General features: G+C 38.4%; 206 protein-coding genes, 8 tRNA genes, 7 pseudogenes and 1 riboswitch (1 of these 222 cut by a window edge). Of the genes and pseudogenes, 76 read left to right on the forward strand and 145 right to left on the reverse strand.

Going from position 1 to position 230,686, the window contains the following annotated elements; genetic code table 11:
- Nucleotides 1-175: 175 nt before the first annotated feature.
- The 3 genes from G8E00_RS12180 to G8E00_RS12190 all read right to left on the reverse strand — a co-directional run bounded on the left by G8E00_RS12180 (nucleotide 176) and on the right by G8E00_RS12190 (nucleotide 1,903).
- Nucleotides 176-514, reverse strand: a complete 339-nt coding sequence (locus tag G8E00_RS12180) for an FKBP-type peptidyl-prolyl cis-trans isomerase (protein ID WP_166010324.1) — start codon at nucleotides 512-514, stop codon at nucleotides 176-178.
- 102 nt (nucleotides 515-616) lie between these two features.
- The gene (locus G8E00_RS12185; protein WP_166226539.1) at nucleotides 617-1,240 is read right to left on the reverse strand and encodes an MgtC/SapB family protein; all 624 of its coding nucleotides are present in this window, start codon (nucleotides 1,238-1,240) and stop codon (nucleotides 617-619) included.
- A gap of 132 nt (nucleotides 1,241-1,372) precedes the next feature.
- A complete protein-coding gene (locus tag G8E00_RS12190; RefSeq protein ID WP_166010321.1) occupies nucleotides 1,373-1,903 on the reverse strand; it encodes a YaeQ family protein in 531 nt (176 codons plus the stop codon).
- 126 nt (nucleotides 1,904-2,029) lie between these two features.
- On the opposite strand from G8E00_RS12190, the gene dctA reads away from it, so the two are divergent.
- Nucleotides 2,030-3,310, forward strand: a complete 1,281-nt coding sequence (gene dctA / locus G8E00_RS12195) for a C4-dicarboxylate transporter DctA (RefSeq protein ID WP_166224968.1) — start codon at nucleotides 2,030-2,032, stop codon at nucleotides 3,308-3,310.
- A 132-nt stretch (nucleotides 3,311-3,442) separates the two neighbouring features.
- Here dctA and G8E00_RS12200 read toward each other — a convergent pair whose 3' ends face one another.
- The gene (locus tag G8E00_RS12200) at nucleotides 3,443-4,447 is read right to left on the reverse strand and encodes a CobW family GTP-binding protein (protein ID WP_166224971.1); all 1,005 of its coding nucleotides are present in this window, start codon (nucleotides 4,445-4,447) and stop codon (nucleotides 3,443-3,445) included.
- A 639-nt stretch (nucleotides 4,448-5,086) separates the two neighbouring features.
- Here G8E00_RS12200 and G8E00_RS12205 point away from each other — a divergent pair.
- Both G8E00_RS12205 and G8E00_RS12210 read left to right on the forward strand, forming a co-directional pair.
- A complete protein-coding gene (locus G8E00_RS12205) occupies nucleotides 5,087-5,353 on the forward strand; it encodes a hypothetical protein (RefSeq protein WP_166224974.1) in 267 nt (88 codons plus the stop codon).
- A 260-nt stretch (nucleotides 5,354-5,613) separates the two neighbouring features.
- Nucleotides 5,614-5,976 carry a hypothetical protein gene (locus tag G8E00_RS12210; RefSeq protein ID WP_227591202.1) on the forward strand — a complete coding sequence of 121 codons (363 nt, stop codon included), beginning with the start codon at nucleotides 5,614-5,616 and terminating at the stop codon, nucleotides 5,974-5,976.
- A 68-nt stretch (nucleotides 5,977-6,044) separates the two neighbouring features.
- Here the strand turns inward: G8E00_RS12210 and G8E00_RS12215 are convergent, their stop codons facing one another.
- From G8E00_RS12215 to G8E00_RS12235, 5 genes and pseudogenes are all read right to left on the reverse strand, one after another.
- Nucleotides 6,045-6,554, reverse strand: coding sequence for an acyl-CoA thioesterase (locus tag G8E00_RS12215; protein ID WP_166010313.1), 510 nt, complete (start codon nucleotides 6,552-6,554; stop codon nucleotides 6,045-6,047).
- A 184-nt stretch (nucleotides 6,555-6,738) separates the two neighbouring features.
- Complete coding sequence (locus G8E00_RS12220) at nucleotides 6,739-6,912, reverse strand: hypothetical protein (RefSeq protein ID WP_166224977.1); 174 nt, start codon at nucleotides 6,910-6,912, stop codon at nucleotides 6,739-6,741.
- Between the two features lie 247 nt (nucleotides 6,913-7,159).
- Nucleotides 7,160-7,987, reverse strand: a pseudogene (locus G8E00_RS12225) (patatin-like phospholipase family protein); the annotation flags it as partial.
- A 463-nt stretch (nucleotides 7,988-8,450) separates the two neighbouring features.
- Complete coding sequence (gene gltS / locus G8E00_RS12230; RefSeq protein WP_166010307.1) at nucleotides 8,451-9,695, reverse strand: sodium/glutamate symporter; 1,245 nt, start codon at nucleotides 9,693-9,695, stop codon at nucleotides 8,451-8,453.
- Between the two features lie 396 nt (nucleotides 9,696-10,091).
- Nucleotides 10,092-11,336, reverse strand: coding sequence for a DcaP family trimeric outer membrane transporter (locus tag G8E00_RS12235; protein ID WP_166010305.1), 1,245 nt, complete (start codon nucleotides 11,334-11,336; stop codon nucleotides 10,092-10,094).
- A 399-nt stretch (nucleotides 11,337-11,735) separates the two neighbouring features.
- Between G8E00_RS12235 and G8E00_RS12240 the strand changes: the two genes are divergently transcribed.
- Nucleotides 11,736-12,440 carry a nitroreductase gene (locus G8E00_RS12240; RefSeq protein ID WP_166224983.1) on the forward strand — a complete coding sequence of 235 codons (705 nt, stop codon included), beginning with the start codon at nucleotides 11,736-11,738 and terminating at the stop codon, nucleotides 12,438-12,440.
- Between the two features lie 116 nt (nucleotides 12,441-12,556).
- On the opposite strand, the gene G8E00_RS12245 is transcribed toward G8E00_RS12240, so the two are convergent.
- On the reverse strand, nucleotides 12,557-13,768 hold the full coding sequence (locus tag G8E00_RS12245; RefSeq protein WP_166224986.1) for a multidrug effflux MFS transporter: 1,212 nt from the start codon (nucleotides 13,766-13,768) through the stop codon (nucleotides 12,557-12,559).
- 145 nt (nucleotides 13,769-13,913) lie between these two features.
- Here G8E00_RS12245 and yccS point away from each other — a divergent pair, with 145 nt between their 5' ends.
- The 4 genes from yccS to G8E00_RS12265 all read left to right on the forward strand — a co-directional run bounded on the left by yccS (nucleotide 13,914) and on the right by G8E00_RS12265 (nucleotide 20,500).
- Nucleotides 13,914-16,088 carry a YccS family putative transporter gene (gene yccS, locus G8E00_RS12250; protein WP_166224989.1) on the forward strand — a complete coding sequence of 725 codons (2,175 nt, stop codon included), beginning with the start codon at nucleotides 13,914-13,916 and terminating at the stop codon, nucleotides 16,086-16,088.
- Between the two features lie 101 nt (nucleotides 16,089-16,189).
- Nucleotides 16,190-16,750, forward strand: a complete 561-nt coding sequence (locus G8E00_RS12255) for a YcxB family protein (RefSeq protein WP_166010297.1) — start codon at nucleotides 16,190-16,192, stop codon at nucleotides 16,748-16,750.
- A 185-nt stretch (nucleotides 16,751-16,935) separates the two neighbouring features.
- The gene (locus G8E00_RS12260; protein WP_166224993.1) at nucleotides 16,936-19,539 is read left to right on the forward strand and encodes a PepSY domain-containing protein; all 2,604 of its coding nucleotides are present in this window, start codon (nucleotides 16,936-16,938) and stop codon (nucleotides 19,537-19,539) included.
- Between the two features lie 175 nt (nucleotides 19,540-19,714).
- Entirely contained in the window at nucleotides 19,715-20,500 is a 786-nt protein-coding gene (locus G8E00_RS12265; RefSeq protein ID WP_166224996.1) for a YdcF family protein, read from the forward strand.
- A 563-nt stretch (nucleotides 20,501-21,063) separates the two neighbouring features.
- Here G8E00_RS12265 and G8E00_RS12270 read toward each other — a convergent pair.
- The 11 genes from G8E00_RS12270 to G8E00_RS12320 form a co-directional block, all read right to left on the reverse strand.
- Nucleotides 21,064-21,534 (reverse strand): DUF2750 domain-containing protein, encoded by a 471-nt coding sequence (locus G8E00_RS12270; protein ID WP_166224999.1) that lies wholly within the window; start codon nucleotides 21,532-21,534, stop codon nucleotides 21,064-21,066.
- A 321-nt stretch (nucleotides 21,535-21,855) separates the two neighbouring features.
- Nucleotides 21,856-21,931, reverse strand: a tRNA-Val gene (locus G8E00_RS12275).
- 98 nt (nucleotides 21,932-22,029) lie between these two features.
- Nucleotides 22,030-22,106: transfer RNA gene (locus G8E00_RS12280), tRNA-Asp, on the reverse strand.
- A gap of 53 nt (nucleotides 22,107-22,159) precedes the next feature.
- Nucleotides 22,160-22,235: transfer RNA gene (locus G8E00_RS12285), tRNA-Val, on the reverse strand.
- 31 nt (nucleotides 22,236-22,266) lie between these two features.
- Nucleotides 22,267-22,343: transfer RNA gene (locus tag G8E00_RS12290), tRNA-Asp, on the reverse strand.
- A gap of 13 nt (nucleotides 22,344-22,356) precedes the next feature.
- Nucleotides 22,357-22,432: transfer RNA gene (locus G8E00_RS12295), tRNA-Val, on the reverse strand.
- A gap of 21 nt (nucleotides 22,433-22,453) precedes the next feature.
- Nucleotides 22,454-22,530, reverse strand: a tRNA-Asp gene (locus tag G8E00_RS12300).
- A gap of 49 nt (nucleotides 22,531-22,579) precedes the next feature.
- Nucleotides 22,580-22,656, reverse strand: a tRNA-Asp gene (locus G8E00_RS12305).
- A 23-nt stretch (nucleotides 22,657-22,679) separates the two neighbouring features.
- A tRNA-Val gene (locus G8E00_RS12310) sits at nucleotides 22,680-22,755 on the reverse strand.
- Nucleotides 22,756-22,983: 228 nt separating this feature from the next.
- Entirely contained in the window at nucleotides 22,984-23,490 is a 507-nt protein-coding gene (gene elsL, locus G8E00_RS12315) for a cell wall-recycling L,D-carboxypeptidase ElsL (RefSeq protein ID WP_166225002.1), read from the reverse strand.
- 32 nt (nucleotides 23,491-23,522) lie between these two features.
- Complete coding sequence (locus tag G8E00_RS12320) at nucleotides 23,523-23,909, reverse strand: YbaN family protein (RefSeq protein WP_166010287.1); 387 nt, start codon at nucleotides 23,907-23,909, stop codon at nucleotides 23,523-23,525.
- Nucleotides 23,910-24,013: 104 nt separating this feature from the next.
- Between G8E00_RS12320 and G8E00_RS12325 the strand changes: the two genes are divergently transcribed.
- From G8E00_RS12325 to dapE, 3 genes are all read left to right on the forward strand, one after another.
- Nucleotides 24,014-24,862, forward strand: a complete 849-nt coding sequence (locus tag G8E00_RS12325) for a DUF1853 family protein (protein WP_166010285.1) — start codon at nucleotides 24,014-24,016, stop codon at nucleotides 24,860-24,862.
- A 114-nt stretch (nucleotides 24,863-24,976) separates the two neighbouring features.
- On the forward strand, nucleotides 24,977-25,120 hold the full coding sequence (locus tag G8E00_RS12330; protein ID WP_166010521.1) for an entericidin A/B family lipoprotein: 144 nt from the start codon (nucleotides 24,977-24,979) through the stop codon (nucleotides 25,118-25,120).
- A 154-nt stretch (nucleotides 25,121-25,274) separates the two neighbouring features.
- Nucleotides 25,275-26,411: a succinyl-diaminopimelate desuccinylase gene (dapE, locus tag G8E00_RS12335; protein WP_166225005.1), complete on the forward strand. Its 1,137-nt coding sequence runs from the start codon at nucleotides 25,275-25,277 to the stop codon at nucleotides 26,409-26,411.
- A 63-nt stretch (nucleotides 26,412-26,474) separates the two neighbouring features.
- Here dapE and G8E00_RS12340 read toward each other — a convergent pair whose 3' ends face one another.
- The 6 genes from G8E00_RS12340 to pilG form a co-directional block, all read right to left on the reverse strand.
- A complete protein-coding gene (locus G8E00_RS12340; RefSeq protein ID WP_166010281.1) occupies nucleotides 26,475-26,951 on the reverse strand; it encodes a hypothetical protein in 477 nt (158 codons plus the stop codon).
- A 9-nt stretch (nucleotides 26,952-26,960) separates the two neighbouring features.
- Entirely contained in the window at nucleotides 26,961-33,203 is a 6,243-nt protein-coding gene (locus tag G8E00_RS12345) for an Hpt domain-containing protein (RefSeq protein ID WP_166225008.1), read from the reverse strand.
- Nucleotides 33,204-33,359: 156 nt separating this feature from the next.
- On the reverse strand, nucleotides 33,360-35,513 hold the full coding sequence (locus tag G8E00_RS12350; protein WP_166225011.1) for a methyl-accepting chemotaxis protein: 2,154 nt from the start codon (nucleotides 35,511-35,513) through the stop codon (nucleotides 33,360-33,362).
- Nucleotides 35,514-35,555: 42 nt separating this feature from the next.
- Nucleotides 35,556-36,092 (reverse strand): chemotaxis protein CheW, encoded by a 537-nt coding sequence (locus G8E00_RS12355; RefSeq protein ID WP_166010274.1) that lies wholly within the window; start codon nucleotides 36,090-36,092, stop codon nucleotides 35,556-35,558.
- A 3-nt stretch (nucleotides 36,093-36,095) separates the two neighbouring features.
- Complete coding sequence (locus G8E00_RS12360) at nucleotides 36,096-36,464, reverse strand: response regulator (protein WP_166010272.1); 369 nt, start codon at nucleotides 36,462-36,464, stop codon at nucleotides 36,096-36,098.
- A gap of 25 nt (nucleotides 36,465-36,489) precedes the next feature.
- Complete coding sequence (gene pilG, locus G8E00_RS12365; protein WP_166010270.1) at nucleotides 36,490-36,873, reverse strand: twitching motility response regulator PilG; 384 nt, start codon at nucleotides 36,871-36,873, stop codon at nucleotides 36,490-36,492.
- Between the two features lie 275 nt (nucleotides 36,874-37,148).
- Between pilG and G8E00_RS12370 the strand changes: the two genes are divergently transcribed.
- The 4 genes from G8E00_RS12370 to G8E00_RS12385 all read left to right on the forward strand — a co-directional run bounded on the left by G8E00_RS12370 (nucleotide 37,149) and on the right by G8E00_RS12385 (nucleotide 43,874).
- On the forward strand, nucleotides 37,149-37,793 hold the full coding sequence (locus G8E00_RS12370) for a hypothetical protein (protein WP_227591369.1): 645 nt from the start codon (nucleotides 37,149-37,151) through the stop codon (nucleotides 37,791-37,793).
- A 27-nt stretch (nucleotides 37,794-37,820) separates the two neighbouring features.
- Complete coding sequence (locus tag G8E00_RS12375; protein WP_166225014.1) at nucleotides 37,821-38,942, forward strand: efflux RND transporter periplasmic adaptor subunit; 1,122 nt, start codon at nucleotides 37,821-37,823, stop codon at nucleotides 38,940-38,942.
- A 15-nt stretch (nucleotides 38,943-38,957) separates the two neighbouring features.
- Nucleotides 38,958-42,062, forward strand: a complete 3,105-nt coding sequence (locus tag G8E00_RS12380) for an efflux RND transporter permease subunit (RefSeq protein WP_166010266.1) — start codon at nucleotides 38,958-38,960, stop codon at nucleotides 42,060-42,062.
- A gap of 96 nt (nucleotides 42,063-42,158) precedes the next feature.
- On the forward strand, nucleotides 42,159-43,874 hold the full coding sequence (locus G8E00_RS12385; RefSeq protein WP_166225016.1) for a proline--tRNA ligase: 1,716 nt from the start codon (nucleotides 42,159-42,161) through the stop codon (nucleotides 43,872-43,874).
- A gap of 232 nt (nucleotides 43,875-44,106) precedes the next feature.
- Here the strand turns inward: G8E00_RS12385 and G8E00_RS12390 are convergent, their stop codons facing one another.
- The 9 genes and pseudogenes from G8E00_RS12390 to apbC all read right to left on the reverse strand — a co-directional run bounded on the left by G8E00_RS12390 (nucleotide 44,107) and on the right by apbC (nucleotide 54,280).
- A complete protein-coding gene (locus G8E00_RS12390) occupies nucleotides 44,107-45,054 on the reverse strand; it encodes a DUF6160 family protein (RefSeq protein WP_166225019.1) in 948 nt (315 codons plus the stop codon).
- Nucleotides 45,055-45,088: 34 nt separating this feature from the next.
- Entirely contained in the window at nucleotides 45,089-47,563 is a 2,475-nt protein-coding gene (locus tag G8E00_RS12395; protein ID WP_166225022.1) for a DUF6160 family protein, read from the reverse strand.
- A 26-nt stretch (nucleotides 47,564-47,589) separates the two neighbouring features.
- On the reverse strand, nucleotides 47,590-48,276 hold the full coding sequence (locus tag G8E00_RS12400; protein WP_166010258.1) for a DUF6160 family protein: 687 nt from the start codon (nucleotides 48,274-48,276) through the stop codon (nucleotides 47,590-47,592).
- Between the two features lie 74 nt (nucleotides 48,277-48,350).
- A pseudogene (locus G8E00_RS12405) lies at nucleotides 48,351-49,763 on the reverse strand (hypothetical protein); the annotation flags it as partial.
- A 362-nt stretch (nucleotides 49,764-50,125) separates the two neighbouring features.
- Nucleotides 50,126-50,695, reverse strand: a complete 570-nt coding sequence (gene dcd / locus G8E00_RS12410) for a dCTP deaminase (protein ID WP_120400892.1) — start codon at nucleotides 50,693-50,695, stop codon at nucleotides 50,126-50,128.
- Nucleotides 50,696-50,821: 126 nt separating this feature from the next.
- Nucleotides 50,822-51,730 (reverse strand): serine O-acetyltransferase EpsC, encoded by a 909-nt coding sequence (gene epsC, locus G8E00_RS12415; protein ID WP_166010254.1) that lies wholly within the window; start codon nucleotides 51,728-51,730, stop codon nucleotides 50,822-50,824.
- A 184-nt stretch (nucleotides 51,731-51,914) separates the two neighbouring features.
- The gene (locus G8E00_RS12420) at nucleotides 51,915-52,295 is read right to left on the reverse strand and encodes a hypothetical protein (protein ID WP_166010252.1); all 381 of its coding nucleotides are present in this window, start codon (nucleotides 52,293-52,295) and stop codon (nucleotides 51,915-51,917) included.
- A 226-nt stretch (nucleotides 52,296-52,521) separates the two neighbouring features.
- On the reverse strand, nucleotides 52,522-52,701 hold the full coding sequence (locus G8E00_RS12425) for a hypothetical protein (protein ID WP_166225025.1): 180 nt from the start codon (nucleotides 52,699-52,701) through the stop codon (nucleotides 52,522-52,524).
- Nucleotides 52,702-53,014: 313 nt separating this feature from the next.
- Nucleotides 53,015-54,280: an iron-sulfur cluster carrier protein ApbC gene (apbC, locus tag G8E00_RS12430; protein ID WP_166225028.1), complete on the reverse strand. Its 1,266-nt coding sequence runs from the start codon at nucleotides 54,278-54,280 to the stop codon at nucleotides 53,015-53,017.
- A gap of 226 nt (nucleotides 54,281-54,506) precedes the next feature.
- Between apbC and G8E00_RS12435 the strand changes: the two genes are divergently transcribed.
- Complete coding sequence (locus tag G8E00_RS12435; protein WP_166010246.1) at nucleotides 54,507-54,800, forward strand: hypothetical protein; 294 nt, start codon at nucleotides 54,507-54,509, stop codon at nucleotides 54,798-54,800.
- Between the two features lie 229 nt (nucleotides 54,801-55,029).
- Here the strand turns inward: G8E00_RS12435 and G8E00_RS12440 are convergent, their stop codons facing one another.
- Nucleotides 55,030-55,509: a hypothetical protein gene (locus G8E00_RS12440; RefSeq protein ID WP_166225031.1), complete on the reverse strand. Its 480-nt coding sequence runs from the start codon at nucleotides 55,507-55,509 to the stop codon at nucleotides 55,030-55,032.
- 167 nt (nucleotides 55,510-55,676) lie between these two features.
- On the opposite strand from G8E00_RS12440, the pseudogene G8E00_RS12445 reads away from it, so the two are divergent.
- A pseudogene (locus G8E00_RS12445) lies at nucleotides 55,677-55,896 on the forward strand (DUF6500 family protein).
- 79 nt (nucleotides 55,897-55,975) lie between these two features.
- Here G8E00_RS12445 and G8E00_RS12450 read toward each other — a convergent pair.
- Complete coding sequence (locus G8E00_RS12450) at nucleotides 55,976-56,806, reverse strand: hypothetical protein (protein ID WP_166225034.1); 831 nt, start codon at nucleotides 56,804-56,806, stop codon at nucleotides 55,976-55,978.
- A 170-nt stretch (nucleotides 56,807-56,976) separates the two neighbouring features.
- Between G8E00_RS12450 and metG the strand changes: the two genes are divergently transcribed.
- Entirely contained in the window at nucleotides 56,977-59,034 is a 2,058-nt protein-coding gene (gene metG / locus G8E00_RS12455) for a methionine--tRNA ligase (RefSeq protein ID WP_166225037.1), read from the forward strand.
- 352 nt (nucleotides 59,035-59,386) lie between these two features.
- Here metG and G8E00_RS12460 read toward each other — a convergent pair whose 3' ends face one another.
- Nucleotides 59,387-60,442: a hypothetical protein gene (locus G8E00_RS12460; RefSeq protein ID WP_166225040.1), complete on the reverse strand. Its 1,056-nt coding sequence runs from the start codon at nucleotides 60,440-60,442 to the stop codon at nucleotides 59,387-59,389.
- A 152-nt stretch (nucleotides 60,443-60,594) separates the two neighbouring features.
- Here G8E00_RS12460 and G8E00_RS12465 point away from each other — a divergent pair, with 152 nt between their 5' ends.
- Both G8E00_RS12465 and G8E00_RS12470 read left to right on the forward strand, forming a co-directional pair.
- Nucleotides 60,595-61,293: a superoxide dismutase gene (locus G8E00_RS12465; RefSeq protein WP_320077572.1), complete on the forward strand. Its 699-nt coding sequence runs from the start codon at nucleotides 60,595-60,597 to the stop codon at nucleotides 61,291-61,293.
- Between the two features lie 202 nt (nucleotides 61,294-61,495).
- The gene (locus tag G8E00_RS12470; RefSeq protein ID WP_166225043.1) at nucleotides 61,496-62,467 is read left to right on the forward strand and encodes an MBL fold metallo-hydrolase; all 972 of its coding nucleotides are present in this window, start codon (nucleotides 61,496-61,498) and stop codon (nucleotides 62,465-62,467) included.
- A 72-nt stretch (nucleotides 62,468-62,539) separates the two neighbouring features.
- Here G8E00_RS12470 and G8E00_RS12475 read toward each other — a convergent pair whose 3' ends face one another.
- The 3 genes from G8E00_RS12475 to G8E00_RS12485 all read right to left on the reverse strand — a co-directional run bounded on the left by G8E00_RS12475 (nucleotide 62,540) and on the right by G8E00_RS12485 (nucleotide 64,726).
- Nucleotides 62,540-63,634 (reverse strand): DUF6670 family protein, encoded by a 1,095-nt coding sequence (locus G8E00_RS12475; RefSeq protein WP_166225046.1) that lies wholly within the window; start codon nucleotides 63,632-63,634, stop codon nucleotides 62,540-62,542.
- A 119-nt stretch (nucleotides 63,635-63,753) separates the two neighbouring features.
- Nucleotides 63,754-64,377, reverse strand: coding sequence for a LysE family translocator (locus G8E00_RS12480; protein ID WP_166225049.1), 624 nt, complete (start codon nucleotides 64,375-64,377; stop codon nucleotides 63,754-63,756).
- Between the two features lie 133 nt (nucleotides 64,378-64,510).
- Nucleotides 64,511-64,726, reverse strand: a complete 216-nt coding sequence (locus G8E00_RS12485; protein WP_166225053.1) for an NF038215 family lipoprotein — start codon at nucleotides 64,724-64,726, stop codon at nucleotides 64,511-64,513.
- A gap of 203 nt (nucleotides 64,727-64,929) precedes the next feature.
- Between G8E00_RS12485 and G8E00_RS12490 the strand changes: the two genes are divergently transcribed.
- The 3 genes from G8E00_RS12490 (at nucleotide 64,930) to G8E00_RS12500 (ending at nucleotide 68,363) form a co-directional block, all read left to right on the forward strand.
- Entirely contained in the window at nucleotides 64,930-65,478 is a 549-nt protein-coding gene (locus tag G8E00_RS12490) for a TetR/AcrR family transcriptional regulator (RefSeq protein WP_166010226.1), read from the forward strand.
- Between the two features lie 9 nt (nucleotides 65,479-65,487).
- On the forward strand, nucleotides 65,488-67,134 hold the full coding sequence (locus G8E00_RS12495) for an MFS transporter (RefSeq protein WP_166225056.1): 1,647 nt from the start codon (nucleotides 65,488-65,490) through the stop codon (nucleotides 67,132-67,134).
- A 68-nt stretch (nucleotides 67,135-67,202) separates the two neighbouring features.
- A complete protein-coding gene (locus G8E00_RS12500) occupies nucleotides 67,203-68,363 on the forward strand; it encodes an HlyD family secretion protein (RefSeq protein WP_166225059.1) in 1,161 nt (386 codons plus the stop codon).
- A 2-nt stretch (nucleotides 68,364-68,365) separates the two neighbouring features.
- On the opposite strand, the gene G8E00_RS12505 is transcribed toward G8E00_RS12500, so the two are convergent.
- Nucleotides 68,366-69,031, reverse strand: a complete 666-nt coding sequence (locus G8E00_RS12505) for a D-Ala-D-Ala carboxypeptidase family metallohydrolase (RefSeq protein WP_166225062.1) — start codon at nucleotides 69,029-69,031, stop codon at nucleotides 68,366-68,368.
- A gap of 166 nt (nucleotides 69,032-69,197) precedes the next feature.
- Here G8E00_RS12505 and G8E00_RS12510 point away from each other — a divergent pair, with 166 nt between their 5' ends.
- Nucleotides 69,198-70,073 (forward strand): 1-aminocyclopropane-1-carboxylate deaminase/D-cysteine desulfhydrase, encoded by an 876-nt coding sequence (locus G8E00_RS12510; protein ID WP_166225067.1) that lies wholly within the window; start codon nucleotides 69,198-69,200, stop codon nucleotides 70,071-70,073.
- Between the two features lie 76 nt (nucleotides 70,074-70,149).
- Nucleotides 70,150-71,349 (forward strand): BaiN/RdsA family NAD(P)/FAD-dependent oxidoreductase, encoded by a 1,200-nt coding sequence (locus G8E00_RS12515; protein WP_166225070.1) that lies wholly within the window; start codon nucleotides 70,150-70,152, stop codon nucleotides 71,347-71,349.
- A 223-nt stretch (nucleotides 71,350-71,572) separates the two neighbouring features.
- On the opposite strand, the gene G8E00_RS12520 is transcribed toward G8E00_RS12515, so the two are convergent.
- The 4 genes and pseudogenes from G8E00_RS12520 to G8E00_RS12535 all read right to left on the reverse strand — a co-directional run bounded on the left by G8E00_RS12520 (nucleotide 71,573) and on the right by G8E00_RS12535 (nucleotide 74,424).
- A complete protein-coding gene (locus tag G8E00_RS12520) occupies nucleotides 71,573-71,740 on the reverse strand; it encodes a hypothetical protein (RefSeq protein WP_166010215.1) in 168 nt (55 codons plus the stop codon).
- Nucleotides 71,741-72,010: 270 nt separating this feature from the next.
- Nucleotides 72,011-72,142 carry a hypothetical protein gene (locus G8E00_RS16430; RefSeq protein ID WP_227591426.1) on the reverse strand — a complete coding sequence of 44 codons (132 nt, stop codon included), beginning with the start codon at nucleotides 72,140-72,142 and terminating at the stop codon, nucleotides 72,011-72,013.
- 277 nt (nucleotides 72,143-72,419) lie between these two features.
- A pseudogene (locus G8E00_RS12530) lies at nucleotides 72,420-73,970 on the reverse strand (mechanosensitive ion channel); the annotation flags it as partial.
- A gap of 208 nt (nucleotides 73,971-74,178) precedes the next feature.
- Nucleotides 74,179-74,424, reverse strand: a complete 246-nt coding sequence (locus tag G8E00_RS12535; RefSeq protein WP_166010210.1) for a hypothetical protein — start codon at nucleotides 74,422-74,424, stop codon at nucleotides 74,179-74,181.
- 180 nt (nucleotides 74,425-74,604) lie between these two features.
- On the opposite strand from G8E00_RS12535, the gene G8E00_RS12540 reads away from it, so the two are divergent.
- Nucleotides 74,605-75,027, forward strand: coding sequence for a hypothetical protein (locus tag G8E00_RS12540; RefSeq protein WP_166225079.1), 423 nt, complete (start codon nucleotides 74,605-74,607; stop codon nucleotides 75,025-75,027).
- 94 nt (nucleotides 75,028-75,121) lie between these two features.
- Here G8E00_RS12540 and G8E00_RS12545 read toward each other — a convergent pair whose 3' ends face one another.
- Nucleotides 75,122-75,883 carry a ferredoxin--NADP reductase gene (locus G8E00_RS12545; protein WP_166225082.1) on the reverse strand — a complete coding sequence of 254 codons (762 nt, stop codon included), beginning with the start codon at nucleotides 75,881-75,883 and terminating at the stop codon, nucleotides 75,122-75,124.
- An 84-nt stretch (nucleotides 75,884-75,967) separates the two neighbouring features.
- Between G8E00_RS12545 and gigC the strand changes: the two genes are divergently transcribed.
- Complete coding sequence (gene gigC / locus G8E00_RS12550; protein ID WP_166010204.1) at nucleotides 75,968-76,849, forward strand: LysR family transcriptional regulator GigC; 882 nt, start codon at nucleotides 75,968-75,970, stop codon at nucleotides 76,847-76,849.
- 42 nt (nucleotides 76,850-76,891) lie between these two features.
- On the opposite strand, the gene G8E00_RS12555 is transcribed toward gigC, so the two are convergent.
- From G8E00_RS12555 to ndhC, 17 genes are all read right to left on the reverse strand, one after another.
- A complete protein-coding gene (locus G8E00_RS12555) occupies nucleotides 76,892-77,746 on the reverse strand; it encodes a hypothetical protein (protein WP_166225085.1) in 855 nt (284 codons plus the stop codon).
- Between the two features lie 420 nt (nucleotides 77,747-78,166).
- Complete coding sequence (locus G8E00_RS12560) at nucleotides 78,167-78,625, reverse strand: cold shock domain-containing protein (RefSeq protein WP_166225088.1); 459 nt, start codon at nucleotides 78,623-78,625, stop codon at nucleotides 78,167-78,169.
- Nucleotides 78,626-78,734: 109 nt separating this feature from the next.
- Nucleotides 78,735-79,028, reverse strand: coding sequence for a cold shock domain-containing protein (locus G8E00_RS12565; protein ID WP_166010200.1), 294 nt, complete (start codon nucleotides 79,026-79,028; stop codon nucleotides 78,735-78,737).
- An 87-nt stretch (nucleotides 79,029-79,115) separates the two neighbouring features.
- Nucleotides 79,116-79,751 (reverse strand): uracil phosphoribosyltransferase, encoded by a 636-nt coding sequence (upp, locus tag G8E00_RS12570; RefSeq protein ID WP_166225091.1) that lies wholly within the window; start codon nucleotides 79,749-79,751, stop codon nucleotides 79,116-79,118.
- 133 nt (nucleotides 79,752-79,884) lie between these two features.
- Complete coding sequence (gene nuoN / locus G8E00_RS12575; RefSeq protein ID WP_166010196.1) at nucleotides 79,885-81,441, reverse strand: NADH-quinone oxidoreductase subunit NuoN; 1,557 nt, start codon at nucleotides 81,439-81,441, stop codon at nucleotides 79,885-79,887.
- 3 nt (nucleotides 81,442-81,444) lie between these two features.
- Nucleotides 81,445-83,055 (reverse strand): NADH-quinone oxidoreductase subunit M, encoded by a 1,611-nt coding sequence (gene nuoM / locus G8E00_RS12580; RefSeq protein ID WP_171522925.1) that lies wholly within the window; start codon nucleotides 83,053-83,055, stop codon nucleotides 81,445-81,447.
- Nucleotides 83,056-83,062: 7 nt separating this feature from the next.
- The gene (gene nuoL, locus G8E00_RS12585) at nucleotides 83,063-84,952 is read right to left on the reverse strand and encodes an NADH-quinone oxidoreductase subunit L (RefSeq protein ID WP_166010192.1); all 1,890 of its coding nucleotides are present in this window, start codon (nucleotides 84,950-84,952) and stop codon (nucleotides 83,063-83,065) included.
- Nucleotides 84,949-85,257 carry an NADH-quinone oxidoreductase subunit NuoK gene (nuoK, locus tag G8E00_RS12590; protein ID WP_166010190.1) on the reverse strand — a complete coding sequence of 103 codons (309 nt, stop codon included), beginning with the start codon at nucleotides 85,255-85,257 and terminating at the stop codon, nucleotides 84,949-84,951. Before nuoK ends, nuoL begins: the two co-directional genes overlap by 4 nt.
- Complete coding sequence (gene nuoJ, locus G8E00_RS12595; RefSeq protein WP_166010188.1) at nucleotides 85,250-85,777, reverse strand: NADH-quinone oxidoreductase subunit J; 528 nt, start codon at nucleotides 85,775-85,777, stop codon at nucleotides 85,250-85,252. Before nuoJ ends, nuoK begins: the two co-directional genes overlap by 8 nt.
- Entirely contained in the window at nucleotides 85,774-86,316 is a 543-nt protein-coding gene (gene nuoI / locus G8E00_RS12600; RefSeq protein ID WP_166010186.1) for an NADH-quinone oxidoreductase subunit NuoI, read from the reverse strand. The genes nuoJ and nuoI overlap by 4 nt, the downstream gene beginning before the upstream one ends.
- An 18-nt stretch (nucleotides 86,317-86,334) precedes the next feature.
- Nucleotides 86,335-87,351 carry an NADH-quinone oxidoreductase subunit NuoH gene (gene nuoH / locus G8E00_RS12605; protein ID WP_166010184.1) on the reverse strand — a complete coding sequence of 339 codons (1,017 nt, stop codon included), beginning with the start codon at nucleotides 87,349-87,351 and terminating at the stop codon, nucleotides 86,335-86,337.
- 3 nt (nucleotides 87,352-87,354) lie between these two features.
- Nucleotides 87,355-90,036 (reverse strand): NADH-quinone oxidoreductase subunit NuoG, encoded by a 2,682-nt coding sequence (nuoG, locus tag G8E00_RS12610; RefSeq protein ID WP_166225097.1) that lies wholly within the window; start codon nucleotides 90,034-90,036, stop codon nucleotides 87,355-87,357.
- Between the two features lie 11 nt (nucleotides 90,037-90,047).
- Complete coding sequence (nuoF, locus tag G8E00_RS12615) at nucleotides 90,048-91,376, reverse strand: NADH-quinone oxidoreductase subunit NuoF (RefSeq protein WP_166225100.1); 1,329 nt, start codon at nucleotides 91,374-91,376, stop codon at nucleotides 90,048-90,050.
- A complete protein-coding gene (nuoE, locus tag G8E00_RS12620; protein WP_166010178.1) occupies nucleotides 91,373-91,882 on the reverse strand; it encodes an NADH-quinone oxidoreductase subunit NuoE in 510 nt (169 codons plus the stop codon). Before nuoE ends, nuoF begins: the two co-directional genes overlap by 4 nt.
- A 14-nt stretch (nucleotides 91,883-91,896) precedes the next feature.
- On the reverse strand, nucleotides 91,897-93,684 hold the full coding sequence (gene nuoC, locus G8E00_RS12625) for an NADH-quinone oxidoreductase subunit C/D (protein ID WP_166010176.1): 1,788 nt from the start codon (nucleotides 93,682-93,684) through the stop codon (nucleotides 91,897-91,899).
- An 86-nt stretch (nucleotides 93,685-93,770) separates the two neighbouring features.
- On the reverse strand, nucleotides 93,771-94,448 hold the full coding sequence (locus G8E00_RS12630; protein WP_166010174.1) for a NuoB/complex I 20 kDa subunit family protein: 678 nt from the start codon (nucleotides 94,446-94,448) through the stop codon (nucleotides 93,771-93,773).
- Between the two features lie 7 nt (nucleotides 94,449-94,455).
- On the reverse strand, nucleotides 94,456-95,001 hold the full coding sequence (gene ndhC / locus G8E00_RS12635; protein ID WP_166010172.1) for an NADH-quinone oxidoreductase subunit A: 546 nt from the start codon (nucleotides 94,999-95,001) through the stop codon (nucleotides 94,456-94,458).
- Between the two features lie 570 nt (nucleotides 95,002-95,571).
- Here ndhC and G8E00_RS12640 point away from each other — a divergent pair.
- On the forward strand, nucleotides 95,572-95,928 hold the full coding sequence (locus G8E00_RS12640) for a hypothetical protein (protein ID WP_166225103.1): 357 nt from the start codon (nucleotides 95,572-95,574) through the stop codon (nucleotides 95,926-95,928).
- A 65-nt stretch (nucleotides 95,929-95,993) separates the two neighbouring features.
- On the opposite strand, the pseudogene G8E00_RS12645 reads toward G8E00_RS12640, so the two are convergent.
- Both G8E00_RS12645 and bfmR read right to left on the reverse strand, forming a co-directional pair.
- Nucleotides 95,994-97,616: pseudogene (locus G8E00_RS12645) on the reverse strand (ATP-binding protein).
- Between the two features lie 45 nt (nucleotides 97,617-97,661).
- Entirely contained in the window at nucleotides 97,662-98,378 is a 717-nt protein-coding gene (gene bfmR / locus G8E00_RS12650; RefSeq protein WP_166010166.1) for a response regulator transcription factor BfmR, read from the reverse strand.
- A 553-nt stretch (nucleotides 98,379-98,931) separates the two neighbouring features.
- Between bfmR and G8E00_RS12655 the strand changes: the two genes are divergently transcribed.
- The 5 genes from G8E00_RS12655 (at nucleotide 98,932) to G8E00_RS12670 (ending at nucleotide 104,587) form a co-directional block, all read left to right on the forward strand.
- A complete protein-coding gene (locus G8E00_RS12655) occupies nucleotides 98,932-101,802 on the forward strand; it encodes a ribonucleoside-diphosphate reductase subunit alpha (protein WP_166010164.1) in 2,871 nt (956 codons plus the stop codon).
- Nucleotides 101,803-102,329: 527 nt separating this feature from the next.
- Entirely contained in the window at nucleotides 102,330-102,461 is a 132-nt protein-coding gene (locus G8E00_RS16545; protein ID WP_406741388.1) for a hypothetical protein, read from the forward strand.
- Nucleotides 102,462-102,601: 140 nt separating this feature from the next.
- Nucleotides 102,602-103,885, forward strand: coding sequence for a ribonucleotide-diphosphate reductase subunit beta (locus tag G8E00_RS12660; RefSeq protein ID WP_166225106.1), 1,284 nt, complete (start codon nucleotides 102,602-102,604; stop codon nucleotides 103,883-103,885).
- Nucleotides 103,886-103,945: 60 nt separating this feature from the next.
- Nucleotides 103,946-104,179, forward strand: a complete 234-nt coding sequence (locus G8E00_RS12665) for a DUF2188 domain-containing protein (protein WP_166010160.1) — start codon at nucleotides 103,946-103,948, stop codon at nucleotides 104,177-104,179.
- 126 nt (nucleotides 104,180-104,305) lie between these two features.
- Nucleotides 104,306-104,587: a DUF4236 domain-containing protein gene (locus G8E00_RS12670; RefSeq protein ID WP_166010158.1), complete on the forward strand. Its 282-nt coding sequence runs from the start codon at nucleotides 104,306-104,308 to the stop codon at nucleotides 104,585-104,587.
- A 42-nt stretch (nucleotides 104,588-104,629) separates the two neighbouring features.
- Here G8E00_RS12670 and G8E00_RS12675 read toward each other — a convergent pair whose 3' ends face one another.
- The 7 genes from G8E00_RS12675 to G8E00_RS12705 all read right to left on the reverse strand — a co-directional run bounded on the left by G8E00_RS12675 (nucleotide 104,630) and on the right by G8E00_RS12705 (nucleotide 111,955).
- The gene (locus tag G8E00_RS12675) at nucleotides 104,630-106,330 is read right to left on the reverse strand and encodes a T6SS phospholipase effector Tle1-like catalytic domain-containing protein (RefSeq protein WP_166010156.1); all 1,701 of its coding nucleotides are present in this window, start codon (nucleotides 106,328-106,330) and stop codon (nucleotides 104,630-104,632) included.
- A 20-nt stretch (nucleotides 106,331-106,350) separates the two neighbouring features.
- Complete coding sequence (locus tag G8E00_RS12680) at nucleotides 106,351-106,773, reverse strand: hypothetical protein (protein WP_166010154.1); 423 nt, start codon at nucleotides 106,771-106,773, stop codon at nucleotides 106,351-106,353.
- A gap of 197 nt (nucleotides 106,774-106,970) precedes the next feature.
- On the reverse strand, nucleotides 106,971-107,396 hold the full coding sequence (locus G8E00_RS12685) for a hypothetical protein (RefSeq protein WP_166010152.1): 426 nt from the start codon (nucleotides 107,394-107,396) through the stop codon (nucleotides 106,971-106,973).
- A 76-nt stretch (nucleotides 107,397-107,472) separates the two neighbouring features.
- Entirely contained in the window at nucleotides 107,473-107,904 is a 432-nt protein-coding gene (locus G8E00_RS12690) for a hypothetical protein (RefSeq protein ID WP_166010150.1), read from the reverse strand.
- Between the two features lie 25 nt (nucleotides 107,905-107,929).
- Complete coding sequence (locus G8E00_RS12695) at nucleotides 107,930-108,355, reverse strand: hypothetical protein (protein ID WP_406741387.1); 426 nt, start codon at nucleotides 108,353-108,355, stop codon at nucleotides 107,930-107,932.
- 64 nt (nucleotides 108,356-108,419) lie between these two features.
- Nucleotides 108,420-109,325 (reverse strand): DUF4123 domain-containing protein, encoded by a 906-nt coding sequence (locus G8E00_RS12700; RefSeq protein WP_166010148.1) that lies wholly within the window; start codon nucleotides 109,323-109,325, stop codon nucleotides 108,420-108,422.
- On the reverse strand, nucleotides 109,325-111,955 hold the full coding sequence (locus tag G8E00_RS12705) for a type VI secretion system Vgr family protein (protein WP_166225109.1): 2,631 nt from the start codon (nucleotides 111,953-111,955) through the stop codon (nucleotides 109,325-109,327). The genes G8E00_RS12700 and G8E00_RS12705 overlap by 1 nt, the downstream gene beginning before the upstream one ends.
- A gap of 890 nt (nucleotides 111,956-112,845) precedes the next feature.
- Here G8E00_RS12705 and G8E00_RS12710 point away from each other — a divergent pair.
- Nucleotides 112,846-113,457 carry a DUF805 domain-containing protein gene (locus G8E00_RS12710; protein ID WP_166225113.1) on the forward strand — a complete coding sequence of 204 codons (612 nt, stop codon included), beginning with the start codon at nucleotides 112,846-112,848 and terminating at the stop codon, nucleotides 113,455-113,457.
- Nucleotides 113,458-113,553: 96 nt separating this feature from the next.
- On the opposite strand, the gene G8E00_RS12715 is transcribed toward G8E00_RS12710, so the two are convergent.
- From G8E00_RS12715 to G8E00_RS12745, 7 genes are all read right to left on the reverse strand, one after another.
- Nucleotides 113,554-113,967 carry a TM2 domain-containing protein gene (locus tag G8E00_RS12715; protein WP_196781989.1) on the reverse strand — a complete coding sequence of 138 codons (414 nt, stop codon included), beginning with the start codon at nucleotides 113,965-113,967 and terminating at the stop codon, nucleotides 113,554-113,556.
- Nucleotides 113,968-114,122: 155 nt separating this feature from the next.
- Nucleotides 114,123-114,593 (reverse strand): peptidoglycan-binding protein LysM, encoded by a 471-nt coding sequence (gene lysM, locus G8E00_RS12720; RefSeq protein ID WP_166010142.1) that lies wholly within the window; start codon nucleotides 114,591-114,593, stop codon nucleotides 114,123-114,125.
- A gap of 221 nt (nucleotides 114,594-114,814) precedes the next feature.
- Entirely contained in the window at nucleotides 114,815-115,051 is a 237-nt protein-coding gene (gene acpP, locus G8E00_RS12725) for an acyl carrier protein (protein ID WP_004695351.1), read from the reverse strand.
- 85 nt (nucleotides 115,052-115,136) lie between these two features.
- Nucleotides 115,137-115,871, reverse strand: coding sequence for a 3-oxoacyl-ACP reductase FabG (gene fabG, locus G8E00_RS12730; RefSeq protein ID WP_166010140.1), 735 nt, complete (start codon nucleotides 115,869-115,871; stop codon nucleotides 115,137-115,139).
- A complete protein-coding gene (fabD, locus tag G8E00_RS12735) occupies nucleotides 115,868-116,854 on the reverse strand; it encodes an ACP S-malonyltransferase (RefSeq protein WP_166225116.1) in 987 nt (328 codons plus the stop codon). Before fabD ends, fabG begins: the two co-directional genes overlap by 4 nt.
- A 510-nt stretch (nucleotides 116,855-117,364) precedes the next feature.
- Nucleotides 117,365-117,547: a 50S ribosomal protein L32 gene (gene rpmF / locus G8E00_RS12740; protein WP_005011848.1), complete on the reverse strand. Its 183-nt coding sequence runs from the start codon at nucleotides 117,545-117,547 to the stop codon at nucleotides 117,365-117,367.
- Between the two features lie 77 nt (nucleotides 117,548-117,624).
- Nucleotides 117,625-118,182, reverse strand: coding sequence for a YceD family protein (locus tag G8E00_RS12745; RefSeq protein ID WP_166010136.1), 558 nt, complete (start codon nucleotides 118,180-118,182; stop codon nucleotides 117,625-117,627).
- Nucleotides 118,183-118,279: 97 nt separating this feature from the next.
- Between G8E00_RS12745 and G8E00_RS12750 the strand changes: the two genes are divergently transcribed.
- Nucleotides 118,280-118,942, forward strand: coding sequence for an elongation factor P hydroxylase (locus G8E00_RS12750; RefSeq protein WP_166225119.1), 663 nt, complete (start codon nucleotides 118,280-118,282; stop codon nucleotides 118,940-118,942).
- Nucleotides 118,943-119,152: 210 nt separating this feature from the next.
- On the forward strand, nucleotides 119,153-119,770 hold the full coding sequence (locus tag G8E00_RS12755) for an L-threonylcarbamoyladenylate synthase (RefSeq protein WP_166010132.1): 618 nt from the start codon (nucleotides 119,153-119,155) through the stop codon (nucleotides 119,768-119,770).
- Nucleotides 119,771-119,788: 18 nt separating this feature from the next.
- Here G8E00_RS12755 and G8E00_RS12760 read toward each other — a convergent pair whose 3' ends face one another.
- Entirely contained in the window at nucleotides 119,789-120,535 is a 747-nt protein-coding gene (locus G8E00_RS12760; protein WP_166225122.1) for a GNAT family N-acetyltransferase, read from the reverse strand.
- Nucleotides 120,536-120,874: 339 nt separating this feature from the next.
- Between G8E00_RS12760 and G8E00_RS12765 the strand changes: the two genes are divergently transcribed.
- From G8E00_RS12765 to G8E00_RS12780, 4 genes and pseudogenes are all read left to right on the forward strand, one after another.
- Nucleotides 120,875-121,666, forward strand: a complete 792-nt coding sequence (locus G8E00_RS12765) for a segregation and condensation protein A (protein ID WP_166010128.1) — start codon at nucleotides 120,875-120,877, stop codon at nucleotides 121,664-121,666.
- Nucleotides 121,667-121,719: 53 nt separating this feature from the next.
- Nucleotides 121,720-122,253, forward strand: a complete 534-nt coding sequence (gene scpB / locus G8E00_RS12770; protein WP_166010509.1) for an SMC-Scp complex subunit ScpB — start codon at nucleotides 121,720-121,722, stop codon at nucleotides 122,251-122,253.
- 41 nt (nucleotides 122,254-122,294) lie between these two features.
- Nucleotides 122,295-123,143 (forward strand): annotated as a pseudogene (rluB, locus tag G8E00_RS12775) (23S rRNA pseudouridine(2605) synthase RluB); the annotation flags it as partial.
- 741 nt (nucleotides 123,144-123,884) lie between these two features.
- A complete protein-coding gene (locus G8E00_RS12780; RefSeq protein WP_166225128.1) occupies nucleotides 123,885-124,295 on the forward strand; it encodes a hypothetical protein in 411 nt (136 codons plus the stop codon).
- On the opposite strand, the gene bioD is transcribed toward G8E00_RS12780, so the two are convergent.
- The 6 genes from bioD to G8E00_RS12810 form a co-directional block, all read right to left on the reverse strand.
- Nucleotides 124,284-124,934 (reverse strand): dethiobiotin synthase, encoded by a 651-nt coding sequence (bioD, locus tag G8E00_RS12785; protein ID WP_166225131.1) that lies wholly within the window; start codon nucleotides 124,932-124,934, stop codon nucleotides 124,284-124,286. The two genes, G8E00_RS12780 and bioD, sit on opposite strands and share 12 nt — an antisense overlap.
- Entirely contained in the window at nucleotides 124,934-125,716 is a 783-nt protein-coding gene (gene bioC / locus G8E00_RS12790; protein ID WP_166226548.1) for a malonyl-ACP O-methyltransferase BioC, read from the reverse strand. Before bioC ends, bioD begins: the two co-directional genes overlap by 1 nt.
- 87 nt (nucleotides 125,717-125,803) lie before the next feature.
- Nucleotides 125,804-126,982 carry an 8-amino-7-oxononanoate synthase gene (locus G8E00_RS12795; protein ID WP_166225134.1) on the reverse strand — a complete coding sequence of 393 codons (1,179 nt, stop codon included), beginning with the start codon at nucleotides 126,980-126,982 and terminating at the stop codon, nucleotides 125,804-125,806.
- Nucleotides 126,979-128,262 carry an adenosylmethionine--8-amino-7-oxononanoate transaminase gene (bioA, locus tag G8E00_RS12800; protein ID WP_166225137.1) on the reverse strand — a complete coding sequence of 428 codons (1,284 nt, stop codon included), beginning with the start codon at nucleotides 128,260-128,262 and terminating at the stop codon, nucleotides 126,979-126,981. Before bioA ends, G8E00_RS12795 begins: the two co-directional genes overlap by 4 nt.
- Nucleotides 128,263-128,390: 128 nt before the next feature.
- Nucleotides 128,391-129,113 carry an alpha/beta hydrolase family protein gene (locus G8E00_RS12805; protein ID WP_166225140.1) on the reverse strand — a complete coding sequence of 241 codons (723 nt, stop codon included), beginning with the start codon at nucleotides 129,111-129,113 and terminating at the stop codon, nucleotides 128,391-128,393.
- Between the two features lie 198 nt (nucleotides 129,114-129,311).
- A complete protein-coding gene (locus G8E00_RS12810; protein ID WP_166225143.1) occupies nucleotides 129,312-129,635 on the reverse strand; it encodes a DUF6176 family protein in 324 nt (107 codons plus the stop codon).
- Nucleotides 129,636-129,766: 131 nt separating this feature from the next.
- Between G8E00_RS12810 and G8E00_RS12815 the strand changes: the two genes are divergently transcribed.
- Entirely contained in the window at nucleotides 129,767-130,375 is a 609-nt protein-coding gene (locus tag G8E00_RS12815) for a peroxiredoxin (RefSeq protein WP_166225147.1), read from the forward strand.
- Nucleotides 130,376-130,439: 64 nt separating this feature from the next.
- Here G8E00_RS12815 and ftn read toward each other — a convergent pair whose 3' ends face one another.
- A complete protein-coding gene (gene ftn, locus G8E00_RS12820; RefSeq protein WP_166010113.1) occupies nucleotides 130,440-130,904 on the reverse strand; it encodes a heteropolymeric bacterioferritin subunit Ftn in 465 nt (154 codons plus the stop codon).
- Between the two features lie 337 nt (nucleotides 130,905-131,241).
- Here ftn and G8E00_RS12825 point away from each other — a divergent pair, with 337 nt between their 5' ends.
- Complete coding sequence (locus G8E00_RS12825; protein ID WP_166225150.1) at nucleotides 131,242-132,303, forward strand: SDR family oxidoreductase; 1,062 nt, start codon at nucleotides 131,242-131,244, stop codon at nucleotides 132,301-132,303.
- A gap of 59 nt (nucleotides 132,304-132,362) precedes the next feature.
- Here G8E00_RS12825 and G8E00_RS12830 read toward each other — a convergent pair whose 3' ends face one another.
- From G8E00_RS12830 to G8E00_RS12855, 6 genes are all read right to left on the reverse strand, one after another.
- On the reverse strand, nucleotides 132,363-133,097 hold the full coding sequence (locus tag G8E00_RS12830; protein WP_166010109.1) for a hypothetical protein: 735 nt from the start codon (nucleotides 133,095-133,097) through the stop codon (nucleotides 132,363-132,365).
- 95 nt (nucleotides 133,098-133,192) lie between these two features.
- Entirely contained in the window at nucleotides 133,193-135,226 is a 2,034-nt protein-coding gene (ligA, locus tag G8E00_RS12835) for an NAD-dependent DNA ligase LigA (protein ID WP_166225153.1), read from the reverse strand.
- A gap of 104 nt (nucleotides 135,227-135,330) precedes the next feature.
- Nucleotides 135,331-136,335, reverse strand: coding sequence for a cell division protein ZipA C-terminal FtsZ-binding domain-containing protein (locus G8E00_RS12840; protein WP_166225156.1), 1,005 nt, complete (start codon nucleotides 136,333-136,335; stop codon nucleotides 135,331-135,333).
- Between the two features lies 1 nt (nucleotide 136,336).
- On the reverse strand, nucleotides 136,337-139,789 hold the full coding sequence (gene smc, locus G8E00_RS12845) for a chromosome segregation protein SMC (RefSeq protein ID WP_166225159.1): 3,453 nt from the start codon (nucleotides 139,787-139,789) through the stop codon (nucleotides 136,337-136,339).
- Nucleotides 139,790-139,799: 10 nt separating this feature from the next.
- A complete protein-coding gene (locus G8E00_RS12850; protein WP_166010101.1) occupies nucleotides 139,800-140,489 on the reverse strand; it encodes a GntR family transcriptional regulator in 690 nt (229 codons plus the stop codon).
- 191 nt (nucleotides 140,490-140,680) lie between these two features.
- Complete coding sequence (locus G8E00_RS12855) at nucleotides 140,681-141,484, reverse strand: sulfite exporter TauE/SafE family protein (RefSeq protein WP_166225162.1); 804 nt, start codon at nucleotides 141,482-141,484, stop codon at nucleotides 140,681-140,683.
- 27 nt (nucleotides 141,485-141,511) lie between these two features.
- Here G8E00_RS12855 and G8E00_RS12860 point away from each other — a divergent pair, with 27 nt between their 5' ends.
- The 3 genes from G8E00_RS12860 to G8E00_RS12870 all read left to right on the forward strand — a co-directional run bounded on the left by G8E00_RS12860 (nucleotide 141,512) and on the right by G8E00_RS12870 (nucleotide 144,070).
- Complete coding sequence (locus tag G8E00_RS12860; RefSeq protein ID WP_166010097.1) at nucleotides 141,512-142,267, forward strand: biotin--[acetyl-CoA-carboxylase] ligase; 756 nt, start codon at nucleotides 141,512-141,514, stop codon at nucleotides 142,265-142,267.
- 44 nt (nucleotides 142,268-142,311) lie between these two features.
- Nucleotides 142,312-143,040 (forward strand): type III pantothenate kinase, encoded by a 729-nt coding sequence (locus G8E00_RS12865; RefSeq protein ID WP_166225165.1) that lies wholly within the window; start codon nucleotides 142,312-142,314, stop codon nucleotides 143,038-143,040.
- 289 nt (nucleotides 143,041-143,329) lie between these two features.
- Nucleotides 143,330-144,070, forward strand: coding sequence for a toxin-antitoxin system YwqK family antitoxin (locus G8E00_RS12870; RefSeq protein ID WP_166225169.1), 741 nt, complete (start codon nucleotides 143,330-143,332; stop codon nucleotides 144,068-144,070).
- 104 nt (nucleotides 144,071-144,174) lie between these two features.
- Here the strand turns inward: G8E00_RS12870 and ffh are convergent, their stop codons facing one another.
- Complete coding sequence (ffh, locus tag G8E00_RS12875) at nucleotides 144,175-145,584, reverse strand: signal recognition particle protein (RefSeq protein WP_166225172.1); 1,410 nt, start codon at nucleotides 145,582-145,584, stop codon at nucleotides 144,175-144,177.
- A 143-nt stretch (nucleotides 145,585-145,727) separates the two neighbouring features.
- Between ffh and G8E00_RS12880 the strand changes: the two genes are divergently transcribed.
- On the forward strand, nucleotides 145,728-146,537 hold the full coding sequence (locus tag G8E00_RS12880; RefSeq protein ID WP_166225175.1) for a cytochrome C assembly family protein: 810 nt from the start codon (nucleotides 145,728-145,730) through the stop codon (nucleotides 146,535-146,537).
- A 310-nt stretch (nucleotides 146,538-146,847) separates the two neighbouring features.
- On the forward strand, nucleotides 146,848-147,774 hold the full coding sequence (locus G8E00_RS12885) for a tRNA dihydrouridine synthase (RefSeq protein ID WP_196781990.1): 927 nt from the start codon (nucleotides 146,848-146,850) through the stop codon (nucleotides 147,772-147,774).
- Between the two features lie 44 nt (nucleotides 147,775-147,818).
- On the opposite strand, the gene G8E00_RS12890 is transcribed toward G8E00_RS12885, so the two are convergent.
- The 15 genes and pseudogenes from G8E00_RS12890 to G8E00_RS12960 form a co-directional block, all read right to left on the reverse strand.
- Nucleotides 147,819-148,175 carry an SseB family protein gene (locus G8E00_RS12890; protein ID WP_166010085.1) on the reverse strand — a complete coding sequence of 119 codons (357 nt, stop codon included), beginning with the start codon at nucleotides 148,173-148,175 and terminating at the stop codon, nucleotides 147,819-147,821.
- Nucleotides 148,176-148,311: 136 nt separating this feature from the next.
- Nucleotides 148,312-148,668 (reverse strand): hypothetical protein, encoded by a 357-nt coding sequence (locus tag G8E00_RS12895; RefSeq protein WP_166225178.1) that lies wholly within the window; start codon nucleotides 148,666-148,668, stop codon nucleotides 148,312-148,314.
- Nucleotides 148,669-148,683: 15 nt separating this feature from the next.
- The gene (locus G8E00_RS12900) at nucleotides 148,684-149,088 is read right to left on the reverse strand and encodes an NUDIX hydrolase (protein WP_166225181.1); all 405 of its coding nucleotides are present in this window, start codon (nucleotides 149,086-149,088) and stop codon (nucleotides 148,684-148,686) included.
- Nucleotides 149,089-149,158: 70 nt separating this feature from the next.
- Nucleotides 149,159-150,328 (reverse strand): low temperature requirement protein A, encoded by a 1,170-nt coding sequence (locus tag G8E00_RS12905; RefSeq protein ID WP_166225184.1) that lies wholly within the window; start codon nucleotides 150,326-150,328, stop codon nucleotides 149,159-149,161.
- 325 nt (nucleotides 150,329-150,653) lie between these two features.
- The gene (locus G8E00_RS12910) at nucleotides 150,654-151,118 is read right to left on the reverse strand and encodes a nuclear transport factor 2 family protein (RefSeq protein ID WP_166012035.1); all 465 of its coding nucleotides are present in this window, start codon (nucleotides 151,116-151,118) and stop codon (nucleotides 150,654-150,656) included.
- Between the two features lie 475 nt (nucleotides 151,119-151,593).
- Nucleotides 151,594-151,929 carry a YegP family protein gene (locus G8E00_RS12915; RefSeq protein ID WP_166012036.1) on the reverse strand — a complete coding sequence of 112 codons (336 nt, stop codon included), beginning with the start codon at nucleotides 151,927-151,929 and terminating at the stop codon, nucleotides 151,594-151,596.
- An 842-nt stretch (nucleotides 151,930-152,771) separates the two neighbouring features.
- Nucleotides 152,772-153,110 (reverse strand): zinc ribbon domain-containing protein YjdM, encoded by a 339-nt coding sequence (locus tag G8E00_RS12920; RefSeq protein WP_166012037.1) that lies wholly within the window; start codon nucleotides 153,108-153,110, stop codon nucleotides 152,772-152,774.
- Between the two features lie 124 nt (nucleotides 153,111-153,234).
- Nucleotides 153,235-153,673 (reverse strand): annotated as a pseudogene (locus G8E00_RS12925) (SRPBCC family protein).
- A 247-nt stretch (nucleotides 153,674-153,920) separates the two neighbouring features.
- Nucleotides 153,921-156,389, reverse strand: a complete 2,469-nt coding sequence (locus G8E00_RS12930) for an AI-2E family transporter (protein WP_166225187.1) — start codon at nucleotides 156,387-156,389, stop codon at nucleotides 153,921-153,923.
- Nucleotides 156,390-156,613: 224 nt separating this feature from the next.
- On the reverse strand, nucleotides 156,614-157,009 hold the full coding sequence (locus tag G8E00_RS12935) for a ribonuclease E inhibitor RraB (RefSeq protein WP_166012040.1): 396 nt from the start codon (nucleotides 157,007-157,009) through the stop codon (nucleotides 156,614-156,616).
- A 142-nt stretch (nucleotides 157,010-157,151) separates the two neighbouring features.
- Nucleotides 157,152-158,735: a tyrosinase family protein gene (locus tag G8E00_RS12940; protein WP_166225190.1), complete on the reverse strand. Its 1,584-nt coding sequence runs from the start codon at nucleotides 158,733-158,735 to the stop codon at nucleotides 157,152-157,154.
- Between the two features lie 235 nt (nucleotides 158,736-158,970).
- The gene (locus tag G8E00_RS12945; RefSeq protein ID WP_166225193.1) at nucleotides 158,971-159,636 is read right to left on the reverse strand and encodes an RluA family pseudouridine synthase; all 666 of its coding nucleotides are present in this window, start codon (nucleotides 159,634-159,636) and stop codon (nucleotides 158,971-158,973) included.
- 667 nt (nucleotides 159,637-160,303) lie between these two features.
- Nucleotides 160,304-161,146, reverse strand: a complete 843-nt coding sequence (locus tag G8E00_RS12950) for a GGDEF domain-containing protein (protein WP_166225196.1) — start codon at nucleotides 161,144-161,146, stop codon at nucleotides 160,304-160,306.
- Between the two features lie 394 nt (nucleotides 161,147-161,540).
- Nucleotides 161,541-162,119 (reverse strand): DUF4126 domain-containing protein, encoded by a 579-nt coding sequence (locus G8E00_RS12955; RefSeq protein WP_166012044.1) that lies wholly within the window; start codon nucleotides 162,117-162,119, stop codon nucleotides 161,541-161,543.
- Nucleotides 162,120-162,248: 129 nt separating this feature from the next.
- Nucleotides 162,249-162,392, reverse strand: coding sequence for a zinc ribbon-containing protein (locus G8E00_RS12960; RefSeq protein WP_196781991.1), 144 nt, complete (start codon nucleotides 162,390-162,392; stop codon nucleotides 162,249-162,251).
- 373 nt (nucleotides 162,393-162,765) lie between these two features.
- Here G8E00_RS12960 and G8E00_RS12965 point away from each other — a divergent pair, with 373 nt between their 5' ends.
- Nucleotides 162,766-163,290, forward strand: coding sequence for a hypothetical protein (locus G8E00_RS12965; RefSeq protein WP_166225199.1), 525 nt, complete (start codon nucleotides 162,766-162,768; stop codon nucleotides 163,288-163,290).
- A 108-nt stretch (nucleotides 163,291-163,398) separates the two neighbouring features.
- On the opposite strand, the gene G8E00_RS12970 is transcribed toward G8E00_RS12965, so the two are convergent.
- From G8E00_RS12970 to acnD, 5 genes are all read right to left on the reverse strand, one after another.
- Nucleotides 163,399-163,629, reverse strand: a complete 231-nt coding sequence (locus G8E00_RS12970) for an antitoxin (protein WP_166225202.1) — start codon at nucleotides 163,627-163,629, stop codon at nucleotides 163,399-163,401.
- 363 nt (nucleotides 163,630-163,992) lie between these two features.
- Nucleotides 163,993-164,739 (reverse strand): IS5 family transposase, encoded by a 747-nt coding sequence (locus tag G8E00_RS12975; protein WP_166225205.1) that lies wholly within the window; start codon nucleotides 164,737-164,739, stop codon nucleotides 163,993-163,995.
- A 172-nt stretch (nucleotides 164,740-164,911) separates the two neighbouring features.
- Nucleotides 164,912-165,652 carry a PP2C family protein-serine/threonine phosphatase gene (locus G8E00_RS12980; RefSeq protein ID WP_166225208.1) on the reverse strand — a complete coding sequence of 247 codons (741 nt, stop codon included), beginning with the start codon at nucleotides 165,650-165,652 and terminating at the stop codon, nucleotides 164,912-164,914.
- The gene (locus tag G8E00_RS12985; RefSeq protein ID WP_196781992.1) at nucleotides 165,649-166,461 is read right to left on the reverse strand and encodes a protein kinase domain-containing protein; all 813 of its coding nucleotides are present in this window, start codon (nucleotides 166,459-166,461) and stop codon (nucleotides 165,649-165,651) included. Before G8E00_RS12985 ends, G8E00_RS12980 begins: the two co-directional genes overlap by 4 nt.
- Before the next feature lie 29 nt (nucleotides 166,462-166,490).
- A complete protein-coding gene (acnD, locus tag G8E00_RS12990) occupies nucleotides 166,491-169,109 on the reverse strand; it encodes a Fe/S-dependent 2-methylisocitrate dehydratase AcnD (RefSeq protein ID WP_166225211.1) in 2,619 nt (872 codons plus the stop codon).
- A 476-nt stretch (nucleotides 169,110-169,585) separates the two neighbouring features.
- Here acnD and G8E00_RS12995 point away from each other — a divergent pair, with 476 nt between their 5' ends.
- The 3 genes from G8E00_RS12995 (at nucleotide 169,586) to ygfZ (ending at nucleotide 171,654) form a co-directional block, all read left to right on the forward strand.
- Nucleotides 169,586-169,975 (forward strand): hypothetical protein, encoded by a 390-nt coding sequence (locus G8E00_RS12995; RefSeq protein ID WP_166225214.1) that lies wholly within the window; start codon nucleotides 169,586-169,588, stop codon nucleotides 169,973-169,975.
- Nucleotides 169,976-170,170: 195 nt separating this feature from the next.
- The gene (locus G8E00_RS13000) at nucleotides 170,171-170,887 is read left to right on the forward strand and encodes a hypothetical protein (RefSeq protein ID WP_166012048.1); all 717 of its coding nucleotides are present in this window, start codon (nucleotides 170,171-170,173) and stop codon (nucleotides 170,885-170,887) included.
- Between the two features lie 38 nt (nucleotides 170,888-170,925).
- Entirely contained in the window at nucleotides 170,926-171,654 is a 729-nt protein-coding gene (ygfZ, locus tag G8E00_RS13005) for a CAF17-like 4Fe-4S cluster assembly/insertion protein YgfZ (protein WP_166012049.1), read from the forward strand.
- 64 nt (nucleotides 171,655-171,718) lie between these two features.
- On the opposite strand, the gene G8E00_RS13010 is transcribed toward ygfZ, so the two are convergent.
- Nucleotides 171,719-172,903: a PQQ-dependent sugar dehydrogenase gene (locus G8E00_RS13010; RefSeq protein ID WP_171522902.1), complete on the reverse strand. Its 1,185-nt coding sequence runs from the start codon at nucleotides 172,901-172,903 to the stop codon at nucleotides 171,719-171,721.
- Nucleotides 172,904-173,352: 449 nt separating this feature from the next.
- Between G8E00_RS13010 and G8E00_RS13015 the strand changes: the two genes are divergently transcribed.
- On the forward strand, nucleotides 173,353-174,462 hold the full coding sequence (locus tag G8E00_RS13015; protein ID WP_166225217.1) for a porin: 1,110 nt from the start codon (nucleotides 173,353-173,355) through the stop codon (nucleotides 174,460-174,462).
- Nucleotides 174,463-174,665: 203 nt separating this feature from the next.
- The gene (locus tag G8E00_RS13020) at nucleotides 174,666-175,790 is read left to right on the forward strand and encodes a porin (protein ID WP_227591370.1); all 1,125 of its coding nucleotides are present in this window, start codon (nucleotides 174,666-174,668) and stop codon (nucleotides 175,788-175,790) included.
- 60 nt (nucleotides 175,791-175,850) lie between these two features.
- Here the strand turns inward: G8E00_RS13020 and G8E00_RS13025 are convergent, their stop codons facing one another.
- Nucleotides 175,851-176,096, reverse strand: coding sequence for a hypothetical protein (locus tag G8E00_RS13025; protein ID WP_166226558.1), 246 nt, complete (start codon nucleotides 176,094-176,096; stop codon nucleotides 175,851-175,853).
- 146 nt (nucleotides 176,097-176,242) lie between these two features.
- Here G8E00_RS13025 and G8E00_RS13030 point away from each other — a divergent pair, with 146 nt between their 5' ends.
- Nucleotides 176,243-177,505 (forward strand): TPM domain-containing protein, encoded by a 1,263-nt coding sequence (locus G8E00_RS13030; RefSeq protein ID WP_166226560.1) that lies wholly within the window; start codon nucleotides 176,243-176,245, stop codon nucleotides 177,503-177,505.
- Between the two features lie 176 nt (nucleotides 177,506-177,681).
- Nucleotides 177,682-178,494, forward strand: coding sequence for a tetratricopeptide repeat protein (locus tag G8E00_RS13035; protein ID WP_166012051.1), 813 nt, complete (start codon nucleotides 177,682-177,684; stop codon nucleotides 178,492-178,494).
- Nucleotides 178,495-178,560: 66 nt separating this feature from the next.
- Here the strand turns inward: G8E00_RS13035 and G8E00_RS13040 are convergent, their stop codons facing one another.
- The 3 genes from G8E00_RS13040 to G8E00_RS13050 are packed head-to-tail and all read right to left on the reverse strand — an operon-like array spanning nucleotide 178,561 to nucleotide 183,188.
- The gene (locus G8E00_RS13040; protein WP_166012052.1) at nucleotides 178,561-179,670 is read right to left on the reverse strand and encodes an NADH:flavin oxidoreductase/NADH oxidase; all 1,110 of its coding nucleotides are present in this window, start codon (nucleotides 179,668-179,670) and stop codon (nucleotides 178,561-178,563) included.
- 60 nt (nucleotides 179,671-179,730) lie between these two features.
- A complete protein-coding gene (locus G8E00_RS13045; RefSeq protein WP_166225220.1) occupies nucleotides 179,731-181,887 on the reverse strand; it encodes a TonB-dependent receptor in 2,157 nt (718 codons plus the stop codon).
- Nucleotides 181,888-181,907: 20 nt separating this feature from the next.
- A complete protein-coding gene (locus tag G8E00_RS13050; protein ID WP_166225223.1) occupies nucleotides 181,908-183,188 on the reverse strand; it encodes a carbohydrate porin in 1,281 nt (426 codons plus the stop codon).
- A gap of 362 nt (nucleotides 183,189-183,550) precedes the next feature.
- Between G8E00_RS13050 and mutM the strand changes: the two genes are divergently transcribed.
- Together mutM and G8E00_RS13060 are read left to right on the forward strand one after the other, a co-directional pair.
- Nucleotides 183,551-184,405, forward strand: a complete 855-nt coding sequence (gene mutM / locus G8E00_RS13055) for a bifunctional DNA-formamidopyrimidine glycosylase/DNA-(apurinic or apyrimidinic site) lyase (RefSeq protein WP_166225226.1) — start codon at nucleotides 183,551-183,553, stop codon at nucleotides 184,403-184,405.
- Nucleotides 184,402-184,686, forward strand: coding sequence for a peptidylprolyl isomerase (locus tag G8E00_RS13060; RefSeq protein ID WP_166225229.1), 285 nt, complete (start codon nucleotides 184,402-184,404; stop codon nucleotides 184,684-184,686). Before mutM ends, G8E00_RS13060 begins: the two co-directional genes overlap by 4 nt.
- Before the next feature lie 23 nt (nucleotides 184,687-184,709).
- Here G8E00_RS13060 and G8E00_RS13065 read toward each other — a convergent pair whose 3' ends face one another.
- The 3 genes from G8E00_RS13065 to typA form a co-directional block, all read right to left on the reverse strand.
- Complete coding sequence (locus tag G8E00_RS13065) at nucleotides 184,710-185,456, reverse strand: HAD family hydrolase (protein WP_166225232.1); 747 nt, start codon at nucleotides 185,454-185,456, stop codon at nucleotides 184,710-184,712.
- 171 nt (nucleotides 185,457-185,627) lie between these two features.
- On the reverse strand, nucleotides 185,628-186,062 hold the full coding sequence (gene mscL / locus G8E00_RS13070) for a large conductance mechanosensitive channel protein MscL (protein ID WP_166225235.1): 435 nt from the start codon (nucleotides 186,060-186,062) through the stop codon (nucleotides 185,628-185,630).
- 227 nt (nucleotides 186,063-186,289) lie between these two features.
- The gene (gene typA / locus G8E00_RS13075; RefSeq protein ID WP_166012059.1) at nucleotides 186,290-188,128 is read right to left on the reverse strand and encodes a translational GTPase TypA; all 1,839 of its coding nucleotides are present in this window, start codon (nucleotides 188,126-188,128) and stop codon (nucleotides 186,290-186,292) included.
- Nucleotides 188,129-188,300: 172 nt separating this feature from the next.
- Between typA and G8E00_RS13080 the strand changes: the two genes are divergently transcribed.
- The 3 genes from G8E00_RS13080 (at nucleotide 188,301) to G8E00_RS13090 (ending at nucleotide 192,239) form a co-directional block, all read left to right on the forward strand.
- Entirely contained in the window at nucleotides 188,301-189,671 is a 1,371-nt protein-coding gene (locus tag G8E00_RS13080; RefSeq protein WP_166225238.1) for a uracil-xanthine permease family protein, read from the forward strand.
- A gap of 63 nt (nucleotides 189,672-189,734) precedes the next feature.
- Nucleotides 189,735-190,760: a methyltransferase gene (locus G8E00_RS13085; RefSeq protein WP_166012061.1), complete on the forward strand. Its 1,026-nt coding sequence runs from the start codon at nucleotides 189,735-189,737 to the stop codon at nucleotides 190,758-190,760.
- Nucleotides 190,761-190,769: 9 nt separating this feature from the next.
- The gene (locus G8E00_RS13090) at nucleotides 190,770-192,239 is read left to right on the forward strand and encodes an amino acid permease (protein ID WP_166012062.1); all 1,470 of its coding nucleotides are present in this window, start codon (nucleotides 190,770-190,772) and stop codon (nucleotides 192,237-192,239) included.
- Nucleotides 192,240-192,340: 101 nt separating this feature from the next.
- On the opposite strand, the gene G8E00_RS13095 is transcribed toward G8E00_RS13090, so the two are convergent.
- Both G8E00_RS13095 and omp38 read right to left on the reverse strand, forming a co-directional pair.
- Nucleotides 192,341-192,805, reverse strand: a complete 465-nt coding sequence (locus G8E00_RS13095; protein WP_166012063.1) for an OmpA family protein — start codon at nucleotides 192,803-192,805, stop codon at nucleotides 192,341-192,343.
- Nucleotides 192,806-192,941: 136 nt separating this feature from the next.
- The gene (omp38, locus tag G8E00_RS13100) at nucleotides 192,942-193,979 is read right to left on the reverse strand and encodes an outer membrane protein Omp38 (RefSeq protein WP_166012064.1); all 1,038 of its coding nucleotides are present in this window, start codon (nucleotides 193,977-193,979) and stop codon (nucleotides 192,942-192,944) included.
- A 372-nt stretch (nucleotides 193,980-194,351) separates the two neighbouring features.
- Here omp38 and G8E00_RS13105 point away from each other — a divergent pair, with 372 nt between their 5' ends.
- The 3 genes from G8E00_RS13105 (at nucleotide 194,352) to G8E00_RS13115 (ending at nucleotide 196,821) form a co-directional block, all read left to right on the forward strand.
- Nucleotides 194,352-194,882, forward strand: a complete 531-nt coding sequence (locus tag G8E00_RS13105; protein ID WP_166225240.1) for a GspH/FimT family protein — start codon at nucleotides 194,352-194,354, stop codon at nucleotides 194,880-194,882.
- 163 nt (nucleotides 194,883-195,045) lie between these two features.
- Nucleotides 195,046-196,221: a thiolase family protein gene (locus G8E00_RS13110; RefSeq protein WP_166012066.1), complete on the forward strand. Its 1,176-nt coding sequence runs from the start codon at nucleotides 195,046-195,048 to the stop codon at nucleotides 196,219-196,221.
- Nucleotides 196,222-196,371: 150 nt separating this feature from the next.
- The gene (locus G8E00_RS13115) at nucleotides 196,372-196,821 is read left to right on the forward strand and encodes a VOC family protein (protein ID WP_166225244.1); all 450 of its coding nucleotides are present in this window, start codon (nucleotides 196,372-196,374) and stop codon (nucleotides 196,819-196,821) included.
- Between the two features lie 73 nt (nucleotides 196,822-196,894).
- Here the strand turns inward: G8E00_RS13115 and G8E00_RS13120 are convergent, their stop codons facing one another.
- The 13 genes from G8E00_RS13120 to G8E00_RS13180 all read right to left on the reverse strand — a co-directional run bounded on the left by G8E00_RS13120 (nucleotide 196,895) and on the right by G8E00_RS13180 (nucleotide 210,348).
- Complete coding sequence (locus G8E00_RS13120; protein ID WP_166225247.1) at nucleotides 196,895-197,248, reverse strand: DMT family transporter; 354 nt, start codon at nucleotides 197,246-197,248, stop codon at nucleotides 196,895-196,897.
- Nucleotides 197,249-197,553: 305 nt separating this feature from the next.
- A complete protein-coding gene (locus tag G8E00_RS13125) occupies nucleotides 197,554-197,943 on the reverse strand; it encodes a hypothetical protein (protein WP_166225250.1) in 390 nt (129 codons plus the stop codon).
- Nucleotides 197,944-198,003: 60 nt separating this feature from the next.
- Nucleotides 198,004-198,846 carry a J domain-containing protein gene (locus G8E00_RS13130; RefSeq protein ID WP_166225253.1) on the reverse strand — a complete coding sequence of 281 codons (843 nt, stop codon included), beginning with the start codon at nucleotides 198,844-198,846 and terminating at the stop codon, nucleotides 198,004-198,006.
- A 129-nt stretch (nucleotides 198,847-198,975) separates the two neighbouring features.
- Nucleotides 198,976-199,461: a DUF934 domain-containing protein gene (locus G8E00_RS13135; protein ID WP_166225256.1), complete on the reverse strand. Its 486-nt coding sequence runs from the start codon at nucleotides 199,459-199,461 to the stop codon at nucleotides 198,976-198,978.
- The gene (locus G8E00_RS13140; protein WP_166225259.1) at nucleotides 199,454-201,097 is read right to left on the reverse strand and encodes a nitrite/sulfite reductase; all 1,644 of its coding nucleotides are present in this window, start codon (nucleotides 201,095-201,097) and stop codon (nucleotides 199,454-199,456) included. Before G8E00_RS13140 ends, G8E00_RS13135 begins: the two co-directional genes overlap by 8 nt.
- A gap of 203 nt (nucleotides 201,098-201,300) precedes the next feature.
- Entirely contained in the window at nucleotides 201,301-201,849 is a 549-nt protein-coding gene (locus tag G8E00_RS13145) for a GNAT family N-acetyltransferase (RefSeq protein WP_166225262.1), read from the reverse strand.
- Nucleotides 201,850-201,982: 133 nt separating this feature from the next.
- Nucleotides 201,983-204,385: a glucose/quinate/shikimate family membrane-bound PQQ-dependent dehydrogenase gene (locus G8E00_RS13150; RefSeq protein ID WP_166012073.1), complete on the reverse strand. Its 2,403-nt coding sequence runs from the start codon at nucleotides 204,383-204,385 to the stop codon at nucleotides 201,983-201,985.
- A gap of 171 nt (nucleotides 204,386-204,556) precedes the next feature.
- Entirely contained in the window at nucleotides 204,557-205,852 is a 1,296-nt protein-coding gene (locus G8E00_RS13155; protein ID WP_166012074.1) for a carbohydrate porin, read from the reverse strand.
- A 256-nt stretch (nucleotides 205,853-206,108) separates the two neighbouring features.
- Nucleotides 206,109-206,621, reverse strand: coding sequence for a DUF1543 domain-containing protein (locus G8E00_RS13160; protein WP_166225265.1), 513 nt, complete (start codon nucleotides 206,619-206,621; stop codon nucleotides 206,109-206,111).
- 380 nt (nucleotides 206,622-207,001) lie between these two features.
- Nucleotides 207,002-207,730 carry a CPBP family intramembrane glutamic endopeptidase gene (locus tag G8E00_RS13165; protein WP_166225268.1) on the reverse strand — a complete coding sequence of 243 codons (729 nt, stop codon included), beginning with the start codon at nucleotides 207,728-207,730 and terminating at the stop codon, nucleotides 207,002-207,004.
- A 126-nt stretch (nucleotides 207,731-207,856) separates the two neighbouring features.
- The gene (gene trpB / locus G8E00_RS13170; protein WP_166225271.1) at nucleotides 207,857-209,101 is read right to left on the reverse strand and encodes a tryptophan synthase subunit beta; all 1,245 of its coding nucleotides are present in this window, start codon (nucleotides 209,099-209,101) and stop codon (nucleotides 207,857-207,859) included.
- On the reverse strand, nucleotides 209,082-209,726 hold the full coding sequence (locus tag G8E00_RS13175; protein ID WP_166225274.1) for a phosphoribosylanthranilate isomerase: 645 nt from the start codon (nucleotides 209,724-209,726) through the stop codon (nucleotides 209,082-209,084). Before G8E00_RS13175 ends, trpB begins: the two co-directional genes overlap by 20 nt.
- Before the next feature lie 127 nt (nucleotides 209,727-209,853).
- Nucleotides 209,854-210,348, reverse strand: a complete 495-nt coding sequence (locus tag G8E00_RS13180; protein WP_196781993.1) for a GNAT family N-acetyltransferase — start codon at nucleotides 210,346-210,348, stop codon at nucleotides 209,854-209,856.
- Between the two features lie 77 nt (nucleotides 210,349-210,425).
- Nucleotides 210,426-210,647, forward strand: a riboswitch (cobalamin riboswitch).
- 36 nt (nucleotides 210,648-210,683) lie between these two features.
- On the opposite strand from G8E00_RS13180, the gene G8E00_RS13185 reads away from it, so the two are divergent.
- The 8 genes from G8E00_RS13185 (at nucleotide 210,684) to G8E00_RS13220 (ending at nucleotide 218,718) form a co-directional block, all read left to right on the forward strand.
- A complete protein-coding gene (locus G8E00_RS13185) occupies nucleotides 210,684-212,531 on the forward strand; it encodes a TonB-dependent receptor plug domain-containing protein (RefSeq protein WP_166225277.1) in 1,848 nt (615 codons plus the stop codon).
- A 75-nt stretch (nucleotides 212,532-212,606) separates the two neighbouring features.
- On the forward strand, nucleotides 212,607-213,185 hold the full coding sequence (locus G8E00_RS13190; RefSeq protein ID WP_166225280.1) for a cob(I)yrinic acid a,c-diamide adenosyltransferase: 579 nt from the start codon (nucleotides 212,607-212,609) through the stop codon (nucleotides 213,183-213,185).
- A gap of 55 nt (nucleotides 213,186-213,240) precedes the next feature.
- A complete protein-coding gene (locus tag G8E00_RS13195; RefSeq protein ID WP_166225284.1) occupies nucleotides 213,241-213,957 on the forward strand; it encodes a glycerophosphodiester phosphodiesterase in 717 nt (238 codons plus the stop codon).
- 368 nt (nucleotides 213,958-214,325) lie between these two features.
- Nucleotides 214,326-215,498 (forward strand): fatty acid desaturase, encoded by a 1,173-nt coding sequence (locus G8E00_RS13200; protein ID WP_166225288.1) that lies wholly within the window; start codon nucleotides 214,326-214,328, stop codon nucleotides 215,496-215,498.
- 118 nt (nucleotides 215,499-215,616) lie between these two features.
- Complete coding sequence (locus G8E00_RS13205) at nucleotides 215,617-215,946, forward strand: DHCW motif cupin fold protein (RefSeq protein WP_166225291.1); 330 nt, start codon at nucleotides 215,617-215,619, stop codon at nucleotides 215,944-215,946.
- A gap of 74 nt (nucleotides 215,947-216,020) precedes the next feature.
- On the forward strand, nucleotides 216,021-217,466 hold the full coding sequence (locus tag G8E00_RS13210) for a protein adenylyltransferase SelO (protein ID WP_166225294.1): 1,446 nt from the start codon (nucleotides 216,021-216,023) through the stop codon (nucleotides 217,464-217,466).
- Nucleotides 217,467-217,718: 252 nt separating this feature from the next.
- A complete protein-coding gene (locus tag G8E00_RS13215) occupies nucleotides 217,719-218,315 on the forward strand; it encodes a L,D-transpeptidase family protein (protein ID WP_166012085.1) in 597 nt (198 codons plus the stop codon).
- 28 nt (nucleotides 218,316-218,343) lie between these two features.
- Nucleotides 218,344-218,718, forward strand: a complete 375-nt coding sequence (locus G8E00_RS13220; RefSeq protein ID WP_406741406.1) for an MmcQ/YjbR family DNA-binding protein — start codon at nucleotides 218,344-218,346, stop codon at nucleotides 218,716-218,718.
- Nucleotides 218,719-218,961: 243 nt separating this feature from the next.
- On the opposite strand, the gene G8E00_RS13225 is transcribed toward G8E00_RS13220, so the two are convergent.
- Both G8E00_RS13225 and baeS read right to left on the reverse strand, forming a co-directional pair.
- Nucleotides 218,962-219,648, reverse strand: coding sequence for a response regulator (locus G8E00_RS13225; protein ID WP_166012087.1), 687 nt, complete (start codon nucleotides 219,646-219,648; stop codon nucleotides 218,962-218,964).
- Nucleotides 219,645-221,315 carry a sensor histidine kinase efflux regulator BaeS gene (baeS, locus tag G8E00_RS13230; RefSeq protein ID WP_166012191.1) on the reverse strand — a complete coding sequence of 557 codons (1,671 nt, stop codon included), beginning with the start codon at nucleotides 221,313-221,315 and terminating at the stop codon, nucleotides 219,645-219,647. The genes G8E00_RS13225 and baeS overlap by 4 nt, the downstream gene beginning before the upstream one ends.
- 133 nt (nucleotides 221,316-221,448) lie before the next feature.
- On the opposite strand from baeS, the gene G8E00_RS13235 reads away from it, so the two are divergent.
- The 3 genes from G8E00_RS13235 to G8E00_RS13245 all read left to right on the forward strand — a co-directional run bounded on the left by G8E00_RS13235 (nucleotide 221,449) and on the right by G8E00_RS13245 (nucleotide 226,146).
- A complete protein-coding gene (locus G8E00_RS13235) occupies nucleotides 221,449-222,075 on the forward strand; it encodes a hypothetical protein (protein WP_166225297.1) in 627 nt (208 codons plus the stop codon).
- 300 nt (nucleotides 222,076-222,375) lie between these two features.
- Nucleotides 222,376-224,178, forward strand: coding sequence for an acyl-CoA dehydrogenase C-terminal domain-containing protein (locus tag G8E00_RS13240; protein ID WP_166012089.1), 1,803 nt, complete (start codon nucleotides 222,376-222,378; stop codon nucleotides 224,176-224,178).
- A gap of 186 nt (nucleotides 224,179-224,364) precedes the next feature.
- Nucleotides 224,365-226,146: an acyl-CoA dehydrogenase C-terminal domain-containing protein gene (locus tag G8E00_RS13245; protein WP_166225300.1), complete on the forward strand. Its 1,782-nt coding sequence runs from the start codon at nucleotides 224,365-224,367 to the stop codon at nucleotides 226,144-226,146.
- A 78-nt stretch (nucleotides 226,147-226,224) separates the two neighbouring features.
- On the opposite strand, the gene G8E00_RS13250 is transcribed toward G8E00_RS13245, so the two are convergent.
- The gene (locus G8E00_RS13250; RefSeq protein ID WP_166012091.1) at nucleotides 226,225-226,431 is read right to left on the reverse strand and encodes a hypothetical protein; all 207 of its coding nucleotides are present in this window, start codon (nucleotides 226,429-226,431) and stop codon (nucleotides 226,225-226,227) included.
- Between the two features lie 164 nt (nucleotides 226,432-226,595).
- Between G8E00_RS13250 and G8E00_RS13255 the strand changes: the two genes are divergently transcribed.
- Complete coding sequence (locus G8E00_RS13255; RefSeq protein WP_166012092.1) at nucleotides 226,596-227,093, forward strand: phosphate-starvation-inducible protein PsiE; 498 nt, start codon at nucleotides 226,596-226,598, stop codon at nucleotides 227,091-227,093.
- 80 nt (nucleotides 227,094-227,173) lie between these two features.
- Here G8E00_RS13255 and G8E00_RS13260 read toward each other — a convergent pair whose 3' ends face one another.
- The gene (locus G8E00_RS13260; protein ID WP_227591371.1) at nucleotides 227,174-227,731 is read right to left on the reverse strand and encodes an RcnB family protein; all 558 of its coding nucleotides are present in this window, start codon (nucleotides 227,729-227,731) and stop codon (nucleotides 227,174-227,176) included.
- Nucleotides 227,732-227,904: 173 nt separating this feature from the next.
- Between G8E00_RS13260 and G8E00_RS13265 the strand changes: the two genes are divergently transcribed.
- Nucleotides 227,905-228,369, forward strand: a complete 465-nt coding sequence (locus tag G8E00_RS13265; protein WP_166012094.1) for a hypothetical protein — start codon at nucleotides 227,905-227,907, stop codon at nucleotides 228,367-228,369.
- 124 nt (nucleotides 228,370-228,493) lie between these two features.
- Here G8E00_RS13265 and G8E00_RS13270 read toward each other — a convergent pair whose 3' ends face one another.
- Together G8E00_RS13270 and znuD are read right to left on the reverse strand one after the other, a co-directional pair.
- Nucleotides 228,494-229,957, reverse strand: a complete 1,464-nt coding sequence (locus G8E00_RS13270; RefSeq protein ID WP_166225303.1) for a phospholipase D-like domain-containing protein — start codon at nucleotides 229,955-229,957, stop codon at nucleotides 228,494-228,496.
- A gap of 108 nt (nucleotides 229,958-230,065) precedes the next feature.
- On the reverse strand, nucleotides 230,066-230,686 hold the 3' portion of the coding sequence (gene znuD, locus G8E00_RS13275; RefSeq protein WP_166225307.1) for a zinc piracy TonB-dependent receptor ZnuD. The gene runs 1,485 nt beyond the window's last position; only the last 621 of its 2,106 coding nucleotides appear in the window; its start codon lies off the right edge, out of view; the stop codon is at nucleotides 230,066-230,068.

Consider the following 230,686-nt stretch of genomic DNA (forward strand, 5'->3'; position numbering starts at 1 on the left):
CTATTAATAAACTTGAAAACACAATCATTTAAGCGCTACAGAAACTTAAAAAGCTTTCCGAGGAAAGCTTTAGGATTCAACCAAAGCCTGATCATCACAGGCTTTGACGATTCACTCAATTACAAGAAGAGCAATATCACCTGAAACCACCTTGAGTGTTTCATCGAGAAGTTGATTAATCACGCGTTTTTACATCAAATAATTCAATCTCAAAAATCAAGTTTGAATTGGCAGGAATAATTTTACCCATTTTACGTTCGCCATAAGCCAAATGCGATGGAACGATCAATTTACGTTTTCCACCAACTTTCATGCCCATAATGCCTTGGTCCCAGCCTTTAATTACACGGCCAGTGCCAATCACAGTTTCAAAGTAGTTACCACGGTCAATTGAAGAATCAAATTTAGTTCCATCTTCTAACCAACCCGTGTAATGCGTGGTAATCAGCGCCCCTTTGACAGCTTCTTTACCTTCACCCACTTTTAAATCAATAATTTCTAATTCAGCTGACATGGTCATTTTCCTACACTGTTACGCAATTAATCTGATGCTTATTATAAACGGGATTTGATCTGAATAATGTAAAACTCATACATCTACTGTTATATGTGTGATTTAAAAACTGAGCTCTTGAATATTGGAGTCATTGAGTAAATATTTCGTCAATTTTTTATGATTCTCTGCTGAACCAATGAGTATCCAACGTCCGCTGATTCGCTCTGAGTTTTTGTGCTGAACACTTCGAATTACCTTCATATCGAAGGTCGTAAAAAGCTCTTCGTATTGATCCAAGGTTTTCTTTTTGTATTGGCACACTATACGGTAAGCTCGTGCTTGATTACGCTGTTCAATCCATTCTTGAATATAAACCAGAAAAATTAAAACGACCATCACGATAAAAGTTGCAAAGATGCTGAGCCATGCATAACCTGCCCCCACAGCCATACCCAGTGCTGCGGTCATCCATATGGTGGTGGCAGTGGTAATGCCAGAAATACGATTTTCATCTTTAAAAATAACCCCAGCACCCAAGAAGCCCAATCCTGTCAAAATATTTGCAGCAATCCGATCATGGCTATCTAAACCAATACGAATGGATAAAATCGTAAAGAGGCAAGAACTAACACTTACCATAATCATGGTTCTTAAGCCCGCAGACTTACTTCGATACTCGCGTTCAGCACCAATCAATCCACCTATACCCAAAGCAATGAGCAAATGGATAATATCAGGGTTCATCATTATTCCCTCTTTATCATTGTTGTTTTACAAGGTATACGAAACTTTCAGGTTGAGATGCAAGCCAAAACTTGCATCTCGCTTACATCAATAAAGCAATGCTATATGGAAAAATGAGATTTAAATTAAGGGCTATTGTAATTGTGTCCATTCAACCACAGCTTGTGCTTTATCTCCAATCAATGTCCATTCACCATCCATGACGTTAAGTTGGAGTTGCATGGTACGTTCACAGAGTTGTTGAATGTCCTGCGTCGTTTGTTCTGAAAGCTGCCAAACTTGGACATTTTTTAAAGTTTTGAGTTTGCTATTTCGTTTATACCACTCTACAACACTTGAACCATAAGCAATAACCACAACTTCTTTACAACGTGCACTGGCTTTTTTGACTTTATCTTCATCTGGCAAGCCGACTTCAATCCATTTTTCAAGCTGACCTGTTAAGTCCTTTTGCCACAAAGCAGGCTCATCCGTTTCAAACAAATCTTTGGTGAATTCTAATCGTTCATCGGCAAAACGAGCATATGCCAATACACGAACCATCAAACGTTCAATCGTTTCGGATGGATGCATTGCAATCGTCAATTGATAATCACCATATTGATGAACATCCATATTGGCAATATTTAAATCTGCTTTATAAATGGTTGCTTTTAACGCCATGAAAAAATCCTCAAATTTGGCGCTTAGGATACCTGATTTTTCATTTGCTCATTAGATTTTTCGACTGGCTTTCAATTGGCTAGATTATTGCTAATAAACTGCAACGTGATCATTCTTGGTTGTACGATGTTCAACAGCATAAAAAGCAGTTTATTCTTGCAAGTCGTCATTGCCCTCATACTTGGCATCATCATTGGGGTGTTTTTTCATGATTTTTCTTTAAATCTAAAACCTTTAGGCGACGGCTTTATCTCACTCATTAAAATGCTGATTGCCCCAATTGTGTTCTGTGTGGTGGTACTTGGCATTTTTGGTGCAAATGACATTAAGAAAATGGGTAAAGTTGGGGCAAAAACCATTTTATATTTTGAAATTGTCACCACCATTGCCCTGCTCATTGGGATTGCTGTGGCTTATATATTTAAGCCTGGTGTCGGCATGAATATTGATGTGTCTAAGCTAGACAGCAAAGACATGAGCACTTATGTTGAGCGTGCCGAACACCTCAGCTCAGGTTCTGATTTCATCTTAAACATCATTCCCAAAACCTTTGTCTCAGCTTTTAGCCAAGGCGATATTTTACAGGTGCTCCTGATTGCCATCTTATTTGGCGTGAGCTTATTGCTCATCCCTCGCCCTCTGGCAAATGTGGTCTCTCACGGAATTGAAGCCGTTTCCGAAGTCTTTTTTAAAATGATGGGGCTCATCATTCGTCTTGCTCCACTTGGTGTTCTAGGGTCAGTCGCCTATACCACAGCAAAGTTTGGCTTAGACTCCCTGATTCAACTGGGTTATTTGGTGATGTTGTTTTATGTCACTTGCATCATCTTCGTTGTGATGATTTTAGGCGGTATTTTAAAATTCTGTGGTTTCAATATTTTCCATTTTTTAAGCTATTTTAAAGCTGAGTTGCTGATTGTTTTAGGCACGGCGTCTTCAGACTCTGTATTGCCTCAGATCATGAAAAAGTTGAAAGCTTTAGGCATCAAAGATTCAACTGTCGGTTTGGTGATTCCTACAGGTTATTCCTTTAATTTAGATGGATTTTCCATTTACTTAACTTTGGGAGTTATTTTTATTGCACAGGCCTGCGATATCGAACTTTCATTTGCACAGTTGATCAGCATTCTGTTGGTATCATTAATTACATCCAAAGGTGCTCACGGTATACCAGGTTCAGCACTGGTGATTTTGGCAGCAACCTTATCGGTTATTCCAAGTTTACCGGCCATTGGCTTGGTGCTATTGCTTTCGGTGGATTGGTTTATCGGTATTGTCCGTGCATGTACTAACTTGATAGGTAACTGTGTAGCAACTGTTGCCATTGCCCATTGGGAAAAAGACATTGACCATCGTCAGGCGAAAACAGTGCTTTCAGGTCAGCGTGAGACGTCAATGGATCGATGAAATCCATTTGTGAAATGACTTAGATAAATCATGACCAACCGATGAAAAATGAAATCATGCTATCAGGTTGGTCGTTATGTAGGGTCTATTTCAATGGCGCGAACGTATTGTCGTCATTTACTCAGCCAAAAATTATGCTTCATTGATACGACATTTTAAAATTTGCGTTTCTAAAGTGTACCAATCGTGCTCATGTTGGGTAATGACTTCAATTCGATTATCAATGTTTTCATCCCCTGACTTATAATTAAATTGATCAGGATTGAAGTTAAACGTCATCCAGCCTTGATTGGTATTAAAAATACCTTTAATTCGAACCCAATTCTGAAGTTCGCACAACACATCTAGCAGTTCGTAAAAATCAAACTGCCAGCGTTTAGAAAATTTCCAACCAGCAACCGTATACCCCTGTGCAGTTTCGACATAATGATATGGAAGTTGTTTTACTTCAGGCATTGGCTCTTGCTGATTTAAGCTTTTTTGTACCGTAATCAAGGGCTGAATATTGCGTTTTATTCCATGATAGTCCAGGTCAATCTCTTGTAAATCTAAAAGCCCATGTTCGGATTTCAGCCATTTTTGAACATAAGCAATATATTCATTTTTCAGTGTTGATAATGCTAATTCATCTGCGTCCTGCATTTGATCTGCATGAGAAATGACAGCAATCTGCGCAGCTTTGATTTGGTCTTGATATAAGTTTTGCGCTGTCCATTCATGATCATGTAAACGTGAACCATCAATCACCGTAATCAACGCACGCATATTAATCTGACTTTGCCAATGTGGCTCTGTCAGTTGTTCAAGTAACTGAGCGGGATGCCCCAAGCCTGTAGGTTCGATAAAGAGTCGATCTGGTTGCGTGTCTTGAATGAGTCGAGATAATGCAATTTGCATCGGTAACTGACTGGTGCAGCACAAACACCCGCCTAACAATTCTTTGACCTCATAACCTTGTTGTTGAGGCAGCATTTGCTGATCGACACCAATTTGACCAAATTCATTCATCAGCACAGCCCAAGTTTCATGTTCAGGTTTTTGAGCCAATAGATGTTGTAATAGTGTGGTTTTACCAGCGCCCAAAAAGCCTGAAATAATATGTGTTTTTACAGCTTGCTTCGGTGCAAAAAGTTTCAAAATAATTCTCTAAATGGAGTTCAATACAAGTCAACACTCAATCAAATCGATGAGGATCATTTACGATGAAGATCATTTACATTGTTTGTTGAGATCAGATGCAATGCAAGTACTTTGTATACCTGATTCATGAAAATTTAAAATGAGCAATAAAAATATATCATCCTAGCAACCACGGCATTTTGAATAAGCAAAATACGATTCAAAAGGATTATCAAATTCAAAAATGATAACCAGTTCACAATACCTTTGAAATAATTCATCTTTTTTAAGATAAATAAAAAATAATTTCTGATTTAGCGTCAAACTGAGCAGGTAATGTTCAATCTCAGTAATTTTATAGATTATTTTTTAACCTATATTTCATATTTACATACATTTTATTCGATCAAAAAAAGAGCTTATTGACAAATTTGGAACATAAAGCGCCCCTTTGTTTTGAAAACGTAAATCAGAATGTTTCGCTTTGTTGGTTCGGTTGCCCTAATCACAAATTGGGCTTAGCATAATTTTCGTTGCCCCTGATTGCACGTTATCAATGCTACTAACTTCTTCTTCGTGCAATCAGGAATATTAAGCTTAAACATTCATTTCTATTATTTTGGAAATGATGTCATTTAAATATATAGGATGCCAACTATGAAATTAGTAAAGATCTTACTTGCAACAACTTTAGCTGTATCAGCAGTTTCAACATTTGCAGCTTCTTCTAAAGAAGAGAAAAAAGAGACCAAGAAAACAGTTGTTACGACTCAAGAACAACCAACGACTGCACAAGACAAATCTTTGAGCACTGAATCAAATGCAGCTGCAGGTCAGCCTTCATCAGTTCAACCAGCAACTGAAAGTGGTGCAACTGAAGGTTCTTCAACAACATCACCAGTTTCAGAACAACCTGCTCAATAATTAACACGGAATTTCCTCCTCATATATCCGTTGTTGATTATTTAAAAAGCGTGTTTAAAAAAAGCTAAGTCTTTGACTTAGCTTTTTTTATTGTTATATTTAATCACTTCACCCATAAACTTTATTGACTTATTTTCGTCCTGATTCATCAAAAATGTTTTGCTTTAAAATTCTTTTCAGTATAAAAATAACGCTATAAACATGTTTTAAATCACAATTTGAATAAAAAAAGTGACTTAAATAAATAAGAGAGAAATTCAATGAAATTCACACACACAAAATTAAAACCCTTTTTAATGTGTTGTATTTTGGCTGTGGTATTGCTTGGTTGTGCAAAACCCATTCCAGAAAATAAATTAGATTATGTCGGATCATGGGCAAGTGCCGATAATCGTGTCAACTTAGTCATTAGTGCCGATGGTCGACTTGAATACAGCAATAATCAACCGCAAAAGAGTTCTACATTGTCAGTACCAATCAAAAGTTTCGAGGGCAACAATTTTCAAGCTGGTGTAGGTCCTTTCTCAACTGAATTCACTGTTTCTCAACCACCAAAGAAAGATGAACAAGGTAACTGGTTCATGGTGGTCGATGACTATTTACTTGCTAAAAGAGCGAAATAAAAATTAAAGAAAAAACGAAAAAAAGATCTCCTATAGAGATCTTTTTTTCAACCTATCAATATTTTCACTTAAGATGATTTTTTATAAATACTGCACGATGGATGATGGCTTTCTTGCAGACGCGCAATTTTACGTTGCTCAGCAGCTTCAAAACGGCAACGTTTCCAATCATTATCTAGGTTAAGACGAGGGATTTGTTTAGGTTGCCCATTGTCATCCACTGCCACCATTGTAAAGTAACAGCTGTTGGTATGTCGCACAGTACGTTTTTGAATATTTTGCGCTTCTACACGAATACCAATTTCCATAGAGGTTCGACCCACATGGTTCACACTTGCCAAGAATGTGACTAATTCACCTACATGAATCGGCTCTTTAAAATTTACCTTGTCTACAGATAGCGTCACCACATAAGAGCCTGAATAACGGCTCGCACAAGCATATGCAACTTGATCGAGTAATTTTAAAATTGTACCGCCATGTACATTTCCTGAAAAATTGGCCATGTCTGGTGTCATTAATACAGACATAGTTAATTCTGATTGATCATCAGCAAGCACTTGATCTAATTGGGACATAAATGTATAGACTCGATTTACTCAGGAGATATAACGTACATATTATATCTTTATTTTGATTAGAAGATGTTTAATTTCACACCTTAATTTAACAAAAATGCATGATTTTTATAATAAACATTGGATCTTAAACAGGTCTTGTTCTTTACAAGAATTTTGCATTTTGCTCTATCATAAACAGTTTTTATTCCTTAGCTCTTAACATTTCAGCTGGGACATTATCATAGCTCAAATGTTGACTTTCTAATGCGTGTAGCTGAATTTGATAAGAACGGTCACCATGAATTTCTACGATTTCAAACACCATTTCAGGATGTGTTGCGAGTCGAACTAATTGACCCACCTCAAAAGCTTTCATTTTAAAATTACCCTTGTTCAATCTTAAATTTATTTTAAGGATATGTGACTCAAATAGAGTCTATTACATATTTAAAATTAACCAAATGATAAATATAAATCAATGAAACAATTATATTTTAATTATATGTAATGATATTTTTTTAATCTGATCAATTTAAAATTTTAAACATTTACTATAAAAAACATCCATCTATCTACAGATCAATTCATGCTCTTTAGAACTGATCTGTAGACTATTTCGATGATTATTTTTTTTCTTTTGCCACTAAATAGCGATTTGCTTCACTCTTGCCTTCTTGAGCAGTCGCAAGCAAATTTTTAATTTTGGGGATATAACTTAAGGTCTCATCACGCCCCGCTTGCATAGTATTCTCACGTCCCTTTACATCAAAAATGTGTGCTTTTTCGCGTAAATCTGGACGAATAACAATATCAGCATTTTTAAGTTCTTCTGCCGCTAATTTCGACTGCATAATATTGATATTTTGGTTAAACATGCCCCAAACATTTTTCGTTTCTGTATGAATAGGTTGCGCCAAAATATCCACAGCAATCACAATATCTGCACCCAGCTCACGTGCGATATTGACTGGAACTGGACTCACAAGACCACCGTCAACATACTCAGTCCCTGCTATTTTTGTCGGAACAAACATACTTGGAATAGACACCGAAGCTCGCACCGCTTGTCCTGTATTTCCATGATTAAAAACGACTTTATTACCATGTTTTAATTCTGTCGCAACAACATACATAGGGATAGGCAATTGTTCTAAAGCTGTATTTCCAACATGTTTGTTGACATAATTTTCAACTTTCTTGCCATCCAAGAAACCTTTAATTCCAATATTGATATCACGGACATCGCTCACATTCATTTTTAGAGCAATTTCACGCAGTTGTTGGGCTGACTTGCCACTGGCATAAATTGAACCAACGATACTGCCTGCACTGGTACCCACAATAAAATCAGGCTTAATCCCATTTTCTTCAAGTATTTCGATCGCACCAATATGGGCATAGCCACGTGCACCGCCACTGCCTAATACCAAAGCAACAACAGGTTTATGATTGTTATTTTTAGATTTATAAATCCCATAATTCATCTGCGAACTTGCATGAGTCGTGACAGCTTTTGCCACACTAACTTTAGGTTGCTCAGGCGTATGTTGGCAAGCCACGAGAGCGACACTGCTTGCAACAATCAGGGATTTGATCATTTTCATCTTATTCAATAACACAATTCAAACCTGTCTATGAAAGCACAAAATGTCCATTAACGCTGTAGAATAAATTTACAGAGACACACATGCTTGAGTAATAGCTTAATTTATTTCATAAATTTGACCATAAATTAATTTATATTATTTAACTTTTTTCTAATGAAATCAAATATATTTCATACTAAAAAACGTGCTGATTATTTTTAAAGAATCATTATAAATAGCAAATAAAACACAGACCTAAAAGAGTGAATTATCAACAAGATTAGGTCTGTGCTTTATAAAATTCAAATAGAATTGTAACCAACTACGCTTAGCTAAAGAATTTCAAGATGACTTGAATCACGGTTGCATTGATTAAATCGACAAAGAATGCACCACATAAAGGAACGATTAAGAATGCTTTGTGCGATGGTCCATACATATTGGTAATTGCCTGCATATTGGCCACCGCTGTAGGCGTTGCACCCATACCAAATCCACAGTGCCCTGCTGCCAGAACTGCGGCATCATAGTTTTTACCCATAACACGGAATGTCACAAAGGCAGCATACAACGCCATCGTGATCGTTTGCGCACCAAGGATAATCACCAATGGCCCTGCCAAATCTGCCAACTGCCATAATTTAAGTGATAACAATGCCATTGCTAGGTAAAGTGATAATGAGGCATTTCCAAAGACATCAATTGCTCGGTCAAAAATATTAAATTTAAATACGCCTTCTAAAATATTTCTTAAAATCACACCACCAGCTAAAGCCCAAACGAATGTAGGTAATTCAAAAAATGTACCTTTACTATATCCAGTCATAAAATCAGCAAATGCAAGACATGCTGCAAAAAGACCTAATGTGGTAATGGCATTATCGGCAGTGATCAGACGAACCTGATTCGGATATTCAAAAGCAACAAACTCAGAGGAATTTGCATCCGAATTAACCACACTATCTCGTTGGTTAATTTGTTCTTTTGTATTTGGCGTTGCGAGCTTATAACGATTGATGAGTAATTTCGCTAAAGGTCCACCAATAATACCACCAATGATCAGACCAAAGGTCGCACTGGCCATACCCAGCGCTAAAGCGCCTTGGATTCCATGCTGTTGTTCTAGAATCTCACCCCATGCCCCAGCTGTTCCATGACCACCTGTTAAAGTAATCGAACCTGCAATCAGACCAATTAATGGATCAATACCTAGCATTGTCGCAAGACTTATGCCGACCACGTCTTGCACAACAATAAATGAAGCCACAGCAATAAGGAAAATAACTAAACCAATACCGCCTTCTTTTAACTTAGCAAAATTGGCACTTAAACCAATGGATGCGAAGAAAATCAGCATAAAACTTGTTTGCAATTCGGCACTTGTCGTGATGCTATAGCCCCAAACATTATGCACAATCAATGAAAGAACAGCGGCAACCAAACCACCAGCTACAGGTTCAGGAATATTATAGCGTTTTAAAAAATCAATTTTATTAACTAAAACTCGTCCTAGAAGTAAAACAATTACTGCCGCAATAAGCGTGTAATACGCATTAAAAGTAAATTCCGTCATATGTAAAACCTTAAATATATAATTCAGCTTTTTTGTTTTAAACAACGATATATAAATAAAATGAATCTTAAAAATTAATTTTTAAAATCCCAGATCAATGTCTTAAAAATCAGTAAAAAAATCAATAAATTTATAGTAATAGGTGCAAATATCATTCTCAATCTTATTAATAAAAACCATACATGCAGATACATAAATTAAATTTAAATACTGTCTAATTATTTTGACAAATCTCAATAACTGATATCTTGAGCATAATATACAATTCTATTATTTTTTAAATCTATTATCCTTTGATCTATATTTCTTAATTAAATAGTAAATTCAGTTTTTTAAACGCCCAAATAAAAACCCGAAGCCTATGCTTCGGGTTTTTATAATTTAAACATTCAATGCTTAGAAATCGTATTTCGCCATTAAACCAAAACGACTATCGCGACCGATTTGATCATCTGCTGTTTCACGCTCACCGTAGACATACTCTGCACCAAAGGTAATTGGTTTCACAGGGTTATACATAATGTTTAACCAACCTTGTTGCAAATTGTCATTTAGCGCTCCAGCAGCATCACCAAAGAAAACCGCCCCATAACCTAAGGTACTGCGTAATTTTGGATTGATCTTATAAGTTGCACCAACGGTAAATGCATCTAAATCATTAAGGTCTATATCATTACCATCTTGTATCCAACGACCTTGATTTGTATTACCACCAGTATAAAGGAGGAACTTATCATCACCACTAATATGCGAATAATCTGCATTTAGAATAAGTTGTTCAATTGGTTTAAAGTTAAGACCTAAACCTACCCCCCAACCAAATTCTTTCGCATCATTCACATTACGTGCGCGTACTTCTTGTACTAGAGCACGACCAGTCACTACACCTGCACCATCAGCAAAGTTATGCGCAATTTTACCTGTCAATGCTGGTAAACGATTTGAGTCATTGCCTTTTTCTAAACCGACAAAGTAGCGTGTATTGGCATTGATTTTATCGGTAAAACGAACTTGAGGCGTACGATAAGTTCCAATACCCAGTGGTGAACCAAAATCAAGCATTTCTGGTTGAGTTTCAGTGGATACAAATGATGAGGTGGTTTGACCAAATAACCAGTTGTTATAAGTCACATAAGCGTGACGAATACGCACTGCATTTTTATCATCTGGAGTGTCTGCAAAATCGACTTCAACTTTACCGCCAACATCTGCGCCTTCAACTGGCGCTTTAAAATCTAAACCAATACGCGTTGTTTTTGCTGTGGCATAAAGTTTATCATCATTGGATTGATTCGCTTGTAAGTCAACTTCATGAATGTGGTTGAATGTTTTTGCACCACCTTTGAATTGATAACCAGCATCTGCACGAACAAAACCATAGATATCGACATTCGCCCCTGCTTTAGATTTCACAGCAACTGGTGCTTTTGCAGGTTGTGATGCAACTTCAGCAAGTTGTACCTGCTGTTTTTGTTGAACTTGTTGTTGCTCTTTAATGAGGGATTTTAATGCTTCTACTTCTTGACGAAGTTGTTGAATTTCTTCTTTCTCAGTTGCAGCATTTGCTGAGCTCATAAGAACTGCAGTAACTGCCACAGCTAAACCCTGTTTTAAAAATTGACCACGTGTAAGCCGACCCATAAAAAACTCCAATTCTTTTTAAAATTTGCATCCGCGCATTTAAGGTGATTAATCTTTCCGCAGATTATACCAACCATCATTCTGTTTCTTATGAGGCCTATTCAACCCTTTAAAAACAATGCACATATATGCACGTAAAAATACTGACCAACTAAATCAAAAACTTATAAGTAACATTTTGTGTAAAACACAACCACTAATGTAACAATTTTTGAGCTATACGCAACTGCTTTCTCGTCAATCCTGACGATTTATCCAGCATTTTTTCTGCTTATGATTTCAAAAAATTATATATATCTTAGGGTTATATTTTTATCTTGAACACTATCTAGCCTTCATATAAGACTATGGTATATAACCACATATAGGGAATTCATTCTTTTAATATGGAGCTTCTATATGTCTTTAGATCAAGTTCAATGTATTGATCAAATCATCCAATCCCGTCAATCCATACGTGCATACCTTAAGACACCCATCGATCGTCAAATAATAGAAGACATTTTAAATGTGGCTGCACGTGCGCCTTCTGGAACAAATACACAACCATGGAAAGTGTATGTGGTGACTGGGTGCAAACGCTCAGAACTAATAGATCGTGTATGTCAGACACAGACTGAGATTTTTAAAAAGCCCGAATTGGCACAACAATATCAAGAAACATTTGTCTATTATCCTGAGAAATGGGTTTCACCTTTTATTGAACGACGACGTGAAAATGGCTGGGGCCTGTATGGGCTTTTAGGCATTGAAAAAGGTGATAAAGACAAAATGGCAGCACAACATTTAAGAAATTATCAATTGTTTGATGCACCAGTGGGACTTTTTATTACCGTCGATAAAGTCATGGGCATTGGCTCAAAAATGGACATTTCCATGTTTATGCAAAACATTATGCTGGCTGCAAAAGCACGTGGATTGGATACTTGTCCGCAAGCCGCTTGGAATCATTTTCATCGTATTGTTTTAGAGGTTTTAGATGCTTCTGATCAAGAAGAGTTGGTTTGTGCAATTGCCCTAGGTTATGCAGATCCTGATGCGATTGTGAATCAATTTGTGACGCCTCGTGAGCCTGCAGAAAATTTTGCTTTTTTTCTTGATTAAATTTACTAGTACATCCCAGTGATTGATCTTCATAAAAAAAGAGCCTGATTCGGCTCTTTTAAAACGTGCTTAGCTTTAAATTGTATCTAGATAGAAATTGTATCTAACCTGCACACTTATGATTGTACTTGTCGTTGTACTCGTACCACTTTAGTAATCATCCAAGTTCCAATAAGAGTAAACATGAGCATCATGATGGCCATGTTGAGTAATGAATCCCACATCAAGAAATTCAGTAAAACCCCACCCAAAAGCCCACAACCAAATTGTGCACTTCCCATAATTGCGCTTGCTGTACCTGCTCTAGCACCTTGTTGTGACATTGCAAGTGCTGTGGCATTTGGACCAGTAAAGCCAATACCTGATACTGCAAAGAATAAACCGAGCATGACTAACCATAATGGTGCTACAGCCAAGAGGCCTGCAAACAGTATAATCACTGAACCAGAAACTTGAATAACGCCGCCTATAACTAAACGCTGCAAGACACTGAATCTTTGACTCAGTTTTTTATTGATCGATGACATCAGCATAATCCCCAAGGCGTTCAGGCCAAAAGCATATGCAAAAGTTTGCTGATCAAGATGATACCCATCCATCAATACAGCTGACGCTGAGCTGATATAGCTAAACATTGCAGCACCTGTTAAACAACCTGCAAGCATTGGCAATTGGAAGCTTTTGTCTTGTAATATCGTGCCATACAACAACACAATTTGTTTAAAACTCAGTTTTAGACGACGTTCAGGTTCTAAAGTTTCTTTAAAAAAGAAATGCACCATGAGCAGAAAAATGATGCCAATGATCGTAAGCGTAATAAAAACCGCTTTCCATGCAAAAAACTTTAGAATAAATGCGCCAATGATTGGTGCTGTAATCGGTGCAACCCCCATGACAATCATCATGGTGGAAAAAGCTTGTGCTGAACCTTGTAAATCTAAGCGATCACGTATGGCGGCACGTGCCATCACCACACCCACACAGCCACCTAAAGCTTGTAATACACGCGCAAAAATCAATGACCAATCATCTGGTGCCACCACACAAATAAGGCTTGCAACGACATATAACATTAAGCCGAAATAAAGTGGTTTTTTGCGTCCAATTCGATCACTAATGGGGCCATAAAATAACTGCCCCAACGCTAGACCAAAAAAATAAGCAGGCAACGTATTGGCAATTTGTTGTGTACTGACCTGAAAGTCATTTGCCATTTGTGGCAATGCAGGTAAATACATATCGATGGACAAAGGTCCTAATGATGTAAGCATCGCCAACAACATGATCCAACGGGTTGAATATTGTTGTTGATTGTTTTTTATAGACATATTTTAATTTCTATCGATATGATTTAAACAGAACTTAAGTTTATACTGAACTCAGTTTGATTTGTTTGAAATATATTTGAACTTTCATGATTTTTTCACCCTATAATTCATCAAGAATCATGTTTTTATAATAAAGGAACGGTGCTTGAATATTTGGTTGACGCAGCTTAAAAAAGCAACCTACAACACATCATTTATGTATAACCTGCGCATGATTATTGCATTTGCGGGGACCGCATTTATTCCCTATTTCATGGGGAATCAATTAATGACAATTCCACTAACACTCGGGGTTGTTGCTGCAGGTTTAAGTGATATTGATGATCGCTTCTCAGTCCGAATCATGAATCTCATCTATACCTATATTGGCTTTTTTATTACGGCAGCATCTGTTCAATTATTGTTTCCCTATCCGATTTTTTTCGCAATTGCTTTAATTGTCTCTTGTATTGCCCTGATCTTATTAGGCTCTTTGGGGCGACGCTATGCCACCATTTCCTATGGGTGTTTAGTGATTTCTGTATACACCATGCTCGGGGTCAATCTGTTTGAACATTGGTATACCCAACCGACTTTACTGGTGATTGGTGCAGCTTGGTATGGTTTGATTTCAACGATCAGTTATTTGCTTTTCCCTGCTCGACAAGTTCAAGACAAGCTCTCACAAAGTTATTCATCTTTAGGAGATTTCTTATTTGCCAAGTCAAACTTGTTCGATGTGGATATGACTGCTGAAAGCTATCAGCAAAGTATGATTACGCTGTCCATGGACAATGGTAAATTGGTCGGCATTTTCAATGATATGAAAACTACCCTATTGACCCGTTTAAAAGGCGATCGTGGTCAAACTGATACCCGTCGCAGTTTGCAATATTATTTTGTAGCGCAAGACATACATGAACGTGCCGATTCTGCACATATTGATTATCAACAATTGGCTCAAATCTTTGAACACAGTGATATTTTATTTCGTTTCCAGCGTATTTTGACGCTACAAGCCAAAGCCTGCAAAGACTTAAGCCAAAGCATATTAAAACGTACCACTTATAGCCACAATCCACGTTTTGAACATGCTTTTATCAATTTAAGAAAATCATTGAAAAAACTTCAGCAAGATCAAGATTACGATGTGATTTGGGTCAATGCACTTTATGCACTGTACCAAAACCTAAAAGCGATTAATGCCCAACTGCAAAACTTGGAAACTGAACGAAACATCACTTTCGATAAATCTAAACAGATCGAAAGCCAACTTAAAGATGATGATCTAAAAGGTTGGGATGATATTGTCATTCGAATTAAGCAAAATCTCACACCAGAATCTGTGTTATTTCGACATGCAATTCGGGTCTCTATGGTACTTTTGGTGGGTTATATTTTTGTACAAATGACCGATATTCAATATGGTTACTGGGTGCTACTCACAGCTTTATTTGTCAGTCAACCAAACTTCAATGCCACCAAACGACGCCTTAAATTGCGTATTTTAGGTACGATCGCAGGCATCGTATTGGGTTTTGCCATTTTATATTTTGTGCCTTCTACAGAAGGTCAATTATTACTCTTAATCCTCAGTGGCGTTTTGTTCTTCGATTTACGCAGTAAACAATATGCTCAAGCCACTGCTTTTATTACCATTTTGGCCTTAATTAATTTTAACTTGGACGGATTGGGGTTCCAGGCTGCTTTACCACGCTTGATTGATACAATCATTGGCTGTGCTTTAGCATGGTTAGGGGTGACTTTTATTTTTCCAGACTGGAAGTTCCGTCGCTTACCACACACCATTCAACGTTCATTGGTTGCGCATTGTGACTATCTGACGGAAATTGTGTACCAATATCATCATGGTCGGAACAATGGTTTGAACTATCGTGTCATGCGACGTGCAGCGCATAATCGAGATGCAGATGTGGCTTCTTTAGTATCAACCTTGGCGACAGAACCTGACTTTGACCCAATCCAAAAAAGCTTAGCCTTTGAGTTCTTATGTCTAAACCACACCTTCCTGAGCTATATCGCTGCTTTAGGTGCGCACCGAGCATTGGTCGATGATCCAGAAGTATTGAATCTGCTTGATCGTGCAGTCGAAGATGTCAAAGGCGCTTTACTTCGAGATGAAAGCCCTGATTTAAATAGCAATAATATGATTCAAAGTATTCGTGATCGATTAAATCAGTCTGATACTGATAGCTCCAAGTCATTGATTATATTGCAACAACTTTCGTTAATTTTTTCGATCTTGAAACAACTCAGTACTTTAAAGCAAAGTTTGAGCAATGAACGAGATGAACAATCGACCGAATTGGCTTCTTTATAAAAAGAAGCCAATTTGACAGGGATTTTCTTCGAATATACTCACTGATTGTATTAATTTAATGCTAAACTCTGCCCAGATTTACATTTTTTGTTAATGACATTATGACTGCGAAAAACCTTTACGCGTATACCCTACAACCTGTTACATACGAAGTTTCAGAAGCTGAACAACGCTATGCACAACTTGCGATTTGGCGTAGTACCAACAAAATTGGAACAAAAGCTTGGGCAATTATGGCTGCAATTGTTGCTGTTTCAATCTTGGGTCTGATTTTTATCAAAAACTATTCAACGATCATTTTTTGGGTAGCCCTCGTCTGTGTGGCAATCTATTACCTGGTTCGTAAATTCGGTTTAGAGTGGTACGTTAAACGTAAAATGAACGAATTCCCAGTCGAACAAATCAAAGGTATTAAATTGGGTGTTCAGCCGCATGGTATCGTGATGCGCCAAAAAATGGGCTTGCAAGAAGGCATTGCAACCATTGAATGGAAAGACATTTACGAATGGTACAATACGCCAGATTTCTTACTTGTAAATTTCAAAGTGAAAGGTCAACAAGGTGCGTACATTTTACCTAAGCGTATGAACAGCAAAAACTTCTCATTTGACACTGTACGCAAACACTTAAATGAAACGGTTGGTGCAGCAAAAACACTTTAATGCTTTATAAATTCCAAGAAACCTCCTGATCGGAGGTTTTTTTATGCAAATTCAATCTTATGAAAACCAAAAATTAAACCAAAAATCTGAGCAAATCGGTGTGTATTCACAAAATATCCATTTTCTCAGGCAAGTGCTCCTATATAATTCGTCACCATCTAAAATAGAATGTCCCATACATTTTTATGTTAAAAAAAACGTTTTTTCAAATCCATTGGTTTTTAGGGATTACCGCAGGCTTAATTCTGTCAATTATGGGTGTGACAGGAGCAATTTACTCCTACGAACAACCGATTCTAAAATGGATGAATCAAGACAGCTATGTTGTTCAAGCTGAAACAAAAGCAAAAATGACACCTGCTGAAATTTACCAACACTTTCAGCAAGAACGTCCAGAATTTAAAATTAATAGTATCAGCGTTGCATCTTCAGCCACTGAATCATCCAGTATCAACATTGAAAAAGAAGGTGAACGTCGTGGTTATACCATGATGATCAATCCTTACAATGCTGAACTTTTACCTTCAATTCAAGGAAAAGCTTTTTTTGCCTTCGTACAAAAATTACATCGTTATTTGGCTGCTGGAGAAGTGGGTAAACAAATAACTGGGGCGTGTACACTTTTTCTGTTGTATTTCATTCTAAGCGGTATCTATCTGAGATGGCCAAAAAAACATACTATTCGTCAATGGTTTGCTGTTAAACCCAAGTTAACCGGTCGCAACTTTATTTGGGATTTACATGCTGTTGTTGGAACTTGGGTATTTGTATTTTATTTCATTATTGCTTGTACTGGTCTCACTTGGTCTTATAGCTGGTGGAAGAATGGCATGTACAAAGTACTTGGAGTTGAAGCACCTCAAAGTAATATGCAAGGGCGCGATTCAGGTCAAAAACCATCAAAATCAGAACATTCAAAAAAAGAACATGCTTCTGGCTCTAATGAACATAAAGCTAAAGGTGATGCTGAAGACTTGAATCCTAGCCAAATTCAAACTGCGCTCCATCAAACTTGGAGTGGTATTCAAGCTCAATTGGGTCGTGAGTATTCAACTATGACGCTGAATTTACCAAAAAAAGACAATGGTAAATTAGAGCTGGTTTTTGTCGATCCTATTCCACAACATGAACGTGCTAGAAATAAAGCGACTTATAATTATCAAACACATAAATTTGAAAATATCGACATCTATGCAGATAAAAAACTCAATGACAAGATCATGAGCAGTTTATTACCAGTGCATCGTGGTAGTTTCTTTGGTCCTATTTACCAATTCTTTGCCATGTTGGCTGCGCTGAGTATGCCACTGTTTTTTGTGACTGGATGGATGCTGTATTTAAAACGCCGTAAACAGAAAAAATTAACTCAGTCAGCTCGTGGAAATGTGCTGAATGCTGAAAATAGTGCCGATGCAACACCGTGGTTAATTACCTATGCAACCCAAACTGGCGTATCTGAACAAGTGGCGTGGAATACAGCAACTTCACTCCAACAAGTAGGTCAACCTGTTAATGTAAAAGCCATTCAGCATCTGACTGAGGATGATTTTAAACAATCGCAAAAAATGCTTTTTGTGGTCAGCACTTATGGAACAGGTACAGCACCCGACTTAGCTTTAAATTTTGCCAAGAAGTTTTTAGATCAATCTTTTGATTTATCTCATCTGCACTACGCTGTTTTAGCCTTAGGTTCACAAGATTATCCTGAAACTTATTGTGCCTTTGGGCATCGTATAGATGCTTGGTTAAAACAAAATCATGCACAAGCATTGTTTGAATGTATTGAAGTTGATAATGGCAATTCTAAGCACATCGAATTTTGGAATACAGCCATCGCTCAGGCCACACAACTTGATCTACAAACAGTGACGATTCAAAAAACGTTTGATGAATGGACATTGAGCTGTCGTGAAATGTTAAATCCAAATAGCCAAGGTGCTCCTGCATTTAATATTCAACTAACAACTAAGCATGACATGCATTGGGAAGCTGGTGATATTGCTGAGATTCAACCTGGCAACAGCCCTGCTCGTATCGACTCATTTTTACAGAAACACAATATTCCCGCAGATACGATACTTGGCTCGCTTAATATCAGTATTGAAAATGCATTATGGAATAAACACTTAACGCAAGAAGTTCATAGTTTTAATGATATTGAAGAGCTCTATCGACAACTGAAAGATTTGCCAACACGTGAATACTCGATTGCCAGCATTCCCCCTCAACAAACTTTACGATTGGTCGTGCGCCAAAAATATGATGAACAAGGTCAGCTGGGGCTAGGTTCAGGCTGGTTAACTGAACATACACAGCTAAATGATCCTATACATCTTCGTATTCGAAGTAACCCTTCATTCCATTTGATTACAGATAATCGACCAATGATTTGTATTGGAAATGGGACAGGTATTGCTGGATTGATGAGTTTAATTTCAGCACGTATTCGTTTGGACTATACCAACAACTGGCTTATTTTTGGTGAACGCCAATTTGCTCATGATTTCTTCTATAAAGAGATTATTCAAGCTTGGCAAAATACCTCAATGCTGAAACGCCTAGACCTCGCTTTCTCGCGTGATCAAGCTGAGAAAGTGTATGTTCATCATAAGCTCCGTGAACAAGCATCAGAGCTTAAAACTTGGATCGATCAGGGTGCAGTCATCTATGTCTGCGGTAGCATCCAAGGTATGGCGAGCGATGTAGACCAAGCACTTAATGATATTTTAGGGGTAGAGACCGTAGATTTATTACGTCAAGAAGGACGTTATCGCCGCGATGTTTATTAACAACAACTCTTACCTCTCTTAGCCTTTCATTAGGCTAGAATAAAAAACCGAGCCCAAAAGCTCGGTTTTTTAAGCGCTGTCATTTACTTGCATATGTCATACTGATATTTAACACGAAAATATTTTACAATCTTTTAGACCCTAATTAATTCATCCCTAAAGACGAATTTTATGCATGCTTAAATCAAAATTTTTCAAGTTCATACTCTTGGCAATGGGTGTGTTCTTATTTTTATATAGTGTACTTTTACTCATACAACATCGTTATGGATTGGGAACTATTCTTCCGCTGTTTATTGGATTAATGTTTTGTATTCAGTCACTTTATAATCAAAAAATACATCATTTTTTGATACAACACCCTCGACTTAAGCAATTTTATAAAATGGGTTGGGCAGTATTTTCAGTATGGTTTATCACTGTTTGTCTATTTTTTGCATATTTAAAATATCAAATGCTTCAACCTGAGCATGTAAATAACATAGATGCGATTGTCGTTTTAGGCAGTGGCACCATTAAAGGGAAACCGTCACCGACCCTTGTTGCTCGCCTTGATCGTGCTGCAGAAATCGCACAACAGTATCCTCACACCACGATTATTCTAAGTGGTGGTTTAGATGCTTTAAAGCAGCATACGGAAGCGCAAATCATGTCCGATTATTTGCAAAAAAATTATCAAATAAATGCAAATAAAATTGAGCTAGAAGATCGAAGTACCAGTACCTATCTCAACCTTAAAAACAGTCAGGTGCTACTCAAGAAAAATGGATTAACACTGCAAACCCCACTCGCTATCGTGACCAGTGATTTTCATACGCCTCGAGCAAGTTTAATAGCCAAAAAACAAGGTTATAAGAACTTCGTCACCATTAGAGCCAAAACACCTTTAGTCACACGCTATTCCTCGTGGCTAAGAGAATATTTTGCTTATATCAGTGGTTGGATATTAGGTGAGTTTTAAACTTTATTTGGTGTTGAACCTTAAGGTCTGTTTACATTTCAAACACGCGGTGTGTTATGGGTTAAAACAATACAAATAAGACATGAATTGATGACAATGGTTTTTCTCGATTTTTATAACAGCATTAGAGATAGTTTTAAGTTGATGATTAATTCCTTAATTTTAAATCATTAAACTTCTATCATAAGTCAATTTTCAACCATTTAAAATTTATCATAAAGTTCCCTCTCCTGAGCAAGTTTAAAGCGTTGCTTTCTTTAAAATGAAGTGCGAAGCGCAAGTGAGGGCCTAGGGAGAGGTTATTTTCAGCTTAAAATCCTTCATCCTAACCTATCTCAGCCATATATGGCCCAAGAAAAGTAACTTACGTTTTCAATCCGATAGAATTCAATGATCATTTTTTGATTTATGAAATAGATCTATTGATTTAAAGTTTCAGGGATTGTGGTCTTTACCATACTCAGAATCAAATATACACAACGTATAAATCACTCATTATTTGATGTGGAATTTTTTCATTTACTCTACAAAATCGTGTCATTGAATCCTGTTAGTTCAAACCATTAATTTCGATCATGCAAACGAATTCTTCGGGGTAATGGCAACTGTTCAGATTTAAACAATTCCGGATCAGCCAAATACAATTTATAAAGATGTGCTTTGAGATCAATCAAAAATTGACGCCCAGACACTAAAATATTTTGACCTTCAGGGGTAAGATTCAAGGACAAACGCGTATTATGCTTACGAATATAAGGAATGACTTTTTCAATAAAAGGAATCAAAGCCACTTCCTGAATTTCATGATTGACCCATTTATCTTTAATCAATAATTGTGCTAAACCTTTACTTTGCCAAATCGCAAGCGTTTGCAGACCTGAAGGCGTTGAACATAAAGCCCAACCATCATGATAAAGTCCATAGACTTTTCCCTGCGCCACAGTTGCTGCAATAAACTGATTATATTGTTCTTTTGCGGTTAAATTACCCATCGAATAAGAATGACTTGCCTGTCTTTGATAAGGGTTTCTCATAATCGTTTATAGTTTTAAATAAATAATGAATTATGCTTCTCATTTTAAACATAAACTGTGACTTAAGATTGTATTATTATCAAAATATGGTATGGAGATTGTAAGCATCATTCAATGTTATGTAACACTTGCACGAATAAATACATTTTCAATTTTTAATTAAAATCATTTATTTAGTGACAATAATCCGTATACATCAAATGATTGATCAACATTTAAATGTAATCAAAATGTACAAGACTGAATTTTGAGGTGGTCTTTGACAACGAATGAGATTAAGGAATTGTTTTGAAGAAATTTGAGATGTTCAATCTAAAGATATGGTGGGCGCTGACGGGATCGAACCGCCGACATTCTGCTTGTAAGGCAGACGCTCTACCAACTGAGCTAAGCGCCCTGAGGAAAAAATTCAAGATTTGAATTTTTGACGCAAGACAAACGCAGTGCGTAGTCTATGCTATTTAAAACCACTTTTCAAATCAGGGTAATGAAAAATGGCGCAGCGGACGGGACTCGAACCCGCGACCCTCGGCGTGACAGGCCGATATTCTAACCAACTGAACTACCGCTGCATCGCAAACTTATTGCTAAGTTTATATACCTGAAGATTTTTCATCTAAAGATATGGTGGGCGCTGACGGGATCGAACCGCCGACATTCTGCTTGTAAGGCAGACGCTCTACCAACTGAGCTAAGCGCCCTTTTAGGGTCAAACTATTTCGACTTAATGGATGGCGCAGCGGACGGGACTCGAACCCGCGACCCTCGGCGTGACAGGCCGATATTCTAACCAACTGAACTACCGCTGCATCACAAAAAATCTGGTGGGCGCTGACGGGATCGAACCGCCGACATTCTGCTTGTAAGGCAGACGCTCTACCAACTGAGCTAAGCGCCCTCAAAAGGTCAACTATGTAAATGGCGCAGCGGACGGGACTCGAACCCGCGACCCTCGGCGTGACAGGCCGATATTCTAACCAACTGAACTACCGCTGCATCTACACAATGTCTCTATTGTGGTACAAACAACATGTTAAATATTAAGTGGCGCAGCGGACGGGACTCGAACCCGCGACCCTCGGCGTGACAGGCCGATATTCTAACCAACTGAACTACCGCTGCACTTAATGTTTAACGTAAAGGCTTGGTGGGCGCTGACGGGATCGAACCGCCGACATTCTGCTTGTAAGGCAGACGCTCTACCAACTGAGCTAAGCGCCCTTTACGACTTCATCGTTTGTGTGGTGCATTATAGAGAATCCTCAGGCACTGTCAAACGCTTTTCTACCTTAATCTTGGTTTTTCAGCTTGAATGATTAAAAAATAGATCATTTCGGTAAAATTCTCACTTTTTTGTTTATTTTTTACCTATTTATGTCAATTTTTTTGCAAAGTTTTTGCATAATCCATAAATAAAACCAACTCAAGCCTGAGTAAAAATCGATTTTTCTATTTTTTTTCTAGAATTTTTTCGTCAGACAAATATACCAAAGCACCTTCTTGAACCAAATCGAATAATTCTTGTACATCCCCACTATACATACGAATACAACCATGAGATTTAGGGATGCCCATAGGTTCTGTTTCAGGCGTACCATGAATATAAATATATCGTTTAAAGGTGTCACACCCTACCCCACGGTTAAATCCCTCTTGCAAACCATCTAACCAAAGTATGCGTGTTAGTATCCAATCACGATCGGGTTGTTGTTGTCCCAACTCACGAGAGTAAATTTCACCAGTCCATTGTCTTGCTTTAAAAACAGCATTAAAAGGCTCGGTTGCACCAATCTTTTGTGCAACACGATGCCAACCACGTGGCGTCTTACCCGAGTTTTCTTGTTCTCCAATCCCATTTAGGCCAGTTGAAATCAGATAAAACTTATTCAGTTTCGGTAAGCTTAGCGTCTGGGATACAAGGTCTATTAAAATATCTGCTTGGTCTAGTGAATACATACAGGTACTCTTATGGTTTTTTGGACGTTTGATTAAGTCTTATCTTGTTTGGTCAATATGTTGTTGGGTTCTGGTCGAGTCCACAGCCATATCGCCACAATCAACATGGTTAAATCGGTAAAAATTTTCACTAAAAGTGGCGCATTGGTAAACAGCATAACAATACCACTGATGCACATCATGATACTTGCCCACCATTTTGCTTTTCTTGGGACAGTGCCATGTTCACGCCAGTTGCGTAAGGTCGGTCCATACTTAGGATGGTTAAGCAACCAAGCATCCATCTGCGGCCACCCTTTTGATGCTGCCCATGCAGCAAGGATTAAAAATACAGTGGTTGGCATACCAGGTAAAAGCGCCCCTATAAAACCTAGTACAATAAAAATAACGACTAGGCTACGCCAAAACAATATTTTCATACAGCAACTCAATTAGATGAATTTCATTAGTATATATGGTTTTATAAGACCAGCAGTTTAGAATTTTAACGCCCCGAAGCTAACGTATTGAATGAGCAGATAATATGTCAGAATATTTTGAACCATGGTTTGAATACCAACAACCGATCGTTCGTCAACTGGCATTTGTAGTTGCAAGTCCTAATATTATTCAGGCTTTACCTGAACAATTACACACTCAACATACCTTTGAACTGCATTCAAACGATTTTTGGAAGGACTTGTATTTACGCTATATTCCACGTTTAAAATTTTTAGATCAACACCCAGAAGAACTCATAACATTTATACAGCAACTTAAAAGTACTCGCTTAGGACTACGTTTCGAATATTTAATGTGGTTTTGGCTTCAAGATGCCGCTTATCATCATTACCAACTAATTGGACATAGTATTCAAATCATTGACGGCAAGGATACCCTTGGTGAACTAGATTTTTTACTCATCAATACGCAGACGCAAGAAGTTGAACATTGGGAAGTGGCACTAAAATATTATTTAGCTGAAGCAGACTATAGCCTTTCACATTGGTACGGTTTAAATCGTAGTGATACTTTAGAGCGCAAACTCAAGCATTTTACTCAAAAGCAGTTTCAATTTAAGTCAGCACTAGGTCATACCATTCAAAAACGCATTGCCATTCTTAAAGGTCAATTATTTATCCCAATAAATAGACCAGAAAACACTTTACCTCTATTTGTAAATCCATATAGAGAGGTTGGTCAATGGGGCACTCAATTATTTTGCTCTCGATATTATCGACTGAATCGACTAGAGTGGATTTGCCCGAATGAAATTACAGATCCGATTTACGCTGCATTCTGGTGTAATGGTCTATATCGGAATTTCAAAACAAAACAACACTATATGTATCGTCAACCACCAATTCTAAGTATCTGTGTTAAAAAGATGTAATTTTAACCAACTAAAAATACATTTAATAACATTCACATAATAAAACTATCGTATTCATTGTCTTATTTAACACCTATTCTATTGAAACATCAGAATAATTGAGAACTGGAGATGATGATGAAAAAAGTATTAGCTGCTTCATTGGTAGTTGCATTCGTTTTAACTGGTTGTAATACATTTAAAGGCATGGGTAAAGACGTGTCTAAAGCGGGTGATGCTGTTAGTAATACAGCTGAAAAAACTGAAAACAAAATGTAATTTCAGTTCTTCAACAGATTCAAAAGAAAAGCCTTATCCAATGATAAGGCTTTTTTTATTTATAACACCAATAACTCCCTTCACTTATTTGCATTTTCTTTTATAGAATTCCTGCTTTATGATAGTGTTAATTTGACTAATTTAACCTCTCTCCATGACGCATTCAGATACTTTAGATCTCAGCCTGCAACTCTTAAGACAACCTTCAGTCACTCCAGTTGATCATAATTGCCAAGATATTATGGCCAAACGCCTTGCAAAAATTGGCTTCAATATTGAAAACATGCGTTTTGAAGATGTCGACAATTTATGGGCTCGTCGTGGCACTGAGTCTCCTGTATTTTGTTTTGCAGGTCATACAGATGTTGTCCCAACAGGTCAATTAGATGCATGGTCTTCAGATCCATTTAAACCTGAAATTCGTGATGGCAAGCTATATGGTCGCGGAAGTGCAGATATGAAAACGGCTTTGGCCGCAATGGTCGTGGCTTCTGAGCGTTTTGTTGCAAAGCATCCAGATCACAAAGGTTCGATTGCCTTTTTGATTACATCAGATGAAGAAGGTCCTTCGATTAATGGTACGGTGAAAGTCGTCGAAACATTAGAAGCACGTCAAGAGAAAATGACGTGGTGTCTGGTTGGTGAGCCTTCAAGTACCCATACATTGGGTGATATTGTCAAAAATGGTCGTCGTGGTTCGCTTAATGGTGTTCTACGTGTACAAGGTAAGCAAGGTCATGTCGCTTACCCTCACCTTGCCATTAATCCGATTCATGTCGCATCAAAAGCGATTACTGAGCTCTGTGAAACGGTATGGGATGCGGGCAATGAGTACTTCCCTGCAACTTCATTCCAGATTTCAAATATTCATTCCGGTACAGGTGCAACCAATGTCATTCCAGATACAATGGATGTGACTTTCAATTTCCGTTACTCAACTGAAGTAACTGCCGAAATACTGAAGCAACGTGTGATTGAAATTCTAGACCGACATGGTTTGCAATACAGCATCGATTGGACACTTTCAGGTCTGCCATTCTTAACCCCTGTGGGTGAACTTGTGAATGCTGCAAAACATGCCATTAAACACGTCACAGGTACGGACACCGAGTTATCAACCAGTGGTGGCACTTCAGATGGTCGCTTCATTGCACCTACTGGCGCACAAGTTTTAGAACTTGGTGTACTCAATGCCACGATTCACCAAGTGAACGAACACGTCAATATTGATGAATTAGAGCCATTAGCTGAAATTTACGAACAAATTTTGGTTGAACTTTTAGCGAAATAAAATCAAAAAAGGGATGTTAAAACATCCCTTTTTTATTAAAAATAGCATCGTTAAATAATGGATTTAAACTTGTTCTGCTTTTAATTCGATACCCACTTCTTTCTGAATATTGGCCACATGTGGCACATGATAGAGTTCATTTTCAATACGCACATACTGCATAATCAATGAATCATCAATGTTTTTTGCATCATCTACTACTTCAGAAATACGCACACGAATCGATTTAGGCATATCGTTGCACATTAAAGCAAAACGCTGATCTATTTCTTCACCCTCAATAATTAATGCCACACCCAATGCACTTGAAGGATCATTAAGTCGATAAACAGGAAGTTTGCTTTCATGCCATTCCACTTTATCTAGATTTGTTGGACTATCAAACGCAGATAGCACGATATTCTGTGGCAATAACATGGGTGGCTTGTTATAGCACTGAATCACATACGCATCGATAAAGCCTGATGAAACAGTAATTAAGTGCTGTAGTTCTTGCGTACTTACTTCACTTAGCAAAGATTTCTTTGTTTTTTGTACCATTAGTCTTCTCTATTTGGTTTCCAAAAGTTTTTGAATCGTTGCTAACAATTCATCTTCTTGGAACGGTTTACCCATATAGCTTGTCACACCCAAGCTCATTGCTCTTTCACGATGTTTCTCACCCGTACGTGATGTAATCATGATGATTGGCAAGGCTTGGTGAACTTCATCATGTCGAATAAGACTTGTCACTTCAAAACCATCCATACGTGGCATTTCGATATCCAGCAACATGAGATCTGGTCGTACAGTATGTAGTTGTTCGATCGCATCTACACCATCTTTTGCTGTCACCACATCGAAACCTTGTCTTTCGAGTAAACGAGATGTGACCTTACGTACAGTCACAGAGTCATCTACAATCATGATTAGGCGACGTTCATCACGATGACGACTCACCTCGGTCGAGCTTAATGATGTATCGTGTCGATTGGTCAACTGCACTTGGCGCGCAATATTTTGACCATCTAAGATCAAACAAACTTGACCATCACCTAAAATCGTTGCCCCAGAAATGGCACCAATATTGTTGAATTGATCTCCAATAGGTTTCATCACAATTTGTGATCGTGAACCGACCAGTTGATCAACCAATACCGCACTGGTTTGATCTCGATTTCCTTTGATCAAAAGCACTGGTAGTGAACTCACCACACCACTCAATTTTGGTACTGCATGTCCGCCTATAAACTCTGAAAGATAACGTAACTTATAGGTCTGGTCATCAATATGAAAGGCATCATCTGCGCTACTAAAGAAGGTTTCAAGTTCTGAAGGCGCAATACGTACAATTCGATCAATTTGTGAAAGAGGAACAGCAAATTGTTGATCCTGTACTTTCACCATTAAGGCATCACTTACTGCAACTGTGGTTGGCACTCGAATTTTAAAGGTTGAGCCTTTACCAACTTCAGATTCAACAGAAACTTCACCACCGAGCGCCTTAATACCACTTTGAACTACATCTAGCCCCACACCGCGACCAGAAATTTGGGTAATTTTTTCAGCTGTACTAAAGCCTGGATGGAAAATGAATTGCAGCACTTGCTCATCACTTAACTGTTGATCAAGTTGAATTAAGTTTTGAGCCAATGCCTTTTCTCTAATCTTATTGGCTTGAATACCTTGTCCGTCATCTGTAAATGAGATCACGACATCTGTACCCTGACGACTAATATCTAGCTCAATACGACCTGCTTCAGGTTTACCCAATTTCAAACGTGTTTGGGTGTCCTCCAAACCATGATCCAATGCATTACGGAGCATGTGTTCAAGTGGTGACACTAACTTTTCTAAAATCGTACGATCCAATTCACCTTCAGTATTGGTCACCACAAGTTCAGCTGGCTTATTCAAAGTCGTAGAGACTTGACGTACCAAGCGTTGTAAACGAGGTAATAACCGAGAGAAAGGAACTAATCGTGCACGCATCAAACCTTCTTGAATTTCCGCTTGAATACGCGATTGTTGTAATAAAATCCCTTCGGTATCTTTAATTTTTTCAGATAAAGTAGTCTTAAAGTCCACCAAATCCGAGGCAGATTCGGCCAGTGATTTAGACAATTGATTCAGGGATGAATATTGGTCCATTTCCAACGGATCGAAGTCTTCATAACGAGCGCCAGTTTCACCATGAATGGAGATAATTTGTGATTCTAACTCACCTTCCATTCGGCGCAACTGATCTGCTAAACGTTGAATCGCCAATTCCATTTCAGACAAGGTATGCCCAAACTGGCTAAGATCCATTTCAATACGTGAACGGTTAATTGCATTTTCACCTGCCAAGTCGATCATTTTTTCAATGGTCTCGGCAGAGATACGAATCATCTCATCATTTTGTTCAATTTTTTCAGATTCATCCCACTCACCCAACATTGATGGTGGCTCAGTACCATCACCCTCTTCAAAAGCAGTTGTGACTTCCTGAAGAAGTAAATCAGAACGGGTAAACTTCGTTGGGAGTTGCGCTGTGACATCCACATATTGGATATTGGCTAATTGTGTTTTTAACGACTGATCATAATCATAATTCTTCTCTAAAACAGCACCTCTGAGCCAAACAAAGGCAGATTCAAGCAAAGTATCATAGGCATTAGAATTAAAATGATGTAAACCAAACTGCTCAAACACCATCTCTAATTCATAGGAAATCTCACTGATGAGGTCTAGCCCCACCATTTTCGAACCACCCTTAATACTATGTGCAATACGCTGTAGTTGAAGTAATAAACTACGATTATGACGCTGTTCAGTCCATTGTTGTAATAGGCTTAAACCGTCATTGATTAATTCTGCAGCTTCAGCTGTGAATACATCGAATATAGCATTTTCAGATGTGTCAGCTTTATTTACTGGATCAGGCTGACTTTGAATACCCAGTATATCTTCAGGTTGAAGATTATCATCCACAATTGAGTCTTGACCCGTTGCCATAAATGTATGAACTTCATCTATCGCTTCGGATTGAACAGCATCGAGTGTAGACTCAGCTGATTGCTCTTGATCTGTACTCGCTTCAGTTAAAGCTTCTTCTACAGTTTCTGCATCTACAACATCTACTTGTTGCTCATCTAACTCGACAAGAGCCTGATCATCACTCTTGGTATTTTCGGTGGTATTTTCTAATTGTTCTTCAACAATAACATCAGATACAGTTGACTGTTTTTCATCTAAAAGAACGGCGTCTTCTGCAACGTTTTGTTCTACTACAACCTCAACTAACTCAGCTTCAACCAGTTCAGTTTCATTGGTTTCAACTTCATCTACAACTGCTGTTGCCTTGTCAGCCTCAAGTGTTGATTTATCTTCAAACAGCGCTTCATCATCAGCAAAGTCATCTTCATCTTCCGCACTCTTACGTTTTGACCAAAGTGACGCCAAAGTTTCAGGTGCTTTAATTGCACTATTTTTTTGTGGATTGACTAGATTTTTAAGGACTTCAATCACATGTGTAGCTGAGTAATCAATTTGCTCTTCTTGCAAAATTTGAATGCGATCAACCAAATCATCTTGAATTAAACGAATGATTTTAACCAGCTGATCACTTGGCTGCATAAGCCCCTTAATCACCATTTCATAAATCGTTTCTAATTCATGTGAAATAAGCCCGACATTTTCGGCCTGGGCCATATTTGCGCCACCTTTTAAAGTGTGCAAATGACGCATCAAATTGTTCAGCGCTTTGGTATCAGTTAAATTATCTGACCAAGTACTTAAATCAACATCTATATAACCAAGCAGCTCTTCTGCTTCTTCAATAAAGATGTCCAGTACTTCTAAATCAAAGTCGGCAATATGATCAACTGAATCCTTCTGATCACGATCGGCTGAAATATTCTGAATCACGTAATTTAGATCACCGACTTGTGATCCCACATGTTGTGGGAGATCAATCACATCATCAATTGGCATCGCGAGTGCAGATTCAGGGACCTCTGCGATATCATTAGTTTCTAATACTGAACTTTCTACTAATGAAGTTTCTATTTCATCAATGGTAATGTCTGTTTCAAACGACTGCGCTGCGATTGAATTAGCTTCAATTGATTCATTTTCATTAGATTCGGTAACAATAGATTCTGTTTCATTAGATTCAATTTCAACTGGCTCAGTCGTCTGCTCTTCAGTGGCTGACTCGAATAATTCAGCTGGTTCTTGAGCCAATTCCATCGCTTGATTTTCTTCAACCAAAACAGAGTCATCTTGCTGAATTTCAACAACACTTTCAACCGTGTCAGAAAGATCAATATTGTGAGCTTCGTTTTCTATTGCTTCGTTTTCAGTTGATACATTTTCGAGTGTTTCAATTTCGACAGCTTCGGAAACATCAGTAGATTGAAGATCGTCATTTTCCAATTCAAATTCAAACGCTAACTTTTCTTCTCCATCATCCACATTTTCAACAAGTTCAGGCGTTTGTTCAGATTGATTTTGAGCTGATGCTGAATCTAAAAGATTTTCTCGTTCTACATGATCATCTTGCAACTGCTTATCAGCAAGCAAATCTTGGTGTGTATCTCCTGATTGAACTTGCTCACTTTCAAAGTTAAAGTCATCGTTTAATGTATTTAAATCAAGATTTTCAATTTTTTCAGTGCTATCAATAGAAGCTTGATTTTCATTCAGTTCAGCTTTTAGGAAAGCTGCGACTTCATCATCTTGAGCTGTGCTGTTTAGTACTTCTATTTCAGAATCATATGCAAATGCATTTTCTTTAATTTCAATTGCATCTTCAGAATCAATTTCTAAATGCTCAGCATCTACTTCATAAATTTGATCGCGTGCAGTATCAACTAAATTGTCTTGTTCAGCTTTGATTTCTTGTTCTGAAATTTCAATTCCAGAGTCGGCCACCTCAACAGTATCCAACGCATCATTGACCAGATTGAGCTGATCTTGGCTATCATTTGGTTTTTCTAACTCAAACTCAAATTGTGCTTCATTATTTTCTGCAATCTGATCATCTAAACCGTTTTCGTCAACAGCGTCCGATTCAGCTTGTTGTGCTATTAGATCAACATTAATGTCATCAAACAGTGGTTGCTGCTGATCATTCACTTCATTCAGTATTTGATCCGTTGATGATGCTAAATGAATAGCTTCTGCACTATTTAGATCCGTAGTTTCTGCATTATTAACGTCTAGTTGAGTCGTATTGTCACGCAGTGCCTCAATAGCTTTATGTGCTTCACCCGTTAATGTCACACGTTGCCCTGAAGCCAATGTATCGAATAAATGGATAAAGTTTTGATGTACATGACTAAATAACTCAAAGATATAATCATCTTCAAGTAAGGTTTTATTTTTTAATACCGACTGGTAACTTTCCTTCAACAATGTAGTGAATTCATAAATTCCAATAGCCGTTGGATTATTGGTATTGTCTATGAGTATCTGAGCTTGATCGATGAGTTGATGGAAGTAATCAGGAAATTCTGTTTGCGCACGTTTATCAAATTCAAATTCAGCATCGAGTAGTTGATCAATTTGTAAATTGACCAATTGCGTTACGGCACTTATTGATTGATTGGACTGTTGTACATTACTCACTTCAAAATCGTAGCCCTTCCAAACTTCTTGGAATTTTTGCACGATCAGCATGAGATCAAATTTCTTATATTGAGGTTTTTTCAACTCATATAAATAATCTTCAACAAATTCTATATATTCGCTGAGAAGACTGTACTCTTTATAATCAATTTCTCGATCTTCTTGAACAAAAATTTTAAAGAGATGATCGACTTTGCTGGTGGCTTCAAATATGTCATTCACATGCGCCATCGATGAACTACCGCGCAAGGTATGTAAAGCACGAATTAAACGATTAAACTGATCTGGCGTGTATTGTTCATCTTTAATAAATTTACGAATCGTATCGACATGTTCTTCAGCTTCTTCAAAGAAGATTGCCAATGTTTCTTTTGCAATATTATCGTTATCTGTCGCTTCTGTTTGTACAGAACTATCAATTATTAATTTTTCATTGATTGGAGTGACATATTCACGTACTGGTTCTTCAATCTCAAACTCATTGCTATTGTACTGATCTATAGCATCCAATTCGAGATCTGTTGAAATCAAATCATTTTGATCTGAAGTTTGGTTCAATTCCACATCATCTAAACTAAAATCATTTGCGACTGTTGCACTAATTTCAGGTACATGATCGACTGGCGCTTCAACAGTATTATTTTCCTGACTTGCTGTCTCAACGGCTTCATCACCAAATTCTAGACCGGTCAAGTCATCTGAAGAATTTAATGTTTCAGATAAATTCAATAGTGTTTTTAATTCAGGATGAACATCGACATTTTGCTGGAAGCCTTGCCCTAAGACGATCAAAGGTCTTAGGTCAATATCATGCGATTGTCGATCTTTAAATTGTTGATAAAATTTATATTGATAAAGATTGATGACTGAAATCACAAACGCTTTTAAGTCAGGTGTTAACTCTCTATTTTTAGCAATCACTCGATTTAAATTGTCTTCTACATTCCACGCTAACTCACTCGTTGATTTCGCACCAACCATACGCCCAGAACCTTTTAGCGTATGAAAGCTACGACGCAGCGTTATGATTTGCTCATCATCTAAATCACCATTAGCCCACTCCTCCAAAAGCACATTGAGAGTTTCAAAAATTTCTTCTAACTCTTCTACGAAAATCTCTAATATCTCAGGATCTTGTTCAAGATAAGTATCTTGTGGCAACTCGATTGAGTGGTCTAAATTTTTTAATATTTCTTTCATAGCTTAGGCTTCTATGCTGCGTCCCATGCAGAGACTATAACCTGTCAACTTTCTTCGGCGAAGAATATCAAAAGGCCGAAACAAAGGTTATCTTCAACATTGAGTGGTATTTACTTCATGCAAATACCACTCACTCCCCAATCATCAATTTAATGATTATTCAGGTAATTTAAAGTTGGCAACGGAATCACGTAAGGAATCCGCCATATTTGCCAATTCTGATACAGAACGAGCTGTATCAAAGGTTGCTGATGTTGTTTGTGAGGTAATTTCTTGTACGACATTCATCGTATTCGCAATATGACCTGCAGATGCAGACTGTAATTGTGAAGATTCAGAAATGTTCGCAATCAGTTTTTCTAAGTTATTTGATACCAGCTGAATCTCATCCAGTGCGACTCCAGCATCTTTCGCCAATGTTGCACCACGCACAACCTCCGAAGTCGTTTGTTCCATAGAAATAACGGCTTCGTTGGTATCGGTTTGAATGGTTTTAACCAGTGTTTCAATTTGCTTGGTTGCAGAAGCAGAACGTTCTGCTAGACGTTGAACTTCGTCGGCTACGACCGCGAAACCACGACCCGCCTCACCTGCCATAGATGCCTGAATTGCTGCGTTTAAAGCCAAAATGTTGGTTTGGTCTGCAATATCGTTAATGAGCGAGACAATGTTACCAATCTCTTGAGAAGACTCACCCAAACGTTTAATACGTTTCGATGTTTCTTGAATCTGCTCACGAATGGTATCCATACCTTCAATCGAACGGTTCACCACTTCAGCACCATTGGATGCGATTTTTACCGAACGTTGCGCTACGTCTGCTGATTCGGCTGCGTTTGCAGATACGTGTTCAATTGATTGTGCAATTTCATTAATCGCAGCAGATGCACCCGCAATTTCTTGCGCTTGATGTTCAGAAGCTTCTGCCAATTGATGTGTGATTTGTTGTGTATTTTGAGTATACAGTGACACCTCTTGAGAGGTTTCATTAATACGTGATACCAAGTCACGCAACTGGTCAATCGCAAAGTTAATCGAATCGGCAATCGCCCCAGTAAAATCTTCTGATACTGTTGCGTATGAACTCAAGTCACCATCTGCCAAGTCAGCAATTTCATCGAGTAATCGTAAAATCGCGTTCTGGTTACGGTCATATTCGTCTTGCAGGCGCATTACACGTAATTTATCTTCCTGACTACGGAGAACCAAAAGTTTATATGCAAAGAACAAGAACAATAAGAACGCAATTAACAATGCGATTGCAGGAATAATTGTAGTGATTGCTGAATCAGGAGTAAGTTTATTTAAATTTTTAAATAATTCATCTGACTGCTGACCAATTTGTGATGAAGCCGTAATGATTTCACCAATATTTTCACTCTTTTCACCCAAATCATTGAAATAGGTTTTCATCAAGCTATCGTACTGGGTTTTAATCGCATCTAAATGTTCGCGCATTTCAGGATCATTGATACGATTAATCCCGACTTCAGCATCACCATTTAACTGTGCATTTAAATAAATACCAAAGGTATTTAAATCTTCATTAAAGTCAGCACCTGATGTTTCATCAAAATTCTCTGAATCTTGATTGGCAGCCTGACTTGCAGATTTTTTCGCAGTTGCACCACTCACCACTTCATTTAATGAACGCAAAATACGTTCAGTCAATAATGATTGGTTTTTAGCAAACACAACGTCGCTACTTGATAAATTTGAATTGGTCATTAAACCAATGAGAATGTTGTATTCTGCCTGAATATCCGGGAAAGCTTGTCCAGCAGCTTTATTGGCATCGTATAATTTATTGATCAAATCTTGCTTAGAATAAATGACATTAATGTTGTCATTCATACCATTAACTTTTACATTTTTTTTATCAACAACTTTCGTTGTCCCATTCCAGATCTTCTCAGCGTTGCTTAACTCTGCCGTTGATCTATGTATTGAGGAAACTGTATCCAGGTTTTCAGCAAATTTAGCTTGTGAATTTCTGAGGATTTTAATGGCCTCATTCGATCCAGTCGCCATTACATCGTTACTTTGACGAGGAATCGTTTGCGACAAAAGTTTTAATTCGCCTAGACTACGCGTTAAATCGTTATTACGTGGCACCGCAACGAACAGGTACAATAAGATCAAAACTGAGATTGTCAGTGAAATAACTGCCAATTTCAGATATCTACGAGATTGATCTGAATCCCCAAACAATTTTGTAAATTGGTCGATTTTTGATTTTAACTTACTACCGAATACCGATTTACGCTTTGGAGTAACATCGTCAGTTTTTTTCTTTTTTATGAAGCCCATTCGGTTCCTCCCCAATACGTGGAACAAGATTCTACGTGGAAACTAGTTTATAAATTTTGTTGATGCATTTAGATATTTTGGATCACTTAATAACCGGCTAAATAAGAAGATATTCCATGCTTGATTATGCTGGCGGAAAAATCCCTGACAATACGGCTCAAGCTTTTCATCTAATTTTTCATTTTTTGAAAAAAAGCTCTTTTTATTGAAGTGTTGTATCCCAAGTACCTGATCAACGACTAAACCAACATAATGGTCGTTGTGGCTAATGCACAATACTTTTTGAGTAGGTAGATACTGAGTACGCTGTCCGGAGATAAAATCAGCTAAATCTGTAACCGATAATAATCGACCACGAATATTCGCCAAACCTCTGACCCAACGATGCACATTCGGCACCTCAGTACAGACAGGTGGATAAATGACTTCAGAAACTTCGCCCAATGGAGCAACAAAGTATTGCCCCATTAACTCAAAAGCAATACCAGACCATCGGTTTACCTCTCCCTCATTGCCAACATAGTTTCGATTCCCACGTTTTGACAATCTGAGTAATTCAATAAATCCATTTGCAGCCATAGCTTATCCAGCAGTGAGATATTTTTTTATGACATCAATCAATTGTGCTTCATCGACAGGCTTAGTCAAATAATCACTTGCTCCCTGTCTTTTACCCCATACACGATCAGTATCTTGATCCTTTGTACTGACAATCACAACAGGAATATGTTTTGTGAATTCTCCACGTGCAATTTGACGTGTTGCCTGAAATCCATTCACACCAGGCATTACGACATCCATGAGCACCAAATCTGGTCGTTCAGCATTTGCCAAAGTAACGCCATCTGCACCATTAGTCGCTTCTAAGATTTCATAACCATGCTTAGTCAGTATTTCTTTAAAACGAAACATTTCTGTTGGTGAGTCATCTACAACAAGTATACGTGCCATTATTTTCCCCAAAAAATACAATTCATTATGCTTGAACGTGATTACGAATTGCTGTTAATAACTCGTCTTTACTAAACGGTTTTGTAAGATATTCATCTGAGCCGACTACGCGACCTTTAGCTTGATCAAATAACCCGTCTTTACTCGACAGCATAATGACTGGGATATTTTGATAACTTTGAGAATTCTTGATCAACGCACACGTTTGATATCCATCTAAACGCGGCATCATAATATCGACAAAAACAATATCTGGATTCACTTCAGCGATCTTTGAAAGCGCTTCAAAACCATCTACAGCGGTGACTACATTAAAACCTTCTCTCTGTAATAAAGTCTCAGCTGTTCGGCGTATCGTTTTCGAATCATCAATGACCATAATTTTGAGATTTTGCAATTTATCGTCCATTTATAGACCCTTCCCACAGAACTGTATTAAGCAGAGATTTACTAATTTATTTTTACAATATTCATTGTTTTTTAACATATATTTACTATCTTTTTCAATGTACATTTGAGCAACAAAGTTTAACACGTCATTAAAGTAACTTAAAACAGTTAACCCGTTCATGTAAATAGTTGGATTTTTTCCATTTCTATATTTATAAATTTTAAGCAACACCTTAAAATAACGATGTTATTTGTAAAAAACAAATAAAATTATATAAATTTTTGGAGGGATATATGAACAGATTTAGCACTTTTTTTTCCCCTCTCAGCTTATTAAGAGTACCTCAACTGTTGCCTTTTTTGTTTATTGTTTTGTCGATTTTTATATCGAGTGAGTTACTTGCTCAATCTACAGCAAAGGCTAAGTGGTATCGCTATTATGATAAAAATGGGGTTGCCAATATCAGCAGTACGGTTAGTCCTGAGCATTTACGTCATGGCTATGAAGCCCTTGATCGTAATATGCAAGTGATCCGTAAAAACAAACCCTATGATGCCAAATATGAGATACGCAATGCTGCTGAAATTCAGAGAAAAGCCCGTCAACAAAGTGAAGATTTAAAGCTAAAACGTGCTTATGGAACTAGTCAAGTTGCAGTCAATAAACGCAATGACATGTTAAAAAAAATCACTAAACAAATTGCGATGACTCAACAGGAGTTAAAAACTGTAGAGAATGACTACTTAATTTTGAAGCAAGATGAAAATAAATATATCAAAAAGAAAAAACCTGTACCTTCTGACCTAAAAAACCGTATCCATTACAATATTCAGAATACTCAAAACATAAAAACAAGAATCGAATCTTTACAAACGGAATATCGAAATACGCAAGCAGAATACGACATAATTATTAAACGATTAAAAAATCTCGAATAAAACGAATGAATTTTAGGATTTTCAAATATGCCATCATTACAACAAAGAGTATTTGGTCCATTTTATACTGTCAAAATTACAACACTCTGTCTAACCTTTTCGTTATTTGGGTGCCATCAACAAGAACAACAAAGTACGGCACCCAGCACTAAAACCCAACCTATTGAATTGATTCAAAAGGATATTATTCCAGTTCAAACAGGTGCAGTTCGCAATAAAGTTTCCTTTTCAGGCACGATTCGTGCAGTAAACCAAAGCTCTGTTCAAGCACTTGTATCCGCCACCGCTATACATGTCAATGTACAAGTCGGTCAGTCCGTTGCTAAAAATCAAGTGCTGGTTGAGCTCAATAATCAAGACAATGCATCCCGTTTGGCACAAACCCAAGCCAATTTAGCCACTGCTCAAGCGCAAGCGCAACAGGCACTCAATATGGTTCAACGTAAGAAACGATTACTCGACCAAGGCTTTATCTCAAAAGTTGAGTATGAGCAAGCTCAAGTTGAACACAAAGCCCAACTTGAAAATGTTAAAGCGCAACAAGCCAATGTCAACATCGCAACTAAAGCCAATCAAGATGGCGTAATTCGTAGCCCAATTCAGGGAGTAATTACTAAACGTCAAGTTGAACCCGGTCAAACGGTTGCAGCAGGTCAAACGTTATTTGATGTTGTCGATCCAACAAAACTTGAAATTCAAGCAAAACTTCCTGCAGAACAGCAAGCCGTTTTACGTGTGGGCAATAATATTGAATACACCATTCAAGGTAACCCACAAAAATTATCAGCAACCATCGTACGTGTATCCCCTATCGCGGATTTGAGCAGCCGTCAAATTGAATTCTTTGCAACCCCAAATAGCACAATCAATTCACTAAGTATTGGAACCTTTGTTGAAGGCAATATTTTAAGTACCAATCAAATCCAAGGACAAATTGTACCTCTTGATTTAATTCAAGATTTACAAAGTAAACCATATCTTTGGGTGATTCGTGACAAAAAAGTGCTTCAGGTGTTTGTAAAGGTTCTAGAACAACAATTAAATGACAATACTGCTGTGGTTGAAGGCTTACTCCCTCAAGATTTAATTAGTCGGATTAAATTCACCAATAGCGATCTCAACAAACCTGTCCATATCAGTGCTCAGTAAAATAGGATAATCGTTATGTGGTTAACACGAATCAGCGTTAAATATCCTGTTTTTACGATCATGATGATGCTCTGCCTTATGGTGGTCGGATTATCATCTTGGAAAAGAATGGGCGTAGAAGAATTTCCGAATGTTGATTTCCCTTTTGTGGTGGTCTATACCAACTATCCAGGTGCTTCACCTGAAACGGTCGAGTCTGAAATCACAAAAAAAATGGAAGACAAGATTAATACCATTTCTGGCATCAAACAGGTTATTTCGCAATCCAGTGAAGGCTTGTCGACGATCATTGTTGAGTTTAACCTTGATGTCCCTTCAATGTCTGCCGCTCAGGATGTCCGCGATAAAATCGCACCTGTTTCAGCAGAATTTCGAGATGAAATTAGTGATCCGATCGTAGAACGCTATGACCCCATGGCCAATGCAGTAATGTCCGTGGTGTTCGAATCTGACAACATGTCTTTGCGTGAACTGAGCTCGTATCTGAATCAAAGAATTGTGCCACAACTTCGAACCGTTTCAGGTGTGGGTACGGTCAATTTACTTGGTGATGCCCAACGTCAAATTCGGATTGCAGTGAACCCGCAAAAGCTCCAAAGCTATGGCATTGGGGTCGATCGCGTCATTAACACATTAAAAGGTGAAAATATTGAAGTTCCAGGAGGAACGCTCAAACAACAAAACTCTGAACTTGTGGTCGAGGTCAAATCTCGTGTCATTCATCCACAATCCTTTGGTGATCTCATTATTGCCAACAAAAATGGCGCTCCGATTTATTTGAAACAAGTGGCGGATATTCAAGACAGCCAAGCAGAACTCGAATCGAGTGCATATTTGAACGGTAAATCTGCCGTGGCGATGGACATTTTACGCAGTTCAGACTCCAACGTGATTAAAGTCGTTGATGCGACTTATAAAACCTTAGATAAAGTCAAAACACAGCTTCCTAAAGGCACTACATTAAAAGTAGTGGTCGATACATCAAAAGGCATTCGTGCAAGTATTAAAGATGTGGCACGTACCATTATTGAAGGTGGTGTACTTGCGATTCTGATTGTCTTGCTTTTCTTGGGTTCATTTAGATCCACCGCCATTACTGCCCTCACTTTGCCTATTTCTTTATTGGGTACGCTGACATTCATTTGGGCATTTGGTTTCACCATCAATATGATGACATTACTTGCTTTATCCCTGAGCATTGGTCTATTGATTGATGATGCGATTGTGGTTCGTGAAAATATCGTTCGGCATACAGACATGGGGAAAGACCATGTCACTGCAGCACTCGAAGGAACTCAAGAAATTGGTTTAGCTGTATTGGCCACCACCCTAACCATTGTCGCAGTATTTTTACCTGTGGCATTCATGGGCGGAATCATCGGTCGATTTTTCTATCAATTTGGTGTCTGTGTGAGTACCGCAGTACTCATTTCGATGTTTGTCAGTTTCACACTCGATCCTATGCTCTCTGCGCATTGGGCTGAAAAACATGACCCCAATAAAAAACCCAATCGTATTCAGCGCTTCTTTACATGGATTTCTGATCGCTTAGACCGCTTAACCCATGTCTATGAACGCCTTCTTAAACTGGCGTTGCGTTTTAGATTTATCACCATCATGATCGCTGTTGCCTCATTATTTGGCGCTTTAGTGCTCTCTAAAATGATTGGTACGGAGTTTGTGCCAGTGCCAGATAAAGGCGAAATACGTGTTAAGTTTGAAACCCCTGTCGATTCATCTTTAGAATATTCACAAGCCAAGTTACAGCAAGTTGATGCAATCATTCGTGCACAGTCTTATGTTAAATCAACCTATGGGGTGATTAACGGCGTCACTGATCGAGGGAAAAATCACGTGAGTATTCGGGTTAGTGTGATTCCACGTCAGGAACGTAAAGAAACATTATCAGATTTGAACAATTTATTGCGAAATCAACTGAAAAATGTGGCAGGTATTACCATTACCTCTGTTGCATCAGCCGATGAAACCGTTTCTGGTGGTCAAAAACCGATTTTGATCTCTATTAAAGGTCCTGATCTAGACGAACTGCAAAAAATTTCAGACCGCTTCTTGGCGCAATTGGAAAAAATTGATGGCATTGTCGATTTAGAAAGCTCTCTAAAGGAACCTAAACCTACTTTAGAAGTACATATCAATCGGGTTCTTGCTAATGATTTAGGCTTGTCTGTCAACCAAATAGCCAATGTTATTCGTCCTTTACTGGCAGGAGATGATGTCACGACTTGGCGAGATGAAAAGGGAGAAAATTATGATGTGAATTTACAGCTCTCTGATGATAAACGCACCCTACCAAGTGATATTCAAAACTTGTATTTGACCTCACAAAAAGTCGATGCGACCAATCAACAAATTTTGGTTCCACTGGCAAGTGTTGCCAAATTAGAAGAAAGCTTAGGTGCATCACAAATTAACCGACGTGAATTGGCACGTGAAGTTCTGGTTGAAGCCAATACCTCTGGTCGCCCTGCTGGAGACATTGGTCGTGATATTACAGCGCTTGAAGAAAAGTTTGATTTACCTGCGGGATATAGCTTTGCTACCCAAGGTTCAAACAAAGATATGGCTGAATCAGCAGGCTATGCAATTACAGCAATTTCATTGTCTGTGGTGTTCATCTACATTGTATTAGGTTCACAATTTAATAGTTTCCTTCATCCTGCTGCAATTATGGCTTCATTACCGCTATCATTGATTGGGGTATTTCTGGCTCTATTTGTATTTAGATCAACCATGAATTTATTCTCTATTATCGGGATTATTATGCTCATGGGGCTGGTCACCAAGAATGCCATCCTCCTCATTGACTTTATTAAGAAGGCCATGGAAAGGGGTGAAACAAGGTATGACGCGATCTTGGCTGCAGGCACAACGCGTTTACGCCCCATCTTAATGACCACAAGTGCCATGGTCATGGGGATGATTCCGCTTGCCTTAGGCCTAGGTGAAGGGGGTGAACAAAGTGCACCGATGGCACATGCAGTGATTGGTGGTGTCATTACCTCCACCCTCTTGACCTTGGTTGTTGTTCCCGTGATCTTTACCTACTTAGATGACTTTAAGAACTTTATGATGCGTCAAATGCGAAAAATCGTGTCATAATATGATCAAATGTAATGAGGTGTCATTTTAAAAATGTTCACCTCATTTTTTATCGTATAATCTTATGCTTTAACGCTTATTATCAGGACAGTTTCCATGCGCGCGAGTCGCTTTTTATTTGCAACGTTAAGAGAAACCCCAAACGACGCTGAAGTGATTTCACATCAGCTCATGTTACGTGCGGGTATGATTCGTAAATTGGCTTCAGGTTTGTACACTTGGCTGCCGATGGGCGTTCGTGTGCTAAATAAAGTTGAAGCGATTGTTCGTGAAGAAATGGATCGTGCGGGTTCATTACAAGTACTTATGCCTGTCACTCAACCTGCAAGTCTTTGGGAGGAATCTGGTCGCTATGTTCAATATGGTCCAGAGCTTTTACGCTTTAAAGACCGTCATAGCAATGATTTTGTCCTTGGACCAACGCATGAAGAAGTGATCACTGATCTTGCGCGTAACGAGCTCAAAAGCTACAAACAATTACCTGCAAACTTCTACCAAGTCCAAACCAAATTCCGTGACGAAATTCGTCCACGTTTTGGTGTAATGCGTTCACGTGAATTCATTATGAAAGATGCGTATTCTTTCCACGCAGACCAAGAATCATTACAACAAACTTATGACGAAATGTACGATGCTTACTGCCGTATCTTTACACGTCTTGGTCTAAACTTCCGCCCAGTTCAAGCAGATACAGGTTCAATTGGGGGTTCAGGTTCACACGAATTCCATGTATTGGCATCAAGCGGTGAAGACGACATCGCATTCTCAACTGAATCAGATTATGCTGCTAACGTTGAAATGGCTGAAGCTGTACTGGTTGGTGAACGAGCTGCACCATCTCAAGAATTGAAAATTGTAGATACACCAAACCAAAAAACCATTGCGGATGTATCAGCTTTCTTAAATGCTGATCCTGCTCAATCTGTGAAAGCTCTTTTGGTTCAAGGTGTGGCTGAAGAAGGTCAAACAGCGCCAGTGGTTGCTTTATTCCTTCGTGGTGATCATGAACTCAATGAAATTAAAGCTGAAAAGCACCCACTCATTGCTTCACCTTTGACATTTGCAACTGAAGCGCAAATTGCTGAATTAGGCTTAACTGTAGGATATATTGGTCCACAAGGTTTGGTTGAAAAAGGCTTAACTGTCATTGTGGACCGTGCAGCTTCTGTATTATCAGATTTTGTTGCGGGTGCAAACGAAGCAGATAAACACGCAACTGGCGTAAACTGGGAACGTGATGCACAATTTACGGAAGTTTATGACTTACGTAATGTGGTTGAAGGTGATCCATCTCCAGATGGCAAAGGTACGATTCAAATCAAACGTGGTATTGAAGTGGGTCACATCTTCCAATTGGGTAAAAAATACTCTGAAGCTTTAGGCTGTAAAGTTCTTGGTAAAGATGGTAAGCCATTCACTGTGACCATGGGTTGTTACGGTATTGGTGTAACACGTGTTGTTGCATCTGCAATTGAACAAAACTTTGACGAAAAAGGCATTATTTGGCCTGAAGCGATTGCGCCATTTGAAGTTGCTATTGTGCCAATGAATGCGCACAAATCACCACGCACTTTAGAAGCAGCTGAAGCATTGTATGCTGAGCTTCAAGCTGCGGGTTATGACGTATTACTCGATGACCGTGATGAACGTCCAGGTGTTAAATTCTCTGATCTTGAAATTACAGGTATTCCACACCGTATCGTGATTGGTGAAAAAGGTTTGGATGCAGGTACTTTTGAATACAAAGGTCGACGTGACGCTGAATCGATCAACATTAGCAAAGATGAATTATTGGCAAAAATTGCAAAATAATGATTGTTTGATTATAACTGTTTAAAAAATCCCGCTTCTTGCGGGATTTTTTATTTCTGATCAAAGACTAAGGTCTGCTGACATTTCACAGATAGTTGCGCGATAAACACTTTTTGATGATACAAAGCAAGTTTTGCGCATTTAGTCATTCGAAAAAAGTGAAATATAGCGCATGGTTAAAATATCAAAAGATCCTCATACATGAATGACCTAATTTATAAAATACGGATACTCACAACCCACGAATATTGACTTTTAAGTCCTTAACCGAAACACCCACTGCACCAAAGCTTCCCATTGAACCATTGGCTACACCATTAAAGACTGTAGGAGAAATTGTTCCAGACGTCCCTAGTGTGACATTGTTTAAGGCAATATTCATTTTACTGCTTACACCCTCTTGTCCAATCACCATGCCATCTGATGTAACTCCAGCATGAAGCCCATTCAATAAGAATCCAGTCGAGCTATTGGTCGCATTCATTTGTAAATCAAATTGTGCACCTGTATTTCCTGAAACTAACATGATTGGACAACCAGACCCCGTGCCACAAATGGATTGAATCGCACCACTAAATTGAATCATATGACTTTGAGGCACATTGCCCAGTTGAATATTCACTTGCGGTTTATTGGTATTTTGAAAACTAATTTCAAACTGATTTGACTCACTGCCAATATTCAGTATTTTTTTAACATCGGCATTTAAACTACCAGATGCAGAAAAAATAGATTGTTCAGAAGACAATGATGAAACTGAGCCTGCACTCGCCAAATACACTGAAAATGGACTGATTTTTATTGCTGAAATACTTTGACCAAAACCGACATCAATATTGGTAAATGCCTTGCCATTTCCACCATCTGTATCAATCGCCATATTGATTGAAGCGTCACTATTTGCACCAACGAATTGCACACTTACTGGTGAGTTTTGAGTACCCGCAATGGTATAGGCCGCTCTACCTTTATAGTCCTTCCCCATTATTGAAGAATTTAAGCCATTATTATCGATCAGCGAAACTTCATTAAAATTAATTTTTTCCGTACTCAAACCAATATTAATGCCATCTTGCCCTGTCGTTAACGCTAAGCTTTGATCATCCAAAGGTTGCATTGCCATGACCAAATTTGATGAACAACACAATGAAGCAATTAAGATCATTTTATTTTTTTTCATTGCTCATTATCCTTAAATAATATGTCCTTATATTTTAATTACGTGGGGTAATACTAAATTCACTTGTTAAGCGACCACCTGTAATTGCCAGCTCACCTAAACGTGCTCCTGGTCCAGTATTTGGTGGATAAAAATTAATATCCCGCGCTCTAAAAACACCTTCTGCTGTTTTGTTTGGATTGAATTGTAGGCTGTAATTAAAACCGACATTACCTAGCTGTGTGCTCATATCTTTTTTAATGACGATGTCATTATGAAAAGCAATATCACCTGTTAGATTATCTAGACCGAAAGTTGAACCATCTTGTGGATCGCTGATTTGCACAGTATTTCCAGAACCTTTGAGTTTTAAGTCACCAACAATGGTTAATGCACCACCATTTGCAAGATCATTGTTTGGGATTAAAGAAAAATCAATATCGCCCCCCAATCTCAGTTTTGCACCAAAAAGTACATCATCCGCTAAGGCAAAATTGTTTAATGGTGAAGAACCTCCTCCGCCACAACCCATTGCAGAAGCATTTAACATACACGTTTTATAGGTTGTTCCTGGTAAATAACCCGCAGCGACTTCAGCTGACATAACAATCAGCATATTTCTTAGACCAATATTGATGCTGCCATTTTCAATACCGATATTGCCATCCCCTTTGAGTAACATATCAATATTGCGAAGACCCATATAATAATCTGTAGCTGAATCTGTAGAACCGACCTTACCTCCATCGATCACCAATATCGACGTGGTTTTATTTCCTAGTGCTTTACCAGAACTGTCTTTATCTACACCTTCTGTACTCATGGCAAGTGAGAAACCTAATCGAGAGGTTTCCCCCGTTGTTCCCACTGTATTTTTGATTATTTTTGAACCTGCCAAAGTGTAGTAAAACGCTTGATCAGCTCGAACTTTGGTACCAAAAAGTGCCATATTGGCATTTAAATTATAAAAAGGTAGCGCTAGACCCCACTCATTGTTTAAACCATTGTCTTTAAATAAATAACTCTGATCAATATGACCACCACTGGTGGTAAAACGGCCTCGCCTTGAAATAGCTTGGAACTCTGCACCACGTATCGCCGCAACAATACTGTAAGGATTCTGTGCCCCTAATGCTGCATTTTGAATTTGTTGAATATAATCAGCATTTAAAGTCAAAAAGCTACCATTACCAAATCGGCTTTTTTGAAAAACCAAATTGGTCGGCAATGATAATGTTTGACTGTCTACAAGATTCAGATAAACATCGCCAGAATCAAATGATGCTCGCGTATTGGGTCTGAGCCCGGTTAAGTTACTAAATTCAAAACCATAAACACCCAATCCAGCGCCACCAATTTCAAGTGTAGTCGCCTGCCCACCGCCTGCAAGCATTGAATCATTGTCTTTGGTAAAATCGGTCTTCATGCGTGCAGCGATACCTGAATTACCCACGACATGATCAGCACTAGAGCCTGAACTATTGGTTGCTTTACCCAATAGCGCATCATTTCCTGTGACACCTCGTACTGTTATAGAAGAGTTAACCAGACGCCCACTTGCACCTAGGCGTAACAATCCTTTCGCATCACTTGCACTGTTGGTCGTGGTATCAATATTGTAAGGATTGGTTTTATCGACATTCTTACTCAGCATAAACTCTATGTTGAGCCCCGATGTTGTGGTTTCGCCTTCTGCACCAGACTTACCGTTACCATATGTGCCTGTGTTGTTAAAGCCTGTTTTTTTTGATCCAGGATCTAATACACGAGTTAAATCTGCATATCCCAATGATTCATTTGGCGTATCAGTTAAAGATGCAATACGATCAACACCGCCTGTACGTGCATTGGTTTGCAATCTCAGCCCACCAGACTCATCGACAAACATTGCCCCTTTAGCTTGAAAATTAAAATTGAAATTTTTTAAAATCAGCTGGTTCAACTGTAAATTGGCATCGGTTTGACCCAAATAAATATGAGCATTTTTAAGCCCCAATGTTAGCTCACCCAGTTGATCTGGACTAAAAATACCATTGGGTGTTTTTAAAGAAACATTTGTGTTGCTGCTGGTTTGAATGGCTAAACTTCCCAATGTCGGGCTACATTTCGCAGTTGCCTCTGTATCACACACTTTGAACGCATCTACGGACATCAATAACGGAGAAAGATTAACATCTACATTTAAACCTGCTTGATTATCTCGACTCCCCGCATTGAGTGTAAGATCTGCGGATAAGGGTAAATTTGAAGCATTACTGTTGCGAATTTTGACATTTTCACCTATCGCTTTCAGCCTACTATTGGTAGCGCCTGCTGTTCCTCTACCTGCATCATCTGTCCAATAAACCTGATCAATATTGGCTTCACTCAAACTCGCTGAGAGTTGAACACCATTTTGACCATTGACTGCTCTTAGATCAGACTCATTCATTTCTTGTAATGCATACAGTGATGTACTTGCCAATAAAATACTTGCTGTTAAAGCATTTAAAGCAAATTTTTGGTATTGACTATATTTATTATTTTTCATTGCTCATCCTTTTGCTTTAAATCTATTTAGCAACGTGCATGACTTGAATCACAACCAAACATCATGATTTTTCCCTGTAAAACCAAATTGCCATTCATTTGCAATCCCATGAATCCTGTCTCTCGTCCATGGTCATACACTGATTTTGGTGCATTTGAGGCATCGTATTTAGTGACTTGAAGATAGCCATAATCACTCAAAATACTGCTTCCTGCTTCAACACCGCCTGTCGTGGCAAATTTATCTTGACCAAAATCAAGTGCTGTAAAACCTAAATTTCGAATCAAAATCGGTTTATCTGCATCAAAGCTCAGTTGCATCGCTGCCTTAATTTTTTCTGTTCCACCATCTGAACGGTAACTCAGATCTACACCATCAAGTCCCAGTTTTTGGATATGTACCGTCCCTTGAACACCCTTCATGACCAGCCAAAGTTTATTGCCACTAACACTATCAGGTTGACCATTTTTGATATAACGGTTGTTTAATGCGATCGCGAGACGACAAAATTCTACATCCTGACAAACACCGCCATCGCCATTATCAAAAACGTATTGACCATTTTCTTCCTTTTGGTTGAGTGAAAGCTTTAATGCCAAATCTGCGCCTGCCTGTCCATCAACGGCCTGCAAATCCTGATCATTCATTGCTTCTAAAGCATGTGTTTGCAAAGCCAATAGCGTTGTCATAAGAAGAATGCTTAATTTTTTCATTTTAAATCTCCTTATAGACCTTTGGTGGTGATTGATAAATGTTGAATCATCAAGCCATCGACAACAGCTGAACCTAAGTTAGTAAAGTTATTGGTTGGCATACTGATATTTTGTGATGGAAGCGGTGTTTGAGCACCAAAGGAGACCCCAATCGCGTCTGCACCTTTATATGCACTTAATGTATTTTTTGCTGGATCATAAGTGGTTGAACCGAAACTGATGCTACTGTGTGTTGCATTATTGCCTTGGTAACCTGTTAACCCATTATTACCGCACTGATACACGTTACAGGTCGAACCTGCGTATGTGGTTGACTTTGGATTGCTATAATCGGTATAAATTTTCTGATAAATTTCTGGTTTATTCGGTATACGAGCAAGCTCAATAGTAAAGTTCCGACCGTCTGAACTGAGCACTAAAGGCTGATAGAGAGAACCGAGAACCAAGTTAATATTTGGATTGTAGAAAAATAACCCTTCATTGCTATCAAACAATGGTGCTCCAACACCATTTAAAGCTGGTGTCGTCAGATTATCGGTGACATTCATTTCACGTGTGCTTAATCTCAGGGTTTTATTGTCTGAAGTTCGTGTACGGACATTTGCTGAATCACCGCTATTTAGGCGAATTAAACCTGTGAGTCCTAAAGTATTGTTATAGAAAACACTCATGCCCCCTGTATTGGTTGCACCACCTAGAGTTTGGAAAACCTGTAAACGACTTCCATTGATACTAAAACCATTCCAAATGGCTTGTAAACGCAATCTATTTGCTCGATTAGGATCGCTCTGTCCAGCTTTTGCACCTAAATGATATAGATCTGCTGCACCTTCACGTTTAGATTGATCCAGTACAAATGCATCTGCCCACATAGCCAGTTTTAAATTATAAGCATCTGCGCCATCGCGAGCAGATGTCGGGATATTGTTTTCATATAACGGCGCTTCCAAGGTCAAATAGGGAACTTGGCATGTAACATCTGCTGCAATACAGCTTTTACCCAACTGAAAATTTGGCACTTGATTTTCTGTACTAACCTTAAAAATCCAAGGATTTGTTGCAGTACCCCAAGAGGAAATTTTGGCAGCTGAGTCATTCGATGCAAAACGAGAGTTATGATTGCCATCAGACTTGGAGAGCGCTAAACCATAGACATATAAATCGGCCTTACCCACTGAATGATCATTTGCATCGACGATATTATTTTTATTGGTGTCTTGGGCAGCATTGGTCAGTGGGCCAACAGGTATAACATGAATAAAACCCGTGTCTTTGCTACGGTCTAAAATATCGCTAGGCGTAGAATTTTGCCCCTGAAAAATCATATAGGTATCTTGCGGAACGAGTGCGACACCTTCACCCACTGTTGTGCTCAAAACATCATCAGATAACGCTTCTAGTGACCAACAGCTTTGGCTTAGACAAATACCAATTAGACTCGATAAAAATGTTCTCTTATATTTGAACGTATAATTGAGTGTCGTCATCTTGACTTCCTTTTATACAATGCTCCGCACTATATCTTTATAATTTTTAAAATATTTATGAGAACAGATCGATAATTCTCAATTTATTTTTAACTTTTATCACATTTTATATTATCTAAGTTAAATTTGTTCTGTAAAGTGAAACTGACCTAAAATTCATAATTTCCGACCAATGAATGCTGTATTTTCTACACCTATTGTATTTCATTCTTGTTTTAAATTTGTGATGACAATATGGTCTGCGCTAAGCGATTGAATCATTATATTTTTTAAAAATTTACCTGATATAAGTTCATCATTTACATAAAAAAAAGCGAACTCTTAAGAATTCGCTTTTTACGTTTAGACACACTTTTCTAAAGTTATGCTTTAGGTAAAGTCACGCCTGTTTGACCTTGATATTTACCACCACGGTCTTTGTACGATGTTTCACACACTTCGTCTGATTCGAAGAACAACATTTGTGCCACACCCTCACCAGCATAAATACGTGCTGGTAAATTCGTTGTATTCGAGAATTCCAAAGTCACATGACCTTCCCACTCTGGCTCAAGGGGAGTCACATTGACAATAATACCGCAGCGTGCATACGTTGATTTACCTAAGCAAACCGTTAACACATTACGTGGAATACGGAAATATTCAACGGTACGTGCCAATGCAAATGAGTTTGGTGGAATGATACATACATCCGATTCAATATCGATAAAGCTTTTATCATCGAAATTCTTAGGATCTACAATCGCAGAATGAACGTTTGTAAACACTTTGAATTCACGTGCACAGCGCACATCATAACCATAGCTTGAAACACCATAAGAAATGAGTTTTTGACCATTTTCATCTAAACGAACTTGGTTTTCTGCATACGGTTCAATCATGCCGTGTTTTTCGCTCATTTCGCGAATCCAACGATCAGACTTAATTGCCATAAATATTCCAAAATTGTATTTAATTTACTGAGCAGTACTTTAACTGAATTATGCAAGAAATTAAATATTTGTCATGCCTCAATTACCCAACTCATCAGTTGAGTTATAAAATAACCTTATTGGCGATTAAACGTATCGTGCTTGATTATCCCCTTGAAGAATATGACTATTTGCTTCGACATTGTGTGTTAACCATACATTTCCACCAATCACAGAGCCTTTTCCAATGGTAATTCGACCTAAAATCGTTGCGCCTGCATAGATCACAACATCATCTTCAACGATCGGATGACGTGCATAATCTTTTTCTAAATGACCATCTTCTGCCACTTGGAAACGTTTTGCCCCTAGAGTCACTGCTTGATAAATCCGAACGCGCTCACCAATGATCGTTGTCTCACCAATCACCACACCTGTGCCATGATCAATGAAAAATCCAGCACCAATTTGAGCACCCGGATGAATATCAATTCCCGTTTTTGAATGCGCTGCTTCAGACACTAATCGTGCCAATAATGACAGCCCGTGGCGATATAGTTCATGCGCAATTCGATGATAAGTGATCGCCAAAATTCCTGGATAGCACAGGAGTACTTCATCTACGCTACGCGCGGCTGGATCACCTTCAAATGCCGCAATAATATCTGCATCTAAAATACGACGAATCTGAGGCAGCTGATTGGCAAAGCGATTAACGATGCGTTTCGCGTTTTCATCAACTTCTGGAATGGCATCTTTATTTTTGGTTCTTTTATTTTCATAAATGAGGTTTAACTTTACTTGTTCATACAAGCTATATAAGGTTTGCTCTAAGGTACTGGCAATATAAAAATCTTCACTTTCTTGACGCAAATCATTTGGGCCTAAACGCATTGGAAAAAGAATGCCACATAGGTTCTGCGCAATTTGTATTACTTGATTTTTTGAAGGCAATTCTCGACCATCAAATTCACGAAAATTGTGTTGTGATTTGCGCCAATCTTGTCGTGCTTGTTTTAATTCTTCGACGATCGTTGTGATGTCCCATGTTGACATATGTTCACCTATAGAAAATCTTATTTTTTGTCAAAATCCATGACTGTGAATCATAACTTTTTTTATGAACAGGCTTTAATTTTATTTGTATCGATGTTTATCTTCAAAAGTGATAATGGAATTAACAATTTGAACAAAAACAAAAAAAGAGCCCGAAAGCTCTTTTTATGATTTATGGAATCAATTATTTTCCAGTAAATACTGCTTTTACATTTTTAGCGTATTGAACTTTTGCATCAGCTTTCGCTTTTTCTTTCGCTAATTTCGCTTTTTTTGCTGCTGCAGCTTTTTGAGCTTTTGCAGTTTTTTTCGCTAATTTTGCTTTCTCTTTCGCTTGTTTTTCAGCGGCCGCTTTTTTTGCTTTCGCGGCTTTTGCTTTCGCTTCAGCTGCTTTTTTCTCAGCTTTTTGAGCTGCTTTGCTGTTAGCCGCTTTATTTGCAGCAATTTGAGCAGTACTTAACGCTGCCGCCTGACCTACTTGCTTCAAAGTTGTTGATTCAGCCATTGCTGGAGCAGCAACAATTGCAGTTGAAATTGAAAGTAAGATAGCGTGAGCAATTTTCATTTTTGAAACCTTTAAAGCATGATTTACTTGATGATTTTATTAAGCATCAGAATTAAGAATTACATATGTATACAATGTAACTAGATTGTAACTTTAGCAGATTTTTCATGTTATTTGTCTTATAAATAGCCAGACTAGTTTTGCATGGCTTAATTTTGGTCAGGCTCAAATGAAGCACAATTAAAAAAAGAGCACTCAGGCTCTTTTTTCAATGTTCAGCGATTGCTCAATTTTGAGTTTGAGCGGAAGCCGTCATTTGTTGATCTTGAGAAGGCACATGACTTTTCTCTTTAGCCTGTGTAAATTGTTCTGGAAAATCAACGTTATTCACAATTGCAGCAGTAGCATTCAATGACACTGCACTTAAAGCCACTATGAAAGCGGTCATGGATTTTTGAATACGCATTTTATTCATCAACATAAAAACTAGATATGCATATTTTATGCGCATAAATTAGAGTAAATAATGCTAAAAATGCAGATTTAATATTCAATTTTTGATTTATTATTCATCATTTTAAATAAATAGTTGTTTATATTAATTAAAATATTAAGAACCTCTCGATAAGGCCATAGCGATTATCTTCAATTCATGCCTCATTCATATTGTTTAAACCTATAACACAACGCATGGCTGAACCATCAACAAACCCTAAATCATCACATACAAAAAAGCCCAATTTTTCATTGAGCTTCCTTGTATAGAATACATTTTAAAATCAGAATATTCGATTTTGATCCTTTTCAACTTTTGGTAATTGAGCTGCAATTTTCTCAGCAATCAACATATAACTTTCAGCTGCATCATCACCCACCCATACAGAAGGTTTACCTGCATCGGCATTTTCACGAATCTGCACATTTAAAGGTAAACGTCCAAGTAGTGGAATCTCATATTGCTCAGACAATTTATCACCACCACCCATTCCAAAAATTTGCTCTTCATGACCACAGTTTGAACAAATGTGTGTCGACATATTTTCAACCACACCCATAACTGGGATGCCAACTTTATTGAACAGTTCGATACCTTTGGTTGCGTCCATCAATGCTACATTTTGCGGAGTAGTGACAATCACAGCACCTGTCACAGGAATACGCTGAGCCAAAGTCAGTTGAATGTCCCCTGTGCCTGGTGGCATATCAATCACAAGTACATCTAGATCTGGCCATAAGGTTTGATTAAACAGTTGCATTAACGCACCTGTTGCTTTCGGGCCACGCCAAGCCACAGGTGTATTGTGATCCCCAGTTAAATGTCCGATAGACAGTACTGCCATGCCATAGGCATCAATTGGCACAAATTGTTCAGCTTCAATCATTGGCGTACGACCCGCATTACCGAGCATGGTTGGAATACTTGGACCATAAATGTCTGCATCCAATACCCCAACTTTTAAACCAAGTTTTTGTAATGCCAATGCAAGATTCACGGTAGTGGTGGATTTACCTACCCCACCTTTGCCTGATGAAACCAACACCACATTTTGAATACGTGGATGCTTTGGTACATCACGTTGCTGAGGCGCTGCTTTTTGAATCGGTGGATTATTTGGATCGACTTCTGGTGTTTGCGCTTGGATTTGCGGTGTTGGAGATGCATCGACCACTGGTGGCAAGTTTGTTGCTGAAGCTTTTGGCTTTGGCTGACTTGAACAACTTTCACCAGCTGCATGATCATGCCCACAACTTTCAGAATGTTCATGCTTTTGTTGAATGACATGCATATTCAGTTCTTGGATCCCACATTTTTCCAATGCATCTGCCAATTCATCATGAATTTGCTGTAAATCATCTGCTTCAGATTTAAAGGTATTGATCGTAATTTGTAGAACTCGACCTTCAACGTTGATTTGACTGATTCGATTTTTAAGCGGTTCTTTGGATTTAGGCAATTGATAGGTTTGTAATACGTTTTGGATTTCTTCTTCCTTCACCTCCTTTGCAGGTGAAAAAACAGATTTGAGTGAAGAAAGCCACGACATAAATTACTCCAAATTTGGACATACAGCTGAATGGTTTAGTTTAGCTCTAAACTCAACGAAGGTTAAGCATGATCATAAGCATAACCTTAACTTTACTCAATCCCAACTATTTTAATCAGGTTTAGTCTAAGTAATTCATAAAAAACAAATAAATGGAAAATTGGCACAAGATATGCTATTTAAATACTACTTAATAATCGATTAAATGCATTTAAATGAGTTAACAATGAATAAATTGATTGCTTTGATCTTTGCTTTAAGCCTCTCTACATTGAGTTATGCTATTGAAACGACCAGTTTTAAAACGGGCACGGGACAGACGCTTGCCATTGGAGATAGTTTAAATGACCTCATCAAACGAATTGCTCAATCTCCTGATGCACTCAGAACCGTCACCTTAAATCATGGGGGTAAAGAGCGCTCCGCCATCATCTATGATTATTCTATTGGACAGGTGATTTATACAATTACGGTGCTAGATGAACGTATTATTAAAATTGAATGGCACAATAAATCTTAAACCCAATCTATTTTAATGATCTCATTTAAACTTAATCTGTTAACGCCAATAAAAAAAGAGCCCTATTTATGACTCTTTTTTCGTGTTTAATTAATTTGGATTTAATCAGTAATCTAGATTTAAATAGTTGCCGTTTTTAAAATACCCATCATTATCTTGATTCAAATAACATGCGTTAAACTTGTAGTGTTAACCTGATCAATTAAAAAAATTGAGTTAAAAAATCTAATCAAGTCTGATCACGCCCTTTACTCTTTAACTTGGTTATCGTTTCTGATGCTTTGGTTTTTAATGTCGATAATTTTTCATTGGCTTGAACTTTAAGCTCATCTAACTTGATAGATGCTTCACGTTTGATTTCACTGGCTTTATGTTTTGCTTCTTCGAGTTTAAGATTTGCATCAAGTTTGATTTGATCCAGTTTTTCCTTGGCAGTTGTTTTTGCTAGCTCAGTTTTGTCAGCGATAATTTCAATACGTTGATCAATCTTATTCTTCGTTACAGCTTTATCATCTTTTGCTTCGTGTTTTAAATCATTCAGTGCTTTTTCTGCTTCAAGTTTCTTTTCAGCAACAGTGTGTTGAACATCATTGGCAAGCTTTTCCGATTCCAATTTCGCTTTCTCAGCTTGGAATTCGATTTCATTTCCCACTGCCTGAGCTTTAGTTTTTACCTTGTCTTTTACATGATTTAAAGTATGCTCTGTCATGATTATTCTCGCTCTATATTTGAATTGTCTTACAATATTTATACTGCCATAATTTTCTTTTCACATAAAAAACAGCATATTTACACAAAGCACATACACGTTGTTTCGTTGACAACACTACTTACAAATCAGAAATTTAAGTTACAATTTTTATGAAAAATAATGCAATGAATGAAGCGCTCAAAAATCATATCATCACAATTTGCGATGAAAAAATTGCAAAGAAAGGTGAAAATGTCGGACTGTCTTTTTATGCTTTTTTTTGCCAATAAAAATGATGATCCTGAAACCTTAATGCAAGTTGCAACATGGTGGATTCAGGAGCATCAATTGGATCATTTTGAGAAAGCCATCAAAATTAAGCAGCTGATTCAAAATAAACCATAAGCTCAAGTTTATAAAAAAGAGCTTGAGCTTAGATAGCTATTCATCTATCGAAAGACTTTTTCCAATATTTTGAAAATGATTAGGCACGAACGGTACTCATAAAACTGATGGCTGAAAATAACCAAATAAACAAAATAAAGCTACGCTCTTTGTTAAAGTGAATAACATCCGTGCCATGTAAAATATTATGGCGTGTCATGGTGACATTTGAGCTGTTATCCATTTTATAGGCATTAATTTCAGCAAAATAACGATTTAACTCACATGCAATTTTTGATTTATGCCATAAGCTTTTAATTTCATTCCCCTTTAAACCAGGGACAATTTTATAGACATCGACAAACTTGGTGTCATTTTGCTTTAAATAACCTTGTGCAATAAGAACATCGGTCAACAAACCTTCCAATTGTGCATACAGCAACGGAATACAACCCGCATGACATTCAAGTTGATAGAGTTTGAAGGCTTCTTGAATCACAATGCGTCGCTGAGCTTTATGTTCACCAATGTCTAAAGCATCGAAAGCAGTCATGACTTGTGCTTGGAAATAGTCAGTATTGATGAGATCCAACAGATTAAAATGATCTAAATCCGTTTCATTTTGCAGAATCAATTTCCAAAAATGCATCAAATTCAGCGCATCATTGGCAAACTTGGCATCATTGGGTTGATCAAGCTCATCGATCAATACGTTAAAGTAAGGTTCGCTTTCAGAAAATGCGTTTAATCTTTTCAGCAAATAACCGTGCTCTGTTGCATTGAGTGAATTTAAAAATGCATTGGCCTCGGTCAAAATGATTTTACCCAATGGCTGAGTGGGTTCACGTTGAGGAATACGGGTGACTTCACGATCAAATTCATCTTCCTCGAATTCATCTTCTTCAAAATCGTCAAAATTATCATTGATCATGGTTGGTCGCTCATTTACATCGTTTTAGCCATGTATTATCGCTGTTATTTAAGCTCGAATATATATAAATCTACTTTTGAAAAGAATTCATTGATTAGATTGTGCAACTGCCATGCAAGTCATGTAAAATCATTCACCTTGCATAAAATACGAATGAGAGAGTTATATCCGTGCGTAATATCTTAGTCACTAACGCCCTTCCATACGCCAATGGTCCTATCCATATGGGACACCTACTCGGTTATATCCAAGCAGATATTTGGGTTCGTGCCATGCGTGCTATGGGTCATGATGTGACTTATGTATGTGCGGATGATGCTCACGGTACAGCAATCATGTTGCGTGCCGAAGCAAATGGCATTACGCCAGAAGAACAAATTGCCAATGTTCAAAAAGAACATATGCGTGATTTTGACGGTTTTGGTGTGCACTTCGATCATTATGATTCGACCAACAGCGACACGAATAAAGCACGCTCGCAAGAGATTTATATCAAAAACCGTGAAGCAGGCAATATTGCAGTTCGCCCTGTCACGCAGTTATTTGATCCTGAAAAAAGCATGTTCTTATCGGATCGTTTCATTAAAGGCACATGCCCGAAATGTAAAGCGGAAGATCAATACGGCGACTCATGTGAAGTGTGCGGTACAACATATAACGCGACTGAATTGTTGAATCCAAAATCGACTTTAAGCGGTGCAACACCTGTTGAGAAATCTTCAGATCATTACTTCTTCAAACTTCCGAATTTTGGTGAATACCTACAAAAATGGACACGTGATGAAGGTCGCCTGCCTGTATCAATTGCTAACAAGTTAGATGAATGGTTCGAAGCAGGTTTGAACGATTGGGACATCTCTCGTGATGCGCCTTATTTCGGTTTTGAAATTCCAGATGCGCCAAACAAATATTTCTATGTTTGGGTCGATGCACCAATTGGTTATATGTCGAGTTTTGAAAATTACATCAAAACCAAACGTCCAGAACTCAGCTTTGAAGATTATTGGAAAAAAGAATCTCAAAATGAGGTGTATCACTTCATTGGTAAGGACATCGTGTATTTCCATGCATTGTTCTGGCCTGCAATGCTTGAAGGCGCAAACTACCGTACACCTACAGGTTTATTCGTCAATGGTTTCTTGACTGTGAATGGTCAGAAGATGTCGAAATCTCGTGGTACATTCATTAAAGCTGAAACGTATTTACAGCATTTAAACCCTGAATACTTACGTTACTACTTTGCTTCTAAACTTTCTGACAAAGTTGAAGATTCTGACTTAAACCTTGATGATTTCGTGCAGAAAGTGAATTCAGACCTTGTGGGTAAAGTGGTCAACATCGCAAGCCGTTGTGCGAAATTCATTAACACTAAATTTGATAACAAGTTAAGCGCAACATGTGCAGAGTCTGAGTTGGTGCAAAGCTTTATTGATGCAGGTGATTCAATCGCCAAAGCTTATGAAGCACGTGAATTCTCTACAGCGATTCGTGAAATTATGGCGCTTGCTGACCGTGCGAATCAGTACATCGATGAGAAAAAACCTTGGGCTTTGGCGAAAGTTGAAGGCGAAGAACAACAAGTCCATGACGTATGTTCTGTGGGTATTAACTTGTTCCGTCAATTGGCGGTTTACCTTGCACCTGTATTGCCTACATTGGCAGAGCAAGTTCAAGCATTCTTACAGTTAGAGAGCTTTAACTTTGAATCTCGTAAGCAAATTTTAGTTGGTCATGAAATTGCATTGTTCCAACCTTTAATGCAACGTGTTGACCCGAAAGCAGTTGCTGCAATGGTGGATGCTTCTAAAGATTCTTTAGCTGCCCCTGCTGAAGCACCTAAAGCGGAAAAGAAAAAAGAAAAAGCCAAAGAGAAGAAAGCTGAGCCTAAAGTTGGGGAAGCTGAAATCATTAATATTGATGATTTTATGAAAGTTGACCTACGTGTGGCAGAAGTTTTAGACGCTACTACGGTTGAAGGTTCTGACAAGCTTTTACAACTCACTTTAAATGTTGGTGAAGCTGAACCACGTAACGTGTTTAGCGGTATTCGTGAGTTCTACCAACCTGAAGACTTAAAAGGTAAATTGGTGGTGATGGTGGCGAACCTTGCACCACGTAAGATGCGTTTTGGGATTTCAAACGGCATGGTTTTAGCTGCAGGTAATGGCGATGGCGTTTGGGTGATTTCACCTGAAACTGGTGCAAAACCGGGTGATAAAGTGTCTTAAGATTTAAAACCTTAAATAAGAAAAAGCCTCTACGTTGTAGGGGCTTTTTTATACTTTTATGTTCCCTCTCCTTTTTTGAAGGAGAGGGTTAGGGAGAGGATTTATTAAATCACTGCCTCATTGTAGCTTTATGAAAATTAGTTTCTTTGTGTTGGCATTGCCTTACTTTTGAAAGATCAAAAGTAACAAAAATCTACTGTTCACTTGATGATACGTCCCTGTACCACAAGTGAACGGCGACATCCATGTCGCCTTCTCACTAAATTAATTACATCTTGAAATTCTACTTTTAATAATCGTAGCAAAGCAGATATTTAGAAAATTTCTTTTATTTTGATGTTATTAGAATAACTTATTTCAGCTTAAATAAAGAAACTTGAGTAGCAAGATTTAAATATTCATATGCTACCGCTGTTTTCTGTGCAAAATTTTTGTCACAAGTAATTAAATACTCACAAAAGCAACCATAAGATGCATGTGACATATCACTAAAAGATGCAATAAAACGTTTTTCCTTATGTAAATCTTCATCCTGATAATATCCAATCAAATTCAGCATGTTATAAATTTTATTTACTTTTTGAAATAAATAGGTCTTTTTATTATCTTGATCTTTTAATTGGAAAAACTCGTCTAACTCAATATTTTTTAATTCTGAATTACCATCTTGAATTAAGTCCCATATTTTTTCCAACGCATTTGGAAATTTAATTTTTTGTAAATTATCATGATTAATCCTCAATTTCTCTCTGAGTTCTTTATGCGCAGGTTGATTCTTATTTGATTCCGCTAAATGCTTTGTAGAAATTTGAACATGTGACAAATATTTATCTCGTTGTTTTTGTAATTTTGGAATTTCGACGTTATATTTTTCTATTTGTGATAAAAGATAATCATCTTTATATGCTCTATTCTCTAAATGACTTAAAGATCGTTCTAGGAATTGTAATAAATCATCCAAAGCTTCAATTTGTTCAGTTTTAAAACCTTCAAAATCTTTAACACCACCATATAGAGCAAATAAATTCTTAATGGATGGCTCAGTGAATTTTTTTAAATAAATATTCTGAATATAATTGTTAAAATGAACATATGGCTCATCCCAAGATCTAAAAAGATTATTCGTTTGAACTCCATCTTTGTCTGTAGTCAACTCAATGTAATGTGCATTCAATTCTTTTAAGATATCTAGAAACTCAATGCCGTATTTACTACTTTTGCCATTCCTAACCGATCTATAAATTTCTTCTAGAGTTATAGGTGAATAAACGGTTTGCACTTCTTCCTGCAAGTATCTGAAAAAATATGAATCTTTTTTAAGTAAAGGTTTTTCTTTATATTCACTAAATAAATCTAAAATATTTTGATCTAAATAAGCTAAAGGTTTTCCTGAATATTCTTCTGTCATTAAATTATCCCCCCCCGAAAATATAAGTATTATGTTTTCCTAGTCACTAGATCAACAAATTTGTGATAAATCACCTAAATAGCATTGACTCTACCCACAAACCCTTATAGCTTGAAAATGAGTTTCATTACCAAAAATAAAGGTATCTCCCCATGAAAAAGACAACTTCACTCGGTTTAGCATTTGCAATGACGGCGACATTCAGCATGACCGCAATGGCTGAATTCAAACAAAATCCACTCCCATACAGCACTGATGCACTAGAACCATCTATCGACAAAACCACCATGGAAATTCACTATGGTAAACACCACAAAACCTATGTCGACAACTTAAACGGACAAATCAAAACCTATCCTGAGTTAGACAAACTCAAAATTGAAGACGTCCAAAAGCAAATCTCAAAATACAACACAGCCGTTCGTAACAACGGTGGCGGTCATTACAACCACACCTTCTTTTGGGACAGCCTTGCACCAAGTGCAAAATCGGGCAAACCAAGTGCAACCCTATTGAAAAAAATCAATCAAGATTTTGGTTCATTAGACCAGTTCAAAACTAAATTCAATGAAGCAGCGACTGGACGTTTTGGTTCAGGTTGGGCGTGGCTCATCTTAACGCCTGAAGGCAAATTGGCAATTACCTCTACAGCAAACCAAGACAATCCACTCATGGATGTTGCAGAAACCAAAGGTACGCCATTACTTGGTTTAGATGTGTGGGAACATGCTTATTATCTTAAATACCAAAACAAACGTGCTGACTACACCAAAGCCTTTTGGAATGTGGTGAATTGGAACAAAGTCAATGAACGTTATACGCAAGCGTTAAAAGTTCCAAAAGCCAAATAATGAAAACCTAGGTAATCAAAAGTGTAATAACACAAGTTAAATAAATCCCATACTCTGCCCGTCAGGGTATGGATTTACTTTGAATCCCCCACTTGCACGCGCCCCCATATAAAAATGATCTATACACATCTGAAATGTTGATAGGCTCATTGTCAAAATCATGCTAAAAATAAATCAATATTGGACATTAAAAGAACATCGCATGAAAAAATTAATATTTCCTTTAGCAAGTCTCGTTTTCATCAGTCTTGCAAATATAGCTCAAGCTGAATCTATTCCACAAACTGTAGAACAGCAAAAACAAGTCGCAGGTTTTTACCAGCAAAACTTGGGCAATGTACAAATTACGGCATTACTCGATGGCACAAATTTTATGTCGCCAAAGCTGTTTAAAGACATTCCTCAGGCAAAAGTCACTGAAATTTTAAAGAAATATCATGCTGACCAAGCCAAAGGCATTCAAACTTCAGTCAATGCATTCTTGGTCAATAATGGCACAAACCTGACTTTGGTCGACAGTGGCACAGCCGATTGTTTTGGCGCGCATTTGGGTTCAGTGGTGAAAAATTTAAAAGCCTCAGGTTATGCACCTGAACAAGTGAACACCATTTTACTCACCCATTTACACCCAGATCATTCATGCGGTATTAGCAAAAATGGCGTAGCTAATTTCCCAAATGCAACGGTTTATGTTTCCGAAGCAGAAGCGAATTACTGGCTCGATCCGATGCAATTAAAATCTATTCCTAAAGACAAACAAGCCAATTACGCAGGCACAGTAGAAAAAATTAAAACGGCGCTTGAACCTTATCAGGCGAAAAAGCGTTTCAAGACCTTTAAATTAGGCGATAAAGTCAATGGGTTTGAAGTGATTCAAACTGCGGGTCATACACCTGGGCACTATAGTTATAAACTGAAAACAGCCGATCAGGATGTGGTATTTATTGGTGATATTGTGCATTCGCATACTGTTCAGTTTGACCGCCCAGAAACAGCGATTGACTATGATATTGATCCTAAAACAGCGGTTCAAACGCGTTTAAAACAGTTTGCAGATTATGCAAAAAATGGGCAATTGATTGCTGCGCCACATTTACCTTTCCCTGGTATTGGTTATATTCATTCAAATGGAAAAGACAGTTATCAATGGATTCCTGTACATTTTAAGGATTGATCTATATTCCAAATCAGCGTATTCAAAAAATAAGGAGCAACCTTTGATTGCTCCTATTTACTTTAAATGAAATTAGCGACGATCAATATATTCCAAATAACCCCGACCTTGCATCTTGTGCCCTTGAAACTCACCCGACCACTGATAAGAACTAACATAGCCCGCAGCCAAACCATAACAATACGGTGTATCTACGACAGCAATACACTCAAACACTTGCTCACCTTGATGATATACCACCCAGCGAAAAGATTGTGGAACTTCCATCACAAAACCATCAGGCGTAATTTGTGATTCTGTTTTGAGCGCAATTACTTCAAAAACAGCATCATCATATTGAAGTGAAGTTCCATCAACATGACGGTATGACACTGCGGTATAAGCGGGTTGCCCTGCGAAAGCAACAAAGGCCAATACCAACTGTTGCTTATCGTCTAAGTTAATCACCTGATAACTAAAGGCATTTAAAGGAACAGTCAGTTGTCGTTTTAAAAATTCACTGGGTAGCATTGACACCGCAACCGATTTCCAATGCTCCAACGTACAGAGACCTTGAACATCAATGTGTGTGCCTTGCTGTGAAATCGAACCTTCATAACGCATCAATACACTAAAATGCTGATAAAACGGCCCATGTGCAAACCATGTGATTGCATCGGTTGGTGTTAATGTCAAATCAACACTTAAATCTTCTAAGTTCGATATTAAGCGATATTGTCCCTCTTCTGCATAGAGCGTTGAATCTCCAGCATATTCAACTTTAAATGGCGTCTGTTGAAATTTAATCTCATCCTCAATAGAGTAAACACGATAGGCTTCTTTTGCAGATGATAATGCAGTCCCGTGAACCAAAGTCGCTGTATCTGCAGGCGTATATGGACTAATTTTAGATGAAGTTTTGGTAATTTTTGCCCCGACATCACCAATGACAGATGCATAAGACAAATAACGAAATGGTTCAGGCAAATCTGGAATCATCACACCATAATGCGTACTGGCAAATTGTGGATGGAAAACATGAGCATCGAAATTATAATTTTTTGGCAAATGTGATTGATCGGCAGGGCTTACTGCACCTAACATTCGAGCTGCAAATTGACCAGTCCGATACTTCACTTTTTGTTGTACGGTTTTATTTTTAGGAATACTGCTAATAAAAGTAAGCATGTATAACTCTGCATCAAAATGAGATATACACCCTAACGTAATTGACTAAGGCTTGATCATGTCTAATCGGGACTTCAAAATGTGATTTTAGGTCACATGTTTCATTTTGTCAGACAAAATTATTTCATACCGAAAATTAATTTTAAGCCCAGAACAGTCATCACACCGCCAGCGATGCGGTCAAAGATTTTCTTAAATTTTAAATAGACTTTGCGTGGACCTTCAGCAGACAAAGCCATTGCAACGAGAGAGTACCACCCTGCATCAATGAAAAAGCACAGCGTAGGTAAAACAAAATAATAATAGGTTGGAATCTCTTTAGGTAACAATGCCGTAAATATACTGGCTAAAACAATAGCTATTTTAGGGTTACTCAGTTGAACGACCAAGCCTGTACGATACGCTTTAGCAAAAGACATTTGTTGAGTATCATCATTCGCAACTTCAATTGGTTCTTTGGCATGACGTAAAATTTTAAATGCCAACCAAAGCAAATACAGTCCACCACAAATTTTCAGAATTAAGTACGCTGAAGGGACTGCCAAAAGAATGGCTTGCAAGCCTAAAACAGCCAGTAAGCCAAATAGTGCCGCACCTGTACCTGTACCGAGCGCTGTAAATAATCCGTGTTTACGTGAAACGGCAATTGAGTTTTTAGCCACGTAAATAAATGTAGGACCAGGGCTGATTGCACCGAGCATTAATGCCAAAGCAATTGAACCTAAGATCAACAATGAATCCATAGATATTTCCTCAGCACACAGGGGGGGAGATTGAATGGCGCACATTTTACGTCAATTCATGTCATTTTACTTCATTTAAATTTTATGAAATATCAATTCAAACAGACTTTAAAAACCGCATTGTTTTGTCATGTTATTTTTCTGTCTTGGCTGGGCTAACAGGCTTAGATTGTTCAGTTTGAGGCGTATTGAGTTGATAATCTGCATCATAAGTTGGTACACCACCAATAATCATGGTGCGCATTTCTGTTTTTGGTCGATTGACATTGTCATGTGCATCGCATGCCACCAACAACAGACTAACATTACTTACTAAAATCGTGGCTAAAATCATGGATAGCTTTTTCATCACATATCCTCTTTCATTCTTTTTATAACTTCAGCATAGCATGATTTCGGTTAAAAACCAGTTTTCAGACATGGTTTAAAACTATTGTTTTAATTAAATATTTTTTAATCTTAACATCATTTAACACAGAAACATTTTACTTCGGACAATTTTGTCCGTTTAATATTACTACAAAATCAACTCTACAAAATAAGATGATCTAAATGAATCAACGTCAACAACTCGCCTCGCAAAATCGTGAAATCTTATTATCAGCTGCAATCCAAGTGTTTCGTGCACATGGGATTCATGCACCTTTACAACTGATTATTGATGAAGCTGAAGTTGGACGTGCGACGTTTTATCGTAACTTTGCAGATCGTCGTGAATTGGTCATTGCGCTGATGAAACAATCTTTTGATCGACTAGAAATGAAAGCAAAAACTTTAGCGCAATTTGATGATGGCTTTATTCAACTCATCCAAGATCATATTTATAACATCCCCTATTTGACAGCATTGGTTGAATACTGGCGTGTCATTGTCAAAGATGATCCTAGTCTGCAAGAGATGTACCGTCGACGTGATGAAATTTTACAACCGTTGATTGATAGAGCCATTGCGACTGGTCATTGTCGAGCAGATTTCACCACACATGATTACAGTATGGTGACTTCCATTTTACGCAGTTCTTTACAAGGTTTTAATGAAGCAGATCAATTGAAATTGGCACAGCGGGCAATTGATTTACTTTTAAATGGTATTCGGGCATAGGTTAAAAAAATGGCTCATGAACCTCGCATACTCGAAACGCCTCCAGATTGGACTGATGACGAAAAACCCACGCTTCCAGGCTCTCCTGCTTCAATTGCACATCCAACACATAAACGTTTCCTGTATTTTTTTATTGGTCTCATCATTGCGATTGCAGGAAGCCTCAGTAACGGATTTATAACCGCCAACTTACCGCTTATTCAAGGTGAATATAGTTTAACGCCTTCGCAAGCGGCTTGGCTTCCAGCGGTCTATGTCATGGCCAATGTCAGTTCGAATCTGATTCTGTTTAAGTTTCGACAACAATATGGTTTGCGCTTTTTTTCAGAAATCGCATTGGTGGTGTTTAGTGGTGTCTTAGTTCTGCATATTTTTGTGCAGACTTATGAAATGGCGGTACTTGTACGAGCTGTGAGTGGTTTTGTGTCTGCTCCGCTCACATCGCTAGGCATGTACTACATCACGCAAGCATTCAGACGGGTTCATTTTGTTCGAGGCCTGTACTTAGCCTTTGGCTTTCAACAACTTGGTATTCCTCTGGCTTGGATGTTATCGCCATATTTAGTCGATGTTCAGGACTGGAAAATCTTTTATACCTTTGAGCTTGGTCTTGTACTGTGCTGTTTAGCAATGGTGGTGTCTTTAAAATTACCACGCAGTCTTAGAATACATGTCTTTGAATATCGTGATGTGGTGACATTCTTCTTACTGACATTGGGTTTCGGCATGCTCTGTATTTTACTGACTCAAGGTCCGATTTTATGGTGGTTAGAAGCCAAATGGCTGGCTTATGTCCTCATTGGCGCCTTGATCTTTTTACTGATTGGTTTCATTTATGAACATTACCGTGTCAGCCCGCTGATTTTTACGCGCTGGATTGGTACATCTACCACAGTTCGATTCATTTTCGGTGCCTTTGCCATCCGTTTTTTAATGTCTGAGCAAAGCTATGCAGCGGTCAATTTTTTAAAAACCATGGGCATGGGACCTGATCAGTTTGTCGTATTTTATACTGTTATTTTTCTAGGCATTTTCTTAGGCACTATATTCAGCGCAGTGACCTTTTCAAGAGAATGGGCCTCTATACACTTGTTTTCTGCAGTGATTTTGATTTTGTTGGCATGTGCGCTGGATTATCACTTGACCAGTGAAGTACGCCCACAAGATTTTTATCTGAGTCAATTTATGGTGGGATTTGCCAGTGGCATGTTTATTGGTCCGATGATCCTGATTGGCTTCATAAACGTGATGCAAAAAGGTCCCAGCCATATGGTGACTTTTTTGGTGTTGTTTTCTGCGACGCAAACCTTTGGCGGACTCATGGGTTCAGCCTTCTTTTCGACCTATCAACAGATCCGTACACAGAATTATCAAGCCGAAATTGTTGCTCAACTCTCTCAGACCAACCCTACGGTGGATCAGCGTTTACAAGGCTATCAACAACAAGCGCAAATTTACACACTTGACCCTGCTCAAGAATTAAACCAAGCCCAACGTACATTGAGTCAGAGCATCACCAAAGAGGCGCAAGTTCGTGCCTATAGTGATGTTATTTTTTTAAATGGTTTATTCGCAGTGCTTTTATTGTTTTGGCGACTGTCTTTAATGGCGATTGAGAAATATCGAAACTATAAACAGAAGCGCATTTTTACATAGCGCCCACCATCTTAGACACACGCTTGAGCACAACAACAGCAAATAAAATTGAACGAAAGAGAACAATCATGTCAGACAATGAAAATCAAAATGCTTCATCAACAAATGAATCATCAGAACCAAAAAATACGGAAGCCACATCTGCTCCACAAGCAGCAGCTCAAACGGCACCCGCTCCTACACCTTCGAGCAAGCTGATTTCAACAGATAAAAAAGTGTTGATGATGATGTTCTTTGTCCTTTTGATTGGGATTGCCTTGATTTTATGGGCTTGGAAAATTGGTCCATTTAATACTGCTGTTGAATCGACTGACAATAGTTACATCAAAGGCAAAACCACCGTTTTATCTTCTCAAATCAATGGCTATATTCAAGAGGTACTGGTGACTGACTTTGATCACGTTAAACAAGGTCAACCCCTACTTAAAATTGATGCCCGTACGTACGATCAAAAAGTCACACAAGCTGAGTCTGGTGTCGACCAAGCTAAAAACAATTTAACCAATCAAACGCAAACCATCGAACAACGTAAGGCCGATGTGATTGCCGCTAATGCTAAAGTTGATCAAGCTCGAGCAGCCTATGACCTTGCCAATGCACAGCTCAATCGTTATCTACAGCTTGCCAATGGCGATGCTGTCTCTAAATCTGAACAAGACAAAATCAAAGCAGATGCTAAAAACAATTTGGCCTTACTCAAACAAGCTGAAGCCAATGTTTTAGTTGCAAAAGAAGCCCTGAAAACAGCGCAAGTGGCTGAGACAGGTTTAAAAGCCCAAGTCACCAATGCCCAAGCCCAATATGACCAAGCCGTAACCACCAAAGATTACAGCATCATTAGCTCACCTATGAGTGGGCAATTGGGTGAAGTAAATCCGCGTGTCGGTCAATATGTGGCAGCGGGTACACAGTTGATGTATTTAATTCCAGAGCAACGTTGGATCAGTGCAAACTTTAAAGAAACCCAAATTGCCAATATGAAAATTGGTCAAAAAGCATGGTTCACTGTGGATGCCTTAAACAATGAAAAATTCACAGGCACTGTACAAGAAATTTCTCCTGCCGCAGGCTCTGAATTTAGTGTTTTAAAACCTGACAATACCACAGGCAACTTTACCAAAGTCGTGCAACGTATATCAGTGCGTATTGCCATTGATGCTGATCAAAAAGATTTAGCTCGCTTACGTCCGGGGATGTCAGTCGTTACGTCTGTCGATACAGCTCATTAAGCTTAGGATTTGCTTTTTAAACATGGCGAACTCACAGACCTAAACCCGACACCCCATGTACGATAGCCTTGCGTATCGATGTGATAACGTTGTTTGCCATATAAACCTAAGCCTAAACGATGCTGCTTCCCTTCTTTTCGCCAGAAGCGGCATAGTTTTTCATCCATCTCGGCATGGTTTGGATAGTGTTTAAAATTTTCATCTAAAGTTTGAAAGTCCACCGCATAATTCATTAAATGCTTACTGGCCTTTGCACCTTTTACGCAGGTATTGGCTTCTTGACTCCGATAGACCGAAACAATTTTAAAGTTTGCATAGAGTCCGCTGTCATTCAGCTTTTCGATCAGTTGTAAGGCTGGAAGCAAATTTTTCCAATGTTTTTCTGGAGGCAATGCAAATCTGTATTGCTCACATTCTTTTTTCAGTGGATGAGAATTCACTGTAAGCTCATAGAGCGTTGGTGCTTTTTTTAATTTGTTCGCAAAAAATGACTCATATTGTTTCAATTTTTCAGCATTTTGCGTTTTTTTCCACGTTTCAAATTCTTTTAAATATTTGAGTTCATTTTTAGCAGTATCAGTTTCGGCTTGTTGTGGTACTGACGCTTTTTCACAAGCTACAAGTGATAAACTAGATAATGCAATTAAATTTATTATTTTGAATTTCATTAAATCTGATCTTCTCATTTTTAGTGTTCATTCATGCTCTTATGCATGATTTTACTTTATGTATATTCAGCTTATACCATTGGATTATGAATCGGTTTATTTTCCCGAATATAATTTTCTACAACAATCTTATACACTATATGCACGCTTTAAAATGACCTGAATTATGTTCGAATCCATTGCTCAAGATTTTCATCATCAACAGATTCAATATAAAAATATTCAAATCACTATTAAGCGTCTCGACCAAATACATCCTCAAATTTCAGGGAATAAATTTTTTAAGCTGAAATACAATTTTTTAGCCGCAAAAGCATCCAGTTTTGATACCGTTCTCACGTTTGGTGGAGCATATTCAAATCATATCGCTGCGACGGCCTATTCAGCCCATTTATTTAACTTTAAATCTATAGGGATTATTCGTGGCGAAGAGCTCGTCAACAAAGCGCTAAATCCTACCCTAGCGACTGCACAACAACTGGGTATGAAATTGATATATGTTTCACGTGAAAAATATAGACTTAAAAATCAACCTAATACCCTTGATAAATTATTGACCGAATTTCCTACGGCTTATGTGATTCCCGAAGGTGGAACCAATCATTTGGCAATAGAAGGTTGTAAAGAAATTCTCAGTGATCATGATCAGCATCATTATGATGTCATTTGTTGCCCTGTAGGTACAGGTGGAACCATCGCAGGACTCATTGAGTCCAGTTCAGCACAACAAAAAGTCATTGGATTTTCTGCACTTAAAGGTGACTTTCTCACACACGATGTTGCAAAATGGACAACAAAGAACAATTGGGAAATCCTCGATACATATTGCTGTGGAGGTTATGCCAAAACCACAGCTGAATTAATCGCATTTATAAAAATGTTTGAGGCTCAATATCATATTCCACTTGAACAGGTGTATACCGCAAAGATGATGATGGGCATTTTTGATTTGATCGATCAGAATTATTTTGCAGTCGATTCTAAAATACTGGTGATCCATACAGGGGGCTTACAAGGAAAATTGCCTTTAAATGGTCATTAAAATCTTCTCCGAGATTAATCTGAAAATATGCTTAAAATTGTCTATAATGCCCTGCTTTTACCGTCCGTGAGTTGTCATGTCAGCAAATATTTATGATGTCGTTGTTCTAGGTGCAGGAGCATCTGGGCTCATGACCGCCTATATGGCAGCACAACGTGGACGTAAAGTTTTGGTTTTAGAAAAAGCCAATAAAGTCGGAAAAAAAATTCTGATGTCTGGTGGCGGTAAATGTAACTTTACCAACCTTGAAGTCGAGCCTGAAAATTATATTTCTCATAATCCACATTTCGTGATTTCTGCGCTAACACGTTATACCAATTGGGATTTTATTGGATTGGTTTGTGAACATGGTATTGAATATGAAGAACGTCAACATGGACGGCTTTTCACCTTAAACGGCGCAAAAGAAATATTGGCCATGCTGCTTGCTGAGTGCGATAAAACAGGTTTAGTCGATATTAAAACCAGTGCAGAAGTTAAAGCGCTAAACGTTGTGGATGATCAAGGTTTTCAAATTGCCACTAGCATTGGTTATTTTCAGGCTGAGTCTGTTGTCGTAGCGACAGGTGGACTTTCTATTCCAACTCTAGGCGGTTCTGGCATTGGCTATGAACTTGCGAAACAATTTGGGCATCATGTGTATCCAACACGAGCTGGGCTTGTTCCATTCACCTTCTCTGATGGTTTTAAAGAAGTGACTACACGTTTAAGTGGTAATGCTGTGGATGCAACCTTGTCCAACGAGCTGAACAGTTTTACCGAGGCATTATTGTTCACTCACCGTGGGTTAAGTGGCCCAAGCTCACTTCAACTTTCCAATTATTGGGATGTCGGCCAAAGCTTTAAAATCAATTTTCTACCTTATTTAGATGTACTGGATTTCTTCAAAACCAAAAAACAGGCTCAACCCAAGGTTTTACTGCGTACGCTTCTGACAGAACATTTACCAAAGAGTTTAGTTTTGGAGTTACAAAGCATAATTTGGTCTGAACTTGCTGAAACAGCAATTGGCAATATCAGTGATGAAAAATTGGAACACATTGCCGATCGATTACAAGCTTTTGAAGTAAAACCATCTGGAACTGAAGGATATCGTACTGCTGAAGTCACTTTAGGTGGTGTCGATACCACGGAAGTTTCATCGAAAACAATGGAAAGTAAGAAGCAAAAAGGACTGTATTTTGTCGGTGAAGTCCTCGATGTCAGCGGTCATTTAGGAGGTTACAACTTCCAATGGGCTTGGGCATCAGCACATGCTGCCTCTCAGTACGTTTAATCAGATTTAGGCAAAGCTTTATCTTATTAAAACTAAAAAAGCTGATGACTCATCAGCTTTTTACTTTTGTAATTGGCTATTTTTACTTGTCACAAATTTTTACTAGTCACAAATAATAACTTTCACCAATAACGACTTGCTCAAAGGACTCAAATGATTATTTTTTCAATGATTTCGAACATTGAATCGTTGAAAATAAATCACTTTAATTTCATCACCAGATTTATTCCAAATAATCTGTTCGAAATAAGCAAATCCGTGGTGCCTGATTGAGCCTTAGAATCGCATTGTCCATTTTTAACGCTTCATCCACATTTACAGCTGAGGATGAACGCAATGAATCCGATTGCGTCATAACATGTTTCACTTTAGACCATAATTTATGCATCATACTTTTTTCTATTCCCTCTTTATGCAACATCTCAACTTAAGATTGCATGTACTGATCAAAATTGTCCCTAATCTAAAAAAACTCAAACTCATCCATGAGTATAAATCTTAATTTTTCAATGAATTATTGAACAACAATGTGATATAAAATACGCTAAAATTTATTCAATAATCAATGAAATTATTTTAAAAATTAATCACTTTATTAAATTATTAATAATTTGACATCGAACAGTTTTGTGAGCCAATTCAATTTATTGTGTAAAAGTGTTTAATCATCATCCTGTGCAGATGAAGTTGAATTTGACTTAGATTGGGTAGATTCTTTATGAGGATCTGATTTTGCAAAGACAAATTTATAGGCACTTGCCAAAAATCCCACTGTAATGCCTGCAATGATAATGGGCGCAAGTAATTTATTTGGTTGTTTTGGCTGCGTCGACTGACTGGCTTTTTTTGTCTCATTGGATTGATTTTGTTCTGTTGTCATTTCCTTTTCCTCTCAATAAAAGATCGGTCACATCTGACCGATCTTTATTATGTTGATAAGATCTTTTCGAAGAACGCCATGCTTTAATAAGCAACTTCGCCTCATTTGCTTAGATCTGGATATTTATAAAATGCATTTCATTTTACAAACATCTCAGTGAAAGTCCTTATCATCAAAGGTCATTGTCATTGGTGTTATTTACTGATGAATTAGACAGTGAGTTCTCTGGCGTTTGTGGTGCCTTCTGCGCCAAAGGATTTGGTTTATTTGCTTCAGTTTTGGCTTTATTCAATAAATCTGTAAGCAATCGTTCTGCAGGTTGACGTCCACCCAAACCAAATGCCAAGGCGAAAGCAACTGCAGCCGAACCCAAAGTTAAACCAAATGCCAAATTGACAATCGAGTCAGCGATGCCCATGGCACGCAAGCCCATTGCAACGACAAGCCCCATAATAAGCACACGTACCAAATTACCTAACCAACGTGAACTGTTATATTCACCGCGTTGCACAACATTAGCGACAACATTGGCAAGCCAGAAACCGATCACCAAAATCACAGCACCCAGTAAGATACTTGCACCGAATTGAATGAACATAGAGATCAGACCACTGACTTGATCAAAACCAAGTCGATTTGCAGCTTCTGAGGTTGCAAATAACATGGTAAAGAAGACAATCAGATAACCCACTACAGTCGATACTTTGGTTGTACCTAAAAAGCGTTGTACATCCAATTTGGCCGGGATTTCATCGACCCCTGTACCCGAAACAATTTCAACCACAAGATTCGCAACAAAACGTGAAACAACATAAGCTAGGATTAAAATAATACCTGCTGCAATAATGTTTGGAATCGCATTCATCACCTCATACAACATTGCTGTTGCTGGTTGAGAGATCGCTTCAACACCAAGTGCTTCAAATGCAATAATCAGTGATGTAATAATCACTACTGCAAACACTAGAGATCCTAAGAGTTTTGGAAGATTTGAGTTTTTAAATACCCCAATTTTCTCAGCATGTTGTTGGATGTTTAAACTTCCCAACAAGCCTTCAACAATACCGCGTACAATTTTTGCCAGAATATAACCAACAAAAACAATGATTCCAGCCATGAAAATATTAGGTAAATAACCAACGGCTTCATTCACCATATTTTGTACAGGTAAAAGCAGACCTGTTAAACCTAAAATTGAAAGAACAATCGGTAAAAACAGTAACAAAACAAGCCAATAAACAATATCGCCAATATTTTGTGTCAGGCTACTCACACCAACTTCTTGACTGAGTTTCTCATCCAATTGCGTTCTGTTGAGTAATTTGGTTATTGCAACTTTAATTAAACTTGCAATGATCCAGCCAATAAATCCAACTGCAACTGCTGCTAGCAATTGAGGGATAAACAACAAGAACTGTTGAATCATATTACTAAATGGACCACTCACACTGGTCAAGTTGAGTACATTTAATGCGCCAATGACAGCAATAATAATGATGATCCAAAATACAATTCTTGCGACGATATTTTCTATATTTGCACGATGTCCTGTTGCACTTGAAAGCTTTTGATTGGTATTGAGCTTATTCAGAACTTTCCTGAACCCTGCAGCCACAATAAGGGCAATAATCCAGCCTATAATGAGAATGGCAATTGCAGATAAAATTGGATGGAACTGATCCCAATAATACATTGCATCAAAATTACCACCACGTCGAAAACCGTCAAAATAATCATTCATTCTGAAATCCTCTTTGTTGTATAAACATTCTTGTATTCTGCTTATTAAAATTGTTGAAATTACTTTGTATGAGAAATACTAAATACACTTTAAGTTTTGTATATTTTTTATTCAATAACAAGTGCATGATTACAACATTTTGTTGCATTTATACGTAAAAAAACTCTAGTAATTACTAGAGTTTTCACATTATTTTGCGATTCAAACTTTAATCATCTGAAGCAGAAGACTTATTAGCATTTGAATTGTTTGAAGAATTGGGATCTTGTACAGCAGGTACATTTTCATTGGCGGGAACTGATTTTCCTTTAGGATTTTTATCAGACACGATATAAAAGATGAACGAGGCTAAGAAAATTCCAACTAAAATCAGAATAAACACTGGAATGCGTTTTTTCTGTTTCACTTCCTCTTGCGTCGTCACATGGGGTGGCTTGTTGAAATCATGGGTCATATGCTTTCTCCCCTCACTATAATTATGATGAATGAGTAAATTTTATATTAACAATACGCTTGACCTTTCTGTGTTGTTTTCTGTGAAGAAGTATTGTTTCTTAGTGGCTGCTGGATTTTTGTCAAGTCGGCTCATAAATAAGCTATAATAAGCTCCCCCTTTTTCTATCAAACTTAGTGTATGGCTTATCTACGACAAAGTGTCTCTTTAGATCTAGACACAGATGTCACTCATCAATGTCATCTACATAAAACACGTGATGGGCATTCGATTGGTATTATTGAATTTTCAAAACCAAGTTATATTTTAAAATGGGGTGATCTAGAGTATTTCCGTCGACGTACAGAAGAATTTTCTGTCATGCCTCTTCCTGAATGTATTAATGCAATGATTATCGATATCCGTAATATTGTTGCTTTTTTAGATAATGAAGTTCCGATTATTCCATGGCGCTTACTTGAGGAAGAATGCCCAATTCGTTTGGTCGTTCCCCAAGATCGTCTTGAATATTATGCTGGGCTTTTTGAACCGACTTGGCTCACCAGCGATGTCGAAACAGCCATTCAAGAAATTCGTCAATTTATGGATATGTTTGTACACTAACTAAAATTTGTACACTTACGATAACTTCAAAAAAACCTCCAAATATGGAGGTTTTTTATCTTGAATCATTCACATCATAAAATAATCAGCATGATTACCAATAATTTTCGACTGCGATATTCCCTTCACCACGACGGTTCATTTTTAAACCTCGTGCTTTTAATGCCTCTTTGGTATCTTCCACCATTTCGGGATTACCACAAAGCATAATGTGCGAAGTATCGGCATTAAAATCTAATTCTGCCACTTTTTCTAACTCACCATTGGCGATTAAAACAGGCAGTCGTTCATGCAATTGTGCACTTGGGTCACGGGTAATAATGGGGATAAATTTAAAACCTGTATGACCTTCCCCAAATGTTTCAGCAATCTCTTGAATGCGCTCAACATATGCCAGCTCAGACTGCGTTCGAACACTATATACCAAGTGAATTTTGCTATATTTCTGCCAGGTTTCAAAATCTTGTAGCATCGATAAAAATGGTGCTAGCCCCGTTCCTGTTCCCAATAGCCATAAGTCTTGAGGTAAAGGCAATTGGTAACGAGCCAAAGTCAAATAACCGTATGGAATTTTTTCTAAGTAGAGCTCATCACCTACTTTTAAGTGCTGTAAATTTGATGTAAATGCACCATCTGGCACAACAATTGAGAAAAATTCTAAAGTTTCATCAAAAGGAGATGACACGACTGAATAGGCTCTGACCACTAGATCATCGCCAACCTTTAAACCAATTCGGGCAAATTGTCCTGCAGTAAACTTAAAGTGTGCAGGACGGGTCATGGTAAAACTGAATAAGGTATTGGTCCAGCGATGAACAGACAAAACTTTTTCTAGAGTAAATTTCTCAATTGACATAATTTCTACGTGGCATGACAGACTGTGCTCATGGTAGCATGTTGACATAATTTATTAATATTTTTTCATATTAAGGCTTCATCCATGCGCATGACATTACGCCAGTTGGCAGTTTTTGTAGCAGTTGCTCAAGAAGGTACTGTAACTAAAGCGAGCGATGCAGTTAGACTTACTCAAAGTGCTGCGAGTATGGCTTTAGCAGATCTTGAAGATGGCTTAGGTGCTCCTTTATTTGATCGTTTGGGTAAACGTTTGCAATTAAACGATTTGGGTCGTTTTTTACTGCCTCAGGCACTTGAAATTTTAGGTCGTTGCGATTCTTTTGAACAAGCGGCTAAAGGTGAACTACAAAGTATAGATTTACGTATTGGGGCAACACTCACCATTAGTGATTATTTAATGCCAGATCTCATGGCAGATTTTTTACAACTTCAGCCTCAAGCGCATTTACAGCTACAAGTGGGTAATACCCGTCAAATGATTGAAGCAGTCAATCAATTTCAGCTTGATTTGGCTTTAATTGAAGGCTCATGTCATTTACCACAATTACAATCGATTCATTGGCGTGATGATGAGCTCGCGGTGTGCTGTTCACCCAACCATCCATTAGCAAAACTCAGTCGTGAATTAAAACCGCAAGATTTTTTGAGCGCTGAATGGGTTTTACGTGAAGAAGGTTCAGGAACTCGTGAAGTCTTTGATAACGCAATTTTGCATGATCTTCCAAATGCAAATATACGTTTAACACTTGGGCACAATGAAGCTATTTTGAAAATTGTGGCTGGTGGTTTAGGTGTTTCATGTATTTCAAAACTTGCGATTCAACCTTTACTTGATAAAGGGGAACTGGTGATTTTAAATACCCCTTTCTGGCAACTTACTCGTCCACTATTTATGCTCGTGCATCGTCAAAAATATCAAGGTCCTGGCTTAAAGGCCTTTATGAAGTTTTGCGATAAAGAATAAGATTTAAAAAAAGCTCCATATGGGGCTTTTTTTAATATTGAATTATTTTTTTCCCTCTACAATCCGCTTTTGTTCTTCAATAATCAATTTTTGCTCTTTTAAATATTCTTGAACTTTTAATTCTTGATTCAAATTATGCATTTGGTACTGCGTATAAGCGATACTGCCAAAATGAACCATAAGCCCCGTCATAATAACTGTAATAAGCGATAATGGAACGATATAACTAATTTGATTTGGTCTTTTTACTTTCTTAGCTTGAATGACGTTTTCGGATTCAAGCTTTGTATTAAACTGTTTAGATGGCTTATAGATTTTATAATTTAATAAAACCTTTATTTTTTTAAACCAGCTCTCGGCAGGATCATTGAAGTGAAGATGATTTACTTGAGGTTGAACGAAATCATATCCAAGATCAATGAAGTCCGTGGTGATCCTATTAGGTTGAATTGGAGCTTTCAGTACAGTCTCAAAATAATCAACTGTTTGATGATTAAAACGATGCTCTGCCAGTTGGTTTTGAAGTTCTCGTATCTGTTTTTCTAAGCTTTCTACATATTCTGGTAATACTACAGCAACATCATTATTTATTTGTTTTTGATACTGAATATCCTTTTGCTTTTGAAGCATTTCCTCTTGATCGTTATGACTTTTTTCTGGCGTAGGATGAATGTCTTGTTGTGCATTTTTTTTATCTAGACGAACAATTAATTTAGCACATGCAAAGTCCTTGCTTTTATCTACAACGCACTTTATGCGCTCTCCAATACGCGGCTCAAGCGCTGAATTTGGAAGATCATGAAGTGAAAAGTCTATCACTTCATTGGAATCCGTTAATAAAATCTTTCCAGCTTCAAAAGCTTGATCATATGACTGTAATACACCCTTATAAAACATGCCAATACCTAATTCTGGTTTTACTTATCTTTTTAAATGAATAAATGTGTTTATCAATATTATGTCTATTTTATTTTAAAGCATCTCATTAAGTGCCAATAAAGTTATATCATTTAAGTTTTATGATAAACAAATCACACTTTTAAATATAATACTCAATTTTCTATAGCTTTGTATAGATCTTGAAATAAATATTTAACAAATGAGCGAATAATTGAAGAGGGTATCCATAGATTATGAATACCCTCTTATTTTAAATAGACAAACATATGAATTAAATATACTAAGTCGTAGGGTTTTAGGGGTTAAACATCTTATTTACTGTGCAACATATATCAATACTTGCTTTAATTTTCTCAATGTGTTTATTCAGTGCATCGTGAATCATAAAGTTCATAGTGAATGATAAATAAGACATCATTAATTGATACGATGATGGGTCGCAACGGACTCCGCTGCTCCAGAAACATTCGAATCTAGATGTAAGATTTCTCGATTACTTGATCCGCCCAGTATAGGACTTAAAATCTTAACCACAATCACGAGCACAATGAGTCCAATTAAAAGATTAAAGAGATTCATTTGATTGGCACGATTTTGTTGTGGACTGATTTTTTGGCTACGCAAATACGCACGACTTTGTGGTGTATGACGATCAATCTCTTTCGATTTCAGATCTAATCGCACAATATTGACCGCTGTACTTTTTCCTGATTGTTCAATATGTCTAAATTTTAATCTTTCACCTATTTGCGGTGTAATTCCTTTATTTGGAAATTCGGAAAAATCAAAGAAAACATCCTGATTGTTCTCATTAATTTCAATAAACCCGAACCCGCTCTCAATATTATATGTTTTTATCTTCCCTTCTATAAACATATACTTACCCCATTTTTAAATAAAAATATAAAAAATATAAAAAAAGAGACTTTAGCCTCTTCTTTTGATCAAAAATTGTCTAATTTTATATCAACTAATTGATTAAAAATCAACCTCGAAAGTTAGATAATAAAGCTGAGGTTATAGATTTATTGTTTTCAATAATTTTTGTCTTTTTGGTTTTTGCCGGATTTGGATCTAAACGTTCGATTTTAACCGCCTTCAATTTTTCACCATTTTCAACGACAACAAATTTCACTTTTTCATTTTTCTTCGGTTCACCCACGTCTGCTGGATAATCTGAAATATGAAAAAATACATCACCATATGTACATGAGATAAATCCAAAACCTTTATCATCATGGTATTGTTTAATTTTTCCTTGTACGAACTCTTGTTTCATGAGGAATCCCCTTTCTTGGTTAACCGCTTATAGACAAAGTATATAAAAAAGAGGCTGATTTAGCCCCTTTTTTAATCAAATTCAAAATTAATCTTTCTGAACTGATCCAAAGATCTTATCACCAGCATCACCAAGACCAGGCACAATATAACCACTTTCATTTAAGCCTTTGTCTACAGACGCTGTGAAAATAGTCACATCTGGGTGAGCATCTTCTACACGTTTAATACCTTCTGGCGCAGCAACCAAAACCATCACACGAATGTCTTTACAACCGCTTGCTTTTAAAACATCAATCGCAGCAACTAAAGATGAACCTGTCGCTAACATTGGATCAATAATCATCGCAATACGATTTTGTACGTCTGGCACTAATTTTTTGTAGTACGTACGCGCTTCCAAAGTTTCTTCATCACGCTCTAAGCCAAGAACGGACACTTTTGCACTTGGAATAAGGTTAAGGAAACCATCCAACATACCAATACCGGCACGCAAAATAGGCACCACAGTAATTTTCTTACCTGCAATACGTTTTGTGGTCACTTTACCTGCCCAACCATCAATTTCATGATCAACAACAGGTAAGTCTTTGGTTGCCTCATAGGTTAAAAGCATCGTTACTTCTTGCGCAAGTTCACGGAAGTTCTTAGTGCTGATATCTGCACGGCGCAATAAACCTAATTTATGACGAATGAGCGGATGACGGATTTCTTGAATTGGCACGGGAGAACACCTAGAACATAAAAGTAAATATCAACTATTATAAATGTTTTTTATATAAGAAATAAGAAAAGCCCTCAATCAATGAGGGCTTTTTTTGTTAAACACTATAGTTTTTTTTGATTATTACACAATTCTATTGAAGAACAATGTGCAACGGTGCAACCAATTGTGATTGATTTGCGATTGCAATCAATGGATCAGGATATACACCCACAACCAAAACAGCTAATGCAGCAAGCAATACCATAATACCACCAACTTTTTGACCCCAATGTTTATCGGCATCAATACGAGGTACATCTGGTGGCGTCATGTACATGACAATCATTACACGCAAGTAGTAATACAAACCAATACCTGAACCAATAATGATCATTGCAGCGTAGAACCAATGTGCTTCAGACACAACTGTCATCACAAGCAAGAACTTACCAATGAAACCAGCAGTTAACGGAATACCCGCTAAAGACAACATCATTACAGTTAAGGTCGCTGTTAATACCGGACGACGCCAGAATAAACCGCGATAGTCTGCGAGTGACTCGGCTTCATTGCTGTTGTTATATGGGCTCGACATCAATGCGATTGAACCGAAAGCACCAATTGTTGTTAATGTATACGTTGCAACATAAACACCAATAGACGTTAAGCTCAAGAATGATGCGCTCACTAAACCAAGCAATAAATAACCAAAATGTGCAATTGAAGAGTATGCAAGGATACGTTTCAAGTTGACTTGTTTTACTGCAAGTAAGTTACCAACAATAATTGAAAGTACCGCAATTACAGTAATGATGGTCTTAATTGATTCAACGCCAATAACGCCTGAAGACAATAAATAACGTACAAACAATCCAATCATCGCAACTTTAGCGACAGTCGCTAAGAATGTTGCGATTGGCGCTGGAGCACCTGCATACACGTCTGGAGTCCATTTATGAAATGGTGCCAATGACAATTTAAAGGCAACAGCAGCGACCATTAAACCTAAACCTAAAATACCGTATACAGAAGAGAATTTATCTCCCATTTGCGGTACGTAAGTTTGAAGTTGCATCATCAATTGTGGATCTTGAGTCTTGGTCAATGCCCAGAACATGTCATCGACTTGACCTGCGAATGACAATGAACCCATTACTGCATAAACATACGCCATACCCATGAGCAACATTGCAGAAGCCGTTGCTGAAAGCACAAGGTATTTCACTCCTGCTTCTAAAGATTTGCTACGTTGATAGGTATATGCAATTAATCCATAAACAGGAATCGACATTAACTCTAAGCTAATAAAGAACGACGCAAGGTGCGAACTTACCACCATTAACATTGCGCCCATCACAGACACTAACATCAATAGATAAAGTTCTTCACGATTGTCTTTATAAGAATCAATGTATGCATGCGATAAAGTACAACAAGCAAGTGCTGCAATCAAAATCACAAGTTGGTAGAACAAGCCAAATGGATCGACCATGAACAAGTTCATGACAGTGGCAGGCTTAAGCCCGCCACTGAACATTGTGAGTAGAATATTTGCCAATGCCAAGTTCAGACCAATTACTGATACTGTCGCAATTAAATTATGATTACGTTTAATCGCAATCAAAAGCATCACAACAACCGCTGTCAATGCAACGATCATCACTGGCGCTAATGGCATAAGCTCTGCAAAAGATACTGTGAAGTTCATGACTTATTGGATCTCCACATTTTCAAGTTGAGTTGCTGCTTGTTGTACAGCTTCAACGACTTCATTTTGTGCTGGAATCGCACTCTGTGCAATCCAAGCCATACTTGAGTTAGATACATCAAGGAACGTTTGTGGGTAAATACCAAGCCATAAAAGACCAAACGCACAAATGAGTAAGATCACAACTTCACGTGTATTCAAGTCTTTCAAAGGACTTGTGTAATGTTGTTTTTGCTCTTCATTTGGCGTACCAAACAATGCTTTATGAATCAAGATCAGACCGTAAAGACCTGCAAATACTAAGCTTACTGCAGCAATGATCGTAAAGATCGGGAATTTACCGAATGAACCCATCAAGATCAGGAATTCACCAATAAAGTTACCTAAACCAGGGATACCGACAAGTGCAGCCACAAAGAACATCAAGAAGAATGATAGATATTGGAACTGACCACGAAGCCCACCCATCAAACGTAAATCACGCGTATGTAAACGCTCATACACTTGACCACACATAATGAACAATGCAGCAGATGACAAGCCATGCGCCAACATCATAATCATCAAACCTTGGAAGGTTAAGATGTTACCTGCGTAAATCGCAAGAAGGACAAAGCCCATGTGTGAAATTGACGTATACGCCAATAAACGTTTCATATCGGTTTGCTGGAAAGCACACCAAGCACCGTAGAAGATACCGATTAAACCGAGAATGATCGCAACATCAGCAAATTGAGCAGAAGCTGCTGGGAAGAATGGAATGACAAAACGAATCAAACCGTAAGCTGCAGTCTTAATCAAGATCCCTGCAAGGTCGACAGAACCTGCTGTAGGTGCTTGGGCATGTGCATCAGGCAACCAACCGTGTAATGGGAAAACTGGAAGTTTTACCGCAAAACCGATGAATAAACAGATCATGAATGCATATGCAATAGCTGGTGCTTGTGTATCAAGCGCATTGGCAACGGATAACAAGTGTGTATAACCGAAGCTAATGGTTTGCGTCATCATGTAGCCATAGATCACTAGACCTAAGATACCGACAAGCATGATTAAACCAGCAACTTGCGTATAAATAAAGAATTTAGTCGCAGCATAGACACGTGATTTACCATCTGCCCCTTTATGACCCCAAAGTGCGATCAAGAAATAGATCGGTACCAGCATCATCTCCCAGAAGAAGAAGAACAAGAACATGTCGATGGCAAGGAAAACACCGATTACCCCACCCAAAGACCATAAAAGGTTGAGATGGAAGAAACCAACATTCTTTTGAATTTCACCCCAAGAACAGCCAACAGCGAGCACACCTAAAAGTGCAGTCAAGCCAACCATGAGAAGTGAAAGACCATCTAATGCAAGATGAATGTTAATGCCTAAAGTCTGAATCCATGGCACCATGAATTCGGCAGACCACGTTGGTGCAGTACTACCTAGCTCATAGTTATATGTTCCCGAATGCCATAACGCAATCGTGATCATTAAAGTAACGAGCATACCTGCCATTGCGATATAACGCGGCAAGTGTTCATCAACTTTGTCGACCAACCAGCACACAAAACCTGCAATGAAAGGTACAAGGATCAGCGCGGGTAAAAACCAGTTATTTGTGATTTCCATCTTATTTCCCCACGATCTGAGTCACGATCAAGATCATTAGTAAGACCACTAAACCTAGTGTCATACTCGAAGCGTATTCACGTAATGAACCTGTTTGACGTGAGCTTGTAAAGCGATTACCACCTTTAACAAGTGCTGGTAATACGAGCCATAATGCATCTACTGGATCACGGCCAAATAACTTCGCAAAAAACAGATACGGTTTAACGAACACAATGTCATATAACGCATCAAAACCAAGCGCATTACGGCAGATATTTGCAAGACCAGCACCAAAAGAAGTATTGGCAAATGATTTTACAGCACCATAAGCAAAGGCAAATAATGCTACACCCACTGCAAGACCGAATAATGCAATACCAACAGCTGTATGTTCAGCCGAATGCATACCATGTTCTAGAATTTCTGGAACATTGAATGCTGGAATTTGAGCAGAATTTAACAGTTTTTCAACTGGTGCTTTTAATGCTGCACCAACGAAAGTTGACAATACTGCAAGAATCGCCAATGGCCCCCAGTAAGTCACACCTTTAATTTCATGGTAAGGCGTATTTTCTTTACCGAAGAACACTACCCAGATTAAACGGAATGTGTAGATTGAAGTTAAGAACGCACCAGCTACACCTGTCCAGTACAAGCAATCATATATTGCAATCGAATTGCCTTTCACCCATACCGCACCAAGGATTGCATCTTTTGAGAAGAAGCCCACAGTGATGAATGGAATTGCGGCCAATGCACCGCCACCAATCGCGAAACATGCAAACAAGAATTTGTTACGCTTGAACAAGCCACCCATTTTGAAGATGTTTTGTTCGTGATGGTAAGCCAAAATCACCGCACCCGAAGACAAGAATAATAATGCCTTGAAGAATGCGTGTGCCAACATGTGGAACAGACCTGCTTGATATGCTTCAGCACCCACTGCCATAAACATATAACCGAGCTGACTCATGGTTGAATAAGCAAGAATACGTTTGATGTCGGTTTGAACCAATGCAGCAAAACCAGCAACGATTAATGTTACCGCACCTGTAATTGAGATGAACACCATCACTTCTGGTGCCAATTCAAATACTGAGAACATACGGCAGCATAGGTAAACACCTGCTGTCACCATTGTTGCAGCATGGATCAATGCAGATACTGGTGTAGGACCAGCCATCGCATCTGCCAACCATGTTTGTAATGGGATTTGCGCAGATTTACCTGCAGCACCCAAGAACAACATCAGTGCAGTCACAATTGTTAATGTTGAGCTCGCAGTCATTACAACAGGCGCAGTCGCAACAATTTCAGCGATATTTAGCGTACCGAATTGTTGATACAACAAGAACAATGCAATCAGTAAGAATACATCACCCACACGTGTTACGGTAAATGCTTTGATTGCAGCAAAACCATTTGCAGGGTTTTGATAGTAGTAACCAATCAGCAAGTAAGAGCAAAGACCTACGCCTTCCCAACCTAAGAACAATAACGCTAGGTTATCACCCAATACGAGCAGCAACATGCTTGCAACGAAAAGGTTGAAATAAGAGAAGAAACGCGCGAAGTCTTCTTCACCACGCATATACCATGCAGCAAAGATATGAATTAAGAAACCCACACCTGTGATCATGCCAAGCATGAGCAGTGACAAACCGTCTAGTTGTAAGCTAATGCCTGGTGCAAAACCACCCACATTGAACCATGTCCATAAATGCTGAACATAAACAGCTTCACCGCTGCCTACAAAGCTCATACCTGCAATAAGTGCAAATAATGCTGATAGACCTACTGCACCGACACCAATGATCGCTGCCACTGATTCAGGGAGTTTATTACGCCCTGCCGCTAAAAGGACAAAACCAATGAGCGGAAATAATATAGTTAAAGCTAATAAACTCATCCGCGCATCTCACTAGCAGCATCTACATCCAAGTGATGGAAGCGATGATAGAACTGAAGGACGATCGCAAGTCCGATACAAGCCTCTGCCGCAGCAAGCGTCAAGATGAAGATGAACATCACTTGACCGTCTGGTTGTGCCCATGCACTACCTACAAGTACAAATGCAAGTGCAGCCGCATTCATCATGACTTCAAGGCTCATCAACATAAATAATAAGTTGCGTCGAACCATTACACCGTAAAGACCGAGTGCAAAAAGAATAGTCGCAACAATCAAACCATGATCTAAAGGGATGTTACCCATTATTCTTGTCCTCTTCTGCACCAGGTTCACGTTTACCTAGATGGTATGCGGCAACAAATGCACCAAGCAATAACATCGCAGCGACTTCAACCAACAATAAGTACTTGGTATAGAGTGAGTAACCTACTGCTTTAGGACCAATTACTTCAGTGCCCACAGTCTGAACGGTTACGTTGTAGTCTGAACCTAAGCACCACACCAACAACAAACCAATCAAGAAAGACATTAAAGCAGGATATGCCCAAGCAGAAGATGTCAACCATTTACGCTCTTGCTCTACCGTATTTTGACCGAGATTGAGCATCATCACCACGAACACGAATAAAACCATAATCGCGCCCGCATAAACGATAATCTCAAGCGCGCCAGCAAATGGCGCACCCACGATCATAAAAATACCCGCTACAGCAAGTAACGAAACAATCAAACTCAATAAAGCATGCACAGGGTTCGCATTGGTCACAACACGAACTGTAGAAACGATGGCCACGAGAGCCATCAAATAAAATGGCCAAATCATGGTAAGAGACTCCGTACATCAACAGGTTTACTTTCGCGTTGAGCTTGACCTTTATCTTTACCTGCTACAGCCATACCAGTTACACGGTAGAAGTTATAGTCAGGATATTTACCAGGACCTGAAATGAGTAAGTTTTCTTTCTCATAGACCAAGTCTTGACGAACATATTCAGCCAATTCGAAATCTGGAGTGAGCTGAATTGCAGTTGTTGGACATGCTTCTTCACACATACCGCAGAAAATACAACGAGAGAAGTTAATACGGAAAAACTCCGGATACCAACGACCATCTTCATGTTCTGCTTTTTGTAAAGAAATACAGCCTACAGGGCAAGCAACAGCACACAAGTTACACGCAACACAGCGCTCTTCGCCATCAGGGTCACGTGTTAACACAATACGACCACGGAAACGTGGTGGTACGATGTCTTCAGCTTTCACTTCTGGATATAAAATCGTGTCACGTTTACGTGTCGCATGGCTGAACACCATCCACAACGAACGTACGATTGTTCCAAATCCAGCTAGAATTTTATACATTTTGTACTCCCTGCTGTCCTAGGCCTGATTCAACAGAATTACAGCACCAGTCACTAGCAAGTTGACCAACGCTAAAGGCAAACAAACCTTCCAACCAAAGTTCATGACTTGGTCATAACGAGGACGCATAAGCGAACCACGAGCCAAGACAAACATCATTACGAAGAATGCTGTTTTAATCACGAACCAGAATACAGGTGGAATAAACGGAATGTCTAAGTTGAACGGTGCTAACCAACCACCGAAGAATAACGTTACGATGAGTGCTGAAATAAGCACAACGTTTACGTATTCCGCAACGAAGAACATCCCCCATTTCATACCGCCGTATTCGACATGGTAACCTTCAGCCAATTCTTGCTCAGCTTCTGGTTGGTCAAATGGATGACGGTGAGTTACCGCTACACCCGCAACCACAAAGATTAAGAAACCTAAGAATTGTGGAATCACAAACCAGCAATCTTTTTGCGCTTCTACGATTTCACGCATGTTGAATGAGCCTGCAATTGCAACCACACCCATCAAAGAAATACCCAAGAACACTTCATATGAAATGGTTTGAGCTGCAGAACGTAGACCACCCAATAACGCATATTTGTTATTTGAAGACCAACCACCAAAAAGTACTGCATAAACAGCGACACCAGCCATTGCCATAAAGAACAATAGACCAATGCTCATATCTGCCACACCTAAAGTCGGTGAAACAGGAATAACCATGAATGACAATACCGCTGTTGCCATAGCAACAGCAGGTGCTAAACGGAACGTTAATTTGTCCGCAAATTTTGGCGTCCAGTCTTCTTTGAACATGATTTTTAGCATGTCGGCAACGATCTGGAACATACCACCAGGACCAACACGGTTTGGACCATAACGGTCTTGCCAAAGTGCAAGTAAACGACGCTCTATGAATGACATCAACGCTGCAACAAGCACCACAACCAGCAAAATCACAATCGCTTGCACAACAGAGTAAGCGATTGGCCAGTTTTCAGCCCAAAGCGGTGTTTGACGCATAATTTCTTGATTCATGAATTACACTCCTACCGCGACTGATACAGGCTCAGCAAGAGAAACCGTTGGCGCTAAACCAATTGGGTAACCAATATAACCTGTAGGTAAATATTCAATCACTTGTACAGGCAAACTGATTGTAGACTCGCCTGCTTTCACGGTGATGTTTTGACCATCTTTCAAATTCAAACGTGTTGCATCTTGTTCGCCTACTGCAAATACCGCTTCAGGAATACGCGATTCCATTGCAGGTGTTTTCACAGTGAACTCGCCAGAACCAAAGATATGATGCATTGGCACAAGGCGGAAACTTTCAGCATTTGTTAACACTGGAGTTGGAGCAACATAAGTACGCGCAGGACGTTTTGCTAAACGATCGAACAAACGAATACCCGAATCACCACCTTTTAAGTGACCACCCACGTTGTCTTGGAATTTGTTCCAAGCTTGTGGAGAGTTCCAACCTGCAGACCATGCAAATGGTACAAGTGCCGATGGTGTTTGATTTCCGACATAACCTTCCATAGAGAATGTTAATGCAGAATCTTTATCGACAGGCTGTTTAGGTTCATGCACGGATAAAGGTGCGCGCATTGCAGTACGACCTGAGTAACGACGTGGTTCACGTGCGATTTTCAAGCCATGTACACGGTAGCCAGCATCTGGCGCTACGTCTTGAATTGCTTCTAAGGCAGGTACATTTTTCGCAACTGAATCAATAACGTCGTCAAGCAATGTCCAAGAAATCGCTTTACCTTGTAAACCAGTTTCAATGGCATGCAACCAGCGCCATGATTCTTTAATCGCGTATTCTGGTTTGTAGTAGCTTGGGTCATACACTTGATAGAAACGTTGTGCACGGCCTTCTTGCGATACCACAGTACCATCACCTTCAGCGAAGCTTGCAGCTGAAAGCACGACATTTGCTTTTTTCACTGTTTCAGTTTCAGAGTGATCAAGAACAATCACATCTTTCGCTTTTGCCAGTGCAGCATCGACTTGTTTTGCAGGTAAACGACGGTAAAGGTCATTTTCCACAACAATGATCGTGTCGTAATCTTTGGCAAATGCTTGCTCTAGACTTTGACCACCAAAGATTGCTAAGCCCATTGAGTTCACTTCTGGAACAGTCAATGTAAGCCCTGCATTACCTAGGTTTTGAGCCACTTGTGCCGCAGCTTCCATGATCGCAGGATCTTGTAAGCTTGTACCAGAGATAATCAATGGTTTTTTCGCTGCTTTTAAAGTGTCTGCAATGGTTTGTGCAAATGCTTTTGCATCGTCATCAAGACCTGTGAAGCTTTCACCTTTTACAGCAGCAGCAACAGCAAAACCTAAACGCGCGATATCATTTGGAGAAGCAACCACTTCACCCGTCGCAACATCTGATAAACGTGTTTGAGTCGCAGCTAAGATGTAAATTGGGGATTTCGCATCTTGACCAATACGTTGTACAGGTTCAGCCAACCATTCTTGGGTACGACGTTCCGCTGCCATTTCTTTGGCTTTGTTTTTCGCCGCTTGACGAACTGACAAGGCCATACGTGGCGCAGTTTGCGTTAAGTCTTCACCTAAGATCAGTACCGCATCGTAGCTTTCGATTTCACGCATACCTGGGTTATAGACACCCTCGGTTTGCATAATTGATGCAGCTAACTCAACCAAGTTCTGCTCTTTTTGAGACAGACCTGTTGAATAGTTATCTTGTCCAACCAATTCACGAAGCGCGAAGTTAGACTCAATTGATGCACGTGGTGAACCAATACCCAATACTTTTTTACCTTGGATATTTGCAATCACAGTATCAAGCGCTTGGTCAACTGAAACAGTTTGAACGTCTGCACCTTGACGGAATTGTGGTTGACGTGGACGATCTGCACGGTTCACATAACCTGTACCGAAACGACCTTTGTCACACAAGAAGTATTGGTTGACTTCACCATTAAAACGGTTTTCGACACGACGAAGTTCGCCATAACGTTCACCCGGAGAAATGTTACAACCTGAAGAACAACCTTGGCATACGCTTGGCGCATACTGCATGTCCCATTTACGGTTATAGCGTTCTGAATGCGTTTTGTCTGTGAAAACACCAGTCGGGCAGACTTCAGTTAAGTTACCAGAGAACTCAGACTCTAAAGTGCCTGATTCTGGACGACCGAAGTAAACACGTGAAGCATTTGCATACACACCAAAGTCTGTACCACCCGCATAGTCTTTGTAGTAACGCACACAACGGTAACACGCAATACAACGGTTCATTTCGTGAGAAATGAATGAGCCTAGCTCTTGGTTGTAATGGGTACGTTTTGTGAAGCGATAACGACGACGATCATGCTGAGTCATCACCGTCATATCTTGTAAATGACAGTGACCACCCTCTTCACAGACTGGACAGTCGTGTGGGTGATTGGTCATCAAGAATTCAACAACAGAAGCACGGAAATCTTTCGCTTCTTTGTCTTCAATTGAAATATAGGTATTGTCAGCAGCAGGTGTCATACATGACATGACTAAACGACCACGCGTATCTTCAGGATTCGCGTATTGAGTCACAGCACATTGACGGCATGAACCGACAGAACCTAAGGATGGATGCCAACAAAAGTATGGGATGTCAATGCCAAGACTCAAACAAGCTTGTAGCAAGTTTTCTGAGCCGTTGACTTCATACGATTTTCCATCGACATGAATTGTAGCCATAGTCGAATTCCTTAAACTTGTTCTGCGTGGCTGGTTTGAGCTGCTGCGTTTACAACTTTAGCTTCAAACTCGCTACGGAAATGTTTGAGTGCACCCATAAGTGGTTCCATTGCACCTGGTGCGTGAGCGCAGAAAGTTTTACCAATCCAAAGCTTACGAGTAAGCTCTTGTAAGTGATCGATATCTTCTTTCTTACCTGTACCATCTTCTAGTGCTTTGAGCGCTTTTACTGCCCAAGGTAAACCGTCACGGCAAGGAGTACACCAACCGCATGACTCACGTGCAAAGAATTCTTCTAGGTTACGCGTTGCTGAAACCATACATTGTGTTTCATCAACCACCATGAGCAAACATGTCCCTAAACGTGAACCTGCTTTCATGATGCTTTCTGCATCCATTGGAAGATCAATATGTTCAGCAGCCAAGAAGTCTGTAGAAGCACCACCTGGTAACCATGCTTTCAGTTTCAATCCATCACGCATACCACCGGCATGATCTTCAATCACTTCACGCGCAGTTGTACCGAATGGAAGCTCCCAAAGACCTGGGAATTTTACTTTGCCTGATGCACCATAAATTTTAGTGCCTGGATCTTTCGATTTACCCGCAGATAGACCGATATACCATTCAGGACCACGAAGCATTATGGCTGGCAAGTTGTTGTAAGTCTCTACGTTGTTGACAATCGTAGGACGACCCCAAGCACCTGCAACTTGTGGGAAAGGCGGTTTAGTACGAGGATTCGCACGACGACCTTCAAGTGAGTTAATCAATGCAGTTTCTTCACCGCAGATATAACGGCCTGCACCTGTATGTACATGAAGGTCAAAGTTCCAACCTGTACCTAAGATGTCTTTACCCAAATAACCTTTAGCACGAATTTGTTCTAAAGCTTCATTTAAGTATTTTGCCGCTTCGATATATTCACCACGGATGAAGATATAACCTTGAGTTGCCTCTAGGGTATAACCTGCAATGAGCATCCCTTCGATCAATTGATGAGGAAGATCTTCCATCAACAAACGGTCTTTGAATGTTCCTGGTTCCATTTCATCGGCATTACAGATCAGGTAACGTGGACCACCATCATTTGGTGCCATCAATGACCATTTAATCCCTGCTGGGAAACCTGCACCACCACGACCTTTTACCGTTGCCGCTTTAACCACTTCTAATACTTCAGCAGGTTTCATACCCAAAGCTTTTTTAAAGCCTGCGTAACCTTCTAAAGCTTCGTAGTCATCTGCACTGCGAACATTTGCCTGTTTACTCAAACGCCAAGTCAGTGGATGAGTTTCTGGGTTACCGTCGCCATAAATCGGTTTTGGTTCAGTATTCATACATACTTCTCCAATAACTGTTTCACTGAAGATACTTCAACCAATCCATGAGTATCTTCATTAATCATGAGTGTTGGACCTTTGTCACAGTTACCTAAACAGCAAATTGGCAATAAAGTAAAACGACCATCTTGTGTCGTTTGACCAAATTGAATGCCCAACTCACGTTGGAATGCTTCTGCCAAAGTTTCCGCACCCATAAGGAAGCATGCGATTGAATCACATAGCAAAATTACGTTACGACCAACAGGTTGACGGTAGATACGGTTATAGAAAGTTGCAACACCTTCTAAATCTGCAACACTCATCGAAAGCAATTGTGCAATCGCATTCATTTGTGCGTCGTCTACCCATCCATTACGGCGTTGTACACATTTGAGCGCATCTAAGCACGCTGCACGTGGGTACGGATAGTGACCAATGTGATGTTCGATTTCGTGGATTTCGTCATGCGTCAAAATCCCTTCTACATTCACACGTGGCTTTTTATCAGTCAAAATCATCATAATGCGTTTACCCCTTAGCGATCCACGTCGGCCATTACGACGTCAATTGTCGCTAAATAAATGATTAAGTCAGATACAAGACTGCCGTTAATCACAGAAGGCATTTGCTGTAAATGCGTGAAAGTTGGTGTACGAATACGAGTACGGTAACTCATGGTTGACTTGTCTGAAGTCAAGTAGTAGTTCGACGCACCTTTAACCACTTCCGCCATTACAGATGCTTCACCTGCTGGCATTACAGGACCCCAAGATACGCTCAAGAAGTGCGTAATTAAGGTTTCAATATCTTGTAATGTCTTGTCTTTTGGTGGTGGAACAGCCAATGGATGGTCTGCTTTGTACGCACCAGACGGCATATTATCTAAACATTGTTTGATAATTTTTAGTGATTCTTCAATTTCACGGAAGTGAACAAGAACACGTGCATATGCATCGCCTTCATACTCTAACGGAACATCGAAGTCGTAGTTTTCATAACCACTGTATGGACGGTATTTACGAACATCAAAGTCAATACCTGTTGCACGTAAACCTGTACCTGTCACACCCCATGCCAACGCAGATTTCGCATCGTATTGAGCGACGTTACGGGTACGACCAATAAACACTGAGTTTTTCAATGCTGCGGTGTAGTACTCGTTCATACGTTTCGGCATCCAATCCAAGATTTCACGAATCAGGTGTTGCCAATTGTTTGGAAGGTCATGTGCTGTACCACCGATACGGAACCACGCTGGGTGCATACGGTAACCTGTGATTGCTTCAATCGCATCATAGATTTTTTGACGGTCAGCAAACATATAGAATACAGGCGTCATACCACCTGCATCCTGAATCGCTGTACCAATAAACAATAAGTGGTTATTGATACGGAACAATTCAGACATCATGACACGGATACATTGCGCACGATCAGGGACAGTAATCCCTGCAAGTTGCTCAACGCCCATCACATATGGCATGTTTTGCGCACAACCACCTAAGTAGTCAACACGGTCTGTATATGGAATAAATGAATGCCATGTTTGACGTTCAGCCATCTTTTCCACACCACGGTGGTGATAGCCAATATCAGGTACACAGTCCTTAACTTCTTCGCCATCGAGCTGCAAGATCACACGGAATGCACCATGCGCAGATGGATGGTTAGGACCTAAGTTCAAGAACATGAAGTCTTCATCAGCATTACCACGCTTCATACCCCAATCTTCAGGTACAAATCGTAGGTGCTCTTGTTCATAATCTTGCTTGGCTTTGTCCTGCATATACGGTGTATATTCAGTCGCACGTGCAGAATATTCTTTACGAAGTGGGTGACCTTCCCAATAGGTTGGCAACAAGATACGACGGAGCATTGGATGCCCTTCGAAGTTGATACCAAACATATCGTAAGCTTCACGTTCGTACCAGTTGGCATTCGGCCAAATGTTAGTTGCAGTTGGAAGATTTACATCATTCTCATTCAACGCAACTTTTATACGAATATCACTATTACGCTCAAGCGATAACAGGTGATAGAACACTGTGAAATCAGACGCAGGTAACCCGTCACGATGTGTACGTAAGCGCTCATCTACAGCAGACAAGTCGAATAACATCACGTACGGACGTGAGACGGTACGCAAGAACATCAATACGTCTTGTACACGTGCGCGCTCAACCCAGACCGTTGGAAAATCTTCAAAAGTCGTTTGCACATAGAAGTTCTCACCAAACTTGGTTTTGAGTTCTTCTACAATTGCAAATGCAGGGCGTGAATCAACTGGAGTTGATTCTGGCATAGCAATGTCAGTTTCAGCCATTGGCTTGGCTTCCTATTTTATTCAAATTCATTCAATTAAAACGACAATTACACCCACTCAGGGTGCATCAACATTTGCCGTTCGAATTATTTAATTTCATCCATTGAGCGCAAGTTTTTCACAGCAATACGCTCTGCATTTTTACGATCACGTTCAGGCTGCATCTTTGGCTTATAAACTGGCTTAAGATCATCCCCGATAACCGCAGAAAGTGGTCGGCGCTCTAACTGAATTTGGTCTTGCAATAACATCAATGCTTGAATCAGTGCTTCAGGACGCGGTGGGCAACCTGGAACATAAACATCCACAGGAATGATTTTATCTACACCTTGTACCACTGAATAAATGTCGTACATACCGCCTGAGTTGGCACAAGCACCCATGGAAATCACCCACTTCGGCTCAAGCATTTGCTCATATAAACGTTGAATTACAGGCGCCATTTTCATGAAGCATGTACCCGCAACGATCATTAAGTCAGCCTGACGAGGCGAAGCACGAATAACCTCTGCACCGAAACGTGACAAGTCATGCACACCTGTTAATGTGGTTGCATATTCTACGTAACAGCATGATGTACCAAAGTTAAACGGCCAAACTGAGTTCTTACGACCCCAGTTTACTGCTGTGTGTACCACGTCCTCTAAACGAGTCATGAACACATTTTTATTCACTTCTTCTTCAAGCGGATCGGTAACGATTTGACGCTCTTGAAGTGGATATTGATCAGCATCCGGATTCGCACGGGTTAATGTATATTTCATTCCCGGGTTACTCCTTATCAGATGATGTAGTCAGTGATTGTTTCACACGACCAGAGGATTGAGCTGGAATCTGACCAGTAGGATCAGTCACCAATTCTTCAATTGAATTGAAGCGAGTAATTTCTGCAATATCCATATTTGGTGAACCAATTTTCAGTGGTTTACCAGCAGCTTTACGACGATCTACAGGTGACCAATTTAATGCACCTACCGCAATTGCATAAACCAAAGCAATTAATAAATCGACAACAAAAACCACAACCGTTGTAAAACCGAACCAACCTACTTCACGCACAGAAGTTGACCATGCATATAAGTAAAGTGCTTCCAAGTCAAAAACAACGAAGAAAATTGCAACGAGATAGAACTTCGCAGACAAGCGAATACGTGCTCCACCAGCACCTACAACACCTGACTCAAACTGCTCTTGCTTCGCACGCCCCCATGATTTACCCCCAAGGAGTAAAGGAACTGTAAGCATAAAGACGCATAAAAATGTAACGCCGATCACGAAGGCAATAACTGCCCAATCGTATGGAGTAATGGCACTCATGCGGGGATAACTCCTGGCAGGCCGACTTATTAACAAAGAATGTATGTATTGGCCTTTGAATACACCAAACACAAAATTAATCCTCGCAATTGTACCTGATTGCAGAGGGTTGTTGCTAGCTTATAAGACGCCGTCTTTTGGATGAATTTTTAATCAATGTAATAATTAATTTGTTTTTATTACTACAGTCCACGGCTTAATCGTTTTATCAAATTGAAACAACTTTTTTTATCATTTTTTCTTTAGAGAAGATTTCGTAAGGAAATCTTATAAAGCCTGCAATATTAGCCTAAAGTCTAATATCCATAGAATTTCTCCATTTTTTAACAAATCCACTTTATTTTCACTATTTCCAAAATAAATACCACCCTCAAGACCTAATGTCTAATAAATATACACCAGCTTGATATTTTTTATACAGTTGAAGTATTTTCACACAAAAATCAAAGAACATTAATTAAACATTTTTCTCTCTTCTTGTGTCATTTTTGCAACTCTTGATCCGCAATTTGACTGGAGTATGTTATTTATATTGAAAACTCAAAAATTAAACATCCTGGAGAAACAATAATGACATTAGAATTTAGTCATAAGCCTAATTATTTCATGTACGCTCAACTCATCATTCGTCACATAGAAAGCTATATTAAAATGCATCCAGATGCGCAAAATGCCATTTTCGATCTCAGAGACATCTACCATCTATTTCAAGAAGACTTTGCTTCAACCACGACAAATTTAGATGGGATTTTAAATATTGCAGATGAATATACGGTTGACACCATTTCAGGGGATCAAAAGATTATTAGTCAATATAATATTGATGCTGCAAACAATAGACTGCTCATTGATTTTAATGCTGAAGCTTTGGATGCGCTTAAATCTGGCAAAAAAATTATTGAGCCGAATGCCAACAATTATCAATAAATTCAAATCCTGATCATCACACTAAAAAGCACCTGATATCAGGTGCTTTTTTTTGGATTATATGGTTACTTTTTGAATCGTCTAGCTGGCCATGACATCATAAATCGCGCCCCACCCAAATTTGGGCTTCGATCCACATGAATCGTTCCTCCAAACCAATAAGCAATACGACTTACAATGGAAAGACCTAAACCATAACCACCTGAAGCACGTGTACGACTATCATCGAGTCGAGCAAAGGCTTCAAATACACGCTGACGATCTTCTTCGGGAATCCCAGGGCCATCATCTTCTACACAGACATAAGCCATGTAATTCGAATCAATCCCTCCACTAATACGTACGGTATCATCACAATAACGGATCGCATTTCCGACCAAGTTCTGCACTACACGATGTAAATAACGGTACTCAGCATCGACCACAACTGAATCAGACAATGTCTGTAAATCAATATTTTTATTGGTTTTTAAAGCTTCCGTTTCAACTGCAACTTGACTCAGCACATCATTTAAAATGACTTTTTCAAAATTAAGCGAAGGCATGCCCTGCTCTAATTTTGCATAGGTCATGATCTCATCAATCAAGGTGTTTAACGCCTCAATATCTTTATCGATCATTTCCACTTGCTGTAATCGATATTCATATTCTTGTTCGTCCGCCAACATTTCCAGTCCAAAACGAATCCGCGCCACAGGCGTTCTGAGTTCATGCGATACAGCACGCATCAACTCTCGCTGCGCTTCAATAAGTCGCTGAATATGATCAGACATGTTGTTATAACTGGAGGCTAAGTTGGCCATTTCGTCATACCCTTCCACAGGTACACGAACGGACATCTCCCCTTTTTGCATCACATCTAAGGCATCATTAACCTGACGTAGTTTCCTTTGCATTGGCACAATCAAACCCTATACCCCTAAACAAAGGATAAACATACTCAGTAGCGTAATTCCTGCAGCCAATTGAAAAGGAATCCAATTGAACATCTTGATTGGACCCATGACCAAAACATCACCCGGTGAGTTTGGCATTGGATTTAAAATCGAAATGCTCGCACCACTGCCCGTGGCACTGTCTGCAATTAAAATCACACTTTGATTGAGTCTTAGACGCCCAATTTGCTCAGGGTCTAGATTGAGTTCAGTAATTCTTTTAATTTCTAAATCATAGGAGAAATATTGCTTAATCTTGGCGAGGTATTCACGCTCTTGCCCAGGATAATAATTTAAGTAATCCCAAATAAAGATCGGCAAGACTTTCATTGGTCTCTCGACCGAATCTTCTTTCTTCAAATATAAGTAAAGCAGATGCTTGGGATCATCCTTTAACCCAATAAGAAAATAATTAACGCCCTTTTCAGCGTCATATCGGACGACAGCCTGACGATTATTTAAGCGCTTTCTTTCACTGTGTGAAAAATCAACTTTGTTTGCATCAATGGTATAGATTTTAATACCCAATAAATCTGATGCATCTGAGATCCAATCTTGCTTTTGTTGCGGGGTTGGCTGACGTGCGATACTTTCACTGACTACATAGGCTATGCCATCAGTCAAAGACTCACGATACTTTTGCGCACGCTGATAGTTAATAATTTGAACCAATAAATAGCCAAATATTGCCACAAGAACGACCGTAATGACCAATCCTGCATAGATGCGCAAAAATATACTGTGTTTAGACACGTATTATGAATACCTAATCAAATCAAGAAATAACCAACAGAATACTTACATTCCATTGGTTTCTTTAACGAATAAATAACCTTTACTACGAACTGTTTTAATTCGTTTCGGGTTCTCAGGATCATCACCAATTTTTGGACGAATACGTGAAATACGTACATCGATCGAACGATCTTGACCATCGTATTCAATCCCACGTAAGCGCTCAAAAATATCTTCGCGTGACAGAATACGACCAGCATTGGATGCCAATAACCACAATAAGTCATATTCAGCACTGGTGAAATCGACCAATTCGCCATTCAGCGTCACTGAGCGCCCACCATTATCAATGACTAGGTCATCAAATTCGATACGTTGCGCCACTTCATCTTCAGTGGTTTTGTCTGTACGGCGTAATAATGCACGAATACGAGCCAGTAAAACACGTGGTTGTACAGGTTTTGCCACATAGTCGTCCGCACCCATTTCTAGACCTAAAACTTGGTCCATATCTTCAGTACGTGCAGTCAACATCAAAATCGGTTGGTGATAATGTGGACGAACTTCACGACAAACGGTTAAACCATCTGCACCTGGTAACATTACATCCAGCACAACCATGTCAGGTTGTTCAGCAATAATGCGACGGATCGCACGATTACCATCAGGTTCTACACCAACTTCCAATCCATTTCGAATCAAATATTCTTGGGTCAAACGAGCAAGACGCTCATCATCTTCCACAATTAAAATTTTTGGTAACTTTTCTTCTTGGCTCATATACTGCCCCTATATTTAGTTCTGCATTGCCTGCAAATAATTCACATTCAACGCACTTATATTGCAATATACACACGTTTACATTGTAAACAAGATTCCATTCACCAAACTGATACACGATAGTTGCAATTTGTAATTTTTTATTAAGCGTTGAATTATAAAAACTTTTAATGACATCACTGTAAATTAAGGACATGCAAAATAATCAAGCAAAAATATTTTGAATAAAAATTATACAAAATGTTTCGTCGCAATTTAACAACTTGATCCGTTTCACACTTTCTCACTTATCCACAAAGTTATCTATAAGCACTCTAAAAACTCTCTGTTATGCTATCGCCTTGTGGAATAAGACATATAACAATTTTTCTTTTTATCGCAATTTTTTTGCACGGGGAAAGCCAATTTTTTTTGGGAAAAAATTATCAAAATGTCAATATTGATCTACATGAAAAATTCCCGTATCTTGTGTCTTAAATGAAATTAAACCACTAAGTCTTGTGTTTATCCCTCAAATGTCGTGACAACTCATTTTTGGTTTTGTCCGATTCAAATGGTCTATAAACATAATAATGATGACAATGGAGCTACGCTGAAAATGAGCGCTAATACAACCCCTGGTCAACTTCAAGTGATTAAACGCACTGGTGATGTTGCCCCTTTTGATGCAGATAAAATCTCTGTAGCAATTGGTAAAGCTTTCTTGGCTGTTGAAGGACAACCAAGTGCAGATTCTAGCCGCATCCATGATCGTATTACTCAGTTAACTGAGATGGTCATGAACACGTTTAACCGTCGTTTGCCTTCTGGCGGCACAATTCACATTGAAGAAATTCAAGATCAAGTTGAATTAGCGTTAATGCGTACAGGCGAACAAAAAGTGGCACGTGCTTACGTGATTTATCGTGAGCAGCGTTCTTCTGCACGTAAACAGACAGGTGCACACCATCACCCTACGTTGCAAATTACCGGTGCAAATGGTCAACTTGAGCCGCTTGACTTAACTCGTCTACAAGCAACAATTGCAAAAGCGAGCGAAGGTTTAGAAGGTATCGACGTTCAAGCGATTGTCGATGAAACTGTAAAAAACTTGTACAACGGCGTAAAAGCGACTGACATCTCAACAACTATGATGATGGCAACGCGTACCCGTATTGAACAAGAGCCTAATTATACGTATGTGACTGCACGTTTACTTCGTGACAACTTGGTTGCTACAGGTTTAGAGTTCCTAGGTCTTTCTACAGATACCAACGAAGGCGATGCTTTAGAAACATTCTTGAATAAAGGTGTTGAGCTTGAGCTTCTTTCTAAAGACTTACTTGACTTTGATTTAGTGAAATTGGCTGCTGCGATCAAACCTGAACGCTCTAACCAATTTACTTACTTAGGTCTTCAAACATTATTTGACCGTTACTTCATCCATTCAGATGGCGTACGTTTCGAATTGCCACAATTGTTCTTCATGCGCGTGTCTATGGGCTTGGCGTTAAATGAAGACAACCGTGAAGATCGTGCAATTGAATTCTATGACTTATTGTCTAGCTTCGACTACATGGCGTCTACGCCGACATTGTTTAACTCTGGTACTTTACGTCCACAGTTATCAAGTTGCTACTTAACCACCATCGCAGATGACCTCTATAACATTTATGGTTCTATGCGTGACAATGCCCTGCTTTCTAAGTGGGCAGGCGGTTTAGGTAACGACTGGACACCAGTTCGGGCATTGAACTCTTATATCAAAGGCACAAACGGTAAGTCGCAAGGTGTTGTTCCATTCCTTAAAGTGGCAAACGATACTGCAGTTGCGGTTAACCAAGGTGGTAAGCGTAAAGGTGCAGTATGTGCATACCTTGAAACTTGGCACTTAGACATTGAAGAATTCTTAGAGCTTCGTAAGAACACAGGTGATGACCGTCGTCGTACGCATGACATGAACACTGCAAACTGGGTTCCAGATTTGTTCATGCAACGTGTATTTGAAGATGCTGAATGGACATTGTTCACGCCATCTGAAACACCTGATCTTCACGACTTAACAGGTCTTGAGTTTGCTGAACGTTATGCTTACTACGAAGGTATTGCGAAAGAAACAAATATGTTGCACAAGAAAATCCGTGCAAAAGATTTGTGGCGCAAAATGTTGTCGATGTTGTTTGAAACAGGTCACCCGTGGATCACATTCAAAGACGTATGTAACTTACGTTCACCACAACAACACGTAGGCGTTGTTCACTCTTCGAACTTATGTACTGAAATTACCTTAAATACAAACCAAGACGAAATCGCGGTATGTAACTTAGGTTCAATCAACCTTGTACAACACGTTCAAGGTGGCAAGCTCGATCGTGAAAAACTTGCTCGCACAGTAAAAACTGCGGTTCGTATGCTCGATAATGTAATTGACATCAACTACTACGCAGTTGAACAAGCACGCAACTCGAACTTAAAACATCGTCCAGTCGGTATGGGTATCATGGGCTTCCAAGATGCTTTATACGAAATGAAACTTGCTTATGGTTCAGATGCTGCTGTTGATTTTGCTGATGAATCAATGGAAGTGATTTCTTACTACGCAATTTCAACATCAAGTGATTTGGCTGTTGAACGTGGTACTTACGAAACGTTTAAAGGTTCATTGTGGGATCAAGGTATCCTTCCAATTGACTCATTAGACATTGTTGCAAAATCACGTCCAGACCGTATGTTTGAAGTTGATCGTACCACTCGTTTAGATTGGGACACTTTACGTGCCAAAGTTCAAAAAGACGGTATGCGTAACTCAAACGTGATGGCGATTGCACCAACGGCAACCATTTCGAACATCTGTGGTGTTTCTCAGTCTATCGAACCGACTTTCCAAAACTTATATGTGAAATCCAACCTTTCTGGTGAATTCACTGTGATCAACCCGTACTTAGTACGTGCGTTGAAAGACCGCGGTCTTTGGGATTCAGTAATGGTGAACGATCTGAAACATTTCGAAGGTTCTGTTCAAAAAATCGCGCGTATTCCAGAAGAGTTAAAAGCAATCTTTGCAACTGCGTTCGAAGTTGAACCACGTTGGATCGTTGATGCTGCATCTCGTCGTCAAAAATGGATCGATCAAGCTCAGTCTCTTAACCTTTACATCTCTGGTGCAAATGGTAAGAAATTGGATATGACATACAAAATGGCGTGGTTACGTGGTCTGAAAACAACTTATTACCTACGTGCATTGGGTGCGACTTCTGCTGAGAAATCAACTATTAACACTGGTGCATTGAATGCTGTTAAAGCAACTGTTGCTGCTCCTGTCGCTGCAATTGCGAAAGAAGAGCCAAAAGCTGAAGTGGTTGCTGACGAAGAAGGTTTCGGTCAAGCAGCTCCAGTGCCAATGGCTTGCTCAATTGACAATCCTGATTGTGAGGCTTGTCAATAATCTGACAAAACCTCCCCTAACCCCTCCTAACAGGAGGGGGATTTCTCGAAGCAAATCGCAGAAAGAAAGTCCCTCTTTGTTAAAGAGGGATTTAGGGAGATTCCAAACTGAATAAAATAAAATAGGAGGTGCGGATGTAAAGATTTATAAAGTTTAAGCAATAAAAAATGGCCTATCACAAGTGACAGACCATTAGTTTGAAAACCCAAGCTTTCAGAGGAAATACTTCCCTGAATGACTAAAGTATTCGATGTTAAATTTTTCGACGACTTAACAAAGAATACTTTAACAAAGTTTAGGGTTAGAGTCACTCCTCTGAAAGCATCTTTTACAAAAAGGAAATGCTGATGAGAATAAGTTGCTCATTGGATAAGCCTGTTAGTGTTTGTAACTATGTTCGCTTTCGATTTAATCGTTGGGAAAAAGTGCAAGCTCATTGCAGAAGCTATCCAAATCAAGCCCAATTAAGCTTGTGGTAAAACTTAAGGGGCTGAAAAGCCTCTTAACTTAAATTCAAGGAAACCACCATGCTACATATGACCCATAACTACATGTTAGGACTTATTGCCCTGGTGGTTTCATTTGTTGTGTGTTTCTATCTGCCAATCACGTACGCGTGGTTTACGATTCGCAAGCAAAAGCGTAAGCAAAATAAGTAGTGTGGGTATCTACTCTACCGAACAATGTTGGTGATTTTATCGGCAAAACTTAATTTTGCTTACACAGATTGAGCGTTATGATGGGCATCTCTATGTGAGGTGTCTTAAAAAAGATATAAAGCAACGTAGAGAGAATTGATATGTCTATCCTGAGTTGGGACGATTTCGAAGATGATGAACCGAAACAAGCTGCACAAGCACAGCAGCCTGCGACCGTCGAACCGCAAAAAGCGACTAATTCGCAGGTGGTATCTCATGCACACAACACATCGTCGCATGTGGCAACTGCACAACCCGCTAGAACCAATTCAAGTCGATCAACAGATCCAACCGATCCGTTGGCTCGAGCATCTAGTGCCTTAGAACATTTAGATGTGGCACCTGGTTTAGAAGAACTCGAAATGGGTGCACAACGTGTACAGGTTGATGACAAAGCGATGATTAACTGTCGTGCTGACTTGAACCAACTTGTACCGTTCAAATATGAATGGGCTTGGCAGAAGTACCTAGACGGTTGTGCAAACCACTGGATGCCTCAAGAAGTCAACATGAACCATGACATTGCGCTTTGGAAGTCCGAAAATGGCTTAACTGAAGATGAGCGTACCATTGTGATGCGTTCACTTGGTTTCTTCTCAACAGCGGATTCTTTGGTTGCAAACAACTTGGTATTGGCGATTTACCGTCATATTACCAACCCTGAATGTCGTCAATACATTTTGCGTCAAGCATTCGAAGAAGCAATTCATACGCATGCTTACCAATACTGTATCGAATCTTTAGGTATGGATGAAGGCGAAGTCTTCAACATGTACCGTGAAGTACCATCAGTGGCGCGTAAAGCGGCTTGGGGCTTAAAGTATACGCAATCTTTGACTGATCCGAACTTCCACACAGGTACACCTGAAAACGATCAAATCTTGCTTCGCAACTTGATCGCATTCTACTGTGTTCTTGAAGGTATCTTCTTCTACTGTGGTTTCTCGCAAATCTTGTCTATGGGTCGTCGTAACAAGATGAATGGTGTTGCTGAGCAATTCCAATACATCTTACGTGATGAGTCTATGCACTTGAACTTTGGTATCGACATGATTAACCAAATCAAGATTGAGAACCCTCACCTATGGACAGCTGAGTTCCAACAAGAAATTATTCAAATGATTCTTGAAGGTACGATGCTTGAAATCGAATACGCGCGTGACACGATGCCACGTGGTGTATTGGGTATGAATGCAGCGATGATGGAAGAATACTTGAAGTTCATCTGTAACCGTCGTTTGGCTCAATTGGGCTTACCTGAACAGTTTGCTGGTGTGACAAACCCATTCCAGTGGATGTCTGAGATGATGGACTTACGTAAAGAGAAGAATTTCTTCGAGACTCGTGTAACGGATTACCAAACTGGTGGTGCGTTAAGCTGGTAAGAATTTTAAAGAGCGGAATCATTTGATTCCGCTCTTTTTCTGTTATAAGAGGCACACAATATGGCTAAAGGAAAAAATCAACACGTTGTTCCTCGCCAAGACGGTTGGGCTGTTAAAGGTGCTGGAAATAACAAGGCAACAAGAGTGGTTTCTACGCAAGCAGAAGCAATTCAGATCGCACAAGATATTGCTAAAAATCAGCAATCTGATACTAAAATTCATGGAAAAAATGGTCAGATTCGTGCAGGTAACAGCTATGGAAATGATCCATATCCACCAAAAGACAAAAGGTAAAATCCCACATTATTGTGAAATTTTTTTATCATTTAACCCCCACTAGAAATAAAGTTATCAAAACGATATATTCATTAAATATAAGTATAAGCTTTTGAAAAAAATATTAATTGGGTTGAAGAAAATATGTTTAAATTTAGAAAAAGTGTAAAAATTGCGCCTGGCGTTCGTTTAAACATAAGCAATAAAGGAATAAAAAGTATTTCTTTAGGAGGTAAAGGAATTACACAGAATATTAGCAAGAAAGGCGCACGTACAACTTTCAGCATTCCCCAAACAGGTCTTTCATACTCAACCACCACATCTTTCAGAAAGAAAAAAAGGACCACAAGCAACTCACATCAAGAACTTGTCTGGATTATCATAACTGTTTTTATAGTTTTTATAGTGTTTAAATTTTTTGTATAGCATAAAAAACCGCCCTAAAAGCGGTTTTTGTCCCATATAAGGCTAAATTCTCATTTCACTAGAAGGAACAGACAACACTTGTTCCTCAAATTTAGCATTCTCAAAAGCATCAAATAATTCTTTTTGACTTAAATCTTGATTAGCATACGTACAAATTTCTTTGTCTGCTTTTAACTGATCATCAATCTCTTTACCTTTACCACTGCGTCGTGACTCGTAAACCGTCCGTTGTCGGAAATAACTAAAAGGTTCAGAATTGGACAAGAAACCATATTTGGAATCATGTACATAATTTAGATAAAACTGGGCAACCTCTTCAGTTGCAGGAGCTTCCCAACTATCTAAGATCCAATCCTCCATACGAATCATATATTCGTATCCATCAGATACAGGAGAGGTTACGGTATATGTGCCAGGACCTTTTCTTAAACTTTGCAAACGCTCCATTTCCGTAGTCATATCACGTGGCGTCCAGAACATCAAAGTGTCTTTAATTTTATTGCCCCAACCACTACGTGCCTGCTGACTCACTGAAGGCGTATTATTTTTTGCCAAAGTTGCATAGGCAGAATAATAAACCTTCATTGAAGCAATAATTTGATCCTGTATTTGCCCAGTTGCCTGCATGTGAGTTTTTACAGCATCATATAAACGCTGTGTCTCAGTTTGAATTTCAAATTGTTGCTCAAAAATTTGTGAATGATCATTTTTCAATTGATCATAATCATACATTCTAACACCTGCGCTAACTGCTTCCGTCAGCATGTCTTTAAGCGGGATACGAGCAAAGTTATCATTTACATTTTGGCTTCCTGGTGTATATCCCCCACCAACATCTGAGTGCATACCTGGGTAGACAAATTCTTTCCAATTTGAATTGGCAATCTCACCATTTTCCTTATGAACAAGATCCACTGGAAAAGCAAAACGAAGTTCGTTTCCAGCAATGTGATGCACACACATTTTCACACGTTCATCGACCACCAAATCCCGACCTTCAAAAGTTAGATTATTATTCAAATTAGTCGCAGGAAGTCCAAATGAAGCCACCGTATCAAATATGCCCATAAATTTAAATTCAATAGGATATTTCCCATTGCCATAAGTCAAACCATCACAGTTAGACTCACATTGCCACATAAATTGATTGTTAAATGCGCGTGCTAGAGCAGCACCACGGGAAAATCCAAAAGTAGAAATATTGATTTTCTTAATCAGACGATGTTGAGCTAAACTTTTATCGACTTCAGCAAAACTATATACTTTTTTTTCGTTAGCATATTTTCCCGTATCTATTTCTGCTTTTTTGGCATTCATAATCATAACTTGCTTTAAAGCATCATTAAGTTGTTCTTCGCCATAGCCTAAACGCCTACCGCCACCAGTTCCGAGTCCTCCTCCCGTTATAGGGTTATCCCGAGCCCAAGCATAAATTTTTTCAAATATACCCAACTCTCCATTAAACTTTGTACCGACACCCGATACATAAATTGCATAATTAGAAGAAATACCTGAAATTTTCATGGACTTTGTTGCTGTCATTGCATATTCATTGGCATTAGTCCATAACCTTGCTGGGTTAGACCATTTCTTTTTTTCTTCATCTTTGTCTTTATTATTACCAGTTCCATCAAAAAAAATGGAAATGTGAATCACATCAGTACAATCTTGTTTAACCGACGGTTCCGCATTTTCAACATCACTATTGGTTTCTAATGTTCTTTGCACTGCATCGATAGACATTTCATTCACTCCATAAATGCTCATTTTTTATTTTTTAAAGATTGCAACCACGTCAAACCTTTTTCTTTAGGTGTTGGCCAGCTGTTTGATGTTGTAATTTCAACAGTATCATCCGGATATAAATGCACAGCCAAATATTTCATACCCTGAATCTGATCTTTAGTTAATGTCACTTGGTTTTTAGCGACGTGCTCTCTTTTACTATTCGACTCACCCCATTTAATTTCTTGAGGCCCTACTTTTACTGGTGAAGTATTCATCCCCCCACCAAATCCACCACCAATTTCTTGACCATTTATTTGAACATTATAAGCATTATATGAAGGATCATAGTGGAATGAAGTCGTTCCCATATAGTATGTCGCATTAGGTCCAATCCCTGCACAACCTGCCATACTTAGCACTGCTGTCACAGGTAACAATAATAATCTTTTTATACTCATCATTTTATCCTTATCGTTTTGCTTAATTATCTAAGCTATAACAACCATTTTAATTACTATAGATTAAATAATTTTTCATTATTGCCTGTTTCATTGTACAAGTTCGAGATATAAACTAAATCATTACAATTCTATTTAAGGCTATTTTCAACATCGCTTTTGCTTTCTTCAATTGATTTAAAGAATATCTGATATCATCATTTTCTTCCGCTATTTCTTATTTTTTCTCGCCATTTTAAACCTTTTGCTGTGGGGTTTGGCCAACTGTTAGATGTAGTCACCTCAACCGTATCATCTGGATATAAATGTAACGCCAAGTACTTCATTCCTCTGAGCTGTTCTTTTGTTAGAATCACTTGGTTCTTCGCTTGATGTGTTCGTTTACTATTTGATTCTCCCCATGTAATGACTTGTGGCCCTACTTTTACTGGAGACGTATTCATACCACCGCCACCGCCACCAATTTCACTTCCACTCAATTTGACCATATAAGGACTATATGTTGGATCGTAATGAAATGAAGTCGTTCCCATATAGTATGTCGCATTAGGACCAATCCCTGCACAACCAACAGCACTCAACATGAAACCTAGGGGTAAAAACAATACTTTCCTTATATTCATATGTTTTCCTTATATTTAAAAATATCTTTTCAATATAGCTTTACTCGTGATGTTATGAATTCCAACATCAATCTGGTTATTTTTTCAATAATTTCTGCTGTTCATATAATTCACTACGCCATTTCAGACCTTTTTGTGTTGGAATAGGCCAATTCAGTGAGGTGACAATTTCAATCGTATCATCTGGGTATAAATGAACAACAAGATATTTTTGTCCTACTATATCTTTCTTATTTAAAAAGACCTGATTTTTAGCAGCGTGCGATTCTCCTGTTTTCGCATCCTTCCAAGTTACGTTCTGCAAACCCGTCGTAACAGCTGAGGTATTCATTGAACCTAGCGCTCCACCAATTAAGCGGTTATTCAATTTCACATCGTAAGTGTTATATGAAGGATTATAATTGACTGATGTCGTCCCCAAATAATAAGTGGAATTCACATTAAAATTTTGACAACCAACCAAACCTAACACAAAAGCAAAAACTAAATTTTTATGATGTATTTTCATTATCAATTCTCATACTTGAAATAGCTTATTTCAAATCAAGTGAAGTCTTCTTTAAAGACTCCATTCCTCTAGGGTCTGCTAATGGCCAATGAATCGAAGTCGTGATTTCAACAGAATCATCTGGGTATATATGAACTGCTAAATATTTTTTTCCTTTCAAATCTTGCCTATTTAAATAAATTGTATTTTTTGATACATGTATTTTTTTGCTATTTGATTCACCCCAAGTTACTTGTTGTGCGCCCAATTTAACCAATGAAGTATTCATCCCACCACCAAAGCCACCACCGATTTCTTGGCCATTTAACTTAACTGAATATGCATTATATGAATGGTCATAGTGAAATGAAGTCGTTCCCAAATAATAAGTTGAATGCAGCCCCGTACTTGTACATGCATTCAATCCACTTAAAACAAACATCATGAAAAATACAACTTGGATCTTGTTCATTAAAAAAACCTTGTCTTAGATACATGTGAGACTTGATCTTGATCTATACAAATCAATCAGTGATTCAACCTGCCTTACTCACCAATTGACTCATTGCCTGATCCATCGTCATATCTTTATTTTTAACCTTTTCAAGCACAGCTTGTAATTTTGTATCTATTGCAAAGTTCTCTTTATAAATCAGCTTTAAGCAGATGAAGTTAAGTATATCTCGTGTCCCTGAAAGCAAATAAGCCCGTGCTTCTGGAATGCTTTCAACCACAAATTGGTACAAGGTGTAATCGTCAATATGATCGACCAAAAAACCATTGTTCAATTTTAGATAATAAATCAAATGATCAGGAAAGGTCGCCTCAACCATCATCTCTTCTTGCTCGACATCAAAATGCAATGGGCTTTCAATTTGCGGTAACGCATCTACCCGTTCATTCAATCCAAAAATGGCTTGTATATTGCCCAAACGATCCCAATACCACCAACTTTGTATTGGACTCATTAAACGTTCAAATTGAGCTTGATTACATACAGGACCTTGTACATAGAGCGTCTCATCTTTTGGATTGCCCAATAAGGTTGCCAAAACCAAAGGATCCCAAAATGCCAAAATCATCTCTAAGCCACCGTCAAATTCAACCTCTATAAAATGGCGCAAATGCGCATATAGAAATTCAAAATTTAATGGCGTAATGATGATGGTCATTGCAGAGCCACCTGCAATATTTTTCTCAATCCAAGCCCAATCACGTGAATCAAATTCATGCGGAAGTTGAATCAAGTGAGGGGAAATCTCCTTAGCCTTTTCCCCACTGGCTTCTTTCAATAGACATTTTTTTCGCGCATTTTTAAGCGCTTTTAAAAATCGTTTATCTTGCGCTGCATCAGCCAGAGCATAAGCATTTAAACCAATTTCTTCTAAAGGATATTTCTGGAATGTTCGATATAAAACCTGCAATTTATTGCTTTGACTCATTAAAATGCACCGCCTTTATTCACAAAAGCACCACGTTGTGCAGCACGTCGTGCCAAACATTCCCAACAAATATTATTTGGAAATAAAGGTAATATCGGCGTTTCAGATGCCCCAGACGTAAAAATATGCTGTGCCGCTTTTGCAGTAAATTGATTCGGTGTAATCACCGTTACCCCGTTACCATCTATACGAATGGCACTGTTTTTGGCTTTTAATACAATTTCAGTTGGACTATTGATTTCAACTTTGCCATCTGATGAAGAAATTTTGACTTCTGTTCTGGCTGATAAATTCAACTCATTGTCCTGTGCTTGAACATCTAACTTGCCCTTTGCAGCATAGAGTTTAAAATCTTCTTCTCCTGCAAAGAGACTCATTTTTTTCTTTGCATTGACTATGAAATGTTCATCCGTACTCAAATTCGTTGAGTTTCCAGAACCCAAAGTCAAACTATTCAATGCATTGACATGAATGTCTTTAGCTGCAGTTAAACCAATACTGTCTGGTGATGCTAAAAGCATTAAAGCATCTTTAGTGGCTTGCAAATCTGACCATTGCGATTCAACTTTTTGAATATAATCCGCAATGTTATTGAGCATATCTGCAGCTTCAGCTTGTTGTTTGGTTGCATATTCCGACAGTGCTTTCATATTTTGCAAACCTTCTGCAAAATTGCCCGTCGCCTCTTTTGCTTCAAGCTGAGTACTTGCTGCTTTGTCCTGAACAAATGTTGTGAGATATAAATTTTGACTTCGAATGGCACCAGATTGATCGGTACGCAACTCAAATCCCTGACCACGAGCCTCACTTTCTGCGAGTTCTTTTGGATGACTTAAATTCCCCAAATTTAACTGAGTAGAAGCATGACTACTTTGCAATTGTGTACTGATTTGGCCTGTTGTATCGTCAAAACGTAATTGGTTAAATCCTTCGCCTGCAACCTCTTTAGATCGAATACCACTGAGCTTTTTGGTATCTGGCAACCGACCTTTAATATCAAACTTGGTTGGTGAACGCTGAGCTTCATGAATACGACCTGTCACAAATGGTCGATCAATATTGCCATCAAAGAAATCAATCACCACGATCTCACCTACACGTGGTAAGAATCGTGCGCCATAACCTTCACCAGCCCATGGTGTTAGAACATCAACCCAAGCAGAATCAGTATCATTGTCATTAGAACCTGCACCACCATCATGAACATGGTCGTCAGCTCGAGTGAATAAGAAACGAACTTTTATTCGCCCCCACTCATCTACATGAATTTCTTCAGTTTCCCCACCCACCACTTTTGCACGTTGTACATGTGCAACCGCACGATGGATCAATGGATCATATTCGGGAACAACGGCAATTTCACGACGAATGACGATCAATTCATTGGCTTGACGTTCATCACTTTTGAGTTTTGGCAGATGCCATTGACTCATATCCAACAACTTTTCAAGCTGATCTTGAATATCTTTCGGTAGGTTATTTTGATTGTAAAATTGTTTACTTAAAATTAAGAACTCTTTATCTGTACCCTGATGGTTTTGATCTAGTTCAGGATGATCGATTAATTGAAACCAATAGCCGACTTGCACATCGCGAACGCTACTCATCACCTTAAAATATTTTGCTTGTAAGGCCTGATAAGCATTAAGTTGATGATTCAACTTTTCAAGTTGATGATTAGATGAAGCTGTTGATTGATCTTCGCCATTTAAATCACGAATCCACGCAGGAGAGACATTCCACGCTTGCTCTAAACCTAGACTTTCATTATCGCGTTGTTGACTATGTTGATGCGAGCTTAATACAGCTCCACTTGCATCCTCTTGATTTAAAACATCGGCTTGCCAACGTTGCACATATATTGAAGTTGGCTGCAACTGTCGCTGTGCAATTAAACTGGTAATACTGTCATATTTTTCGGTCGCATGGCTACGATGGTAACGAATCACACGTCTTTGCAGAGTTTCAAATTGATGATTATCATCAATCAAGCGTAATTGTTGCTGTGCAATATTTTCTTGAAAATGATCGACAAGATAATCTGACTCATCAATTAGCCAATTGATCCCTTCTTCACGCATTAATCGAGTCAAATATACATAGTCACTTTCATTGGACTGCATTGAAAATGGACGCACATCATAATGCTGCGTTAAACCATCAGTATCCAATTTTAAACTGGCAGCAAATAATGGGCTTTTACTTTGCCATTCTTGAAATATCGTCTCAATAATTTCAACAGCGGTTTTATTCATAAAGACACGACTATTACGTCGTTTATGCCACAGGCTTGTCGCATCTTGTAAAGTTAGGCGATACAGCGACAATGCACCATCACTTTGTCCTTGACTGGCTCCTGTCACAATTCCCGTTGTTCTAAATATTTTTCCAGTATCAGTAACTTGATCAACTGCAACTTGGCAACCAATAAATTCCTTAAGTGAAATATAAGAATTGGTGGACAAACAAATCAGATCTACAGACAAACCTTCATTGATCTTATGAGAACCATTGATATATTGTAAAAAAACTTGCTTATTAAGGTCTTCATTTGAAAACTGAATATGAATTACACGGTTATGACCTCCAAAACCCAATTTTTCTAAAACACCATATATATTATTAAGCATTTTTATTATGACCTTATTATGATTACCAATAATATTATCAGATCACCAAACTGGTCACAATTTAAAAATATTGACTTAAAATAAATTGAATATTAAATAAACAATCCATTTATGCATTCAATGATATTAAAGCAAAATTCAATTCAGTAAACGCTTCGGCTTCGAATGCAGGACATTTCAGTTCAATTATCTCCTCCACATAAAGCATGTTCAATTCAAATCAATTAGCCACTACCGTAAAAGTTAAATTGTAGATTTTATTTTTAAAACAATCATTTAAATCAGATAGTTATTATATATTGCCTTCAAAACAATGTTTAAAATTCGATGATGATGACCACAAATAAATGGTTAGAGTCCCCAAGCTTTCTTTTCATGAGTAACAATTCAACCTCGTTATCTCATATACATTAATACTCTTAAAGTAGTACGGATAAGATCTAAAAATTAAATCAGATACTGATATTAAACCAATGATTTTATATATAAATAAAAATAAACATCAACGAACTCATCCATCGCATTCGAACGCTTGATTTTCAACTTTTAAAGACTAATTTCAACTCAATGCACGATATTTATTTGAATATCTCTTTATCTCCTTGTGCCTCATTATTAACTTTGAGTATAGGGCGTACTCGCCAATATCAGTCAAAGAGGACTACTGCAGTTAATCTCAAGAGGATCATACATGATATGCCATTTGATATTTTCCAATACATTGGCATAAAAATACTCATAAACATGCATCAAATTAATTTCTGCAATTAACCATTTATCTTATTGTTTTTCTATCGTTTATTTTTAATTCATTTGCTATGATAACCACAAAATTAAATCAATGATGATTTTTTAATAGTAATAACTTCAAACAAACAAAAGAGAATTTTATGAAAGGATCAATACTGGATTTTTCTATTCAAACAAATACTGGCATCATCAGTGGGGACGATGAAAAACGCTATAACTTTGTAGGTGCAGAATGGCGTGAACAACGCTCTCCTAGCCGTGGGGATCGTGTTGATTTTGATATCGATAGCGAAGGACTCGCAACTCAAATCTACTTGACTCAAGGTCAGCAAGCAAACCCTGTACAAATGCTCAATGAGCAATTAGACAAAATCTCGAATCAAAATCAATCTGAAGAGCAATACAATATGATTGATTGGTTCGTGAAATGTTTAAAGAACTATGCAAACTTTACAGGCCGTGCACGTCGTAAAGAATACTGGTTTTTTACCTTGGTATATGTAATTGGGTTGATTATTACCATCATCATTGATGCTATCCTTGGTACTTATGCCCTCTTCGCCGCAGTTTGGATTCTTGGGTTAATTGTTCCTTCCTTATCTGTCGCAGTACGTCGTTTACATGACACAAACCGATCAGGGTGGTTCTACCTTATTCAAATGATCCCCCTTGTCGGCCCAATAATTCTGTTGATTTTTTTAGTGACCGAAACTATCCCTGAATCTAATCAATGGGGAAATCCAGCAAAATAATCGATCAACCTAAATATAAAATCGTGTTATCAACAGTGCTGTTTAAAATAGCATGAAATAAAAAAGGGCGAATTCGCCCTTTTTTACTTTGAAAAATTAACCATATTTACGTGCAAAGTCTTCATCTGATGTACACAGATAAATAATAAATTCAACGAAAGCAACAATTGACGGAATAAAAGTCCAAAAGAATACAAGATACAGTACGCCCCAACCAATACGACCTAAATAGAATTTATGAACACCAAAACCACCTAAGAAGAATGCCAAAATAGCTGCAACAATACGATTTTTCTCACCGACTTGACCTGGGAAAGGAGCAGCGCCTGCTACGCCATAAATCTCTGATGCCTGTCCTGTACCATCTATATCAAAATCAACTTTTTGACCTCGAATAGGAGCCCCTTGACTTCTCCACTGTGAGCCAGAAAAGTGATAACGATTTTGGTCATCCCCACTAATCACCCCAGAATTTGTTTGTACTGAATAATCGAGTATTTGTCCCTTCATTTTATACCTTTTATATGTTTTTAATATTGCCTATAAATTCTATAATGTATTGAATTAATTAGATAGTTTTCAAATAAAAATTACTTAGACTTTTTATTATTCATTTTTTATTAAGCATAAAAAAGGCGCCTTTAGCGCCTTTTCCCTCATAGAGCTTATTGAGGAATACGAAGTACCTGACCTGGAAAAATGTCATCAGCATTTTTTAACAATGGACGGTTTGCTTCAAATATCTTGTTGTACTTATTTGCATCCCCATAAAATTCTTTTGAAATTTTAGATAAATTATCCCCCGATTTAACCGTATAAAACTTACTTTCTGGCTCTGGTGTAGCGACAGTCAATTGATCATCAACTTGTGCAACGTGGTCAATATTCCCCACAGCAAGAACAATTTTTTCGCGGTCTGCTTGAGTTTGAACCTGCCCTTTTACTGTCGCCAAATCAGTCGTACCATTATAAGACACAGATAAACCCGTCACAGGCAAACCTAATGCTTTGATATGACCTAATAATTTATTTGCGATTTCCTGAGCAGAAGGTTCTGCTGGAGTTGCAGGCGCTTGCTGTTCAGCGGGTGCAGTATTCTTTTTACCAATGCCTTTCACAAAATCAAAAAGACCCATTTGTAATTCTCCATTTTATATAAAAAAAATATTGTTCTAAAAAATTAGCTTGTAATTTTTATACCTAAAATTTAAACGAATAAGCGTAATCTTTGTTAAATCAAACGTAACTATATGTAATTTAACAATGCTATTTTTCGATAAGCATTTCTTTAATTCAAATAAAAAAGCCATCTATAATTAGATGGCTTCAAATCTCAGACTAACTGAAATCTTACAGATTAACCAAGTTTCTTAGAAACATAGTCAATTGCTGATTGAACAGTTGTGATTTCATTTGAATCTTCGTCTGGGATTGTAATATCGAAATCGTTTTCGAAAGACATTACAAGCTCAACTAAGTCTAAAGAATCAGCCCCTAAGTCATCCATGAAAGATGCTTCGTTTTTGATTTCTTCAGCTTTAAGACCAAGTTGTTCAGCTACTGCTTGTTTGATACGCTGTTCGATATCGCTCACAGGAATTCTCCTCATTGCTTGTGGCGGCTTTTTAATGCCTATAGTTTAATTGAATCTTGAAATATTTAAAAGTTTATACATCGCATTACGCCATGTATAAACCACCATTCACATGTAAAACCGTACCTGTAATGTAACTAGCTTTGTCAGAAGCAAGGAAACTTACAGCATTGGCAATGTCTTCAGGTTGACCGAAGCGATTTAAAGCCACTTGGTCACTCATTTTTTTGCGAATATCTTCGCCTAATTGCTCAGTCATTTCTGTTGCAATAAAGCCCGGTGCAATACTATTGACCGTAATTTGGCGACTGCCCATTTCTTTCGCAAGACTACGGCTAAAGGCTTCAATACCAGCTTTTGCGGCAGAATAATTGGCTTGCCCTGGGTTAGCAAAATGTGCAACCACAGAACTAATATTAATAATACGACCGAAACGTGCTTTGGTCATGCCTTTGAGTACACGTTTCGATAAACGGAAAACGGCTTTTAAATGAATATTTAAAATATCATCAAAATCATCTTCAGACATACGAAGCAATAGATTATCTTTGGTGATACCTGCATTATTCACAAGGATCAATACTGAACCATATTTTTGTTCAATGTCAGTCACCAATGCATCAATCGCACCTGCATCACGGACATCCAGTACAGCACCTGCGCCATTGTCAGCAAATTGAGCTGTTAACTTTTCAGCACCAGCTTCAGATGTGGCTGTACCCACCACAAAGAATCCATCTTGAATCAATTGCTGAGCAATAGCTGCACCAATCCCTCGACTTGCACCTGTTACCAGTGCAACTTTACGTTCCTGAGTCATGCAATTTTTCCTTCAGCCACTAAAATGGCATTGAGCGCATCTTCCAAACGACTTTTGGTGTCTAATGGAAATGCTTTTTCGATATTCGGTAAACGTTTAGCCAGATTGGTCAGTACATTTCCTGGGCCACATTCAACAATGTATTGAATGCCTTGATCTTGCAAATATTGCATGGTCTTGGTCCATTGCACTGACTCATACAATTGCTCAGTCAAAGCTTGACGAAGTTGTTGTACATCTGTCGCAATTTCAGCACTGACATTTTGTAGTACAGGAATACTTGGTAGCTCAATGGCAGTTTGTGCCAAAGCTTCAGCGAACTGTTCTGCCGCTGGCTTCATGAGTGAACAATGTGAAGGAACAGAAACAGGCAATGCAATTGCTTTACCTCCTGCTTCTTTGGCTGCCGCCATCACTGCTTCAACTTTAGACGCCGCACCTGCAACAACCACTTGACCTTGCGCATTGTAGTTTGCTGCTTCTACAGAACCTTCGCCAGTTGCACTTGCAGCCTGACAAAGCTCAACCACTTTCGCGTCGTCCAAACCTAAGATTGCTGCCATTGCACCCTGACCTTGAGGAACAGCATTTTGCATCAACTTACCACGTAAGTTAACCAGTTTTACCGCATCACCCAAGCTCAACGCACCAGCAGCTACCAATGCACTGTATTCACCCAGTGAGTGACCTGCTAAAAATTTTGGCGTTACTCCACCCAATTCCAACCACACGCGCCATAAAGCGATACTTGCAGTCAGCAATACAGGCTGAGTAAATTCTGTTTGGTTCAGGCCTTCACCGCTTTGAGCGATCTGCCAAAGATCAAAACCTACTGCTTCAGAAGCTTCAGCAAAAGTGGCTTCAACGCTGCTAAATTGTTCCGCCAAATCAGCCAACATGCCTACTTTTTGTGAGCCTTGACCGGGAAATACAAAAGCAGTCTTTGTTGCTGCTACTAAATTTGAACTTTCTACAATGGACATCAGTTTTCCATCTTGTTTGTCTAAAGTGAATTGAGGCATAGCTTAACAAGCTTAGTTAGCTCTCGCTATCGCAAAAAATACCGTTTTTCGTTAATTGTAAATATAGTCACCAATTCTATGCTTAAAATTGAAAATATATTTGAAGTCTCTATCAATCAATAACATAAATCTTTATCAACACTTCATACAAGCCAAGAAAATCATTACGCCTATATGAAAACCTGTATAAAAATAAGCATGAATTCAATCATCTTGTTTATATGACTAAACCATTAAAACCTTTATATCAATTTTTAAAAACGAATATCGAACCTTAAAGTTTTCGCTTATTTGAATTTTTCGATACGAAATCTCTTCTTTTAAATATTTCCAATCTTGATCAATTAACGATGAATCTCATTCATTATACTTTTATGATCAATTATCAATCTAATCCATTTATTTAAAATAAAAAAAAGGGAGCAAAGCTCCCATTTTTTCTACTAAGCTTGACGCTTAATACACCGTATATTATTCAGCAGATGCTTTAGCGAATAATTGACGACCACGGTAAACACCATCTTTAGTCACGTGGTGACGACGATGAGTTTCACCTGTAGTTTGGTCTACAGTTAATGCATTCTCGGTTAAAGCGTCATGTGAACGGCGCATGTCACGGCGAGAGCGACTTTTACGGTTTTGCTGAACGGCCATGATGGCTCCTTACAAAGATCGAAAAAATGGATCAGAACAAATTCGATTGTCTTATACGCGAGAGTATAACACAAAAATTAGTTAAGTTTACCCTTCAAAGCAGCCAAAACATCAAACGGATTATCTCGTTTTTCTTCGACTATCTCTTCTTCGGTAGGTTGATGCTTATGCACACAAGACTCATGCTTAGGTGACAATGGCATCAACAATAACAATTCATCTTCTATCAGTGCGAGCAAATCAGCGGTTGCAGGTGCATCATATGAACCTTTGGTCGTTGCTTCGCTTTCACCTAAAACGATGAAATCAGCATCCTCATCCAAGCGCTCTATCAGTGACTCATCATCGATCAAGGCTAAATGAAAATCTAAAGCAAGAGGAATTTCCACGGTATCCAAACAACGTTGGCATTCCATCGGAACCTTCGCTTCAACACTGCCATCTAACCAAACAATGCGATGATACGCATCCATTGATAGCTTACAGTCTATATTGATCAATTGATTATCAATTGACCCAACAGCTTCACGGGAAATTCGAACTAGGCGACTCAATGGCAGGGTACCTGACCATGAAAAGCCTTGTTCAGCCCATTTAAACGGCTCAATCTGTGCCGGAAAGGTATTTGCTGACATAATTAAGGCGGCAATTCTACAAATTCATAAGTACTCTGTCAAAGATTAAGATACAATTTTGTACTTATTTAGACAGATCATTTGGGTAATACAAGTCATGCATCAGTTGCAGCCGCAACCTGAAGTCACAACTTCATTACAGTTAAACGCTCCTACGCCTTCAAATTTTACTGATCACTTAAACAGCGTGCAACTCGCACCTTGGGTGAATCTGCAAACAGAAGCGCTACAGGTAGACTGGCTCATCTTACACTTTAATCACTGGTTTTCCCACCTAAATGTGACTTTGGTGAAAGGTGATTTTCAACCCGAATATTTCCCTGCAACATCAACAAGTTCCGCTCGTATTCAGTTTGCCCATGGCTTTTTTAACAGCGCACTGCATGAAATTAGTCATTGGAGTATTGCAGGTGAACAACGTCGACTATTACCTGACTTAGGCTATTGGTATGCGCCAGATGGCCGTACAGCAGAGCAACAAGCGCTTTTTGAACAAGTTGAAATTAAACCACAGGCCATAGAATGGCTCTTTGCGACCGCTTTTGGGCGCAAATTTCGTGTGTCTTTAGATAACTTGACTGGCGAAGGTGGTGATGGTACATCCTTTAAAAACAATGTATACGCTCAAGTTCAAAAGTATTTTTCTGGTGAAGCAAAATTACCACGTGATGCGCAACATTTTATTCAATGCATTTGCTATTGCTGTCGCGATGGAAAAGCTTTAGAGCTTCATGAATTTAAAAGAGAAATGCTTGATTAATCAAATGAACTGAATCATTAAAGTTTTTGAATCCAGTGATTCACTTTTAATCTACAGATACACCACATACATATTGTCAGCGCTTATAAACTCAAGTCATAATTCAAACATCAAGAATTAACTTTGAGTTGATCAAAGACGCAATATAGACATCGTTGCTGTATCGCATTTTAAATGACAATAATCACAATACATTTCAGGAGAATAAACATGCTGCATTTAAGAATACATCCTGATAACCCTCAGCCTCGACTTATCAGCCAAGCGGTGGAGCGTATCCGAGCAGGTGATGTGGTGGTCTACCCGACCGATGCGGCGTACGCCATTGGTTGTCAAATTGGGAATAAAAATGCAATGGAACGTATTGCTCAAATTCGTGACTTAGGTCCAAAACACCAATACGCCATTATTTGTGCGGATTTATCGGATATTGCAACTTATGCCAAAGTCGACAATGCAACCTATCGACTTTTAAAAGCCAATACGCCTGCGGTAACAACTTATATTCTACAAGCCACCAGTGAAGTCCCTCGCCGACTCATGCATCCAAAGAAAAAAACCATTGGGTTACGTGTCCCAAGTAATCCTGTCTGCCAAATGTTGTTAAGAGAGTTAGGCGAACCATTGCTGACCAGTACGTTAATCCTACCCGGCCAAACTGAACCTTTAGATGATCCTTACGATATTGAGCAACAACTGGAAAAACGAATTGATGTTTTTGTAGATAGTGGATTAGGGACACTCACAACCACCAGTATTGTGGATTTATCTGGTATCAATCCTGTGATTGTGCGTCATGGTGTCGGTGATGTGAGTGCCTTTGAATAACGTTATTTCAATAAAAGCTTAACCATAAAGCACCATAAAATCTTGCAGTCGAATCTTTTGCCGACCGTGCTGGTCAAAATTATCAACATTTAGCCAAGCCTCATAGGCAAGATTCAACTGCAACCATTCTTGATCCACAATCGAAAACCAAGCCGTATTTCGATTACGCCCTTTATTGATACGGTCTTGGCGAAACACCCCTTCATGTTGAAAGCCAAAACGTAATGCAGCTTGTTTAGACGGTTGATTGAAATCATCACATTTCCATTCAATGCGTCGAAAATTCTGTTGTATGGATTCTTTCAACAATAAATAAATGGTTTCAGTCGCTGCTGTGCTTTGTTTCATACTATGTGAAAAATACACATTCCCAATCTCAAGTACTCGGTGATTGGGGCGAATATTCAGCAAAGCCACCCACCCCACAATGTTTGAGTCCACTTCAATCAAATAATGAATAGAACCTGCAAAACCAAACTGTGATTTCAATGCATCAGCCAAATCTTGTTTTGATGCAAATCCATCATAGGGTAAATAGGTCCAACATTGTTCATTGGGTTCAGAGCAAACTGTGCTCCATAATTGCTCAATCTGAGATGCTGTAATTTGACCTTGAGCGATATTGATCAGCTTAACTGTTCTTCCTCGCAGATCTTCCGTTTTAAAAGGACACTCCTCTGTCACAGCAACCCGCATTCCAACTTCTTGTCCAAATCGATTTTTTTCACTTTCAAGTTGAAACTGTGAAGATTTTTGAGTGCTCATTTTATAATTCCAAAATCAAATGATTTTTAATTTTATTTCAGGACGAGTAGCATAAAATTGTTCTACGAATTCCTCAGATTAACACGTGAAAAACCCTCATGTGGCGATATATTTTGTTCAAAAATATTTTAGTTATTGGATTAAGTAAAAAAAGCCATTTATTTATTTTCAGTTTTTTAGCAGAAAAACAGTTTTTGCAATTTATTCACAAACGTTTTTCCTTTAGAATGTAAGGGCTATTAATATGCAATCCGAATCACTATCTAGTTTGAATTTTCGATGAGTGATTCGCAGAATCGCCCGACATGCTTTTGAAAATTCGCGTGGCTAATAACTGTAATGACTCAAGCACTTCAACATTCTTCAGAAATTCTACCCAACATCCGCGTATTAGATGAGTGGCAAGATACGATTCCTGAAGATTTGTATATACCGCCTGCAGCATTCGAAATTCTCCTTGATCATTTCGAAGGACCACTCGATTTTTTAATTTATCTGATTCAAAAAAATGGATTTGATTTATTAAAGCTTGATATTGCACCTATAGCGACACAATATTTGTCTTATATCGACAGCATGAAATCACTCAATATTGAGCTCACTGCCGATTATATGGTGATGGCTGCTTTGCTCGCTGATTTAAAATCTCGTTTACTGTTACCGAAACCGAAATCTGTTCAACTTGAAGCAGATCCAAAACAAGAACTGATTGATCGTTTAGAAACCTATTTACGTATTAAACAAGCCGCAGAACGTTTAGGACAAATGCCGATATTAGACAGAGATACTTTCTCAACCAATGTCGCACTTGGACAAACGTCTACTGTTTATGAAGGTTATGAAGCAGATATGCTTCGTGATGCATTATTCTGTATTTTTAACCGACCAGAAGTCGTTACGCATCAAATTTTGCAAGAACCTGTTTTACTTGAAGAGCGTATTGCTTATATTGAGCATATGGTTCATTCAGGTGAAGTACTCAAGTTTGAGGATTTGCTCAAACCAAGCCAAGGCCGCATGGGCTTAGTGGTGACGTTTATGGCGATTCTTGAACTAACACGCCAACAAAAGATTGAAATTGTGGCAACGGGTATTGAAGCGCCACTCGCGATTCAGGGGATACATGCGTGAGCATAGATCAAAGTAGCGCATTTAATGTTGATGAATTACATCATGAACTTTTGATGCAAATTGAAGCGATTATTTTTGCCAGCGAAGCACCTGTATCTATTGCTCGCTTAAAAGAAGCGTTTCAAGACAAATATAGCAAACAACAGTTGCGTACGTTTTTACAACAACTGTCAATGCTACAACATGGTCGTTCAATTGAGCTGACTGAAACAGCTCAAGGTTTTCGTTTTCAAGTCCGTGCAAAATATCGTAATGTGATTGTACAAACTTGGCCAGAACGCCCAACCAAATTATCACCATCACTGTTAGAAACATTGGCAGTGATCGCTTATCATCAGCCCGTAACCCGAGCTGATATTGAGCAAATACGTGGAGTCACGAATAACAGTCAGTTACTTAGAACGTTATTCGAGTGGAACTGGATTAAAGAATCGGGGTTTCGTGAACTTCCAGGAAGACCTGCGTTGTTGGTTACAACGCCACAATTTTTGAATGCATTTGGTTTAGCGTCGCTAAGTCAACTGCCTCCCCTACAGGATGCCAAGGAAGCTTTTATGGCTTTGGACGTTCAAACGCCCAAGTCCTAAATAGGTGCACTGTTGATGATTATTTCTAAGGTTATGCTGTTATGAGTGAAAAATTGCAAAAGGTATTAGCACGAGTTGGCTTGGGTTCTCGCCGTTATATGGAAGAAGTCATTGCTGCTGGTCGTGTTAGTGTCAACGGTCAAATTGCTCAAGTGGGTGAACGCATTGAACCAACCGATGAGCTTCGCATCGATGGTCGTAAAGTTCAGTTCCAAGTTGAGGATGAAATCCGTCGCCGTGTAATTATCTATTACAAACCTGAAGGTGAAATCTGTTCTCGTAGCGACCCTGAAAACCGCCCAACTGTTTTCGATCAACTTCCTTCTATTCCAGGTGATCGTTGGGTGATGGTGGGTCGTCTCGACATTAACTCTACAGGCTTACTGATGTTCACCAACGATGGTGAATTGGCAAACCGTCTTATGCATCCATCCAATGAAATCGAACGTGAATATGCGGTTCGTGTGATGGGTGAAGTGACTCCACAATTGAAAAACAACATGTTGAATGGTGTTGTTTTAGATGATGGACCAGCTAAATTTGAGTCATTCTCAGAAATTGGTGGTGAAGGGATTAACCGCTGGTATCAAGTTGTTGTTAAAGAGGGACGTAACCGTGAAGTACGTCGTATCTTCGAATCTCAAGGCTTAAAAGTAAGTCGTTTGCTTCGTACGCGTTACGGTACGGTTATTCTTCCTCGTGAATTACGTACAGGTCGTTGGGTAGAATTGGACAAAAATGATATTGATAACTTAGCCAAAGCGGTTGAGTTAAAGCCTCGTCAAGGCACAGGGCTGTTTGGTATGGCAAAACGCCGTAACGAACGTATGCAAGAAAAACCTTTAGCTGCTCGCCGTGGTGGCTATTTACGTCAGCAACGTCGTGACGAAGGTGAAGGTCAAGGTCAAGGTCAAGCTGATGATTTTCGTCGTGACAATCGCCAACCTCAATTTGAGCAAGGTCGTAGTGACAACCGTTTTAACAACCGTCAAGAACGTCCGAATCAAAACAGTGGTAACCGCTTTGAGCGTCGTAATGAGCCAAATGGTAACTCATTTGAACAGCAAGGTCGTGGTGAAAACAAATTTGGTCAACGTAAACCGTTTGGCATAAATAAAGGATTCAAAAAGTTTTAATTTCTTAATTAAAACTTGAATCAAAAAGCCACTATTTTTATAGTGGCTTTTTTATAATTAAAATTTATATAATGAAAAAAAATTATAGTGCACTCATATCTCTGTTTCTTATATATCTATTGGCATGTTGTTACATTGCTTATGAAGCACAATTCATCTCAGGTTACTTAGAATCTAGAGGCGTATTACAAGAAGAATATGAATATCCTTTATCTGGTGTATTGTTTTGCTGTGGATTATATTTTTTGGTGATAATTAACTATATTCCATTATTTTTGCTGAGATGTAGTCATAATCATCCTTATGCGAGTTTTATACTCGCCAGTATTATCCCCGTACTTATAACGTTTTATTCATTTTTAGGTGCTATGCATGCATCAAGTTTTTGGGGTGCCTTCATCTTGGTGATGATGATCACCTGTTTAGCACATTTTTTAGCTCTACCCTTTATAATAAAGCGTTATCGAAATAATTTAATTTAAAGACATAAAAACAATGAAAAATATTGCTTTTAAAATAACAAATGTCATCCAATCCAAGGCATTCTTAATTTGTGTTTGGTTGCTGGTCACACTACTACTCGCCTATTATGCAAATACACCAAACCCAAGACCGATGGATCCTGATCATTATGTATTTAAATATCCTTTAGAAAGTGTCATTTTATTAAGCTTTTATTATGCTGTATTCCTTTGTGTCTATTTATGTGTATTTCACATTGAATGGTTTAAAAAACATCCCTACTTAAGCTATTTCATCTCATCAATTATTGCAGTCATTTTCTTCTTGTTTGCAGCAATTATTAGCATGCATTCCTTTGGAATGATTATAGTATTTATCTTCGCCGTAGTAATGACCAATCTCATGCATTTTGTGATTTATCCGCTTATTTGGCTATTTAAATAATGCAATCTTTGGAATATCAATCCACTGTGCTTTTGGAAAATATTGAGCCAAATAGCCTTTTAAATATACTGCCGTATCTTTAGAAATGATTAGGTCTTGTGATTCGTCATTTAAGTTATATGCCAACGCAAATACATCTAATCCACGTCGAGCAATCGCTTCCAAACTTAATAAAGTATGATTAATACTCCCTAAGCGCCCTGAACTCACCAATATAACGGGATAGCGCTGCTCTTCCAAATAATCAATTGTCAGTTTTGTTGTGGTCAATGGCACCATCAAACCACCAGCTCCTTCGAGCAACACGACTTCGTAAGAATCAGCAAGTTGCTGGGTTGCTATTTTTATTTTTTCAAAATCAATATCTCGACCATCAATTTGAGCTGCCAAATGCGGAGATGCAGGATATGAAAATATTTCCGGCATTGTAAGTTTGCGATTATCCTCTTCAAACCAACCCTCACCCATCATTTCACGGTGTTTTTCAATATCTTCCGAAATATCGGTATTGCCTGTTTGAATCAGTTTTTGTGTGATGACTTTCCGACCTTGGGTACACCATAATTTTGCCAAATAGCCCGTTGCATACGTTTTACCAATAGCCGTATCAATACCACTAACAAAATAAACCTGTCCCACTAAGCACCTCGTCTCGCAACCACATAAATAGGATGATAACTTAAAGGATATACAATATTTTCGTGTTCATCTGTGGTGATAAAACGCCGATAACCTGTATAAAAATCTTCCAAAGTGTCTTTGGTCCAACGGAATTTATCCTGTGATGTTGCCGTCACGCCTGTGGCTTGTAAATGCGTTAACACCTGCTTTGGATGAATAAAGTGCAATTGCTCTGTACATTCGGATAAATGTAAAATTTCAAAACCTTGTTTCAGTAATTTAGCTCGAATCTCTTCCAGTTGAAGATAAACTAAACCTCGACCTGTTAATGTTTTAATTTCTTTTAAATTACGCTTTCCAAAAGTGGAAAAACAAAATAAACCTTGATGATTCAAGGCATACTTGGCTTTTGAAACAACCCCATCTAAATCATTAACCCATTGTAATGCTGCATTGGACATCACCAGATCTAAAGATGACGGAAACTCGATATAATCGACATCACCAATCTGCCATTCAAGCCCATCGACACCACTAAAATGTTGCTTAACATTGTCATAAAGATCATTTAAGACCAGTGTTTGAATGGGATATTTTTGTATGAATAAATGACTTAAATTTCCAGAACCACAGCCAATTTCAAATGCTCGGTTGACCTGTTCTCGATCCAAATACTGCTGAATCAGTTGCATCAGTTCATTCGCTACTTTTTTCTGAATCAGCGCATGTTCATTATAGTTTAAATGTGCTTTTTCAAAACGTTGTGCGATAAGCGGTTTAATGAGTTCAATATCATCCATCATGTTTAAATTCACCCAATGTCCTTCTATCTTTTTTTACTGGTCAGTTTTCAATGCTTAAGCATCCTACCGCATAGCGTTACCGGCTTAAGACTTAAAAGACGAATGCGCCAAATGCTTTAACAGATTGATCACATCTTGCTGATCTACTGTTGTATTCAAACATACTCTTAATCTTGAGCCACCCTTGGGTACCGTCGGAGGTCGCACAGGCATGATATAAAATCCTGCTTGTTGCAATTGCTTGGCTTTATCTATAGTCGCTTGCGCTTCACCGATAATAATCGGCACGATATGACTACTCGATGGACATGCATAACCTAAGTCACGAATATCTGTTTGGATTTGCTGGCTCAACTGTTTGAGCTGTAAACGTTGTGCATTTAAATCCTGCATCTTAGAAAAAATAAATTGGGTCCATGCCATATTTATTGGGGGTTGCGCTGTACTAAAAATCAACGGTCGCATGTGATTGATCAAAAAAGTACGAATAATCGGATCACAAATTAGATAGCCCCCGACTGAAGCCAAAGCCTTACCAAAAGTACCGACCAAAAAATCAATCTGCGCAATGACAGCATATTGTTCTGCACACCCTAAACCTCGTTCACCACGAACGCCAATAGCATGTGCTTCATCGACATAGAGCATCACTTTGGTATAGCGTGATTTTATTGCAACCAAGGCTTTGAGATCGGTTTCATCTCCATCCATACTAAAAATGGATTCAGTCACCACAATAATGCGATCAAATTTGTCATCACCATGATATTGACTCAACAACTGTTCTAAATGCGTTAAATCATTATGTCGATATCGATAATATTGCGCTTTTGATAGTCGAATACCATCAATCATACTGGCATGAATTAACTTATCGGACAGAATCAAGGTTCGTACATCACACAGCGCGGGCAAAATGCCAATATTCATGTGATAACCACTGTTAAATAGCAACGCTGCACGACCTAAAAAGGCATCACTCAGCGCCTGTTCCAACGCTTCATATTCAGCAAAATTTCCAGTTAATAAGCGTGAAGATGATGAACTCATCCGTTTTGCGGATGTAGGCATAAGATCAAAAAATTCTTCAACCAACTGCGTATTCTGTGCTAGTCCCAGATAATCATTACTGGATAAATTCAGCATTTGATGATCATTTACCATGATCCATCGTCCGTCTTGCTGAGCAGATGTAAACTGCCTGAGTTGTCCCTGATGCTTGAGTGAATCGAGCTGATCGGCATAATGATCGAGTAAACTCATGCTACCTCCCGATCCATCGACTGAACAACACCGACCAATTGAATAAGCAAGCTTTCAAGTTGTTCAGAAGAAATGACATAAGGTGGCATCAGGTATACCAATTTGCCAAATGGACGTACCCAGATTCCACGTTTAACAAATTCGGCTTGCAGGCTTTTCATATCGACATTAAAAGTCAGTTCAACCACCCCGATTGCCCCCAATACCCGCACATCCTGAACATAAGAAAGTGAGGCTAATGGTGTGAGATGTTGTTTCAATTGCTGTTGGATGCGTTGAATATTACTTTGCCAATCTTGAGCTAATAGTAATTGAGTACTTTTTAATGCCACAGCACAGGCCAAAGGATTCGCCATAAAGGTTGGACCATGCATAAATACGCTCGCTTCGCCCTGACTAATGGTTTCTGCAACTTTTTGTGTGGTCAGCGTGGCAGATAAAGTCATATATCCACCTGTCAGTGCTTTACCAATACACATAATGTCAGGTTCAACCTGTGCATGTTCCCAAGCAAAGAGCTTACCCGTACGCCCAAAGCCTGTAGCGATTTCATCGAAAATCAAAAGAATCTGGTATTTTTCACAAAGTTGTTTAGCTTGTCGTAAATATTCAGGATGATAAAAATGCATACCCCCTGCACCTTGTACAATCGGCTCTAAAATAAGGGCTGCTATAGATTGATGGTGCTGTGCTAAATGCTGTGCTAAATCATGAATATCATGTTGATTCCAATCTTCATAAAACCCCACTTGCGGCGCTTCGACAAAAATACGATTGGGCAAGCTTGTGCCAAAAATCTGGTGCATACCTGTTACAGGGTCGCAAACCGACATGGCATTCCACGTATCCCCATGGTAGCCCGAACGTGGTGTTATAAAATTGGTCTTCTGAGTCTTGCCTTGTGCAGACCAATACTGCACTGCCATTTTCAAAGCGACCTCAACCGCAACGGAGCCTGAATCTGCGTAGAAAATTTTATCTAGGCTCGGCGGAGTAATTTTGAGTAATAGCTTGCCCAGTTCAATGGCAGGATCATGAGTGAAACCACCAAACATAATGTGTGACATTTGTTCAAGCTGTTTTTGCACAGCTTGGTTGAGTTCAGGATGGTTATAACCATGAATGGCGCACCACCATGAAGACATACCATCAATCAGTTGGCGCCCATCATCCAATTCAATGATTGCACCATAAGCACGCTTAACCTTAAATGTCGGCAGTGGCTTGAGCATTGAAGTATAAGGATGCCATAGATGCTCCTGATCAAAACGATCACTCATCCTTTGTTACCATTGCTTTGTTTCATCTATATCTGCCATCCACTGTTTGCTTATTGTTCAAATTTCCTCATTTTTCGATCATAGCGATTATGCTCAACAAATTAAATTGCCTGATTAGACAATATTCACTATTTTTTTAATGTTGTTTTTAAATACCCTAAAATTTTGTTAGTTGTTTCATGAATATTAAATAGTGGAAAACCATGTGAACCTATAACACTATCAATTTTAATAAACTTTGCAGGTATTTTACGCAAATAATCAGCAACTTTGTAAGCAACTAAACCATCATCTTCAGCCAACACATGATATTGAGGCCCTTGATAACTTTCTAAAATACTCACAGAATTTAAATTTTCCAACAATTCTAAACCTTGAATCTTGATTGTTTTATCTTCATCATTAACCGAATTTTGTAAGTATTGCCAATCTTGTTTGGCATTTTTGCTGCCTTGAGTCACTAAATAGGAAAACCGTTTTAAGGTGGTTAACGCATCTTGTTGAAAAGAACTTTTAAAACTTTGAAACGCAGAATATTGCATTCCAATCGGCCAACATTCTTTTGCTATAAAGCAAGGATTTGAAGCTAAAGTAATTAATACTTTCGCTTTTGCAGTCTTTTTATAGATTTGTTCAGCAAGCACACTGGCCAATTGCCCACCCAAGGACCAACCTGCAATGACGTCAAACTTTTGCGCAATTTTGATCTTGGCATCTAATTCAACTTGATCAAAGGCATTAAAAATATTCATCAGCTCAACTTGATAGCCTTGAGCTTGTAATGATTGTTTGAGCGCTTCTAATGGTTTTGTTCCTAAACCCCAACCCGTAATAAGTAAAATACTGTGCATCCCTGCAACTCCATTTATTATCAATGATCTAATCACTATTCATTCTTTTATCTCATATGGAAGTATATAAACCCTTAAGCAGAATGGCATTGTGAAAATCAATCAAAATAACAACAGATAAAAGCGACTTATCGCCAATCATGCTGTATAAAATTGAAGATTCGAGTATTACAAACCCTCTGAATGCGTTGTATTTTTCTAATCAGTATTTTCAAGATCAACCAGAATTTGTGCAGGGATTACTCTTGCCCAATTTTGTTTAAAAGCTTTATGAATCTGATCAATTGGAAATTGACTACTTTTCCCCACTTGTTGTGCATAGTGAATATCATCAGCGCGCATATACGCAATCAAATAATCTTTCCCTTCAAGTTTCAATTGGAACCATGATTCAATGAACACTCGTTCAGCTTTTAAAGTTTCAATTGCTTCTTGTTTCCTGGCATTGATTTCAGCTTGCCACACAGCAACATCATCCAAGCGATTTTCTTTCAGTTCAATAAGTACCGCACCAATATCCATTTTTATTCTCAGTGTTGATAAAACCTTTTTATCTTAGTTTGATCACTTAAAAATCACCATAAATGCCTATAACTCACATTTTAAATTTTGTTAAGATCAATAAGCACCTTGACCAATAAGAAGTAAAAGAGATGAACATTCGATTCAGTATCAGCTTATTCTGTTGCATTCCAGTTTTGGCTTTCTCCCCAATCAGCCATTCTGAAAAATCATTATTTTCAGCCGCCACATCCGAGCAAAAGCAATGGGTTGGTAAACCTGCTCCAGCCTTTAAACTTCAAGATCAATCTGGTAAGTGGCATGAATTAAAACAATACGCAGGCAAATGGGTGGTGCTCTATTTTTATCCCAAAGATAACTCCCCTGGATGCACCCAAGAAGCCAATCAATTTAAAGCGCTATATCCGCAATTTATAAAAAATAATGCCGTGGTGTTAGGCGTGAGTTTGGATGATGTCGCATCTCATCAGAAATTTTCGGAAAAATTAGCGCTACCTTTTCCAATTTTGGCAGATCAAAATCATCAACTTGCTAATCAGATGGGTGTAGTGCGTAATTTAGGTATCGCAAAAATAGCCAAACGGGAAACTTTTCTCATCGACCCACAAGGTCATATTATTTACCACTACAGCAGTGTAGATACGCAAACACATGCTAATCAGGTTCTGGCTGATGTTCTGAAATATTCAAAATCACTTGGTTCAAAGTCACTTGCTTCAAAACCACAGTCATCAAAATAAAGCATACGAAATACAAGACATAAAAAAGCCCGATTCAATCGGGCTTTTATAATCAATAGATCAATTACATTTGTGATTGAATATAATTTTGCAGACCAATCAATTCGATCAAACGCAATTGTTTTTCTAACCAATAGGTATGGTCTTCTTCGGTATCATTCATTTGTTGGCGAAGCATATCACGGCTAACAAAATCACCTTTCTCTTCGCAAAGTTTTACACCTTGAGCCAATTTTTCACGCACATGATATTCAAGTTTTAAATCGGCTTTTAAGCAAGCAACAACATCTTCACCTACTTCAATATCATCACGATTCATATTCGGTGTCCCTTCAAGGAACAAAACACGGCGAATCAATGCATCTGCATGGGAAGCTTCTTCTTGCATTTCATGGTCAATACGTTCAAAGATTTTGCTTAAGCCCCAATCTTCATACATACGAGAGTGAATAAGATATTGATCACGAGCAGCCAGTTCACCACCGATCAACATATTCAGATAATCTACAACTTCTGGATTGCCACGCATTTCAAAATCTCCATTACTTTGTTTAATATTATGGACAAAAGGTCATGCTATTGCAAAATTTATATTGTGTAAGTTTATGATTTTTATAAAATAAAAATGAGAAGCATACGCATTTACACTCGTATGTCTAAAATTTATACATATAAAAGAATATCTTAAAAATTATGAAAATATTCTCGGATAAATTTTAAGCATCTTTTTTGAAGTTTTATTTTTTGTAAATAGTCCTTTTTGGTTTAATCAAGTTACATTTCAATCCATTTTTAAAGCGCTTTACAAAGACACTGAGGCAATTTCTATTTATCATAAAAATATACAGGGAAATGATAAAAGCACTATGAACAAAACAACTGAACATCCAATTTTAGTCACTGGGGCAACGGGGTATATTGCGGGTTGGGTTATTCGTCAATTATTAGAGCAAGGCCTTACTGTACATGCAACCGTGCGAGACTTAAACAAAACCAAGAGCTTTCAACACTTACAAGACATCGCTGAAAAAAATTCTGGAAAATTAAGACTTTTTCAAGCCGATTTACTCAATAAAAATGCTTTTGATGAAGCTATGCAAGGCTGTGAAATTGTCATTCATATGGCCTCACCTTTTTTAGTCACCAATTTTAAAGATCCGATCAAAGAGCTTATTGACCCAGCCATTAAAGGCACAGAGAATGTTTTAAATAGTGTCAACCGTACGTCTACAGTGAAACGCGTTGTGGTGACATCGAGTATTGCATCTACTTACGGCGATGCCATTGATGCTTTAAAAGTTCCGAACAATACGTTGGATGAAAGCTATTGGAATACCAGCAGTTCAGCAAAGCATCAACCTTATTATTATTCAAAAGTTGCAGCCGAGCGTAAAGCTTGGGAAATGCAAATTGCACAATCACGCTGGGACTTGGTCTGTGTCAACCCAGCCCTTGTGGTTGGTCCATCACTGACACCGATGACTAAATCAGGCAGTGTTGAAGTGCTTCAACAATTTGGTAGTGGTGTAACACGTTTTGGTGTACCTAAAATTTGGAGTGCTCTGGTCGATGTTCGAGATGTGGCTGATGCACATTTAAAAGCAGCCTTATTACCAAATGCCAAAGGTCGTTATATTATTAGCTCTAAATCTCTGACCTTACTCGAAATGGGCAAAGTACTCACTCGTCATTTTGGTAAAAAGTACCCTTTTCCACGAATGAATACACCTAAATTTTTAGTGAAAATTGTTGCACCGTTTATTGGTCATTCACGTAAATATGTTGAGTTGAATGTAGGATATCCTCTGCATTTTAATGCTCAAAAAAGTATTAAAGAATTGGGTATAAATTACCGTGATGTCGAAACCAGTTTAGTCGAGCATTTCCAGCAGTTGATTGATGATGGCATTGTGAAAAAGCGTGGTTAATTGTCATAAAATAAAAGCCCGAGATTCGGGCTTTTATACAATTATAGTCAAATTTTACCTTAAAAATTTTCAATCAAATTCTGCCCAAAATTATTAAAATCTCCATGGCGGTTATTAACGTAAAACTCTATCGGAGATAATTGCAAGTTTTTATGAGTTGTCGAAAAAAATAATGAATACTTAAAGTCAACTTGTTTATTTTTATTAAAATTTAAAGTCATTTGACAATGAACACTTTCACTATTTGATGTGTTTAATTGCTTTATCTCCAAAAATTTAACATTGAAATTTCGATGAACAATATCATTCAGCAACTTTTCATCATTTGGGTCAAATTTAAAATAAGAAGTAAAAATAGCATTTTCTGCCCCGTCAAATTCTCTCATCATTGCTTTTTGTTTTTTACTTAATTGATAATCAATGTATGGTTCTAATAACTTTTCAAAGACTTGATTATATTGATATGTCGAATCATCTTCTTCAACTTCTTGTTGTTTTACAATATTGATAAACTCACTATTAGCATCCTTATAAATATTCTTAATCCTTTCCTTTAATATTTGATTAAATTCTTCTGGGCTATATTTTTGTGATCGAGCCATATCCTCTAACTTTTCCTTCTCTTCATGTATATATTCAGCGAAATAAGGATTAGAAAGTTTTTGACGATAATAAAAATAACGATCTAAACTTTTTTCAACGGATCGACTGATTTCTTCTTCGAGCTCTTTTAAAATACGAGGGTTTTCACATTCTGTTTGTGCATAAACAGGAATTATTGGTAACATCAACAAGGTGATTATCGTTATTCTTTTAAATATTTTCACTTTTGAAATTAGATTGTAAAGGCATAATTACTATACCCTTACAATTCATTACTTTTCAATACTTAGATGGTCTGCCCATATTCAGCCATCAAAGCCAAAAACTCTTGTTCATTTAATATTGGAACACCTAACTTCTCAGCTTTATCAAGTTTAGAGCCTGCTTTTTCACCTGCCACTAAACATTTGGTTTTACTAGAGACACTGCCACTCACACGTGCACCCAACGCTTGCAACATTTGAGTTGCTTCATCACGCCCCATAGAACTTAAAGTGCCTGTCACCACCCAACTTTCACCATTTAAAGGCTGACGTGTAGGTGCAATTGGTGCATCCCAATGAATACCAGCAGCAAGTAGACGATCCAACACTTCCAAATTATGCGGTGCTTGGAAGAAATCCAAAATCCATTCAGCAGTAATATCACCCACATCTGGGGTTTTCTTCAATGCTTCAAGGTCTGCGTTACGTAACGCCTCTAACGTCTGGAAAGTATTGGCAAGCATACGAGCTGTGGTTTCACCTACACCACGAATTCCTAAGGCATAAATAAAGGATGCAAGCGTTGTTTTCTTACTGTTTTCAATGGAATCAATCAGGTTCTGAACAGATTTCTCACCCATCTTTTCAATGGTCAGTAATTTTTCACGATGCTCATGCAAATGATAAATATCAGCCACATCTTTGAGCAAATCTAAGTGCAATAAAGACTCAGCCCAACGATCACCTAAGCCTTCAATATCCATGGCTTTACGAGAAACAAAATGGCGAATTGCTTCAATACGTTGTGCAGCGCAATATAAACCGCCTGAGCAACGTGCCAATGCTTCACCTTCAGGCATAACCACTGGTGAATCACATACTGGACAGTTTTCTGGCAGATGAACTTCGACGCTATCCACAGGGCGAAATTCAGGCCAAACTTTTTCAACCTTAGGAATCACATCTCCGCTACGATAAACACTCACCGTGTCGCCAATGCGGACATCTAAACGATGGATTTCACCAATATTATGTAAAGTCACATTGGAAACAGTCACACCACCAACAGCAACAGGATTTAAACGTGCTACAGGGGTTAATGTTCCTGTACGTCCGACTTGCCAATCGATGTTATCGACAGTCGTAAGTGCTGCCACTGCAGGAAATTTATATGCTGTTGCCCAACGTGGTTCACGGCTCAAAAAACCCAACTGTTTTTGCTGTTTGAGATCGTCAACTTTAATGACCATGCCATCAATTTCAACGCTTAAATCTGGACGCTCTGCATTAATTTCTTCATAGGCTTTTTGCACATCGTCAATACTGTCACAAACAAAATGGCGTTCACCTACAGCAAAACCAAACTGCGTCAACCATTCCAAACTACCTGACATGGTGGTTTGCCCATGATGTGGCTCACACTGTGCAATACCATACGCATAGAATGCTAGTGGACGTGATGCTGCAATTTTTGGATCAAGCTGACGTAAACTACCTGCTGCCGCATTACGCGGATTGGCAAATGTTTTTTCACCCTTGGCTTCATTTTCAGCATTTAGTTTTTCGAAGCCCGCTTTTGGCATCAGGACTTCACCACGAACCTCTAAAAGCTCAGGCACTGGACCTTGACTTGATGACAATACTTTTGGCAAATTTCGGATGGTTTTGACATTTTGGGTAATCACTTCACCCGTTTCACCATCACCACGTGTCACACCACGAACGAGAACGCCATGTTCATACCACAGTGAAATCGCTAGACCATCGAACTTGAGTTCAACATCATATTGAATCTTTTGATTGGGTAAACGTTCTTCTACACGGCGTGCAAAATCGAATAAATCTTCTTTATTAAATACATTGCCCAGTGACAACATAGGTACTTTATGCGTCAGAGTTTCAAATTTAGATAAAGCTTTTCCACCGACTTTATTGGTCGGGGTATCGGCTTGGACAAGGTCAGGATATTGTTGTTCTAAAGCCTTTAGCTGATGAAACAACTGATCATATTCGCTGTCTTCAATCGTGGGTTGATCCATCACATAATACGCATGATTATGTTGAGCCAGCAGTTGAATCAGTTGACGCATTTGCGCAACCACAGCAGTTTGATCCATAAATGATTTCACCATATAAAAGGGCGGAAAATTCCGCCCAAAATTTCAATTTGCATCAGTATAAATCAATTTTGTTCAAATCGATTTATGCACCAGCAATAAATTTAAACCGCTTGGTTTGAACGATAATCGATGGCTTTATGTCGCCAGTGTTCTTTTAACTGTGGCGTAAATTCAAGATTATTTTCATCATACACAGTACCATCTGTTTCCCGTGCAATGAGACCTGCAATACTCACCATACTGTCATAGCCTTTTTGTACATTTTGATGAGGCAATGCCAAGAAAAATGCCAAACCTTGCACCTGTTCTACAGATAAGGTTTCCAAATCAAAACCAGCAGGACCTTGATCTGTAATTCGAAGCACAGAGAACATGAGTGGACTTTCTTGGTCTGGACTTTCATAGCGGTGGAAACAGTTCATTTCACCGAAACGTAAGCCATATTTCAGAAGTACTTTTAAAGTTTTATCACCAGACAATGCTTTCCGCGGGTTTGGATACATGTTTAAGCTAATGATGTATTCAGCATTAGCAAGTGCACTTTCATCGTCAAAACGTTGTTGCTCATGAAGATGTAAATCTAAAATATTACTTTCTTCAGTAAATTCTTCGATTTTCGCAGCTTCAACATTTGGATTTAATGTGAACTCAGGATCCGCTTTTTTGACCTCGTCAGAATGAACATCTGCTTGTTGAATTTGAGCCTCAGAACTTTCATCTTTAATCTCTGTAGCCTGTTCAGCCACAGGTTTAACTGGAACATCGGATTCAGTTGCTTCTGAAACAACCGCTGTCGCTGCTGTTTCATGTGACTTGGTCAATTCTTCTTTAGACACATCGGTTGTAGTAACAGAAGGTTCAGACTCAAGATCACTCAGACTAGGTTCAATACGGCCTTGCGAAACGGGTGCTGTGCTTTCAACATTTTCAGTTTGCAATTGATCACGCACATGTCGAGGAATCACAGGTTGCTGACTCTCTGAATTAATATGCAATTCTGAGTCTAATGATGGTGCAGCATCATTCGGTTTTCGCAGCATCATCCGCAATCCAAACAGACAGATAATAATTGCAACAACAATTCCAATGATTGTGGTGACTTCCATATTATGACTCCGCGGCTAGGCCGTACTCTTTTGCTTCTTCTATATTTACAGTAACCATTTTCGATGTACCTGGTTCAGGCATCGTTACGCCTAATAAATCAGTTGCCATCGTCATTGCGACCTTATTATGCGTAATGTAAATGAATTGAACCTGTTCAGAAAGCTCTTTTACTAAATTACAAAATCTTCCGACATTGGCATCGTCGAGTGGCGCATCAACTTCATCCAGTACACAAAATGGCGCAGGATTGAGTCTGAAAATTGCAAACACTAAAGCCAGTGCTGTTAAAGCCTTTTCTCCACCCGATAATAATGCTAATGAACTATTACGTTTACCCGGTGGTCGCGCCATGAGTTTTACGCCAGACTGCCAGTCATCTTCCAAACTTAAGGTTGCTTCACCACCATTAAAAACTTTTGGAAACAGGTTTTGTAATTCAGCATTGACCTGATCAAATGTGGTCATAAACAATTTTTTGGTTTCTTGATCGATACTTTTCATTGCATCTTTCAATTGACCGACTGTTTTTTCCAAATCTTCAATCTGATGGCTCAGTTCTTCATAACGAGCTGACACTTCTTCATATTCTTCAGATGCTGCCAAATTCACGGCACCAATCTTTTCGAAACTGTGCTGCGCTTTTTCCAGTTTAGTCTGATGTGACTTTAAATCAATTTGAACATTCGACAAAATGTCACTATTCAATTCTTTGAGCTGTTCTGAATAATGTTGCAAATCCGATTTTGCCACTTGCCATGCCAGACGTTTTTCTTCCAACTGACCACGATAGGTCTCATCATTTTGCTGATGCGTATGACGTAATTCAGTCAACGTTTGTTGTTTCGCTTGAATGTTATTCAGTTCAACCTGCCATTCAGACCACGTTTTTTGTAGTTTAGCAGTGATTTGTGCCTGTTCTTCAAATTGCGATTGTAAAGCAGGTAATTCCAGCTGGATTGGGTCAATGAACTGCTTTGCCTGCTCCATTTGCGACACAATCTGTTGATATTGTGACTTTAAAAATGAAGCATCTTTTTCTAAAAGCTCAATTTGCTGTTGGTTCTGAACAGATTGACGACGTGAGACTTCTAAGTCCTGTTGTTTTTGCTGAACCGCTTGTTGCAATTCTTCAACCTGATCATTGAGTTCCTCTACCTGAAATTGCAGCGTTTTATATTCAGGTAAACTTTTCTCAAGTTTCAAGGTCAATGCATGCATGTCGATTTCTAAATCGTCTTTTTGCATGGCATCTTCTTCAAGCTGCGCATCCAGTTGTTGCAACTGCATAGTCAATTGTTGCTTTTGAACATCAAAAGCCTGCAAAGCAGTTTGTTGTTTGACGATGGACACATCAATTTTTTGCAGAATAAGCTGTTGCTCTTTCAGCGCAGATTGTTGCGCTTGCAATTTTTGCTGATGCTCAGACAAACTTTTCTGAAACTCAGGTAGTTTTGATTCTGCATCAATCAGCTTTGGTTGAACTTCTGCCAACGCCGTTTCAATTTCTTCTAAACGGATTTTATGACTCAGTGCACCTTGAGCAGCTTGACTAGATTCATCAAAGAACAGACCAATGACCCAGTCAGATCCAACATGATAACCATCTAAACTCAGAATGGATTGCCCAACGTTCAATAGCTTTTGTAGCGACAGTGCCTGATTTAAATTGTCGACAACGGCGACTTGATACCATAGAGAATGATTCGGTGACTCAATCCAATCTGCAAGGCACGGATTATCCCCCAACTGTATTTTGTCATACCCAGACGATGCTTTAATCTGACGAGCGACACTTTCTTGAAATATGTCATCCGTCTCGATGACCTGTGCAGACAACCATTTGGCTAAGAATTTCTCAATCAGATTGGCATGTGTTTTAGCAGTATCATTAAGCTTTAATACTTGCATCAACTGCACGACCTTTGCATCAGATTTGGTGCTGGTTTTCGCCATCAATTGATTGAGATTCTTTTGCTCAGACAGTAGCACTTGTACTTCAGACTTCAATGTTGAAATCTGGGACTTTTGCTGTGCAATCTGTTCTTGAACCTGATCAAGGTCAGCTTTCGTCTGCACCAACTGCTGTTCAATTTCCGTAATCTTTGTTTGAGCATGTTGCTGATCATTGACCAATTGCTCAACATCTTCAGACTGAAATTGGTTTTGAATGTGTGCTGTTTGATTTTTTAAGGTTTCTTTTTGCTGTTCAATACGGGCAATATTTTTGCAGAGCTGTTCACTTTGCGCTTGCATCTGCAATTTTTGTTGCTGTTGCTTTTCAACTTGCGCTTTGATCTGTTCGAACTGCTGCTGCGCCTGATTTTGCTGAGATTTTAAGTCAGTAAATTGCTGATTACCCTGATGTGACTCCGCCTCACTCAACTGTAAGTTTTCAGTTTGAGCTTCTTGTTCATTGAGCAAGTTTTCAAGCTGGATATCAATCAGCTGTAAGCGCTCTTTGGTTTGAACTTTTTGTTGTTCAAGTTGAGCCAAAGTTTCTGTGTTTTGTTGGAACAAACTCTGTTTTTGTTCCAAAGTCATTTTCAATTCAGCTAACTTCTTTTCAGCCTGTTGCCATTCATTTTGTAATGGTGTGGACTGCTGAATCAGACGCTGAAATAACTCACTGGTGGCTGTTAAATCATGCTCAACCGTGGTCAACTCCGAACGGACTAACTTAAATTTCTCACCTAAATCGGTCATTTCAGCGGTGTATTCTTGCTGTATACGCTGACTTTGCTCACATTGAAATGACAAGATTTCAACTTTAAGGGTTCGGATTTCTGTTTCTAAGTTTTTATATAAAATCGCTGCTTCCGCTTGGCGTTTTAAAGTTTTGAGTTGAGATTTCAGTTCGAGCGCAATGTCATTTAAACGACTTAAATTTTGCGTAGTATGTTCTAAATGCTGTGTGGTTTCACGGCGACGCGCTTGATAACGTGAAACCCCTGCTGCCTCTTCAATATACACCCGCATTTCTTCAGGTTTAGCATCAACCAAACGGTTAATCATGCCCTGCTCAATGATCGCATAAGAACGAGGACCTAAACCTGTCCCTAGGAAAATATCGGTGATATCACGACGACGACATTTGGTGCCATTTAAAAAATATTCCGACTTTCCATCACGTGTGACTTGGCGGCGAACGGCAAGCTCGGTATACGCGTTATAAGCTCCACCTAATTTTCCATAGGTATTTTCAAAGCGTAATTCGACACTGGCCATGCCAACAGGTTTACGTTTTGAAGTGCCTGTAAAGATCACGTCTTGCATGCTTCCGCCACGAAGTTGACGTGCACTCGACTCTCCCATGACCCATCGAATGGCATCGATCACATTTGACTTACCACATCCGTTTGGCCCCACAACCGCAGTACGATTTGCTTTGAATTGTAAAGTACTGCTGTCCGCAAAGGATTTAAAGCCAGATAGTTTTAAACTGCTTAATCGCATAGTGTCCTAATTAACGACGCGATCTCCGCGCCCAAGCTAATTCAATTTGTTTCATTCGTGCTAGAGACTCTAACACTAGATTGCGCAAGTGTCGGCAAAAATCTTCCATAAATAAAGTAGCTTGTTGTGATTTTCGGCTTAAAATTGCATCAATCACCAATTTTAAAAGCTCTAACGCCTCTTGTAGCTCACGTCTTGATATATTTAAGGTTAAAAAATAACTGCGACGAATCGAAGGCAATAACTCATTATAAAACTTCATGAGATATTGATTGTTCACCATCTCTTGTTGCTGTGCTAAAAACTTAAATACCCCATCATAAAATTTCTCAGTATTTCCTTGCTTCACATGTTCAATCAATTTGCCCAACAACTGTTGTACTGCATCCGCTTCGTAGTTACGCCATGTTTCACTGATTCGTTGAACAATCTGTCCAAGAATTAAGGCACTGGTATCAAATAATGCACGAACCTGTTGAGCCGACATCTCAGAAACAATCGCTCCACGGCGTGGAAAAATTTCAATCAGATGTGTTCGCTCAACCAATAATAACGCTTCACGAACAGACCCTCGACTGACATCAAGTTCTTTAGCAATGCGTAATTCTTGTATACGCTCTCCTTCTACCAAATCACCACTAATGATTTGTTCACTAATATGTTTGGCAATGTGTTCGGAAAGACTATCAGCTTCATCCAATTGTTTGATTCCTATTTTATTGTTATTCAATATTTTGAACTTGCTCAAACGAACAGCATTTTTTAAAGTTCGTACCTTTGTTTTTATACGAACAGGCTATGTCATGCCTATGTCTTTGTTAGACAATTTTTTAAATTTAAAGTCAATTTTGTCCCCACAAAATTGCTCAATACTACAATAACAATATGATTTTAAAAATGAATCCCTTGATATATAAAATAAATACCCACGCACGTCAACAATGCTGCAAAACATTTTTTCAACATTGCAGGTGAAAGTAAATGTGCAACTTTTGCACCAAGTTTCGCTGTGATAAAACTCATCACACTAATGCCAATGAATGCATAAATGTGTACATAGCCAACGGCATTTTCAATTTGATGCTGTGCTTTTGTACCAAAAAACATAAACCCAATTGCACCTGCAACAGCGATGGGCAGACCACACGCGGCTGAAGTTGCAACAGCTTTTTGCATAATCACGCCATTTTTATTTAAATAAGGTACGGTCAAGCTTCCTCCACCAATACCAAATATGGCTGATGCAACGCCTATACCCGTACCTGCAACGCCTTGCATTACTGCTGAAGGTAAATGTTTAGACTCATCGACCACAACATTTGCACTTCTAAACATGCGATAAGCCACCCAGATTGCAAATGCACCAATCACCAGTTGTAAATTTCCACCTGACATTAAACCTGCAATACCCGCCCCTAAAAATGAACCAATCATTAAACCCGGTGCAAGATTTTTAAAGACCTGCCAAAGTACTGCACCTCTTTTATGATGTGCCATGACAGAACTGATAGAAGTGACAATAATCGTGGCTAATGACGTACCTAAAGCCATATGCATAATGACATTTGGGTCATAGCCCATATGGGTAAATACAATAAAAAGAATAGGGACAATAATGAGACCACCACCCACGCCAAAGAGTCCTGCAGCAAAGCCAGCGATTGCACCAATGGCTAAATATATGATTAACTCCATAAATCATTCACTCTTCTCAGATTCAACATGGATTTAGAGACTCGTCATCTTCGACAACTGCTCAGCGATGCACAGCAACTCCCTGAAATTCTTTTGCTCAAGAAAAGCACGACATCCACCAATGATGAAGTGCGAGAACTGGCTCAAAAAGGAGTTCAGAGTATTTTAGTTTGTAGTGAAATGCAAACCCATGGTCGTGGGCAACATCAGCGTGAATGGGTCTCTCCAGAAGGCAATATTTACTTAAGTACGCTCATTCATACACGCACTCCTTTAGATGGTCGTATTGCTCTTGAAACCGCCCTCAATATCTTGCAAATTCCAAGTTTAAAAGGGCTTTTAGATTTACAGATCAAATGGCCGAATGACCTCTATAGCCCACAAGGCAAATGGGGTGGAATTCTGGTTGAGCCGATTGATCCCCATCAGGCTGTGGTCGGTATTGGAATCAACCTCATGCCCGTACCCAAAGATGAACGAATTGAACAAATGGCAACCTCTTTGATGCAACTGGGGCTAAATTATCCCAATCGGATTCAAATCATCAGCGAGCTATATTTAGCGATACAACAAGCCGCACAATGGTTTGAACATGGCAGTTATAATCTGGCTGCACGTTTCAATCATTACGCAGCTTTTCTAAATCAAGCCATCGAATTTGAACAAATTGATCAGACTGTTCATGGAATTTTTAAAGGTATCTCAGATGATGGTTGTATTCACATTCAGACTGAACAAGGGTTAAATTCATTTTATCAAGGTCGATTACGTTTAAAGGCCTAAACCCTGTTTGCACATTTTACTGATGATATGCCTTGGAAAAAAGTATGAAAAGACTTTGGCTCGATATTGGAAATACTCGCCTAAAATATTGGATCACGGAAAATGGTCATGTGATTGAACATGAAGCAGAATTACATCTGCAATCCCCTGCAGATCTATTGTTGGGTCTAATCCAGCACTTTAGAGCGCAAAAGCTCGATCACGTGGGGATTTCATCGGTCCAAGATAAAAAAAATAATGATCGCATGAGCAAAATTTTAAAATTGCTCGATGTTCCAGTGACTTTTGCCAAAGTCCATGAAGAATATGCAGGACTGATCTGTGGTTATGACAATATCACCCAGCTGGGGATTGACCGTTGGCTGCAAGTCCTTGCCGTCGCAAAACCAGATCAAGATTTATGTGTGATTAGTTGTGGTACGGCGCTGACCATTGATTTAACTCAAGACATGAATCATTTAGGTGGTTATATTCTTCCAAATCTATATTTACAACGTGATTCACTGATTCAAAACACCAAAGGCATTAAAATTCCAGATATTGCTTTCTCGGAGCTTACCCCAGGTCGCAACACAATTGACGCGGTACATCACGGCATTTTTTTAGGATTACTCAGTACCATTCGTGAAGTGATGAAAATGTCGCCACGACAACTGATTCTGACTGGCGGTGATGCAGCGTTATTTGCTCAGTATCTTACAGAGTTTCATCCGATCATCGAGAATGATTTATTGCTAAAAGGCTTAAAGCTCTATATCTCACATCAAAGTTAAATTATTCAGGAGTAGATGAGTCAGCTAGGCTAGTCAATCCCAAGATGCGACTATAAAAACCAATATCTAAAGCTTGAATTGACTCATCTCGCCTTGCCTCATGCTCAATAGAATGCAACAAGGTCTGATTTTCACAACACTTCTTTCATTTCATCCGTTTTATATTTTATGTTGTTGATTTCACGTCTATCATTAGCCAAGTACATTGCTTACAGCTCCTAAACATGTACTTAATTTATTTATACCAAATCATTTAAATCAACAATAACTATTCCAGAGCATATTCATAATGATCAGCATCTATTCAACAAAGCAAAAACCGACTCAGCAGCTTAAAAACCATTCTATCGGCTTGATTTCAGCCGCGATTATTGGTTTCAGTGTGTTATTTAGTGGTTGTACCAGCATCTCCACTGCATCAAACATCCCTCAAAATATTCAACAACAACTTTCCACTCAACAACCCATCATTTCTTATTTTAGTCCAACGCCGAATGAACAAGACTGTGGTTGTGCATCTAGCATCGATCAAAGCTATTCAATGGTTCCTATCGAAGATGGTTATTACCGTAGCCTATTGGGACGTGATCAAGCAGGTCGTTTCTTGGTTCAAGACTTTTATCAAAAGACCAAAACACCTCAATCCTCCCCATTTTGGATTATTGATCCAATGGGTTTATTTAGTTTCTCAAGTGAAGTTGCTACAGGCCCGTTAACGCTGTATTTCCCCAATGGGAAAGTGTCTTACCAAGGAACTCGTGATGATAATGGTCGTGAAGTCGGCAAATCGCAAAGTTTTTACACCAATGGTCAATTGGGCTTAGAAAATGAAATGACTGATGAAAAAACTCAACGAACGCTCTGGTACTCAAATGGGACTAAAGCTGCTGAAATGACCCTCAGCAATGATGAAATGAGACAGTTCGAATATAAAGTTTGGGATAACAACGCTCAGTTGGTCGATAACGAGCAACAAAAAGAACGTATTATTGATGCTATTTATACCCAACTCGATGAAGATATTAATTAGAACAAACTATAAGAAACCACGTTTCAGCACGTGGTTTCTTATTTCTTTGATTCCATTAAAAAAGGCGCTTTCTGCGCCTTTTTTATTCAATCTGAATAGACAGATTATTTCTTCGGTGTGTTATCACCAAATAATGGTCCCATACCACCACCGCCACCGAATTTCTTCTGCATGCCACTGAGTGAGCGCATCATTTTTGCCATACCCGATGGATTGGCAAATTTTTTCATCATCTTCGCCATTTGCGCATGCTGTTTAATCAGTTTATTCACTTCAGCAACATCCATACCACAACCTGCTGCGATACGTTTTTTACGACTCGGATTCATCAAGTCAGGGTTACGACGTTCTTTAATGGTCATCGATTGAATAATCGCTTCCATTTTTTTCACTTGCTTTTCAGGGTTAGCTTGCGCAAGTGCATCTTGAATCCCTGAATTGCTCATGCCAGGCAACTTATCTAAGAAGCCCATCATGCCGCCCATTTTATTCATTTGTTCAAACTGCATCAGCATATCTTCAAAGTTGAAGTTACCGCCTTTTTGCAGTTTTTTCGCCATTTTTTCGGCTTTTTCTTTGTCGACTTTACGCTCAAGCTCTTCGACCAGCGACAGCACATCACCCATACCTAAGATACGTTGTGCAACACGCTCAGGATGGAATGGCTCTAAAGCATCAAGCTTTTCGCCCATACCCAAGAATTTGATTGGCTTGCCAGTAATCGCACGAACAGAAAGTGCTGCACCACCGCGCGCATCACCATCTGTTTTGGTGAGGATTACACCGGTCAATGGTAAAGCATCATTAAAGGCTTTTGCTGTATTTGCCGCATCCTGACCCGTCATGGCATCAACCACGAACAAAGTTTCAGTTGGGTTAATCGCAGCATGAAGTTCTTTAATTTCATCCATCATGTCGTCATCAATATGCAGACGACCTGCAGTATCGACAATCAAAACATCGGAGAACTGAATTTTTGCTTGTTCAATGGCACGATTCACGATCGTGATTGGCTTTTCATCTGCTGATGATTCGATGAAGTGTGCCCCAACTTCACCCGCAACAGTTTGTAACTGTTTAATTGCAGCTGGACGGTAAACGTCGGCTGAAACCATTGCAACTTTTTTCTTTTGGCGCTCTTGTAAGAAACGTGCAAGCTTGGCCGCAGTCGTGGTTTTACCTGCACCTTGTAAGCCCGCAAGCAATACAACGACAGGTGGTTTTGCTGCAAGGTCAAGGCTTTCATTCGCCTCACCCATCATTTTGGTCAATTCGTCATGGACGATTTTGACAAAAGCTTGTCCAGGCGAAAGCTGAGACATCACTTCCTGACCCAATGCCTCTTCCTTAACTTTCGCGATAAACTCACGAGTTACAGGCAAGGCAACGTCAGCTTCAAGCAGAGCCATACGTACTTCACGTAACGTATCTTTAATATTGTCTTCGGTCAGTTGCCCTGAGCCAGTAACATTTCTTAAACTCTGCGTGAGTCGTTCTGTTAAGGTATCAAACATTGCAAAATCCGCTTAAAATGGTTGTTGCAAAAAAATCTTTCTTAAAATAGAAAATTTATGCATAAGATGCTATAGGATACTGTAGTTCGCATGGAATTTATATCTCATAACATGAATATTCAGCATCCAGAAAAAGGTTTGACATGATTAGCCTCCCTTTGGTTTATACGATTTTAGCATTAATTGCTTATACCACATCCTTTTGGTATTTGTTTTTACACTTAATGTCAAAACGCGCACCAAACCACTGGTTTATTGGCATTCTATCTGGTCTTGGTCTGTTTTTGCATGGCGTTGTGCTTTATCACGATATGGTGACGCCACTTGGTATCAACTACGATGTGTTTAATCTCATGTCGTTCACGACCGCGCTGATGATGTTACTCAGCCTGTTGTATAGTACCTATCGACCTGTCATTGCCCTGAATTTATTGGGTATTCCCGTTGCAGCGCTGGGTTTAATCCTTGGGTTTACCTTTAGCCAGACCAGTTTAAGTATTGGCAAAAATTCATTTGGTTTAGATATTCATATTATTTTATCGCTATCTGCTTATGCAGTTTTACTCATGGCAACTATTCATGCTGTTTTGCTTTGGTTACAAGATCGAGAACTCAAAAACAAACAGAAAAAACGTGTTTGGGTGAGCTTTTTACCTTCTTTCCAAGCCATGGAATCGTTGTTATTTGACATGCTGATCACGGGTTTCTTGTTGCTCACTGCCGCATTGGTATTTGGTTTCTTTACCATCAATGATTTCTTTGGACAACATTTAGCACATAAAACAGCGTTTAGTATTGTGTCTTGGTTTGTTTATGGTTCATTACTATTCGGACATTACAAATTTGGCTGGCGTGGACAAAAAGCGATTCGTTTCACCATTCTAGGTTTTGTCTTACTGGGCATTGGTTTTATTGGATCGAAATTTGTTTTAGAAATGATTTTAGGACGATGATTGATCTTTCAGAGCATTATTTCCGGTGTTTTGATGACTTAAAATCAACAACTGAAGATTCTTAAACTTATGACATAAACAATGGCAGTAAAAGCTCAAGCTGTCATCTACAGATAGCCTTTATTTATAAAGCAAGCCTGATTTTACAGACAACGCACTTATCGTTAAGCTATTTTTTTAACTTATACATTCTATATTGAGTGAGTAGAGTCTCATACATGATCAATTCATTTTTTGATCTTGTTACCACCCTAGACATGCACTTAAAAAAAACGTATAACACCGTTTTTAATGCTTCAGGTTACCTACGTTGAAACTCATACTTGCCCCCATGGAAGGTCTAACAGACCCTATTATGCGTGATGTGCTGACATCTGTGGGAAGCTTTGATTGGTGTGTATCTGAGTTTATTCGTGTCACTGATTCTGTCTTGCCAGATCATGTTTATCAGACTTATTGTCCAGAATTGTGGAACGATGGTAAAACCCCTTCTGGTACGCCACTGCATGTACAATTTTTAGGAAACAACCCTGAAATGTTGGCCGCCAATGCTGTACGTGCCGTTGAATTGGGTGCTCCTGCCATTGATATGAATTTTGGTTGTCCTGCCAAAACGGTGAATCGACATCGTGGTGGATCAGTACTTTTAGATGAACCAGAAGTCGTACATGAACTTGTCAAAGCTGTGCGCGATGCTGTGCCAGAACATATTCCTGTGTCTGCAAAAATGCGTTTGGGTTACATGGATCGTCATTTTACCCTTGAAAATGCACATGCCATTGAAGATGCTGGTGCAGCTTGGGTTACCGTCCATGCACGTACTAAAGCCGATGGTTATACCCCACCTGCATTTTGGGATCAGTTACAACCCATTCGTAAAGCATTGAAAATCAATGTGATTGCCAATGGTGAAATCTGGAACAATGCCGATGCCAAACAATGCATCCTTGAATCGGGTTGTGAAGATTTAATGATTGGTCGTGGAGCTGTAACCACGCCAGACATTACTCAAAGCATTCGTCAAAATAGTGATACACCTTTACTGAATTGGAATGAATTACTGACTTTGCAAATTCGTTTTTTAAATGGTTCGTACAAAAAAGAAATGAATATGGTCGGTCGTTATAAACAATGGCTTGGAATGATGTCCAAACACTATCCTGAAGCCAAAGCACTATGGGATGAAGTGAAGCGTTTGAAAAAAATTGATGAAGTCATTGAAAAACTGAAAGTTTAATAAGGATATAAAATTAAGCCTTTGTTTTAATCAAAGGCTTTTTTTTATTCTTGATCTTGGGTTTCTAAAATCGCTTTGATTTCTTCTGGTTGAAACTCTTTTGTTAAAGCTGAAGTAGGATTCATGACTAAAGTTGCACCTGAGGTCATTTCAAACAGTTTTCGAGTATTTAAGGTTAAATACTCAACCTCAGTTCCCAAATCTTCTTGAATCGTTTCACTTGATAGAAAGAATGGAATGGCTTGATCGCCTTCATCTGTTTCAAGCACTCGAAATTGGATTTGATTATCCTGATCTTTTGTACCTAAGCAGTACACATCTGAAACTAGAAGCTGCTCAATAAAAAAGGGAATCAGTTCGTAGTTTTCTTGGGTTTGGGTGAATAGTTTTTGGAGGTTCATATTTTTCTCATTTTAGTATGATTTAGTTATAAATTTACAGAGTTTAAGTCATATAAATTTAAAACTTTATATTTTTTTATAAATTTCAGATAATCCAGACATCAAATAAACATTGAGCCCAAATCGCAAAACGTCTTCAAAACACAAAAGCATGATCGACTTTATACTCACCATCTTCAATGATCATCACCATTTCCGCAACATAATCACCTTCAACTTTGCTGTAATGTTGCTTCCAAATAAATGCCACAGAGTCGGGACGGCGGAACAGTGCAACGAACTCACGTTCTGTGAAAAAGCCATTTTTTTCTTGGTAAACGCCACACACTATTTTAAATTGGGTTTCGTCCAAAACACTTTTCGCACGTTTTGAAAAGTCTTGTATATGTGCTTGATAATCTTGACGAGTTGAAGCATCCATGAGTTGATTCATCAACGCATTGCCAATGTTGAGTAGTTCAACATCAGACAATTGCTCAAAATTGGTCACCATCTCAACTCCTTTTATTTAAAATGCTCGGCTTCGAACTTCACCCGAATAATCAAGACAATCCTGTACACGTATTTTTTGTATAGGACTTAAATCTTTTAAATCAAACCAACGATATTCACTATGTTCATGACTGACTTGAATTGTCGCATCATGCTGAATGTGGCATCTAAAGATAAAAGCATGCGACATAACCACCGCATGAAAATAAACACCTGAAAGATACTCAATCTGAACATCGAGTCCTAATTCTTCTTTACATTCACGATATAGCGCCTGATGAATGGTTTCTCCTACATCTAAACCACCACCAGGTAAGCCCCAAGCTTGATCAGCATAGCCTGCTTTAAGGAGTAATATTTGCTGATTCGCATTGGTGATGACCGCATGAGAACTTAATCGATAAAAATCTTGATAGGCCACGTTTCATCATCCACAGTAAAATATTTCAATAACGGACTTAAATATAAATTGAAAATAAATGCTGACGTCATCAAGCACGAATAAAGGTTTTCATACAAATCAGTCGAATTGCATAAACAATTGATATTGCAAATACACTATAGCCAATATCTGTACTCAATATAGGGATACAAAGCACAATAATCGTGGTCAATGGATAAAACCATTTTTCCAAGCCATCAAATTGATGTGAAAAATGTAAAGACCATAAGGCTGTGGTATAAATCACTAAAGGTATTGCGATCAAATACCCTGCCAATTGGTCAGAAATTTCAGCATGATGTGTAGCGACATCGACACATGCAGCCAAGCTTGCACCAATCGCTGCCACAGCCACAAAGATAAAGAAATGCCCATAGCCCCATATAAACGCGCGTTTACGGCTATTTAAACACTCTGCAATATTACTATCGAAATACATCCACCACATGCTAAACATTAGAATCAATCCGCCAACCATCAGAAACATTAATTCCGTACTGAATAGCTGGTTATGAATGGCATCAACTACAGCTGAATAACTGCCAACGATAGATTCACCCAAAACAATAATTGTAAGCAGGGAATAACGCTCAGCAATGTGATGTGCATGCCATGGTGTTCTATTATAAGATTCGGCAAAAATGGGCACACTTAACTCAGCCACAACCAAGAGCAGAAAAACGATCACGCCAAAATCTACTGGAGTGAAGTGATAAATGAGCCAACCGACTTGAACACATATAATGCCAAAAGCATATCTCAAAGCGGTCTGACGGCGTTCTACATCACTTTTAGCAACACGAAACCATTGAGTGACCAGACTCAAACGCATAATCACATAACCAATGATAATCACATCAAAGTCTTGCTTTTGAAATGCATCCATGATCCCTGCCGCAATGACCATTGAACCAATAATTTGGATAAAGGTCATAATGCGATAGCCTGCATCATCATTGTCATAGGCAGAAGCAAACCAAGTAAAGTTCATCCAAGCCCACCATAATCCAAAAAACACCATCAAATAGCTGGTGATACCAGCATCGATATGGTTTTCAATCAAACTATGATGTAGTTGTTGACCTGCTGTCGCGATAGCGACCACAAAAATTAAGTCAAATAACAATTCTAATGATGTTGCAACACGATGCGGTTCATGTGGATCACGAGGAGATAGTGGATTAATCCACCGATTTATACTTTTAATAGGAGAGTTCATTGTTATTTTGACTAAATACGATTTGGTAAATTGAATTTTTCCAAATCTAAAACATTTAAACAAGTTTTATTTTGCGTTCTCATTTTCAATGTAGATATTTCAAATGTAGAAGTAAAATAGGCATTGAAATATATGTAAATAAACGCATCATTCGCATAAAAGTGCTGTTCAAAAGTATCAAAAAAAAGCATTGAATCTTTAAATTGGATCGCAAGAATCATCCTGATTTCTTGCGCTCAACTCAATCATGTGGTGATCTTTTTTTAATTATTTTTTATTCTTCGTTCATCAATATTTTATTCATGATTAGCTGTTTTATAAAAATTTAAATCACCATACGTAGTTTTGGTTCATCTTTCAAAAAAACAGCTTTGCCTGTTAACATGTCAATAGGCATAGAAATATGCTGATGAACCACTCGCCATTGATTATTTTGCTTTTGTAAACATAAAGTTGTACGACACCAAGGCATCATTCCCTTATCTTTCATGGCAACATTTTCAACTTTGGAATGGCAATGCAAAATGGCAAGTTCTTCACTCGCATAAAGTTTGACATTACGACGTGAAATCTTCATACCTTCTGAAAAATATGGACTAAATTTTTGCCATTCATTTTTATATTCATCAATACCATTGAGTTGGCAACTGACATCGAACATACTGATATCTTTTGAACATTGGTTCAACAACTCATTGATTTTAGTGCTAATAATTGCATTATCCCAGAGTTGAATTTGTTGTAATACTTCTTGGGCAAGATGTTGATCGCCATCAATTTGAATTTTCATTATTGTTCCTCCCACTCACTCTAGTAAGTGTGACCAATTTAACACTTTATATAAATTATGATAATATCGTTAAGTTTTCTTTTTATTGAAGTTTAGATTATTTTTGTTAACAAATTTAGTTTATTTTAATAAATACAACATCTTATTAATTACAACTTAACAGATTTTCTTACTCCTCACATGTAATGTTGATGATTCAACATTTATTTGCTTAAAAATTTAATGATCTCAAAAATAATTCAATACAAAAATTTCTTCAGATCATTCAAATTATTCACCCAACTCAAAACAAAAAAGGGGTAGATTTAAATGCATGCATCACATCCCTTTTTACCCCCATCTCGTTTTAAATGATAACCACTATTCCATCGACTGCTTTACTTAGTTTTGCATTCACTTTATTTGCCTGACTGGGTACACTTTTAAAATGTGCATTTTCAGAGAAATAAAGTAAATGTATGCAAGAACAGTCTTTTTATCCTGTTAAATCTTTAATCGTGGTTGTTGAACCATTATTTTTCACCGACTCGATACCATTATCTCTTGCAGCAGCACTTGAATACAGTTGACTGGTGCCAATGATCTGATGATTTGCAGCCTTTAAATTAAAATAAGGTTTACCATTTTTAGCATCTACACGATCATAATTTGCATCACTGCCACTATTTTTTTGCACTGATTCAATCCCATTTTGAGCAGAGGCTTTGGCTTTATATAATTCACTGGTTAAAATCGTTTCTGCATTACCCGCTTTTAAAACGAATTTATATTGTCCATCACTTGCTTGAGAAATTTCATACCAACCTGCCATATTTACCCCTTTCTATTTTAGTTAAATGATTTTATTAGAATGACTTTACAATGAATAAATTTTATCCAATTTATTAAAATATAAATGAGTTTATATTCTTTATACAATCATTTTTTGTCTATTTTTTTATTCTTATTTCATATGCACACCATACCTACTCAGCCATAGTGTTTGAACTATAATGCCTTTTCATAAATCACTATATTTTCCAATAATCTCAATTTAAATCATTATTCTGTATAATTAAAGTGTTATTCAAAGCAAACTTAATAATTAATTTGATTTTTTGAATTTTATCTTTTCATTTTAAGAAAAAATTTAGGAACAAAATAATAGACTTCTTGTGTAAATTAAAAATGAAAATGTGTAATACCTTTATACAAAGAAAAACAGGAAATGAATGCGCTGATTTCCATTACACATAATAATGTATCTGTGTCGAGTAAATGCATGATTAAAACGCTCATCAACTTTTTTACAGCATAAATACTGACAGTCAGCATAAACATAAAAAAAGCATAAAACCCTAAAGTTTTATGCTTTTTCATTAAACCTCTTCGGTAAATACATTATCACCTCATTGGGTGTGCAAATTTATTAGACCACTACATTACACGCCCTCACCTTTTAGGAGAGGGCTAGGGAGGTTATTTGCTTGACCACCTCATCCCAACCTTTACCCTGAACCATATATGGCGCAAGAGAAGGGACTTTCGTTGTTCATTCAAATACGAACCATTGATCATTTTGTGATTGATGCAAGAAGTCTATTGAGTGCATTCAATTATGATCAGCAATCACATGGTAAAAACCGAATCACATCTGATGTTTGAATGATAAATTTAAACTTTTTTAACAAATTCAGATTTGAGCTTCATTGCACCAAAACCATCAACTTTACAGTCGATATCATGACCATCGGTTGCTTCTGGAAGTAATCGAATATTCTTTGCCTTTGTCCCTACTTTAACGACAGATGAAGAACCTTTAATTTTTAAATCTTTAATGACTGTAACGGTATCACCATCAGTCAGCACATTACCATTTGCATCTTTAATGATAATAACATCTTCTGTGATTTCCCCTTCTTTCCACTCATGTGAACATTCAGGACAAATCAACAAATCGCCATCTTCATAGGTATATTCAGAGCTGCACTTTGGACAATGAGGTAAAGTCATAAAAAAACTCAAAAAAGCAAAATTGTTGGGCGCAATATAGCATTTTTATTTGACGGAGTTTAATCCTCTTTGGTTTCATCAATAAATGCCTATGAGCAGAGCTGTCCTAAAATAACCCATACATTTAATGATCTGGAATGTCTGGATTCACCAATAAAGCCAACAAATTGAGAGATTCTTGCCAGCCTAAATAACACGCTTCAGCTGGGATTTCCTTGGGTACACCCGAGGTTCAACTCAGTGCCCATGAGCACAGGCTCCATATGAATAGTCACGTAAATGACTTCATCAATCTCAGGGTCATCAAATTGATCTTTATAACGCAACAATTTATTTGGAATGATTTCCATATAGGTGCCAAAAAACGAATGGGTAAAACCAGTTGAGAAATTGGTGAGTGACATCTTATAGCCAGCTCCAACTTGTACATCAATATAATGTACTTTGCCCGTAAATCCATGCGGAGGCATCCATTTTGACATCGCATCTGGGTCTGTGAATGCTCTGTATACACGTTCTGGAGGCGCGCTAAAGATACGGTGAATTCTAATTGTTTGATGCATGATCTCAATCACTTCTTATTTTTTATCATATTCATGTGATTTAGCTTAATCAGTTATTCCCTTACAAACTGTATGGGTTTGGTGTATTTATCTTCATTATTCATTTTAAATATAAAATTAACTGTTAATTTATTGATATTTCCAACCTAAAACAAAAATAGCCTATTGAAATAATAGACTATTTTTATTCATCACTCAGATATTAAACTTAACAATTATATTGAATGATTAAACTCTATCTCACTCATTAAGAATCCATGGACAGCATATGTGTAGATTCTGCTTGTTGAAGTTTGCCAATTTCCTCAAGTTTTTGCTGTCGCGTCTTCTCATTGCTTAAGGTTTCAATTAAGTCATCCGCTAATTCATTCAGTAATACAACATCATCCTCACTCATTTGACGAACATGTTGATCCAAAATACACAAACTTCCAAGCACTAATCCTTGCTGTGTCCTCAGAGGTACGCCTGCATAAAATTTGATTTTGCTTTTATTCAACTCTGGGTTTTGTCTAAAACGAGGATCACGGTCAATATCTTCAATAATCAGCGCTTCATTTTGATGAACCAAGTGTGTACAGATGGACTCTTCTCTTGGAATTCCTGCTTCAATTGGATTTGCATTTTCATCTGCCAATGGGCTACCTGGTGTATTCACCCAGTCTTCGTCTACCAATGAAATTTGCGCATATCTGACGTCAAAAGCTTGTGTAGCTTCCTCTATATATTGCTTATAGATTGGGAGTGTTTCTGGTTCTAATAATTGCAAATCGTGTAATGCAGCCAAACGCTCATCTTCATTTTCATTGAGTAATTCACGTGCTGGGTTTTCACCTTGTTCAATCAAAAGCGCATCTATACTGAGCATTAACTCATTGACCGTTGCCACCACCGCATCTGGCTCATAACGGCGAATGATGTCGTCTCTCAGCTCGTCACTGCTATTGCCCCAAGTGGCAAACACCAGTTTTAAATGTGGAAAATGAGTTTTTAAACGATGGTTCAGCAGTCGAATTTGAGCCTGAGGTTGTTGATGAAATACTGATAAGCAGACGATTTCTACACTTTCTGGAAGGCTCTCCAACACATCAATATTAGATTGAATCAAGGCTTCATTATGGCTTTGTGCTGGGACTTTACGTAAATTTAAACCATGTGCCAGCATAGATGAAACCAGTACATCAACTTCCCAACGTGCACCTAAACACGCCACTTTCGGCTCTGATAGATCAATTTCAGCTGCATACTCTATTTGAAAATCATGATTGAATAATTTTAAACCTTGATGCATACGTAAACGATGTTCAGCACTGGCATCAGTGTTATGACTTTCTGAAAACAATCGAATAGAAGGTATAGAGACATCTTCATAAAAGCCGTTGACTTTGCGACTGATCAACTCATCATTACTTTGCTTAGAACGCTTATGGCGACCAAACAAGCTAATCTTTTTAGGCATACCTTCTTCAATGTAGGCCTGTGAAATTTCTAATGCATCATCAACATCTCCTGCCACTAAACGTTGATAAAATCGTTCTGGAGGTGTCAACACTGAGTCACTACCAATAAACACTTTCATAAAGGATAATGCTGGAATGTAATTTGCCAAGACCAAAATACATGCCGTTAACGGCGTTGAAAGAATTAAACCTATCGGACCCCATAACGACGTCCAAAAGGTTGCAGCAACAATGATCGCTAATGTTGAAAGCCCTGTACTTTCACCATACAGCCACGGCTCAATCACATTATTACTCACCAGTTCTAAGAGCAAAATGAGCCCTAAGGTCCAGAGCACCATGTTCCAAGTCGGATCGACAGCAAAAGCCAATGTAATTGGAAAAATCATGGAAATCAGTGGTCCCACATAGGGAATAAAACGCATGACCACAGCCACCATGCCCCACATTATGGCTGCTGGAACGCCAATAAAATACAGTCCAATGGCCATCGGAACACCATAAGTGGCATTGACCAATAGCTGCATTCGCAAATAGGTTCCTATACGAACTGCTGCTTCATCCAAAGCATCTGTACCGACATTTAGATTTCCACCTAAGAGTTTCAACAAGCGATCATGCAAATCTTTTCGATTGAGTAAAATCAGCACCACAAATAAGAACACAATACCCGCAGTGGCGAGTGGACTGACAATTTTTGCACCCCACTCCAATGCGGCTTCTGTGGTACTTTGTTGATCGCCCACCATCTGTACTTTTTGTATATCAGATTTTTTTTGCTCATCAGGTGCTATTTCTTGCATCGATTTTTGCACGGTTTGAATGGTACTGATTGCTCCATCCCAAATGCTCGGTCCAGACGTGACACTTTTAACGGAGTTAATTTTCTTTTCAATGGTGTCCTGATACTGTGGCATTTCTTGGCTAAGTGTCGCCAGTTGATAGCCCAAATAAGTACCTGCCCCACCCAACACACTTAATGCAAAAAGTACAACCAGTGCGATTGAAGGAAACTGCGGAAGTCCCCACTTTTTAAGCCGAGACACTAAGGGTTCAAGTAAGAATGCCAATAAAACTGAAAGTGCTAATGGGATGAGAATCTCTTTGCCATAGTACAAAGCCAAAATGATAATCGTTGCAATCACAAAACCAGCCATGAGCCTCAGTGCGCGCTTTGTTTGTGTATCTTGATTCTGTTGATCATTCTCGTGATTGTTATTTTCTTGTTCTGTCAAAGTACTTTTGAGATGATCCATACCGCTATCCTTAAGTGTGAACTTAAGCATGATTTTTGATCTTTTTATTTAGAATTTCTATACAGTTAGTGTAATTTCATCTTGGTATTTTTATTGAATTTTATCGTGCTGAAACTGTATTCAAGTTGAAACTCAAGTTTTTCTTTTTGCATTAAAAAAGCCTTCGAATGCCATGACACATCAAAGGCTTTAATAAATACTTTTAGTTCAACAACTTGTGTTCATTACGAGTTGAGTGAAGCTGGCGATTCGTCATCTTCAATTTCATCATCATAGACATAGGCCATACAGCCCCAACCATCATAAACACCTTGATATTGCTCAGCGATTTTGGTCACCCACTCTTCTAAGTCAACAATGTCTGAATATTCAGGCTCCATATACATGTATATGGTGATAATCCATTCTTTAAGATCAGATTCTTCGTCGACAAATAAACTGATTTTTTGTTCTTCATGTAGAAGAAACAATGCACATTTCTCAGCTTGTTCTTGGCTCGTGAATGCAATTGAATATTCAATTTCATGTGCTTCGGTGAGGTCATCACCATCTTGATGCATTTGCCAAAGTACATCGCCATTGTCATCATCGGGGAATTGTTGGTAGTCGCGGTCAGTCATTGTAGAGTCCTTATTCATCGCTTTCACTTTATCATAAGCAATACGTTAGCTTAATTTTGTTTCAATTTGAGTATGATTCATGATTAAAAATAAAACCCCAATTAAATGGGGTTTCACTCTACTACAGCTTAACTTCTAAACATTATGAAATAGGCTCAGATGTAAGCAGTATTTTACCAATTTTTAATCCGTCTTTGCTTAACTGCGTAAAGACTGGATTAGAAGTAAAATCGGTCGGCTCAAAAATTAATTCAAAGTCTGCCAAACTTTGCGCACCTATTTCTTGCAGATTATCTGAAACAATTAATTTCATATCGCCAATCTTAGTTTTTCCATGATGAGCGTGGACATTATTTAAACCAAAGAAAGAGAAGGTCGTCAGATAGCTTCGTTTACTCGTGTCTTTTTTACTTACCATATATACAGCATAAGTAAGCATTGGCTTATTCACCAACTCAATATTTTGTATAGTTAGATATGAAATTGCTGGGCCAGTTGATCTAAGCATATTATTTACTGGAAGATCTTTAAAATTGGCTCTTGAAACTTGAGCACCTAATACATTGATATTACTGATTTCAATATTCTCATGATGACCTAAAGGACTCATTAAAAGTTTATTAGATTCACTAGCAAGCAGTGTTGGATCAGATTTTAAGCCTAAATCATCATAATCCGGCATAAATTCTGAATTAAACGCATCAGCTACTTTTCTTGATACAAGATTCCCGTTTTCATCTACAAACTTCATTTCCTTCTCAAACCATGTCGCAGGCATACCAAGATTAGCTTTAGCCCACGCAAGGTCAATTTTTTGTCCCTTTGCTTTTTTAAGCATCCATTTTTGCCATAAACGATCAATATTACGATGATGTAAATAGAAAATTGGATCATTACCTGCAGCAGGAACCAAGCCCATATTCGGGGCATAGCAGTTTGCACCAACGGCACAGTGCATTAAGTTGTGCGGATTACTTTCAATTAAGTTTGAAAATCCTGCTTTATCATCTCTATAAAAATCGACCGCTTGTAATGCTTCAAAACCTGTAATATCAATTGTTTTATTATCTCCTCTTACTTTTATTCCTATTTTATTTTCGTTTAGTCCAATGGTTCGTTTAATATCGAAAGCAGATAAATAATTTTGCGTAAATAACCACGGTAAAAATAATAAATTATTGTTATCTATATTATCTTCATATTTCCAATAAGGGAGTTGTAAGTTGGGATTACCACTCGCTTTCCTCAATGTTTTTTCGAAATAATGTAGATACAAGCGATGCCATGGTAAAAAAAACTCCGTACCATGTTCACAAGTTCCCCAAACCTCCTGAGCAATTTTATCATTACCTGCCGTCTGATTATTCAATGAAGCATAGTAGTTTTGATAGAAACCACATGCCTTCCTTTCTGGCTCACCTTTCGCTTTGTCATAGCATTGTTTAATTAACTCTTCATAATATTCTTGTAAATTTTCAGATTTTTTATCATACCCAAAGTAACCATGTATATTTGCCCAATAATTTAGACTTGTTCTATATTTCGCTGTGTTTGGCTCAGCGAAATTGGCCTTTCTCATTTCAGCAAAGCCTTGGTTCAATGCATTTAAATTCTTTAAATCTTTTACGTAAGTTTCTAAACTCGGAATCTTCTGTGCATAAGTAGATATAGATAAAATTCCACACGTACTGGCCAAAATTACTAATTTTGCAATTCCCTTTTTCATTGTTTTCCCCTTGTACTTATTAAATTTGATGTCATCGTTATTATATTGATCATATTTAAATCACAATAAATACCTCATTGAAGATTAGATCAATTTTATTTTAATAAACAAATATTTACACATATTGAAAAACTTTAAACATGCAAAAGCACGACCGATTCTAACTTTTAAATTAAAGCGTGAATCAATCATTTAAAGATCTTTTTATTAAAATAAATAGTTTGTGAAAAATAACTTAAAAAGGAACTTTTCCACGAATCTCGACATCCACACCACTCAATGGCTGTTGAAAAGCCAAATATGTTGCATGAAGCGCCATACGATTAAGCAAACTTCGTGTAGGTTCAGGGTGATACAACTTGTCCCCTGTAATAGGATGACCAATATATTGCATATGTACACGCAGTTGGTGCGAACGCCCCGTAATGGGAGTCAATAATACGCGTGAAATATCACTTGCTTCATCATACTCAAGTACTTCATATAAAGTTTGAGCAGGTTTACCCAATTCAAAATGCACAATCTGACGTGGACGATTTTCCCAATCTGTGATTAGCGGTACATCTACACTGCCTTTATCAGCTTCAAACTGACCTTGAACCAAAGCTATATAATTCTTCTTCACAGTTCGTGCTTGGAACATTTTACTGACAGCCACTTCCGCATCACGGTGTTTAGCAAACATCAAAATACCAGAGGTTGCCATATCTAAACGATGTGTAATTTTAGCGTTGGGATACTCCTCTACAATACGTAGGTACGCACTGTCATGATGTTCAGGTAAACGTCCAGGCACCGACAATAGACCTGCTGGTTTATCGATAACCACCAAATCATCATCCTCATACACAATCGATAATGGATCTTGTGGCGGTGCATAAACAAATTGATCAAATGACATGATGGCACTGGCAGATTAAATATAGGCGCAAAATATCAATCTCAGTTACGGCTGTCAAACATGAATCAGATGATAAAGATGTTGCATATTGATCAGTATCCAAAAAACATCGTTCCTATTCTGAAACTTTCAATGATTATGATCTGATGTTGAATTGATTAAAAAAATAAGGGGGGAATTTTAAGAAAATTTAAGGATGATGATTAAAAGATGTATTTATTTTTATTAGAAAGTTTTGTCTGTTCTTCATTGGACAATTGATTTTTATTTCGAGGGATATTGGGATAAACAAATCACATGTTTACTTCAACTCGCCTAACTTTGTAAGTTAACCGTTGTGTCCTATAGATTGGTAATCTATAGCGTCCTAAGCCGAATCGAGACCTTGTGGGTAAATACGCAACTTACTTTGTAAGTACTGGCGCATATTGCTCTCTTCGAACCCCGTCACACCCTTGAGATATATAGTAGTCAAAATAGCTCGGGATTAATTTCCTAAGATCAGTCTTATTCTTAAAATTTTTAAATTTTTTTTCATCTTATATTATTTATATGAAAATTATTTTCATCATAGGACTTTTTATGCAGATTAATTGCATTTTAGAATGGTTTTTTGCTGTTTTTTACTTCCACCGATGGGCGTAATCTATCTACAAATTTGCTGGCCCTAATAGGACTGGATAATGGTTCTAGACTTACCACGCAATTTTGATTGATACATCAATTTATCTGCACAATGGGTCGCTTTATCAACACTTTCGGGTAACTCATTGAAAATACTCATCCCCATACTGTAATCAATGCCAAATTCATCATTTAAACCACTTTCTAAAAATTTTATTCTTAATTTTTTTTCAAATTCTTCCGCACTAATAAAATCAATATTTTCTAGAATGATTGCAAACTCATCTCCCCCGATTCGAGCAACACAAGCAGAATTTTGCACAGCATTTTTGAGTAATTCCGCAAATCGAATTAAAACTTCATCACCTTTACTGTGTCCAAGCGTGTCATTCACTGCTTTAAATCCATCTAAGTCTATGATTGAAATTGCGATTTGTTGTTGTTTTTTTAAATTATTTTTTTGAATTTCTTGGTAGGCTAAGTTAAAAGCACGGGTATTATTTAAAGCGGTGAGGCTATCTTTCATGGCCATGAGTGTTAACTCATTCATTGCTGCTCTAATCTTGTAAAGCAAATAAGCCACAATATAAAAAAAGATGATTCTTACACCAATATTCCAATACACCACATAGGGGTTTGAATAATAGTGACCTGAGGTCATATAAATGCATAACCAAATAATGGATGCCATAAATATGGCTAAGCTGGTGACTTTGAAGTTGTCAAACCAAGCAGCAATGGCAATGGGCACCAAATAGAAAATACTAAAAGCAAACTCATAACCAGTTAAATAGTCAAACCACCCCATAAGCACATTGATCAAAATGATCACTACACGCCGGAATAAGACATGAGAGGAAAGTAAATTTTTCAGGGTATTCATCATTGCTGACCCAAGGTTATGACATGAAAATGACCTGTTTGATTTTTACACCTTGACCATTCACTTACGATTAAAGCTTTTATATAGGATGATGAACTTCACATCTCGACAATATGATAAATAACATAACTTTTATTTTTTATTTTACAAACTGATTTTTGATTTTAATTCTATTTTTTGTGTATATCTTGATTTAAAAGCACTATAAATATTTAAAATAAAGCTTTTTATTGATGCCCTGGTGCATTGAATATCCATACAAATCATCTATTAACAACAAAAGTCGTGGTGGATTACGCTACGCTTATGGAAGGCTCCACCCTAGAAAATGAACTGTGCTGGTTTTACCCGTTTTTAGATTACATCATTTCAATTACATCTATAAGGCGTTGCTCGTTTAAACCATCTCATGTTCAGTCACTTGCTGTTTCCGACGGCGCACCCAACGAACCAACCAGATCATAGCAATAACACCCACAATCACCACTAAAACAGGTACAACAAAAGCTAACACTGAAACCACCAACGCCCCTATCCATTCTCCTGTAGAGACAACTGGATTTGCCACGCCTCCTGTGGTTGCTGTAGAAACGCCACGTAAAGCAACCGTACTCATTTGCACTGCACCTGCTGTCCCACCACCCACAATAATCGCAGATGCCCAACTGGCAAATTGCGACATCTCACCAGTGCTGACTGCCATAGTTGCCAGTGTTCCTGCAATCATAGCAGCAGGTGTGGAAATGGTATCGAGGACATTGTCGACCCAAGGAATGTAGTAGGCAGCAATTTCAGTCACTGTTGCCACTGCAAGTGCAGCACATACAGCAGGCATCGCCAACCATTCAAAGCCTTTCATCGGTTCGAACCATCCCATCAGTGATGCGATACTCATCACCAATAGCGGTACAAATACGCGAAAACCACATGCAGCGCTGAGACCAATACCTATACATAGACCGATGATTGTTTCCATTGTTATTTTCCCAGTGAAATGCTCTTCACTTTTTTATTGTGCTATCTAATGGTTTATAAAGTAACAAAAAGCCCTATCGAGTGATAGGGCTTTATTCAAAACAGAGGGTAACTGTTTGAGGTGTGCAGCTTAAGCAATCTTGTCGTTAAATTGATTGCCAAGGCATTTGGTACACGGTGGTAAGCGGTCTGTACCAATTTCTAAGTAGGTTCGATGTCCGCATTGGACGCAAAAATAGAAACCTGTTCCCGGTTTAGAGCCAGCAGTAACCATTTTTGTTCTCCATAGTTTTAGAAATGGTGAGCAGAGTATAGCCAAGCTTTATCAGGAGTTTATTGTCTATTTTGACAGGTGATGAAGTCATTTTTGCAAGAAATGATTTAGCAAATAAATTAAGTTCTATTTTGAGTGGTTTATTAAATATGTCTTACATCGAATTAGGGCTTTTTAAGTGAATTTTTTTATTGAAAAAATGGGTTATGTTGTAGGCGTGCCTTGTGCAAAACACTCAACTTATAATTAACAATATAAAATGTATATGTGCATTAACCCCATGATTTAGATTAAATATTAGACAGTATTTATTTGATATATTAATATAACTTCACTATAAAATTTTCTTAAAATCATATAGAGAATATTAAAAATGGAAAAATTTATTTCTTTAAGCTTAATGCTTTTGGGGACTGCAATCATCAGTCAAATGAGTTTCGCAAACAATCCAACCAATGGTTACTGCCAAACGGTTGATCCGAGTGTTTGCGGTTGGGGCGCAAGTGCACCTGCTCAAGCCCGATGGTTTATTGCAGTTGCATTTGATCCAATAACGGGCGCGTATGCCGCATCTTCTGGTACAGAGCATCAGATTGCATTGCGACATGCTTATAAAACTTGTCGATCTATTAATGTGGTGGATGGTAAGCAGAAAAGATGTTCTGGTAGTATTAAAAGTGACTCTGGTTCTTCGAGCAATACTACGCCTTTTGTTCTTGCAAGAGGTCAGCGCGAGGATGGTCAGTATGGTTTTAATATACGATATAATGGGTATGGCACGAGATCATTTTGGCCACAGGACTCAAAAAACTTGAAGGTAAGTGAAGCCCAAGCCGCAATGGATGACTGTCAATATAGGTTCAATCTGAAGAACTGTACGCTTGTGATCAGTTATTAATACATTTATGTGTTTAAAAAGTCCTCATTTAAAGAGGACTTTTTTATTTAACAACATGAGTCTTTGTCGATAATGGCTTTCAAAAAGTTCTGTTAGTATAAACAATGCTTAAAATCTTTCTCGCTCTTGTGGTGGTTCATCCACTCTTTCATCGCTATAAAAGTCATCAGGCATTTGTGCCAAAACCTGAAAGAAATGTTCTGCTGTGACTGATTTTTCACGCAATACCACTTCATCGCCACGACGAAAGATTTCAACTTCTTTGCCTTTAAAATGAAATTCTTTGGGTAAGCGAATGGCTTGACTACGTCCGGTCATAAAAACTTTTGCGGTCGTCATCTTGAACTCCATGAGTTTTGATATATCTTATGATTCATATTTTTTGAGTGTTTTTTAATCAATGTTAGACAAAAAAGCCCGATCATATGCTCAGGCTTTTTCTCTAAAAAACAAAGATCGGTGTTTAATCTAGGTTAGCTTAGGTCTTGCCACTAAACTAACTATCAATGCATTTGTTATATAGTAGTAAGCAAACTGTACCAATTTTTAAGCAAGCTTGATGATCGAACAGAACATAAAATAGAGAGCTATTTAGAGTATTGTGTTTTATAAATAGTGAGCAAAGACAATGATAATTTCTTAAAATCCATTATCTATTAAATACTTAAATTTATATCAAATATATTAGGGTCTGTTGACATTTCATAATGGTAACCAGATAAAGATACAGGCTAAAGCAACTGAGTTTTCATAGTTCTGCTTTAGCTTGTCATACCGAGTTGCAATTCCTCGAAAATGTTTCAATCTTGCAAATGCATTCTCCACTAAGTGCCTGATTTTATATAAATACCAATCCATGTGCTGATTGCTAGATTTAGAATTACATTTCTTTGGAATGTTCGCTTTAGTTTCGGTATTCTCAATTTTTTCTCTAAGTAATTCTGAATCATAACCCTTATCTGCACACAATATTTCTGTTTCTTTTAAATCCAAAGCATCAATCAAATTAGGTGCAACTTTTACATCATGGGTCTTGCCATCACCAATGATAAATTCAATAGGATTTCCATTCGCATCCACAGCTAAATGGATTTTAGAACTATTTCCACCAATGCTTTTAGAAATAGCTTGGTCTTTCACTCCTGCCGCATGTTGATGTGCTCGCACATGAGAGGCATCAATAAAAACCCATTCTGAATCTGGATCATTGGATAATAATTTAAATACTTTTATCAACTTACTGTCTTTGCACCAACGATTAAATTTCTTAAAAATAGAGTTTGGTTTGCCAAATATTTCAGGCAAATCTCGCCAAGGGCAACCCGTTCTAATCCGATAGAGAATTGCTTCAATGAATAATCTCAAATTATGTTTGAGATAAATACCAAAATTGATAAGAATAGATTTCAGCTTAGACCAGTGTTGATCCGTCAGCATTGTTCGAGGCATAGCGAGGAGTAGATTTAGTTTGGCGATTGAATTTTACTTTCTCGCTATTTTTTTGAACAGCAAATGTCAACAGACCCTAGTTAATATTTAAAAAAAACACATAAATCTTTCTATTTTGAAATTTTCGTCTCTAAATCATAAATCTCATTCTAATGAATGAGATTTATCTATTTTAATCATTTATTTTAAAATCAACGCCTATGAAAGATGTATCATCAACTAATCCTTTGTTTAATATCCGGTTATTTAAACTATTACTAAACCTTAAAACGTTATTCATAGTATTATTCGAAAATCTAGGACGCTCTTCCCAGTGGTGATGAGCACCATCTGACATTAAAAAAAATGATAATTTTCCATCACTACTTATTAATTCATTTATAGGAATTTCGAAAAAATCATAACTTCTTAAAAACTTTTCAGATATTGCTGAAGTTATAATATTTCCTCCATCTAATTTCCTAAGCTCTTTTTTTGTATAAATTTTTTCATCTAAGAATTTTTGGTGTTGAGTGTGATCTTTTGTCAAACATTTTAATCTATTATCAACTAACGCATATAAACGACAGTCACCAATATGTGCAATAGTTATAGAATCCGACCTAACATAAGCTAACGTAAGTGTGGTTGCTGCATTTCTATATTTCTCATTTATATTTGTTATTCTTTTGAGGTTTTCTTTTAATTCAGCAAATAAAATAGAACCTTCAGTATATTCAAAACTAATTAAACTATTTAAATATTGTATTGTAAGAGATGATGCTTCACAAGCTCCCTCATATGAACCAACACCATCAGCAATTGCAAATATAAATCCATCCCCAAGTTTCTTAGGGCTTAAGATACTATCTTCATTTGTCTTATTAATAATCTTAGGATAAGAGAAAACAGAGCTTTTGCATATGGTAATCATTTTTCACCCCCGATAATAGAATTCAATTCATTTAATATTTCTTCTACATTTGTATAACGTTTAGCAGGGCGTCTGTTAGTTGCCTTTTCAATTATGGAGTCAAATTTACTATCAATAGCTAAATCCTCTAAAAGTACACCTATTGCGTAAATATCACTTTGAGGGCTATATTGTTGACCACCACACTCAGGTGCTATATATCTTTCTGTACCCATTGCAGGATCGTTAATTTGAGTCAATACAACAGAATTAGGATCTTGCATCAAATTTTTAACTAAACCAAAGTCACCAATTTTATAGGTATCATTAAATTTTAAAACATTTCTAGGTTTGATATCTCTATGTAATAAACCATTATCATGTATACATTTAACACCACTTAAAATACACCTGAAAGCATGTATCTTTTGATCATGGTTTAATCTATTTGCCTTGATCTCTTTACTTAAATCCTTATCAGCTAAATCCATTAAATACCATGGATTGTTATTACCCATACTATGCAAATATATTGGAACTATATTTTTGTGTGGACACTTCTCTTGATAGAGAATTTCTCTTTCGAATCTTTTAATTATATCTGAACGTACCACCCCTTGACTTGTATATATGTAGGGATCATCAGCTAGACGTTTTCTTGCAAATTGTCCAGGACAGCGTTCTCCTTTACTATTATATAACTCTACACGTTCAACTAGTCCAAAACCACCGTTACCAATTTCTTCTCTCACATTAAGAAGGTAATTACCATGCTCTATCATGATTTTCACATCAAAAAATACCCTACATAAAAGTAGGGTATTTTTCACATAATTTCAACATTTATGCTACAAAAATCTCAAGCCACATTCCCTTCCAAGAAATCCTGTGCAAAGCGTTGTAATACCCCACCCGCTTCATACACATGCACTTCCTCTTCCGTATCTAAACGACAGGTCACAGGCACTTTAACCACTTCATTCTTACCATCAGCCGTGGCACGTTCAATCACCAAGGTTAACGTCGAACGAGGCGCAATATTACCAATCACGCTATACAGTTCAGTACCATCTAACTTCAACGTTTTACGGTCAGTGCCTGCTTTAAACTCAAGCGGTAACACGCCCATACCCACCAAGTTGGTACGGTGAATACGCTCAAAACCTTCTGCCACAATCGCTTCTACACCGGCAAGACGAACACCTTTAGCCGCCCAGTCACGACTCGAACCTTGACCGTAGTCTTTACCTGCAATCACAATCAAAGGCTGTTTACGGTTCATGTAGGTTTCAATCGCTTCCCACATACGCATCACTTCGCCTTCAGGCTCTACACGCGCTTTCGAACCTTGCTTGATCGTACCGTCAGAACGAACCACCATTTCATTGAACAATTTCGGGTTCGCCAACGTTGCACGTTGTGCTGTTAAATGGTCACCACGATGCGTTGCATACGAGTTAAAGTCTTCCTCAGGCACACCCATTTTTGCCAAATACTCGCCCGCAGCGGAATCAAGCACAATCGCATTGGAAGGTGACAAATGATCAGTGGTGATGTTGTCTGGCAAAATCGCAAGCGGACGCATATTACTTAAGGTACGTGGTGCAGCCAAAGCCCCTTCCCAATATGGCGGACGGCGAATATAGGTACTTTGCGGACGCCAGTCATATAACGGACTTGCCGCTTGAACACGCTCACCCAAATCGAACATTGGAATGTAGACTTTACGGAACTGTTCCGGCTTCACAGCCTCTTTCACCAAAGCATCAATTTCTTCATCAGACGGCCAAATGTCTTTGAGGTAAATTGGGTTGCCATCTTTGTCATTGCCCAGCGAATCAGTTTCAATATCAAAACGAATGGTTCCTGCAATTGCATACGCCACAACCAATGGTGGAGATGCCAAGAAGGCTTGTTTCGCATAAGGATGGATACGACCATCGAAGTTACGGTTACCCGATAACACCGCAGTTGCATACAAATCACGATCAATAATTTCTTGTTGAATGACTGGATCTAACGCACCCGACATCCCGTTACATGTGGTACATGCATATGCCACAATCCCGAAGCCGAGTTTTTCTAAATCATGCAATACACCTGCTTCTTCAAGGTATAACGCTGCTGCTTTCGACCCTGGCGCAAATGACGTTTTCACCCAAGGTTTACGCACCAAGCCTAATTCATTGGCTTTACGTGCAAGCAAGCCCGCAGCAACCGTATTTCGTGGATTTGATGTATTGGTACACGAGGTAATTGCCGCAATGATAATTGCACCATCTGGCATTAAGCCTTCAGCTTCTTGTGCACGCGCCGCATCTAAGTTACCTGCAATGCCTTTTTCTTTTAAGTCAGCTGTCGATACGCGTGCATGTGGGTTCGATGGCCCTGCAATATTACGTGTCACTTGAGACAAATCGAAACGCAATACACGTGGGTACTCAGCCTGTTTCATCTCCGATGCCCATAGCCCTACTTCTTTGGCATAGGTTTCCACCAATTTAACTTGATCAGATTCACGACCTGTTAAAGTCAGATAATCAATGGTGTTCTGGTCGATATAGAACATCGCTGCCGTTGCGCCATACTCAGGCGTCATGTTGGAAATCGTCGCGCGATCGCCCACCGACATGCTGTCCGCACCTTCACCAAAGAATTCTAAGTAGCCACCGACCACACGTTCTTTACGCAAAAATTCAGTTAAAGCCAGCACGATATCCGTTGCAGTAATGCCCGGTTTACGTTGCCCGACAAGCTCTACACCAATGATATCTGGCAGACGCATCCAAGAGGCACGACCCAGCATCACGTTCTCAGCCTCTAAACCACCCACACCAATTGAAATCACCCCTAAAGCATCAGTATGTGGGGTATGAGAATCTGTACCTACACACGTATCTGGATAAGCAATTCCGCCACGGTTCTGAATGACAGGCGACATTTTCTCTAGGTTAATTTGATGCATGATGCCGTTGCCCGCAGGAATCACATCGACATTTTCAAATGCTGTTTTTGTCCATTCAATAAAATGGAAACGGTCTTCATTACGACGGTCTTCAATCGCACGGTTTTTATCAAAAGCATCTGGATCAAAACCGCCATATTCCACTGCGAGTGAGTGATCGACAATAAGCTGTGTTGGAACAACGGGATTCACTTTAGATGGATCACCGCCCTGATCTGCAATGGCATCACGTAAACCAGCAAGGTCAACCAATGCCGTTTGACCCAAAATGTCGTGACACACCACGCGAGCTGGATACCATGGAAAGTCATGATTTTGCTTGCTGTAAATCAATTCTTTTAATGACTGTTCAAGTATCGCAGGGTCACAACGGCGTACTAACTGCTCAGCGAGGACTTTTGAGGTATAAGGAAGTTTTGCATATGCGCCTGGCTGAATGTCTTCTACGGCTTGACGCACGTCATAGTATTCAAGCTGGGTACCTGCCAGTGGTTTACGGTAGTTGTTATTCATTGCTTACCTGCCTTGATGACTTTTTATAGCTGTATTTTTCCAATCGGATTTAATCGATTTTCAGGCATTGTACGCTGTCGAAAGTCCATTTCCCAAATCTTATATATTTCATATATTTACATATAAAAAACAGGGTTTTTGAAATAATTCCTTACATAAACTTTGGAATATTTGCTCTAAATGTACTTTTTTGGGTGCTAAGTCACATAAAAAATGACTCATTCTTTAGTCGTAGTCTATTTATATAAAGATATTCAACTCGAAATTTCACATAAAAATACACTATAAAAAATTTTAATTTGATGTCCTCAGATGTAGAAATTTCCATAAAATATAGAAAAAATATTTAAAACTTTTATTTTTGAACTATTTGACCTTTGTTAACTTATGTTAATATAAAGTCTCATTAATATCGTATTTTGATAACCAATATACATAAATAGACAACATAAACTTAAATAATAAAAGGAATAATTATGACTAATCCAATGCGTTTTTTTAGTCTTCTTGTTTTAGCTTCAGCTCTCACAGCATGTGGCGGCGGCGGTAGCTCTAGCTCTTCTGGTAGCGATCAAAACAATAATAATAGTGGAAGCAATACAGGTTCAAATACTGGTAATAACAACACTTCTAATGTCATTACTACACAATGCGCAGAAGCAAACTCAACCATCACTGTGACTACAGCAGGTTGTGTGACTGCAGGTACGAATCCACAAACAGCACTTTGTGTTTCATCTGGATCAACGAATTCCATTAAAATGTTGTCTGGAAATAATAAAACTGTTGCAGAAGTTACAAACGGTGGTAGCACATTTACTGGTGCATCTATTTCAATTAATGGCAAAAGTTACGTCTGTGGCTAATCGCTTGGATTGCCCTGTCATATCTAGTGTTTAAATCATCGTGTTTAAATCCTAGATTTAACATTTAAAGTTTAGACTACATCCAGTCATTGACGCATATTTTTGGTGATTGGATGTTTTAAACGATAATTACCACCAACATCTTAAACCTGCATTTTAAAATATAAATATAATCAATAATTTAATGAATTTATTATGTCAAAAATAATCACAATCATCATTGCGTTTATGAGTTTTACATTGGGGTATATCACGTCGACATTTTCATCTCAAGCTCCTAGTCATTCGCAACCGACCAATCAAAATCAGCAAAATCCTACTGCTGAATCTGGCTTTTTGAGCCAATTGGGAGGTGAGTTCGATCAGGTCAATTCGTCCAATGTCGTGACACTGAGTCAGCAAAATCACAATAAAATATTAGAAATTCTCAATAACTTTCCGCAATCTAAAATTAATACCTATTTGGAACAAGCATTTCCAGAACAAAACTTAGATGGGATTCGAGATAAAAAGCAATTTGCTGAACGACTGATTGAAGAAATGAACCAAGACAAAGATGAGTCGAAAACCTTGTCTGGTAAAGTTTTTATTTCAAGCAATCAATCCATCTCTGGTGCTTCAGCACCGTTAAATGAAGTGCATGAGCAACAGTTTATTTATGCGCATTTTGACACGTATGGCAAGGTCCCGCCGAATACTCAAGTTTTCGTCAAATGGATCAATCAAGATACCCAAGAAATTGTGTTATTTTCACCGAAATATATTGTCGAAAATTCACAGCAAAATTGGGTCAGTGCAGTGCCTGCAAAAGGTTGGAAACCTGGAAAATACGACGTTAAATTTTACCAAATGACAGATTCATTAACGCCCATTGCACAATCGAGCTATACTATTCAATCTGTCCTGAAATAAGATAGATTCATACACTCGATTTAAACTTGGATTGTTATATGTCTCAAGAGTTGCTTCGTTTTGCTCAATTCACTTTAAATGGTGTTGATGCGCAAAAATTCCTTCAAGGTCAAGTCACACTCCATGTTGAACGTCTTGAAGAAAACCTGACACGTTACACCGCAATTTGTGATTTAAAAGGTCGTATCCATTTTGGTTTATGGCTCACAAAATTGAATCCTGAAAGTTTTGTGATTGTCACTACACAAGACCAAGCTGAAGAATTTGCAAAACATATTCGAAAATTTGGTGCATTTTCAAAAATGAAACTTGAAGATGCTGGAACAGTTTACCCAACGCTTGATGGTGATATCACAACATTTGCAACTGAAGAAACGGATATTCAAGCTTGGCAGCTGAAAGCCATTGATGCTGGTCAGGCATGGATTTCAGCAGAGACTGAACACCTATTTCAACCGCAAGAATTACGTTTGCATCAACGTGAAGGTGTTCATTACGACAAAGGTTGCTATTTGGGTCAAGAAATTATTGCTCGCCTTTGGTTTAAAGCTCAGCCGAAAAGTTGGTTGCATTTGGTTTTTGGTGGTGGAGCAACCCCTGCCCCTGCAACGCAATTAAATTCAAATGTTCAAATTGTGAATAGCATTGCGGTCAATGAAGGGTATAAAGCGCTAGTGGTCGCAAAACCTGCCGCACTTGAAGAACTCAGTTTAGATGTTTTAGATTTGCCTGAAGCACTCAATGGTGATGTTGCTCGTCCGAAATAAGTCTTTCTCGACTCATAAAAAGCCAAAATAGATCTATTTTGGCTTTTTATTTAAGGTTTAAAATTTAAACATCATTTTGCCGAATGTAATAAATCACCCCAGCTTTATCATCCGATAAATAAAATGATTTTTCATCGATGCGGTAAATATCGCAAGGTCGACCATTCACCGTTTTACCTCGCAAAAAACCATCCATAAATGTTTCCAATTTTTTCCCTTTACGCATAATTGCGACTTGGTAACCATGTCCTATGGCCGCATTGGTTGAGCCATGTAAAGCCACCAAAAAAGCATTTTGAATCGTGTCATCTAGAGTCGTTTCATCAAAATAATCAAAGCCCAATGCTGATGAATGCGCAGGAAAATAGGCATAAGGTGGTGGCACGTTTTTACAAGCAGATGAACGTTTAAATTTAGGATCTAAAGTGATCTTAGCTTTCGATGAATAACACGAAGGCCAACCATAGTCTGCGCCACGTTTCAGTCCATAGAAGGTTTCATCCGGCTTGTGTAGCCCCAAATGATCAGCACCTTGATTCGTCGCAAATAAGAATTTACCAATCCATTTTAAACCGACAGCATTACGTAGACCTGTGGCGTAAATCTTTGGATCTGAGCCATCTGGATTCATCTCGATCACAGTGGCTCTAATCTTTTCTTTTTCTATGCACGCATTGCAACTTGAACCCACTGAAACATAAATTTTTCCATTCCCACCGACCGCAATCGTTCTGGTCAGATGCCAACCGCCATATTTATAACTTAAACCATAGTCTGGAAATCTCGCTAAAAGCTCAGCTGGAGCGGTTGCTTGAGTTTCACCTGGTGTAAATCTACGTCGTGTCAGTTGATGTGTTTCAGCAATATACAGCCAATCTTGTCCTTGATCGTCTGTATAAAATTGCACTGAGTTCGGATTTTTTAATCCTTTCATATAAGGAATTATTTTAGAAAATTTTCCTGTTTGAGCATCCCAACCATCTAAGATATAAATCATCCCTCGTTGGTTGTCGGTCAAATCCTGCATATCGGTGACAAACATTCTGCCATCTGGAGATGGAGCAAAAAAGCGAACGCGTTTTAACCCTTCAGCCGCAGGAATAATGTCGTAGTTCGCTGGAAGATTAAGTGTAAATTTCTTGCCATTTTTTAGCACGATGGGATGTGGTACCAGTTTTGGCTGCTCAGCCATTACAGCAAAAGAGAACATACAGCTTAAAAATAAAATGATGCCTTTTTTTATTATCATGTGCTTAGTCTCTGTATAGCATTTAAAGAAAGTTTTATTTTTTCTTGTCATTAAAACATTATGTACATATTGAACTGCTTTAAGCAGCAAAATACAGTATTATTTTAATCTTGACTATAATGTTGTTAATGCAAAAACTCTTCAAAAAAATAATCTTTCCAATTTTAGTAATTGATTTAAAAATAGACACTTAGATTATTAAACAAACTTCTTTAATCACGCCTGCTTTTTGAGCAAACAAATAAGCAATTTGGATAATATTAAAATTATACTATTGATAATAAAAATGAATATATATGAGGAATTAATGCGTATATTTTAAGCATAATGTTTAAAATATAGCCTTAATATCATATTTTGATAATAAAATAAAAATTAATCATTTTGCGATATATAAAGAGTATGGAATCCTGCGCTCCATCGTTACATATATGCATTCAGGTTGAGCCGTGAAAACAAAAATTGCACTGACATTAATTGCCACGACATTTGCAGGCTCAGTAGCTGCAATGCCAACTTTTTATGCAAAAGTTGATCTATCTTTAGATTATTTACCACGTGATAATGCCAAACAAAAAAATCATGACCATTTTCAGCTTGATTCAAATAACACTTGGATTGGGGTAAAAGGTGATGAAAAACTGAATGATCGCTTGAGTGTTGTCTATCAGTCTGAATGGACATTCATGCTGAAACGCAATAGCAATGAAACCTTCACGCCACGAAACCAGTTCATTGGGATTAAAGATAAAAAGTTAGGCACTTTAAAATACGGTAAAAATGATACGCCGTTAAAACAGTTAGGTGTTTTGGTCGACTCTTATAACCATGCGGTTGAAAATAATGCCGATATGCAAGGCATCATGAGTGGTGAAAACCGTATCGACAATACCCTCACCTACGAAGCACCTTCATTAAAGATCGACGATGCTAAAGTCGATTTTAGCTTAATGTTGCCAATTGGACCGAGTGATCATATTGAAAAATCAAAAGGCGGCGCAAAGGTGGCGGGTAAAGATATTGGCCGTACTTTTTCAGGTTCAGTCTTATATAAATCACCTTTATTTACAGGTGGTCTCGCTTATGACTACGGCATTCCGAGTAATTTCTTGCGCAAAGGTTATATTACGACAACCGATACCCACACCAGTACCTCTGGCGCTTTTGCAGCAGCCAATACCATCCGTGCGATTGGACGTGTCGACTTAGACAATGGCTTAAGCTTACGTGGCTTATACCAAAATGCGCAAGTGAATAAAGAAAATGGGAATTCAACCAGCTCACTAAATATTGACCAAGCAAATAGTTGGTTAGTGGGTGCTGAATATAAACTCCCTCAAGCCGAGAAATGGACTTTAAAAGCCCAATATACCCAAACCAATACTGACATGAAAAATGGCAAACAAGATCGTGACATTTGGCAAGTGATGGGCGGTGCAGACTATGCGTTCAGTAAAAAATTGCGTACTTACGGTTATGCTGGTTATTTAACCCTCGAAGAAGGTGCTAAAGAAGATCATCAATTATTAATTGGTTCTGGCGTGGAATGGAAATTCTAATCGAGACAGAATAAATTCAGTTTAAAATTCAGCCTCATCCAGATTGGGGCTTTTTTAATCATTTTTTAAATAAAAAACAAAAACTTGCACAATAATCACTCAAACACACATCAAATCAGAAAGTATTATTCTGAAATGCACTTTCTTAATATTGCATTCATATTCGAGCTGTAAGGTGCTACTCAATCTTTGGGGGCAGCGGTATGAACAAAAAATTAATGACAATCTGGATGATGACGAGTTTGTTCGCTGTTCTTAGCCATGTTGCTTATGCAAAGCCTTCCCTCTATGGCAAATTCGATTTATCTTTAGATTACTTACCTCAAAACAATGCGACTCAACCAGATCATGATAAATTTCGATTAAATTCGAATAACTCACTCATCGGTATTAAGGGTGAAGAAAAACTCAATGATCGTCTCAGCGCCGTTTACCAAAGTGAATGGTTGATCAGTATTGATCATGATAAAAGCCCTCGAGTCCTTACGCCGCGTAATCAGTTCATTGGTTTAAAAGATCAAACATTAGGAACGGTGAAATTTGGTAAACACGATTCCCCGTTGAAACAATTAGGCGTTTTGGTCGATTCTTATAATAACTCCGTGGAAAACAATGCCGATATTCAAGGTGTAATGGGCGGTGATAACCGTGTCGATGACAGTTTTATTTATGAATCCCCTGCTATTCATGCTGGTTCAGGTGAAATTGATCTTGCTGTGATGTTGCCGATGGGTTCAAGCGGTGGTGTTGAAAAATCAGACGGCGGTGCAAAAGCTGCAGGACATCATTTAGGTGATGCTATTTCGACTTCCCTACTCTATACAGATTCAAAGTTGTCTTTAGGATTGGCCTATGACCATGCCATGCCGACCAATTTTTTACGTAAATCTTATTTAAATACCGAAGACACTTATACAGACACCTCTGGGGCTTTTGCCGCAGCCAATACTGTTCGTGCGATTGGACGTGTAGATCTTGATCATGGTTTAAGTCTACGTGGTTTATACCAAAACTCTAAAGTTGAAGAGCGTCTAGGCAATGCTCGACATGCGGATGATATTGATGAAGCAAACAGTTGGTTATTGGGGGCAGAATATAACCTTCCTCAAGCAGATAAATGGACCTTAAAAGCACAATATTCAGCGACTGAAGTATCAATGGAACATGGTTATACAGACCGTGATATTTCACAGTTTATTGTGGGTGCAGATTATGCATTGAATAAAAAGGTACGTATTTACAGTTATGCAGCTTATCTGCTTTTAGAAGAAGGATCTAAACAAGATCATCAAACTTTAATGGGAACAAGTTTGGAATTTAAGTTTTAACCTTCAAGAAGAATAAAGCCTCAATAAAGAGGCTCTAAATTCCAATATGCAATTGAATCATTAGAAGTCATGAAATAACTTGTTCATGTCTTTACATACATAGTCTTTGAAATGGTATGCACGCGCATGTTTGGCATCGAACTTTGCTTTAGCCTCACCCTTTTCAAAGATATACACACGATCTTCTTTACTCACTAGAAGTTCAGCACCGAGCATCATCAGTAGTGCATCTATTTTTTCTTCATCTGGAATCGAGTCATCTTGCAATACTTTTAAATAACTGCGCTTAATGCCTTTAATAAACATATCTTTTTCACCTACTTTCAAGTCGCCCATTTAAACAAAGTCTGCGTGATACGCCAAGTCCATACGAATTAAAACACTCAATGCTTTTTTTATGCCTAAAAAATGGCTAAAATCACATCACAATATAAATATAATCTCATTATAAAATGCTTACCCCTACTTTTGTTACGACCTTCAAATCATTTGTATTGTTTCTTTTCGCCAGTCTCTTCAGTTTTTGTACATATGCACTGTCCCCAGAACTTCTTGAAGATTTGAAAAAAAATCATGTTGTAGATACAACAAAAACTTTATCGGCAGAACAGATCAATACATTAAAAGTTAAAAATGAACAACTTTATAAACAAAAGAATATCGATTTTAAAATTTTGATGGTACCTAGTATTGGTGAAGTATCCATTGAAGAATATGCCTTAGACGTTTTCAACGATATAAAAATTGGTGATGAAAAATTAGATAACGGATTACTTTTAGTTGTTGCTAAAAATGATAGAAAAATGCGTTTTGAAGTGGGTTATGGCTTAGAGGGTGAGATAACTGATATCCAAGCAGGTCGACTCATTCGACATATATTGGTACCGCATTTTAAAGAGAATCAATATTTCACTGGATTACAGGATGTCCAAAATAATATTTTAAATATCGTCAATGGTCGTGATCTTGCGATTTCATCAACTGCCGAGCCCAATCGTTTTGAAAAATCCTTAATTTTACTGAGCAATATTTCTCAAGTTTTATATGGCTCACTCATGGTTTTACTTTGGTTTGTTATCCGCTACGACGGACAAGACATCTATAAGAAAGATATTACTACCATAAATAACAACAGTGAAAATGAAGGTATCGCCTTTTTAGTGACATTTATTATTGCATTAGTTTTGTTTATTTTTCTTTCGCTCATTTTCGATTGGAGCATTTTAAAATTATTATGCCTCGCTTTATTTGGAGGACTGATCACGGGACTTATATTATCTGCAATCAAAACAACTTATTTTTTTAGACGACCTTTTTTTTATCTATTATTGGGTATATGGGGGATTGCACTGATCTACATGATTTTATGTTTTCTATTCGCAACTCCGAAAGGCACGCTTTCAAATTTTTTATCTCACATTATTGGTTTTATAAAATTTATGATTGCTACCATCGCCCCTTTAGTGATCAGCATATTCATTTTTAAGTTATTACAATTTATTTATCGACGATGTGTTCCTGTTCAACAGAATACTCAGACACAAAAAAGAAACGATGATTCAAACTCATCTTCAAGTTCATCTCATACATCTTCTGAATCATCCAGTTCAGACGCTTCGTCAAGTAGCAGTTCATCTTCAAGCAGTAGTTCGTCGTCTAATGATCGCAGCTCAGGAGGTGGTTCTGGTGGTGGCGGTGCTTCAGGAAGTTGGTAAACTTATCATGTCTCAACGTCTCAAAACTCGTTTTCTCGCAATAATTGAAGAGAAACTCTCAGCAATGACCATTTCAAAAATTACAATCGCATAATACACTTTATCTAAATTTAGGTTTAACTTGATATTTTCATTGAATAAATGGAATTAAATTTATATTAAGGGTCATAAAAATTATGAAAAAGACACTATGTGCTTTGCTGGTCACACTTTCAAGCATGAGCTTATTTGCAGAAGCTCCTGCTGTTGATCCAGCATTTTCCAAAGTACAACAACTCATACAAGCCAAAGACTTCACCAATGCTTATAAAGAACTTGAACAACTTTCCAAAGCAGGCAATAGCCAAGCAACTTATAATTTAGCTTATTTAACGCAAACGGGCCAAGGCACAAAACAAGACAATAAAAAAGCAGTAGAGCTCTATCAGCAAGCTGGGAATAAAGGATATCCGATTGCCAACTATGTTCTTGCACAAAACTATGCTTCTGGGGGATTAGGTTTAACAAAAGATGCAGCCAAAGCTCGTCAATATTTAGAAAAAGCATCTTCTCAGGGCTTTGATGATGCAACAGTTGAACTTGCTGTGATTTTATTTGCTGAAGGTAAAGACAGTTCTGATAAACAAGCCTTACAAAAACTTGATCCTTTAATCAAAAAAGGCAATTATGCAGCGATACATGCAAAAGCCCTTTACGATATTTCTCAAGGTTTTAAAACCAAAAAGGAAGCCCCTGTTAAACAAGGCTTAGCGAGTATTCAATCTTTAGCACAAAAAGGCTATATTCCCGCATTAATGGCTGCTGGCAATATGTATGTAAATGGCAATATTGTTCCGCAGAACTTACCTGAAGCGAAGAAAATTTTTGAGGCTTTAAGCAAACAAAATATTCCTCAAGCAAAAGAAAGCCTAGATGTTGTCAATAAATTATTGGCAGATCAGGCCAAGAATCCTCCTAAACCCGCGCCAAATGCAAAAGCCAAATCTTAGTCTTTATAAAAAATCGGTCATAAAAAACCCTGAAATTCAGGGCTTTTATCATGTCTGAAAAATCACTTAAAAGGCTTTAAATAAAGCTTTCAATCCATGTGGTTGTGAACGTAAATATTGAGGACTGATCTTGATTTCAGCACCTAACGCAGCAGCTGCATGCCATGGCCAACGTGGGTCATACTGTATTGCACGTGCGAGTCCAATCGCATCAGCCTCATTGTTTTTCAATATCTCTTCTGCTTGCTCAGCTTCCGTAATTAAACCCACTGCGATCACAGGAATATCGACATTTTCTTTAATCGCTTTGGCGAATGGAACTTGATAGTTCGCACCAATCTGAATGTCTTGTTTAACATGTAAACCACCTGATGACGCATGAATATACACAGCACCCAACTGAGCAAGTGCTTTGGATAAACCAATACTTGACTCAACATTCCAACTCTCTACGCCATCCATCCAGTCTGTTGCAGAAATTCGAATACCCACTGGATAATCTTTTGGAACTGCATTTTGAATGGCTTGGAAAACTTCTAGAGTCAAACGAATACGATTTTCAAAACTGCCACCATATTCGTCGGTGCGTTTGTTTGAAAGTGGCGACATAAACTGATGTAGTAAATAACCATGTGCAGCATGAACTTCAATTAAATTAAAGCCTGCATCCACAGCACGCACCGCAGCTTGTGCAAAATCATCCACAATCTTTCTAATTTCATCCACAGTCAATGCATGTGGTGCAATGTCACTTTCATTAAATGGAACATCACTCGCAGAAACCGTTTGCCAACCATGCTCATCTGTCGGTGCAATCTGGTTGCGGCCACCCCAGGGTTTATCGGTCGAAGCCTTACGTCCCGCATGTGCCAACTGAATAGCAATGGGCATAGGTGAAAGTGATCGCACCTTTTCCAGCAAAGCCTTCATTTGAGCACGTTGCAAATCATTCCATAAACCCAAGTCAGCATAACTAATACGTCCTTCGGGTTGCACTGCTGTTGCTTCAATGATACATAGACCAGCACCGGACAATGCGTAAGAAGCCCATTGCTGTTCATGCCAGTACGTCACTTCACCTTGATCCGTCGCTGAATACTGACACATGGGTGCAATCACAATTTTATTGTCAAGTTTCAATGACCCAAATTGAATGGGTTGGAACAGTAACGACATATCATCTTCCTCATTGAAATGGCTTCATTATCCGATAACTTACTTAGCAGAACTAAGTCATTAAAAAGCTTTGGTCACGCTTAAACCTGCACTCCAATTTAAACCATCTGCAGGTTCAAAAAACCGCCCATTACCATCATTGACGATCACGGAACCAATATAGTTTTTATCAAATAAATTATCGATACGTGCATAGGTACGAACTTTCCAATCATCGTTACGCCATACATAACCAACATCGGCATTCACCGTAATATAGTCTGGCGCTGTATCTGAGTTGATATCATCGACATAAATTTTATCCATGTATTTGACATCAACACCAGCATTGAAACCTGTTTCAGGTAACCAACCTAGCCCAATAAAAGCTTGGTTTTTGGCAACACCTGGAATGTAATTTCCCTTATCAATTGCAGCAGCTAAAATTTTATCTGGATCGTTTTGATCACGAATTTCTTCAACATTTGCATCAAAAGTTGCATCAATAAAACTGTAACTCGCCTGCGCAGATAAATGACGCCACAATTTCTTATTCCAAGATAACTCTACGCCCTGCCGCAAGGTCTCATCCGCATTTCTATAGGTTGCACGTCCATCTAAAGTACCTGCTGAGACAATGTCATCTTGAGTATTAGACTGAAATACAGCAACAGTGAAATCACCGAGTAAATTTTGTGTTTTTAAACCAATTTCATAGTTATCACTACTGCCTGGCTTCAAATTAAAATTCATCCCATTATTGGCTGAGTACGCCATTTCCGTAAATGTCGGTGTTTCAAAACCTTTGGCATAACTTGCGTAAAGATTTGTAGATGGATGAATTTGCCAACTTAATGCTGCTGAAGGCAGAACTTTGTCATAGTCGGTCTTACCACTATCATCACCATTTCCACTGACAATATAATGATCTTTGGATTCATAATGCACATTACTATAACGCACACCTGCATCCAAACGTACCGTTGGAATCATATTCCATGACGCTTGCAAATACGGGTCTAAATTCCACAACGTATTATTTTCATTACGGCGCAAATCACTTTTCACACCATACTGAGGCAAATTATTTTCAAGTACATAATTTTCATAACCTTTACGGTCTTCATCCATGTAATCAAATGCCAAACCTGCTGTTATTCGGGTGTTAGGTAACAAATTTTTACCTGTCCAATGCCAATCTGTCCCATAATAATTACGTTCAAAATCAATGACGCCACCCGCATGACGTGGATTCTTTTGTGCAGTATCAGGAATTGACTGGTATTGGGTAACTTCACGATTACCTGCATAGACCATGGCATCAATTTGATGCTGATCATTAATCGGTTTAGACCACGTTAAACCCGTCTGGGTTTGCTTAATGTCTTTACGAACATTAAATTGGCGTAAATATGGTACTTGTTGCTTTGGATTCGCTTGCCATAACGGACGTGTCAGACCTTGTGGATCATCCGCTGTGATATCAACGTAATTCAGCATCCAATTAATTTTAGAGCCATCTGCCAAATCCCAAGTCAATTTGGCATTGCTCAAAACTTTATCTGAGCCACTATGTTCACGATAACCATTAGTGTCAAAATACGAGGTACTCACCACATAACTTGGCTCGCCTGCTTTATCAGCACCGCCTTGCAAAATAATATCGCCACGATTTTTGTTATGTGAACCTGTGCTATATCCCATTTCAATTGAATCACGACCTTGACCTTGTTTGGTCGTGGTCAAAATTGTGCCGCCAGATGAGTTTCCATAAAGCGATGAAAAAGGTCCACCCAATACTTCAATGTGATCCAAACTGCTTAAGTCAATATTTGAGGTTTGACCTTGACCATCAGGCATCGTCGCAGGAATTCCATCGACATATAAGCGAATACCACGAACACCAAATGTAGAGCGAGCACCGTAACCACGCATCGAGATTTGCAAATCTTGCGCATAGTTTTCACGGTTATTGATCTGAAGCCCTGGCACACCTTTTAAGGTTTCCGTTAGGTTTACACCGAGGTTATTTTGATTATTTTTCTGATCTATTCGATATACCGAAGCAGGTGTTTCTAACCAGCTGGTATCTGTACGAGCCGCTTCTATTTTTAAAGTGGGTAAAACAACTGACTCGAATTCAGACTCAGCACTTTGCGCATAAAGACTTTGACAAATACACGCAGTTAAACAAAGTAAACTCAAATGTGCAGGAGTCCATGATTTTTTACCTTGCATCTTTTTACCTTAATATGGGCTTAGAATGTCACCTTTGTACTCAAACCAAGGACGAAGGCATTATTCACGTTATGTGTTGAACCAGGATGAATAACATACTGCACATCTGGACGAATGAGAATTTTCTTACCGAGATGACAGTTATAATTGAGCTCTATATTATACTCTGCTTCAGCATTGAATTGATGTTGCCCATTTGCAACTTTCGCATGTACAAAATGTTTATTTAAATGAACACGATTGACAGCCAAACCAATCATATCATCAGGATGATCTGTCCCCAATCCAATATACTCAAGCCCAATTTGCTCAGTATTATCAATCTTATTGGTCGCTTGATCATGCCAAGTAAAATTTTCAAACATTTCTAAGCCTTGTTTGTCTGAACCTGTAGAAGTCAACTGTTGTTCAATTGCAATCCACCCCCCTGTGCTGTGGTCTTCGGGCAATCCTGTGGCGATATTTTTCTGATTATTTGGATCATGGGCAGTATTGTATAAAGCCCCAATACGATAACTTCCTGGTAGCCCATTGATAAACGATTGTGGTTTCCAAATCATTTCTATTGGAATAGTCACACCATCAGCATGTGCAGTACTTAAACTCCAGCCCAAGCCTTCAGCATTACTTTTGCCATTGTCAGGATTAAACTCATATATCCCCATTTGCATGGTCAATTCAGGATCGAAGTCATATCTCACTCGCCCACCCCATGATGCAACAGGATTATTCATCCAAAGATTACTTTGCCATTTACCCATTTGAGCACCGCAAAATGAACTATTTTGGAAATCACAAGCCATCACATCAAAATCATTTCCGATGGTGATACGCCCCACTTTTATATTGAGTCCAGAATTGCTGAATTGCTTTTCAATCGAGAGTTCTGATAATCGTGTATGTTGATTCCCCCGTCCAAAAGTCACTTGTGAGTTTGAAAGTTGAGGTGCAGACGGATGTTGTAAATGACGTACCCCAGTACTTTGACCTTGACGCGCTGACACAACTGCTCGGATTTTCACCCCATCCCAACCGGCCATTTTTTTCATGTCCAATTCAGTGCCAATATTAAAATGTGCAGAGGTTTCTGGTCTTGCACCAGCAAGATGTCCACCACTGACAAGGTATGCTGTATCGCTAAACAACGCAGCATCAAATTTTATCCCCTGTTGTGCCAAGCGTGTCCTATTGCTGTTTTGATCTCCGATACTATAACTGCTGTTTTGGTCGCTATGCTTTGCATAAACCGTAGTTACAACACATAAAAGCGAGGCAAAAAGTGTAAAACTGGTTTTTTTCATGCAGACTCTTTGAAAAACAGCAATAACAGCGGGAGATTAGCAAAATAGGTGCTAAAAATTGAGTGCTGAAATTACAGTGTTTTCATTGAAAAATCTCATCATTTTTTATGATGTGATAAATCATCATCATTGGTTTTGTATATGACTTAAAATTTAATAACTTATTGAATATTTAAAAAAACAACTGAATGATTTAATGTGCCTCATGTTGATATAAAAAGACATCGATTAGACATATTTTTTACACGATATGCTATTTGTATCCTCCATGATTTTTCACTTTTATTTAAATGAAAATATGACTTGTATTCATATGCGCTCACCCCGATATTAAGCAATAACGTCAATCTCTAGCCAAACATATGCCTGAATTACCTGAAGTTGAAACGACCAAAACCAGCTTATTGCCTTTAGTTGGACAAAAAGTCATGTCTGTTCAAGTGAATAATCCAAGTTTACGCTGGCCTATTCCTAAAAATATTCAAAAGCTTCAGGGTCAAAAGCTGTTGAAACTCACACGCCGTTCCAAATATATTTTGGCCGCGTTTGAGCATGACACCATGCTCTGGCATTTGGGCATGTCGGGTAGTTTCCGCTTATGTGACGCAAATACCGAATTGAGAAAGCACGATCATTTAATCATCCAATTTGAAGATGATCAGTTGCGATACCACGATCCAAGACGCTTCGGTTGTATCCTTTGGTTAGATAAAACATCACAAACAAAACTCATCGATACGCTTGGTCCAGAACCGTTAAGTGATCAATTCAATGCAGAATATCTAGCTTCAAAACTTAAAAATAAAAATATCGCCATTAAAGTAGCAATCATGGATAACCATGTGGTGGTGGGTGTTGGCAATATCTATGCAACAGAAAGTTTGTTCAATCTTGGGATTCACCCTGCCCAACCTGCGTCTAGTCTATCTAAAAATCAAATTGAAAAACTGGTGTTAGAAATCAAACGTATTTTAAAACAAGCGATTGATTTAGGTGGTTCTACACTTCGTGATTACACCAATGCGATGGGTGAAAATGGTTATTTCCAACAAACGCTGTTGGCATATGGTCGTGCGGGCGAAATGTGCATCAATTGTGAAACCACATTAGAAAACTTAAAGCTTGGGCAACGTGCAAGTGTATTTTGTCCTGAGTGCCAACCCTTAAAAAAAGTTAAAGTGCCATCGAAAAAATCTGTGAAAGGAACTCAATCATGAAATCTGCCATCGTCCGTCACATCCTTGTTAAAGACAAAGAACTGGCTGAACAACTGAAAAAGAAAATTCAGTCAGGTGCAGATTTTGCCAAAATCGCGAAACAACATTCCACCTGTCCTTCAGCAAAAAAAGGCGGTGAACTGGGTGAAATTAAAAAAGGACAACTTGTTGCACCTATTGATAAAGCTGTATTTACCTTGGCTGAACGTGAATTGCATGGCCCGATCAAAAGTCAATTTGGCTGGCATTTACTTGAAATTAAGTTCCGTATGGATTTTTAATCTTAATCCAAATTTTCTTCTATTTAGATTAAATTTTCTGACTCATGGTCATAATCAAAGTCAAAAGTCTCTAAAACTGACTTCAATTCAGTTAAATGTCGTGGACTATGGCTATGATGTTGTTGAAATTTGATTGGATTTTTCACCCAAAATGCCTGCATACCTGTTTGTATCGCAGGCAATATGTCCATCTCAAGATCATCGCCTACCATTAAACAAGTACATGGAAGCACATTAAAATCATCGCAAATTTGTAAAAATGCCTGAGGCGCTGGTTTTGCGATTTCACGTTCCTCACTGATATAAAATGCATCAAACCATTGGTGTAATTTTAATTTTTCTATTTTCTTTCTCTGCCCATGTGCAGGACCATTGCTTAATACAACCCTTTTAACTGGATACTGTTTACAAATCTGAAGTGCTTCTTCAGCACCATCGCAGAATATGGCCTGATTCAATGCAAAATCGATAAAACAATCATTGAGTTGTATCGCCAGACTACGATCAAAAATTTGAAAACATTCAAGTGGCTTTTGAAATCTGATGATTCGATATTCTTTTGCTGTGAGTTCATGCTGAACAAATGACTGAAATAAAGCATCGTGATGTTTATCATAACTTAGCCAAAAATCATGCGGATCTATCTCATAATATTCGAGCAGTTTATCCACTTTTAAACGCGCCAAAATTTGTACCTGATCCCAATCAAAAATGGTTCGGTCTAAATCAAAGATAATGACGTTTAACACTTGCTTGATTTTTTTATCCATGCTTATTTTTTATTCTTATTTACGCCACTTTACAAGTATGACCATCATATTCCGAAAGTATTCATTCGATTATTTTTTACTATCGATGTTTCAAATATAGAAAAGGCGCACAGAGTGCACCTTTCTAAGCATCAGAATTCATTCTAAATATTTAAAATAAACACCTAAGACTTATTGTGGACGACGTTTTAATTCATCACGAATTTCACGTAACAATTCAATATCTTCTGGCGTTGCGGCTGGCGCTTCTACAGCAGGTTCTGTTTTACGTATACGGTTGATAACTTTTACAAGTAAAAATACTACCCATGCCAGTAACAAGAAGTTGATCAGTACTGTTAAGAAACTACCGTAGGCAAATACATTTAAGCCTAGGTCTTGAGCTGCTTTCAACGTTTGAATGTTTCCAGGGTTATCACCCAACACAACAAACCAGTTGGTATAGTCAACATCGCCACCCAGAATCCAAGAGATTAATGGCATGATGATATCTTTAACCAATGAATCAATAATTTTGCCAAACGCACCACCAATGATTACACCAATGGCTAAATCCATGACATTGCCTTTGACAGCAAATTCTTTAAACTCTTGAATGATACTCATATTTCCCTCAAATTTTACAAGACATATTTTTAAAGCATTGAAATATACTGCGCAAAGCAATCTTTCTTCATTTAATTAATTAGCGCATTTCAATTTAAAATTCGTGTAATTTTATCGGAATAAATAAATTTTATTATATTAAATTGGTAATTTTTATATAAAAAAATGCTACCCATAAATGGATAGCATTTTTTCAATACCTGAGATCAACAATGTTGATCTGGGTATTATTTACCTGAACGATTACGTTTACGTTCGTTTTCAGTCAACCAACGTTTACGGATACGGATTGACTTCGGTGTTACTTCAACTAATTCATCATCTTCAATGAATTCAAGCGCTTGTTCAAGAGTATATTCTACAGCAGGAACTAAAGTTAACGCTTCGTCAGTACCAGAAGCACGTACGTTTGTTAACTGTTTCGCTTTAGTTGGGTTAACTGTCATGTCATCAGAACGAGAGTTAATACCAATGATCATACCTTCGTAAACTTCTAACTGTGGTTTAGCAAATAGACGACCACGGTCTTGAAGTGTAAACAAAGCATAGCCCAAGCAAGTACCTTGAACCATAGAAATCAATACACCGTTTTGACGTTTCGCAACAGTACCTTGTTTCATAGGACCGTAATGCGAGAAGCTTGAAGTCATGATCCCTGTACCAGAAGTCATGGTCAAGAATTCAGAACGGAAACCAATCAAGCCACGTGAAGGAACAGTTGCTTCAATACGGATACGGCCTTTACCGTCAACTTCCATATTGGTCATTTCACCTTTACGGTGACCCATTTGTTCCATTACAGCGCCTTGGTGCTGTTCTTCAACGTCAAAAGTAACGTTTTCGTATGGCTCTTGTTTTTCGCCGTCAACTTCTTTCAAGATTACTTGCGGACGAGAAACACCCATCTCGAAGCCTTCACGACGCATGTTTTCAATAAGAACTGAAAGATGAAGTTCACCACGACCAGATACTTTGAAACGGTCTGGAGAATCAGTATCTTCAACACGTAAAGCAACGTTATGAATCAATTCACGGTCTAAACGTTCACGGATATTACGTGAAGTGACAAATTTACCTTCTTTACCAGCAAACGGTGAGTTGTTTACTTGGAAAGTCATTGTTACTGTAGGTTCATCTACAGATAATGCTGGTAATGCTTCAACGTTTTTAGGGTCACAAATGGTGTCAGAGATATGAAGCTCATCAATACCTGTTACACAAACGATATCACCTGCATTTGCTTCTTCAATATCCACGCGATCAAGACCGTGGTAACCCATGATTTTTAAGATACGACCGTTACGTGTCTTACCTTCTTTATCAATAACAGTTACTTGTGTGTTCAATTTAACTGAACCACGTTGAATACGACCTACACCGATAACACCAACAAAGCTGTTATAGTCAAGTGATGAGATCTGCATTTGGAACGGGCCATCAACGTCAACTGCTGGCGGCTCAACGATGTCTACAATTGTTTGGAACAATGGTGTCATATCGTCAGCAAGTTCTTCTGGAGAAGGACCAGCAACACCACGTAGACCAGAAGCATAAACAACTGGGAAATCTAACTGTTCGTCAGTACCACCTAAGTTATCGAACAAATCGAATACTTGGTCGATGACCCAATCTGGACGCGCGCTTGGCTTATCAACTTTGTTGATAATGACGATTGGTTTCAAACCACGTGCGAACGCTTTTTGCGTTACGAAACGAGTTTGTGGCATTGGACCTTCTTGTGAATCCACTAGAAGCAATACACAGTCAACCATAGAAAGAACACGTTCAACTTCACCACCGAAGTCGGCGTGTCCTGGGGTGTCCACAATGTTGATGCGGTATTCAGTGTTTGTACGGGCATCAGTCCATTTAATTGCAGTGTTTTTTGCAAGAATGGTAATACCACGTTCAGATTCGATAGCGCCCGAATCCATGACACGCTCGATCTCACCCGCGCGATCACCAAGAGCACCTGATTGCTGCAAAAGTTTGTCTACAAGAGTGGTTTTACCATGATCGACGTGCGCAATAATGGCGATGTTACGGAGAGTTTTAATATCTGACATGTAAATTCAATGCGTATTTAATTTGAGGGCAAATTATACAGAAAAAACTAAACTTTTAGTAGTGACTGATCAGCAGCAATCTCGATTTTTTTTGACAAAAGCCTGTCTTTTGGTTTTATAAAGCCCTCTATCTCGATTAGAATAGCGCCATCTTGCCCAAGCTGTGCGACTTATGTCTGACTTTAACACTTCTTCCGAGCAAAAAGATCAACTTGATTTGGTTTATGGTTTAAATGATCGACCGAAACCTTTTGTTGCATTTTTAGCTGCTTTTCAACATTTATTGGCCATTATTGTTCCCATTGTTACGCCAGGTTTGTTGATTTGTTTAGCACTCGGTGTCTCAAAAGAAGATACCAACATGATTTTATCCATGTCATTGGTGATTTCAGGTATCGCAACTTTTTTACAATGTAAAAAAGTTGGTCCGTTTGGTGCAGGTTTACTGATTGTGCAAGGCACCAGCTTTAACTTTATTGGACCTATTATTGGTATTGGTTCGACAATGGTTGCTGCAGGGACTCCTGTCAACACCGTTATGGCTTCCATATTTGGGGTCGTGATTGCTGGTTCATTTATTGAGATGGGCGTATCGCGCATTTTACCTTGGGTCAAAAAACTGATTACTCCATTGGTTACAGGTATTGTGGTGTTACTGATCGGTTTAACCTTGATTAAAGAAGGTCTGATCAGTATGGGCGGTGGCTATCAAGCCATGAGTGATAAAACATTTGCCAATGCTGACAATCTAATGATGTCTTGTACTGTATTGGCTTTAATTATTTTATTGAACCGTTTACGTGTCACTTGGATTAAAAGTTCAGCCATTTTGATTGCACTTGTCGTGGGTTATGCGCTTGCTGGCGTTATGGGACACCTTGATTTTTCAGGACTTCAAGATTCACCTGTTGTTCAGATACCAACACCTATGCATTTTGGTCTTAGTTTTTCTTGGAGTTTATTTATTCCAATGGTGTTTATCTACCTTGTGACTTCACTCGAGGCCATTGGTGATATTACTGCAACTTCAAAAATTTCAAACCAACCTGTTGATGGTCCAAAATGGATGGAACGCATTAAGGGTGGTGTTTTGGTCAATGGCGCAAATTCTTTCTTAGCTGGACTTTTTAACACCTTCCCTAGCTCTGTATTTGCCCAAAATAATGGTGTGATTCAACTTACGGGTGTTGCCAGCCGTTATGTGGGTATCTGGATTGCAGCACTTTTGGTCCTTTTAGGTTTATTGCCTTGTGTTTCTGGCGTCATTCAAGCCGTGCCTCAAGCGGTATTAGGTGGTGCAGTGATGGTGATGTTCGGCGCAGTTGCAGCGTCTGGCATTAACATTCTTGCGGGTATTCAACTAGACAGACGTGCCCTTCTTATTATTGCAATTTCACTTGCGCTTGGATTAGGTGTTGCTCAAGTTCCACAAATCTTAGAGCATTTGCCTGAATTATTCCGTAACATCTTTAGTTCTGGTGTGGCGACAGGCGGTATTGCAGCATTGTTATTAAATATTATTCTTCCTGAAACGAAGAAATAATTTCATTTCAGAAGCCACTCTGCCCAGCATTGTCTGGGCAGAGTTGTTCAATGGAGAGTCAAAATGGATCCGAGAAGTGAAGTTGTCATTCGACAGCATGAATATCTTTCTGGTCGTGTACTACTGATTAATGCCCCTACAGATGACTTAATCTCTCATCTAGAACAAGACATCGAATCTTCTGTTTGGACATGGAATTTTAACGAATATCAGTATTTTTTAAGCCAACAAGCCAATGTACATTTTGGCGTGACTTTACCTGAACACGAATTTGATCAAGTGATCATTTTTGTGCCAAAAGCAAAAGAACTCTTGAATTATATTCTGCATAATGTGATTCACAGATTATCACTGGGTGCATCTGTGTTCTTGGTGGGAGAAAAGAAAGGTGGTGTTGAACGTGCTGCAAAGCAAATGCAACCTTTTGGTAAAACCACAAAATTAGACAGTGCACGTCACTGTCAAATGTGGCAACTCAGCATTGAAAAAACGGTTACCTCGAAAAATTTGGCAGATTGGGCGCAACAATACACAGTCAATACCCCTAATGGAGAGTTGACCATTTGTGCATTGCCAGGCGTGTTTAGTCAAAAGAATTTGGACGTTGGCACAGCAGTTTTATTGCCATACTTAAACCAAGTAACTTCAGGTAAAATTGCGGACTTCGGCTGTGGAGCCGGTGTGATTAGCGCTTATTTGGCCAAGCTTAATCCGAAAAATCGTATTTTTGCGATGGATGTTGATGCCTTTGCACTTGAATCAACACGTATGACCTTTGCAAAAAATCAACTCACTCCTGAGCAACTCGAAGTAAAAGCAGTCACGGGTATTGAAGATGCCCCACTCTTTTTACATGCCATTGTCAGTAATCCTCCATTCCACCAAGGGATTCAAACAAACTACAATGCCAGTGAAAATTTGTGTAAAAATGCGCGTCGCCACTTAAAGTCAGGTGGTGAACTCTGGATAGTGGCAAATCGCTTCTTAAATTATCCAATTTTAATTGAACAAAACTTTGGTCAGTGTACAACCAAGGCTGATCAACAAGGCTTTAAAGTGTTGTTTGCTAACACTCAGAAGAAATCTTAAGGAACGTCGATGAGCGAAACAGATCAATCTCAGCATTTGAAGCGAAAGCTCGGTGCTCGCCATCTCAATATGATCGCCATTGGTGGGTCGATTGGTACAGGTTTATTCCTTGCCTCAGGAGCAACCATTGCCAACGCAGGTCCTGGTGGAGCATTACTCGCATACGCTTTGATCGGCATTATGATTTATTTCTTAATGACCAGTTTAGGTGAATTAGCGACCCACAATCCAACATCAGGTGCGTTTTTCACCTATGGTACGAAATACGTTGAAGGCGGATTTGGTTTCGCACTCGGTTGGAATTATTGGTACAACTGGGCCATTACCGTTGCGTTTGAGCTTGTTGCTGTACAATTGATTATGAAATTCTGGTTTCCAGATATTCCTGGTTTCTACTGGAGTGCAATCTTTTTAGCTATCATATTTGGAATCAATGCCTTAACTGTGAAAGGCTTTGGTGAAAGTGAGTTCCTTTTCTCACTGGTTAAAGTGATCGCTATTATTGTATTTATCATTATTGGTATTGCCATGATTGCTAAAATCATGATGACACCAGGTATGGTGACGTTCCAAAACTGGACACATGGTGACGCACCTTTTGTGGGTGGTTTTCAAGCCCTCATTGGCGTAGCAATGATTGCTGGATTCTCCTTCCAAGGTACGGAAATGGTTGGTGTTGCAGCTGGTGAGTCGAAAGATCCGAAAAAGACCATTCCTATTGCGATTAAACAAATTTTCTGGCGTATTTTATTGTTCTATGTGGTGTGTATTTTCATCATTGGGACTTTAGTTGCTTATGATGACCCTCGCCTTTTACAAGCCGCTTCAAGTGAAGATATTGCACTTTCACCATTCACTTTACTTTACGAACAAGCGGGTTTTGCATTTGCTGCAAGCCTAATGAATGCCGTGATTTTGACTGCTATTTTATCTGCAGGTAACTCTGGCATGTATTCATCTACACGTATGCTGTTCGATATGGCACGTGAAGGTCGAGCACCAAGATGGTTTGCCAAACTTGATAAGCGCGGTGTGCCTATGCATGCACTGTATGCAACAACTGCTGTAGCTGCACTTTGCTTTTTAACCACGTTTATTGGACAACAAGAAGTGTTTAACTGGCTTCTAAACATGTCTGGCATGTGTGGATTTATTGTTTGGTTAGGCATTGCGATTTCTCATTATCGCTTCCGTAAAGGTTATCTCGCTCAAGGTTATAAACTTGAAGACCTGGCATATACGGCTAAATTTTTCCCATTTGCACCTTGGTTTGCCTTCATTTTGTGTTCAGTAATTATTTTGGGTCAAAACTACCAAGCATTATTGGGCGGAAAAATTGATTGGCTAGGCTTACTGTCAACTTATATCAGCATCCCTTTGTTCTTGGTCATTTGGTTTGGCTATAAATGGAAGAACAAAACCAAAATCATTTCTTATAAAGAAATGGATGTACAACCTTTAAATCTTGACCGCGAATAAATTAACAGATTTGCTCTAGACATAAAAAAAACAGCCTCATGGCTGTTTTTTTATTGGTTCATCAATCAACATTACAACATAAATGTAGATACATGATTGAATTATTGAATTTTTAAAATACCACTGACACGACGGTTTTTCGCACGACCTTCTTCAGTTGCATTACTCGCAATCGGTTTGTCTGGGCCCACTCCAAATGCTTTCACTTGGTTTGGATTGACGTTGTATTCAACAATCAGTTTATTACGAATCGTATTTGCACGGTTTAAAGAGACTTTTTTGTTGGCCGCTAATGATCCCGTACTATCTGTATGACCTTCAAGCTCCAACACATAACTCGAATTTTGGGCTAAAGATTTAGCCACAGTATCTAAATAAGCTAAATACTGTGGTTCAACTTGAGTAGAACCCTTTTCGAAGTAAATGTTTACGCCATTTTTTAGCTCATTCAATATATGTTTATTATATGATTGCTTTTCTGCTTTAGGGCTTGGAATGACACATTGTGTTGCACAACCTGTAAACAATACGCTAAGTGATACAGTTAAAAATAATTTTTTTGACATTTGCTCAATCTCTTTTTTGTTATAACGCGTAGATTTATTTTGCAAACTGTATCACATTTATTTTAAATTATTGTTGTTTTTTAACAAAAAAAAACGACTCCGAAGAGTCGTTTTTTATCAATAATTAATCTTTAAATTATTGACCTGTAACAGTACGGCTACCAGAGATTGTCGCGAACACACGGCGGTTCATAGCACGACCTTCTTTAGTGTTGTTGTCAGCAATCGGTTGATCCCAAGCGAAACCTTGAGTAGACAAACGAGATGCATCAACGTTGTATTCATTTACAAGAGCTGATTTAACAGAGTTAGCACGAGCTAAAGATAAACGTTCGTTTAACTTACGTGGACCAGTGTTATCTGTGTGACCTTCGATACGAGCAGTCGCATTCGGGTATTCAGCTAACTTTTCAGCAACTTTAGCGATTTCAGGCTTGTACTGAGTTTTGATGTTAGATTTGTTCGTGTCAAAGAACACACGAAGTTCCATGTTCAAATCTTCAGTCAATTGCTGTGGAGCTGGTTCAACTGGAGCTGGAACTGGAGCTGGAGCTACAGGTTCAACTTCAACAACTGGAGCAGCAGGTTTCAAGTGACCACCAAGAACTACGTTAAGACCAGCTAAAGCTGTGTAGTTCCAGAAATCTTCTTCTTGGTTATACGTTGCACGCGCTTCAGTACGAAGAGACAATGCATCATTTAAACGCCAGAATGCACCTACACCACCGTTGTATAGAGTACCTTCATCTTTTTTATAACCAGCAACACCATCAAAGTCGTATTTGTAGTGACCAGCACCTACTAGTACGTAAGGCTTGATTTTGCTGTCATAGTTTTTAGTGATCAAATCAGAAGTAACGTAGAAGTTACCGTTGATTTGAGTTTGTTTGTATTCAGCACCTGGTGCAACGCCAACATTACCGTCAACATCACCTTTAACTTGGTTGTATTCAGCTTCAAAACCTAACCAAGGAGTCAATTCTACACCTAGTGCAGCACCAACGAATAAATCATCTTGGATTTCAGGAGCAGATGTTAAATGATCAGCGCCATTATTATGTTTAGTGTCTTGGAATGTGTAACCAACTAAAAGCGGAGTAATAGTAACGCCCGCGTTAGCAGCAGCAAATGGTGTAGCAACAAGCATAGCAAGTGCAATACGACTCAATTTCATGGATATCCTCCAGATATAACAATTGTTGTTCAAGCTCAGCCCAAAATTTCTGGCTTCCTGAGATAGGCTTTTTTATACCCCAGTATTTTTTTTAAGCTACTCACGTTGAATAATACAAACACTAGAAGGGTTTTCCAAGTGCTTGATAAATCTAATCAAGTGAATTATTGACAAAATTACTTACAATTTCCGTTGTAATTCGGTAAATTTTCGCTCAATTATTTTTTGTGAATAGCCTATCTTCTCGTTTCGCCTATTTTAACAGCAAATTTGAGCTAATAGTAACTCTTTTTACACTGCTCTTTTTATCGTTAAAATCATAATAATCATTAATTATTTCAAATTATTACAACTTATAAAGAAGATAACTCAATGTATCCCTATTGTAAAGAAAATGCGTTTACTCTTTTTGAGCTTATTGCCATCTTGGCTATCCTTATTATCTTGATTAGCCTTGGAATACCTTATTTTGAACGCTTTCAGGCAAAACAAGAAATTGCTCAAATCTATCCCCTAATACAACAACAAGTAAGTTTAGCTAAAAATACAGCACGAATGCGGCAGGCAGAAGTCGTGATATGTAGCTCTGAAAATCAACAAACTTGTGGAAAAAACCAATGGAATAAATCACTTATTATTTTTATTGATGATAATCATAATAAGAAATATGAATTTGGAGAAACTGTGATACGCATCACAAATAACAACTTCAAGTATGGTGAATTACAGTGGCGTGGTGGTGTTGCAAATTTACAAACTGTAACATTTCAGTCCGATACTGGACTTCCAAGAGGCTCTCAAGGCGCTTTTTATTATTGTAGTTTTAAACTTTCTGGTGAAAATCTCTATATCCCTATCAGTCAAATGGGAAATACCCGACTGGTCAAAATCAAAAAATGTTGAATGAATTTTTAGCGATGATATGTTGGTATTTACATTATTTTTTGATTTAAAGATGAATAAACCAAGAGATCGGCGTACACAGTTTGCCCTTTATTCTTATATTTTTTTCAATATACTGCTTTAGATTTGAAAAAATATGCAATACAACAAATGGAGATAAAAAATGACTGACATCGTAATTGTCAATGGTGCACGTACAGCCATGGGTGGCTTTCAAGGAAGTCTATCGAGCGTCACTGCTCCTGAATTAGGCGCTGTAACCATTAAAGAAGCGATCGCTCGCGCAGGCCTACAACCAACTGATGTCGAAGAAGTCATTATGGGCTGTGTACTTCCAGCGGGTCTAAAACAAGGGCCTGCCCGTCAAGCAATGCGCCAAGCAGGATTACCTGATTCTACAGGTGCTGTCACCATCAATAAACTATGTGGTTCAGGTATGAAAGCTGTGATGCAAGCAGCAGACATGATTAAAGCTGGTTCCGCAAATATTGTGGTGGCTGGTGGTATGGAATCCATGAGTAATGCACCATATGTATTGACCAAAGCACGATCTGGATACCGTATGGGACATGGCGATATTAAAGATCATATGTTCTTAGATGGTCTGGAAGATGCTGAAACAGGTCGCTTAATGGGTTCATTTGCTCAAGATATGGCAAATACCAAAGGCTATACCCGTGAACAAATGGATGAATTTGCGATTCGCTCACTCAAACGTGCACAAACGGCCATTAACGAAGGTTATTTTGCAGATGAAATCGCACCTGTGACGGTGAAATCACGTAAAGGTGATGTGGTCGTTGATAAAGACGAACAACCATTCAATGCCAATATTGAAAAAATCCCAACTTTACGTCCTGCTTTTGCAAAAGATGGAACGATTACAGCTGCAAATGCCAGCTCAATCTCGGATGGTGCATCTGCATTAGTATTAACATCAGCAGATAATGCATCTGCGAAAGGCTTAAAACCTTTGGCTAAAATTGTCGCTTATGCATCGAATTCACAACACCCTTCAGAATTTACCATCGCTCCTGTCGGTGCAATTCAAAAAGTATTAGACAAAACAGGTTGGAATGTTTCTGATGTTGATCTATGGGAAATCAATGAAGCGTTTGCCATGGTGACCATGTGTCCAATTGATGAGTTCAAACTTGATGCAGAAAAAGTGAATATCAATGGCGGTGCTTGTGCCTTGGGTCATCCTGTTGGATCGACAGGTTCTCGTATCATCCTCACGTTGATTCATGCGTTAAAACGTACAGGCGGTAAACGCGGTATCGCAGCACTTTGTATTGGTGGTGGTGAAGCAACTGCTGTAGCAATTGAACTGTTATAAGTTCTACATTTATAAGATGAACGACTATTTAAAAAATCCCTCAGCATGAGGGATTTTTTATGCTTACATTTTAATCACTTTGTTTATGCAAAATAAATCTTAAGCTTGTTAAATTAGACAGAACCGCTATAAAAAGAACAGGACATTAACATGCAACTCAATCATTATCTCAACTTTCAAGGTCAAGCTGAACAAGCATTTACCTTTTATCAAAATGCTTTTGCTGGCGAAGTGACTTTTTTGTCTCGCTATGGTGATCTACCACCACAAGATGGTGTCATTCTAAGTGAAGAAGATAAACAAAAGATTATGCATATCTCATTGGCCATTACAGATCAGATTGTTTTAATGGCATCTGATGTCAATGAACAATTTTGTGCACAAAACAATTTGCCGTTCATTGTCGGGACCAATCACTATATTTCAATCAACCTTGAAAAACATGAACAAAGCAAAGCTTATGAACTTTTTGAAAAATTGTCTATCAATGGCACCATTGAAATGCCGTTAGACAAAACCTTTTGGGGTGCACTATATGGTGCTTTTACCGATCAATTCGGAATTCAATGGATGATTAACTGTCAACTGGAAGATGCTTAAACAACATTTAAATACATAAATGCATTGTGTAACAATATGATTGCTCTATAACCGTATTGAGTAGGCACTGATGCTACACATCAATATTGGAAAATTGAGCAATAATCGTGAGCCCCACCACAATAAAGGCAATACCGATCCAACCTGCCATATCAATATGTTGCCCTAAAAAAGCTTTAGCCAGTAATGCTGTGGCAATCACGCCAAGCCCTGACCAAAGCACATACAAAATTCCCGCTTGCATAAACTTTAAAGCATAGGCAGCGCAAGCAAATGAAATAATATAGAGCACAAGTGCAATGCCTTGATCAAACTTATTGACCAGTCCATTGCCTTTGGCTGAATAAAACGTAGAAAGTACATCTGTTGCAATGGCGATCAGCAACCAAAACACACCTAGATTTATTTTTGAAAGAATGAAAGACATTATTAGCGTAATGATCAGTGATTATGCATGAAGTGTATACTGACTCAGGATTGAGTACTATGCATATGCTCTTAAAAATCAGCTAAATCAAATGACTTAACTGATTGATTGGTGATTGATTGGTGATTGATTAAAATGCTTTTACTTTCATCTATTCAGGATCATATTTATCATTCAAATCATATTTACCATTCAAAAACCCTAAAAGCTTTTGAATACATTCCTATAACAGAAACATGCGGATTTAACTGGGCTTGTCTATGGATGTATTTTGAATAAATCAATTCATCACTTTCGATCAATCGTTAAATTGAAGCAATAAATACATATAACCCAGCAACCAAGATGATGGCAAAGATCAACATCACTAAAAAATAACCTAAAACAAACTTCCAGCCTTTGGTGACACAGCAGTATATAAAAATGATGAATAAAATTATGGCAACTGGGCCCGCTAAAGTCCCCATACTCCCCATTGCAATTAATCCAGAAAGACCAGAAGCCAATAAACCAAAACTCACACCATCACCGAAGGATCTTTTCTTTGCATCATCTGCTTTCACTTCAATAGACTCATTTACAGGATCATGATTGCTGAATGATTCCTTCTGAATTTGCTTATCGTCCATTCCCCAATACTGATGAGGATTTGTAATATTTAAATCCTGATGATCTGAGTTGTCTTGATTTGACATTTGTCCCCCTAACTATATTTTATTTTATCAACGTTTAAAAAGTCATTTGCCTCATTCAATTCATGACGCGATGTGTTTCATTAAAGTATCTCGGGCACTATTGATCAAATGGGCTTGCTGTTCCAGCATTTGCTTGACGGCATCGGTCACATTGACGTTCCGATCAGGGTGAAAATCTTTAATTTTAATTCGATAAGCTTTTTGGATTTCATCTCGAGTTGCATTTGGGGAAATACCTAAAATCTCAGCTGCACGTTCTACCTCTGAATGAGAGGATGATCTATCCGAAGCATGATCATAGGAATGATCTGAACCCTGATGATGCTGTTCATACTCTTGATGGTGCTGTTCACGCTCTAACAAAATTTGTTTCAACTGATCATCACAATAATGAAAAGATAAACCAAAGGAAGTCCCTGCACTAAAGCAATCTCTTTTTATGGTTTCAAAATCATGACAAGTATTGACTGCCAAAATGCAAATTTTCGCATAAATGACTTCTAAATCATTTTGAGGTGGTCGTGAATTTGCCCATGTTCGAATATTTTGAAAAAGTGGTGGTCTATTTTCAGTTTTGAGCCGATCACGTAGGTAGGCTTGATCTTCTGGTGTTTCACATAAATGAATAAAACTATTTTTGACAAACTGTACTTTTTCACTGGTCCAATGTGGCTCATATTTGAGGGCGAACTGGCACAAAATATCAATACAAGCTTCGAGTTTTCGAATCGATTGGTATTGATTTTGATGTGGATTTGAATGATTTTCTGACTGATTATTTTGATTGGATGTGCCCATTGAACCTGTCCACATCCAAAATGCAATTAACCCCAACCCAATTAAAAACCCAGGTATTCCCCCACCCAGAACTGTTGCGATCACTAAAAAAACGACATACCCCATATCACCCTCTTCATTTGAATCAAAAATTAAACTTTTCTAGTTACATCACTGTCTTTAGCGATCTTTTATTTGATTTTTATCGTAAAAAAAGGCCGGACATAAGTCCAGCCTTTTTAATGACTTAATAAATTAAGCCCCAGTTTGATAATTCGCTTGATTTACAGCAGTCGATGCTTGGTACGGGTTGGTAAAGTCACCCAATCCTGCAGCCGCTTCAACAATATCTTTACCTTCTTTAATCACGAAAGTATCGAAACCTGAACGCTTCATGTAATTGAGGACATCTTTAAACACGTCACCTGTTGCACGAAGTTCGCCTTGGTAACCTTGACGACGTAACAATGCAGCAAATGAGTAACCACGACCATCATTAAAGCCAGCAAATTCAATGAAAATTGCATCAAGTTGATCGAGTGGAAATTCGTGAGTTTCAGGTGAAGCATCCACTGTGATGTAGAGTGCTTTTTTACCCGTCACATTGGCAATCTGATCTAACTGTTCAACGGCAAGAACCACGTCACCTTGAGGTAATACACCATCTTCACCAATCAATTGATAGGTATTGTCAGCAATCGTGCCATCTTTAGAGAGCACTTGTAGTGCGGTATTAAGCATATGCACGCTCCTTGAAGGGTTGAATGCCTACACGACGGTAAGTTTCGACAAACTCTTCACCATCATTACGTAAATCAAGATAAGTATTCAAAATTTCTTCTACGACATCAGGAACACGATCTGCAGCAAATGATGGCCCTAAGATATCACCAATTGAAGCATCATGATCGGCATTACCCCCTAAGGTAATTTGGTAAAATTCTGCGCCTTTTTTATCAACACCTAAAATACCAATATTACCGACATGGTGATGACCACACGCATTCATACAGCCAGAGATGTTTAAATCCAATTTACCCAAGTTGTAAATGGTGTCTAAATCATCAAAACGGCGTGAGATCGCTTCTGAAATAGGAATAGATTTCGCATTTGCCAATGAACAGAAGTCACCACCTGGGCAGCAGATGATGTCCGTCAAGAAACCAATGTGTGCTCGTGCTAAGTTATTCTTTTCTAGAATCGTCCAAAGCTCAAACAAATCTTTTTGCGGCACATCCACAAGGGCAATGTTTTGCTCATGCGTCGTTCGTAACTCACCAAAAGTGTACTTATCTGCAAGATCTGCAATCAAGTTCATTTCTTCAGTGGTCATATCACCAGGGGCAATACCTGCACGTTTCAGAGAAATCGTCACAATACGATAGCCTTTGACTTTATGTGCGTTGGTGTTGATGTTAAACCACTGTTTGAACTTCGGATGCTGTGCAAACAATTCAGTAAAATCTTCATCTGCATAATCTTGATAATCAAACGGCGTAAATTCTTCGTCCAATTTTTTCAAGATTTCAGGCTGAATTTTCAAAGTCTTAATCGTATGTGCAAATTCAGCTTCGACTTTCTCTGCAAACACTTCTGGTGTTAAGGCTTTAACTAAGATTTTGATACGTGCTTTATATTTATTGTCACGACGGCCATGCAAGTTATACACGCGAAGAACCGCTTCAAGGTATGCAATTAAATCTTCACGTGGCAAGAACTCACGAATAAAGCTACCAATCACTGGGGTACGACCTAAGCCACCACCGACTTTAATTTTATAGCCAATCTCGCCTGCTTCATTTTTTACGATATACACACCAATATCGTGGAATGATGTTGCCGCACGATCAATTTCTTCAAGTGCTGAGACAGCAATTTTGAATTTACGTGGTAAGAAAGCGAATTCTGGATGGAAGGTAGACCATTGGCGAATTAATTCACATGTCGGACGTGGATCTGCAATTTCACCTGCAACCACACCTGCATATTGGTCAGTCGTCGTATTACGAATACAGTTACCCGATGTTTGGATCGCATGCATTTGAACAGTCGCAAGCTCAGCCAACATATCTGGGACATTCTCTAACGCAGGCCAGTTAAACTGAATGTTTTGACGTGTTGATACATGTGCATAACCACGGTCAAACTCTTTTGCCAAATCCGCAACTTTACGTAGTTGATTTGAGTTCATGAGACCATATGGCACTGCAATACGTAACATAGGTGCATAACGTTGTACGTATAAACCATTTTGAAGACGTAATGGACGGTATTCGTCTTCTGTCAATTTACCTGCTAAATAACGTTCCGTTTGGTCACGGAACTGTGCAACACGTTCGTTGATCAGTTGCTGATCGAAATCAGTATATAAATACATGGCGTACAGCTAGTAATTTCTATTATAACGGAGCACAGCATACCTAGATTTGATCTATCAATAAAATGCGTTTTTTACATATTTTATAGATATTTTTTTGATAAGCACCCTACAATTCACTGATATAAAGGACTTAGATACAATTTAAACTTTTTTCGAAATTCTTATCATTAAAAATTATAAACCCCTACTGCATTCAACTATTAGTAAAAGTAACCCAACAAATCTAATTTACTATCTTCAGGCCATATTTTTTGCCCGACAACAGGTTTATACATCAACCCTTTATGAATCTTCTCTATCATGACTCCATAATGACGATGTTCTTGCATTGCCAACCATTCAACAGATATTGAAACTGGAGAAAATCCGAATTTTTCATAGAAAGTAGTCTCTTCTGAGTAAAGGAATAAAAAATCGATATTGTGAGACCAATTGAAAGCCAAATCATTTAAATAGTGAATAAGCCTTGAAGCATATCCTTGTCCTTGGTATTCGGGAAATATCGCTAGATCAATGATACCTAATACATGAATAGGCTTGCCATTCAAATTCATCGCTCGATAGTCCAGCCCCAATTGTCCAATGAGCACATCGTCTTTGCTCAATAATAAACGGCTATGTGGATGCTGTTTAAAATAAGTTCGGCTATTAAAATCTTCTTCTGGAAAGCATCTTTTCAGCAATGCTGAAATCTGTACTTTTATATAAGGCTCTAATTCAAACTCATGTACCAGCTCAATTTTTATCATTCTTCATCACTATTCATGTCGTTCCACACCGTTCAATAGTGCCAAACTCTGACTTTAATCTGATATGAAATTGTGTAAGACACAAAAAAAGCCTGACGAATCAGGCTTTTTTAACATTAAGTTTTAAACTTAATTATTTTTTGTCTGGAAGTGCATAAGCTACGACAGAGTCACCCATTTTGGTACCAAACGAACCGTGACCACCCGCCATGATAACAACGTATTGTTTACCATTTGCTTCATAAGTCATAGGAGTCGCTTGACCACCCGCTGGAAGACGACCTTTCCAAAGCTCATCACCGTTAGTTACGTTGATTGCACGGATGTAGTTATCTTGAGTACCACCAACAAACATCACGTTACCCGCAGTTGAGATAGAACCACCCAACATTGGAACGCCCATTTTGAACGGAGGTAATGGAATACCAGGCATACTGTCACGAATTGTACCAATACGACGTTTCCATACAGTTTCATGAGTATTTAAATCAACACCAGCCACGAAGCCCCATGAAGGTTGTTTACATGGTAAACCGAATGGAGATAAGAACGCGCTAATTTCAACACCGTAAGGTACACCGTACATAGGTTGAACACCAGCTTCAGTACCCGCACCTTTCGCAGTTTGCTTACGGTTTGGATCTTGTGGGATCAATTTAGTTACGAATGGTAAGCCAATTGGGTTCATTACAGCGATTTGACGGTCTGGGTTAACAGACATACCGCCCCATTCGAACACACCTAAGTTACCAGGGAATACCAAAGTACCATTTTCAGATGGTGGAGTATAAATACCATCGTAGTTCAATTTGTGGAACGAAACACGACACATCAATTGGTCAAACATAGTGGCACCCCACATTTGTTTGTCAGTCAATTTGTCTTTTGGCGCCATATCAAAGTCAGAGAATGGTTGAGTTTTAGAATAGAACTCGCCCTTAGTCTGAGGACCACGTTTCACAGATTGTGGAACTGGTTTTTCTGTAATAGGAACAATTGCTTTACCGTTACGACGGTCAAGAACAAAGGCATTACCTGTTTTAGTCAATACATAGATTGCTGGAACAGTTTTGCCATCTTTGTCTTTGATATCAGCCAATGTAGGTTGTGACGGTACGTCCATATCCCACAAATCGTGATGTGTTGTTTGGAAGTTCCAAACCAATTTACCAGTTGTTGCATTGATCGCAAGCATAGAGTTTGCATAACGTTCATCTAACTCAGTACGGTGACCACCGAAGATATCCGGAGTACCTACACCAGTTGGTACGTATACGATGTCAAGTTGTGCATCATATGCCAAAGGTGCCCAAGCATTTGGAGAGTTATGAACGAATTTTTGACCTGGAGCAGGGATCGCATTTGGATCTTCAGCACCTGTATCAAATACCCATAACAATTCACCAGTATTTACGTCATAACCACGGATTACACCAGATGGCTCTTCAGTAGAATAGTTATCTGTAGTAGAACCTGCGATAACAATGGTAGTACCAGTAATTACAGGAGGAGAAGTTGGAATGTAACCACCTGGGTAAGGGAATGGCATGTCTTTTTGAAGATCAACTTCACCATTTTTACCGAAGTCAGAACATGGTTTACCTGTTTGTGGATTTACCGCAACAAGACGACCGTCGTTCACAGGGAGAATAACTTTTTGTGGACATTCAGTCGATGTTGATTTTTTCGCAGCTAAGCTTGTTTCGAAACCAACAGTGTTGTTTGCATCAAAGTAAGATACACCACGACAAGTTAAATGTTGATAAGTATTATCAGCACGTAACTTAGGATCGTAAGTCCATTTTGCTTTACCAGTCGCAGGATCAATCGCAGTCAATTTTTGGTGAGTTGTACACATGTACATGTTGTCACCGACTTTGATTGGTGTTACTTGGTTGGTTGTTTCACCTGAGTCGTTTTCAGTTTTGAATTCGCCAGTGTGATATTCCCAAGCCACTTGTAAATCTTTTACGTTTTCAGAGTTGATTTGTTTCAACGGAGAATAACGTAGACCTGATTGAGTACGACCATAAGCAGGCCAATCTTCGTCAGCTACACCAGGAATTGCTTGGTGAGTTTCAGGTTGTTTAGTGCTTAATTCACCACGAATTTCTTGTGGGTCGTTAAACACTGAATAAATCATTACTGCAATTGTAATTGCCAATGAGCCTGTTAATGCAATTTTTGCACCTTTAGCATCACCGAAACCACGAGTTACAGCAGGAATTAAAAGCGCTAAACCAAATAGACCTAAAATATCTAAACGAGGAGCAAGTGCAAAGAAGTCAGAACCAACTTCCCATAAGCCCCACGCCACTGTACCTAGAATAAGTACTGCATAAACAACAAGCGCAGAACTTTTCAGTTTTTGCAATAAAACTGCGGTAGCAATAAAGAGAATACCTGCAATGATGTAGTACCAAGACCCACCAAGTACTGCAAGATAAATCCCTCCGATCAGTAGTACCAAACCGAAAATGACAGCAATCACCGCCAAAATCGTTTTTAGTACTGAACCTGATGATGAAGTATTCATGTTGAACACCTATTAAAGATTCTTTAAAAGCCTATGAGTAACATACTCATAGGTACCATTTAGTTTTTAGTTGTAAATACCGCAATGCACCTCAAATGGCTTCACACTACAGCCAATACAAAACACATTTCAGGCATCAGCACTCAAATATTTGCAACTAAAAAATTTGACTTAAAATGCTGTGTTGAACTTAATACCGCCAACCCATGCATCTTCACCATGACGATAACCACCGACATGATTGACATATTGAATATTTGGACGAACTGTTAACCAGTTTGCGAAATGAATACCGTAGTAAACTTCAACGTTAATTTCTTCACTTTGAAGACCACGGTAATCAAGTGGTGTAATACCCAACTGATCTTGTTGAATATTGTATTGATTCACATCATTACCCACGTTAATACGTGAAACACCAATAGCTAGATCATCTTTAGGACGTGCATCCATTAGGCCGACATAACGTAGACCAATGTTTTGCATATCTGTGATCTTGTTGGTTTTACCATCCATAAAGGCAAGGTTCATGAAGCCAGATAAACCACGACTCGCATCACCATGATGGGTTGTAAATTGTTGATTTGCCACCAACCAACCACCATGTTTGTTACCCTTTTTATCAGGGTTTTCAATTTGGTCGACGTTGGCAGTACTGTAGTAATAACCTAAACGGTATTCACCAGGTAATTTGTTTTGACCAAATTTTGGTTGCCATACCGCTTCGATTGGGAGAATTACACCTTTACCGCCATCAAAGCTCATATTGAAGCCTTTACCGCGATGACCAACATTTTCAGGGTTATACTCGTACACACCAATTTGTGTATAGAATTCAGGAGTCCAATTGTATTTGAAGCGCGCAGCCCAAACACTCACTGGCCAGTTGTACCACTGGTCGCCAACGTAGTCACCAATCTGTGAACCACATAAAGACAAGTTAGAGAAGTTACATTCAAAGCTGTTGAAGTCTTCACCCTCACCCATACGACCAATTTTGACGTCTAGTTTTTGATTGAAGAATTTTTTCTTAATCCAAAAATCTGTTAAACGCCAAGTTTGCTCACGTCCCCAAACTTCTTGTACAGCAGTTTGATGACCTTGCAATGCATCTGATGTTTGTGACAGTGAACGTCCATCACGTTTAGTTATATTAATTTGAGCTTCAGTATCTTTCCAGCCAGCGATTTTCTCTAAATCAAGATGAGCACCAAGTACGATCTGATCTGAATATTCTGCATCATGGCTAGAATGGTGCTTAGAGTCCATCAAGGCAGCAAATTGACCACCATAAGCAATATTAAAATCGTAACCTTTTTCTTGAAGCTCAGTACGTTTACCGTTCCAATCACCAAGCATCCACGGACTTTCAGTACTGAATGCATCTTCAGCATGTACGGCTGTATTTGCCAATAGCAAAGCCGCTAAGGATGTGTAAACAGCCTTAGATAATGGGGAGAAATACATTGAATGACGACCTTAATCATTTGTGTACAAGTTGGGTAGGTTACGCCTCTTTTTTGTAACTGAAAACTACTAAATTCCGACTAATGCACTAAGTTATTTTTTTTATTAGTTATTTTAATTAACAAAAAGTAAAATAAAACAACAATTCACTTTTTAATTTAAATAAAAAGTGAACAGCAAATTTAAAGGTAGCCTAAAAACCAACCACCCTCATCTTTGTTTGTGAGAAGTGAATTCTTGGTTTTTAACCAATGATTTAACTTAAGATAATATAACTATTTTCCCAATGGTTTTGGGCAAAATCTGACTCAATCAATTCAATATAACGCCCTTGCACTTGATCAATCTCAATACAGTCATCAACATCGACAACTCGGTCGACATGTTGCTTTTGCCAATGCTGAGCAAAGTGTACCTTCCCTCGTTGTTTTGCCAGTTCAGCGCTTTCTGCAATGACTAAAACATAACGATGCTGTTCACCAAATTCTGTAGCTTCATAGCCCCCAAGATTCATCAAATACAGTTTTTGATCGTTGGGACGAGGCTGTGCATGTGTAAATTGCACACGATAGCGTTTACCATCAAATTCTAAACCATGAATTTGCGCCCAAGCATCAATATGAAACCCTGCTTGCTCACCAAACCATGCATTTTTTAGTTGAGGATAGGTTTCTTCGAGATTTTCACCAATCGCGATAGCAATATCGTGTACTTCAATTTTGGCACGTTTGTGCCGACCACCTAATAACACGATAAATAAACACGACATTCAAAATCTCCATTTAAGTCATTTATAGATTTTTTTATTTCAAGTACACAAAACAACAAAGTTGAATTGATTGAAGGTCGCAATCAATTCAGCTTGTGTCTTGTGTACAGTCCCAAGGATAACGCCATCTAATGTTTGAAAAAACACAAAACTGCACTAAAGTTGATATAAAAACTCACTCTTCGGACATTTATAAACCATCTAGCAGATATAATGTTTTCAAAAACATCTTTTTAAACTCCAAGATCAGAATAATCATTATTTTCTGATTATTTTCTTTTGCTCAAATACTCAACATAAGAATTAAAACAAATGAGCTTTAGCAATGAATATAATTTTCGAAAGTAGAAAAAATATTCAGCAATTGAACGCAAATCCGATTAAACCACACTCAAGGTTTGTAATATCTTCAGTAAAATAATACCGCCTAAAGACAATACCGCATTATTTAAAAAGTGAATCAATAACACATGCCAAATATTGCGTGTCCAAAGATAGATTAAGTTTAAAAATAACCCTGCAACCATAAAACTCATGGTCGCGATTAAATTTCCATCAAAATTATGATAATGAATAAGTCCGAATAAAATGGAATTGAGTAAAATTAAAATGATTCGCCAGACCATCGGTTGAACGAAGAGTTTCTGTAAAAGCGTATAACGGAAAATAATGTCTTCTAGTAAAGCTGTAAACAATGGTCCTAGACTGATGACGAACAGGCTTAGAAATGCCACTTTTGCAGGGTCAATACTCTCTTTCACTACATCTGTACTCGGTGTCAAAGGCAAGACACTTTTAGCGAGTGAAATCACAAGCTGTAAGACGATAGCCCCAACAATGACCAATAGCGTAGAACGCCAAAAAGCGTGTTTATATTTGTGCCAGTGCTCAATCAGCATATCCTTATAAAGCCAACATACGATGACAAAAAGAATGCTACGGAAAATTGAATCACCTAATGCGACTGTAACCGTATTACCGAAAAATTGTTCGAAAATAAATCCATTGAATAAGATCAGTGGAATAATACAAATGGCAAAAGTATCTCGCCATTGCCAAATTATTTTTTGAGGGAATTGTTCTGCACGTACGATTTGTATAAAGTTCATTTAAAGTAAATTTTTTATTGAATATTAAATAATTATAGTAAATCTACTTTCTGTTTTATGTATGTTTTTATTAAATTAAAAAAGCGTGCTGGTTCAGCACGCTTTTAAGAATGAATTGAGCAAAAATTACATCTCAACCATTTCCACACCATCAATACGTGCAACAGTCATTAAATCCTTATCACCACGACCTGAAACAGTCGCAATAATAATTTGATCTTGAGACATGGTTGGCGCAAGTTTAGTGACATATGCCATGGCATGTGAACTTTCTAGCGCAGGAATAATGCCTTCAATCTTGGTTAAATCACGGAAGCCTTGTAATGCTTCTTGGTCATTGATCGGCACATATTCAACACGATTCATATCTTTTAAGAAACTATGTTCAGGACCCACACCTGGATAATCTAGACCAGCAGAAATTGAATGTGTTTCAATAATCTGACCTTGTTCATCTGACATCAAATAGGTACGGTTTCCATGCAGTACGCCGACATGACCTGCATTGAGTGGCGCAGAGTGTTTGCCCGTTTCAATGCCATAGCCTGCCGCTTCAACACCGTACATTTTCACGTCTGGATCGTTTAGGAATGGATAGAACAAGCCCATCGCATTTGAACCACCGCCGACACATGCGACAAGCGCGTCAGGCAAACGACCTGCTTGTTCTTGAATTTGACGGCGTGCTTCACGACCAATAATCGATTGGAAATCACGTACCAATTGCGGATATGGATGTGGACCAGCCACTGTACCAATGACATAGTAAGTTGAGTCGACATTGGTGACCCAATCACGCATCGCTTCGTTCATGGCATCTTTTAATGTTTTCGAGCCACTTTCTACAGGCACAACAGTCGCACCCAGTAAACGCATACGATATACGTTCATGGCTTGACGCTTTACGTCTTCAGCACCCATGAATACAACGCATTCCAAACCTAGACGGGCTGCGATGGTTGCCGTTGCTACACCGTGCTGCCCTGCCCCTGTTTCTGCAATAATTCGTTTTTTACCTGAAAGTTTTGCAAGAAGTGCCTGACCAATGGTGTTATTTACTTTGTGAGAACCTGTATGGTTCAAGTCTTCACGTTTTAAGTAAATTTGCGCACCACCCAACTCTTTCGACCATCGTTCAGCATGATATAAAGGACTTGGACGCCCTACATAAAATGCTAAATCGCGGTCGAATTCTGCCAAAAATTGCGCATCATCTTTCATTCGGAAGTAGAGTTTCTCTAAATCTTCCAATGCTGCCATGAGCGTTTCTGACACAAAACGTCCGCCATGGATACCAAAATGCCCGTTTTGATCTGGGAATTGGGTATAGTCAATCACTGAGTTGTTGTGATTAGTACTTTGCTGATCCACGTTGGACTCCTTGCATAAAGTGTTCAATGAGTTGTTGGTCTTTTATACCTTTTGCGGACTCTACGCCTCCGCTGACATCTACTGCATACGCTTGAGTCGTCTTTATAGCGTCTTCAACATTGTCAGGTTTTAAACCGCCTGCCAAAATTAAAGGAATATCAAGTTGCGGAAATTGCTTCCAATCAAACGAATGACCTGTGCCACCTTTGAGCTCAGGATGCCAAGCATCTAAGAGCATAGCACTTGCGCCTGCGTCTTGATATTGCTGAATTGTCGTAATTAAATCTAAATCAGGTTTCACCTGAATGGCTTTGTACCAACGGCGGCCTGTTGCCCTTGCAATCTGCTGACATTTTTCTGGTGTTTCATCACCATGAAGTTGAAGAATATCCAAAGGTACGTGTTTAAGTACTTGCTGGATCTCTTCAATCGACGCATTGACAAATAATCCAACCATTTGCACATAGGCTGGTATATGTTCGGCTAAAGCCTGAGCCTGTTCGATGGTCACGCTACGTGGACTCGGTGAAAAAAATACAAATCCAATCGCATCTGCGCCTGCATTCACGACCGATTGAATATCTTGCTGTCTCGTAATTCCACAAATTTTGACACGCGTTCGCATAGGGCTTTAGCTCTAGTTTTATGCTTGAAATGAAGTAGTTAATTTGAATGTCTTAGACATACAGATCATCTTTGGCGAATCATTGTAATGCACTTTAGCAAAAAGTGTTCACGCTTGTTGATAAAGTTTAAGAAACTTTATAGGGAGAAACTTTGTAAAGATAAATAAATTTTAAATCCGAATGAATCTGTTCTTCTTTAAAAATGGCATAACCTCGCTTTTGATAAAGTTTTAAATTTTCTTGGCTTAAATGCCCTGTAAAGAGTTCTAGACGCTGTTTTGGATATAACTGTTCGACTGCATCTAAAAGCATGCTCCCAATACCTTGCCCTTGAAACTGCGGATCAACCATTAAACGTCCGACTTGAACGACATCACTTCCTTCGAACGTTTGGACAGATCCAACAATTCGCTGATGCTGTGTTTCAGTATTAATCACCGCTTTTAAAATGCTTTGTTTATCAAATTCATTAATCAATTCATCCAAGGTTTGGGTCAGTGGAGGAATATTCCAGTCTTGATAAATTTCTGCTTCAGTTTGGTAGGCCTTCTTCTGCAAGTTTAAAATAAATTCTGCATCTGCAAGTTCAGCCTTTTGGATGCTGATGTTTAAGTTTTCCATTGTGGTCCTAACCATAATTTTCTTCATTGTTCTGATTAAAAAAATCACATTGTGTTCAGTATGCGTACATCTTATACTGCGCGCAAATTGCAACAAGTTAAAGCGATTGCTTTAGGGAAGTTGGTGAAAATCCAGCACTGCCCCCGCAACGGTAAAAATGAAAAACATATCAATTTAAATCTTTTGGTTGACACCACTGCATGATCAACATGTGGGAAGGTGGATATGTGTGAAAACTCATTGAATGTTTGAGTGTTCTATATTTAAGTCCGGATACCTGCTTGTTGTGTTCTTTAACTCAATCATTCACGTGGGGTGAATGTATGGAGCATACAATGCCAACGCCTTTTCAGCCTACCCTTCTTGTAGGCGCTATTGCGATTGCAATGGGGATTTCGACATCAACATTTGCGCAACAACCTATTCAAGATGCTAAACCAGCTCAAACTACCTTAGATACATTAGTAGTAACGGCCAGCCGTACCGAGCAAAACATTGAACATGTCCCCGCTCGTATTCATATCATCGACTCACATATTATTGAACAGTCACCGATTGCGTCATTCCCAGACTTACTCAAACACGATGCCTCCATCAATTTGGTACAAGATGGTGGCTTGGGACAGCTTGCAAGTATTTTCTTACGTGGCACTGAATCTGACCACACTTTGGTATTAAGGGATGGTATCCGTTTAAACAATGCTGCATCAGGTATGGCAAGTTTAGCGTTTATTGACACTACAGACATTCAACAGATTGAAGTTTTAAAAGGCCCTGCTTCGGTTCTATATGGTACGGATGCCATTGGCGGTGTCGTACAACTGGTCTCTAAAACGCCAGAAAAAAATGGCGCTTTTTTAACTGGCGAAATTGGTGAAAAAAGTACTTATAAATCTGTGATCGGTGCGGACGCTTTCGATAATGGATTTTACGCACAAATTCGTGGACAACGCCTTGAGTCTGATGCCACTAAAGTCACCAATCAAAAAACGCAAACCTCAAAAACCGCAGCCTTTGATCAGAAAGGTTACAGTGCCAAGCTTGGCGTAGAAAAAGAGCGCTTTGGCTTATCTGTCGATTATAGTGAAAATGAAGGCACAAATTTATATGATGCCTATGCCTTTGATGGCAGTTTACTGGAACAGGATTTCAAAAATGAAATCATCAATGTCCGTGGACGTTTCAATCTCACCGAACAGCTTGAATTACATGCACGCTTGTCTCAGTTCAAAGACGAAGTCGAGCAAAAAGACAGTACTGACTACGTCGACAGTCGCACCCAAGAAGCTGAACTGTATGCAAAATGGCAGTTTACCCCCACACAGAATGTTTTGGCTGGCGTCACATATCGTAACTTAGAAGGTGACATTTTATCTTATGGTGACCCCTACAAAGAAAAAGTCGATTCAACGGGTTACTACCTTCAACACCAATATACAAATGATCAGCTCAATACACAGTTAGGTGTTCGCGTCGAAGACAATCAAAAGTATGGTACGCATGTCGTTGGTCAAGCAGCAGCACGTTATCAAGTACTGCCATCAACCAGTGTTTATGCCAATATTGGTTCTGCATTTAAATCACCAACATTAAATGAACTTTATAATGCTTGGACAGGTAATCCTGACTTAGATCCTGAAGAAAGTATTTCGTATGAAATCGGTTTGGACCAAAAGTTAAATTACGGTTTCAACACAGGTGTTTCACTTTATTACACAGAAGTCGACAACCTCATTAATGCCGTGAATGGCAGTAAACTGCAAAATATTAACCAAGCCACTTACCAAGGTGGAGAGTTATATTTGGGTTGGGCAAAAAATGATTTATTTGCCAAAGCCACTTACAGCTATGTTAAAACTGAAAATGAAGATACACATCAAGAGTTAGCACGTCGCCCACGTCAAGCCTTGACCCTGACAACGGGCTTACAGAACGAAGTCTATGGGATTAGCGCTTCACTGATTGTGAAATCGCATTCTAAGGACTGGGATCCAAATTACCGCAATCCAGGTTATGCAACCGTAGATGTGAATGCTTTTTGGAATGTGAATCCGTATATTAAATTATTTACCAATATTCAAAATATTGGCGATGCCCATTACAAAACGTCTTATCAGGACAACGGCTATTATTATGTCAATGGTGGCCGCCTCGCTTCTGCAGGTGTGACCTTCAAATATTGATGTCAATCATCTTCAAACTGAGGATAATGGAATGCATTATCCTCCACCAATTCGATTCAAATTTAAGGAAAAAACATGGGACACCGTTTAAGTAAAATTTATACCCGTACTGGCGACTCGGGCACGACTGGCTTAGGTGATGGCTCACGTGTTCCTAAAGATGACTTACGTATCCATGCCTTGGGCGATGTAGATGAGCTGAACTCATGTATTGGTATTCTACGTTCGCAAATTGCAGTGAGTCACATTGTAGATAAAGCCAAATGGGATAAATCTTTAAGCCTCATTCAACACTGGTTATTCGATTTGGGCGGCGAAGTCTGTATCCCAAATTACAATATGGTATTGCCAGTTGCAGTGGAATTTTTGGAAAAAGAAATTGATGAAATGAATGAAGCGCTACCGATGCTCAAAGACTTCATTTTACCTGCTGGTACATTGGCATGTAGTTATGCACATCAGGCACGCTCAGTGTGTCGTCGTGCCGAACGTAGTTTAATGACCGTGCATAGTCGTGATCAAAATATTCAAGCCACTTCACTTCAACTGTTAAACCGATTATCTGACTGGTTATTTGTGGCTTCACGCACATTACAACGTGCCGAAGATGGTACAGAAGTGTTATGGCAAAAAAATATTTACGACACAATTTAAGCTCATTTTGGTCGTATAATCGTATGTATATCGATTCAATGTCATTGAGATTAACATGCGTATTATTGGTCATCGTGGTGCACGTGGTGAAGCGCCTGAAAATACTTTAGGTGGCTTCCAATATATTCATGATTTGGGAATTCGAGCAGTTGAGTTCGATGTCCGTCAGTTGCATGATCAAAACTTAGTGATCATGCACGATGACAATTTTGTTCGAACGACTGCTCAAGATAAAAACATCTACCAATGTTCAGTTCAAGATTTAGACCAATATGACCAATCTGAAATTTGGATGGATTGGACAAAATTTGAAGTCACCCCTCAACTGAAAGATGCGTTAAACATCATGCAAGATTTTGAGCATCTAGAAGTTGAAATTAAAGCTGTCGAAAGCTATGAAGCCGCTGAAAATTTATTAAATGAGCTTGAAAAACAACTCCAAGGTTTCGAGCAGACCGCTGTCATTACCAGTTTTGACCGTAAGATTCATGAAGTTTTACAGCAAACCAATTCGAATTTTCGTCGTGGTTTACTGATCGAAGACGATATTAAATATCAAGCGATTGAAGATGCTTTAAAATTCGGTTGTATGCAAATTGGTTGGATGAATCAACTGGCAACACATGAGATAATTCAAGCTACACAGCAGGCTAATTTAGCCATCAGTGTATGGACAGTGAATGAGATAGAACGTGCTAAACAGCTTCGTGATTTGGGTGTTCAAGGACTCATTACCGACTTTCCAAAACTGATATTAAACGAACTGAAATAAGCATATCGAGATCATCAATCAAACTGAATATGAGTACTTAGATTGCAAGTTGAACAAACCTTTAGCAATTAAATAATCGCTATATTTTGAAAAAATTAATGCAATCATCTGACTTAAAAAACTTTTTTTAAATATTGATAGATGATCTTTAATTTGAAAGATGAAATGATTAATCAACTGATATTGTAAGCAAAATGAAAAGGACTAAACTACATGACTTATTCTGTTACTGTTCAGTACAATACAACTGTAGAATAATAGTAGTGGGCAAATGTAGCTCGTGCTAACATGATCAAGTCTTAACCCTATTTCATTATAGCTTTAAGTCTTTATTTATACCTTCTTAGGTTCTAGGAGTGCTGTTGGAGATGAATGCTCCCTTACCAAAAGCCCCAATTAACTGGATTGCAGTTTTCGCATTGGTGCTTTTACCTGTTGTCGCACTGATTGCTATTCCACTTTATGCCTACCATCACGATTTTAGTACGGCTGCTTGGATTAGCATGTTTGTTTTACTGGGCGTAAGTAGCCTTGGTATTACGGCGGGTTACCACCGTTTATGGGCACATCGTGCTTATGAAGCGACGTTACCTTTAAAGATTATTTTAATGATCATGGGTACTTTTGCAGTTCAAAACAGTATTTTGTATTGGGCTTCTGGTCACCGTACGCATCACCGTCATGTTGATGATGTTGAGCAAGATCCTTATTCGATTAATAATGGTTTTTGGTACGCTCATATCGGCTGGATGTTGCGTAACTATCCTGCTTCTGAGGCAAATTATAAAAATGCACCAGATTTGTTGAAAGACAAAGTGGTGATGTTCCAAGACAAATATTATGTTCCATTAGTGATTGTTGTTCATGCTGCAATCTTACTGCCTGTGGGTTGGGCTGTAGGTGATATGGCAGGTGTTTTACTGCTTGGCGGTTTAATGCGCTTAATCTTAAGCCATCACGTTACTTTCTTTATTAACTCACTTTGTCACATGTGGGGTAAACGTCCTTATACAGACGAAAATACCGCGCGTGATAACTTCTGGTTAGCGATTGCTACTTGGGGTGAGGGTTATCATAACTACCATCATATTTTCCAATACGATTATCGTAATGGTGTGAAATGGTGGCAATACGATCCTACAAAATGGCTCATTTGGACATTCTCTAAATTTGGCATGGCGAAAAACTTACGTCGTATTCCAAGCTTTAACATCAAAAAAGCTGAACTTGCGATGAAGTTTAAATATGCTGAGCAAGATTTAGCTGTGTACGGTCATAACGTAAGTGAAGATATTGCCACAGCAAAAATGCGTATCGCTCAAGAATACGAAGCATTTTCACAAACATTGAATGACTGGGCAAAGTTAAAAGAACAGGAAATTCAAGTGAAGAAAGCATCTGTCGCTGAAAAAATCCATCAAATGGACAGTAAACTTAAAGTTGAGTTCCAATTGGTAGAACAGCGTCTTTCACATCATCGTGAAACTTTAAAATTACTCACACGTAATTTGAAGAAAGAAAAAGCCCCTGTTTCTCATTAAAACAAGAATCAATTGAACATATTGAAAAGAAAAGCTCCTACGGGAGCTTTTCTTTTCTGGATGATCTATAAAACTAACGCTCTATACATGTATCGACCATAAGAATAAAGGTACAACAATGAACATGAATCACATCCCTTTCGGTATCACAAACTGGGCTGAAATCGAGACCACCAAACATACTGGAGAAACAGGTTTTACACTGTGGAAAACCCAACATTTTGACAATATCCGCGTCAGAATGGTGGAGTATTCTCCCCACTATCTTGCTGACCATCTCTGCACTAAAGGGCATATTTTGCTTTGTTTAGAGGGTGAATTAAGCACTGAATTAGATGATGGACGAGTTTTCACACTGACAGCAGGCATGAGTTATCAAGTGGCTGATCATGCAGAAGCACACCGCTCATCAACCGTACTTGGAGCAAAACTCTTTATCGTAGACTAGATAAATCAATACCACACGTATTGTTGTTAGATTTGCTATAGTGAATTTAGATTTTCAAAAAGTTTTAAAATCCTATGCAATTTAATCCACGCTATAACACGCTCAGTCCAAAGCTTTATCACCATCAACAACCTGTGCCTTTAAAAAATCCGAGGGCAGGTCACTTTAATGACCAACTTGCCGATGAACTCAATTGGTCAGAAGCAGATAAAAGTGCTTGGGTTGAGATATGTAGCGGTCAAAAAACCTTTACCGAATTTGAACCTTTGGCGATGGTCTATGCAGGACATCAGTTTGGTCAATGGGCAGGTCAACTGGGTGATGGTCGTGGATTACTCATTACACAAATTTTAGATAAAAAAAATCAAACTATCGATCTACATTTAAAAGGCGCTGGTTCAACCCCCTACTCGCGTATGGGCGATGGAAGGGCTGTATTACGTTCGGTAGTTCGTGAATATTTGGCAGGACATGCACTCAATGCCTTAGGTGTTCCATCAAGTAATGCAGTAGGTTTTACCTCTTCAGATCAGGGCATACAACGCGAAAAATTAGAACGTGGTGCCATGATGCTGCGCACGTCAGACTGTCACATACGTTTAGGACATTTTGAGTGGATCAATCAATATCAGCCTGAGTTGCTTGAAGAATTCACACAAAAAAGTATCGAATGGCACTATCCAGAATGTTTAGAAGCTGATCAACCGATTTTGGCATTTGCGACACGAGTGATTCAGCGTACTGCGGTGATGATCGCAAAATGGCAACTGGTTGGTTTTGCTCACGGCGTGATGAATACCGATAACCTTAATATTACCGGTACGACTTTAGATTTTGGTCCTTATGGATTTATGGAACGTTTCCGTCCAAACTGGATCAACAATCATAGTGATTACAATGGTCGTTATACCTATCAACAACAACCGAGTATTGCACATTGGAATTTGTGGAATTGGCTCAACAATCTTATTCCTTTGGAAAAAGATGCATCAAAAAAACAGCAATTTAAAGAAGATTTGGCGCAATGTTTAGAACATTTTGAGCCGACATTTTTGGAACATTACAAACTTGGATTATCTCTAAAAATGGGATTGCCGGGTTTTCATAAAGACAGTTTTGATTGTGCGATGGCATTTTTAAGAATCTTACAATCTGAACAACTTGACTACACACAAAGCTTTATACGCCTCCAAGAAAAACAATATGACGTGATCAAAGATGATTGTTTAGATCGACGTCAGTTTGAAGAATTTTTAATACAATACCAAAGTATCCGTGAACATCAAGATATTGCCGAGCTGGATGTCGAAATGGTCAAGGCCAATCCGCGATATATTCTGCGCAACCATATGGCTCAGCGGGCAATCGAGCTGGCAGAAGGTCATGATTTTTCAGAAGTAGATCGATTATTTAAATTACTGAACAAACCTTTTATTCATCAACCTGAACTCGAAAAATCAGAAGATCTGGCACCATTACCTACGGATGTGCCTGAAGTCATGGTCAGTTGTTCTTCATAGTTTTCGTAATCTTACAAAAACCACATCATTCGACTTAATGAAATAGCCCAGATTTGGGCTATTTTCAATTGAGTAACCGCTGAATTTAGCTTTTTAATCCTTTTTTTGTCTAAGTTTTTCATTTCACATATTGTGATTTATTTCACATTGTTTTAAATTTATCGCATACAATTTTACTTTATGAAAAAGATAAACTAAAAATATTTCAATCAATTGAACAATATTGAGAATTAGAAAACGGATAATAAACGTATGTTTAAGAAGTTAGGCAGCTTATGTTTAATATTGATTGTGATTATTGCTGGCTGTACCTATGGTTATTATAAATTAAAGCGTTATTTGCCCAGTCATCCTGTCCAAAGTACTCAAGCTTTAAATCAGCAAGATATTCGTAAAATAAGACAATATACCCCCATTACCGAGGTTCATGTCTATAAAGCTGAGCGTAGACTTCATCTTTTAAATGGTTCCAATATTATACGCAGCTATGAAATGCGACTGGGTTTTAACCCCATTGGGCATAAAGTTCAAGAAGGTGATGGCAAAACACCTGAGGGACGTTACATTTTAGATTGGCGTAATGCGCAAAGTGCATTTTATAAATCATTACATATATCTTATCCCAATGAACAAGATAAAGTCATCGCGCGACAATTGGGCGTTTCACCTGGAGGAGATATAATGATCCACGGATCTGCAAAAAAAGCTCAAGTTGAAGTCGTACCTAAATTGATGAAATACATGCCCACTGAAGATTGGACTTGGGGATGTATCGCTGTTAGAAATGTAGACATGGATGAAATCTGGCAATTGATTGATGATGGAACAGCAATTGAAATTTACCCTTAAAAATTATTCAAATTAAAGGTTTTATATGATTCATCTTCATCAATATGCAGACCAAGTCGCTCAAGCATTACCGCAAACCACGCTCTCACAACCATTTGGTGAAGGTTGTAATGTGTATAAGGTAGCAAATAAAGTATATCTCATGGCTTTTAAACTTGAAGGTAAAGCCGTTTTAAATATAAAAGTTGAACCTCAGCATAGTGAAATGCTACGTGACTTTTATCCTTTTATTCATGCGGGTTATCACATGAATAAACGTCACTGGATTTCGCTTTATGAACATGAAGAAGTCAAAGAAGATTTAGTACAAGATTTGATTCAATCTTCTTATGATTTGGTGGTTAAAACTCTAAGTAAAAATGATCAGAATAGAATTTCTCTGTTAAGAGAACTGGATCATTGAAAAATTTGAGATCAATAAATGACATCAAATATAAAGTTATCCCATAAAGCATTTTATGCTTCTGTTAAGTACTTAAGTTGTGATAGTAAAATTTATAAAAATATTAGAAATAATCAATTGAATTTCAAATAGCTCCGCATAATCAACTGATGATAAAAGAGAGTTTTTAAACCACTCATTTTTACTAAAAAAAAGCGAATAGAAATCATCTATCCGCTTTTTTCAATCTATGCAATAAATAGATCAATCTTCAGGATATTCGAAACGATAGCCTACCCCGTACACAGCCTGCACCCATTCATGGCGGTTACCTGTTTCAGCAGCATCCGAAATTTTACGGCGTAAGTTTTTAATATGGCTGTCGATCACACGGTCTGCCACATCGAAACTGTCAGGATTGATATGATCAAGCAATTGTGCACGTGAATACACCTGCCCCACATGTTCCAAGAACAATTCCAATAAACGGAATTCAGTCGGGGTTAAATTCAATGACTTTTGTTGATACCAGATTCGTTGCTGTGCTTTGTCCATACGAAACAGATTATTTTCTTCAGGCTCAGCTTTACGTTCTAAACGACGTAAAACAGCTTGTACACGAGCTACCAGTTCCTTAGGACTAAATGGCTTACATAAGTAATCATCTGCGCCCATGTTTAAACCTAATACACGGTCAATTTCTTCAGTACGAGCGGTCACCATAATAATCGGTATATCAGACTGTTCACGTACTTTACGGCAAATAGTTAGACCGTCCATGCGTGGCACCATCAAGTCCAATAGCATTAAACTCGGTTTACGTTGTAAAAAGCTGTCATATGCTTCTTGACCATCATGAAACATGCTGACTTCAAAACCAGCCGCTTCTAGATAATCTCGCACCAATTGTGCAAGTTCTACTTCATCTTCAACCAGCATCACATGCTTCATGCGTTTTCCTTCTTAACTTTTGTGTTTTTTGGAAAGGTGAGTTTGCATCGTAAACCACCCAATGGTGAATGATCAAAGCTCAATTTACCCCCTAAACCTTGAACAATTTTACCTGACAATGCAAGCCCTAGACCAGTTCCGCCTGTGCTACGTGTGCGAGAGTCATCAACACGGTAGAATCGTTCACCCAAATGGGCCAATTGTTCATCAGTCACACCGAGCGGACTATCATCAACAATCACGGACCAAGACTGTGCATCTTGTTCAGTATGGACATGAACTTCGCCACCTGCGGTGGTGTAGCGAATACTATTGCCCAATAAATTGACCATAATTTGTTTAAAGCGATCAACATCCAATTGTAATTCGGCACCCTGTCCCTCAACGCTGATGCTTAAATGAGCTTGTTCAAATTTAGGTTTAAAATTATCCACTTCTTGCAATACGACCGCCCATGGATCAACTTCTGTAAAGTAGAATTTCAATTGCTGTGCTTCAGCTTGAGCTAAATCTGCCAAATCTTGGGTCAATTTTTTCAAACTACTCACTTGCCCTAACATCGAGGCAAAATGTTCTGGTGTCGGTTTACGAATGCCATCTTGCATGGCCTCAATTTGCGCTTGCAATACGGCCAAAGGTGTTTTCAGCTCATGTGATGTATCGGCTACCCACTGACGACGTGAGCTTTCATGCTGATCCAAAATTACAGCCAATTGATTAATTTCATTGGATAAATCTCCCAACTCATCATTGCGATTAACTTTCACTTGGTGCTGATAATTGCCTTTAGTCAATTCACGTGTTGCTTTTAGCAATCGTTGAATCGGTGTTTTAAAATAGGTTGCTAAAAGTAACGCTGCGACGAGACTGGTGAGGAAAGTTAAAATATAAATCAGTAATAAGTAGCGTTTTTGATTGCTAAAAAAGTTAATACTCGATGCATCTTCCTGATCCAATACAGGTCGAAGACCTAAATAGCCGACAATTTTTCCATCTACCGAAATTGGACGAAATGACACAGGATTTTCAGATGGCTCACCTAAAATAAACTGTTGTTTCGCGTCATAAAGTGACAATCGAGCACTTAAACCTAAATGATCTGACATTGAAATAAACAGCTTTTTACCTTGTTGCTGTTCCGATGTACGCAGACTAGAAGGTTTATTATCCTTACGTTTTTCTGCATTTCTAAACTGATTTTGATTGGAACTTAAAGGAAATTTGAGCCCTTCAAAAGGTTGATATTCAGAAGGTAAATTGTCTTCCAATACCTTTAATTCTTCAGGATTAATGGTCTGAGCACGCTGCGTATCCAATTGGCTCATCATGGTATGTTCTTTGAAATAACGCTGTTGCAATGCGATATCATACTGACGACGTAACCACCAGCGTGACAACTTATCATAGTCGTCTGGTGCCGCTTGACCTTCGATTTGCAAAATCTGAGCTTGAACTGAGTTTCCCCAATCGTGATAAACCGAATATACACTCGCCAAGTTTTCAATCAGATGATCGAGTTTCTGCATCTCAACATCTGCCACATATTGGGTAAAGTTTTTCTGCATGGTCCAATGTAAGACGCTTAGGCTTACAGTGGTTATGACCAGCGTGGTCAATAACACAGTCAGGAAAATGCGTAGCGCAATGGGAACACGACGTATATTCAAAACAGTTCTCACGTTTTTCTTCTCATTTGGGTATTGTATAGAACACTCATTCAAAAAACTCTCCATTGTTTCTACATCTTTATTATTTAATCTTATCTCATCGAAAAAACATCCAATAATCGGGGATATGACAATGAACACACGTTCTAAAATTGCACTTATTACTGCCAGTGTTCTTAGCGCGGGCGCTCTAACTGCGTGTCAAACGACATCTACACCAAATGATGCAAAAGGTCCGCACAAATTTGATGGTTCACGTCATGAACGCCAAATGACACCAGAACAGCGTGAACAGTTCAAAAAACACTTAGAACAACGTAAAGCTTTTGCTGAGCAATTCAAAAAAGCATGTGAAGGTAAAGCTGTAGGTCAAACCACACAAATTAAAGTTGGTGAAAAAACGATTGATGGAACTTGTGTGTCACACTTCAAAGTCGATCGTAAAGATATGAAACAAGTGCGGGACGGTCATCACCCTATGAAAGGCGAACATCGTCCAATGAAGGGTGATTTCCATAAAGGCCCACAGCAAAACCGTGAACCTTTAACAGACGCAAAACGTGCTGAATTGACCCAAAAATTTGATGCACGATTGGCAAAACTTCAGCAACGTCAACAAGCTATTGCTCAAGCATGCCAAGGTCAGAAAGTAGGTCAAACGGTGCAAATTAAAGTTGGTGAAAAAACTTTAAATGGTCAATGCCAAGTCCGTTTTCAGCCAAATGCAATCGTTGCTCCAACAGCAGTAAAAGCATCATAAATTTACTTGCTTCATTAATATTCGAAAAAAGGTGCGATATGCACCTTTTTTTTACGACATAATTTTTTACTATTTTGACTATTTATGACTAAAAATAATTATTAAAAATATTTGTTTTTCATTATCTTATGAATTTCAAGTTTTATTTGTTTGACTTTACAGTCACGCAGAATCAAGTCAGAAAACTTGTACCAAACAATAAGATATTGCACGATGTAATAGAACTTATGTGTCACTGAAGACACAACCCTTTTTATTAGGATTATAAATCTGGTTTAACCAGTATTGAGGAAACCCGTTATGCCACAATACAAAGCACCCTTACGTGATATGCAATTTGTTTTGCATGAATTATTAAATGCTGAAGATCATTATTCAAAATTACCTGCATTCCAAGAAAACGTAAGCCGTGAATTGGTTGACCAATATCTGGAAGCTGCTGCGGATTTTTGTGAAAACGAATTGTCTCCATTAAACCAAGTGGGCGACCGTGAAGGTTGTAAATGGAACGATGGTGTTGTAACAACGCCTACCGGCTTTAAAGAAGCATATCAAAAATATGTAGAGCTTGGCTTCCCTTCACTTTCTGCTGAAGAACAGTACGGCGGTCAAGGTTTACCTGTCTCAATTGCAAACATCATTTCTGAAATGGTCGGTACTGCGAACTGGGCATGGGGTATGTACCCTGGTCTATCTCATGGTGCAGTTCGTACTTTAGAACACCATGGTTCACAAGAGCAAAAAGACACTTACTTACCTAAATTAATTTCAGGTGAGTGGACAGGCACCATGTGCTTAACAGAATCTCATGCAGGTTCTGACTTAGGGATTATCCGTACCAAAGCTGAACCACAAGCTGACGGTAGCTATGCGATTTCCGGCGAGAAAATCTTTATCTCTGCTGGTGAACACGACATGGCTGACAACATTATCCATATTGTACTTGCTCGACTTCCTGGTGCGCCTAAAGGCACAAAAGGTATTTCGTTGTTTATCGTACCGAAGTTCAACTTAACTGCTGATGGTGAAGTCGGCGAACGTAATGGCGTACGTTGTGGTTCAATTGAACACAAAATGGGTATTCACGGTAACGCAACATGTGTCATTAACTTTGACAACGCAAAAGGTTTCTTGATTGGACCTGAAAACCGTGGTCTAAACTGCATGTTCACGTTCATGAACACTGCACGTATTGGTACTGCGATCCAAGGTTTATCTGCATCTGAAGGCGCATTCCAAGGTGCACTTGCATATGCAAAAGACCGTTTAGCAATGCGTTCATTGTCTGGTCCTAAAGCACCTGAAAAAGAAGCAGATCCGATTATTGTTCACCCTGCTGTACGTAACATGCTTTTAACTCAAAAAGCATTTGCTGAAGCTGGTCGTGCATTGGTTTACTTATTGTCTTTCCATGCAGACGTTGTAGAACAAGGTGCAACTGAAGAAGAGCGTAAAGCTTCTGACAATATCTTGTCATTATTGACACCAATTGCAAAAGCGTTCTTGACTGAAACAGGTTCAGAATCTGCGAAACATGGTGTTCAAGTGTTCGGTGGACATGGCTTTATTTCTGAACATGGTATGGAACAAATTGTTCGTGATACACGTATTTCGTGTCTTTACGAAGGTACAACTGAAATTCAAGCGATTGACTTATTAGGTCGTAAAGTTTTGGGTACTCAAGGTGCAATGTTGAAAGACTTCACCAAGATCATCCATAAATTTATCGAAGCGAATAAAGACAACGCTGGTTTGAAAGAATTCCTAGAACCACTTGCTGCTCTCAATAAAGAGTGGGGTGATTTGACCATGCAAATTGGTATGAAAGCAATGCAAAACCCTGATGAAGTTGGTGCTGCTGCTGTTGATTACCTCTACTTCTCTGGTTATGTAACACTTGCATACCTATGGGCACGTATGGCACTCGTAGCACAAGAGAAATTGGCTGAAGGTACAACTGAAGTTGACTTCTACAATGCGAAGATTACCACTGCGCGTTTCTACTTCAAGAAAATCTTACCACGCGTACGTTCACACGTAGACGTGATTGCAGGTGGCTTAGATCCATTGATGTCTTTAGATGCAGAACATTTCGCATTCTAATGACCTGCCATAAAAAGCAATAAAAAGAAAAGGACAGTCATAGCGTTGGCCGTCCTTTTTCTTTATAAACTGAAGTAGACATATAAAGACACAATATTAACCTTTAGTCGTCTAACAACAATTCAAGTACTTGGTTAGACTCTAAATATTCAAATATAGATTCAACAAAAAATAGGTGAAGGAAAAATGCCAATTTATAATGCGCCTCTTGCGGATATGAAATTCATCCTCAACGATGTTTTTAAAGCAGAACAATTCTGGCAAGCCAATGAAAATCTTGCACATGTCGATGCTGCAACGGCTGAAGCTATTCTTGAAGAAATGGCAAAATTTGCTCAAAACGTGACGCTTCCAATCAACCGTACGGGAGATGAAGAAGGCGCAACTTATAATAATGGTGCTGTCACCACACCTGCTGGATTTAAAGAAGCTTTTAAACAATACGCTGAGGGCGGTTGGATTGGTTTAGGCGCAGATGAAGAATGGGGCGGTCAAGGCATGCCAAAAATGCTGACTGTGCTTGCTGATGAAATGCTATTTGCAACCAACCCATCATTCATGCTCTACCCGCTTCTTTCTGTGGGTGCTGGTATGGCATTAAACAGTTATGCATCTCAAGAGCAAAAAGAAACCTATTTACCAAAAATTTATTCAGGTGAATGGTCAGGTACGATGTGCTTAACTGAACCACATGCAGGTACAGATTTAGGCATTATCAAAACCAAAGCAGAACGCAATGAAGATGGTACCTATAACATCACTGGGACTAAAATCTTTATTACTGGCGGTGATCATGATTTAGCTGAGAACATCATTCACTTAGTCCTTGCAAAAACACCAGATGCCCCTGCTGGCTCACGTGGTATCTCACTGTTTATCGTGCCGAAATTTATCGTCAATACTGATGGTTCTTTAGGCGAACGTAATACTGCTGGCCCAGGTTCAATTGAACATAAAATGGGGATCAAAGCTTCTGCAACATGTGTCATGAACTTTGATGCAGCTAAAGGCTACCTTGTAGGTAATGAAAACGAAGGTCTTGCTGCGATGTTCGTGATGATGAACTACGAACGTTTATCGATGGGTATTCAAGGTCTTGGTGCTTCGGAATACGCATATCAAAATGCAGCACAATATGCCACTGACCGTTTACAAGGCCGTAGTGCAACAGGTGCCAAATCTCCACAGAAACCTGCTGACAGCATTTTGGTTCATGGTGATGTGCGTCGTATGCTTTTGAATGTTCGTGCAAACAATGAAGCATCTCGTGCTTTCGCGGTCTATGTTGGTCAACAGCTTGATATTACCAAGTTCTCAACCGATGCTGAAGCGGTGCAGAAAGCCAACAACCGAGTTGCATTATTAACCCCTATCGCAAAAGCATATTTGACTGATACTGCATTCCAAGCAACATTAGATGCTCAAATGGTCTTCGGTGGTCATGGTTATATCCGTGAATGGGGTATGGAACAATGCATCCGTGATTTACGTATTGCTCAGATTTACGAGGGAACCAACGGCGTTCAATCTCAAGATTTGATTGGTCGTAAAACCATTAAATGCAATGGTGAATACATCGCTGAATATATTGAAGAAATTCGTGATTTTGCCAATGATCTAGATTCAGATTTAAACTACATCAAAGATGCAACACTTGATGCTGCAACTGAGCTTGAAGTGATTACACAAACTGTGCTTGAACGTGCAAAAGAAAATCCTGACTACGCAAATGCAGCTGCTGTAGATTATTTACATGCTGTCGGTTTACTCAGCTTTAGCTACATGTTCGCTAAAATTGCCAAAGCAGCCAATGCCAAATCAGGTGAGTTCTATCAAAACAAACTGTCTTTGGTGAACTACTTTATCCAACGTATCTTGCCAGATTTAAATACACGTATTGCACGTATTAAAGTCACTTCAGATACAGTTATGAGCTTCAGTGAAGACTACTTCACCAATCAGTCTTAAGCTGATTTAGACATCGATTGATAAAAAAACGCCTGATCATTCAGGCGTTTTTTTGGCTTAATGAAAAGAAAAAGTACGTTAAACTTTTTCAATAATGATGCTTTGTACAAGACCAGGAGCAGAAGATGATTTTTGAATTTTGTTTAGCTTAATCACGCCTTTGCTTTCAAGATCTTCACACAAAGAAATGACTTTTTGCATTTCATCATCTTTAATCCCCGCACCTAGAATGAGTTTTTTACCATTGGCTAAACCATCAATTTTTGTTTGAATTTTATCTAACATCTTCTTTCCTTTTCTAATTGAATGTATCCCCTTACACTACAATAAATTTAAATAAAAAAAAGCTTAAAATACAAATAAATCATGATTTTAATTTTTTATTTCTACATTTGCATGTAATTTGCATATTGATTATTAAAAGTTGTCATTTATCAAAAGGTTCTAATATGTCACACAAAGATCCAAAAATCGCAAAGATTGAATCCTTTCTTGATCGATTCGGGAACCTTGCTGTAGAAAGTTTTCATTATCTCGCACTGTTTATTATTGGCTGTATGGTCATTTGGTCAGCCGCACACACCGTTTATGATATTTTTAGCGTTAAACAATATGCAACGATTGACGATATTCTATTGTTATTTATCTATTTAGAACTTGGGGCAATGGTCGGCATTTACTTTAAAACCAATCACATGCCTGTACGTTTTTTAATTTATATTGCTATTACTGCGCTGACCCGATTACTCATTTCAGATATTCAACATACGCATAAAGCCAGCATAGATTTGGTGATTATTACGGGTTCGATTCTTATCTTGGCGATTTCAATTTTAGTGGTACGTTTTGCTTCTTGGAATTTCCCATCCGTGATCCGCGAGAAACATCAAGACAAACCATTGGCAGAGGGTAAAACGCCTCGTCCAGAAGATGATGAATTGGCTTGATGCAAAATTAAACTTAATAATCTGGCGATCTTAAACATGTAGAGAAATGATCCCAAATGCATCATTTCTCTACCCTTGGCTTAACGGCCATTGGGAACCATCAGATAACGACCATTCTCATAAATCCAGTGCATACCTGCGGCAGGTGCAGGTAAATTATAGCGTCGCCAATCCGTGATATACGTCATTCGTGAACTTTGGATAAAACCATTATTTCCATTCACAAAACCCTGTTGCTCAGAACGATATTCTGTATAACTTGGCAATTGTTGATGATAAGTGATGGTTAATCCATTTTGCACTGGATAAGCAGGATAATTTGGATAATGATGTCCGTGACCACCATGATGTGGCGGATACGGTGGATAAGGTCGCTGATAGTTCTGATAATGAGATTGGGGCAATGGCGTTGCATACGCATCCGCATTCTGACGATTAGACGTCCATGCCGTAGGGTCATATGACTGATAAGTTGATCTTGATGGTACTGATGGTTGCTGTACCACACGATAACCCCATTTTTGCTCAGCCATAACCGTCGTTGAGATCATTGAAGATATCGCTAAAACAGTAAGACTGAATAATATCTGATGTGAAAAAATATTTTTTTCAATTTTTTTATTGTTGGAATGATTCATGATGACACCTATGCGTATCAATTTTATAGTCATACTTTAAACCATAATTGCAGATAAATTATGAATAAAAATTAGGCAAATGTAAGGATCTCTCATTTTTATCTGAGCGAAACACTTCTTGATCTTGTCGCATCTGCTAATATAAGTTTTTTAAAACTGCTGGATCCCACGTCGTGTCTGACTTAAGTTTTGATCGTTTACATCAATTTTTTTGTAAAGTACCTAGTGTGCAAGAGTCCTTTATCGATTCCTATGGTTCAGATGGCAAACATGCTTGGTGGTTTAAATTTCAAATTAATATTGAGCACCCATTGGCTTGGCAAACTGTTCAAGAATTAGGACATGTATTGAACTACATCTCTAAAAATGAGCGTTTACCAACTCAGTTTTTACCCGTTTCGCCACCGCCATATATGAATGGTGAAGCAAAACAGTTTTTGTCATGGGTCATTCAATGCAACCATGAAGATTTTTCGCCAGATGTGGTTTGTGACTGGTTAGAAGCTCGCTTACCGCAACCTGTTGAAGAAGCTGACAGCTGGAAGATCAAAACAGATATTAAAGAATTGGAAAATGAGCTTGAAAGCATGACAGATAAGGATTTGGATCAAATTATTCCACCAAATCCACAGGCTTAATTGTAACTCATCTCTCCCCTTGTGATGCTGTGCTTCTCATCTCCTAAAAGGAGAAGGAAATAGCCCGTATAAGGCGCGATTTAAAGCTCCTTCTCCCTATGGGAGAAGGTTGGGATGAGGGATATTAAAACGTCGACACCCCACTCCATTCCATAAAGCGATAAGTTGCATATTTAAATTTTGATTCATCGGCATAAGTTTTGTACTCAACACTCATGTTTTTACCGTTCAAATTTGACCATGCGGTATCAAAATACTGCTGTGCATCAACAAAAACAGGGGCTTTTGACTGACCTAAAACTCGTATATCCGTTTCCAAATTATAATTTTTTAAATTACGAGCTGTAAAATTCGCTGAACCTAAAATCATTTCTGAACTTTGTCCAGATTGTTTAATCATCATTTTGCTATGGCACTGTTCACCTTGAGTATTACACCATCGAACATCAATGCCTGCTTTATAAAGCTCTGAAGCCACAGGACGGTTTGGAATACCATTTTTATGCCGACCAAATGCATCTTTATTCGGATCAAGTAAAATGCGAAGTTTCACGCCACGTGCTTTGGCATCTTTAAGTGCCTGTATAATCTGACGCTCAGACAAGTAAAACATGGCTAAATCGATCTGATCATTGGCTTTGGCTGTATCTAGCATATTTAAGATTGCATCTAGAATCGCTTTTTCAGTTAACACCTGAACTTGTGGAAGATATTTATCACGCGCTAAATCGCCAATAACCACCCCTGGCATATTGGCTTTTGACATTTGCCCAACCACTTGTTCAGTTTTCAGTACATCAGCAGCTGGCGCACCTGACACCACCAACGCCACATTGGAATGGCGTGAACTGCCATCATGCGGATTCATAGACGTGACTAAAGCTTTCCAACCCTCAGGGGTATCGACCACTAAAGTTTTCCGATGATTGGCTTTAAAATTAAACAATGCAAAATAACTACGCAATGTGACTTTGCCTTCCCCTAAAGGATTTTTCAACCAGCCTTTTTCTGGATTATTCCCAACGTTTTGGCAACATAAATACCAAAAACCAGACCATAAAGGATTTGAAGCTCTAAGTGGTGTTAAATCTGTTTCAATGAGGTCTACACCTACTTTACGCAGCTCGCGGTAATGACTTGGTGCAATACCACCATACACTGAGTTCACTGGATCTGTAATAAACTTAATTTCAATATTCGGATGACTTAACTTTTTAGCAACCAAAGCATCCGTTAATTTTTGCGTCAGTGCCTCGTGTTTCTTTTTAGACTCACCCACTTCTTTATTGAATAAGAACATATCTACCACTATGGTGGTTTGCGCCTCATCAATCAACTTCAACATCTCATTGAAAATATGATGTTCTTGTTGCTGTTGTTGTTTCGCATCCATAAAGGTTTGATCGGCTAAAAACTTCACGTCTGCATGGCGCAGTTTGCCTTTAAAATTCAAACCTTCTGGCAATGGTTTATACATATGAAAAATTGCAGAAGATAAATAGCCCAATACAAAAAGACCTGCAATAAGGCCAAAATAGCGACGGCGTGACCAATTTAATTTTTGATGAATTCGATCAAAGATACGCATAGTAAAAAACCTAGTCTGTTATCAGCAGACTAGGTTTAATTGTTTTATTTTTCAAGGGGAATTGTGTTGAATATCCATTTTAATCGATCAATTTATTGATGATCTCAGTTAGAATCCAAATTCAAGTCCCAGTGTAAAATTACGCCCAACTTGCGGGATATTCGCCAAGAATGAACTATGTGAATAAACTTCATCATCCAATAAGTTATTGGCTTTCACATAGACGCGATAATCGTTAGATTGAGCAAATTTCCCTGCATATGCAACACCCAAATTCACCATGTTATATCCCGAGGTTTCTTGCTCAAAGCTTGCAAACTTATCTTGATTAAGCACATGATAATACTCAGCTGAACCTGACCAACCATCGCTAAATTTAACATCAGCACGTGTCCCTAAACGACCCGCTGGCACGCGTGGTGCATTTTCAGCTTCAATTTTTCCACGTACATAATCACCAAATACACTGACTTTGTACCAATCATTCAATTGATAAGCTGCCTCTGCTTCTACACCGTAAAATTTTGCTTTGTCTTGTCGATAATCCACGAGGCGGAAATTTTTATAGTTATATGTGGTGTCGGCATAAATGTAATTATCGAAGTGGTTGTAGTATGCATGTACGTGATAATCAAGTTTTCCGTTATCAAAATGCAGTCCCAATTCTGCATTATTGGATTTTTCTACATCAAGATTTTCATTACCACGCTCGTAAGTATTGGTCGCTAG

It is taken from the genome of Acinetobacter shaoyimingii, assembly GCF_011578045.1.
GTDB classification, from domain to species: Bacteria; Pseudomonadota; Gammaproteobacteria; order Pseudomonadales; family Moraxellaceae; genus Acinetobacter; species Acinetobacter shaoyimingii.

Bases quoted from the DNA above. Each gene is read 5' to 3' on its own strand.
- G8E00_RS12180 (WP_166010324.1), bottom strand. From the start codon at position 514: ATGTCAGCTGAATTAGAAATTATTGATTTAAAAGTGGGTGAAGGTAAA.
- G8E00_RS12185 (WP_166226539.1), bottom strand. From the start codon at position 1,240: ATGAACCCTGATATTATCCATTTGCTCATTGCTTTGGGTATAGGTGGA.
- G8E00_RS12190 (WP_166010321.1), bottom strand. From the start codon at position 1,903: ATGGCGTTAAAAGCAACCATTTATAAAGCAGATTTAAATATTGCCAAT.
- dctA (WP_166224968.1), top strand. From the start codon at position 2,030: ATGTTCAACAGCATAAAAAGCAGTTTATTCTTGCAAGTCGTCATTGCC.
- G8E00_RS12205 (WP_166224974.1), top strand. From the start codon at position 5,087: ATGAAATTAGTAAAGATCTTACTTGCAACAACTTTAGCTGTATCAGCA.
- G8E00_RS12210 (WP_227591202.1), top strand. From the start codon at position 5,614: ATGAAATTCACACACACAAAATTAAAACCCTTTTTAATGTGTTGTATT.
- G8E00_RS12215 (WP_166010313.1), bottom strand. From the start codon at position 6,554: ATGTCCCAATTAGATCAAGTGCTTGCTGATGATCAATCAGAATTAACT.
- G8E00_RS12220 (WP_166224977.1), bottom strand. From the start codon at position 6,912: ATGAAAGCTTTTGAGGTGGGTCAATTAGTTCGACTCGCAACACATCCT.
- gltS (WP_166010307.1), bottom strand. From the start codon at position 9,695: ATGACGGAATTTACTTTTAATGCGTATTACACGCTTATTGCGGCAGTA.
- G8E00_RS12235 (WP_166010305.1), bottom strand. From the start codon at position 11,336: ATGGGTCGGCTTACACGTGGTCAATTTTTAAAACAGGGTTTAGCTGTG.
- G8E00_RS12240 (WP_166224983.1), top strand. From the start codon at position 11,736: ATGTCTTTAGATCAAGTTCAATGTATTGATCAAATCATCCAATCCCGT.
- G8E00_RS12245 (WP_166224986.1), bottom strand. From the start codon at position 13,768: ATGTCTATAAAAAACAATCAACAACAATATTCAACCCGTTGGATCATG.
- G8E00_RS12255 (WP_166010297.1), top strand. From the start codon at position 16,190: ATGACTGCGAAAAACCTTTACGCGTATACCCTACAACCTGTTACATAC.
- G8E00_RS12260 (WP_166224993.1), top strand. From the start codon at position 16,936: ATGTTAAAAAAAACGTTTTTTCAAATCCATTGGTTTTTAGGGATTACC.
- G8E00_RS12265 (WP_166224996.1), top strand. From the start codon at position 19,715: ATGCTTAAATCAAAATTTTTCAAGTTCATACTCTTGGCAATGGGTGTG.
- G8E00_RS12270 (WP_166224999.1), bottom strand. From the start codon at position 21,534: ATGAGAAACCCTTATCAAAGACAGGCAAGTCATTCTTATTCGATGGGT.
- elsL (WP_166225002.1), bottom strand. From the start codon at position 23,490: ATGTATTCACTAGACCAAGCAGATATTTTAATAGACCTTGTATCCCAG.
- G8E00_RS12320 (WP_166010287.1), bottom strand. From the start codon at position 23,909: ATGAAAATATTGTTTTGGCGTAGCCTAGTCGTTATTTTTATTGTACTA.
- G8E00_RS12325 (WP_166010285.1), top strand. From the start codon at position 24,014: ATGTCAGAATATTTTGAACCATGGTTTGAATACCAACAACCGATCGTT.
- G8E00_RS12330 (WP_166010521.1), top strand. From the start codon at position 24,977: ATGATGAAAAAAGTATTAGCTGCTTCATTGGTAGTTGCATTCGTTTTA.
- dapE (WP_166225005.1), top strand. From the start codon at position 25,275: ATGACGCATTCAGATACTTTAGATCTCAGCCTGCAACTCTTAAGACAA.
- G8E00_RS12340 (WP_166010281.1), bottom strand. From the start codon at position 26,951: ATGGTACAAAAAACAAAGAAATCTTTGCTAAGTGAAGTAAGTACGCAA.
- G8E00_RS12345 (WP_166225008.1), bottom strand. From the start codon at position 33,203: ATGAAAGAAATATTAAAAAATTTAGACCACTCAATCGAGTTGCCACAA.
- G8E00_RS12350 (WP_166225011.1), bottom strand. From the start codon at position 35,513: ATGGGCTTCATAAAAAAGAAAAAAACTGACGATGTTACTCCAAAGCGT.
- G8E00_RS12355 (WP_166010274.1), bottom strand. From the start codon at position 36,092: ATGGCTGCAAATGGATTTATTGAATTACTCAGATTGTCAAAACGTGGG.
- G8E00_RS12360 (WP_166010272.1), bottom strand. From the start codon at position 36,464: ATGGCACGTATACTTGTTGTAGATGACTCACCAACAGAAATGTTTCGT.
- pilG (WP_166010270.1), bottom strand. From the start codon at position 36,873: ATGGACGATAAATTGCAAAATCTCAAAATTATGGTCATTGATGATTCG.
- G8E00_RS12370 (WP_227591369.1), top strand. From the start codon at position 37,149: ATGAACAGATTTAGCACTTTTTTTTCCCCTCTCAGCTTATTAAGAGTA.
- G8E00_RS12375 (WP_166225014.1), top strand. From the start codon at position 37,821: ATGCCATCATTACAACAAAGAGTATTTGGTCCATTTTATACTGTCAAA.
- G8E00_RS12380 (WP_166010266.1), top strand. From the start codon at position 38,958: ATGTGGTTAACACGAATCAGCGTTAAATATCCTGTTTTTACGATCATG.
- G8E00_RS12385 (WP_166225016.1), top strand. From the start codon at position 42,159: ATGCGCGCGAGTCGCTTTTTATTTGCAACGTTAAGAGAAACCCCAAAC.
- G8E00_RS12390 (WP_166225019.1), bottom strand. From the start codon at position 45,054: ATGAAAAAAAATAAAATGATCTTAATTGCTTCATTGTGTTGTTCATCA.
- G8E00_RS12395 (WP_166225022.1), bottom strand. From the start codon at position 47,563: ATGAAAAATAATAAATATAGTCAATACCAAAAATTTGCTTTAAATGCT.
- G8E00_RS12400 (WP_166010258.1), bottom strand. From the start codon at position 48,276: ATGAAAAAATTAAGCATTCTTCTTATGACAACGCTATTGGCTTTGCAA.
- dcd (WP_120400892.1), bottom strand. From the start codon at position 50,695: ATGGCAATTAAGTCTGATCGTTGGATTCGCGAAATGAGCGAAAAACAC.
- epsC (WP_166010254.1), bottom strand. From the start codon at position 51,730: ATGTCAACATGGGACATCACAACGATCGTCGAAGAATTAAAACAAGCA.
- G8E00_RS12420 (WP_166010252.1), bottom strand. From the start codon at position 52,295: ATGAAAATTGCTCACGCTATCTTACTTTCAATTTCAACTGCAATTGTT.
- G8E00_RS12425 (WP_166225025.1), bottom strand. From the start codon at position 52,701: ATGCGTATTCAAAAATCCATGACCGCTTTCATAGTGGCTTTAAGTGCA.
- apbC (WP_166225028.1), bottom strand. From the start codon at position 54,280: ATGTCGTGGCTTTCTTCACTCAAATCTGTTTTTTCACCTGCAAAGGAG.
- G8E00_RS12435 (WP_166010246.1), top strand. From the start codon at position 54,507: ATGAATAAATTGATTGCTTTGATCTTTGCTTTAAGCCTCTCTACATTG.
- G8E00_RS12440 (WP_166225031.1), bottom strand. From the start codon at position 55,509: ATGACAGAGCATACTTTAAATCATGTAAAAGACAAGGTAAAAACTAAA.
- G8E00_RS12450 (WP_166225034.1), bottom strand. From the start codon at position 56,806: ATGATCAATGATAATTTTGACGATTTTGAAGAAGATGAATTCGAGGAA.
- G8E00_RS12460 (WP_166225040.1), bottom strand. From the start codon at position 60,442: ATGACAGAAGAATATTCAGGAAAACCTTTAGCTTATTTAGATCAAAAT.
- G8E00_RS12465 (WP_320077572.1), top strand. From the start codon at position 60,595: ATGAAAAAGACAACTTCACTCGGTTTAGCATTTGCAATGACGGCGACA.
- G8E00_RS12470 (WP_166225043.1), top strand. From the start codon at position 61,496: ATGAAAAAATTAATATTTCCTTTAGCAAGTCTCGTTTTCATCAGTCTT.
- G8E00_RS12475 (WP_166225046.1), bottom strand. From the start codon at position 63,634: ATGCTTACTTTTATTAGCAGTATTCCTAAAAATAAAACCGTACAACAA.
- G8E00_RS12480 (WP_166225049.1), bottom strand. From the start codon at position 64,377: ATGGATTCATTGTTGATCTTAGGTTCAATTGCTTTGGCATTAATGCTC.
- G8E00_RS12485 (WP_166225053.1), bottom strand. From the start codon at position 64,726: ATGAAAAAGCTATCCATGATTTTAGCCACGATTTTAGTAAGTAATGTT.
- G8E00_RS12490 (WP_166010226.1), top strand. From the start codon at position 64,930: ATGAATCAACGTCAACAACTCGCCTCGCAAAATCGTGAAATCTTATTA.
- G8E00_RS12495 (WP_166225056.1), top strand. From the start codon at position 65,488: ATGGCTCATGAACCTCGCATACTCGAAACGCCTCCAGATTGGACTGAT.
- G8E00_RS12500 (WP_166225059.1), top strand. From the start codon at position 67,203: ATGTCAGACAATGAAAATCAAAATGCTTCATCAACAAATGAATCATCA.
- G8E00_RS12505 (WP_166225062.1), bottom strand. From the start codon at position 69,031: ATGAAATTCAAAATAATAAATTTAATTGCATTATCTAGTTTATCACTT.
- G8E00_RS12510 (WP_166225067.1), top strand. From the start codon at position 69,198: ATGTTCGAATCCATTGCTCAAGATTTTCATCATCAACAGATTCAATAT.
- G8E00_RS12515 (WP_166225070.1), top strand. From the start codon at position 70,150: ATGTCAGCAAATATTTATGATGTCGTTGTTCTAGGTGCAGGAGCATCT.
- G8E00_RS12520 (WP_166010215.1), bottom strand. From the start codon at position 71,740: ATGATGCATAAATTATGGTCTAAAGTGAAACATGTTATGACGCAATCG.
- G8E00_RS12535 (WP_166010210.1), bottom strand. From the start codon at position 74,424: ATGACCCATGATTTCAACAAGCCACCCCATGTGACGACGCAAGAGGAA.
- G8E00_RS12540 (WP_166225079.1), top strand. From the start codon at position 74,605: ATGGCTTATCTACGACAAAGTGTCTCTTTAGATCTAGACACAGATGTC.
- G8E00_RS12545 (WP_166225082.1), bottom strand. From the start codon at position 75,883: ATGTCAATTGAGAAATTTACTCTAGAAAAAGTTTTGTCTGTTCATCGC.
- gigC (WP_166010204.1), top strand. From the start codon at position 75,968: ATGCGCATGACATTACGCCAGTTGGCAGTTTTTGTAGCAGTTGCTCAA.
- G8E00_RS12555 (WP_166225085.1), bottom strand. From the start codon at position 77,746: ATGTTTTATAAGGGTGTATTACAGTCATATGATCAAGCTTTTGAAGCT.
- G8E00_RS12560 (WP_166225088.1), bottom strand. From the start codon at position 78,625: ATGTTTATAGAAGGGAAGATAAAAACATATAATATTGAGAGCGGGTTC.
- G8E00_RS12565 (WP_166010200.1), bottom strand. From the start codon at position 79,028: ATGAAACAAGAGTTCGTACAAGGAAAAATTAAACAATACCATGATGAT.
- nuoN (WP_166010196.1), bottom strand. From the start codon at position 81,441: ATGAACTTCACAGTATCTTTTGCAGAGCTTATGCCATTAGCGCCAGTG.
- nuoL (WP_166010192.1), bottom strand. From the start codon at position 84,952: ATGAGTTTATTAGCTTTAACTATATTATTTCCGCTCATTGGTTTTGTC.
- nuoK (WP_166010190.1), bottom strand. From the start codon at position 85,257: ATGGGTAACATCCCTTTAGATCATGGTTTGATTGTTGCGACTATTCTT.
- nuoJ (WP_166010188.1), bottom strand. From the start codon at position 85,777: ATGATTTGGCCATTTTATTTGATGGCTCTCGTGGCCATCGTTTCTACA.
- nuoI (WP_166010186.1), bottom strand. From the start codon at position 86,316: ATGTATAAAATTCTAGCTGGATTTGGAACAATCGTACGTTCGTTGTGG.
- nuoH (WP_166010184.1), bottom strand. From the start codon at position 87,351: ATGAATCAAGAAATTATGCGTCAAACACCGCTTTGGGCTGAAAACTGG.
- nuoG (WP_166225097.1), bottom strand. From the start codon at position 90,036: ATGGCTACAATTCATGTCGATGGAAAATCGTATGAAGTCAACGGCTCA.
- nuoF (WP_166225100.1), bottom strand. From the start codon at position 91,376: ATGAATACTGAACCAAAACCGATTTATGGCGACGGTAACCCAGAAACT.
- nuoE (WP_166010178.1), bottom strand. From the start codon at position 91,882: ATGATGATTTTGACTGATAAAAAGCCACGTGTGAATGTAGAAGGGATT.
- nuoC (WP_166010176.1), bottom strand. From the start codon at position 93,684: ATGGCTGAAACTGACATTGCTATGCCAGAATCAACTCCAGTTGATTCA.
- G8E00_RS12630 (WP_166010174.1), bottom strand. From the start codon at position 94,448: ATGAAATATACATTAACCCGTGCGAATCCGGATGCTGATCAATATCCA.
- ndhC (WP_166010172.1), bottom strand. From the start codon at position 95,001: ATGAGTGCCATTACTCCATACGATTGGGCAGTTATTGCCTTCGTGATC.
- G8E00_RS12640 (WP_166225103.1), top strand. From the start codon at position 95,572: ATGACATTAGAATTTAGTCATAAGCCTAATTATTTCATGTACGCTCAA.
- bfmR (WP_166010166.1), bottom strand. From the start codon at position 98,378: ATGAGCCAAGAAGAAAAGTTACCAAAAATTTTAATTGTGGAAGATGAT.
- G8E00_RS12655 (WP_166010164.1), top strand. From the start codon at position 98,932: ATGGTCTATAAACATAATAATGATGACAATGGAGCTACGCTGAAAATG.
- G8E00_RS16545 (WP_406741388.1), top strand. From the start codon at position 102,330: ATGCTACATATGACCCATAACTACATGTTAGGACTTATTGCCCTGGTG.
- G8E00_RS12660 (WP_166225106.1), top strand. From the start codon at position 102,602: ATGTCTATCCTGAGTTGGGACGATTTCGAAGATGATGAACCGAAACAA.
- G8E00_RS12665 (WP_166010160.1), top strand. From the start codon at position 103,946: ATGGCTAAAGGAAAAAATCAACACGTTGTTCCTCGCCAAGACGGTTGG.
- G8E00_RS12670 (WP_166010158.1), top strand. From the start codon at position 104,306: ATGTTTAAATTTAGAAAAAGTGTAAAAATTGCGCCTGGCGTTCGTTTA.
- G8E00_RS12675 (WP_166010156.1), bottom strand. From the start codon at position 106,330: ATGTCTATCGATGCAGTGCAAAGAACATTAGAAACCAATAGTGATGTT.
- G8E00_RS12680 (WP_166010154.1), bottom strand. From the start codon at position 106,773: ATGAGTATAAAAAGATTATTATTGTTACCTGTGACAGCAGTGCTAAGT.
- G8E00_RS12685 (WP_166010152.1), bottom strand. From the start codon at position 107,396: ATGAATATAAGGAAAGTATTGTTTTTACCCCTAGGTTTCATGTTGAGT.
- G8E00_RS12690 (WP_166010150.1), bottom strand. From the start codon at position 107,904: ATGAAAATACATCATAAAAATTTAGTTTTTGCTTTTGTGTTAGGTTTG.
- G8E00_RS12695 (WP_406741387.1), bottom strand. From the start codon at position 108,355: ATGAACAAGATCCAAGTTGTATTTTTCATGATGTTTGTTTTAAGTGGA.
- G8E00_RS12700 (WP_166010148.1), bottom strand. From the start codon at position 109,325: ATGAGTCAAAGCAATAAATTGCAGGTTTTATATCGAACATTCCAGAAA.
- G8E00_RS12705 (WP_166225109.1), bottom strand. From the start codon at position 111,955: ATGCTTAATAATATATATGGTGTTTTAGAAAAATTGGGTTTTGGAGGT.
- G8E00_RS12710 (WP_166225113.1), top strand. From the start codon at position 112,846: ATGAAAGGATCAATACTGGATTTTTCTATTCAAACAAATACTGGCATC.
- G8E00_RS12715 (WP_196781989.1), bottom strand. From the start codon at position 113,967: ATGAAGGGACAAATACTCGATTATTCAGTACAAACAAATTCTGGGGTG.
- lysM (WP_166010142.1), bottom strand. From the start codon at position 114,593: ATGGGTCTTTTTGATTTTGTGAAAGGCATTGGTAAAAAGAATACTGCA.
- fabG (WP_166010140.1), bottom strand. From the start codon at position 115,871: ATGACTCAGGAACGTAAAGTTGCACTGGTAACAGGTGCAAGTCGAGGG.
- fabD (WP_166225116.1), bottom strand. From the start codon at position 116,854: ATGTCCATTGTAGAAAGTTCAAATTTAGTAGCAGCAACAAAGACTGCT.
- rpmF (WP_005011848.1), bottom strand. From the start codon at position 117,547: ATGGCCGTTCAGCAAAACCGTAAAAGTCGCTCTCGCCGTGACATGCGC.
- G8E00_RS12745 (WP_166010136.1), bottom strand. From the start codon at position 118,182: ATGTCAGCAAATACCTTTCCGGCACAGATTGAGCCGTTTAAATGGGCT.
- G8E00_RS12750 (WP_166225119.1), top strand. From the start codon at position 118,280: ATGCATCAGTTGCAGCCGCAACCTGAAGTCACAACTTCATTACAGTTA.
- G8E00_RS12755 (WP_166010132.1), top strand. From the start codon at position 119,153: ATGCTGCATTTAAGAATACATCCTGATAACCCTCAGCCTCGACTTATC.
- G8E00_RS12760 (WP_166225122.1), bottom strand. From the start codon at position 120,535: ATGAGCACTCAAAAATCTTCACAGTTTCAACTTGAAAGTGAAAAAAAT.
- G8E00_RS12765 (WP_166010128.1), top strand. From the start codon at position 120,875: ATGACTCAAGCACTTCAACATTCTTCAGAAATTCTACCCAACATCCGC.
- scpB (WP_166010509.1), top strand. From the start codon at position 121,720: ATGCAAATTGAAGCGATTATTTTTGCCAGCGAAGCACCTGTATCTATT.
- G8E00_RS12780 (WP_166225128.1), top strand. From the start codon at position 123,885: ATGAAAAATATTGCTTTTAAAATAACAAATGTCATCCAATCCAAGGCA.
- bioC (WP_166226548.1), bottom strand. From the start codon at position 125,716: ATGGATGATATTGAACTCATTAAACCGCTTATCGCACAACGTTTTGAA.
- G8E00_RS12795 (WP_166225134.1), bottom strand. From the start codon at position 126,982: ATGAGTTTACTCGATCATTATGCCGATCAGCTCGATTCACTCAAGCAT.
- bioA (WP_166225137.1), bottom strand. From the start codon at position 128,262: ATGAGTGATCGTTTTGATCAGGAGCATCTATGGCATCCTTATACTTCA.
- G8E00_RS12805 (WP_166225140.1), bottom strand. From the start codon at position 129,113: ATGCACAGTATTTTACTTATTACGGGTTGGGGTTTAGGAACAAAACCA.
- G8E00_RS12810 (WP_166225143.1), bottom strand. From the start codon at position 129,635: ATGGATATTGGTGCGGTACTTATTGAACTGAAAGAAAATCGCTTGGAT.
- G8E00_RS12815 (WP_166225147.1), top strand. From the start codon at position 129,767: ATGAACATTCGATTCAGTATCAGCTTATTCTGTTGCATTCCAGTTTTG.
- ftn (WP_166010113.1), bottom strand. From the start codon at position 130,904: ATGCGTGGCAATCCAGAAGTTGTAGATTATCTGAATATGTTGATCGGT.
- G8E00_RS12825 (WP_166225150.1), top strand. From the start codon at position 131,242: ATGAACAAAACAACTGAACATCCAATTTTAGTCACTGGGGCAACGGGG.
- ligA (WP_166225153.1), bottom strand. From the start codon at position 135,226: ATGGATCAAACTGCTGTGGTTGCGCAAATGCGTCAACTGATTCAACTG.
- G8E00_RS12840 (WP_166225156.1), bottom strand. From the start codon at position 136,335: ATGGAAGTCACCACAATCATTGGAATTGTTGTTGCAATTATTATCTGT.
- smc (WP_166225159.1), bottom strand. From the start codon at position 139,789: ATGCGATTAAGCAGTTTAAAACTATCTGGCTTTAAATCCTTTGCGGAC.
- G8E00_RS12855 (WP_166225162.1), bottom strand. From the start codon at position 141,484: ATGGAGTTAATCATATATTTAGCCATTGGTGCAATCGCTGGCTTTGCT.
- G8E00_RS12860 (WP_166010097.1), top strand. From the start codon at position 141,512: ATGGATTTAGAGACTCGTCATCTTCGACAACTGCTCAGCGATGCACAG.
- G8E00_RS12865 (WP_166225165.1), top strand. From the start codon at position 142,312: ATGAAAAGACTTTGGCTCGATATTGGAAATACTCGCCTAAAATATTGG.
- G8E00_RS12870 (WP_166225169.1), top strand. From the start codon at position 143,330: ATGATCAGCATCTATTCAACAAAGCAAAAACCGACTCAGCAGCTTAAA.
- ffh (WP_166225172.1), bottom strand. From the start codon at position 145,584: ATGTTTGATACCTTAACAGAACGACTCACGCAGAGTTTAAGAAATGTT.
- G8E00_RS12880 (WP_166225175.1), top strand. From the start codon at position 145,728: ATGATTAGCCTCCCTTTGGTTTATACGATTTTAGCATTAATTGCTTAT.
- G8E00_RS12890 (WP_166010085.1), bottom strand. From the start codon at position 148,175: ATGAACCTCCAAAAACTATTCACCCAAACCCAAGAAAACTACGAACTG.
- G8E00_RS12895 (WP_166225178.1), bottom strand. From the start codon at position 148,668: ATGGTGACCAATTTTGAGCAATTGTCTGATGTTGAACTACTCAACATT.
- G8E00_RS12905 (WP_166225184.1), bottom strand. From the start codon at position 150,328: ATGAACTCTCCTATTAAAAGTATAAATCGGTGGATTAATCCACTATCT.
- G8E00_RS12910 (WP_166012035.1), bottom strand. From the start codon at position 151,118: ATGAAAATTCAAATTGATGGCGATCAACATCTTGCCCAAGAAGTATTA.
- G8E00_RS12915 (WP_166012036.1), bottom strand. From the start codon at position 151,929: ATGGCAGGTTGGTATGAAATTTCTCAAGCAAGTGATGGACAATATAAA.
- G8E00_RS12920 (WP_166012037.1), bottom strand. From the start codon at position 153,110: ATGACTTTACCTCATTGTCCAAAGTGCAGCTCTGAATATACCTATGAA.
- G8E00_RS12930 (WP_166225187.1), bottom strand. From the start codon at position 156,389: ATGGATCATCTCAAAAGTACTTTGACAGAACAAGAAAATAACAATCAC.
- G8E00_RS12935 (WP_166012040.1), bottom strand. From the start codon at position 157,009: ATGACTGACCGCGACTACCAACAATTCCCCGATGATGACAATGGCGAT.
- G8E00_RS12940 (WP_166225190.1), bottom strand. From the start codon at position 158,735: ATGAAAAAGGGAATTGCAAAATTAGTAATTTTGGCCAGTACGTGTGGA.
- G8E00_RS12945 (WP_166225193.1), bottom strand. From the start codon at position 159,636: ATGTCATTTGATCAATTTGTTTATGCACCGCCACAAGATCCATTATCG.
- G8E00_RS12950 (WP_166225196.1), bottom strand. From the start codon at position 161,146: ATGATGAATACCCTGAAAAATTTACTTTCCTCTCATGTCTTATTCCGG.
- G8E00_RS12955 (WP_166012044.1), bottom strand. From the start codon at position 162,119: ATGGAAACAATCATCGGTCTATGTATAGGTATTGGTCTCAGCGCTGCA.
- G8E00_RS12960 (WP_196781991.1), bottom strand. From the start codon at position 162,392: ATGGTTACTGCTGGCTCTAAACCGGGAACAGGTTTCTATTTTTGCGTC.
- G8E00_RS12965 (WP_166225199.1), top strand. From the start codon at position 162,766: ATGGAAAAATTTATTTCTTTAAGCTTAATGCTTTTGGGGACTGCAATC.
- G8E00_RS12970 (WP_166225202.1), bottom strand. From the start codon at position 163,629: ATGACGACCGCAAAAGTTTTTATGACCGGACGTAGTCAAGCCATTCGC.
- G8E00_RS12975 (WP_166225205.1), bottom strand. From the start codon at position 164,739: ATGCCTCGAACAATGCTGACGGATCAACACTGGTCTAAGCTGAAATCT.
- G8E00_RS12980 (WP_166225208.1), bottom strand. From the start codon at position 165,652: ATGATTACCATATGCAAAAGCTCTGTTTTCTCTTATCCTAAGATTATT.
- acnD (WP_166225211.1), bottom strand. From the start codon at position 169,109: ATGAATAACAACTACCGTAAACCACTGGCAGGTACCCAGCTTGAATAC.
- G8E00_RS12995 (WP_166225214.1), top strand. From the start codon at position 169,586: ATGACTAATCCAATGCGTTTTTTTAGTCTTCTTGTTTTAGCTTCAGCT.
- G8E00_RS13000 (WP_166012048.1), top strand. From the start codon at position 170,171: ATGTCAAAAATAATCACAATCATCATTGCGTTTATGAGTTTTACATTG.
- ygfZ (WP_166012049.1), top strand. From the start codon at position 170,926: ATGTCTCAAGAGTTGCTTCGTTTTGCTCAATTCACTTTAAATGGTGTT.
- G8E00_RS13010 (WP_171522902.1), bottom strand. From the start codon at position 172,903: ATGATAATAAAAAAAGGCATCATTTTATTTTTAAGCTGTATGTTCTCT.
- G8E00_RS13020 (WP_227591370.1), top strand. From the start codon at position 174,666: ATGAACAAAAAATTAATGACAATCTGGATGATGACGAGTTTGTTCGCT.
- G8E00_RS13025 (WP_166226558.1), bottom strand. From the start codon at position 176,096: ATGTTTATTAAAGGCATTAAGCGCAGTTATTTAAAAGTATTGCAAGAT.
- G8E00_RS13030 (WP_166226560.1), top strand. From the start codon at position 176,243: ATGCTTACCCCTACTTTTGTTACGACCTTCAAATCATTTGTATTGTTT.
- G8E00_RS13035 (WP_166012051.1), top strand. From the start codon at position 177,682: ATGAAAAAGACACTATGTGCTTTGCTGGTCACACTTTCAAGCATGAGC.
- G8E00_RS13040 (WP_166012052.1), bottom strand. From the start codon at position 179,670: ATGTCGTTACTGTTCCAACCCATTCAATTTGGGTCATTGAAACTTGAC.
- G8E00_RS13045 (WP_166225220.1), bottom strand. From the start codon at position 181,887: ATGCAAGGTAAAAAATCATGGACTCCTGCACATTTGAGTTTACTTTGT.
- G8E00_RS13050 (WP_166225223.1), bottom strand. From the start codon at position 183,188: ATGAAAAAAACCAGTTTTACACTTTTTGCCTCGCTTTTATGTGTTGTA.
- mutM (WP_166225226.1), top strand. From the start codon at position 183,551: ATGCCTGAATTACCTGAAGTTGAAACGACCAAAACCAGCTTATTGCCT.
- G8E00_RS13060 (WP_166225229.1), top strand. From the start codon at position 184,402: ATGAAATCTGCCATCGTCCGTCACATCCTTGTTAAAGACAAAGAACTG.
- G8E00_RS13065 (WP_166225232.1), bottom strand. From the start codon at position 185,456: ATGGATAAAAAAATCAAGCAAGTGTTAAACGTCATTATCTTTGATTTA.
- mscL (WP_166225235.1), bottom strand. From the start codon at position 186,062: ATGAGTATCATTCAAGAGTTTAAAGAATTTGCTGTCAAAGGCAATGTC.
- typA (WP_166012059.1), bottom strand. From the start codon at position 188,128: ATGTCAGATATTAAAACTCTCCGTAACATCGCCATTATTGCGCACGTC.
- G8E00_RS13080 (WP_166225238.1), top strand. From the start codon at position 188,301: ATGTCTGACTTTAACACTTCTTCCGAGCAAAAAGATCAACTTGATTTG.
- G8E00_RS13085 (WP_166012061.1), top strand. From the start codon at position 189,735: ATGGATCCGAGAAGTGAAGTTGTCATTCGACAGCATGAATATCTTTCT.
- G8E00_RS13090 (WP_166012062.1), top strand. From the start codon at position 190,770: ATGAGCGAAACAGATCAATCTCAGCATTTGAAGCGAAAGCTCGGTGCT.
- G8E00_RS13095 (WP_166012063.1), bottom strand. From the start codon at position 192,805: ATGTCAAAAAAATTATTTTTAACTGTATCACTTAGCGTATTGTTTACA.
- omp38 (WP_166012064.1), bottom strand. From the start codon at position 193,979: ATGAAATTGAGTCGTATTGCACTTGCTATGCTTGTTGCTACACCATTT.
- G8E00_RS13105 (WP_166225240.1), top strand. From the start codon at position 194,352: ATGTATCCCTATTGTAAAGAAAATGCGTTTACTCTTTTTGAGCTTATT.
- G8E00_RS13110 (WP_166012066.1), top strand. From the start codon at position 195,046: ATGACTGACATCGTAATTGTCAATGGTGCACGTACAGCCATGGGTGGC.
- G8E00_RS13115 (WP_166225244.1), top strand. From the start codon at position 196,372: ATGCAACTCAATCATTATCTCAACTTTCAAGGTCAAGCTGAACAAGCA.
- G8E00_RS13120 (WP_166225247.1), bottom strand. From the start codon at position 197,248: ATGTCTTTCATTCTTTCAAAAATAAATCTAGGTGTGTTTTGGTTGCTG.
- G8E00_RS13125 (WP_166225250.1), bottom strand. From the start codon at position 197,943: ATGTCAAATCAAGACAACTCAGATCATCAGGATTTAAATATTACAAAT.
- G8E00_RS13130 (WP_166225253.1), bottom strand. From the start codon at position 198,846: ATGGGGTATGTCGTTTTTTTAGTGATCGCAACAGTTCTGGGTGGGGGA.
- G8E00_RS13135 (WP_166225256.1), bottom strand. From the start codon at position 199,461: ATGCTTAATACCGCACTACAAGTGCTCTCTAAAGATGGCACGATTGCT.
- G8E00_RS13140 (WP_166225259.1), bottom strand. From the start codon at position 201,097: ATGTATTTATATACTGATTTCGATCAGCAACTGATCAACGAACGTGTT.
- G8E00_RS13145 (WP_166225262.1), bottom strand. From the start codon at position 201,849: ATGATAAAAATTGAGCTGGTACATGAGTTTGAATTAGAGCCTTATATA.
- G8E00_RS13150 (WP_166012073.1), bottom strand. From the start codon at position 204,385: ATGAATACTTCATCATCAGGTTCAGTACTAAAAACGATTTTGGCGGTG.
- G8E00_RS13155 (WP_166012074.1), bottom strand. From the start codon at position 205,852: ATGTATTTCTCCCCATTATCTAAGGCTGTTTACACATCCTTAGCGGCT.
- G8E00_RS13160 (WP_166225265.1), bottom strand. From the start codon at position 206,621: ATGTCGTGTTTATTTATCGTGTTATTAGGTGGTCGGCACAAACGTGCC.
- G8E00_RS13165 (WP_166225268.1), bottom strand. From the start codon at position 207,730: ATGAACTTTATACAAATCGTACGTGCAGAACAATTCCCTCAAAAAATA.
- G8E00_RS13175 (WP_166225274.1), bottom strand. From the start codon at position 209,726: ATGCGAACGCGTGTCAAAATTTGTGGAATTACGAGACAGCAAGATATT.
- G8E00_RS13180 (WP_196781993.1), bottom strand. From the start codon at position 210,348: ATGGAAAACTTAAACATCAGCATCCAAAAGGCTGAACTTGCAGATGCA.
- G8E00_RS13185 (WP_166225277.1), top strand. From the start codon at position 210,684: ATGCCAACGCCTTTTCAGCCTACCCTTCTTGTAGGCGCTATTGCGATT.
- G8E00_RS13190 (WP_166225280.1), top strand. From the start codon at position 212,607: ATGGGACACCGTTTAAGTAAAATTTATACCCGTACTGGCGACTCGGGC.
- G8E00_RS13195 (WP_166225284.1), top strand. From the start codon at position 213,241: ATGCGTATTATTGGTCATCGTGGTGCACGTGGTGAAGCGCCTGAAAAT.
- G8E00_RS13200 (WP_166225288.1), top strand. From the start codon at position 214,326: ATGAATGCTCCCTTACCAAAAGCCCCAATTAACTGGATTGCAGTTTTC.
- G8E00_RS13205 (WP_166225291.1), top strand. From the start codon at position 215,617: ATGAACATGAATCACATCCCTTTCGGTATCACAAACTGGGCTGAAATC.
- G8E00_RS13210 (WP_166225294.1), top strand. From the start codon at position 216,021: ATGCAATTTAATCCACGCTATAACACGCTCAGTCCAAAGCTTTATCAC.
- G8E00_RS13215 (WP_166012085.1), top strand. From the start codon at position 217,719: ATGTTTAAGAAGTTAGGCAGCTTATGTTTAATATTGATTGTGATTATT.
- G8E00_RS13225 (WP_166012087.1), bottom strand. From the start codon at position 219,648: ATGAAGCATGTGATGCTGGTTGAAGATGAAGTAGAACTTGCACAATTG.
- G8E00_RS13235 (WP_166225297.1), top strand. From the start codon at position 221,449: ATGAACACACGTTCTAAAATTGCACTTATTACTGCCAGTGTTCTTAGC.
- G8E00_RS13240 (WP_166012089.1), top strand. From the start codon at position 222,376: ATGCCACAATACAAAGCACCCTTACGTGATATGCAATTTGTTTTGCAT.
- G8E00_RS13245 (WP_166225300.1), top strand. From the start codon at position 224,365: ATGCCAATTTATAATGCGCCTCTTGCGGATATGAAATTCATCCTCAAC.
- G8E00_RS13250 (WP_166012091.1), bottom strand. From the start codon at position 226,431: ATGTTAGATAAAATTCAAACAAAAATTGATGGTTTAGCCAATGGTAAA.
- G8E00_RS13255 (WP_166012092.1), top strand. From the start codon at position 226,596: ATGTCACACAAAGATCCAAAAATCGCAAAGATTGAATCCTTTCTTGAT.
- G8E00_RS13260 (WP_227591371.1), bottom strand. From the start codon at position 227,731: ATGAATCATTCCAACAATAAAAAAATTGAAAAAAATATTTTTTCACAT.
- G8E00_RS13270 (WP_166225303.1), bottom strand. From the start codon at position 229,957: ATGCGTATCTTTGATCGAATTCATCAAAAATTAAATTGGTCACGCCGT.